Source organism: Ruegeria sp. CL3, from assembly GCF_056536505.1.
On the sequence record NZ_JBQFPT010000002.1, the window covers coordinates 55,434 to 280,209 of the forward strand.

The 224,776-nt window shown below is 58.3% G+C and carries 214 protein-coding genes, 5 tRNA genes, 1 other RNA gene, 1 pseudogene and 1 riboswitch (2 of these 222 only partly in view); of the genes and pseudogenes, 103 read left to right on the forward strand and 118 right to left on the reverse strand.

What is annotated here, in order from left to right; translation table 11 throughout:
* From ACR0NO_RS02590 to ACR0NO_RS02630, 9 genes are all read right to left on the reverse strand, one after another.
* A protein-coding gene (locus ACR0NO_RS02590) for a NuoB/complex I 20 kDa subunit family protein (RefSeq protein ID WP_037307875.1) crosses the window boundary here: on the reverse strand, positions 1-290 show its 5' portion. Its footprint begins 244 nt before the window's first position; 290 of the gene's 534 nt are visible here — the first part of the coding sequence; its start codon is at positions 288-290; its stop codon lies off the left edge, out of view.
* Positions 281-646, reverse strand: coding sequence for an NADH-quinone oxidoreductase subunit A (locus tag ACR0NO_RS02595; protein ID WP_170375125.1), 366 nt, complete (start codon positions 644-646; stop codon positions 281-283). Before ACR0NO_RS02595 ends, ACR0NO_RS02590 begins: the two co-directional genes overlap by 10 nt.
* 186 nt (positions 647-832) lie before the next feature.
* Complete coding sequence (locus ACR0NO_RS02600; RefSeq protein WP_480722882.1) at positions 833-1,621, reverse strand: crotonase/enoyl-CoA hydratase family protein; 789 nt, start codon at positions 1,619-1,621, stop codon at positions 833-835.
* A gap of 1 nt (position 1,622) precedes the next feature.
* Positions 1,623-2,474, reverse strand: a complete 852-nt coding sequence (locus tag ACR0NO_RS02605; RefSeq protein ID WP_480722883.1) for a hydroxymethylglutaryl-CoA lyase — start codon at positions 2,472-2,474, stop codon at positions 1,623-1,625.
* Between the two features lie 79 nt (positions 2,475-2,553).
* Positions 2,554-4,482, reverse strand: a complete 1,929-nt coding sequence (locus tag ACR0NO_RS02610) for an acetyl/propionyl/methylcrotonyl-CoA carboxylase subunit alpha (RefSeq protein ID WP_480722884.1) — start codon at positions 4,480-4,482, stop codon at positions 2,554-2,556.
* Positions 4,472-4,930: a hypothetical protein gene (locus ACR0NO_RS02615; RefSeq protein WP_480674412.1), complete on the reverse strand. Its 459-nt coding sequence runs from the start codon at positions 4,928-4,930 to the stop codon at positions 4,472-4,474. The genes ACR0NO_RS02610 and ACR0NO_RS02615 overlap by 11 nt, the downstream gene beginning before the upstream one ends.
* A 7-nt stretch (positions 4,931-4,937) precedes the next feature.
* Positions 4,938-6,542, reverse strand: a complete 1,605-nt coding sequence (locus ACR0NO_RS02620; RefSeq protein WP_480722885.1) for a carboxyl transferase domain-containing protein — start codon at positions 6,540-6,542, stop codon at positions 4,938-4,940.
* Complete coding sequence (locus tag ACR0NO_RS02625; protein WP_419738299.1) at positions 6,539-7,015, reverse strand: hypothetical protein; 477 nt, start codon at positions 7,013-7,015, stop codon at positions 6,539-6,541. Before ACR0NO_RS02625 ends, ACR0NO_RS02620 begins: the two co-directional genes overlap by 4 nt.
* Complete coding sequence (locus ACR0NO_RS02630) at positions 7,012-8,538, reverse strand: AMP-binding protein (protein WP_480722886.1); 1,527 nt, start codon at positions 8,536-8,538, stop codon at positions 7,012-7,014. Before ACR0NO_RS02630 ends, ACR0NO_RS02625 begins: the two co-directional genes overlap by 4 nt.
* 137 nt (positions 8,539-8,675) lie before the next feature.
* On the opposite strand from ACR0NO_RS02630, the gene ACR0NO_RS02635 reads away from it, so the two are divergent.
* On the forward strand, positions 8,676-9,281 hold the full coding sequence (locus ACR0NO_RS02635) for an OmpW/AlkL family protein (RefSeq protein ID WP_480722887.1): 606 nt from the start codon (positions 8,676-8,678) through the stop codon (positions 9,279-9,281).
* 48 nt (positions 9,282-9,329) lie between these two features.
* Here ACR0NO_RS02635 and ACR0NO_RS02640 read toward each other — a convergent pair whose 3' ends face one another.
* The 3 genes from ACR0NO_RS02640 to ACR0NO_RS02650 form a co-directional block, all read right to left on the reverse strand.
* The gene (locus ACR0NO_RS02640; RefSeq protein WP_170375107.1) at positions 9,330-10,496 is read right to left on the reverse strand and encodes an isovaleryl-CoA dehydrogenase; all 1,167 of its coding nucleotides are present in this window, start codon (positions 10,494-10,496) and stop codon (positions 9,330-9,332) included.
* 170 nt (positions 10,497-10,666) lie between these two features.
* Positions 10,667-11,857 (reverse strand): DegT/DnrJ/EryC1/StrS family aminotransferase, encoded by a 1,191-nt coding sequence (locus ACR0NO_RS02645; RefSeq protein ID WP_480722888.1) that lies wholly within the window; start codon positions 11,855-11,857, stop codon positions 10,667-10,669.
* 39 nt (positions 11,858-11,896) lie between these two features.
* Entirely contained in the window at positions 11,897-12,568 is a 672-nt protein-coding gene (locus tag ACR0NO_RS02650; protein WP_170664886.1) for an HAD-IA family hydrolase, read from the reverse strand.
* Between the two features lie 134 nt (positions 12,569-12,702).
* Here ACR0NO_RS02650 and glmU point away from each other — a divergent pair, with 134 nt between their 5' ends.
* The 4 genes from glmU to ACR0NO_RS02670 are packed head-to-tail and all read left to right on the forward strand — an operon-like array spanning position 12,703 to position 17,110.
* A complete protein-coding gene (glmU, locus tag ACR0NO_RS02655) occupies positions 12,703-14,055 on the forward strand; it encodes a bifunctional UDP-N-acetylglucosamine diphosphorylase/glucosamine-1-phosphate N-acetyltransferase GlmU (RefSeq protein WP_480722889.1) in 1,353 nt (450 codons plus the stop codon).
* A gap of 4 nt (positions 14,056-14,059) precedes the next feature.
* Positions 14,060-15,883: a glutamine--fructose-6-phosphate transaminase (isomerizing) gene (glmS, locus tag ACR0NO_RS02660; protein WP_480722890.1), complete on the forward strand. Its 1,824-nt coding sequence runs from the start codon at positions 14,060-14,062 to the stop codon at positions 15,881-15,883.
* 3 nt (positions 15,884-15,886) lie between these two features.
* Positions 15,887-16,429 carry a pyridoxamine 5'-phosphate oxidase family protein gene (locus tag ACR0NO_RS02665; RefSeq protein ID WP_480722891.1) on the forward strand — a complete coding sequence of 181 codons (543 nt, stop codon included), beginning with the start codon at positions 15,887-15,889 and terminating at the stop codon, positions 16,427-16,429.
* A 3-nt stretch (positions 16,430-16,432) separates the two neighbouring features.
* On the forward strand, positions 16,433-17,110 hold the full coding sequence (locus ACR0NO_RS02670) for a DNA alkylation repair protein (protein ID WP_480722892.1): 678 nt from the start codon (positions 16,433-16,435) through the stop codon (positions 17,108-17,110).
* Between the two features lie 101 nt (positions 17,111-17,211).
* Here the strand turns inward: ACR0NO_RS02670 and ACR0NO_RS02675 are convergent, their stop codons facing one another.
* Entirely contained in the window at positions 17,212-17,643 is a 432-nt protein-coding gene (locus ACR0NO_RS02675) for a hypothetical protein (protein ID WP_170467929.1), read from the reverse strand.
* Between the two features lie 90 nt (positions 17,644-17,733).
* Here ACR0NO_RS02675 and moaA point away from each other — a divergent pair, with 90 nt between their 5' ends.
* Positions 17,734-18,741, forward strand: a complete 1,008-nt coding sequence (gene moaA, locus ACR0NO_RS02680) for a GTP 3',8-cyclase MoaA (RefSeq protein WP_170637112.1) — start codon at positions 17,734-17,736, stop codon at positions 18,739-18,741.
* 1 nt (position 18,742) lies between these two features.
* Complete coding sequence (locus ACR0NO_RS02685; RefSeq protein WP_480722893.1) at positions 18,743-20,065, forward strand: 3-deoxy-D-manno-octulosonic acid transferase; 1,323 nt, start codon at positions 18,743-18,745, stop codon at positions 20,063-20,065.
* Between the two features lie 42 nt (positions 20,066-20,107).
* Here ACR0NO_RS02685 and ACR0NO_RS02690 read toward each other — a convergent pair whose 3' ends face one another.
* From ACR0NO_RS02690 to ACR0NO_RS02705, 4 genes are read right to left on the reverse strand one after another with little or no spacing between them, the layout of a single operon-like run.
* Complete coding sequence (locus ACR0NO_RS02690) at positions 20,108-21,271, reverse strand: M20 aminoacylase family protein (RefSeq protein ID WP_480722894.1); 1,164 nt, start codon at positions 21,269-21,271, stop codon at positions 20,108-20,110.
* A gap of 17 nt (positions 21,272-21,288) precedes the next feature.
* Entirely contained in the window at positions 21,289-22,455 is a 1,167-nt protein-coding gene (locus tag ACR0NO_RS02695) for a M20 aminoacylase family protein (protein WP_480722895.1), read from the reverse strand.
* Between the two features lie 17 nt (positions 22,456-22,472).
* Positions 22,473-23,639 (reverse strand): acetylornithine deacetylase, encoded by a 1,167-nt coding sequence (gene argE, locus ACR0NO_RS02700; protein WP_480722896.1) that lies wholly within the window; start codon positions 23,637-23,639, stop codon positions 22,473-22,475.
* A 5-nt stretch (positions 23,640-23,644) separates the two neighbouring features.
* The gene (locus ACR0NO_RS02705) at positions 23,645-25,465 is read right to left on the reverse strand and encodes an ABC transporter ATP-binding protein (protein WP_170467939.1); all 1,821 of its coding nucleotides are present in this window, start codon (positions 25,463-25,465) and stop codon (positions 23,645-23,647) included.
* A gap of 286 nt (positions 25,466-25,751) precedes the next feature.
* Between ACR0NO_RS02705 and ACR0NO_RS02710 the strand changes: the two genes are divergently transcribed.
* The 3 genes from ACR0NO_RS02710 (at position 25,752) to ACR0NO_RS02720 (ending at position 29,535) form a co-directional block, all read left to right on the forward strand.
* The gene (locus ACR0NO_RS02710; RefSeq protein WP_480722897.1) at positions 25,752-27,458 is read left to right on the forward strand and encodes a peptide ABC transporter substrate-binding protein; all 1,707 of its coding nucleotides are present in this window, start codon (positions 25,752-25,754) and stop codon (positions 27,456-27,458) included.
* Between the two features lie 96 nt (positions 27,459-27,554).
* The gene (locus tag ACR0NO_RS02715) at positions 27,555-28,562 is read left to right on the forward strand and encodes an ABC transporter permease (RefSeq protein ID WP_170375080.1); all 1,008 of its coding nucleotides are present in this window, start codon (positions 27,555-27,557) and stop codon (positions 28,560-28,562) included.
* Positions 28,555-29,535, forward strand: a complete 981-nt coding sequence (locus tag ACR0NO_RS02720; RefSeq protein ID WP_170375078.1) for an ABC transporter permease — start codon at positions 28,555-28,557, stop codon at positions 29,533-29,535. The genes ACR0NO_RS02715 and ACR0NO_RS02720 overlap by 8 nt, the downstream gene beginning before the upstream one ends.
* Here ACR0NO_RS02720 and ACR0NO_RS02725 read toward each other — a convergent pair whose 3' ends face one another.
* The 6 genes from ACR0NO_RS02725 to ACR0NO_RS02750 all read right to left on the reverse strand — a co-directional run bounded on the left by ACR0NO_RS02725 (position 29,536) and on the right by ACR0NO_RS02750 (position 36,268).
* A complete protein-coding gene (locus ACR0NO_RS02725; protein WP_480722898.1) occupies positions 29,536-30,678 on the reverse strand; it encodes an MFS transporter in 1,143 nt (380 codons plus the stop codon).
* A gap of 72 nt (positions 30,679-30,750) precedes the next feature.
* On the reverse strand, positions 30,751-32,028 hold the full coding sequence (locus tag ACR0NO_RS02730) for a DUF3422 family protein (protein WP_480722899.1): 1,278 nt from the start codon (positions 32,026-32,028) through the stop codon (positions 30,751-30,753).
* A gap of 107 nt (positions 32,029-32,135) precedes the next feature.
* Positions 32,136-32,492: a VOC family protein gene (locus ACR0NO_RS02735; RefSeq protein WP_480538034.1), complete on the reverse strand. Its 357-nt coding sequence runs from the start codon at positions 32,490-32,492 to the stop codon at positions 32,136-32,138.
* A gap of 159 nt (positions 32,493-32,651) precedes the next feature.
* On the reverse strand, positions 32,652-34,103 hold the full coding sequence (locus tag ACR0NO_RS02740; RefSeq protein WP_170467946.1) for an NAD(P)(+) transhydrogenase (Re/Si-specific) subunit beta: 1,452 nt from the start codon (positions 34,101-34,103) through the stop codon (positions 32,652-32,654).
* Positions 34,104-34,116: 13 nt separating this feature from the next.
* A complete protein-coding gene (locus ACR0NO_RS02745) occupies positions 34,117-35,688 on the reverse strand; it encodes a Re/Si-specific NAD(P)(+) transhydrogenase subunit alpha (RefSeq protein WP_480722900.1) in 1,572 nt (523 codons plus the stop codon).
* Between the two features lie 130 nt (positions 35,689-35,818).
* On the reverse strand, positions 35,819-36,268 hold the full coding sequence (locus ACR0NO_RS02750; RefSeq protein ID WP_419738318.1) for a methyltransferase family protein: 450 nt from the start codon (positions 36,266-36,268) through the stop codon (positions 35,819-35,821).
* Positions 36,269-36,461: 193 nt separating this feature from the next.
* On the opposite strand from ACR0NO_RS02750, the gene kynU reads away from it, so the two are divergent.
* Positions 36,462-37,655 (forward strand): kynureninase, encoded by a 1,194-nt coding sequence (gene kynU / locus ACR0NO_RS02755; RefSeq protein WP_480722901.1) that lies wholly within the window; start codon positions 36,462-36,464, stop codon positions 37,653-37,655.
* Here the strand turns inward: kynU and ACR0NO_RS02760 are convergent.
* Entirely contained in the window at positions 37,648-38,226 is a 579-nt protein-coding gene (locus ACR0NO_RS02760) for a TetR/AcrR family transcriptional regulator (RefSeq protein WP_170678485.1), read from the reverse strand. The two genes, kynU and ACR0NO_RS02760, sit on opposite strands and share 8 nt — an antisense overlap.
* Positions 38,227-38,323: 97 nt before the next feature.
* Between ACR0NO_RS02760 and ACR0NO_RS02765 the strand changes: the two genes are divergently transcribed.
* Together ACR0NO_RS02765 and ACR0NO_RS02770 are read left to right on the forward strand one after the other, a co-directional pair.
* Positions 38,324-38,788, forward strand: coding sequence for a (2Fe-2S)-binding protein (locus ACR0NO_RS02765; RefSeq protein ID WP_170375059.1), 465 nt, complete (start codon positions 38,324-38,326; stop codon positions 38,786-38,788).
* Between the two features lie 3 nt (positions 38,789-38,791).
* Positions 38,792-41,032 carry a xanthine dehydrogenase family protein molybdopterin-binding subunit gene (locus ACR0NO_RS02770; RefSeq protein ID WP_480722902.1) on the forward strand — a complete coding sequence of 747 codons (2,241 nt, stop codon included), beginning with the start codon at positions 38,792-38,794 and terminating at the stop codon, positions 41,030-41,032.
* 50 nt (positions 41,033-41,082) lie between these two features.
* Here ACR0NO_RS02770 and ACR0NO_RS02775 read toward each other — a convergent pair whose 3' ends face one another.
* The 3 genes from ACR0NO_RS02775 to ACR0NO_RS02785 all read right to left on the reverse strand — a co-directional run bounded on the left by ACR0NO_RS02775 (position 41,083) and on the right by ACR0NO_RS02785 (position 44,735).
* The gene (locus ACR0NO_RS02775; protein ID WP_480722903.1) at positions 41,083-41,862 is read right to left on the reverse strand and encodes a gamma-glutamyl-gamma-aminobutyrate hydrolase family protein; all 780 of its coding nucleotides are present in this window, start codon (positions 41,860-41,862) and stop codon (positions 41,083-41,085) included.
* A 229-nt stretch (positions 41,863-42,091) separates the two neighbouring features.
* On the reverse strand, positions 42,092-42,517 hold the full coding sequence (locus ACR0NO_RS02780; protein ID WP_480722904.1) for a GlcG/HbpS family heme-binding protein: 426 nt from the start codon (positions 42,515-42,517) through the stop codon (positions 42,092-42,094).
* A gap of 82 nt (positions 42,518-42,599) precedes the next feature.
* Positions 42,600-44,735, reverse strand: coding sequence for a malate synthase G (locus ACR0NO_RS02785; RefSeq protein ID WP_480722905.1), 2,136 nt, complete (start codon positions 44,733-44,735; stop codon positions 42,600-42,602).
* 207 nt (positions 44,736-44,942) lie between these two features.
* On the opposite strand from ACR0NO_RS02785, the gene pepN reads away from it, so the two are divergent.
* From pepN to ACR0NO_RS02815, 6 genes are all read left to right on the forward strand, one after another.
* Positions 44,943-47,495, forward strand: coding sequence for an aminopeptidase N (gene pepN, locus ACR0NO_RS02790; RefSeq protein ID WP_480722906.1), 2,553 nt, complete (start codon positions 44,943-44,945; stop codon positions 47,493-47,495).
* Positions 47,492-47,920 (forward strand): hypothetical protein, encoded by a 429-nt coding sequence (locus ACR0NO_RS02795; protein ID WP_480722907.1) that lies wholly within the window; start codon positions 47,492-47,494, stop codon positions 47,918-47,920. Before pepN ends, ACR0NO_RS02795 begins: the two co-directional genes overlap by 4 nt.
* Before the next feature lie 125 nt (positions 47,921-48,045).
* A complete protein-coding gene (locus tag ACR0NO_RS02800) occupies positions 48,046-49,299 on the forward strand; it encodes a hypothetical protein (protein WP_480722908.1) in 1,254 nt (417 codons plus the stop codon).
* Between the two features lie 69 nt (positions 49,300-49,368).
* Complete coding sequence (gene gatB, locus ACR0NO_RS02805; RefSeq protein ID WP_480722909.1) at positions 49,369-50,880, forward strand: Asp-tRNA(Asn)/Glu-tRNA(Gln) amidotransferase subunit GatB; 1,512 nt, start codon at positions 49,369-49,371, stop codon at positions 50,878-50,880.
* Between the two features lie 88 nt (positions 50,881-50,968).
* Positions 50,969-52,213, forward strand: coding sequence for a peptidase T (gene pepT / locus ACR0NO_RS02810; protein WP_480722910.1), 1,245 nt, complete (start codon positions 50,969-50,971; stop codon positions 52,211-52,213).
* A gap of 80 nt (positions 52,214-52,293) precedes the next feature.
* Positions 52,294-52,701: a DUF4177 domain-containing protein gene (locus ACR0NO_RS02815; RefSeq protein WP_480722911.1), complete on the forward strand. Its 408-nt coding sequence runs from the start codon at positions 52,294-52,296 to the stop codon at positions 52,699-52,701.
* A 39-nt stretch (positions 52,702-52,740) separates the two neighbouring features.
* Here ACR0NO_RS02815 and ACR0NO_RS02820 read toward each other — a convergent pair whose 3' ends face one another.
* Positions 52,741-53,430 carry a hypothetical protein gene (locus ACR0NO_RS02820; RefSeq protein ID WP_480722912.1) on the reverse strand — a complete coding sequence of 230 codons (690 nt, stop codon included), beginning with the start codon at positions 53,428-53,430 and terminating at the stop codon, positions 52,741-52,743.
* A gap of 130 nt (positions 53,431-53,560) precedes the next feature.
* Entirely contained in the window at positions 53,561-53,815 is a 255-nt protein-coding gene (locus ACR0NO_RS02825) for a BolA family protein (protein ID WP_480722913.1), read from the reverse strand.
* 107 nt (positions 53,816-53,922) lie between these two features.
* Here ACR0NO_RS02825 and ACR0NO_RS02830 point away from each other — a divergent pair, with 107 nt between their 5' ends.
* Positions 53,923-54,549 carry a J domain-containing protein gene (locus ACR0NO_RS02830; protein ID WP_170375034.1) on the forward strand — a complete coding sequence of 209 codons (627 nt, stop codon included), beginning with the start codon at positions 53,923-53,925 and terminating at the stop codon, positions 54,547-54,549.
* 7 nt (positions 54,550-54,556) lie between these two features.
* Here the strand turns inward: ACR0NO_RS02830 and ACR0NO_RS02835 are convergent, their stop codons facing one another.
* The gene (locus tag ACR0NO_RS02835) at positions 54,557-55,453 is read right to left on the reverse strand and encodes a Hint domain-containing protein (RefSeq protein ID WP_480722914.1); all 897 of its coding nucleotides are present in this window, start codon (positions 55,451-55,453) and stop codon (positions 54,557-54,559) included.
* Between the two features lie 529 nt (positions 55,454-55,982).
* Here ACR0NO_RS02835 and cobS point away from each other — a divergent pair.
* The 4 genes from cobS (at position 55,983) to ACR0NO_RS02855 (ending at position 61,244) form a co-directional block, all read left to right on the forward strand.
* Positions 55,983-56,969, forward strand: a complete 987-nt coding sequence (cobS, locus tag ACR0NO_RS02840) for a cobaltochelatase subunit CobS (RefSeq protein ID WP_170375030.1) — start codon at positions 55,983-55,985, stop codon at positions 56,967-56,969.
* Positions 56,970-57,090: 121 nt separating this feature from the next.
* Complete coding sequence (gene cobT / locus ACR0NO_RS02845; RefSeq protein ID WP_170643028.1) at positions 57,091-58,968, forward strand: cobaltochelatase subunit CobT; 1,878 nt, start codon at positions 57,091-57,093, stop codon at positions 58,966-58,968.
* Between the two features lie 83 nt (positions 58,969-59,051).
* The gene (locus ACR0NO_RS02850) at positions 59,052-60,842 is read left to right on the forward strand and encodes an aminopeptidase P family protein (protein ID WP_480722915.1); all 1,791 of its coding nucleotides are present in this window, start codon (positions 59,052-59,054) and stop codon (positions 60,840-60,842) included.
* 60 nt (positions 60,843-60,902) lie between these two features.
* A complete protein-coding gene (locus ACR0NO_RS02855) occupies positions 60,903-61,244 on the forward strand; it encodes a DUF427 domain-containing protein (protein WP_170460962.1) in 342 nt (113 codons plus the stop codon).
* A gap of 25 nt (positions 61,245-61,269) precedes the next feature.
* Here ACR0NO_RS02855 and ACR0NO_RS02860 read toward each other — a convergent pair whose 3' ends face one another.
* On the reverse strand, positions 61,270-61,935 hold the full coding sequence (locus tag ACR0NO_RS02860; RefSeq protein WP_480722916.1) for an outer membrane protein: 666 nt from the start codon (positions 61,933-61,935) through the stop codon (positions 61,270-61,272).
* Between the two features lie 482 nt (positions 61,936-62,417).
* On the opposite strand from ACR0NO_RS02860, the gene ACR0NO_RS02865 reads away from it, so the two are divergent.
* The gene (locus ACR0NO_RS02865) at positions 62,418-63,785 is read left to right on the forward strand and encodes a DUF3179 domain-containing protein (RefSeq protein WP_480722917.1); all 1,368 of its coding nucleotides are present in this window, start codon (positions 62,418-62,420) and stop codon (positions 63,783-63,785) included.
* On the opposite strand, the gene ACR0NO_RS02870 is transcribed toward ACR0NO_RS02865, so the two are convergent.
* From ACR0NO_RS02870 to ACR0NO_RS02945, 16 genes are all read right to left on the reverse strand, one after another.
* Positions 63,782-65,467, reverse strand: coding sequence for a chloride channel protein (locus tag ACR0NO_RS02870; protein ID WP_170375019.1), 1,686 nt, complete (start codon positions 65,465-65,467; stop codon positions 63,782-63,784). The genes ACR0NO_RS02865 and ACR0NO_RS02870 overlap by 4 nt on opposite strands.
* A 100-nt stretch (positions 65,468-65,567) precedes the next feature.
* Entirely contained in the window at positions 65,568-67,217 is a 1,650-nt protein-coding gene (recN, locus tag ACR0NO_RS02875; RefSeq protein ID WP_480722918.1) for a DNA repair protein RecN, read from the reverse strand.
* 36 nt (positions 67,218-67,253) lie between these two features.
* A complete protein-coding gene (locus ACR0NO_RS02880; protein WP_170468611.1) occupies positions 67,254-68,117 on the reverse strand; it encodes an outer membrane protein assembly factor BamD in 864 nt (287 codons plus the stop codon).
* 126 nt (positions 68,118-68,243) lie between these two features.
* A complete protein-coding gene (gene lpxC / locus ACR0NO_RS02885; RefSeq protein WP_480722919.1) occupies positions 68,244-69,164 on the reverse strand; it encodes a UDP-3-O-acyl-N-acetylglucosamine deacetylase in 921 nt (306 codons plus the stop codon).
* A gap of 213 nt (positions 69,165-69,377) precedes the next feature.
* Complete coding sequence (gene ftsZ, locus ACR0NO_RS02890) at positions 69,378-70,979, reverse strand: cell division protein FtsZ (RefSeq protein WP_480722920.1); 1,602 nt, start codon at positions 70,977-70,979, stop codon at positions 69,378-69,380.
* A 349-nt stretch (positions 70,980-71,328) separates the two neighbouring features.
* Positions 71,329-71,745: a hypothetical protein gene (locus tag ACR0NO_RS02895; RefSeq protein ID WP_480526631.1), complete on the reverse strand. Its 417-nt coding sequence runs from the start codon at positions 71,743-71,745 to the stop codon at positions 71,329-71,331.
* On the reverse strand, positions 71,732-73,066 hold the full coding sequence (gene ftsA / locus ACR0NO_RS02900) for a cell division protein FtsA (RefSeq protein ID WP_170375007.1): 1,335 nt from the start codon (positions 73,064-73,066) through the stop codon (positions 71,732-71,734). Before ftsA ends, ACR0NO_RS02895 begins: the two co-directional genes overlap by 14 nt.
* 8 nt (positions 73,067-73,074) lie before the next feature.
* On the reverse strand, positions 73,075-74,082 hold the full coding sequence (locus ACR0NO_RS02905; RefSeq protein WP_480722921.1) for a cell division protein FtsQ/DivIB: 1,008 nt from the start codon (positions 74,080-74,082) through the stop codon (positions 73,075-73,077).
* Positions 74,070-74,987 carry a D-alanine--D-alanine ligase gene (locus ACR0NO_RS02910; protein WP_170637168.1) on the reverse strand — a complete coding sequence of 306 codons (918 nt, stop codon included), beginning with the start codon at positions 74,985-74,987 and terminating at the stop codon, positions 74,070-74,072. The genes ACR0NO_RS02905 and ACR0NO_RS02910 overlap by 13 nt, the downstream gene beginning before the upstream one ends.
* Positions 74,988-75,095: 108 nt before the next feature.
* Entirely contained in the window at positions 75,096-76,022 is a 927-nt protein-coding gene (gene murB / locus ACR0NO_RS02915) for a UDP-N-acetylmuramate dehydrogenase (protein WP_480722922.1), read from the reverse strand.
* A gap of 56 nt (positions 76,023-76,078) precedes the next feature.
* The gene (locus ACR0NO_RS02920; protein ID WP_170554216.1) at positions 76,079-76,321 is read right to left on the reverse strand and encodes a DUF2484 family protein; all 243 of its coding nucleotides are present in this window, start codon (positions 76,319-76,321) and stop codon (positions 76,079-76,081) included.
* Positions 76,318-76,566: a DUF2484 family protein gene (locus tag ACR0NO_RS02925; RefSeq protein WP_480722923.1), complete on the reverse strand. Its 249-nt coding sequence runs from the start codon at positions 76,564-76,566 to the stop codon at positions 76,318-76,320. The genes ACR0NO_RS02920 and ACR0NO_RS02925 overlap by 4 nt, the downstream gene beginning before the upstream one ends.
* 72 nt (positions 76,567-76,638) lie before the next feature.
* On the reverse strand, positions 76,639-78,048 hold the full coding sequence (gene murC, locus ACR0NO_RS02930) for a UDP-N-acetylmuramate--L-alanine ligase (protein ID WP_480722924.1): 1,410 nt from the start codon (positions 78,046-78,048) through the stop codon (positions 76,639-76,641).
* Positions 78,045-79,142, reverse strand: a complete 1,098-nt coding sequence (locus tag ACR0NO_RS02935; protein ID WP_480722925.1) for a UDP-N-acetylglucosamine--N-acetylmuramyl-(pentapeptide) pyrophosphoryl-undecaprenol N-acetylglucosamine transferase — start codon at positions 79,140-79,142, stop codon at positions 78,045-78,047. The genes murC and ACR0NO_RS02935 overlap by 4 nt, the downstream gene beginning before the upstream one ends.
* Entirely contained in the window at positions 79,142-80,305 is a 1,164-nt protein-coding gene (ftsW, locus tag ACR0NO_RS02940) for a putative lipid II flippase FtsW (RefSeq protein WP_480722926.1), read from the reverse strand. Before ftsW ends, ACR0NO_RS02935 begins: the two co-directional genes overlap by 1 nt.
* Positions 80,306-80,431: 126 nt before the next feature.
* Positions 80,432-81,505: a Hint domain-containing protein gene (locus ACR0NO_RS02945; RefSeq protein ID WP_480722927.1), complete on the reverse strand. Its 1,074-nt coding sequence runs from the start codon at positions 81,503-81,505 to the stop codon at positions 80,432-80,434.
* Between the two features lie 249 nt (positions 81,506-81,754).
* Between ACR0NO_RS02945 and ACR0NO_RS02950 the strand changes: the two genes are divergently transcribed.
* Positions 81,755-82,933, forward strand: coding sequence for a BaiN/RdsA family NAD(P)/FAD-dependent oxidoreductase (locus ACR0NO_RS02950; RefSeq protein WP_480722928.1), 1,179 nt, complete (start codon positions 81,755-81,757; stop codon positions 82,931-82,933).
* Between the two features lie 23 nt (positions 82,934-82,956).
* On the opposite strand, the gene ACR0NO_RS02955 is transcribed toward ACR0NO_RS02950, so the two are convergent.
* From ACR0NO_RS02955 to mraZ, 9 genes are all read right to left on the reverse strand, one after another.
* Positions 82,957-83,337, reverse strand: coding sequence for a glycine zipper family protein (locus tag ACR0NO_RS02955; RefSeq protein ID WP_170374988.1), 381 nt, complete (start codon positions 83,335-83,337; stop codon positions 82,957-82,959).
* Positions 83,338-83,436: 99 nt separating this feature from the next.
* On the reverse strand, positions 83,437-84,837 hold the full coding sequence (gene murD / locus ACR0NO_RS02960) for a UDP-N-acetylmuramoyl-L-alanine--D-glutamate ligase (protein WP_480722929.1): 1,401 nt from the start codon (positions 84,835-84,837) through the stop codon (positions 83,437-83,439).
* Positions 84,838-84,984: 147 nt separating this feature from the next.
* Positions 84,985-86,067 carry a phospho-N-acetylmuramoyl-pentapeptide-transferase gene (mraY, locus tag ACR0NO_RS02965; RefSeq protein ID WP_170468019.1) on the reverse strand — a complete coding sequence of 361 codons (1,083 nt, stop codon included), beginning with the start codon at positions 86,065-86,067 and terminating at the stop codon, positions 84,985-84,987.
* A 35-nt stretch (positions 86,068-86,102) separates the two neighbouring features.
* Positions 86,103-87,497: a UDP-N-acetylmuramoyl-tripeptide--D-alanyl-D-alanine ligase gene (locus tag ACR0NO_RS02970; RefSeq protein WP_480722930.1), complete on the reverse strand. Its 1,395-nt coding sequence runs from the start codon at positions 87,495-87,497 to the stop codon at positions 86,103-86,105.
* Positions 87,494-88,975 carry a UDP-N-acetylmuramoyl-L-alanyl-D-glutamate--2,6-diaminopimelate ligase gene (locus tag ACR0NO_RS02975; protein ID WP_480722931.1) on the reverse strand — a complete coding sequence of 494 codons (1,482 nt, stop codon included), beginning with the start codon at positions 88,973-88,975 and terminating at the stop codon, positions 87,494-87,496. Before ACR0NO_RS02975 ends, ACR0NO_RS02970 begins: the two co-directional genes overlap by 4 nt.
* A gap of 22 nt (positions 88,976-88,997) precedes the next feature.
* A complete protein-coding gene (locus ACR0NO_RS02980) occupies positions 88,998-90,785 on the reverse strand; it encodes a peptidoglycan D,D-transpeptidase FtsI family protein (RefSeq protein WP_425084957.1) in 1,788 nt (595 codons plus the stop codon).
* The gene (ftsL, locus tag ACR0NO_RS02985) at positions 90,782-91,150 is read right to left on the reverse strand and encodes a cell division protein FtsL (protein ID WP_170460904.1); all 369 of its coding nucleotides are present in this window, start codon (positions 91,148-91,150) and stop codon (positions 90,782-90,784) included. The genes ACR0NO_RS02980 and ftsL overlap by 4 nt, the downstream gene beginning before the upstream one ends.
* Positions 91,147-92,139: a 16S rRNA (cytosine(1402)-N(4))-methyltransferase RsmH gene (gene rsmH, locus ACR0NO_RS02990; protein WP_480723109.1), complete on the reverse strand. Its 993-nt coding sequence runs from the start codon at positions 92,137-92,139 to the stop codon at positions 91,147-91,149. The genes ftsL and rsmH overlap by 4 nt, the downstream gene beginning before the upstream one ends.
* Positions 92,140-92,143: 4 nt before the next feature.
* Positions 92,144-92,611, reverse strand: coding sequence for a division/cell wall cluster transcriptional repressor MraZ (gene mraZ / locus ACR0NO_RS02995; RefSeq protein WP_480565824.1), 468 nt, complete (start codon positions 92,609-92,611; stop codon positions 92,144-92,146).
* 937 nt (positions 92,612-93,548) lie between these two features.
* On the opposite strand from mraZ, the gene ACR0NO_RS03000 reads away from it, so the two are divergent.
* Together ACR0NO_RS03000 and ACR0NO_RS03005 are read left to right on the forward strand one after the other, a co-directional pair.
* Positions 93,549-93,773 (forward strand): DUF1127 domain-containing protein, encoded by a 225-nt coding sequence (locus ACR0NO_RS03000; protein ID WP_170554189.1) that lies wholly within the window; start codon positions 93,549-93,551, stop codon positions 93,771-93,773.
* Positions 93,774-94,147: 374 nt separating this feature from the next.
* Complete coding sequence (locus ACR0NO_RS03005; RefSeq protein WP_480722932.1) at positions 94,148-94,438, forward strand: DUF1330 domain-containing protein; 291 nt, start codon at positions 94,148-94,150, stop codon at positions 94,436-94,438.
* A 3-nt stretch (positions 94,439-94,441) separates the two neighbouring features.
* Here ACR0NO_RS03005 and ACR0NO_RS03010 read toward each other — a convergent pair whose 3' ends face one another.
* Entirely contained in the window at positions 94,442-96,838 is a 2,397-nt protein-coding gene (locus ACR0NO_RS03010; RefSeq protein WP_480722933.1) for an ATP-dependent helicase, read from the reverse strand.
* Positions 96,839-97,045: 207 nt separating this feature from the next.
* On the opposite strand from ACR0NO_RS03010, the gene ACR0NO_RS03015 reads away from it, so the two are divergent.
* The 6 genes from ACR0NO_RS03015 to ACR0NO_RS03040 all read left to right on the forward strand — a co-directional run bounded on the left by ACR0NO_RS03015 (position 97,046) and on the right by ACR0NO_RS03040 (position 105,038).
* Positions 97,046-98,797, forward strand: a complete 1,752-nt coding sequence (locus tag ACR0NO_RS03015) for a sensor domain-containing diguanylate cyclase (protein WP_480722934.1) — start codon at positions 97,046-97,048, stop codon at positions 98,795-98,797.
* 39 nt (positions 98,798-98,836) lie between these two features.
* Positions 98,837-99,973 (forward strand): alpha-hydroxy acid oxidase, encoded by a 1,137-nt coding sequence (locus ACR0NO_RS03020; RefSeq protein WP_480722935.1) that lies wholly within the window; start codon positions 98,837-98,839, stop codon positions 99,971-99,973.
* A 146-nt stretch (positions 99,974-100,119) separates the two neighbouring features.
* Positions 100,120-103,557 (forward strand): pyruvate carboxylase, encoded by a 3,438-nt coding sequence (locus tag ACR0NO_RS03025; protein WP_170678408.1) that lies wholly within the window; start codon positions 100,120-100,122, stop codon positions 103,555-103,557.
* A gap of 72 nt (positions 103,558-103,629) precedes the next feature.
* Complete coding sequence (locus ACR0NO_RS03030; RefSeq protein ID WP_170554180.1) at positions 103,630-104,013, forward strand: MAPEG family protein; 384 nt, start codon at positions 103,630-103,632, stop codon at positions 104,011-104,013.
* 317 nt (positions 104,014-104,330) lie between these two features.
* A tRNA-Thr gene (locus ACR0NO_RS03035) sits at positions 104,331-104,406 on the forward strand.
* Between the two features lie 458 nt (positions 104,407-104,864).
* The gene (locus ACR0NO_RS03040) at positions 104,865-105,038 is read left to right on the forward strand and encodes a hypothetical protein (protein WP_480722936.1); all 174 of its coding nucleotides are present in this window, start codon (positions 104,865-104,867) and stop codon (positions 105,036-105,038) included.
* 47 nt (positions 105,039-105,085) lie between these two features.
* On the opposite strand, the gene ACR0NO_RS03045 is transcribed toward ACR0NO_RS03040, so the two are convergent.
* Positions 105,086-105,169: transfer RNA gene (locus tag ACR0NO_RS03045), tRNA-Tyr, on the reverse strand.
* A gap of 116 nt (positions 105,170-105,285) precedes the next feature.
* Here ACR0NO_RS03045 and rlmB point away from each other — a divergent pair.
* The 4 genes from rlmB (at position 105,286) to ACR0NO_RS03065 (ending at position 107,574) form a co-directional block, all read left to right on the forward strand.
* Complete coding sequence (gene rlmB / locus ACR0NO_RS03050) at positions 105,286-106,062, forward strand: 23S rRNA (guanosine(2251)-2'-O)-methyltransferase RlmB (protein WP_480722937.1); 777 nt, start codon at positions 105,286-105,288, stop codon at positions 106,060-106,062.
* 9 nt (positions 106,063-106,071) lie between these two features.
* Positions 106,072-106,353: a hypothetical protein gene (locus ACR0NO_RS03055; protein WP_480723110.1), complete on the forward strand. Its 282-nt coding sequence runs from the start codon at positions 106,072-106,074 to the stop codon at positions 106,351-106,353.
* Between the two features lie 172 nt (positions 106,354-106,525).
* Positions 106,526-106,906, forward strand: a complete 381-nt coding sequence (locus tag ACR0NO_RS03060; protein ID WP_480722938.1) for a YHS domain-containing (seleno)protein — start codon at positions 106,526-106,528, stop codon at positions 106,904-106,906.
* Positions 106,907-107,103: 197 nt separating this feature from the next.
* The gene (locus ACR0NO_RS03065; RefSeq protein WP_480722939.1) at positions 107,104-107,574 is read left to right on the forward strand and encodes a CoA-binding protein; all 471 of its coding nucleotides are present in this window, start codon (positions 107,104-107,106) and stop codon (positions 107,572-107,574) included.
* Between the two features lie 2 nt (positions 107,575-107,576).
* On the opposite strand, the gene ACR0NO_RS03070 is transcribed toward ACR0NO_RS03065, so the two are convergent.
* From ACR0NO_RS03070 to hisF, 3 genes are all read right to left on the reverse strand, one after another.
* Positions 107,577-108,143, reverse strand: coding sequence for a hypothetical protein (locus tag ACR0NO_RS03070; protein ID WP_480722940.1), 567 nt, complete (start codon positions 108,141-108,143; stop codon positions 107,577-107,579).
* Positions 108,144-108,215: 72 nt separating this feature from the next.
* Positions 108,216-108,533: a phosphoribosyl-ATP diphosphatase gene (locus ACR0NO_RS03075; protein ID WP_480722941.1), complete on the reverse strand. Its 318-nt coding sequence runs from the start codon at positions 108,531-108,533 to the stop codon at positions 108,216-108,218.
* Complete coding sequence (gene hisF / locus ACR0NO_RS03080) at positions 108,530-109,291, reverse strand: imidazole glycerol phosphate synthase subunit HisF (RefSeq protein ID WP_480722942.1); 762 nt, start codon at positions 109,289-109,291, stop codon at positions 108,530-108,532. Before hisF ends, ACR0NO_RS03075 begins: the two co-directional genes overlap by 4 nt.
* A 118-nt stretch (positions 109,292-109,409) precedes the next feature.
* Between hisF and ACR0NO_RS03085 the strand changes: the two genes are divergently transcribed.
* On the forward strand, positions 109,410-109,856 hold the full coding sequence (locus ACR0NO_RS03085) for a DUF302 domain-containing protein (protein WP_425085551.1): 447 nt from the start codon (positions 109,410-109,412) through the stop codon (positions 109,854-109,856).
* 6 nt (positions 109,857-109,862) lie between these two features.
* Here ACR0NO_RS03085 and hisA read toward each other — a convergent pair whose 3' ends face one another.
* Complete coding sequence (gene hisA, locus ACR0NO_RS03090) at positions 109,863-110,582, reverse strand: 1-(5-phosphoribosyl)-5-[(5-phosphoribosylamino)methylideneamino]imidazole-4-carboxamide isomerase (protein ID WP_480722943.1); 720 nt, start codon at positions 110,580-110,582, stop codon at positions 109,863-109,865.
* Positions 110,583-110,705: 123 nt separating this feature from the next.
* On the opposite strand from hisA, the gene ACR0NO_RS03095 reads away from it, so the two are divergent.
* On the forward strand, positions 110,706-111,107 hold the full coding sequence (locus ACR0NO_RS03095) for a DUF2147 domain-containing protein (protein WP_170374923.1): 402 nt from the start codon (positions 110,706-110,708) through the stop codon (positions 111,105-111,107).
* A gap of 4 nt (positions 111,108-111,111) precedes the next feature.
* Here the strand turns inward: ACR0NO_RS03095 and hisH are convergent, their stop codons facing one another.
* Together hisH and hisB are read right to left on the reverse strand one after the other, a co-directional pair.
* A complete protein-coding gene (hisH, locus tag ACR0NO_RS03100; protein ID WP_480722944.1) occupies positions 111,112-111,750 on the reverse strand; it encodes an imidazole glycerol phosphate synthase subunit HisH in 639 nt (212 codons plus the stop codon).
* Between the two features lie 58 nt (positions 111,751-111,808).
* Positions 111,809-112,396 (reverse strand): imidazoleglycerol-phosphate dehydratase HisB, encoded by a 588-nt coding sequence (gene hisB, locus ACR0NO_RS03105; RefSeq protein ID WP_170374919.1) that lies wholly within the window; start codon positions 112,394-112,396, stop codon positions 111,809-111,811.
* 154 nt (positions 112,397-112,550) lie between these two features.
* Between hisB and ACR0NO_RS03110 the strand changes: the two genes are divergently transcribed.
* Positions 112,551-112,790 carry an Lrp/AsnC family transcriptional regulator gene (locus ACR0NO_RS03110; RefSeq protein WP_050602861.1) on the forward strand — a complete coding sequence of 80 codons (240 nt, stop codon included), beginning with the start codon at positions 112,551-112,553 and terminating at the stop codon, positions 112,788-112,790.
* A gap of 125 nt (positions 112,791-112,915) precedes the next feature.
* Here the strand turns inward: ACR0NO_RS03110 and ACR0NO_RS03115 are convergent.
* Together ACR0NO_RS03115 and ACR0NO_RS03120 are read right to left on the reverse strand one after the other, a co-directional pair.
* A tRNA-Gly gene (locus tag ACR0NO_RS03115) sits at positions 112,916-112,990 on the reverse strand.
* Positions 112,991-113,027: 37 nt separating this feature from the next.
* Positions 113,028-113,102, reverse strand: a tRNA-Gly gene (locus ACR0NO_RS03120).
* A gap of 486 nt (positions 113,103-113,588) precedes the next feature.
* On the opposite strand from ACR0NO_RS03120, the gene ACR0NO_RS03125 reads away from it, so the two are divergent.
* On the forward strand, positions 113,589-114,464 hold the full coding sequence (locus ACR0NO_RS03125) for a hypothetical protein (RefSeq protein ID WP_480722945.1): 876 nt from the start codon (positions 113,589-113,591) through the stop codon (positions 114,462-114,464).
* A 16-nt stretch (positions 114,465-114,480) separates the two neighbouring features.
* On the opposite strand, the gene ACR0NO_RS03130 is transcribed toward ACR0NO_RS03125, so the two are convergent.
* The gene (locus tag ACR0NO_RS03130; RefSeq protein ID WP_170374913.1) at positions 114,481-114,747 is read right to left on the reverse strand and encodes a DUF2312 domain-containing protein; all 267 of its coding nucleotides are present in this window, start codon (positions 114,745-114,747) and stop codon (positions 114,481-114,483) included.
* Between the two features lie 164 nt (positions 114,748-114,911).
* On the opposite strand from ACR0NO_RS03130, the gene ACR0NO_RS03135 reads away from it, so the two are divergent.
* A complete protein-coding gene (locus ACR0NO_RS03135; RefSeq protein WP_170468076.1) occupies positions 114,912-115,130 on the forward strand; it encodes a hypothetical protein in 219 nt (72 codons plus the stop codon).
* A gap of 9 nt (positions 115,131-115,139) precedes the next feature.
* Here the strand turns inward: ACR0NO_RS03135 and ACR0NO_RS03140 are convergent, their stop codons facing one another.
* Positions 115,140-115,355 carry a hypothetical protein gene (locus ACR0NO_RS03140; RefSeq protein ID WP_170374909.1) on the reverse strand — a complete coding sequence of 72 codons (216 nt, stop codon included), beginning with the start codon at positions 115,353-115,355 and terminating at the stop codon, positions 115,140-115,142.
* Between the two features lie 235 nt (positions 115,356-115,590).
* On the opposite strand from ACR0NO_RS03140, the gene ACR0NO_RS03145 reads away from it, so the two are divergent.
* The 4 genes from ACR0NO_RS03145 to ACR0NO_RS03160 are packed head-to-tail and all read left to right on the forward strand — an operon-like array spanning position 115,591 to position 117,776.
* A complete protein-coding gene (locus ACR0NO_RS03145; RefSeq protein ID WP_480722946.1) occupies positions 115,591-116,454 on the forward strand; it encodes an MBL fold metallo-hydrolase in 864 nt (287 codons plus the stop codon).
* 30 nt (positions 116,455-116,484) lie between these two features.
* Positions 116,485-116,904, forward strand: a complete 420-nt coding sequence (locus ACR0NO_RS03150) for a YeeE/YedE family protein (protein ID WP_170468083.1) — start codon at positions 116,485-116,487, stop codon at positions 116,902-116,904.
* Positions 116,904-117,335 carry a DUF6691 family protein gene (locus tag ACR0NO_RS03155; RefSeq protein WP_480722947.1) on the forward strand — a complete coding sequence of 144 codons (432 nt, stop codon included), beginning with the start codon at positions 116,904-116,906 and terminating at the stop codon, positions 117,333-117,335. The genes ACR0NO_RS03150 and ACR0NO_RS03155 overlap by 1 nt, the downstream gene beginning before the upstream one ends.
* Positions 117,336-117,344: 9 nt before the next feature.
* Entirely contained in the window at positions 117,345-117,776 is a 432-nt protein-coding gene (locus ACR0NO_RS03160; protein ID WP_480722948.1) for a protein tyrosine phosphatase family protein, read from the forward strand.
* 1 nt (position 117,777) lies between these two features.
* On the opposite strand, the gene ACR0NO_RS03165 is transcribed toward ACR0NO_RS03160, so the two are convergent.
* The 5 genes from ACR0NO_RS03165 to ACR0NO_RS03185 form a co-directional block, all read right to left on the reverse strand.
* A complete protein-coding gene (locus ACR0NO_RS03165) occupies positions 117,778-118,872 on the reverse strand; it encodes a FliM/FliN family flagellar motor C-terminal domain-containing protein (protein WP_480722949.1) in 1,095 nt (364 codons plus the stop codon).
* 76 nt (positions 118,873-118,948) lie between these two features.
* Positions 118,949-121,627 carry an ATP-binding protein gene (locus ACR0NO_RS03170; protein ID WP_480722950.1) on the reverse strand — a complete coding sequence of 893 codons (2,679 nt, stop codon included), beginning with the start codon at positions 121,625-121,627 and terminating at the stop codon, positions 118,949-118,951.
* A complete protein-coding gene (locus ACR0NO_RS03175; RefSeq protein WP_170554079.1) occupies positions 121,627-121,935 on the reverse strand; it encodes a hypothetical protein in 309 nt (102 codons plus the stop codon). The genes ACR0NO_RS03170 and ACR0NO_RS03175 overlap by 1 nt, the downstream gene beginning before the upstream one ends.
* Positions 121,932-122,312, reverse strand: a complete 381-nt coding sequence (locus tag ACR0NO_RS03180) for a response regulator transcription factor (protein ID WP_480722951.1) — start codon at positions 122,310-122,312, stop codon at positions 121,932-121,934. The genes ACR0NO_RS03175 and ACR0NO_RS03180 overlap by 4 nt, the downstream gene beginning before the upstream one ends.
* A gap of 77 nt (positions 122,313-122,389) precedes the next feature.
* Positions 122,390-123,682 carry a helix-turn-helix domain-containing protein gene (locus ACR0NO_RS03185; RefSeq protein ID WP_170637290.1) on the reverse strand — a complete coding sequence of 431 codons (1,293 nt, stop codon included), beginning with the start codon at positions 123,680-123,682 and terminating at the stop codon, positions 122,390-122,392.
* A gap of 189 nt (positions 123,683-123,871) precedes the next feature.
* Here ACR0NO_RS03185 and ACR0NO_RS03190 point away from each other — a divergent pair, with 189 nt between their 5' ends.
* The 4 genes from ACR0NO_RS03190 to aat all read left to right on the forward strand — a co-directional run bounded on the left by ACR0NO_RS03190 (position 123,872) and on the right by aat (position 127,103).
* Positions 123,872-124,408, forward strand: coding sequence for a LuxR C-terminal-related transcriptional regulator (locus tag ACR0NO_RS03190; RefSeq protein WP_170460784.1), 537 nt, complete (start codon positions 123,872-123,874; stop codon positions 124,406-124,408).
* 151 nt (positions 124,409-124,559) lie between these two features.
* A complete protein-coding gene (gene accB / locus ACR0NO_RS03195) occupies positions 124,560-125,063 on the forward strand; it encodes an acetyl-CoA carboxylase biotin carboxyl carrier protein (RefSeq protein ID WP_480722952.1) in 504 nt (167 codons plus the stop codon).
* A 9-nt stretch (positions 125,064-125,072) separates the two neighbouring features.
* Positions 125,073-126,422, forward strand: coding sequence for an acetyl-CoA carboxylase biotin carboxylase subunit (gene accC / locus ACR0NO_RS03200; protein ID WP_170460778.1), 1,350 nt, complete (start codon positions 125,073-125,075; stop codon positions 126,420-126,422).
* A 48-nt stretch (positions 126,423-126,470) separates the two neighbouring features.
* Positions 126,471-127,103 (forward strand): leucyl/phenylalanyl-tRNA--protein transferase, encoded by a 633-nt coding sequence (gene aat, locus ACR0NO_RS03205; protein ID WP_480722953.1) that lies wholly within the window; start codon positions 126,471-126,473, stop codon positions 127,101-127,103.
* Here the strand turns inward: aat and ACR0NO_RS03210 are convergent.
* From ACR0NO_RS03210 to ACR0NO_RS03235, 6 genes are all read right to left on the reverse strand, one after another.
* Positions 127,058-127,426 carry a DUF2155 domain-containing protein gene (locus ACR0NO_RS03210; RefSeq protein ID WP_170468105.1) on the reverse strand — a complete coding sequence of 123 codons (369 nt, stop codon included), beginning with the start codon at positions 127,424-127,426 and terminating at the stop codon, positions 127,058-127,060. The two genes, aat and ACR0NO_RS03210, sit on opposite strands and share 46 nt — an antisense overlap.
* Positions 127,423-127,875, reverse strand: coding sequence for an outer membrane lipid asymmetry maintenance protein MlaD (gene mlaD / locus ACR0NO_RS03215; protein ID WP_480722954.1), 453 nt, complete (start codon positions 127,873-127,875; stop codon positions 127,423-127,425). The genes ACR0NO_RS03210 and mlaD overlap by 4 nt, the downstream gene beginning before the upstream one ends.
* A gap of 13 nt (positions 127,876-127,888) precedes the next feature.
* Positions 127,889-128,272 carry an NADH:ubiquinone oxidoreductase subunit NDUFA12 gene (locus ACR0NO_RS03220; RefSeq protein WP_170460766.1) on the reverse strand — a complete coding sequence of 128 codons (384 nt, stop codon included), beginning with the start codon at positions 128,270-128,272 and terminating at the stop codon, positions 127,889-127,891.
* A gap of 79 nt (positions 128,273-128,351) precedes the next feature.
* The gene (locus ACR0NO_RS03225) at positions 128,352-128,717 is read right to left on the reverse strand and encodes a RidA family protein (protein WP_480722955.1); all 366 of its coding nucleotides are present in this window, start codon (positions 128,715-128,717) and stop codon (positions 128,352-128,354) included.
* A 164-nt stretch (positions 128,718-128,881) separates the two neighbouring features.
* Entirely contained in the window at positions 128,882-130,150 is a 1,269-nt protein-coding gene (gene clpX / locus ACR0NO_RS03230) for an ATP-dependent Clp protease ATP-binding subunit ClpX (protein WP_480722956.1), read from the reverse strand.
* Positions 130,151-130,283: 133 nt separating this feature from the next.
* Entirely contained in the window at positions 130,284-130,916 is a 633-nt protein-coding gene (locus ACR0NO_RS03235; RefSeq protein WP_170374872.1) for an ATP-dependent Clp protease proteolytic subunit, read from the reverse strand.
* Between the two features lie 324 nt (positions 130,917-131,240).
* Between ACR0NO_RS03235 and ACR0NO_RS03240 the strand changes: the two genes are divergently transcribed.
* Positions 131,241-131,585 carry a metalloregulator ArsR/SmtB family transcription factor gene (locus tag ACR0NO_RS03240; RefSeq protein WP_170691766.1) on the forward strand — a complete coding sequence of 115 codons (345 nt, stop codon included), beginning with the start codon at positions 131,241-131,243 and terminating at the stop codon, positions 131,583-131,585.
* A 120-nt stretch (positions 131,586-131,705) separates the two neighbouring features.
* Positions 131,706-131,843 carry an entericidin A/B family lipoprotein gene (locus tag ACR0NO_RS03245; RefSeq protein WP_170374868.1) on the forward strand — a complete coding sequence of 46 codons (138 nt, stop codon included), beginning with the start codon at positions 131,706-131,708 and terminating at the stop codon, positions 131,841-131,843.
* A gap of 1,331 nt (positions 131,844-133,174) precedes the next feature.
* Here ACR0NO_RS03245 and ACR0NO_RS03250 read toward each other — a convergent pair.
* On the reverse strand, positions 133,175-133,627 hold the full coding sequence (locus ACR0NO_RS03250) for a hypothetical protein (protein WP_480722957.1): 453 nt from the start codon (positions 133,625-133,627) through the stop codon (positions 133,175-133,177).
* 237 nt (positions 133,628-133,864) lie between these two features.
* On the opposite strand from ACR0NO_RS03250, the gene ACR0NO_RS03255 reads away from it, so the two are divergent.
* The 6 genes from ACR0NO_RS03255 (at position 133,865) to ACR0NO_RS03280 (ending at position 140,233) form a co-directional block, all read left to right on the forward strand.
* Entirely contained in the window at positions 133,865-135,742 is a 1,878-nt protein-coding gene (locus ACR0NO_RS03255; RefSeq protein WP_480722958.1) for a DEAD/DEAH box helicase, read from the forward strand.
* 88 nt (positions 135,743-135,830) lie between these two features.
* Positions 135,831-136,022: riboswitch (cobalamin riboswitch) on the forward strand.
* An 85-nt stretch (positions 136,023-136,107) separates the two neighbouring features.
* Entirely contained in the window at positions 136,108-136,329 is a 222-nt protein-coding gene (gene nrdH, locus ACR0NO_RS03260; RefSeq protein ID WP_170374861.1) for a glutaredoxin-like protein NrdH, read from the forward strand.
* 15 nt (positions 136,330-136,344) lie between these two features.
* Positions 136,345-136,758 carry a class Ib ribonucleoside-diphosphate reductase assembly flavoprotein NrdI gene (gene nrdI, locus ACR0NO_RS03265; RefSeq protein WP_480723111.1) on the forward strand — a complete coding sequence of 138 codons (414 nt, stop codon included), beginning with the start codon at positions 136,345-136,347 and terminating at the stop codon, positions 136,756-136,758.
* Positions 136,740-138,863 carry a class 1b ribonucleoside-diphosphate reductase subunit alpha gene (nrdE, locus tag ACR0NO_RS03270; RefSeq protein WP_480722959.1) on the forward strand — a complete coding sequence of 708 codons (2,124 nt, stop codon included), beginning with the start codon at positions 136,740-136,742 and terminating at the stop codon, positions 138,861-138,863. The genes nrdI and nrdE overlap by 19 nt, the downstream gene beginning before the upstream one ends.
* A 12-nt stretch (positions 138,864-138,875) precedes the next feature.
* Positions 138,876-139,847, forward strand: a complete 972-nt coding sequence (gene nrdF, locus ACR0NO_RS03275) for a class 1b ribonucleoside-diphosphate reductase subunit beta (protein ID WP_170374857.1) — start codon at positions 138,876-138,878, stop codon at positions 139,845-139,847.
* Positions 139,847-140,233, forward strand: a complete 387-nt coding sequence (locus ACR0NO_RS03280) for a pyrophosphohydrolase domain-containing protein (protein WP_480722960.1) — start codon at positions 139,847-139,849, stop codon at positions 140,231-140,233. The genes nrdF and ACR0NO_RS03280 overlap by 1 nt, the downstream gene beginning before the upstream one ends.
* Before the next feature lie 92 nt (positions 140,234-140,325).
* Here the strand turns inward: ACR0NO_RS03280 and ACR0NO_RS03285 are convergent, their stop codons facing one another.
* Together ACR0NO_RS03285 and rpmG are read right to left on the reverse strand one after the other, a co-directional pair.
* Positions 140,326-140,832: a hypothetical protein gene (locus ACR0NO_RS03285; protein WP_170374852.1), complete on the reverse strand. Its 507-nt coding sequence runs from the start codon at positions 140,830-140,832 to the stop codon at positions 140,326-140,328.
* 208 nt (positions 140,833-141,040) lie between these two features.
* Complete coding sequence (gene rpmG / locus ACR0NO_RS03290; RefSeq protein ID WP_037309480.1) at positions 141,041-141,208, reverse strand: 50S ribosomal protein L33; 168 nt, start codon at positions 141,206-141,208, stop codon at positions 141,041-141,043.
* A gap of 279 nt (positions 141,209-141,487) precedes the next feature.
* Between rpmG and ACR0NO_RS03295 the strand changes: the two genes are divergently transcribed.
* The 3 genes from ACR0NO_RS03295 (at position 141,488) to ACR0NO_RS03305 (ending at position 143,366) form a co-directional block, all read left to right on the forward strand.
* Positions 141,488-142,123, forward strand: coding sequence for a DUF1326 domain-containing protein (locus tag ACR0NO_RS03295; RefSeq protein WP_480722961.1), 636 nt, complete (start codon positions 141,488-141,490; stop codon positions 142,121-142,123).
* A gap of 12 nt (positions 142,124-142,135) precedes the next feature.
* Positions 142,136-142,957 carry a DUF2182 domain-containing protein gene (locus ACR0NO_RS03300; RefSeq protein WP_480722962.1) on the forward strand — a complete coding sequence of 274 codons (822 nt, stop codon included), beginning with the start codon at positions 142,136-142,138 and terminating at the stop codon, positions 142,955-142,957.
* A gap of 76 nt (positions 142,958-143,033) precedes the next feature.
* Positions 143,034-143,366, forward strand: coding sequence for a GYD domain-containing protein (locus ACR0NO_RS03305; protein ID WP_170374847.1), 333 nt, complete (start codon positions 143,034-143,036; stop codon positions 143,364-143,366).
* A gap of 9 nt (positions 143,367-143,375) precedes the next feature.
* Here the strand turns inward: ACR0NO_RS03305 and rnpB are convergent.
* The 5 genes from rnpB to gatC all read right to left on the reverse strand — a co-directional run bounded on the left by rnpB (position 143,376) and on the right by gatC (position 147,087).
* An RNA gene (gene rnpB / locus ACR0NO_RS03310) (RNase P RNA component class A) lies at positions 143,376-143,775 on the reverse strand.
* A gap of 126 nt (positions 143,776-143,901) precedes the next feature.
* A complete protein-coding gene (locus ACR0NO_RS03315) occupies positions 143,902-144,585 on the reverse strand; it encodes an N-acetylmuramoyl-L-alanine amidase (protein ID WP_480722963.1) in 684 nt (227 codons plus the stop codon).
* Positions 144,569-145,270: a hypothetical protein gene (locus tag ACR0NO_RS03320; protein WP_170768500.1), complete on the reverse strand. Its 702-nt coding sequence runs from the start codon at positions 145,268-145,270 to the stop codon at positions 144,569-144,571. Before ACR0NO_RS03320 ends, ACR0NO_RS03315 begins: the two co-directional genes overlap by 17 nt.
* A gap of 38 nt (positions 145,271-145,308) precedes the next feature.
* Positions 145,309-146,796, reverse strand: a complete 1,488-nt coding sequence (gatA, locus tag ACR0NO_RS03325; RefSeq protein ID WP_419739045.1) for an Asp-tRNA(Asn)/Glu-tRNA(Gln) amidotransferase subunit GatA — start codon at positions 146,794-146,796, stop codon at positions 145,309-145,311.
* A gap of 3 nt (positions 146,797-146,799) precedes the next feature.
* Positions 146,800-147,087, reverse strand: coding sequence for an Asp-tRNA(Asn)/Glu-tRNA(Gln) amidotransferase subunit GatC (gatC, locus tag ACR0NO_RS03330; protein WP_170325838.1), 288 nt, complete (start codon positions 147,085-147,087; stop codon positions 146,800-146,802).
* Positions 147,088-147,306: 219 nt separating this feature from the next.
* Between gatC and ACR0NO_RS03335 the strand changes: the two genes are divergently transcribed.
* Entirely contained in the window at positions 147,307-147,465 is a 159-nt protein-coding gene (locus ACR0NO_RS03335; protein ID WP_170460730.1) for a hypothetical protein, read from the forward strand.
* A gap of 146 nt (positions 147,466-147,611) precedes the next feature.
* Complete coding sequence (locus tag ACR0NO_RS03340; RefSeq protein ID WP_480722964.1) at positions 147,612-148,175, forward strand: DUF4202 domain-containing protein; 564 nt, start codon at positions 147,612-147,614, stop codon at positions 148,173-148,175.
* Here the strand turns inward: ACR0NO_RS03340 and ACR0NO_RS03345 are convergent.
* Complete coding sequence (locus ACR0NO_RS03345) at positions 148,166-148,822, reverse strand: ceramidase domain-containing protein (RefSeq protein ID WP_480722965.1); 657 nt, start codon at positions 148,820-148,822, stop codon at positions 148,166-148,168. The two genes, ACR0NO_RS03340 and ACR0NO_RS03345, sit on opposite strands and share 10 nt — an antisense overlap.
* A 58-nt stretch (positions 148,823-148,880) precedes the next feature.
* Here ACR0NO_RS03345 and ACR0NO_RS03350 point away from each other — a divergent pair, with 58 nt between their 5' ends.
* Together ACR0NO_RS03350 and ACR0NO_RS03355 are read left to right on the forward strand one after the other, a co-directional pair.
* Entirely contained in the window at positions 148,881-149,573 is a 693-nt protein-coding gene (locus ACR0NO_RS03350; protein ID WP_170662111.1) for a metal-dependent hydrolase, read from the forward strand.
* A complete protein-coding gene (locus tag ACR0NO_RS03355) occupies positions 149,573-150,739 on the forward strand; it encodes a M24 family metallopeptidase (RefSeq protein ID WP_480722966.1) in 1,167 nt (388 codons plus the stop codon). Before ACR0NO_RS03350 ends, ACR0NO_RS03355 begins: the two co-directional genes overlap by 1 nt.
* Here the strand turns inward: ACR0NO_RS03355 and ACR0NO_RS03360 are convergent.
* Positions 150,736-151,188 (reverse strand): nucleoside deaminase, encoded by a 453-nt coding sequence (locus ACR0NO_RS03360; RefSeq protein ID WP_480722967.1) that lies wholly within the window; start codon positions 151,186-151,188, stop codon positions 150,736-150,738. The two genes, ACR0NO_RS03355 and ACR0NO_RS03360, sit on opposite strands and share 4 nt — an antisense overlap.
* Between ACR0NO_RS03360 and ACR0NO_RS03365 the strand changes: the two genes are divergently transcribed.
* The 13 genes from ACR0NO_RS03365 (at position 151,187) to ACR0NO_RS03425 (ending at position 165,499) form a co-directional block, all read left to right on the forward strand.
* A complete protein-coding gene (locus ACR0NO_RS03365) occupies positions 151,187-152,065 on the forward strand; it encodes a pseudouridine synthase (protein ID WP_480722968.1) in 879 nt (292 codons plus the stop codon). The genes ACR0NO_RS03360 and ACR0NO_RS03365 overlap by 2 nt on opposite strands.
* A gap of 174 nt (positions 152,066-152,239) precedes the next feature.
* Positions 152,240-153,154: a 5-bromo-4-chloroindolyl phosphate hydrolysis family protein gene (locus tag ACR0NO_RS03370; RefSeq protein ID WP_480722969.1), complete on the forward strand. Its 915-nt coding sequence runs from the start codon at positions 152,240-152,242 to the stop codon at positions 153,152-153,154.
* Between the two features lie 33 nt (positions 153,155-153,187).
* Positions 153,188-154,378 carry a toxic anion resistance protein gene (locus ACR0NO_RS03375; protein ID WP_170374831.1) on the forward strand — a complete coding sequence of 397 codons (1,191 nt, stop codon included), beginning with the start codon at positions 153,188-153,190 and terminating at the stop codon, positions 154,376-154,378.
* Positions 154,379-154,390: 12 nt separating this feature from the next.
* Entirely contained in the window at positions 154,391-155,347 is a 957-nt protein-coding gene (locus ACR0NO_RS03380; RefSeq protein ID WP_480722970.1) for a DUF2927 domain-containing protein, read from the forward strand.
* A gap of 22 nt (positions 155,348-155,369) precedes the next feature.
* The gene (locus ACR0NO_RS03385; RefSeq protein ID WP_480722971.1) at positions 155,370-156,518 is read left to right on the forward strand and encodes an SPFH domain-containing protein; all 1,149 of its coding nucleotides are present in this window, start codon (positions 155,370-155,372) and stop codon (positions 156,516-156,518) included.
* Positions 156,519-156,536: 18 nt separating this feature from the next.
* Positions 156,537-157,625, forward strand: a complete 1,089-nt coding sequence (locus tag ACR0NO_RS03390) for a TFIIB-type zinc finger domain-containing protein (RefSeq protein ID WP_170664801.1) — start codon at positions 156,537-156,539, stop codon at positions 157,623-157,625.
* A 112-nt stretch (positions 157,626-157,737) separates the two neighbouring features.
* The gene (gene dtd / locus ACR0NO_RS03395; protein WP_480722972.1) at positions 157,738-158,175 is read left to right on the forward strand and encodes a D-aminoacyl-tRNA deacylase; all 438 of its coding nucleotides are present in this window, start codon (positions 157,738-157,740) and stop codon (positions 158,173-158,175) included.
* Positions 158,175-159,278, forward strand: coding sequence for a DUF4147 domain-containing protein (locus ACR0NO_RS03400; RefSeq protein ID WP_480722973.1), 1,104 nt, complete (start codon positions 158,175-158,177; stop codon positions 159,276-159,278). Before dtd ends, ACR0NO_RS03400 begins: the two co-directional genes overlap by 1 nt.
* A 231-nt stretch (positions 159,279-159,509) precedes the next feature.
* The gene (locus ACR0NO_RS03405) at positions 159,510-161,096 is read left to right on the forward strand and encodes an ABC transporter substrate-binding protein (protein WP_480722974.1); all 1,587 of its coding nucleotides are present in this window, start codon (positions 159,510-159,512) and stop codon (positions 161,094-161,096) included.
* A 15-nt stretch (positions 161,097-161,111) separates the two neighbouring features.
* A complete protein-coding gene (locus ACR0NO_RS03410) occupies positions 161,112-162,068 on the forward strand; it encodes an ABC transporter permease (protein ID WP_170374804.1) in 957 nt (318 codons plus the stop codon).
* Positions 162,068-162,883, forward strand: a complete 816-nt coding sequence (locus tag ACR0NO_RS03415) for an ABC transporter permease (RefSeq protein ID WP_480723112.1) — start codon at positions 162,068-162,070, stop codon at positions 162,881-162,883. Before ACR0NO_RS03410 ends, ACR0NO_RS03415 begins: the two co-directional genes overlap by 1 nt.
* Positions 162,880-164,520, forward strand: coding sequence for an ABC transporter ATP-binding protein (locus ACR0NO_RS03420; protein ID WP_480722975.1), 1,641 nt, complete (start codon positions 162,880-162,882; stop codon positions 164,518-164,520). Before ACR0NO_RS03415 ends, ACR0NO_RS03420 begins: the two co-directional genes overlap by 4 nt.
* A gap of 142 nt (positions 164,521-164,662) precedes the next feature.
* Entirely contained in the window at positions 164,663-165,499 is an 837-nt protein-coding gene (locus tag ACR0NO_RS03425) for an alkaline phosphatase family protein (protein WP_480722976.1), read from the forward strand.
* An 85-nt stretch (positions 165,500-165,584) separates the two neighbouring features.
* Here ACR0NO_RS03425 and ACR0NO_RS03430 read toward each other — a convergent pair whose 3' ends face one another.
* The 4 genes from ACR0NO_RS03430 to ACR0NO_RS03445 all read right to left on the reverse strand — a co-directional run bounded on the left by ACR0NO_RS03430 (position 165,585) and on the right by ACR0NO_RS03445 (position 170,598).
* Entirely contained in the window at positions 165,585-166,508 is a 924-nt protein-coding gene (locus tag ACR0NO_RS03430; protein ID WP_170678279.1) for an alpha/beta hydrolase, read from the reverse strand.
* 12 nt (positions 166,509-166,520) lie between these two features.
* Positions 166,521-168,410, reverse strand: coding sequence for an acyl-CoA synthetase (locus tag ACR0NO_RS03435; protein ID WP_170678277.1), 1,890 nt, complete (start codon positions 168,408-168,410; stop codon positions 166,521-166,523).
* Positions 168,411-168,570: 160 nt separating this feature from the next.
* Positions 168,571-170,388: an ABC transporter transmembrane domain-containing protein gene (locus tag ACR0NO_RS03440; protein WP_480722977.1), complete on the reverse strand. Its 1,818-nt coding sequence runs from the start codon at positions 170,386-170,388 to the stop codon at positions 168,571-168,573.
* A gap of 136 nt (positions 170,389-170,524) precedes the next feature.
* Positions 170,525-170,598, reverse strand: a tRNA-Gly gene (locus ACR0NO_RS03445).
* A 107-nt stretch (positions 170,599-170,705) separates the two neighbouring features.
* On the opposite strand from ACR0NO_RS03445, the gene ACR0NO_RS03450 reads away from it, so the two are divergent.
* Positions 170,706-171,476 (forward strand): TIGR01458 family HAD-type hydrolase, encoded by a 771-nt coding sequence (locus ACR0NO_RS03450; RefSeq protein WP_480722978.1) that lies wholly within the window; start codon positions 170,706-170,708, stop codon positions 171,474-171,476.
* Positions 171,477-171,763: 287 nt separating this feature from the next.
* Here ACR0NO_RS03450 and ACR0NO_RS03455 read toward each other — a convergent pair whose 3' ends face one another.
* The 3 genes from ACR0NO_RS03455 to ACR0NO_RS03465 form a co-directional block, all read right to left on the reverse strand.
* Positions 171,764-172,507 carry an alpha/beta fold hydrolase gene (locus ACR0NO_RS03455; protein WP_170664793.1) on the reverse strand — a complete coding sequence of 248 codons (744 nt, stop codon included), beginning with the start codon at positions 172,505-172,507 and terminating at the stop codon, positions 171,764-171,766.
* A 119-nt stretch (positions 172,508-172,626) separates the two neighbouring features.
* Positions 172,627-173,094, reverse strand: a complete 468-nt coding sequence (locus tag ACR0NO_RS03460) for a lytic transglycosylase domain-containing protein (RefSeq protein WP_170468631.1) — start codon at positions 173,092-173,094, stop codon at positions 172,627-172,629.
* A gap of 108 nt (positions 173,095-173,202) precedes the next feature.
* Positions 173,203-174,189 (reverse strand): DMT family transporter, encoded by a 987-nt coding sequence (locus ACR0NO_RS03465; RefSeq protein WP_480722979.1) that lies wholly within the window; start codon positions 174,187-174,189, stop codon positions 173,203-173,205.
* A 116-nt stretch (positions 174,190-174,305) separates the two neighbouring features.
* Between ACR0NO_RS03465 and ACR0NO_RS03470 the strand changes: the two genes are divergently transcribed.
* The 3 genes from ACR0NO_RS03470 (at position 174,306) to ACR0NO_RS03480 (ending at position 176,659) form a co-directional block, all read left to right on the forward strand.
* A complete protein-coding gene (locus tag ACR0NO_RS03470; RefSeq protein ID WP_480722980.1) occupies positions 174,306-174,989 on the forward strand; it encodes an SOS response-associated peptidase in 684 nt (227 codons plus the stop codon).
* Complete coding sequence (locus tag ACR0NO_RS03475) at positions 174,986-175,444, forward strand: putative molybdenum carrier protein (RefSeq protein WP_480722981.1); 459 nt, start codon at positions 174,986-174,988, stop codon at positions 175,442-175,444. Before ACR0NO_RS03470 ends, ACR0NO_RS03475 begins: the two co-directional genes overlap by 4 nt.
* 255 nt (positions 175,445-175,699) lie before the next feature.
* Complete coding sequence (locus tag ACR0NO_RS03480; protein ID WP_480722982.1) at positions 175,700-176,659, forward strand: DMT family transporter; 960 nt, start codon at positions 175,700-175,702, stop codon at positions 176,657-176,659.
* Positions 176,660-176,717: 58 nt separating this feature from the next.
* Here the strand turns inward: ACR0NO_RS03480 and ACR0NO_RS03485 are convergent, their stop codons facing one another.
* On the reverse strand, positions 176,718-177,200 hold the full coding sequence (locus ACR0NO_RS03485; protein ID WP_480722983.1) for a hypothetical protein: 483 nt from the start codon (positions 177,198-177,200) through the stop codon (positions 176,718-176,720).
* A 192-nt stretch (positions 177,201-177,392) separates the two neighbouring features.
* Between ACR0NO_RS03485 and ACR0NO_RS03490 the strand changes: the two genes are divergently transcribed.
* Entirely contained in the window at positions 177,393-178,094 is a 702-nt protein-coding gene (locus tag ACR0NO_RS03490; protein WP_480722984.1) for a hypothetical protein, read from the forward strand.
* A 79-nt stretch (positions 178,095-178,173) separates the two neighbouring features.
* On the opposite strand, the gene ACR0NO_RS03495 is transcribed toward ACR0NO_RS03490, so the two are convergent.
* Positions 178,174-179,427: a serine hydrolase domain-containing protein gene (locus tag ACR0NO_RS03495; RefSeq protein WP_480722985.1), complete on the reverse strand. Its 1,254-nt coding sequence runs from the start codon at positions 179,425-179,427 to the stop codon at positions 178,174-178,176.
* Positions 179,428-179,864: 437 nt separating this feature from the next.
* Between ACR0NO_RS03495 and ACR0NO_RS03500 the strand changes: the two genes are divergently transcribed.
* Positions 179,865-181,226, forward strand: coding sequence for a transposase (locus tag ACR0NO_RS03500; RefSeq protein WP_480722986.1), 1,362 nt, complete (start codon positions 179,865-179,867; stop codon positions 181,224-181,226).
* Positions 181,227-181,452: 226 nt separating this feature from the next.
* Here the strand turns inward: ACR0NO_RS03500 and ACR0NO_RS03505 are convergent, their stop codons facing one another.
* Positions 181,453-182,784 (reverse strand): tetratricopeptide repeat protein, encoded by a 1,332-nt coding sequence (locus ACR0NO_RS03505; RefSeq protein ID WP_480722987.1) that lies wholly within the window; start codon positions 182,782-182,784, stop codon positions 181,453-181,455.
* 165 nt (positions 182,785-182,949) lie between these two features.
* Between ACR0NO_RS03505 and gntH the strand changes: the two genes are divergently transcribed.
* From gntH to ACR0NO_RS03525, 4 genes are all read left to right on the forward strand, one after another.
* Entirely contained in the window at positions 182,950-184,281 is a 1,332-nt protein-coding gene (gene gntH, locus ACR0NO_RS03510; protein ID WP_480722988.1) for a guanitoxin biosynthesis MBL fold metallo-hydrolase GntH, read from the forward strand.
* Positions 184,282-184,345: 64 nt separating this feature from the next.
* Positions 184,346-185,155 (forward strand): hypothetical protein, encoded by an 810-nt coding sequence (locus ACR0NO_RS03515; RefSeq protein ID WP_480722989.1) that lies wholly within the window; start codon positions 184,346-184,348, stop codon positions 185,153-185,155.
* Positions 185,130-186,875, forward strand: a complete 1,746-nt coding sequence (locus ACR0NO_RS03520; protein ID WP_480722990.1) for a hypothetical protein — start codon at positions 185,130-185,132, stop codon at positions 186,873-186,875. Before ACR0NO_RS03515 ends, ACR0NO_RS03520 begins: the two co-directional genes overlap by 26 nt.
* Before the next feature lie 4 nt (positions 186,876-186,879).
* Entirely contained in the window at positions 186,880-188,139 is a 1,260-nt protein-coding gene (locus tag ACR0NO_RS03525; RefSeq protein WP_480722991.1) for a HupE/UreJ family protein, read from the forward strand.
* A 329-nt stretch (positions 188,140-188,468) separates the two neighbouring features.
* On the opposite strand, the gene ACR0NO_RS03530 is transcribed toward ACR0NO_RS03525, so the two are convergent.
* The 3 genes from ACR0NO_RS03530 to ACR0NO_RS03540 form a co-directional block, all read right to left on the reverse strand.
* Positions 188,469-188,984, reverse strand: a complete 516-nt coding sequence (locus ACR0NO_RS03530) for a GNAT family N-acetyltransferase (protein WP_480722992.1) — start codon at positions 188,982-188,984, stop codon at positions 188,469-188,471.
* 168 nt (positions 188,985-189,152) lie between these two features.
* The gene (locus ACR0NO_RS03535; protein ID WP_480537935.1) at positions 189,153-189,407 is read right to left on the reverse strand and encodes a DUF6552 family protein; all 255 of its coding nucleotides are present in this window, start codon (positions 189,405-189,407) and stop codon (positions 189,153-189,155) included.
* The gene (locus ACR0NO_RS03540; protein ID WP_480722993.1) at positions 189,397-190,101 is read right to left on the reverse strand and encodes an SDR family oxidoreductase; all 705 of its coding nucleotides are present in this window, start codon (positions 190,099-190,101) and stop codon (positions 189,397-189,399) included. Before ACR0NO_RS03540 ends, ACR0NO_RS03535 begins: the two co-directional genes overlap by 11 nt.
* 98 nt (positions 190,102-190,199) lie before the next feature.
* Between ACR0NO_RS03540 and ACR0NO_RS03545 the strand changes: the two genes are divergently transcribed.
* Entirely contained in the window at positions 190,200-191,078 is an 879-nt protein-coding gene (locus ACR0NO_RS03545) for a LysR substrate-binding domain-containing protein (protein WP_480722994.1), read from the forward strand.
* A 417-nt stretch (positions 191,079-191,495) separates the two neighbouring features.
* Here the strand turns inward: ACR0NO_RS03545 and ACR0NO_RS03550 are convergent, their stop codons facing one another.
* The 4 genes from ACR0NO_RS03550 to ACR0NO_RS03565 all read right to left on the reverse strand — a co-directional run bounded on the left by ACR0NO_RS03550 (position 191,496) and on the right by ACR0NO_RS03565 (position 199,016).
* Positions 191,496-195,134, reverse strand: a complete 3,639-nt coding sequence (locus tag ACR0NO_RS03550) for an autotransporter domain-containing protein (RefSeq protein WP_480722995.1) — start codon at positions 195,132-195,134, stop codon at positions 191,496-191,498.
* A gap of 598 nt (positions 195,135-195,732) precedes the next feature.
* Complete coding sequence (locus tag ACR0NO_RS03555; RefSeq protein ID WP_480722996.1) at positions 195,733-196,752, reverse strand: glutathione S-transferase C-terminal domain-containing protein; 1,020 nt, start codon at positions 196,750-196,752, stop codon at positions 195,733-195,735.
* Positions 196,753-196,762: 10 nt separating this feature from the next.
* The gene (locus tag ACR0NO_RS03560; RefSeq protein WP_480722997.1) at positions 196,763-197,329 is read right to left on the reverse strand and encodes a hemerythrin domain-containing protein; all 567 of its coding nucleotides are present in this window, start codon (positions 197,327-197,329) and stop codon (positions 196,763-196,765) included.
* A gap of 568 nt (positions 197,330-197,897) precedes the next feature.
* The gene (locus tag ACR0NO_RS03565) at positions 197,898-199,016 is read right to left on the reverse strand and encodes a pyridoxal phosphate-dependent aminotransferase (protein ID WP_480722998.1); all 1,119 of its coding nucleotides are present in this window, start codon (positions 199,014-199,016) and stop codon (positions 197,898-197,900) included.
* Between the two features lie 41 nt (positions 199,017-199,057).
* Here ACR0NO_RS03565 and ACR0NO_RS03570 point away from each other — a divergent pair, with 41 nt between their 5' ends.
* Positions 199,058-199,813: an N-acyl homoserine lactonase family protein gene (locus ACR0NO_RS03570; RefSeq protein ID WP_480722999.1), complete on the forward strand. Its 756-nt coding sequence runs from the start codon at positions 199,058-199,060 to the stop codon at positions 199,811-199,813.
* Positions 199,814-199,861: 48 nt separating this feature from the next.
* Here ACR0NO_RS03570 and ACR0NO_RS03575 read toward each other — a convergent pair whose 3' ends face one another.
* From ACR0NO_RS03575 to ACR0NO_RS03590, 4 genes and pseudogenes are all read right to left on the reverse strand, one after another.
* Positions 199,862-200,590, reverse strand: coding sequence for an SDR family NAD(P)-dependent oxidoreductase (locus ACR0NO_RS03575; RefSeq protein WP_480723000.1), 729 nt, complete (start codon positions 200,588-200,590; stop codon positions 199,862-199,864).
* 883 nt (positions 200,591-201,473) lie between these two features.
* Positions 201,474-202,566: pseudogene (locus tag ACR0NO_RS03580) on the reverse strand (integrase arm-type DNA-binding domain-containing protein).
* A 254-nt stretch (positions 202,567-202,820) separates the two neighbouring features.
* Positions 202,821-203,387 carry a tetratricopeptide repeat protein gene (locus tag ACR0NO_RS03585; RefSeq protein WP_480723001.1) on the reverse strand — a complete coding sequence of 189 codons (567 nt, stop codon included), beginning with the start codon at positions 203,385-203,387 and terminating at the stop codon, positions 202,821-202,823.
* A gap of 30 nt (positions 203,388-203,417) precedes the next feature.
* Positions 203,418-203,906 (reverse strand): Lrp/AsnC family transcriptional regulator, encoded by a 489-nt coding sequence (locus tag ACR0NO_RS03590; protein ID WP_480723002.1) that lies wholly within the window; start codon positions 203,904-203,906, stop codon positions 203,418-203,420.
* 103 nt (positions 203,907-204,009) lie between these two features.
* Between ACR0NO_RS03590 and putA the strand changes: the two genes are divergently transcribed.
* Together putA and ACR0NO_RS03600 are read left to right on the forward strand one after the other, a co-directional pair.
* A complete protein-coding gene (putA, locus tag ACR0NO_RS03595) occupies positions 204,010-207,408 on the forward strand; it encodes a bifunctional proline dehydrogenase/L-glutamate gamma-semialdehyde dehydrogenase PutA (protein WP_480723003.1) in 3,399 nt (1,132 codons plus the stop codon).
* Positions 207,409-207,450: 42 nt separating this feature from the next.
* Positions 207,451-208,194 carry a rhomboid family intramembrane serine protease gene (locus ACR0NO_RS03600; RefSeq protein ID WP_480723004.1) on the forward strand — a complete coding sequence of 248 codons (744 nt, stop codon included), beginning with the start codon at positions 207,451-207,453 and terminating at the stop codon, positions 208,192-208,194.
* Between the two features lie 106 nt (positions 208,195-208,300).
* On the opposite strand, the gene ACR0NO_RS03605 is transcribed toward ACR0NO_RS03600, so the two are convergent.
* Together ACR0NO_RS03605 and ACR0NO_RS03610 are read right to left on the reverse strand one after the other, a co-directional pair.
* Entirely contained in the window at positions 208,301-209,086 is a 786-nt protein-coding gene (locus tag ACR0NO_RS03605; RefSeq protein ID WP_480723005.1) for an inositol monophosphatase family protein, read from the reverse strand.
* A gap of 98 nt (positions 209,087-209,184) precedes the next feature.
* Positions 209,185-210,090 carry a LysR family transcriptional regulator gene (locus tag ACR0NO_RS03610; RefSeq protein ID WP_480723006.1) on the reverse strand — a complete coding sequence of 302 codons (906 nt, stop codon included), beginning with the start codon at positions 210,088-210,090 and terminating at the stop codon, positions 209,185-209,187.
* A gap of 94 nt (positions 210,091-210,184) precedes the next feature.
* On the opposite strand from ACR0NO_RS03610, the gene metF reads away from it, so the two are divergent.
* The gene (metF, locus tag ACR0NO_RS03615; protein ID WP_480723007.1) at positions 210,185-211,051 is read left to right on the forward strand and encodes a methylenetetrahydrofolate reductase [NAD(P)H]; all 867 of its coding nucleotides are present in this window, start codon (positions 210,185-210,187) and stop codon (positions 211,049-211,051) included.
* Between the two features lie 184 nt (positions 211,052-211,235).
* Entirely contained in the window at positions 211,236-211,898 is a 663-nt protein-coding gene (locus ACR0NO_RS03620) for a J domain-containing protein (protein ID WP_480723008.1), read from the forward strand.
* 69 nt (positions 211,899-211,967) lie between these two features.
* Here ACR0NO_RS03620 and ACR0NO_RS03625 read toward each other — a convergent pair whose 3' ends face one another.
* Positions 211,968-212,486: a YHS domain-containing (seleno)protein gene (locus ACR0NO_RS03625; RefSeq protein WP_170643114.1), complete on the reverse strand. Its 519-nt coding sequence runs from the start codon at positions 212,484-212,486 to the stop codon at positions 211,968-211,970.
* A 229-nt stretch (positions 212,487-212,715) separates the two neighbouring features.
* On the opposite strand from ACR0NO_RS03625, the gene yghU reads away from it, so the two are divergent.
* Entirely contained in the window at positions 212,716-213,594 is an 879-nt protein-coding gene (gene yghU, locus ACR0NO_RS03630) for a glutathione-dependent disulfide-bond oxidoreductase (RefSeq protein WP_480723009.1), read from the forward strand.
* A gap of 69 nt (positions 213,595-213,663) precedes the next feature.
* Here the strand turns inward: yghU and ACR0NO_RS03635 are convergent, their stop codons facing one another.
* Positions 213,664-214,452, reverse strand: a complete 789-nt coding sequence (locus tag ACR0NO_RS03635; RefSeq protein WP_480723010.1) for an SseB family protein — start codon at positions 214,450-214,452, stop codon at positions 213,664-213,666.
* Entirely contained in the window at positions 214,445-215,032 is a 588-nt protein-coding gene (locus tag ACR0NO_RS03640; RefSeq protein WP_480723011.1) for a uracil-DNA glycosylase family protein, read from the reverse strand. The genes ACR0NO_RS03635 and ACR0NO_RS03640 overlap by 8 nt, the downstream gene beginning before the upstream one ends.
* A gap of 237 nt (positions 215,033-215,269) precedes the next feature.
* Here ACR0NO_RS03640 and ACR0NO_RS03645 point away from each other — a divergent pair, with 237 nt between their 5' ends.
* From ACR0NO_RS03645 to ACR0NO_RS03660, 4 genes are read left to right on the forward strand one after another with little or no spacing between them, the layout of a single operon-like run.
* The gene (locus tag ACR0NO_RS03645; RefSeq protein WP_170460627.1) at positions 215,270-215,929 is read left to right on the forward strand and encodes an ATP-binding cassette domain-containing protein; all 660 of its coding nucleotides are present in this window, start codon (positions 215,270-215,272) and stop codon (positions 215,927-215,929) included.
* Positions 215,907-217,475: a capsule biosynthesis protein gene (locus ACR0NO_RS03650; protein ID WP_170555819.1), complete on the forward strand. Its 1,569-nt coding sequence runs from the start codon at positions 215,907-215,909 to the stop codon at positions 217,473-217,475. Before ACR0NO_RS03645 ends, ACR0NO_RS03650 begins: the two co-directional genes overlap by 23 nt.
* Positions 217,476-217,480: 5 nt before the next feature.
* Positions 217,481-218,314, forward strand: coding sequence for a 3-deoxy-8-phosphooctulonate synthase (gene kdsA, locus ACR0NO_RS03655; RefSeq protein WP_170643115.1), 834 nt, complete (start codon positions 217,481-217,483; stop codon positions 218,312-218,314).
* A 15-nt stretch (positions 218,315-218,329) separates the two neighbouring features.
* A complete protein-coding gene (locus tag ACR0NO_RS03660) occupies positions 218,330-219,826 on the forward strand; it encodes a phosphomannomutase/phosphoglucomutase (RefSeq protein ID WP_480723012.1) in 1,497 nt (498 codons plus the stop codon).
* Between the two features lie 28 nt (positions 219,827-219,854).
* On the opposite strand, the gene ACR0NO_RS03665 is transcribed toward ACR0NO_RS03660, so the two are convergent.
* Entirely contained in the window at positions 219,855-221,798 is a 1,944-nt protein-coding gene (locus ACR0NO_RS03665) for an AsmA family protein (protein WP_480723013.1), read from the reverse strand.
* Between the two features lie 97 nt (positions 221,799-221,895).
* Between ACR0NO_RS03665 and rimO the strand changes: the two genes are divergently transcribed.
* Positions 221,896-223,284 (forward strand): 30S ribosomal protein S12 methylthiotransferase RimO, encoded by a 1,389-nt coding sequence (rimO, locus tag ACR0NO_RS03670; RefSeq protein WP_480723014.1) that lies wholly within the window; start codon positions 221,896-221,898, stop codon positions 223,282-223,284.
* 118 nt (positions 223,285-223,402) lie between these two features.
* Positions 223,403-223,726: a hypothetical protein gene (locus ACR0NO_RS03675; RefSeq protein ID WP_480723015.1), complete on the forward strand. Its 324-nt coding sequence runs from the start codon at positions 223,403-223,405 to the stop codon at positions 223,724-223,726.
* 36 nt (positions 223,727-223,762) lie between these two features.
* On the opposite strand, the gene ACR0NO_RS03680 is transcribed toward ACR0NO_RS03675, so the two are convergent.
* On the reverse strand, positions 223,763-224,119 hold the full coding sequence (locus ACR0NO_RS03680; RefSeq protein ID WP_170689273.1) for a diacylglycerol kinase: 357 nt from the start codon (positions 224,117-224,119) through the stop codon (positions 223,763-223,765).
* Between the two features lie 139 nt (positions 224,120-224,258).
* A complete protein-coding gene (locus ACR0NO_RS03685; protein ID WP_425085163.1) occupies positions 224,259-224,444 on the reverse strand; it encodes a hypothetical protein in 186 nt (61 codons plus the stop codon).
* Positions 224,445-224,673: 229 nt separating this feature from the next.
* On the opposite strand from ACR0NO_RS03685, the gene ACR0NO_RS03690 reads away from it, so the two are divergent.
* On the forward strand, positions 224,674-224,776 hold the 5' portion of the coding sequence (locus ACR0NO_RS03690) for a CDGSH iron-sulfur domain-containing protein (RefSeq protein ID WP_170689272.1). It continues 140 nt past the right edge of the window; only the first 103 of its 243 coding nucleotides appear in the window; it begins with the start codon at positions 224,674-224,676; its stop codon lies off the right edge, out of view.

Consider the following 224,776-nt stretch of genomic DNA (forward strand, 5'->3'; position numbering starts at 1 on the left):
TTGTTGGTCAACGTTCCAGCAACGATCATCACGTCGGACTGACGTGGGGATGCACGCGGCGCGATGCCAAACCGTTCCGCGTCATAGCGCGGCATTGAGGTGTGCATCATCTCGACCGCGCAACAAGCCAGACCAAAGGTCATCCAATGCAAAGACCCAGTCCGCGCCCAATTTATGATGTCTTCGGTCGAGGTCAGCAGGAAGCCTTTGTCCTGCAGTTCGGCATTGAGGGCTTGGGTGGCGACTTCTTTATCGACGCCGGCGGTATTTGCGCCCGTCATCACTCCCATTCCAAGGCCCCCTTCTTCCATTCATAGGCAAAGCCGATGGTCAAAACGCCAAGGAAAACCATCATCGACCAGAATCCCACATCGCTGATGTCCTTAAAGCCCACGGCCCAGGGGAACAGGAACGCAATCTCGAGGTCGAAAATGATGAAAAGGATCGAAACCAGATAGAAGCGCACATCGAACTTCATCCGAGCGTCATCAAACGCGTTGAAGCCGCATTCATAGGCGCTGACTTTTTCGGGATCGGGGTTGCGAACTGCCAGAACGACAGCTGCCAGAATCAGGACAATTCCCAGGCCGATGGCTACGGCCAGAAACACCAGAATAGGGAGATACTCCCGCAGCAGGTCTTCCACGTCTAGCTCCTTTCCTGCGCGTCCCCTTTCGGAGGGCGCCGTCAATTGGCGTGTTGACTCGACTTTCTCTAGCCCCACGCGGTCAGAGGGTCAACCGAACACAAGCGCGCACCACGTCATTCATCCCCTTGACAGACCTTCGGGAATCACCCGGATTTCGCATCAGCGGACAATAGACGCCCCAAGTTAAACTTTGTTGTTCCACTTGGGGTTACGTTTTTCAAAGAAAGCTTCAATGCCTTCGCGTGCTTCAGGCGTCTCCCATCGGGCGACCAACGCCTGGATGGTATGGTCAATCACACTGTCGTCAAGACGCGGACCGAGGTTTTGAACCAATGCCTTAGCCGACGCCACAGCCCCCGGCGCACAGGACAGGTAGGGGGTGATTTCATCTTCGACGGCACGCATCAGTTGATCGGCTGGCACTGCTTTTGCCAAAAGACCAAGCTCCACCGCTTCTGCCGCGTCAAACAAACGCGCCGACATGAAAACACGCCGCGCGCGGGCCTCACCCATCCGCGCGATCACGTAAGGCCCAATCGTCGCTGGGATCAGGCCCAGCCGGGTCTCGGTCAGGCCCATTTTAAGGGTGTCAACGCCAAGTGCCACGTCGCAGACCGAGGTCAGCCCGACGCCGCCGCCAAACGCGTTGCCCTGCAAGGCACCAATCAGAGGTTTGGGCATCTCGTTCAGCGCCTTCAGCATTTCCGCCAGCTTGCGCGCCTCGGTAAATCGGGTCTCGGCATCCGCAGCCATCTGATCACGCATCCACCCCAGATCGCCCCCGGCACAGAAGCTCTTGCCAGAGCCGGTCAGCACAACAACGCGCACCGCCTCATCGCAGCCCAGCTGCGCCGCTGCCTGGGTTAATTCGCTGATCATCAGCGCCGACATGGCGTTGTGCTTTTCGGCTCGCGACAGGGTCAGCGTCGCGACACCCCGGTCATCCGCGACGACCGCAATTGTTTCAAACATGTTAGCCCCTCATGGCCTGCGTAATCTGCGCGGCTTCGTCCAAAACTGCTGCGTCCAGACCGGTCTCATATCCCAGCCGCTCCAGATGGGCAGTGACGGCCTCAGTCGCCACATTGCCAGCTGCGCCGGGTGCATAAGGGCATCCACCCAAGCCACCGACCGCAGCGTCAAACACCCGCACGCCCAGCGCGAGCGAGGCATCAATATTGTCCATCGCGCGCCCATTGGTGTTGTGGAAATGGCCCGCAAGCCGGGTAACGGGCACCCTGTCGCGCACTGCCAGCAGCATATGCGCGATCTTGTCCGGGGTTCCCTGCCCGATCGTATCGCCCAGCGAAATCTCATAGCAACCATGCGCGAACAGAGCGTCCGCGACCTCTGCCACTTTTTCGGGTGGGGTCGGACCGTCATAGGGGCAATCGGTCACGCATGAGACATAGCCCCGGACCGGCAGGTCGATATGGCGCGCAGCCTCAAGGATCGGTACGAACCGTTCGATGGATTCCGCGATGGTCGCGTTGATGTTGGCTTTTGAGAACCCCTCGGAGGCTGATGCAAACACTGCGATCTCATCCGCTTTGGCCGCCAGCGCGTCTTCATAGCCGCGCATGTTCGGCGTCAACGCCGCATAACGCACGCCCTCGGCCCGTTTGATTCCAGCCAGAACCGCGCCGCTTCCTGCCATCTGGGGCACCCATTTAGGGGACACGAAACTGGCAACCTCAATTCGGTTGAACCCGGCGCGGCTCAGGCAATCGACCAGCGCCACCTTCTCGGCCACCGGAATCTCGCGCTTTTCGTTCTGAAGCCCATCCCTTGGCCCGACCTCGAATATCTCTACTCGTTCTTTCATCAGTGCATCCCTCCCCGGCTTCTTTTCGTTTTAAATTCGGATGGCCCGACTGTGCCACGCAATGCACGGACCGAACAGATCAATCCTCGGCCAAGCGAACAAGGGCCGCCCCGGCCTCAACCTGCGCACCTGCGTCTGCCAACACCTCGGCCACCAGACCATCGCGGGCAGCGAGCAGTGAATGCTCCATCTTCATGGCTTCCAGAATCGCCAGCCGGTCGCCCTCTTTCACGGCCTGCCCAGCCGAGGCGAAGACGGCCTTGACCAGTCCCGGCATCGGCGCCTCGATCACATTGGTATCTCCTGCAGCGCTGGCATCGCGATCCAAGGGGTCAACGATTTCGAACATCTGCCCATAGTCTTCAAACACCGTGACCTGAGGCCCAGAGACGGCGACATTGGGCATGCGTTGTCCATCAATGGTCCAGCCACCATTGCGCTGCGCAACCACCTGCGCGCCATTCACAGTCCAGACCTGCCGATGCGGGCTTTCGACCTGAACATCCAGATCAATGACCTCTCCGTCGCGCATCAGCTGCACTGCCCGGTGCAACGGCCCCCACAGGGTGAAGCCAGCCTCTGAGGTCGTCTCTGTCAGCCCCAGCGCTGTCATCGCCGCGGCCACAACCGAGGCATTGGTCGTGCCTGACGTCCTTACCAGATCCTCCAGATCGCGCCCGATCAGACCCGTATCCACGTCGCCCGAGGCAAACCCACCATGGCGAGTCAGAGCGCCAAGGAAGGCCAAATTGGTCACCGTCCCGGCAACCTCGGTCTGGCGCAGGGCGCGATGCAGGCTCTCAAGCGCGACCGCGCGGGTTGGACCATGCACCACGACCTTGGCGATCATCGGATCATACCAGGGGCTGATCGTGTCCCCCGCCCGCACGCCACTATCCGCGCGGCACTCAGGCGGAAACCGCAAATAGGTCAGAGTCCCCGTCGCGGGCAAAAAGCCCTTGGGCACATCCTCGGCATAAAGCCGTGCCTCAAACGCGTGACCGCTGATCAACAAGTCATTCTGTTGCTTCGGCAAGCTTTCACCCGCTGCAACGCGCAGTTGCCATTCGACCAGGTCCAAGCCCGTGATTGCCTCGGTCACTGGATGTTCAACCTGCAGGCGCGTGTTCATCTCCATGAACCAGAAGCGATCAGGCCGCAGCCCTTCGGACGCGTCGACGATGAACTCAACCGTCCCGGCCCCTTTATAACCGATTGCCTCCGCCGCGCGGACACCGGCCTGCCCCATCGCCTCGCGCATCTCGGGCGTCATGCCGGGGGCCGGAGCTTCCTCGATCACCTTCTGATGTCGCCGTTGAAGCGAGCAGTCCCGTTCAAACAGATGCACCGCATGGGTGCCGTCGCCGAAAACCTGAACCTCGATATGCCGAGGTTTGGCTACGAATTTCTCGACCAGAACCGCGTCATTGCCAAAGGCAGTCTTTGCTTCACCGCGCGCACTTTCCAAGGCGTCCGCGAACGCTTCGGGAGTCTCAACCAACCGCATGCCTTTTCCGCCACCGCCCGCAACCGCCTTGATCAGCACGGGATAGCCAATGGCCGAGGCTGCTTCGGCCAGATGAACTGGGTCCTGATTGTCGCCGTGATATCCGGGCACAACGGGAACGCCTGCGTCCTCCATCAACGCCTTGGCTGCATCCTTGAGGCCCATCTTGCGGATCGCATCCGCCGAAGGGCCAATGAATGTCAGCCCTGCAGCCTCAACCGCATCCACAAAATCCGGGTTCTCGGACAGAAACCCATAGCCGGGATGGATCGCCTGCGCCCCGGTCTCGAGCGCCGCTTGGATGATCACATCCCCCTTCAGATAGCTCTCCGCCGGAGCGGCCGCACCGATATGCAGCGCCTCATCTGCCATCTGCACATGCTTGGCCGAGGCATCCGCATCCGAATACACGGCCACACAGGACACACCCATTTTTTGAGCGGTCTGGATAACGCGACAAGCGATCTCGCCACGGTTTGCGATTAGGATTTTACTGAACATGACAAACCGCCTCTTCGAAGATAGAACCAGACGAGCATTCGGTGCTTAGGCTCCAAGAGGATGCAGTGCATTCGAAAGCTTCATCGCGGAAATAGAACAGAAAGTTTCTCGCAAGGTCAGACCTGGCCGAAATTATGGTCCAAGGTGTTTCGTCGAGACTTTCTATAAAGTCGCCATCCACCTCGTAAAACTCTCCCCAAGCTGGCGCCACTTTGCTGAATCTGCACTGCCCACCGAACCACCCGTGATCATTAATCGACGTGAAACGAAATCGCTGGCAACCAGCAAACCGGATAAACAGATGCCCTCGCGCCAGATGCGATGGGTTCAACCACTCATTTGGGCAAAACCGCAACCAGAGATCGCCACCTGCTCTTGCAGCTACCGGCATCGGCGCATTCGGATCCGCGTTCCAATCCTTGTTCAATTTCGTGAAATGTGTGTCCATTGGGCAATCACATCCTGAACACGCCGAAACGCGTTTCCTCGATCGGAGCGTTCAAAGCGGCGCTTAGCGACAGGGCCAGCACATCGCGCGATTTGCGCGGGTCGATGATGCCGTCATCCCACAACCGAGCCGAGGCATAGAGCGGATGAGACTGCTCCTCGAACATGTCCAAGGTCGGGCGTTTAAATTCGGCCTCTTCCTCAACCGACCACGTCCCGCCCTGCCGCTCGATCCCGTCGCGCTTGACGGTGGCCAGAACGCCCGCGGCCTGTTCGCCTCCCATTACGGAAATCCGCGAGTTCGGCCAGGTCCACAGGAACCGCGGCTGATAGGCCCGACCGGCCATGCCATAGTTTCCAGCTCCAAAAGACCCTCCGACCAGCATCGTGATTTTCGGCACCGAGGTTGTCGCCACCGCCGTCACCATCTTGGCCCCATGCCGCGCGATGCCTTCGTTCTCGTATTTGCGACCGACCATAAAGCCGGTGATATTCTGCAGGAAAACCAGCGGTATGCGACGCTGAGAACATAGCTCAACAAAATGCGCGCCCTTCTGCGCGGCCTCGGAAAACAGCACGCCATTATTGGCGATGATCCCGACGGGGCAGCCTTTGACATGGGCAAGGCCAGTTACCAGTGTCTCGCCAAAGCGCGGCTTGAACTCATCGAACCGAGAGCCATCGACCAGCCGCGCGATCACCTCGCGAATGTCGTAGGGCGTGCGTAGGTCAGCTGGAACAACGCCGAGGATTTCCTCAGGGTCGTAAGCAGGGTCTTCCGGGCTTGCCCAATCGACCGTCTGCGGTTTGCGCAGGTTCAACGAGCCGACGGCCCGACGTGCCAAAGCCAGCGCGTGGGCGTCATCCTCGGCCAGATAATCCGCCACCCCGGACAGGCGGGTATGGACATCGCCGCCGCCCAGTTCTTCCGAACTCACAACCTCGCCAGTCGCGGCCTTGACCAGAGGCGGTCCGGCCAGAAAGATCGTGCCTTGTTCTTTCACGATGATGGTCACGTCCGACATCGCGGGCACATATGCGCCACCCGCCGTACACGAGCCCATCACCACAGCGATCTGAGCAATCCCCTTCGCGCTCATCCGCGCTTGGTTATAGAAGATACGGCCAAAGTGGTCGCGGTCAGGGAAGACCTCATCCTGATTAGGCAGGTTCGCACCGCCGCTATCCACCAAATAAATACAGGGCAGATGGTTTTCCTCGGCAATCTCCTGCGCGCGGAGGTGTTTTTTGACGGTCATCGGATAGTACGTGCCGCCCTTCACCGTGGCGTCGTTGCAAACCACCATGACCTCGCGCCCCTGTACTCGGCCAATGCCCGCGATCACCCCGGCACAAGGCGCGGCATCGCTATACATCCCATGCGCCGCCGTCGCGCCGATCTCCAGAAACGGAGACCCCGGATCAAGCAGGTTCGCCACCCTGCGTCTGGGAAGCATCTTGCCCCGAGAGACGTGCCGCGCACGAGATTTCTCGCCACCGCCCATTCGAGCGGCTTCTGCGGCAGTTGAAATTTGCGCCAACGCTTCGAGATGGGCGGAGCGGTTTGCATTGAAGCCCTCGGAGGCGGGCATGGCTTTGGACGTTAGTTTCATTTGGCTACCTCATCGGCTAGTCTTTGCAGGTGCCGCCACTCCACCCAACGTCCTGCATTCAAATACATCTTGCACCACGTATCCGAGGGAATTTCTTCTCTAGGAGATGCATCGCAAACATCGAACTCCTCTTGGACTAACCGGAGGTACTTGCGTTCATAGTTTCGAGCTACCCAGCCGGACCCTCCAATGCTTTCCGGCAAATTGGATTCTATCTCTTTCCAGATTCCACTGACATGTTCAGAAAGCTCTACCAAACATTGAACTCGATCTTCTTCAACGCGTCCGATTGTGCAGTATTCGACTGCAGTGCTCACACAATTGGTGTCCATCGTCATACCGTTCTCGGGTTGACTTAAAAATGCACACCCGTTGAACCATTTCAAAACACTAATCGGTTTGTCCGTACTTTCTGCATGCGCAGTGCAAACGCTAGACAAAACTAAGGAAAGTGCGCAGATCAAGTTTTTCATAGTGGGACCTCCCCAGCGGCCCGCGCCTTCAGTTCCTTCCGGATGACCTTCCCGGTCACGGTCATCGGAAGCTCCTCCAAAAACGTCACCTCCCGCGGATAGGAATACTGCGCCAGACGGTCCTTGACCCACTCCTGCAACTCCGGCCCTGAGGCCTCGGCCCCGGGTTTCAACACCACATAGGCCTTCACGATCTCGGTCCGCAGTGGGTCGGGTTTGCCGACCACGCCGACCGTTGCCACAGCAGGGTGGGTCAGCAAGCAATCTTCAATCTCGGCGGGGCCGATGCGGTACCCGGCGGAGGTGATCACGTCATCATCGCGCCCAACGAAGCGCAGGTAGTCGCCCTCCCACGCACCTCGGTCTCCGGTGATCAGCCAATCCCCCCGGAACTTCTCAGCCGTGGCCTCGGGCCGGTTCCAGTATTCAAGCAGCATCGAGGCCGAGCCGCGCCGGATGGCCACGTCACCCTCGTCCGTCGTGGGTGTTCCGTCCTCATCAATCACCGCTACCTCATGGCCCGGAACCGGTTTGCCGATAAAGCCGGGACGCACAGGGAAATCCTCGGCACAGGACGAGACGACCATGTTGCATTCGGTCTGGCCGTAGAACTCGTTGATAGTCAGGCCAAACGCCTGTTGCCCCCACGCCAGCATCTCGGCGCCCAGAGGCTCGCCCCCTGACGCGACCGAACGCAGGCCGGGGATGCTCTGATCCGCCGCTTTCAGCATCCGCAGCGCGGTCGGAGGAAAGAACACATTGCGCACGCCGCCGCGCGCGATCACATCGGCGCAGGCCTCGGGAGTGAATTTGTCCAGCCGGGTGGCCACCACGGGGATGCCCAGCGCAAGGCCCGGCATCAGGACATCAAACAGCCCTCCGATCCAGGCCCAATCCGCCGGGGTCCAGAGGCAATCCCCTGCGCGCAGGTGATTATGGCTGATCGAAACGCCGGGTAGATGGCCGGTCAGCACACGGTGCCCGTGCAGAGCACCCTTAGGGCTGCCGGTCGTGCCCGAAGTATAGATCAGCACGGCGGCGTCTTCGGGGCCGGTATGCGCAAAGGGCAGCTCTGGGCCGGGATGGGCAACCTCAGCGGCGATCATAGGCTCGGCCAGATCACTCAGCAGCCCGGCGCCCTCGGCATCCGTCAGAACGATCCCTGCCCCGGCATCCGCCACGCGGGAGCGCAGAGCGTCCCGTTTGAACAGCTTGAACAGAGGCACAGAGATCGCGCCGATCTTCCAGATCGCCAGATGCGCTGCCGCACACCACGGAGACTGGCTGAGCAAAACACCAACCCGGTCACCGGTCTGGACCTTGGGCAAGAGCGCCCGCGCAAGCCCATCGGCCATCTCGTGCAGTTGACCGTAAGTTACCGGCCGCTCCTCGCCCTCGGTCAGATCGACCAAGGCGACCTGTTCGGGTGCATGGTTCAGACACTGGCGCGCCATGTTCAGATGATCAGGGACATCCCAGCCACCCGCCGAGCGCAAACCCGGTATGCGCAGATCGCCTGACATCAAGAATTTCCTTTATTTTCAGGGCCTGCAGTTATGTCACACTCGGCGCGCGCGCTCACGCAAATTTGACTCAGATCAGAGAGTGCAGGCAGCGCCCGTGCAAAACAGCGGTCATCAACTGAACCAAAGGCAGAACAATGACCAATAAACTCGCCGCTTTGACACTCTCCACCGCGCTGGTCGCGCTGGCTGGCTCCGCACTCGCCCAATCGCAAGGTGACTGGACCGTTGGTTTCGGTGTTGGCTACCTGGACCCTAAATCTGACAACGGAACGCTGGCCGGATTTGACGCCGAGGTCGACGACGATACTCGTCCGATCTTTACCGTCGAATACTTCATCCGAGACAACCTGGGTATCGAATTGCTGGCCTCCACGCCGTTCGAGCACGATATCACCTTGGGCGGCAGCACCGACGCTGGCAGCACCAAGCACCTGCCCCCCACCTTGTCGCTGAACTACCACTTCCCGACCAACAGCGCGTGGAAGCCCTATGTCGGCGCGGGCCTCAACTACACTATCTTCTTCGAAGAAAGCTCTCCGCTGGGCGACCTGGAACTGGACAACTCGTTCGGTTTGTCGCTTCAGGCTGGTTTGGACTATCAGATCACTGAACAAGGCGCTGTCCGTTTGAACGTGCGCTGGTTTGACATCGACTCGGACGTCAAACTGAACGGTGCCGATATCGGCACCGCGGAAATCGATCCTTGGCTGGTCGGCGTATCCTACGTCCATCGCTTCTGATCCTTTGATCGAAACGCCCCGCAGTTCCCTTGGCTGCGGGGCGATTTCTTACCCCAGCATTTCGCCCATCAATTCGCGACCGATTAGCATGCGGCGGATTTCGCTGGTCCCGGCCCCTATCTCCATCAGCTTGGCATCCCGGAAGATCCGGCTGACCGGAGCGTCCGACAAGAACCCCGCCCCACCCATCGCCTGAACGGCCTGATGCGCCTGCGTCATCGCCGCCTCAGAGGCATAGAGGCAGCACGCCGCCGCGTCCTGACGGGTCACGTCCCCTCTGTCGCAGGCCTTGGCGACCTCATACACGTAAGCACGGGCCGAGTTCATCGCGGTGTACATATCCGCGATCTTGCCCTGCATCAGTTGGAACATGCCGATGGGTTTGCCGAACTGCTTGCGCTCGGCCAGATAGGGCATGATTTCATCCAGGCATGCGGCCATGATGCCGGTTCCGATCCCGGCCAGCACAACACGTTCATAGTCGAGCCCGGACATCAGAACGGCAACACCCTTGCCCTCTTCGCCCAGAACATTCTCAAACGGTACTTCGACATCTTCAAAGATCAGTTCTGCGGTGTTGGACCCACGCATCCCAAGCTTGTCGAAATGGGGCGAGGTCGAGAATCCCGTCATCTCTTTCTCGATCAGAAACGCGGTGATCCCTTTCGATCCCGCATCCGGGTCGGTCTTGGCGTAGACCACCAGAGTATCCGCGTCCGGCCCATTGGTGATCCAATACTTGTTCCCGTTCAGGCGGTAATGATCATTGCGCTTCTCGGCGCGCAGCTTCATCGAAACCACATCCGATCCAGCCGAGGGTTCGGACATCGCAAGCGCGCCCACATGTTCGCCCGAGATCAGGCGCGGCAGGTATTTCTGCTTTTGCTCTTCCGTGCCGTTCAGCTTGATCTGGTTCACGCAGAGGTTGGAATGCGCACCATAGGATAGCGAGACCGAGGCCGAGGCCCGCGCGATCTCCTCGATCGCGATGGTATGGGCCAGATAAGACATGCCAGCGCCACCATATTCCTCGGGCACGGTCACGCCCAACAGGCCCAGCGCGCCCATCTCGGTCCAAAGCTCATTGGGGAACGCGTTCGACGCATCGACCTCGGCCGCCATCGGCTTGACCCGCTCCTGCGCCCAACGATGCACCATTTCGCGCAGCGCATTCACGTCCTCGCCCAGATCGAATTGCATACTCGCCATGAACATTGACGCTCTCCTCTCAGCATTAATGAACAAGTGTTCAATAACTGGATACCAGCGAATCTGCGGCGGGTCAATCATTCCGGGCGCCCCGGTTCCAACACGCAAAACGCCGCCCCAAACGGGGCGGCGTTTTCTGAAAAATCAAGCGTGCGCTGCAGGCGCACTCAATTGGATCACGATTGGTAAACTGCTCCGACTTCGGCCCTGATGATGCGAGCGATCAGCTGGCAGTCATCCAGCGAAAAGGTCAGCGGTACGCGCATATCCATGATCCCCGCAAGAACCCGGTCCGAAGCAGGCATCCGCTCACTCTCAGCATAGCGCCAACTGTCATAGCGTGAGGTAAACCCGGTGGGCTCGGCACCGCCGAACCATTTCAGCTCTACCCCGCGACTGGCGCAACGGCTGATCACCTCGGCAATCCGCTCCGGCAGCCAGTCAAGCAGCAGGAACTGGATCGACGACCCAACATAGGTCTCTGCCTCGGGACGCTCGACCATTGTGAGGCCGGGCGTTCCCCGCAGACCGTCTTCAATTACCTGATACCGTTCGTTCCAACGACCAACCTGCCGATCCAAATCACATAACTGAGGACGCAAAATCGCAGCGCGCAAGTTATCCATACGGCCCGAAACGTTCGGCGTGGTGTACTTGATCCGCTCAAACACCTCTGGCCCAGGCGCAGCCAGATGCCGTTCATAGAGCATATAGGACCCTGACAGCATCGTGGCTTTAGCCGCAAGTTCCTCATCATCGGTAACCAGCAGACCACCCTCGCCCGAGTTCACATGTTTATAAGTCTGGCACGAATAACACCCAATGGCCCCTTGCCGACCCGAGAGTTGCCCGCGCCACGCGGCCCCCATCGTATGAGCGCAGTCCTCGATCACGACAACTCCGGCCGCATCGCAGAGCTGCATCAACCGGTCCATGTCGCACAGATGGCCACGCATATGGCTGAGCATCAGAACCCGCGCCTGATCCAGCTTGGCCTCCAGATCCTCCAGATCAATGGTCAGGTTTTCGGTCACACCGACAAAAACCGGCCTGGCCCCGACCGAAGCAATCGCCCCCGGTACAGGCGCCAGAGTAAACGCGTTGGTCAGAACAGGCTCGCCGGGCTGCACGCCCACGGCCCGCAAGGCAGTCGCCAAAGCATAGCCACCCGACGATACAGCAAGACAATATTTCGCCCCCATCTGGGCCGCGAATTCCTGCTCCAGCAGCGCGGTCTCGCCCAATTCGCCAGGAACAACGTTGTAGCGATGCAAACGTCCGTGCCGTAGAACGGCCAGAGCGGCCTCTACCGCCTCGTCCGGGATGGGTTCTTGCTGGGTGAAGCTGCCAGTGAATGTCTCAGTCATAGGCTAGTTCTGGGGCTCCATCCGGTCAGGGTCAAGGGATCAAGCCGCCGCACCGATCAACTCGGCCACAAGATCGGGCAGATCGTTGAAATGATGCAGCAAGGCTTCAGGCTTCAAAGCGGCCATATCGTCGCCTGAGGGACCGAACGTGACCAGAACCGAAGGTACTCCGGCCGCTTTCGCGGTATTGCGGTCGGTATCAGAATCCCCGATCAGAACGCATAGGTCTGGATGCCCACCTGCACGCCGCGCGGCCTCGCGCAGAGGCTCGGGGTCAGGTTTGCGCACCGGCAGAGTGTCCGCCCCGACCAAGGAGGCGAAGTGATCCAGCACACCCATCTGGCTGAGCAATTGATGCGCCAGACGTTCAGGCTTGTTGGTGCAGATCCCAACGCCATAGCCTGCGGTTTTTAGGGCCTCGACCGCGTCCAAGGCACCGGGGTAGAACTGCGTGTGGGAGTCGATGTCCTGAGCATAGGCTTCAAGCAAAACCGGATAATACGCGTTAACCGTACCCTCATCATAGGCCCCGACGCGCTTCAATCCGTGCATCAACATCATGCGCCCGCCACGTACGGCGATGCCCGCATCCTGCCCATGAACCAGAACATCCCCATGCCCCATCTCGCGAAAACAATGGTTTGCAGCGGCCAGCAAATCGCCCGAAGTATCCGCCAAAGTCCCGTCCAGATCGAAGATGACCGTGCGCATTGCGCCTCCTTGCTCGGCAGGTTTCCGCCATGTCCTGTTGCAATCGGCAATCTAGTTTGATGGCCGAACGGCTTGCGCCTTTGCCCTCAGCGGATAAAACGGACGGCAACAAAACACAAAGAGAAAACGATTTCATGACCACTGCCCTTGTCATCCTTGCCGCCGGGAAAGGCACCAGGATGAATTCGGACATCCCCAAAGTCCTGCACCCGATCGCTCAGGTTCCGATGCTGGTTCACGCAATGCGCGCCGGTTCGGTGCTGTCGCCCGAGCGCACCGTGATTGTCACGGGCCACGGGGCGGAGGCCGTCGCCAAGGTCGCACAGGCCGAGGATGAGACCGCGCAGATCGCCGTGCAAGATGAGCAACTGGGAACCGCCCATGCCGTCGCTCAGGCCCGCGATGCGCTGGAGGGGTTTGAAGGAGATGTAGTGGTTCTTTACGGCGACACGCCGTTCCTTCAACCCGACACGCTCGAGCGGATGATCGAAGCGCGCGCGCAGAATGACTTGGTGATTCTGGGGTTTGAGGCCGCAGACCCGGCCCGTTATGGACGTCTGGTGATGAACAGCGACACGTTGGAGCGGATCGTCGAGTTCAAGGACGCCTCGGATGATGAACGCGCGATCACCTTCTGCAATTCGGGCCTGCTGGCCTGCAACGCGGCCACCCTGATGTCATTGATCGACGCAGTCAGCAACGACAACGCCTCGGGCGAATACTACCTAACGGATGTGGTCGAAATCGCCCGCTCCCGCGATCTGAGCGTGACAGCGGTCGCCTGCGATGAGGCGCAGACGCTGGGCGTGAACTCTCGCGCAGATCTGGCCGCGGCGGATGCGGTGTTTCAGACCCAAGCACGGGCAGAGTTGCTGGATTTGGGGGTCACGCTGATGGCCCCGGAAACCGTCTACCTTGCTGCCGATACGGTGATCGGGCGCGATACTGTGATCGAACCAAATGTGGTCTTCGGTCCCGGCGTGACTGTCGAAAGCGGCGCAACGATCCGGGCGTTTTCACATCTGGAGGGCTGCCATGTCAGCCGAGGAGCCATCATTGGCCCCTATGCCCGCTTGCGCCCCGGCGCGGAACTGGCGGAAAACGCGCGCATCGGCAATTTCGTCGAGATCAAGAATGCTGAGATCGCCGAGGGCGCAAAGGTCAATCACCTCAGCTATATCGGGGATGCCTCGGTCGGGGCGGGTTCGAATATCGGGGCAGGCACGATCACCTGCAACTATGACGGTGTAATGAAGCACAAGACCACGATTGGCGAGGGTGTCTTTATTGGCTCCAACACCATGCTGGTGGCCCCGGTGACCGTGGGCGATGGCGCAATGACGGCAACCGGTACAGTCTTGACGAAAAACGTGGAAGCCGAGGCGCTGGCCGTTGCGCGCGCCAAGCAGGAAAACAAGCCCGGCTATGCGCGCAAATTGTTTGATATGTTAAAGGCGAAAAAGGCTCGCCGCGATAAAGAGGCCTGAGTTTATGTGTGGAATTGTAGGTGTATTGGGACAGCATGAGGCTGCCCCTATTCTGGTCGAAGCTCTGAAACGGTTGGAATATCGCGGCTATGACAGCGCCGGGATTGCGACCGTCTACGATGGCGCTTTGGGACGCCGTCGGGCCGTGGGCAAGCTGGTGAACCTGAGCGACCTTCTGGTCCACGATCCCCTGCCCGGCAAATCCGGGATTGGACACACCCGCTGGGCCACGCACGGCGCGCCCTCGGTCACCAACGCGCATCCACACAAAGCTGGGCCTGTTGCAGTCGTCCATAACGGGATTGTCGAGAATTACCGCGAGCTGCGCGCCGAACTGGCCGAACACGGCTTGGATTTCGTGACCGAGACCGACACCGAAACCGTGGCCCTGATGGCCGCGCATTACCTGAATACCGGTCTGCCCCCAGTCGAAGCGGCCTTCAAGACCGTCGATCAGCTGGAAGGTGCGTTTGCGCTTGCCTTTCTGTTTGATGGTCAAGACGACCTGATCGTGGCCGCGCGCAAGGGCTCTCCGCTGGCGATCGGCCATGGGGAGGGCGAGATGTATGTGGGTTCGGACGCGATTGCCTTGGCTCCGCTGACCAACAAGATCACCTATCTTGAGGAAGGCGACCGAGCCGTTCTGACCCGCACCTCGCTGGAAATCCGCACCGAAGCCGGTGAGCTGGCCAATCGCGAGATGCGCAAGATCAAGCTGGATACGGCCCGCGCCGACAAGGGCGAACACAAGCACTTCATGGCCAAAGAAATCGCCGAGCAACCGGTGGTCGTGGCCGAGGCCATCCGTTCGTACCTGCCCACCGGCGGTGACCGCGTGGTTCTGCCCGAGACCGATCTGGATTTCACCAAGCTGGACCGCCTGACCATGGTCGCCTGCGGAACGGCCTTCTATGCCTGCCTGACAGCGAAATACTGGTTCGAACAGCTGGCGAAAATGCCGGTCGAGGTCGATATCGCCAGCGAATTCCGCTATCGCGAACCTCCGATCACTGACCGCACGCTGGCCTTGTTTGTTAGCCAGTCGGGCGAAACCGCCGATACGCTGGCCGCGCTGCGCTATTGCGAGGGCAAGGCCGACAAGATCGCTTCGGTCGTCAATGTTCCCGAAAGCTCGATTGCGCGGGAAAGCGATATTGCCCTGCCCATCCACGCAGGGGTTGAGATCGGCGTCGCCTCGACCAAGGCCTTCACTTGCCAGCTGAGCGTGCTGCTGATGCTTGCGCTGAAAGCTGCGGCAGATCGTGGAACCCTGAGCGATGAGGAACTGGCCGATCACGCCGCCGCTCTGCGCGGCTTACCCTCGGTCCTGAATGCAGCATTGGATCAGAACCGCGCCATCCGCAAATCCGCCCAGCGCCTGTCCGAAGCCCGCGACGTGCTGTTCCTCGGCCGTGGCCTGATGTATCCGCTGGCGATGGAAGGCGCGCTGAAACTGAAGGAAATCAGCTACATCCACGCCGAAGGTTATGCGTCGGGTGAATTGAAACACGGCCCCATCGCGCTGATCGACAAACACATGCCCGTGGTGGTCATGGCCCCGCGCGACGCCGTTTTCGACAAGACCGTCTCGAACATGCAAGAGGTGATGGCGCGTAAAGGCAAGGTCATCCTTGTCTCGGATGATGACGGCATCGTTGAGGCTGGCGATGATGTCTGGAGCACAATCCGCATGCCCCACATCCACACGAACCTGACCCCAATACTCTACTCGGTTCCGGCGCAGTTGCTGGCCTATCACACGGCTGTCGCCAAGGGGACGGATGTGGATCAGCCGCGCAACCTCGCGAAATCTGTGACTGTGGAGTAAGACATGGCCAAGCAATTCCCTCATCTGGACGATGCGCATCAGAAATTCATCAACGAGCAGCACATGTTCTTCGTGGGCAGCGCCGGGGTTGAGGGACGGGTCAATATCTCTCCCAAAGGCATGGATTCACTGCGTATTCTGGGGCCAAACCGGATTACCTGGATGAACCTGACCGGCAGCGGGAATGAGACCGCCGGGCATCTGCTTGAGGTTAACCGCATGACCCTGATGTGGTGTTCCTTCACCACCCGCCCGCTGATCCTGCGCACCTATGGCACCGCACGCACCCTGCATGCGGGGGATGACGGTTGGGACGAACTGGCAGGTCACTTCCCCAACCACCGCAGCGCGCGGCAGATCTATGACCTCAGCATTGATCTGGTGCAGACCTCCTGCGGTTATGCGGTCCCGTTCATGGAGTTCCAGTCAGACCGCGACACAATGCAAAAATGGGTCGACGGCAAATCGGACGACGATATCCGCGCCTATTGGGTCGAGAAGAACCAGCAGACGATTGACGGCAAACCCACCGGCGTTCCGGTCTAGACCATGCTTGCCCCCTATCTGGATCAGATCAAGGCCCATGCCGATGCCGAGCGCGCGGAACAAGTCGCAGCCTATCACAAGGCCGAGCGTCCCTATCTGGGCGTAGCCGTCCCCGTTCTCAACGATCTGACCAAAGCCTGGCGCAAGGAATTGTCGGTTGCTGAGCGCGTCACTCTCGCGGATGCGCTCTGGCAGACCAACATCCATGAGGCGCGCGTTGCGGCCTCCAAACTACTGACCCAGGCGCGGATTCGCCCGGATGAGGATGTCTGGGCCCTGTTGCAAAGCTGGGTGCCCGATTTCGACGCATGGGCCATCGCCGACCACGCCTGCACCGCCATCCAGAAACGCCTGAGCGCTGATCCCACGCGGCTGGATCAGGTCGAAACATGGACGGCATCAGACCACATGTGGACCCGCCGCGCTGCTCTGGTCTCAACGCTTCCTTGGACCAAGCAGAACCACCCCAAACCCGAAGATCTGGCGCGTCGCGATCGAATTCTCGGTTGGGCTGCAGGCTATGTGGCCGATCGGAACTGGTTCATCCAGAAATCCATTGCGTGGTGGCTGCGGGAACTCTCCAAACATGATCCGGATCGGGTCGTGGCTTTCCTGGATGCACATGGCGACGCGATGAAACCCTTTGCCCGGCGTGAGGCCGGAAAATACCTGAAAAGTTAGAGCGTTTCGGGTTAGCTTTGTGACACGAATACCCTGCCACGCTTTCAGCGTTCTCGGGACATTCGTGTCACTTGATCATTCAGGTAAAACCCGAGAACGCCTTAGTTCGCGTAGACCTCGACCTCGACCAACTGATCGAACGGCACCAGCAACGCACGCATGGCATCCAATGACAAACGGCTGCCACCAGTCTCGGGCCCCGAGGCTGGAACCAGTGTGATGTAAGCCTGCGCCCCGGTTTTCGGCACAACAACCCGCGCGGTCACCTCGGAATCGACCAGGGGCGTCTGCATCCAGCGGCCCGGAGTCGACGGATCGCCCAACCCGGCAATAGTGGTCTTAGCGCCGGTCCAGTTCGCTGTCGCGGTTGCGGGCTGGATATAGGCAGAGCTTTCCGCCTCGGCAGGTGCGGTCTCTACAGCAGCAGGTGTTACCTCAGCAGCCTCATCGCGCCCCAACAAACGATCTGTTGTCGAACGTACGGTATCGCACCCGACCAGCAAAACGCAGGATATCACAAGCAGTTCTCTCATACTCCGAACTTACTACCCCTCATGCAGCTGCACCAGACCAAAGCACAGTTCACTCTTGTCGTGGGCCTGTTCCAGCTTTACCTATACCGCATGACTGCTCCGCTTATTGATCCTTTCGCCCGTGCCATCACGTATCTGCGCGTCTCGGTAACCGACCGCTGCGACTTTCGCTGCGTCTATTGCATGTCCGAGAACATGACCTTTCTGCCCAAGAAAGAGCTGCTGACGCTGGAAGAGCTGGACCGCATGTGTTCCACCTTCGTGAATATGGGCGTTGAGAAACTGCGCATCACCGGTGGTGAGCCGCTCGTGCGTCGCAATATCATGACGTTCTTCAACTCCATGACCCGTCATCTGGAAAGCGGCGCGCTGAAAGAATTGACGCTTACAACCAATGGCTCGCAGCTTTCGCGATTTGCCGATGACCTCTACGCGGCGGGTGTGCGACGGGTGAATATCTCGCTGGACACGCTGGATGAGGATAAATTCGCAGCCGTTACGCGATGGGGACGTCTGAAACAGGTTCTGAACGGGATTGATGCGGCGCAAAAGGCGGGCCTGCGGGTCAAGATTAACGCTGTGGCTCTGAAGGGCTTCAACGAACCCGAATTGCCCCAGATCACCGAATGGTGCGCCGAACGCGACATGGACTTGACCTGGATCGAGGTCATGCCGATGGGCGACATCGGCAATGAGGACCGGCTAGATCAATACTGGTCGCTCAAGGATGTGCGCAAGGAATACGAAAACCACTATAGCGTGACCGATCTGGCGGAACGCTCAGGAGGTCCGGCGCGCTATGTCCGGCTTGAGGAAACTGGCCAAAAGATCGGCTTTATCACTCCGCTATCCCATAATTTCTGCGAGAGCTGCAACCGCGTGCGCCTGACCTGCACCGGTGAGCTTTACATGTGCCTCGGTCAGGAAGACATGGCCGACCTGCGCGCGCCGCTGCGCGATCACCCGGACACGGAAAAACCCTTGGAAGAGGCGATCCGCGCCGCGATCAACCTCAAGCCCAAAGGGCATGATTTCGACTATTCCCGTCAGGCCGTCGATGGCCAGATGAGCCGCCACATGAGCCACACAGGCGGCTGACATGCCCGGCTCTGACGTTCGTCCGACGCTGCTGTACAAGCTGTACTGCGGCGTCACCTTTCTCGCGCAGCCCTTGGCCTGGACGACCGTGCGCAAAAAGCTGCAGGATGCCGAGGTTTCGCACAAGCGCCAACAGGAGCGATTGGGCTATGCCAGCCTCGACCGCCCCGCTGGACAATTGATCTGGTTTCACGCCGCAAGCGTCGGCGAAAGCCTCTCGGTCCTCAGCCTGATCCACCGGCTTGGCGAGCGCCTGCCGCGAACCGAGTTCCTGATCACCTCCGGCACGCCCACGTCAGCCGCGCTGATTGCCAAGCGACTACCCCCTCGCACTCGACATCAGTTTCCACCCTTGGACAGCGCCGGGCCTGTACGACGGTTTCTGAACCATTGGGCCCCAGATGCCGCAATTTTCGTCGAAAGCGAGATCTGGCCCCGCCTGATCGTCGAAACGGCTGGACGCGGCACACCTTTGTGTCTCCTGAACGCACGCTTATCCGGCAAGTCCGTGGCGGGGTGGCAAAAGCGTCCCGACACGGCGCGCTTCATCCTGGACCACTTCGCGCTGTTTCTGACACAGAACGATAAAACGGCCAAGAACCTGATCGCAATTGGGGCGGACCCTGATCGCGTCCAACCCGGCACCAACCTCAAGGCGATGTCCGACCCGCTACCGGTAGATCAAACCACGCTGACGGATATCCAAAGCCAGATCGGCCCTCGCCCCGTCTGGATCGCCAGCTCGACCCATGTAGGCGAAGAGGAAACGGTTCTGGCCGCCCATAACGCTTTGCTGAAGCAGTACCCAGACTTGCTGTTGCTGCTGATACCCCGACACCCGGAACGGCGCGAGGAGGTCGCGACCCTTCTGACCAAGGCCAAACTCAAATCGGCCTTCCGAACCAAGACGGACCCGATCACCGATGAGACACAAGTCTACGTGGCCGATACCCTTGGCGAAACTGGCACATGGTACGCGCTTTGCCCGATTGTCTTTCTCGGCGGGTCCCTGAAAGAGATCGGCGGCCACAACCCGTTCGAACCCGCCCAGGCCGGGGCTGCCGTCATCACCGGTCCGGGCTACTTCAACTTCGCCGAAACCTTCGCACCCCTGATCGAAACCGGCGGGGCCGTTCAAGTCGAAACCGCCGAAGATCTGGAGAAAGCCGTCAACACCTGGCTGTCCAACGACGCAGCCCTGACCCAAGCCCGCACCGCCGCCCGCGCCTGCGTCTTAACCCAAAAAGACGCGCTGCAAAACGTGATTGAAACGCTCTGCACCACACTCAGCCTAGAGCCGAAGGATCCTTCTTCATTTGGCTGAAAATATCCCGGGGGTGTGGGGGCAGAGCCCCCACCCTGTCATTCAGGCCGCAGGCATCCGCTGTTCAACAATCTCGGCCCACCAGCTGCATCCGGCTGGAATGGCCTCATCGTTGAAGTTGTATTCGGGATGATGGACCATGGCCGTGTCGCCATTGCCCACGAGGATATAGGCGCCCGGACGTTCTTCCAGCATAAAGGCAAAATCCTCGCCGCCCATGACCAGAGGGGCCTCTTCGCAAGCACCAGACACGGAGCGCGCGACGTCAGCCGCGAACTCGGTCTGCTCATCGCTGTTTACCATGACAGGATAGCCCCGGATATAGGTCACGTCTGCCGTGCCGCCAAAGGTCGCCGCCACGCCGTTGCAGATCTCGTTGATCCGCTGCTCGGCCAGATCGCGCATCTCCTTGCTCATGGTGCGCACGGTGCCTTTGATCTGAACCGATTGCGGGATCACGTTGAAGGCCTTCGACGAGGTCTCGAACGAGGTCACCGACACAACCACCTGATCGACCGGGTCTGCATTGCGCGAGGCTATCGTCTGCAGCGCCAGCACCGCCTGCGCCGTCATCACGGTGGTATCGACCGTCTCCTGCGGTTTCGCCGCATGACCGCCGCGCCCTTCAAACGTGATGTCGAACTGGTCCGTGGCAGCGAAGAACGACCCCGGACGGATCGAGAAGCTGCCAACCGGTTTGCCCGGCCAGTTGTGCATCCCGTAGACCTCCTGAATGTTCCAGCGGTCCATCATGCCGTCTTCACACATCTCGCGACCTCCGCCGCCGCCTTCTTCGGCGGGCTGGAAGATCACGACAACTGTGCCATCGAAATTGCGGGTTTCCGACAGGTACTTCGCCGCCCCCAGCAGCATCGCGGTATGACCATCATGACCGCAAGCGTGCATCGCGCCCGGCGTTTTCGAGGCATAGTCCAGCCCCGTCGCCTCGAGGATCGGCAGAGCATCCATATCCGCGCGCAGACCGATCACTTTGCCATTGCTGTCCGACTTGCCCTTGATCACACCGACAACGCCCGTGCGGCCAATACCGGTGACGACCTCATCGCAGCCGAACTCTGTCAGCTTTTCGGCCACCAGAGCGCTGGTGCGGTGGGTTTCAAACAGGATTTCGGGGTTTTCGTGCAGGTCGCGTCGCCAAGTTGTGATCTCGTCCTGCAGTTCCGCAAAGCGGTTTTTGACTGGCATATCTTGTCTCTCCTAAATCATTCGGCCGGCATCCGGCGTTCGACCATCTCAGCGAACCAGCTGCAGCCGGCAGGTATGGCGTCATCATCGAAATTGTATTCCGGATGGTGACACATGGCGGTGTCTCCGTTCCCTAGAAAGATGTAGGCTCCGGGCCGTTCTTCAAGCATGTAAGCGAAATCTTCCGACGGCATGATCGGGTCGGTACCATCGTTCACCTTTCCAGCCACGGCTGCGGCGGCCTCTGCGGCATAGCTAGTCTCGGCCTCGGAGTTTACCGTCACCGGATAGCCCGGCGTCCATTCTACCTTGGCGGACGCGTCAAAGGCCGAGGCTGTATCTTCTGCAATTCGGCGAACACGCTGTTCCGCGATCGCGCGGTACTCGGGGTCAAGCGTTCGTACCGTGCCTTTCAGACGGACCGTATGCGCAATCACGTTTGAGGCCACGCTGTCCGTCTCGAACGTACCCACCGTCAGAACAACTCGTTTGATCGGATCGACAGTGCGGGCCACAACGGATTGCAAAGACACAACAATATGCGATGCGACAAGCGTTGTATCCACCGCCTCATGCGGGGCTGCCGCGTGGCCACCCTTGCCGGTGACGGTAATTTCGAACTCGTCCGACGAGGCCAGCAGGGCTCCGGGCCGGATCGCAAATTCGCCGACCGGCAGGCCGGGCATGTTGTGCATGCCGTAAACTTCCTGAATGCCCCAGCGCTCCATCAACCCGTCCTGACACATGGCGAGGCCTCCGGCGCCGCCCTCCTCGGCCGGTTGAAAGATCAGCACGGCGGTGCCATCGAAATTCCGCGTCTCGGCCAGGTACTGCGCAGCCCCAAGCAGCATCGAGGTGTGCCCGTCATGCCCACAGGCATGCATCTTACCCGGAACGGTCGAGGCATAGTCCAGACCCGTCGCCTCTTCGATCGGCAGGGCGTCCATATCTGCCCGCAATCCGATCACCCGACCCCTGGTGTCCGAGCGGCCCTTGATCACTGCAACAACGCCTGTCTTGCCGACGCCCTCGGTGATGTCATCGACACCGAAGGCCTTCAGCCGCTCAACAACAAAACCGGCGGTCTCGTGGACGTCATACATCAGTTCGGGATGAGCATGCAGATGGCGGCGCCACTTGGTAATCTCTGCCTGCATTTCGGCCAGTCTGTTTTTCACCGGCATTTTGGACCTCCTTGGGATCAGGTGGACAGTTTTTCGACCAACCGCTGCATGAACGCATGGCCCGCTTCGAACTGCGCGACCGAGATGAACTCATTCGGTTGATGTGCCTGCGCGATGTCGCCCGGGCCGCAGATGACCGCTGAGTAACCTGCTTCCTGAAACTGCCCCGCCTCGGTGCCATAGCTGACCACGTGGCTGGCATTGTCGCCGGTCAGCGCGCGTACCAGAGCTTCGGCCTCGCCATCCTTTTCGGGGACCAGACCGGGGATCGAGAAATTCTCGGAGATCTCGATCCGCGCTTCGGGGTGAACGGCCTGCATCCGCGCCTCAACCGCGCGCACCTGTTCGAAATAGGCATCGCGCCATGCGGCTTTGCTTTCATCCGGCACCGTGCGGAAATCCAGCATGAAGTGGCAATCCTTGGCGGTGATGTTATGCGCGGTACCGCCTTCGATCATGCCCACATGGACCGTGGTCCAGGGCGGATCGAACACCGCTGCGGTTTCGCTGGGCGTGGCCGCCTGATTGCGGGCGTTCTGTTCATTCGCCCAATTGATCAGCGGCGCGGCCTCCATGATGGCATTCACACCTGTGTGCATGATCGAGCTGTGGACCTCGAACCCAACCATATGCGTGTCATAGCCAAAACCGCCCTTGTGGCCGGTGACAGCCTGCATTGTCGAAGGCTCGCCCACGATCACGGCCGAGCCTTTGGGCAGCACTTTGTTCATCGCCTCGATCATTGGCGGAGCGCCCGTGCATCCGACCTCTTCATCGAAGCTCAGCGCCAGTTGCAAGGGGCGCTTGAGGCCTGCATCGCGCGCTTCGACCAGTGCCCAGATCGCCAGCGCGTCAAAACCCTTCATGTCGCAGGTGCCGCGTCCGTAATACTTGCCGTCCTTCTCAGTGACAGTGAACGGATCGGTATCCCACGGCTGTCCGTCCACCGAAACGACATCTGTGTGACCCGAGAGGACAACGCCCCCCTCTTCCCAAGGACCGACATGCGCAAAGATCGCCGCCTTGTGCGGCTGATCCGGGTCCGGCCAGCGATGGGCTTCGATACCGTGTTCGTTCAGGTAACCTTCGACCCAGTCCACCAGCGGCAGGTTTGTGTCGCGGCTTACGGTCGGGAATGAGATCAACTTGGTCATGATCTCAAGCGGCGTCAGACGCTGTGGCATATGTGTTAGTACCCGCTATCCGTAGTCAGGATGAAATGGCCCGGCTCAACCTCTTTGTAGTTAGACGGTTCTGGCGCGTATCCAATTGGATGAATGGGCGACGGTATCGGCTTGAAATTCAAATCTTTTTCCGATTTCCGCTTGTTCGGGTCCGCGATTGGAACCGCCTTCATCAGCGCCTGCGTATACGGGTGCTGCGGGTTCTCGAACACCCGCGCGCGCGGTCCAAGTTCGACAATCCGGCCCAGATACATCACGCCCACATGGTGGCTGACCCGCTCCACAACGGCCATATCGTGACTGATGAACAGGTAAGACAGGCTCAGTTCGGATTGCAGCTCCATCATCAGGTTCAGAACCTGCGCCTGCACCGACACGTCCAGCGCCGAAACCGCCTCATCCGCGATGATCAGTTTCGGGTTCAAGGCCAAGGCGCGGGCGATTGCGATACGCTGGCGCTGACCGCCGGACATCTCATGTGGGAAACGGCGCATGAAGCTGCGCGGCAGTTGCACCTTGTCGAACAGCTGCGCAACGCGATCTTGCAGTTCCGACCCCGAGGCCACGCCATAGTTGCGCATCGGTTCGGCCACTTGGTCGATCAACTGCATCTGCGGATTGAGCGAAGCGAACGGGTCCTGAAAGATCATCTGCATATCCAGCCGCGCTTTGCGCAGACCGGATTGGTCCAGCTTCATGATATCGACGCCGTCCAGATTGACCTCACCCGCCATCGGCTCGACCAATCTAAGGATCGAGCGCCCGGCCGAGGACTTGCCGCACCCCGATTCGCCCACGAGGCTGAGCGTCTGCCCTTTGTTCAGCGTGAACGAGACATCCTCAACAGCATGAACGTTTGAGATCGTCCGGCGCAGCAAGCCGCCTTTGACCGGGAAGCGCGTGGTCAGGTTCTTGACCGTCAGTAGTGTTTCTTCCGTGCCGGGAATCGGAGCGATATTTTGCCCTTCAACACCCAATAGCTTCATCGGTTCCGGCGCGGCCTTTCCCTGCATCTCACCCAGTTTCGGCACCGCGGCCAGCAGCGCCTTGGTGTAATCATGCTGCGGGTTCTCGAAAATTTCAGTGACCGGGCCTTCTTCGACCTTATTGCCCCGGAACATGACCACAACGCGGTCGGCCATCTGTGCCACAACGGCCATGTCATGGGTGATGAACATCACCGCAGTGCCGGTTTCCCGCTTCAAACGGTCCATCAGGGCCAGAATCTCGGCCTGGATCGTCACATCCAACGCAGTCGTCGGCTCATCTGCGATCAGCAGACGCGGCTCGCACGCCATCGCCATTGCGATCACCACGCGCTGGCGCATGCCCCCTGAAAGCTCGTGCGGGTACTGCTTCAACCGGCGCTCGGGTTCGGGGATTCGCACTTGGCGCAGCAGCTCCAAAGCGCGCTCTTCAGCCTGCGTCTTGGACATGTCCTTGTGAATGCGCAGCCCTTCGGTCAGTTGCCGACCAACGGTGAAAACCGGGTTCAAGGCCGTCATTGGCTCCTGAAAGATCATACCGATCTCGTTGCCGCGAATCTGTTTCATCAGATCTTGATCGGCATCAGCCAGGTCCATCTCGGCCCCGTCGCGGCGGTCAAACAGCAGCTCGCCACCGGCGATTTCGCCTCCGCCGAACTCGACAAGACGCATCAGAGACAGAGATGAAACCGACTTGCCCGAGCCCGATTCGCCAACAATACAAACCGTTTCGCCCGGATTCACCTCAAACGAGACGTCCTCAACGCCCACGACCGGGCCGTCTTTCGTCTGAAACTCCACCCTCAGTTTTTTGATCTGGGCAATTGGTTGATCCAGCACGCGCGCGCTCCCTTTTGGGTCGTTTTGTTTTTATGGATGCCGAACGCTAAGGCGGCGAGCCAGGAAAAGTCAAACGCAATGCACGATTTCGTGACGGCAAGGCTTGCAATTTTCCTAAGTTCTGTTTCGATACCCGCGTAACCGACAACCAGCGAAGGCAGAAATCGCGTTGCGCGAAATGCAATTGCTATTTCTAACAATGCCTTAGCCAATAGTCGGCAACGCCAAATCCGCAGGCATTGCGGAGATAATCGAGACACGCAAGTGTCCAATTCGGGAGTGACTTATGAAGATCAAAACCCTTTTGCTTGGTGCGATTGCAAGCACGGCGATGGCCCCTGCGGCCTTTGCCGAGCGCGGATCGGACGGCAATGTCAGCATCATTTATTGGCAGGCTCCGTCAATCATGAACCCGTTTCTGTCGGGCGGCACAAAAGATGTTGAGGCAGCCTCGCTGGTTATCGAACCACTTGCACGCTACGACCAAGACGGGAACATGGTGCCGTATCTGGCCGCTGAAATCCCGACCGTTGAAAATGGCGGCGTCAGCGAAGACCTGACCACCATTACCTGGAAGATTGCGCCTGGCCTCACATGGTCGGACGGTACTCCGTTCACCTCGGCCGACGTGGTGTTTACCGCAAACTACTGCATGGACCCCGAAGGCGGTTGTGCACAGGTGACCAAGTTTGAAGGCGTCACCGATGTCGAAGCTGTCGATGACCTAACCGTTAAGGTAACGTTCGACGCACCGACCCCCTTCCCCTACGGACCGTTCGTGGGTGGTGAAAGCCCCATCATTCAGGCAGCTCAGTTCGCTGACTGCATGGGCGCAAAAGCCCCTGAATGTACAGATCAGAACTTCAACCCGATCGGCACCGGCCCATTTGTTGTCACCGAGTTCAAGCCGAACGACGTGATCACATTTGCAGCCAACGACAACTACCGTGACCCGGCCAAGCCGGCGTTTGCCAGCGTGACCTTCAAAGGTGGCGGCGACGCAACAGCGGCAGGTCGTGCGGTTATGGAAACCGGCGAGTTTGACTACGCCTGGAACCTGCAGCTGGCCCCTGAGGTCATTGCGCAGATGCAGGAAGGTGGCAAAGGTACTCCGGTCGCCGGCTTTGGCCCGCTGGTCGAACGTATCATGCTGAACCAGACCAACCCATCGCCCGACCTGCCGGAAGGCGAGCGCTCGACAGCCGCGCATCCGCACCCATTCCTGCAGGACCCGGCCGTCTACAAAGCCATGTCCATGGCCATTGACCGCCCGCTGCTGGTTGAGATCGGCTACGGTCAGGCTGGCAAAGTGACCTGCAACTGGGTTCCGGCTCCGGCTGCGTTTAGCTCGACCTCGATGAGCTGTGATACGCAGGATATCGAAGGCGCCAAGAAGCTGCTGGATGACGCAGGCATCGTTGATACCGATGGCGACGGTATTCGTGAAAAAGACGGCGTGCCGCTGAAAATCGTCTACCAGACCTCGACCAACGCTGTGCGTCAGGACTTCCAAGCGTTGATCAAAGAATGGTGGAGCCAGATCGGCATCGATTCCGAACTGCGCAACATCAACGCATCGGTCTTCTTCGGTGGTGACCCGGGTTCGCCTGACACCTTCCAGAAGTTCTATGCCGACGTGGAGATGTACGCCAACACCTTCAACGGCACCGACCCGCAGTCCTATCTGGGCAACGGTCTGTGCGACAAGGCACCGAAGCCAGAATCGCAGTGGCAGGGTGAGAACATCAGCCGCTTCTGCAACGAAGAGTTTGACGCCTTGCACGCCAAACTGGCTGAAACCGCAGGTCTGGAAGCCCGTGCGGAAATCGCCAAGCAGCTGAACGACATCATGGTTCAAAACGGCGGCATGATCCCGCTGGTGCACCGTGGCCGTCTGTCGGCGCATGCAAACACCCTGGGTGGTGTTGTCCTGAACGTTTGGGACAGCGAGCTGTGGAACATTGCGGACTGGTACCGCAAGACCGGTTCCTAAGCGTTAATCTTGCAATATCGCGCCCCGATCTTTATCGGGGCGCGGTCATTTGCAGACCACTCCAACAAAAAGACGCATCAACAAAGGCGCCTTTGAATGCTCAACTTTACCATCAGACGACTGGTGCTGGCCGTACCCACGCTGCTGTTCATCAGCCTCGTCATCTTCCTGCTGCTCGAGCTTGCCCCAGGCGACCCGATGGCACAGGTTCCCCTCACCGTCCCCCCCGAAGTCAAAGAGAAGATGCGCGAGGCGCTTGGCCTTGGCCAGCCGATGCATATCCGGTTCTGGAAATGGATCGTGCAGTTCTTCTGGATCGAGCCCCAGGTTCTGATCGACCATATGTTTGGCACCACTTTCTCCGAAGGTGACCTGCGCGTGATTTCGTGGCAGACCCGCTCGCCCGTCATGGACATCGTCGTTCAGCGTATCCCGCAGACCCTGTGGGTTGTTGGCACCGCCTATGTGGTCGCCATCCTGATCGCCCTGCCCATCGGCATCTATTCCGCATACCGCCAGTATTCCTGGTTCGACCAGATGGGCACATTCGTGTCGATGGTCGGCTTCTCGGTCCCGCCCTTCTTCTCGGGCGTTCTGGTGATCGTGATCTTCTCGGTCCAGCTGGGCTGGTTCCCATCGATCTATGACACGACTCACGTGGTGAATAGCTGGGATAGCTTCGTGGTGCAGCTCAAGCAGATGATCATGCCGGTCATGGTCCTGGCGTTGCAGATCACGGCACAGCTAAGCCGCTTCATGCGCGCCTCGATGCTGGACAACCTCAACCAAGATTACGTTCGTACCGCCCGCGCCAAAGGGCTGAGCGAATACACGGTTGTGATGGTCCATGTCCTGCGCAACTCGATGATCCCGGTGGTTACCGTTATTGCGCTGGGTATTCCGGCCATCTTCGGCGGCGCAATCATCACCGAGCAGGTTTTCAAGGTGAACGGTATCGGCCAATTGCTGATCGGCGCGATTCAAGCCAACGACCTGCCGATGGTGCAGACGCTGACCTTCATCTTTGCCGTGTTGATCGTTCTGTTCAACCTGATTGCTGACGTGCTCTACGGCATTCTGGACCCGAGGATTCGCTATGACTGATACCGACAAATCAGACACGCTGGTCCCCGACGAAGGACTGGCCCCCGCCTCAACCGCGCTGCCGACCGCAGGCGTGATGGACGACCTGGCAACTCCGCCCCGCAGCCAGTGGCGCGATGTGTGGGATCAGTTCAAAACGCACAAAGGCGCGATGATCGGAGCGATCCTGTTCATCTTCATCGTCGCCGGTGTGTATCTGGGGCCCTACCTCTGGAGCATCGACCCAACCCAGATTGATATCCGGTCGCGCAATCAGGGCCCCAGCTGGGCGCATCCGTTCGGCACCGATCAGCTGGGCCGGGATATTCTGGCGCGGATGATGTCGGGGGGGCAGACCTCGGTCTCGGTGGGCATCACCGCTATGTTACTGGCGCTGTTTCTCGGGTCTTTCATCGGTGTGATCGCAGGCTTCTTCAAACGCCTCGATGGGCCGCTGATGCGTCTGACCGATCTGTTCCTCGCCCTGCCCCTGCTGCCGCTGCTGCTGGTCATGATGCTGCTGTTCCGCGAACCTCTGTCCGCCGCATTCGGGCTGGAGCGTGGGATTTTCATCCTGATCGTCTGCGCCATTGGCATCACCTCATGGATGCCCACGGCGAGGATCGTACGCGGCGACGTGCTGGCCATCAAAGAGCGTGAGTTCGTTCTGGCCGCACGCTCCATCGGCACCAGCAACCGGCAGATCATCACGCGGCACATCCTGCCAAACGTGCTGTCTCCGATCATGGTGTCGGCAACGCTGGGGATTGCGACGGCGATCATCACCGAAAGCGCGCTGTCCTTCCTCGGGCTCGGCTTCCCGCCGGATTTCCCGACCTGGGGCCGCCTGCTGTTTGATGGTGTCGACTATCTGCAGCAATACCCCGAGCGTGTATTCTGGCCCGGCCTGGCGATCTCGCTGACTGTTCTCAGCGTGAACTATCTGGGCGACGGCCTACGCGACGCGCTGGATCCGCGCATTCGCGGCCGGTAATCAAACTCCGTCGGCGCGCTTCAGCGCGCCGGCACAGACCACGATTAGCACCGCAAGCGGCAGCAAGACACCAAACGCCATCCGCAGCGACAGCAACTCGGCCAGAAACCCGATCAGCGGCGGTCCGATCAACAGCCCCCCATATCCGAGTGTTGCAACACTGGCGATGGCCTGCCCCGGTGGGATGTTTGGGTCATTCGCGGCCCGGCTGAACGCCAAGGGCATGATCACCGCATAACCGACCCCCATCAGTGTGAAGCCGACCAACGCCAATGGCGCAGCACCGGCGGACACCACGCAAAACACCCCCATCGCAGCAAAGACACCACCGCCCCTCGCCGCCACGACCGGGCCTACGCGCGCGATGAGGAAGCCGCCTGCCAAACGACACACCACCATCGCGACCGAAAAAACCGCATAGCCCAAGGCTGCGACGCTCTCAGCGGCCCCAGTGACGTCGCGCAGGAAAAGGGCGCTCCAATCTGCGACGGCACCTTCCCCCAACGCACCGCATAGCGCCGTGAAGCCAACGAGGATCAACACCCCGGACGGGAATGCAAACACGGCGCCTTGAGACTGCTCCGCGCGGCGCGACGTCCATCGCACCCAGGACATCGCCAAGGCCAGTGCCACCACAACGGCTCCCGCAACCAGGAAATGCTGCAGAACGGTCGCATCCCACTGAACCGCTGCAAATCCACTGACCGCCCCAAGACCGGCACCCAGGCTCCACATCGCATGAAACGAGGACATAAGCGGTTTGTCGTAAGCCTGCTCAACCTCGGCAGCCCATGCGTTCATCGCCACATCCATTGAGCCATGAAAGGCACCGAACAGAAACAGGAAGGCCGCAAGCATGGTGAAACTGTCGGCCAGCGCCAGCAAAACCAGCGAAAAGGTGTACAGCACCGAGATGATCCGAGTGATCGACACGGCCCCGAACCAGTCGGTCAATCGCCCGGTCACCGGAAAAGAACAGACAGCACCCGCTGCCATGAATAGCAAGCCGTAGCCCAGCTCTTCATGGCTGAGGTTCAGGTGATCGCGCACCGCCGGAATGCGAGAGGCCCAGATACCGAACAGGGCACCATTCAGCGCGAACATCGCGGTGACGGCGCGCCACGCAGAAACGACACTGATCATATTAAAGCTCCGCTTGTTTGATGCGCTTCGCCGGCTACTAGTACAACGCTACCAAACAGAGGCAAACGCCGCTCACTCCAGCCGACGCCGAATTCTGCGGACGCCCACCCAAACGGCCAGAATGACCGGAACCGTGACCAAAGCAGTCAACATTCCCTTGCTGATCCCCGCCGACGTCAGAGGATACAGCAGATAGCTGACCAGTGAGACGGCGTAGTAGCTGATGGCAACGACCGACAACCCCTCGACCGTTCGCTGCAGGCGCAGGGCCTGATCAGCGCGGCGGTCCATGCTTTCCAGCAAGGCCTGGTTCTGCGCGCTGCGTTCCACGTCCACACGTGTTCGCAGCAGATCTCCGGCGCGGATGGCCCGGTCTGACAGGGCCTGTAGGCGCAATTCAGTCGACTTCACGGTCCGCATCGCAGGGTCATAGCGGCGCATCATGAAATCGGCAAAGGTCTGCCCCCCCATGAACCGCTCTTCCCGCAAAACCTTGACGCGTTGGTTAACGATGGCCTCGTAGGCACCCGTGGCCCCAAACCGAAAAGAACAGCGTGCCGAGATCGTCTCCAACTCGGTCGAGGTTTTTAGAAGCTGCGGTAGCATATCATCGGGATGTTTGCCGCCATCGGTCATCTCGCCCATCAGCGCGGTCAGCTTCTGATCCAACTCGCCGATGCGCGGGGTCAGCGATTTGACCCGTGCAAAGCCCAGCATGGACATGGCCTTGTAGGTCTCAATCTCGCACAGGCGCTGGATGATCCGCCCAACCCGGCGCTCTCCGGTTCCATCCGAGACGAACAGCGCAAACCGCATATGTCCTGCCGGGTCGATACGAAAATCGCTGGCGCAGATCGCGGCATCGTCCAAAACGCGGGACACAGCAAGGCTTTCGGGTTCGAACCAATCCGGTAGCAGGTTCTGGACGACGTCATCCTTTGGGCGCGGAACAACCCGTAGCAACGCCGACGTGATCCTTTGGCCGGGACTGGCCATCATCCAATCCGGGGGGAAGACTTCGAAGTCGGCGGGGTTGAACGCCCGCTCACTCACGTTCTGAGAGATCGCCGTGAAGGTTACGAACTCAGTGTGTTGCTCCCACTTGAGCCAATAGCGTCCGATCTGCCCCGCATAGTGGGTCGCGTCCGGCTGAGGGTGCGGCGCGCCGTGGCGATCCAGCAGATTGATCAAATGCGCTATGTCGTCCTGCCGGTCCCCACCTTGCGACGGGCCGGGCTTCTTGATCGCCAGAAAGGCAACCGTGCATGGAACCTGCGCCACCGGAAAAGGTCGGGCGTGCAGTTCATTGGCAAGCCGATAGCGTAAAGGGTGGTCATCGATTGGCGTCATGCGGGGCTCCGATTCATCCGACACACTATACGGCACACCCAAAATACATCAATTCCCATTTTATTTCAGATACTTACAAGAATGCGACGGTATACATTCCAGCCAATTCATTGATTTGGTTGCCATAGCTCGATGGGATTGCCCTCGGGATCGTGAATACGGGCAAATTTGCCTACCTCGCTATCCCAATCCGGATTGGTTTCGACGGTGATCCCTGCGTCTTGTAGCTGGCGTGTCAAAGCCGCCAGATCATCAACCCGGAAATTGATCATCCACTGCTGCTCGCTTCGGCCAAAATACGCGGTATCCTGCGCAAAGGGCGCAAAAACGGTATAGCCTTCAGCCTGCTTCCAAGGGACCGGATCGTAGTGATTTACCCCTAGGTGTCTTTCATACCATTCACTCAGGGCCTTGGGGTTCTTGGCGCGAAAAAAGACCCCGCCGATTCCGTTTACTTTCTCCATGACCTTGCTCCCACACATTGCCCGTCAGACCTAAAATAGCATATCAAGCCTGCTTCATCTGGCTGCAATACTCTGGAGGCGCGAAGGCCAAGCCCGCTTCAAAGTAGAAAAGAAAAGGGCGCCCGCAGGCGCCCTTTGCAATTGAATTGTGCGTTTTGATCACTCGATCATCGGCAGTAGCTTGTCCAGCGACTGCTTGGCGTCGCCATAGAACATGCGCGTGTTCTCTTTGAAGAACAGCGGGTTCTCGATGCCCGAATAGCCAGTGCCCTGACCGCGTTTTGAGACAAAGACCTGCTTGGCCTTCCAGCACTCCAGAACCGGCATCCCGGCGATGGGGCTGTTGGGATCCTCCTGCGCCGCAGGGTTCACGATGTCGTTCGAGCCGATGACGATGGCCACGTCCGTGTCCGGGAAATCGTCGTTGATCTCGTCCATCTCCAGCACGATATCATACGGCACTTTCGCCTCGGCCAGCAGCACGTTCATGTGGCCCGGCAGACGTCCAGCAACGGGGTGGATCGCAAAGCGCACCTCTTTGCCCTTGGCGCGCAGCTTGCGGACCAGCTCGGACACCGACTGCTGTGCCTGAGCAACAGCCATGCCGTAACCCGGGATGATGACAATGCTGTCCGCATCGTTCAGCGCGGCGGCCACGCCGTCCGCCTCAATCGCGATCTGTTCGCCCTCAACGGCCATCTGCTCACCCTGCGGGCCACCGAAGCCGCCCAGGATCACGCTGACAAAGTGACGGTTCATCGCCTTGCACATGATGTAAGACAGGATCGCACCCGACGAGCCGACCAGAGCACCAACAACGATCAGCAGGTCGTTGCCAAGGCTAAAGCCAATCGCCGCAGCCGCCCAACCCGAATACGAGTTCAGCATCGACACAACCACCGGCATGTCCGCACCACCGATGCCCATGATCAGGTGATAGCCGATGAACAACGCCGCCAGTGTCATCAGGAACAGCGGGAACAGACCGCCCGAGCTGGTGTACCAGATCAGACAGATCAGCGAGAGACCCGCCGCCGCCGCGTTCAGCATATGACCACCAGGCAGTTTGGTCGCCGCCGAGGTCACTTTGCCTGCCAGCTTGCCATAGGCCACAACCGAGCCGGTAAAGGTGATCGCACCGATGAAGATGCCCAGGAACAGCTCAACATGTAGGATCGCCAGTTCCGCCGCAGTCTTCTTGGCGATCAACTTGGCAAAGGCGCCAAGGTCGGACAGGTCCGCCTGACCCGCGCTATCTTTGATCGCCATGACCTGAGCCACGTTTCCGATCTCGAAATGCGCATTGAAGCCGACGAACACGGCCGCCAGACCGACCAGCGAGTGCATCGCAGCGACCAGCTGCGGCATCTCGGTCATCTGGACGCGCTGCGCCACGTATTGACCGATCAGACCACCGCCGATGATCAGCAGGATGGACAGCAGCCACAGGCCCGAACCCGGACCGACAAGCGTGGCAAAAACCGCCAGCGCCATACCGACGATACCGTACCAGACTGCGCGCTTGGCGCTTTCCTGGTTCGAAAGGCCGCCGAGCGACAGAATGAAAAGGACAGCCGCAACAACATAAGCGGCAGAAGTGAAGCCAATCATATGCCCGACCTCCTTAGGATTTTTGGAACATGGCGAGCATGCGCCGGGTTACGAGGAAGCCGCCGAAGATATTGATACCGGCCATGAAAACGGACAGTGCCGCCAGCAGAATAACCAGGAACGACCCGGACCCGATCTGCATCAAAGCCCCAACGATAATGATCGACGAGATCGCGTTGGTGATCGCCATCAGCGGTGTGTGCAAGCTGTGCGCGACGCCCCAGATCACCTGGAAGCCTACAAAGATCGCCAAGACAAAGACGATGAAATGCTGCATGAAGCTGGCCGGAGCGATCAGCCCCACCAGCAACATCAACGCGCCACCGACACCCAGCAGGGTGAACTGCTGCTTGGTTTGCGCCTTGAAGGCTGCAATCTCTTGCGCCTTTTTTTCTTCCGGGGTCAGTTCCTTGACCTCGGGTTTCTTTTGCGCCGCAATCGCCTGCACCTTGGGCGGTGGCGGCGGGAAGGTGATCTCACCCTCATGGGTCACGGTTGCACCGCGGATCACGTCATCTTCCATATCGTGATTGATCTGACCGTCCTTCTCGGGCGTCAGATCCGCCATCATATGACGGATGTTGGTCGCATACAGAGACGACGACTGCGCTGCCATCCGGCTGGGGAAGTCGGTATAGCCGATGATGGTCACGCCATTGTCGGTCACGATCTTCTCATCCGCGACGGTAAGCTTACAGTTGCCGCCCTTCTCCGCCGCCAAATCGACGATGACCGAGCCCGGCTTCATCGCTTCGACCATATCCTTGGTCCAAAGCTCGGGCGCTTCGCGGTTCGGGATCAACGCAGTGGTGATCACGATGTCCATCTCGGGTGCCAGCTCACGGAATTTTGCCAGCTGCGCCTCGCGGAATTCATCCGACTGAACCGAGGCATAACCACCAGTAGCCGCGCCGTCCTGCTGGTCTTCTTCAAAGTCCAGATAGACAAACTCGGCCCCCATCGACTCGACCTGTTCGGCCACTTCGGGGCGCACATCGAACGCATAGGTGATCGCACCCAGCGACGTGGAGGTCCCAATCGCCGCCAGACCAGCAACACCGGCCCCCACGATCAGCACCTTGGCTGGCGGCACCTTACCGGCCGCCGTCACCTGACCGGTGAAGAACCGGCCAAAGTTGTTGCCCGCCTCAATCACCGCACGGTAACCGGCGATGTTCGCCATCGAGGACAGCGCGTCCATCTTTTGCGCACGGGAAATACGCGGAACCATCTCCATCGCGATGACATTCGCGCCTTTGGACTTGGCAGCCGCCATCCCTTCTTCGTTCCCGGCCGGGTTGAAGAAAGAGATCAGCGTCTTGCCTTTGGTCAGACGCTTCAGCTCGGTCTCATTCGGCTGGCGCACCTTGGCGACGATATCCGCAGCTTTCCAAAGCGACGCCGCGGTTTTCATAACCTCGACACCGGCCTCTTCATAAGCCGCATCAGAAAAGCCCGCCGCAGCACCGGCACCCTTTTCGATCAGGCAGTCATAGCCCAGTTTTTGCAACTGGCGCGCCGAGTCCGGCGTCATCGCCACCCGGTTCTCACCGTCAATAACTTCTTTTGGCGTTCCTATCTTCAACGGAGAGCCTCCTTTACTTTCGATATGTTCGCGCGAGTTCTTTGCATCTTTTGTTCAATCCCCACCTACATTGCGAAAGATTATTTCGCAACTGCAGCATTCGTTACGTTGTGTCATTGGCAGCACACCTTCAAATCCAACGCCGCGTCTTTTGCGCATAACGGGCGAAGTCAGCGCGAAATTTGCGGCGCAAGCGATCCTCTTCCGGCTCGATAAAGCGGCGTTCCAGGATCCAGACGAAAATCGGCACGAGAACCAGCGACAAGACCGCATCGAAGCGCAGGATCAAACCGGTCAGGATAAGAACGTCCCCCAGATAGATTGGGTTCCGGCTGCGTTTGAAAATTCCGCTTTGCACCATGCTGGATGGGGTCTGGTGTGGCATTACCGTCGTCTGATGGCGGCGGAATTCGACGACCGCCAGAACAGCCAAAAGAATACCGCCCCCGATTAGCACGCCGCTGGCAAGATCAGTCAACCACCCTTCAAGGGACAGTCCAAAGGACAGGTGTTGCGCTTGAAACCACGCGAGGCAAGCCGCCCCCAGCAACCAGATCGGAGGGATGTCGATTTTCTGCATTCGCGCTGATTACCTGTCGATATCTCTCAAAGAAAGTGTCGTTTTCGACAGTTTGTCTACCGCTTTCCGACCTTAAGATCAAAACATCAAAAGGTCGCGGCAATTTATTTCGAAGATATGCGTCGGTAGACAGCGCTTAGCGCATCCGATAGCCAACGGATATAACCAAAATAAACAACAGGGCCCAGCCGGAATGACCGACTTCAAAGCAACCAAAGCCATGTTCGAACTGCCCGAAGGCATTCTCTATCTTGACGGCAACTCTCTGGGTCCGTTGCCAAAGGCGGTTGATGCGCGTCTGCACCAGACGGCGACGCAGGAATGGGGGCAGATGCTGATTACCGGTTGGAACAAGGCCGGATGGATGGGATTGCCCACGGGTCTGGGGGATCGGATCGGATGCCTGATCGGGGCAGAGGCAGGCAGCGTTGTGGTGGGTGACACGCTGTCGATCAAAGTCTATCAGGCCGTTGCTTCGGCGTTGGAGCTGAACCCGAACCGCAAGGTTGTGCTGTCGGACAACGGCAATTTCCCATCCGATCTGTATATGGCGGACGGATTGCTGCGCTCGCTGGGCGCGGAGTACGAATTGCGCGTCGTCGCCCCGGAAGAGGTCGCTGAAAACATCACAGAAGACGTCGCCGTTCTGATGCTGACCGAGGTCGACTATCGCACCGGCCGTATGCACGACATGAAAGCTCTGACCGAGTTGGCCCATGCCAACGGTGTGGTGACGGTTTGGGATCTGGCCCATTCTGCCGGTGCAATTCCGGTCGATCTGGCCGGGTGCAATGCCGATTTCGCGGTCGGATGCACATACAAATACCTCAACGGCGGCCCCGGCGCGCCCGCGTTCATCTACGTCGCCCCGCGCCTGACCGACCGTGTCCGCCCCGCGCTTTCGGGATGGTTGGGGCACGAAGCACCTTTTGCCTTCGATCTCGACTATCGTCCCGGTTCGGGGATCGAGAGGATGCGGGTCGGCACCCCTCCGATCTTGCAAATGGCGGCGCTGTCTGCGGCGATGGATGTCTGGGACATGGCCGAGATGGCCGATGTCCGGGCGAAATCCATCGAACTGACCGAGTTGTTCATCGCAAAAGTCGAGGCCACCTGCCCCGGCCTAACCCTGGCCAGCCCACGCGATCCGGCGCAGCGCGGCAGTCAGGTCTCATTCCACTTTGCCGAAGGATATGCGGCCATGCAGGCGCTGATTGCTCGCGGCGTGATCGGAGATTTCCGCGCACCAGACATCATGCGCTTTGGCTTCACGCCGCTTTATGTTGACGAAAGCGACGTGGAACAGGCCGCAGAGATTCTAGCGGATATCATCACGAACGACCTGTGGGACCAACCCGAGTACAAAATCCGCCAGCGGGTTACTTGACCTCGAGCCCGGCACCCAGCAATTCAGCCAATTGCGAGATGCGTTGCTCGAATTCAGCTGCGTTGGTTGCGGTCATCTTGACGCCCATCAGGGTCGCGGTGATGGTCTTCGCAGTCTCTTCCGGGCCGTTTGGCAGGCGAACGCGTCCGGCGCTGTCTTCGCGACGCAACCAGTCGGCATAGAGTGCGGTCATTTCCGCCTCACCCTCGGCCAGAATGTCCGAGGCAGTCGATTTGCTGGTGTCCAGCATCTCTCGCCCGTGGGGAGAGGTCAGTATCTCAGCCAACCCCTTGATCTGGCCGTCAATCGCACGCGCCAAACGCTGGGACACGCTACCATTGCCCGACAAGGCCCGCGATACGTTTGCGGTTTTCTCGGCGTAATGCGCGCGCGTCAGGCTGCGCACGATCGCCTCTTTGTTCTTGTACTGCAAATACACGGCTGGGCGCGACATGCCCGCCCCTTTGGCGATGTCGTCCATCGAGGTTTTGCGGAACCCATAGGCCGCGAACGCCTCAAGCGCCGACGCAAGAATGGCCTGTTGCCGCGGATCGTCCTGTTTTTCCGTCATGAAACAGATCTGACACTTTTCGTTTAATTTGTCAATTGACATACTGACACTTTCAGACAATTATGTCAGAAACCGCCACAGCTACGAGAGGTGTGCCATGGCAACCGCGCTGAAGATCAACGGCAAGCAACATCAGGTTGACCTGCCCGACGACGTCCCCCTGCTTTGGGTCCTCCGGGATGAGGTCGGCCTGACCGGAACCAAATTCGGCTGCGGTGTGGCCGCCTGCGGCGCGTGCACCGTGCATATCGATGGTGAGGCCGTGCGATCGTGCCAGGTGTCGCTTTCGGATGTCTGGGGCGATGTGACTACGATCGAAGGCATCGGTTCGCCCGAAGCGATGGCCGTGATCCAGCAGGCCTGGGTGGATCATCAGGTAGCACAATGTGGTTATTGCCAGTCCGGTCAGATCATGCAGGCGGCGGCTTTGTTGGCCGAAAACCCCGCTCCAACGGATGCGGACATAGACGACGCGATGCAGGGCAACCTGTGCCGCTGTGGCACCTATCCCCGCATCCGCGCCGCGATCCAAGACGCCGCTGGCAAGTTGCAGGAGGCTTAAGAGATGGGAAAAGTTGGGAAAATTCTGCGCCGCACCTTCCTGATTGGCTCGGCTGCCATCGTCGGCGGTGTGGCCTTTGGTGCTTACTACGTCACCCGTCCCGCCCCGAACCCGCTGAAACCCGGCGAGGGTGAGGCCGCGCTGAACCCGTTTATTCTGCTCGATCAGAATGGCGTGACCCTGTTCGCCCCGCGTGCCGAAATGGGACAAGGCGTAAAGACGACCTGGGCTGCTTTGATCGCCGAGGAGTTGGACGTCGATCTTGACCAGATCAACGTGCTGCATGGCCCTGCTGCGGCGGCTTACTACAATTCCGCGCTTGTTGGCGAAGGGCTGCCAAACAAGGGCTACGACATCTCGAATTTCCAGCACAATCTGGGTGAGGCGCTGGGTGTCCTCGGCAAAGCGCTGAGCCTTCAGGTCACCGGTGGCTCGACCTCGATGAAGGACGGGTTCGAGCGGATGCGGCAGGCCGGAGCGTCGGCGCGTGAGACGCTGAAGCGGGCCGCTGCCGACCGTCTGGGGGTTGACCCATCGCGACTAAAGACGGCCTCGGGGCATGTCATCGCGCCCAATGGCGATAAGATCGCCTATACCGACCTCGCAATCGATGCGGCGGGTCTTGAGCCGGTCGAGGTGCCTCTGCGTGACCCGTCCGAATGGCGGTATCTGGGCCAGACCCAACCGCGTCTGGACATGGTTGGCAAAGCAACGGGTACCGCAGAATTCGGCGTCGATGTCCGCCTGCCCGGTATGAAATTTGCAGCCGTGCGCATGAACCCCAAGCTGGGCGGCGCGATGAACGGCTATGACGACAGCGCCGCAAAAGACATGCCGGGGGTCGAACAGATCGTCGACCTTGGTACCGGTGTTGCAGTCATCGCCAACAACACATGGCTTGCCAATCAAGCGGTGGAGGCGATCGACGTGGATTGGGGCGATGCCCCCTACCCGCCCGAGACCGACGGCATCTTCGCCAAGATCGCCGAAGCGTTTGACGATTCCGCAAACTCGACCATGCGCGACGACGGCGACGTCAGCGTCACACCCGAGGGCGCAACCGAAATCACAGCCGAATACCGCCTGCCCTATCTGGCCCACGCTACGATGGAGCCGATGAACGCCACCGCGCTTTACACCGGCGACACGCTGGAACTGTGGTGCGGCAATCAGGCCCCCACGCTGATCCAATTCCGCGTGGCCAATACCGCTGGTCTGGATACGGATGCGGTGCAGATCCACACCACCTATCTGGGCGGTGGGTTTGGTCGTCGTGGGGAACTGGATTTCGGCGAGATCGCCACCAAGGTTGCAATGGCCGTGCCCGGCACTCCGGTCCAGACGACCTGGAGCCGTGAAGAAGACATGCGCCACGACTATTACCGCCCTGGCGCGATCGCTCGGCTGCGCGGCGCTGTAAAGGATGGCAAAGCGGTGCTGATCGACGGCGCGGTTGCCGCGCAATCCTGCACGCAACAAGCGGTTGAACGCTATACCGGCATGCCCGGTGCAGGCCCCGACAAGGTTCTGGTCGAGGGCTTCTTCAACCAACCCTATGCGGTTCCGAACTACCGGATGCGCGGCCATATCGCGAAGCTCGACGTGCCTGTTGGCTTCTGGCGCTCGGTCGGCAACAGCCATAACGGCTTTTTCCACGAAACCTTCATGGATGAAATGGCCCACGCCGCAAGCCGCGACCCGCTAGAATTCCGGCTGGAGCTGATGAAGACCGAACACGCCCCTTCGGCAGGTTGCCTTGAGGCTGTGAAAGAAATGTCGGGCTGGACGGGTCAAACTCCGGCTGGCGTCGGTCGGGGCGTCGCTTTCACCTACAGCTTTGGCACTCCGGTCGCGCAGGTGATCGAGGTGGTCGACGAAGACGGTACCATCCGCATCAACAAGGCGTGGATCGCCTGTGACATGGGTCTCGCGTTGGACCCTGAAAACGTCAAGGCGCAGATGTTCGGCGGGATGATGTACGGCCTGAGCGCCGCTTGCTACGGCGAAATCACCTTTGCCGAGGGCGAAGTCGAGCAGTTCAACTTCCCCGACTATGACGCACTTCGCATGCACACGGCTCCGCAGGTCGAAGTGCGAGTTCTCGAGACCAACCGCCATATGGGCGGCGCAGGTGAGCCCGGCACTCCCCCCTCGATGCCGGCCTTAGGTAATGCGCTGTTTGATCTGACCGGAGAACGCGCACGAACCCTGCCGCTGATCAATCAGTTCGACCTGCTGATTTGATCGCGACGCACCGGTCCGGCATCCCCTCCCGGCCGGACCGGTGCCTAAACTCACGCAGTTTGTTGCAGAAACCGTGTGCCTGATCCTGCAGACCAGGCTTTGACGGCCGCGCCAAACGCCTCAAACAACGGGCGCGAGACCGGGTCATTTGCAGCGTCCCATTCCGGGTGCCATTGGACCGAGAGGGTGAAGCCCGGCGCATCTTTGATGTAGATCGCCTCGGGCGTGCCATCCGGCGCGTGGCCGTCGATTACGACATTCTGGCCTACGGCTTTGATCCCCTGACCGTGCAGCGTATTGGTCATCACCTCTCGCGCACCAAACAGCCGATGGAACACGCCGCCTTCGTTCAGAGTTACGACATGACGAAGAGCAAACTTTTCCTCAAGCGTTCCATCCGGTGGCATCCGGTGGTTCTGCCGTCCCGGAAGGTCGCGGATTTCGGGATAGAGCGTACCGCCCATCGCGACGTTAACTTCTTGAAAACCTCTGCAAATTCCAAAGAACGGTTGGCCGCGCTCAACACAAGCGCGTACAAGCGGCAAGGTAATCGCATCGCGCGCTCGGTCGAAATCGCCATGCGCTTCAGTCGGCGGCTCACCGTATTCCTCGGGGTGAACATTGGGGCGACCTCCCGTCAGAAGAAACCCGTCGCACGCGTCCAGCAATTCCTCGACCGAGACGTAACGTGGATCAGCCGGGATCAGCAGCGGCAAACACCCTGAAACATTCGCAACGGCATCCGAGTTCATCGTGCCACCGGCATGCGTCGGGTAGTTGTCATTCATCAAGTAAGAGTTGCCGATGATACCGACGACGGGTCGAGACATTCTGCTTTCCCAATTTGTTTCTTGAACGTGTGGAAAAGCTATCTGCAGGGACAACAGCGCGCAATAGCACAGGCCCTGTGTGTCAGCGCAAGTACCTGTTCAACGCCGCACATCTATTCAAACGATAGGACAGTGTCACAATCGGGCTCCCATTGCCCGCTAAACGTGCAATGCAAAAAGTCCAATTTGGGCGAGAGAGCCAGCGCAGCTCTCCCCTTTTTCAAGGAAATCAGCTTTCGCCAACAAGGTTCGCGGCTTCGATCCCTGCCATCGCAGCAAGCACGTCATTGTCCGAGGTGTCGCCCGTCACGCCAACGGCGCCAATCACGGCCCCTTTCTTGTCGCGCAACAGCACACCGCCCGGCACCGGAACAACCTTACCGCCATAGACGCCATTCACCGCCGCCATGAAATAGGCCTGCGCTTCGGCCCGCTGCATCTGCGCCGTCCCGGCCATACCCAGCATGACCGAGCCATAGGCCTTGCCCTGCGCAATTCCAAACCGTCCGGGGGCCGCGCCATCTTCGCGCTCGAACGCAATGACATGACCGCCTGCATCCAGTACAACGACCGAAAGCGGTTTCAATTCCAAACGGCGCCCCTCTTCCAGAGCTTTACGAATGATGGTACGCGCCTTGCGCAAGGAAATTGCCATCCCTGATCCCTTTCATCTGGCCAAAAATATCCTCGGGGGAGCGTGAGGCGGCGGAGAGCCCTCTCGTTCCCGTCCTATCCACTTAACCCAAGCTGGCTTTCAACTCCAAACGGCGGGCATGCAGGACCGGCTCGGTATAGCCCGACGGTTGCACACGCCCCTTGAACACCAGATCGCAGGCCGCCTGAAATGCGATGCCATCAAAGCCGGGTGCCATCGGATGATATGCAGCGTCTCCTTCGTTCTGACGGTCCACAACAGCGGCCATCTTCTGCATCGCCGCCATCACCCGTTCTTCGCTGACAACACCGTGGTGCAACCAGTTGGCCAGCGCCTGGCTGGAAATCCGACATGTCGCGCGATCTTCCATCAAACCAATGTCGTTCAGGTCCGGCACTTTCGAGCATCCAACACCCTGATCGACCCAACGCACGACGTAGCCCAGAATACCCTGCGCGTTGTTCTCGACCTCACGGGTGATCTCGTCATCACTGAGGTTGCGGCCACCCAGCAGCGGAACGGTCAGCAGGTCCTTCAACGTGCCGCGTGCGCCACCGGCGGCCAGTTCATCCTGACGGGCAAGAACGTCGACCTTATGATAGTGCGTGGCATGCAAAGTCGCAGCGGTTGGCGAGGGAACCCACGCGCAAGTGGCACCGGATTGCGGATGGCCGATCTTGGCCTCCAGCATATCGCCCATTCGGTCGGGCATGGCCCACATGCCTTTGCCGATCTGCGCTTTGCCTTTCAGGCCACAGGCCAGACCGATATCGACATTGCGGTCCTCGTAGGACGCAATCCACGGTGTGTTTTTGATGTCGCCCTTGGGCAGCATCGGGCCTGCCTCCATCGAGGTGTGGATCTCGTCACCGGTCCGGTCAAGGAAGCCGGTGTTGATAAAAGCCACGCGCGATTTCGCGGCCCGGATACATTCCTTGAGGTTGGCCGAGGTGCGGCGTTCCTCATCCATGATACCCAGTTTCACGGTGTTGCGCGGCAAGCCCAGGATGTCTTCGACCATGTCGAAAATCTCGACCGAGAAGGCGACCTCTTCCGGGCCATGCATCTTGGGTTTCACCACATAGACCGACCCGGTGACCGAGTTGCCGCCGTCGCGCGCCAGATCATGCATGGCGATCAACGTGGTGCAGAGAGCGTCCATGAGGCCCTCGCCGATCTCGTTGCCCTCGGCATCCAGCACGGCCGGGTTGGTCATCAGATGGCCCACATTGCGCACCAGCATCAGCGAGCGACCTTTGAGGCGCCCCTCAGCGCCGTTCACGTCCGTGAAGTCCAGATCAGCCGCCAACCGGCGGGTGAATGTCTTGCCGGACTTGCTGACCTCTTCGGTCAGGTCACCTTTCATCAGACCCAGCCAGTTGCCATAGGCAACAACCTTGTCGGCTGCATCCACACAGGCCACGGAATCCTCGCAATCCATGATCGTCGACAACGCGGACTCGAGCCGCAGGTCCGAGATGTTGGCCGGATCAGCAGCGCCAATCGCGCTGATTGGGTCGATCATGATCTGAATGTGAAGACCGTTGTTTTTCAACAGGATGAACTCGGGCTTTTCAGCGCCGCCGCCATGGCCCACAAAGCTGGAGGCGTCCTCCAGAGCAGGAACCAAAGCGCCTGCCTCAACGCTCAGCTTGGTGACATCCGCCCAGGATCCGCTGGCCAATGGCACAGCATCGTCGAGAAACGCCTTGGCCCATGCAATGACACGCGCGCCGCGGGCAGCATCGTAGCCTCCGCCCGCAGGCAGATCGCCCATCGCATCCGTGCCATAGAGCGCATCATACAAGCTGCCCCATCGGGCATTGGCGGCGTTCAAAGCAAAGCGCGCGTTGGTGATCGGTACAACCAGCTGAGGGCCCGGCGTTGCGGCGATCTCGGGGTCGACACTGGCGGTTTCGATCTGGAAGTCTTCGCCCTCTTCGACCAGATACCCGATCTCGTGCAGGAACGCTTGATAAGCATCGGCGTCGTGGTCCTGACCTTTGCGATCCAGGTGCCATGCATCCAATTGGTCCTGAATCTCTTTGCGTTTGGCAAGGAAGGCGCGGTTCTTGGGACCCAGTTCGGATACCATCCGCGACAGGCCATTCCAGAAGGTCTCGGCGGTGGCACCGGTGCCGGGCAAAGCCTTACCTTCGATGAATGCGACCAGAACCGGATCGACCTGAAGTCCGCTGCGTGTCTGTCTGCTGGCCATTATCTTCCTCTCCCTCGAATGTACGCCACTGTATGCCGCCAGCATGTAGAGCGAAAGTTTCCGATAGGCAACGTATGCCGCTACGTTCTGGTAAGAAAATCTTACCAAAATGACAAATCACCTCCACAGACAGCGGATACAGGCGGCTTGCAGCCCTGCCGCGATGCCCCTAACGTCGCCCTCGACCCAAGTTTTGCGAGGCCCCCGATGCGCGACGCCGCCCCCACCACGATCTACCTGAAAGACTACACCCCGTTCGGGTATTTGGTGGACAATGTGCATCTGACGTTTGATCTGGCAGCAAATGCCACCCGCGTCACATCCCGCATCGCCTTTCGTCCGAATCCTGAGGCCAGCGATCGCACCTTTTTCCTACATGGCGAGCAACTGAAGCTGATCCGCGCCTCCATCGACGGTGCCGACGTATCCCCCTCCCTCACGCCTGAGGGCCTGACGGTTGCCACCCCCAACGCCCCCTTCATCTGGGAGGCGGAGGTCGAAATCGACCCCGGCAACAACACCGCGCTTGAAGGGCTTTATATGTCGAACGGCATGTATTGCACCCAGTGCGAGGCCGAAGGTTTCCGCAAGATCACCTACTACCCGGACCGCCCTGACGTGATGTCGACCTTCACTGTGCGCATCAATGGCGACCTTCAGGTGCTGCTGTCCAACGGCAACCCGTCCGGCAAGGGCGAAGGTTGGGCCGAATGGACGGATCCTTGGCCCAAACCCGCCTATCTGTTTGCTCTGGTCGCTGGCGACCTCATCGCGCATCCGGGACAGTTCACTACCATGTCCGGTCGCGAGGTAGAACTGAACCTCTGGGTGCGCCCCGGTGACGAAGGCAAATGTGCCTTCGGGATGGAGGCGCTGAAGAAGTCCATGAAATGGGATGAGCACGTCTACGGCCGCGAATACGATCTGGACGTCTTCAACATCGTCGCCGTGGACGATTTCAACATGGGCGCGATGGAGAACAAGGGGCTGAACATCTTCAACTCTTCGGCCGTTCTGGCCAGCCCGGAAACCTCGACCGATGTGAATTTCGAACGGATCGAGGCGATAATCGCGCATGAATATTTCCACAACTGGACCGGCAACCGCATCACCTGCCGTGACTGGTTTCAGCTGTGCCTCAAAGAGGGCCTGACCGTTTTCCGCGATGCGCAGTTCACCTCGGACATGCGCTCGGCTCCGGTCAAACGAATCCACGACGCCATCGACCTGCGCGCACGGCAGTTCCCCGAGGACAATGGCCCGTTATCGCACCCCGTACGGCCCGAGAGTTTTCAGGAAATCAACAACTTCTACACCTCAACCGTCTATGAGAAAGGTGCCGAGGTCATCGGCATGTTGAAACGCTTGGTCGGGGATGAGGCCTATAGCAAGGCGCTGGATCTATATTTTGACCGTCATGACGGGCAAGCCTGTACGATCGAGGATTGGCTGCAAGTCTTTGAGGACACAACAGGCCGCGACCTGAGCCAGTTCAAACGTTGGTACAGCCAGTCTGGCACCCCGCGCGTTTCCGTGACCGAGGATTGGGCGGATGGCGACTATACGCTGACGCTGAGCCAACGCACCGACCCGACTCCGGGACAAGAGGATAAGCAGCCTCAGGTCATTCCCGTCGCTGTCGGCTTGCTGGGCCCGAACGGCGACGAGGTTCACGCAACCCAAGTGCTGGAGCTGACCGAGGCCGAGCAGAGCTTTTCCTTCGCCGGACTGGCGGCCAAACCCGTGCCCTCAATCCTACGCGATTTCTCGGCCCCTGTGATCCTTGAACATGACACTTCGAATGCTGAGCGCGCCTTTCTGCTGGCCCATGACACCGATCCGTTCAACCGCTGGCAGGCCGGGCGCTCGCTGGCCGAGGACAGTCTGCTGCGCATGATCACCGAAGAGGCGACGCCGGATTCCGACTATCTGGATGGCCTGCTGGCTGTGCTGCGCGATGAAACACTGGACCCGGCCTATCGGGCCTTGATGCTGGGCCTTCCGACCCAATCCGAACTGGCCGCCGCCCTGCATGACAAGGGCGTCACACCCGACCCGATGGCCATCTGGACCGCTGTCGAGACTCTCCGTCAAGCCACTGCGCAACACGTACAGGATCTTCTGCCCAAGCTGCACAGCGAAACACTTGTGGACGCGCAATACCAACCGGATGCGGCGCAATCCGGCAAACGTGCACTGGGCGGAGCGGCGCTGGCTCTTACCTCTCGTCTCGACGGCGGCAGCAAGGCAGCAGACGCGTACCAAACTGCCGACAATATGACACTGCAACTGACCGCCCTGTCCTGCGTGCTGCGCGCGGGCAAAGGTGAGGCGGAACTGAGCGCCTTCTATAACCAGTGGAAACATGACCGGCTGGTGGTCGACAAATGGTTTGGTCTGCAGGTCTCGATGGCCGCCCCTCAGAGAACAGTAGAGGCCGCGCGGACCCTGACAGAGCATCCCGATTTCAATTGGAAAAACCCCAACCGATTCCGCGCCTTGATGGGATCGCTGGCCATGAATCACGCGGGTTTCCATCAGGCAGACGGAGCGGGCTATGCCCTGCTTGCCGACTGGCTTATCCGGTTGGACCCGGTGAACCCGCAGACCACGGCGCGTATGTGTTCAGCGTTCCAGACGTGGAAACGATATGACGCCGACCGTCAGGCGCTCATGCGCGCGCAGCTGCGCCGGATCGCAGACACGCCCGACCTGTCACGCGACACGACCGAGATGGTCTCGCGCATCCTCGGCGCATGACTTCGTTCAGCTTTACACGGCAAAACCGGAACCCGCGTGTGGTGATTTTGCTGATCTGCATCTACGCGGTGCTGATCGGCCTGATCATTTTCCTGAACGCGGCCTGGTGGTTGATGGCGTTGCTCGCGCTGGCAACACTCCCGGCGGTTTGGGATGTTGTGAAAGACACCAGCGCCGGGGTCGAACTGACCGGCGAGAAACTGCGGTGGTTCACCGGCCAACGCAGCGGTGAACTGGACCTGTCCGAGGTGGACCGGTTCCGATTTGACACCCGCTGGGATTTCTCGGTTCGCGTTTCGGCAGTGCTTAAGTCAGACAAGCGCGTCCGCCTACCGGATGAGTCGCTGCCCCCACACAAAGAGCTTGAAGACGTGTTGCAGCAGGCGGGATTTACCGTTGAACGTCATCATTTTAGGGCTTTTTGAAACAATCCCAAGCCCATGGGGTAATTGATCACACCCCGGACTTACGCGCGCAACGACTCCTTGAAATAGACACAGTTTTTGGCAAACTGGACGCGTTACACGTTTGTTACAGTTCGAGTTTTGCCATGTTTCGGTCTTTTAGGGCGGCTGCCGCCCGTATTTTCGGCTCTTCCAGTCCCACCTCTACGCCTTTGCCTGCGTCGGTCGCGGATGCAACCGCGTGGCTTGTCGCCTCGGGGCAGTTGAACATCCCTATTGCGGAAACAGATGACACCGCCGGTCATCAGGTGATCGAACGCGGACGCCATCTGGCGCGTCAGGATATGTGGGTCGAACTCTCAAAAGAGATGCGGGCCGCGGATGACGCACGCGAAACAACACCCTGCGGCCAACCGGTTGCCGACCTGTTGGGGTTCGGGGCCCGGGCAGATGTTGTGCTGGCTGCGGAACATGCCCTGTCGGATGGCAGAACTCAGTCGGACTATGATTTTCTGGCGGGCATCTCTGAACTGGAGGGTGAAATTCAGAACCACCCCGATGATCCTATGATCGCCCTTGTGGTGGCATTGACTCATATTGATTTGGCTTGGGCATGGCGTGGGACAGCAGACCCCAAAGACCTGCCTGCCCTGCATCAATCCCGGTGCGCCGCGCATTTCGACCGCGCTGCGGATTTGCTGAAGGGCTGTCGCTCTGAAATGCCGAACAGCCCAGCAATTGCCGCTGCGGATTGTGCCCTTTTGTCGGGCCACATCAGCCCGCGCACCCGTGTAGCGGACAAATACGAAGCGCTGATCACGCTTGACCCGCGAAACCATCGCCACATGCGCGCAATGGGCAGCCATCTTTTGCCACGCAGGTTCGGGACCTACGACCAGCTAGAAGTTCAGGCCCTACGCAACGCCGCGCGCACTCAAAAAACATGGGGCGCAGGTGGCTATACCTGGGTTCAGTTCGATGCCATTGCACTGGATGACGAAGCCTGCGCGCGTGTGGATGTCGAGTATTTTCTGGAAGGTCTGCACGACATCGTTGAACGCCGCCCCGACCAGCAGACGATCAACCTGTTGGCGGCCTATTGTTCGGTCACGCTACAAAACGGGATGGGCCGCAACCCTAAGGCCGACATCGCCCGTAGACAGATTTGCGAGGCTGCGAACTGGTTGATCCGCGATCACCTGACCGAGCTGCACCCCCTGATCTGGGCCCATGCGGCGAACGGGTTCAGCAACAGCCTGCGCGTCAACTCGACCGAGCGCTTCGCCGCACGTGGCCGCCGGGATGCGCTACGCGCGATCGCCAATCAACTGCGCGAGGAACTGCGCGATGGTCAAAGCGTGACCTTCACGCCGACGGGGTTGCAAGTCTCCGGGAACTAACCCCTTGCCCCTTTGGCGCGCCGGGCCTAATACGCAAGCCTAGACTTCTGCGGAAATTAGAGGCGCGCCATGCTCGACCTGACATACGAAATGCCGAAAATCAAAACCATTGCCGGGGCCAAGCACGATTGGGAACTGGTGATCGGGATGGAGGTGCACGCTCAGGTCTCATCCAATGCCAAGCTGTTTTCGGGCGCGTCCACCCAATTCGGGGCCGAGCCGAACTCGAACGTGGCCTTCGTGGACGCGGCGATGCCGGGCATGCTGCCTGTGATCAACGAATATTGCGTGGAACAGGCCGTGCGCACGGGTCTGGGCCTGAAGGCGGATATCAACCTGAAATCGGCTTTTGACCGCAAGAACTATTTCTACCCTGACCTGCCGCAGGGCTACCAGATTTCCCAGCTCTATCACCCAATCGTGGGCGAAGGCGAAGTGCTGGTTGAGATGGGAGACGGCACAGCGCGCATGGTGCGCATCGAACGTATTCACATGGAGCAAGACGCGGGCAAGTCGATCCACGACATGGACCCGCATATGTCCTTTGTGGACCTCAACCGGACCGGCGTTTGCCTGATGGAGATCGTCTCGCGCCCCGATATCCGTGGCCCCGAAGAAGCTGCCGCCTATATCGCCAAGCTGCGCCAGATCATGCGCTATCTGGGCACCTGTGATGGCAACATGCAGAACGGCAACCTGCGGGCGGACGTGAACGTCTCGATCTGTTTGCCGGGCGCGTATGAGAAGTATCAGGAAACGCAGGACTTCTCGCATCTGGGCACCCGCTGCGAGATCAAGAACATGAACTCGATGCGCTTTATTCAGCAGGCGATTGAGGTCGAAGCCCGCCGTCAGATCGCCATCGTCGAAGCTGGTGGCAAGGTCGATCAGGAAACCCGCCTGTATGACCCGGACAAAGGTGAGACCCGCTCGATGCGGTCCAAGGAAGAAGCGCATGACTACCGCTATTTCCCGGACCCCGACCTGCTGCCTTTGGAGATCGAACAGGCATGGGTCGACGACATCGCCGCCAATCTGCCTGAGCTGCCCGACGAGAAAAAAGCGCGGTTCATCGAAGCGTTCGGCCTGACCGACTATGACGCCTCAGTCCTGACCGCCGAGGTCGAAAGCGCCGCCTATTTCGAAGAGGTCGCAAAAGGCCGCAACGGCAAACTGGCTGCGAACTGGGTCATAAACGAGCTGTTTGGTCGCCTGAAGAAAGAAGACCACGACATCACCGACTCGCCTGTATCTCCGGCGCAGTTGGGTGGGATCATCGACCTGATCTCGTCGGACGCCATCTCGGGCAAAATCGCCAAGGACCTGTTCGAAATCGTCTACACCGAAGGCGGTGACCCGGCGCAGATCGTTGAAGAGCGCGGTATGAAGCAAGTCACCGACACGGGTGCCATCGAGGCCGCTTTGGACGAGATCATCTCTGCCAACCCGGCGCAGGTTGAAAAGGCCAAGGTGAACCCGAAGCTGGCAGGCTGGTTTGTCGGTCAAGTGATGAAAGCCACCGGCGGCAAAGCCAACCCCAAGGCCGTGAACGAGCTGGTTGCCCAAAAGCTGGGTTCGTAAGCCCGTTTTCACAGTTAAGCGACGGAGTCAGGCCACCCGCTTGACTCCGTTTTCTTTTACGCCCTTTCTTCCGCGCAGGAGAGGTGCCATGACCAGAAAATTCGATCAGGAACTTGAAGACCGGCTGATGCGCTACGCGGCCATCGACAGCCAAAGCGACGAGACATCACCTTCGACCCCGAGTACGCCCATTCAGTTCGACATGCTGAAACTGTTGCAGCAAGAGCTGACGGAAATAGGTGCGCAGGATGTCGAGATGACCGGCGACAGCGTCATTGTGGCGACCATTCCTGGCACCGCCGAAGGGCCGACCGTGGGGTTCCTTGCCCACGTCGACACCGCCCCGCAATTCAACGCAACCGGTGTCAAACCGCGCGTCATCAAAGGCTATAACGGCGGTGAGATCACCTTTCCCGATGATCCCGATCTGGTTCTGTCCCCGGACGAACACCCTTATCTAGCCGAAAAGATCGGCCATGATCTGATCACCGCTTCGGGCACCACTCTGTTGGGCGCTGATGACAAGGCCGGCGTGTCCATCCTGATGACCATGGCGCGGCACCTGATCGAAAATCATGACATTCCGCACGGGCCCATCCGCATTGCCTTCACCCCGGACGAAGAAATCGGGCGCGGCGTGACCGAGCAACTGCCCAAGGATTTAAAGGCTGACTTCGCCTATACGCTGGACGGGCAGGAAGTGGGCGAGATCGAATATGAAAGCTTCTCGGCCGACCGCGCGGTGATCAAGATCACCGGCGTTTCGATCCATCCAGGTTTAGCTAAGGAAAAGATGGTCAATGCCACTCATCTGGCTGCAAAGATCGTACAGACACTGCCGCAGGCGACGCTGACCCCCGAAGTCACCGATGGGCGCGAAGGGTTCATCCATGTCACCGATATGAATGGCGGCTCGTCAGAGATGGAGATCAAGCTGATCCTGCGGGATTTCGAGATGGAGGGGCTTGAGGCCCAGCGCGATCTGGTGCGCAAGGTCTGCGACGCCGTTCAGGCCTCCGAACCGCGCGCGACCATCACCTGCGACATCAGCCATCAATACCGCAACATGCGCTATTGGCTCGAGAATGACATGACACCCGTCGATCTGGCGCGCGAAGCCTGTCAGGAACTGGGGATCGAGCCGCTCTCGGTTCCGATCCGCGGCGGCACCGATGGCTCTCGCCTGACCGAGTTTGGCACACCCTGCCCCAACCTGTTCACCGGCATGCAGTGCATTCACGGACCGTTGGAGTGGATTTCGGTGCAGGACATGGCGTTGGCGACCGAGCTTTGCCTCTCAGTTGTGGCCAAGGCGGCGCAGAAAACCGGCTGATTTGCGCCACTCTTGCAACGTCTCTTTCACCCGGCGACCTGCGTGATAAGTTGTCGGCCAAAGGTACAAGGGAACAGTCGATGCCGCGCTACGAATACAAAGTCATTCCGGCCCCGCAAAAGGGCGCAAAGGCCAAGGGCGTCAAAACGCCCGAGGGCCGATTTGCCACCTCGGTCGAGCAGGTGCTGAACGAGATGGGCCAACAGGGATGGGAATACCAGCGCGCCGAATTGCTGCCCAGCGAGGAACGATCAGGCCTGACCGGATCGACCACAAATTGGCGCAACGTGTTGGTGTTTCGGCGGGTGGATGAGGCAACCGAAACAGCGGCCCTCGTGACGCCAAGAGTTGACGATGTAGCCCAAGCGCAACCCATTCCGGGACCGCAAACGGTCAAAGCCCCCGAGGCAATTGCAGAAGACGCAAACGAGCCACCGCTGACCTTGAAACCGGAACAGGATGTCGAGACATCAAAAAACTCGGATTGATCGGTGAAGTTCGACGGTCGGGCATACCTGCCCCTCTAGCTACGATGGCTTTTTGGCGTTGCACTTGTCCGGCAACACCAGTGAGGCGAGGCTTTCAATAAACATGGGCTTTTTGGACGATGCATGTTTTGAGCAGATCGGAGCCAGCCAGAGTTTTTTGTCGGTTCGTGCGTCAACCGATTTGACCAAATACGCCTCTTTTGCGGGTTTACCGCAAGGGGTGACGGCGCACCTTTCTCGCTTGGACTTGGCGTTGAGCTGATAATGCGTCAGAGCATCATCACATTTACATTTCGGCTTAGGCGCCTTCTTTATAACTTTGATTTCAAAGTTTTTATTCCGGTTCGCAGTCTTGGTTGTCTTGCCACATTTTCTTTGTGCTTTCTCAGCGATCAATTCGCATCTCGCACTGATATAGAACGGGTTTTTATGACTAGGGTTGTTGTGCTTGGCGCATAACGGGATCAGCCAGGATTTCGGGAACTTCCGGCCTTTGTCTATTTCATAGAACTTGATATGCGCCCCATGAACCGCATTGGCACTGCACCCGAGATAGACGCATTTCGCGCGGCTGGATTTTGAGTTGTTCTGCCAATGCGCCAACCAACTGTCACAGCACTGGCATTTACGAACCCCCGATCCATCCTCGTTCAGAACGGGATGCCGGTCATCCATGTATTTCTGTTTACCATCCACTCCGAATTTGGAGGTCTTGTCAAATTTGGGCATACACAACCCCTGAAAACAATTCACAACGACGCGGAAAAAGCCTTCGCGCCAAAAACCGAAATCAGGGTAGCATATTTTCGGAATTGCAAAAACAGGCAGGTTCTGACCTAAGCCAGAGCGTCAAAGTCGTTCAGACCCCAATGTCCAACGCCAAGGCATGGATACGCGGCACAACGTCCCCTAGCGCTTTGTGAACCGCACGATGTCGGGCCACGCGCGATTGGCCCTCGAATGCGGCGGCGCGGATGCGGACGTTGAAATGGCTCTCGCCCCCTTCCTGAAACCCGGCATGGCCCCGGTGGCTTTCGCTGTCATCCACAACCTCAAGCTCACGCGGATCAAAGGCGGCCTGCAGTCGGCTTCGGATTTCTTCGCTCACAGTCATTTTTATGCTCAGCGGCAAAAAACTTGCCGCCCCCCTCTTCTACTTTCGGCTGCTTAGACTAAACTGCTGCCTCCGAGTCGAGAAGATGCGTTCTTAAGGATCACAGCATGACGAAATCAGACCCTTTCGGATTCGATATGTCCGTCTCCAGCGCCAAGAAAAAGAACCCGCGCGGGCGTCGGGGCATGTCCGGCGCATCTGAAACCTCGGTGCGAATCTGTGATCATCCGGGCTGTGAAGAGGCGGGCAAGTACCGCGCACCCAAGGCGCCAGACGTTCTGGATGACTTTTACTGGTTCTGCCAGCAGCATGTGCGCGAGTACAATCAGAAGTGGAACTTCTTCGACGGCACGACCGAGGCCGAACTGAACGCACAACGCACGAAAGACAAAGTCTGGGAGCGTGAAACCAAGCCCATGGGCGACCCCGAGGCCCGTGCCTGGGCGCGTCTGGGCATCGAAGACCCGCATCAGGTTCTGGGGGCAAACAGCACCCAGAACAAAGGCCGCACCTCGGGCGGAGGTGGCCGTCGCCTGCCGCCCACCGAACGCCGTGCCATCGAGATTCTGGAGGCCAATGACAGCTGGTCCAAGGCCGAGGTTCGCAAGGCTTACAAGAAGCTGATCAAGGTGCTGCACCCGGATATGAACGGCGGCGATCGGTCTCAGGAAGAGCAACTGCAAGAGGTCGTCTGGGCCTGGGATCAGATCAAGGACAGCCGGAACTTTAAGTAAAACGCTCTTACCCTGGCAACAAATCCCGCAATACTTCTGCTTCGGGTCGCTTCAGACAACGCAAGTATGTGCGCTGTCGCTGCACTGAAGCCGGATTTCGAAGCTCGGGAAACAAGGCACGCAATTCCTCGACGTCTTCGCGTTGGAATGATTTCAATGCAAGATCACCGAGAAACAAGCTTTCGCTTTGCAAACCATGTGATGAAAGGACCACATGCCGACTACAGGCAATGTGGAAATAAGTTACAGGTGCCACAGGCGGCATCTGACGGATCAAACCATCGTTCACCAAGTGTATTGCGGCACAAAAAACCCGAGGCACGCCAAAAAGAAGCTCGGCCCGCCAACCTTCCAGCACAATCCGATGCTGGGGGGAAACAAATAAGTCTTGGTTGGGCAGGCCATCACCCAAAGCGCCGCGCTGAATCTGGACAGGCCTGAACTTTGGATTTTTGCGCAACGCGTTCGCGCTCAGAGTTCTTTTGCCTATCCAGATGATCGGCAATGTTTGCCCGCCTGCCACACAGACACGATCCCCAGCCATCAAAGACTCTACAGGTCGTGGCCCACTTTCTGTGTCAATCAGCGTTCCGGTTACAAAACAAGGCGGGTTGACCGGGTCGAGGTCACTTACGGTGATCTCCCAATTCCCGGTGCTGAGAGACCCGGTCGGATCGACACTATTGAAAGCGTAAATCTGCCCACCTACTTGGATAAAATCCGCAGTTTCACTTGTCCCGCGATAGTTCCCCTGACCGAGATAGGTGTAGGGCACGAAGGTCGTGCCGCCATCGAAAGAAACCGTTTGCCCTGAGATAATCGCAGGTGTCGTCGATCCTTGAACTATGAGGTTACCCGTGCCGCCGGTCTCGTTCACCGAGTAGAGGGTCGCGTCAAAAGGCATTCACTGCACCTTGCCGGTCGCCAACAGGTAACAATTGAAGCCGCCCTGATTTAACAGAGGATATCGCGAACACCTTAACCCCCTACATATAGCCCATTACACATGCGGACTTTGCTCATTTTACCTTCCAGTTAGGCTCATTCAAAGAAATATTTAATTTCTTGAATTTAAATCCCTGTCCGTCTCGGAGTGAGGCGCCCTCTTAACGATGATTGAATGAACGGGTTCTCAAACTTGTCCTTGAGTAGGAACTCAAGCCCGAGCCCAGACAGCGACTTGCTGTAGTTGCCGCACGAATATAGACATCGGGTTTGCCTAAGGTTGACGAATTATTGAAGAACCCAACCAGAGCCGCTTGCTCAACGCCACTCTAACGCAACCCCGCCCTTCCCGCAGATAAGGCCAGTTGATAAGAAACATCCTGTCAGCGTTTTTAGCGCGCGGCTTTCCCTTGCCCTTGGTCGGAATATGTTGCACCACACACAGGTTCAAACCCGGCAAGACGGGCCTAAGGATAAGGACAAGGCGAATGGCTGACGGATCGATTGATATCAACGCAAAACCCACCGAAGAGATCTCGGTCCGTGACGTGTTCGGCATTGATACCGACATGGCGGTCAAAGGTTTTGCGGAACGTAGCGACCGGGTGCCCGCGATTGACCCGACCTACAAGTTCGACCCAGAGACGACTTTGGCGATCCTGGCAGGGTTTGCACATAACCGTCGCGTGATGATCCAGGGCTATCACGGCACAGGTAAGTCGACCCATATCGAACAGGTTGCCGCCCGTCTGAACTGGCCCGCCGTGCGTGTGAACCTGGACAGCCACATCAGCCGGATCGACCTGATCGGTAAGGATGCGATCAAGCTGCGTGACGGCAAGCAGGTCACCGAATTCCATGAGGGCATCCTGCCCTGGGCGCTGCGCAACCCGGTTGCCATCGTGTTCGACGAATACGACGCTGGCCGTGCGGACGTGATGTTTGTGATCCAGCGCGTGCTGGAGCATGACGGCAAACTGACCCTGTTGGACCAGAACGAGATCATCACACCGAACCCCAACTTCCGCCTGTTCGCCACCGCGAACACCGTGGGTCTGGGCGACACCACCGGTCTCTATCACGGCACACAACAGATCAACCAGGCACAGATGGACCGCTGGTCGCTGGTTTCGACTTTGAACTACCTCAGCCACGATGCCGAGACGATGATCGTTCTCTCGAAAGCGCCGCTGTATAACACGGCAGAAGGCCGCAAAACCGTCAGCCAGATGGTTACGGTCGCCGACCTGACACGGACCGCTTTCATGAATGGCGACTTGTCGACCGTGATGAGCCCACGGACCGTGATCAACTGGGCCCAAAACGCCGAGATTTTCCGCAATGTGGGCTATGCGTTCCGCCTGTCCTTCCTGAATAAGTGCGATGAGCTTGAGCGCCAGACCGTGGCAGAGTTCTATCAGCGCTGCTTTGACGAAGAACTGCCGGAAAGCGCGGCAAGCGTGAGCTTGGGTTAACGCCGAATTGCGCCCGGTTTCGGGCGCAATGGCTCCGGCGGAGGTATTTTTAGCCAGATGAAAGCGGATCCGGATTCCTGTTTGGTGGAAATCGGGACGGCAATGTGAAAGGCTTGGGGACATGGCACAAAAGAACGACAACCCTGCTGATCCGTTCAAAAAGGCTCTGGCCGAGGCTACAAAGGTCATGGCCGACGATCCGGAGCTTTCCGTAAGCTATACCGTCGATCCCTCAGGCCTTTCTGGTGAGGCAATGCGGTTGCCTCAGGTGTCGCGCCGGATGACGCGCGAAGAGGTTTTGCTGGCGCGCGGAACTGCCGATGCCTTGGCCTTGCAGCGCCGCTATCACGATGACGCGACCCATATGCGCTATGCCCCGCCCGGAGATATGGCGCGGGACCTCTATGAAGCGATGGAAACCGCCCGGTGCGAGGCGATGGGCGCGCGGGATATGCCCGGTACGGCTTCCAACATTGATGTCAAGATCAGCCATGAAGCCTTACGGCGCGGTTATGACCAGTGCAAGCAGCCCGCCGATGCACCTTTGTCCGTTGCTGCGGGCTATCTAATCCGGCATCTGGCCACCGGGCGTGACCTGCCGCCGGCGGCCAACAATGTCATGAACCTCTGGCGTGGATACATTGAGGAGCAGGCTGGCGGCACGCTTGAGAAGCTCGACGAAATCCTCTCGGATCAGGCAGAGTTTGCCAAGTTCACCCGTCAGGTGATCAAAGATCTAGGTTATGGCGACCAGCTGGGCGATGATCCTGATGAGCTGGACGAAGAACAGGAAGATCAGGCCGAGGAAAACGCCGAAGAGCAGCCCGATCCCGACAGCACCGGGCAAGATGATCAGGAGGAACAGGATCCTGACGCTACGCCCGAGCAGTCGCAGGAAGAACAGCAGGATCAATCTCAGGCCCAAGTCTCAATGGACGAGATGGCCGAGGATGAGATGGGCGATGAGGCGGAGATGCCCGAGGGAGAGGCTCCGCTGGAGCCGCCTGCCCCTCCGCCTGCGTCCGAGGCTGATCCAGAGTACAAGGTCTACCTGAACACCCATGACGAGGAAATCGCTGCCGAGGATTTGGCAGAGCCTGCTGAACTGGAGCGGTTGCGTGCCTATCTGGATCAGCAACTTGAGCCGTTGAAGGGTGCGGTCAGCCGCTTGGCCAACAAATTGCAGCGCCGCTTGCAGGCACAGCAGAACCGGTCGTGGGAATTCGATCGCGAGGAAGGTATCCTCGATGCCGGTCGTCTGGCACGCGTGGTTGCCAACCCGACCACACCGCTGAGCTTCAAGGTCGAAAAGGACACCGAGTTTCGCGATACCGTAGTGACCCTGCTTCTGGATAACTCTGGCTCGATGCGGGGGCGTCCGATTTCGATTGCGGCCATCTGCGCGGATGTTCTGGCCCGGACGCTGGAACGTTGCAATGTGAAGGTTGAAATTCTGGGCTTTACGACCCGCGCCTGGAAAGGCGGTCAGGCCCGTGAAGCTTGGTTGAATGCAGGCCGCCCGCAACAGCCGGGACGTCTGAACGATCTGCGCCATATCATTTACAAGGGCGCCGATGCCCCATGGCGGCGGGCGCGGCCCAATCTGGGCCTGATGATGAAGGAAGGCCTGCTGAAGGAAAACATAGATGGTGAGGCTCTGGAATGGGCCCATCGCCGGATGCTGGCGCGGCGCGAGGCGCGTAAGATCCTGATGGTAATTTCCGACGGTGCTCCGGTCGATGATTCCACGCTCAGTGTGAACCCGGCGAACTATCTGGAGAAACACCTGCGCGACGTGATCGCCATGGTCGAAAAGCGCAAGATGGTTGAATTGCTGGCCATCGGGATCGGGCATGACGTGACCCGGTACTATGACCGTGCAGTTACGATCACCGATGTGGAACAGCTGGCCGGTGCTATGACCGAACAGTTGGCGGCATTGTTCGACAGCGACCCGCGCGCGCGGGCCCGGGTGATGGGGATGAAAAGGGCCAGCTGAGGCTGGCCTTGCCTCCGGCGGGTATTTTTTCAAAAAGATAAAGAGGTGGCTTGAAACCACACTTTGGCTTGAGGGAGGCAGGTATGTTTCAGTCTTTTGAGGTAACAGCACGGCCCGAACAGGGACCTCCGCGATTGACTGCTTTGCGGCAGGAACTAGAGCGCGAAGGTTTGGACGGGTTTCTGGTGCCGCGCGCGGATGCGCATCAGGGTGAGTATGTGGCCCCTCGGGACGAACGGCTGGCGTGGTTGACCGGGTTCACCGGCTCGGCCGGGTTTTGCGCCGCGCTGCGGGACGTGGCCGGGGTGTTCATCGATGGGCGCTATCGGACACAGGTCAAGGCGCAGGTGGCCGACGACTACACTCCGGTGCCCTGGCCCGATGTGAGCCTGAGCAGTTGGTTGAAACAGCAGTTGCCAAACGGGGGATCGGTCGGATTTGATCCCTGGCTTCATGCCGCAGGGCAGATCAAAGCAGCGCAGACGGACCTTGAGGGAAGCGGGATTGAGTTGGTGCGCTGTGCCAATCTGGTGGACCGGATATGGCGGGATCAGCCTGCTCCTCCGATGAACCCAGTCAAGGTACATCCGATTGAGTTTGCAGGGGAAACCGCTGAGAGCAAAATCACCCGAATGGCTGAAAGCCTACGAGACGGCGGGCGGAGTGCGGCGGTGATCACTTTGCCCGACTCGATCATGTGGGTGTTGAACATTCGCGGCTCGGACATTGCTTACAACCCGGTCGCCCATGGCTTTGCCATTCTGCATGCGGACGGGCGTGTTGATCTGTTCATGGCTGCAGCAAAACTAGGCGAAGTGGGAGAAGATCTGGGCCCTCAGGTTTCGGTTCATGAGCCTGATGGATTTCTGGACGCCGTTGCTGCCCTAGAAGGTAAGGTTCAGGTCGATCCGGGCACAGTGCCTCAGATTGTGGCGGATGCGCTTGGGGACTGGATGGTTGACGGTGGCGACCCCTGCGCCCTGCCCAAAGCGCGCAAGAACCCGGCCGAAATCGCAGGCAGCGCCGAGGCCCACCTGCGCGACGCCGTTGCCGTCGTCGAAACGCTGTTCTGGCTGGATCAGCAAACGCCGGGGCAGATCAGCGAAACGCAGGTCGTGACCCGGTTGGAAGAGGCCCGTCGGCGGGACAATGCGCTACAGGATATCTCATTCGACACGATCGCCGGCACAGGTCCCAACGGGGCGATCATGCATTACCGTGTGACTGAAGAGACCGACAGCACCTTGCAGGACGGTCATCTGTTGGTGCTGGACAGCGGCGGGCAGTATCTGGACGGAACCACCGACATCACGCGCACCATCGCAATAGGTGTGGTTGGTGAGACCGAGAAGGCCTGCTTTACTCGCGTGTTGAAAGGCATGATCGCCATGTCGATGCTGCGCTGGCCAATCGGTCTGGCCGGACGCGATATCGAATGCGTCGCGCGCGTGCCTTTGTGGCAGGCCGGGCAGGACTTCAACCACGGCGTCGGTCACGGTGTCGGCGCGTATCTGAGCGTGCATGAAGGCCCGCAACGCCTGTCGCGTGTCAGCCATGTACCGTTTGAGCCCGGCATGATCCTGTCGAACGAACCCGGGTATTACCGCGAGGGCGCGTTTGGCATTCGGATTGAGAACTTGATTGTCGTGGAGGAAGCACCATCGCTGCCCGACGGCGATGAGGAACGGGCCATGTTGCAGTGGCGCACGCTAACCTATGTGCCCATTGACCGCCGCCTGATCCTGGTCGACATGTTGACCGCGCAAGAACGGGATTGGCTTAACAGCTATCACCGCGACGTTGCGGAAAAAATCAGGCCAAGGCTGGGCGAGGACGCTCAACTGTGGTTGGATGCCGCAACTGCGCCAGTCTGACATCAGACTGTCACATAAAATGGGCAAAGGAGAAGCCCTGATAAGAACGAGGGAAAAGACATGGTTGAAATCACGATCACAGAAGCACCCGGCAAATGGAGCGTCCGCTCCGGTGGGGCCATTCTGGGCGAAAGCTCGAACGCGCTTGAGTTGCGCGAAGGTGATCTGGAACCCGTGATCTACTTTCCCCGTTCTGACATTGCGATGGCCTTCCTGGACCGTACGGACAAGGTGATCCACTGCCCGCACAAAGGCGATGCTACGCATTTCTCGATCGTGAATAAATCCTCGGTCACCGAAAACGCGGCCTGGAGCTTTGAGGCACCCGGTAAGGATACCGCCGGCCTCAAAGACTATCTGGCTTTCTACCCGGTGGACTCGATCAAGGTCGAACAGATTTGAGGCCGCAAGTACCTAGTTACGTCTGTCAGAAACTGTAGCTGTACCCAAGAATGAGCGAGTGCGACGAGTAGCGGCCATCCGTGAGATCTGTTGGGATGAACACTTGGGTCGTGGTGAAATCAAGATCGCCGGTCGTCTTGTAACGGTACCCGATGTCGATGTTTCCGCGTTCCCCTACTTGGAAGCGGCCGCCAAACCCCAATTGCCCTGCAATGGCGGTGTCACTGTCATCGACCAATGTGACGCCAGCACCGGACTGACCGTCGTGGGAAACCCGCGCAAACCCAAGCCCGCCGCCAACATAGGGCTTGAACCTGCCCTGCACCGGGATGTCATACCAGAGGTTTACCATCCCGAATGTCGCATCAAAGCTTCCGTCGTACTGGGTAAACGGGCGGCCGATTTCCTTTGTATCATTCGAGGCGTGTGAAAGTTCGAATTCGGCCCGCAGATTTGGCGCGACCTTCATTCCGACGGCCAGTCCGTAGGAGATTCCAGTGTTGGTTGTGATGGTGCCTTGACCGACCACGATTGAAGGAACCGTTTGAAAGAAATCAAAATCATAGTCGCCCATATCGGTAACACCGAGAAAGCCAGTGACATACGGCGCCTCCTGCGCGCGAGATTGGGCAGCACCAATCATCGAGATCGCAACCGCCGCTATCAGCCAAGAAAATCGTTCGTGAGACATGTCCAAACCTCAATCAGAGTGACTTTCATGAGAAGTTCGTCAATTAGGCTAGGAGACACCGCACTTTCAGACAACGTGTTCAATTCAAAGAGAAGCCCATAGTGGCCCGGCCGCCACCAAAACCTCATGAGTGTTCCTCAGCCGCTGTCCCCGCCAGTAAAGAGGTCGCGATCAAAATCGAGCGCATAGCCAGGAAGTCCGACCTATTGCACATAGAAAATGGGCAAAGCGGTGAAGGCAAGGCAATGCGCAAAGGCAGGCAAGACACAAAACCCGCCGCCGGCCAGAGCGCGCGGGATGCGGCTGACCACCCAGCATCGCATTGGTCATGGGAAATCTGCTCTGAAAATACCCTCTCTGTTTTTCAGACCTAACCCCTCAAATCAACGATCGCGGGTGATCACGCGCCAATCACGCAGCTGTTTCATGCAAGGCGGTGCATTTGCCCTAATACTGAGCGCGAAAAAGGATCGGAGGGTGCCATGTCTGTTTCTCGTCGCCAATTTGTCGGAATGGTCGGAGCCAGCGCGCTGGCACCTGCCGCAAGTTGGGCGCAGGAAGACCCTGTGTTGGACGCGCTGCACAGTACGCTGCGCGGCGGTCGAACGGATTTCGAGGCTAAGATGGCCTTTCTGGCTCAGCGCGGAAACCCGGATGTGGTCCCTGCTCTGTTGACCGCCATGCGCTTCACCGACCGGCGGCGGGACGACATCGTCGAGGTGATGGAGACTCTGACCGGCGAGCAACTTGGCACCGACTGGTTCGACTGGATGCTGTGGCAAGAGCAGAACCCTCAGATCGTCCCACACCCTTCTTTGATCCCGTTCAAACGCGAGGTCTTGCTGCGGATCGACGACAATTTCGACCTGTTCCTGCGTCCCGAATACCTGCAGCGCGAGCGGATGAAGATCCGGCTGGAGGAGATCACCTGGGGCGGCGTGCGCAAGGATGGCATCCCTTCGCTGGACAATCCGAAGCTGATCTCGGCCTCCGACGCCGACTATCTGAAAGAGGATGATCTGGTCTTTGGGGTCTCGATCAACGGTGACGTGCGTGCTTACCCGCTTAGGATCATGGGCTGGCACGAGATGTTCAACGAGGTGATCGGCGGCGTGCCGGTGGCATTGGCCTATTGCACCCTCTGCGGGTCGGGCATCTTGTTTGAGACGCAAGTGCCGGGGCGGCGGAAACCGTTTGTCTTCGGCTCCTCGGGGTTCCTGTATCGCTCGAACAAGCTGATGTTCGACCGCGAGACGCACTCGCTGTGGAACCAATATACCGGCAAACCCGTCGTGGGCCCCCTGGTCGACAGCGGGATCGAGCTGAAGCAGCGCCCGGTGGTGATCACGACCTGGGACAGCTGGAAGAACTCTCACCCGGGCACGCGCGTCTTGTCGCTCAGCACCGGGCATCGTCGCAACTATGGCTCAGGTGTGGTGTATCGCGAGTATTTCGCCTCGCCCGAGTTGATGTTCCCGGCTTTGGTAGATCAGTCCGAGCATCGCCAGAAGGACTACATCTTCACCATCCGCCAGTTCGGCGCCGCGCGGGCCTGGCCGCTGGACGCCTTCGACCGGACCCGTGTGATCAACGACGCGATTGCGGATCGGCCTTTGGTTCTGATCGGCAACTCAGACCGCCGGACAGTGCGCGCCTACGAGCGTGCAGGCCACCGGTTCAAAGCATCAGGCGGAGGTCTGGTCGATGAGAGCGGTCGCAAATGGACCTTGTCTGAAGAGATGCTGATCGGACCGGATGGCACACAATTGCCGCGCGTGGCCGGGCATATCTCTTATTGGTTCGCGTGGGACAACTACCTGGGTGACGCGGCGAGCGTGTATAACGGCTAGGAGTGTTCCTCGGCCGCTGTCGCAGCCAGCGCTCGGTTATAGGCCTTTAGAACGTCGATGTGATAGAGCGCGCCAACCGGCGTCTCTGTCCCGTTTTCGTCCATGACGATCACGGGGATACAAGGAATATCATCGCGGTCAAAATAGGGCATCGCCGCCTCGAGTGTCGCGCTTGCCTTGACGCAGAGGCCTTTTTCGATCAGCGCCCGCGCTTCCTCCTTGGTGATCGAGCGCGCATCGCCAATCGGTCGCATTACCGCTCCAGCACGCAGCATCGCCAACAGATAGGCCTGTGGTCCCGCCGCCAGATGCACATTGCGACGTTCCAGCTGGGTAAGGAAGAACGACCGGTCCACAAGTCGTGAGGCCAAGGCGGTGGACATCGACACCGATACCATAACCGCTAGACCGATCTGCCAGTCTCCGGTCAGTTCGAACACAATCAAAGTGGTCGAGATCGGCGCGCCCAGAACTGCGGCGGCCACGGCGCCCATACCAGCGAAAGCGTAGAGGGTATGGGTCCCCGATACATCCGGCAGCAATCCGGTGGCGATCAGCCCAAAGGCCAGTCCGGTCAGCGCTCCGATCATCAGGGAAGGCGAAAACACCCCTCCGCCCATGCGCCCGCCCATAGTGATTGCAACGGCCACTGTCTTGAGGACCGCAAACAGGATCGCTGTGGTCAGCACCAGATCGCCGGTCAGGGCGCGAATCGTCGTTTCATACCCAACGCCAATGATATGCGGGAACCAGATCGCCAGAAGACCCAGCATTGCACCCGAAACCGCCGGGCGCAGCCATCCGGGCAAAGACAATCGGGCTTGAACATGATTGCCGATATCCTCGGCGAAAAAGATCGATCGCATCAGTAGCAAGGATACCAACCCACAGATCAGCCCGAGGATTAGGAAGGCAGGTAGTTCGACGTAGAATTGCAGTGAACCGGGCGTATCCAGCGTAAACTCGGTGACGTCGCCATATTCCAGCCGGTTGATCACCGTCCCCGCAACCGAGGCAATGACGATGGGTGCGAAAGCGTGGACTGCGAAGTGGCGCAGAACGACCTCAAGCGCGAACAGCGCGCCCGCTATGGGCGCGTTAAAGCTGGCAGAGACTGCAGCAGCTACAGCGCAGCCCAACAGGTCGCGCCCAGTGATTCCGTCCGCATGAATGCGGTCGCTGACCCAGGTCGAGATGACCCCGGCCATATGGACCACCGGCCCTTCCCGCCCTGTGGAGCCACCTGTACTGAGTGTGATCAGCGAGGCGAACAACGAAGCGACGCCAGCCTTGGTCTCAACCCGCCCATCGCTGACCGCCGCCCCTTCGATCACATCCGCGACCGAACGGACACGGCCATCGTCGGTAAAACGCGTGAGGATCAGCCCCACGATCACCCCACCGATGATCGGAATGATCAGCACGATGAACCAAGGCAGCTTCTCGGCATGACTGTGCAACAGCAGGATATCCTCGGTATCGTAGATATAGGCCTGCAAGCCGCGGATCGCCTTGCGGAACCCTAGCGCCATGAACCCCGCCGCAATCCCGATCGCCAGAGCGATAAACCAGAACTGGATTTGGCTTGGTCCTCGGCGACGCATCACCCGCAACGCATCCTTGATCGCGGCCAGAGCCTGATTGAGCTGGTTGCGCAGAACGGTGCGGGTTGATTGGGTCATTGGCTCTCGGGGGTCATATCTTAACCCTTAGTAAGCCACGGCGAGGTCTGAGAAAAGTAAGATAGCGACGGTCAGGCCAGCAGATTGCGCCAAAGACGCATTAAGCCTCCAACAAAGCGCGCGCAGCCGCGCGCGCTTCATCTGTGATCGTATCGCCCGAGACCATGCGGGCAATTTCGTCCACGCGATCTATTTCGGCCAGCGGCACTACGGTCGAAAGCGTCTGGCCATCGGTAACCTGCTTCTGCACACGCCAGTGATGGGCTGCGCGCGCGGCGACCTGAGGGGAATGCGTGACGACCAGAACCTGCCCGCCTTGTGCCAGAGACGCCAGCCTGCGGCCCACCGCATCAGCGGTCGCACCGCCCACACCCCGGTCGATCTCGTCAAAGATCATGGTCCGGGCGCTGTCATCGCCGGACAGGCAAACTTTCAACGCCAGCAGAAAGCGGCTGAGCTCCCCGCCCGAGGCGATCTTGTTCAGCGGTCCCGATGGTGCGCCTGGGTTGGTGGAAACCGTAAAGGCCACCGCGTCGGTGCCCTCAGGTCCGGGATCGGACGCGGTAAGTTCGGTCCGAAACACCGCGCGTTCCATTTTCAGCGGCGCAAGCTCGGCCATGACGGCCTGATCCAACTGTCCAGCCGCCGCTTGACGCGCAGCGCTAAGATCTGCCGCAGCCGCATCATAGGTCGCCTGGGCCGCCTCAACCGCAGCACGTTGGTCGGCCAGATCGGCGTCGCCCGCATCCAGCTTACCCAAGCGATCACGCAGAGTATCGGCAAAGGTGCCCAAATCATCCGGGGCCACATCATGTTTACGGGCCAGTGCTCGGATGGCGAACAAACGCTCCTCGGCGGCTTCTAGGTCGGCGGGATTGAAGTCCAGCGCCTGAAGGCAGGCGTTCACACCGTCCTGCGCCTCACCCAATTCGATCATGGCCCGACCAAGCGCTGCAATCGGCTCCTCCAACTGGCCACCTGCAGAGTCCGACACGCCTTCGAGCCAACGTGTCGCATCCGAAATCGCGCCTTCGGCCCCGTCACCACCCAGCAGATCAAATGCGCGGGCGACATCGTCGCGGATACGCTCTGCCCCTTGCATCATGCGGCGGCGGGCATCGAGATCAGCGTCTTCTCCAGGTTGCGGATCGAGCTTGTCCAACTCGGCCACGGAATGGCGCAGGAATTCCTCTTCAGCGCGCATGGCTGCCAAAGCGGCCTCGGTCTCGGCCAGCGCTTTGCGGCTGCGCGACATCTCCGACCACGCCTGACGGACCTTGGCCAATAGTTCCGAGACCTGAGCATAGTCATCCAGCAGAACACGGTGCCCACGAGGGTTCAGCAATCCCCGGTCATCATGCTGCCCATGCAATTCGATCAGTGTTTCCGACAAAGCCCGCAGAACCTCACCTGAACAGCGGCGATCATTGACCCAAGCGGTTTTTCGGCCCTCTGCCGTGTTGACGCGGCGCAGGATCAATTCTTCACCACCCGGCAAACCAGCCTCAGACAGAACAGCATGGGCAGGGTGGCCCTCGGGCAATTCGAACTCGGCCACAACCTCGCCCTGTGCCGCGCCTTGGCGCACCAGCTCAGCCCGTCCACGCCATCCAAGAACGAAGCCCAGCGAGTCCAGAAGGATCGACTTGCCCGCGCCGGTTTCACCGGTCAACGCGTTCAGGCCCGGCTGAAAACTCAATTCCAGCCGGTCAATGATCAGCATGTCGCGAATATCGAGGGCGCGCAGCATCGGGTCTTTAACGTCCCAAGCCTGATGACATGGCGATTACAACCACTCACCTTTGATCGTCTGGCGATAGATCGTGCTGAGCCAGTTGTTGCCACGGCTCTTCAGATCCAACCCACGCGAGGTCAGCAGCTTGTACCCGTCATCATACCACTCCGAGGACTGGTAGTTGTAGCCCAGGATCGCGCCCGCCGTCTGCGCCTCATCAAACAGGCCGAGCGACAGGTACGCCTCGATCAGTCGATAGAGCGCCTCGGCGGTGTGAGAGGTGGTCTGGAAATCCTCAACGACGACGCGGAACCGGTTGATGGCCGCGACGTAGTGATCCTGACGCAGGTAATAGCGCCCGATCTCCATCTCTTTGCCGGCCAGATGGTCAAAGGCCAGATCGAATTTCAGCACAGCAGAGGTGGTGTATTCGCTGTCCGGATAAACCTCAATCACAGTGCGCAACGCTTGCAGCGCCTGAAAGGTTAGACCCTGATCGCGGCCGACTTCGTCGATCTGGTCATAATAGCTGAGCGCCAGAAGATACTGCGCATAAGCCGCATCTTCGTCCGTTGGGTAGAAGTCGATATAGCGCTGAGCCGCGGCACGGCTTTCTTCGTAATTCTTGTCGGCATGGAACGAAAACGCCTGCATGATTAAAGCGCGTTTGGCCCAATCGGAATAAGGATACAGACGCTCAACTTCCGAGAAATACCACGCCGCATCATCTGAGCGATTCTGCGACAGCTCATACTCACCGCGTGTGTAGATCTGTTCCGGCGTGAACCCTTCAAGGTTCTGATCCCGATCCGCGCCTTTGCTACCGAACAGGCCTCCCCCGTTGCCGCAGGCGCTCAAAACTGCTGCCAGAAGAATCGCACTTGCGAATCTGACTGCCGCTTTGTTGCCAACCATACCGCTCATCCTTAGTCGTCTTACTTACAGGATCCTAACCGGATCGAGCCTTGGTCTAGCACAGAAAATTCCGGTGCAAAACGCATTATCCACTTACTGGCGGAAATGTCGTCAGAGTTGATCAGATCAGGCGACAGCAGGGATTTCGGCGGCAATAAGGCCCTGACCGGGCAGACGGGCGGCCTGCTCGGGGGTGCACAGGATCGGACGAACCGCGCCGGGCGTTTCGAACAATGTACGCAACAGCGTGTTGGTCATGGAATGGCCCGACTTGTCGCCGGTGAAGTGACCCAGAATCGGACCACCAGCCAGATAGAGATCACCCAGCGCGTCGAGCATCTTATGGCGCACAGCTTCATCCGCGTGGCGGAAACCGCCCGGTGTAAGAATCTCGGTGCCCTGAACGACCACCGCGTTTTCCAGAGTCCCGCCCAAAGCCAAGCCGTTCTCACGCATGGTTTCGACGTCGATCCGACGGCAGAAGGTGCGGCTATCGCTAAGTTCGCGCACGAAGGACCCGTTGCGCATATCCAGCGTTTTCGTTTGGCTCCCGATGGCCGCATCCTCGAAATCGATGTGGAAGTCGATGATCAGCCCGTCCGCAGGCTTGATCGAGGCACTGGCCCCTTCACGAGACGCCGTCACAGGCTTCAACACTTCGTAGGCCAGAACCGGGCTGGCCTGCCGGCGAACGCCCTTCGCCATAATGCCCCGTACAAAGTCGATCGAGGATCCATCCATAATCGGAACTTCGGGCCCGTCAATCTCGATCAAAGCGTTGTGGACCCCGCACCCGGCAAGCGCTGCCATGATGTGTTCAATGGTCGAGACGGAAACACCGGCGTCATTCACCAGACGGGTGCAAAGCGGTGTACGCTCGACCATGTCGTAGACTGCAGGGATCAACGCATTGCCCAGCTCAATATCCGTCCGCTTGAACCAAATCCCGTGACCGGCGGCTGCCGGTTTCAGAACCATGATTGCAGGCTGACCGCCATGCAGTCCGACGCCGTTAAACGTAACCGGAGATTTGAGCGTATGTTGCAAAATGAGCCTCAGAGCGTAGTGTCCAGCCTATACGGGCTGTGTTGGACACTGAGTTAAGGAAGAGGCCCCTCAGGCTCAACTCACTCTTTGCAACTGAATGAAACATGAATGTGACAGATCGGCAAAACCCTGCTCAGGGCTATTTAAGATCTTGTAAATCATGAAAAAAGGGCCGCCTTTTGGCGACCCTTTACGATGATTTTGTGACCGCGATCAGTTGGCTTGACGCCGCAGGAAGGCCGGAATTTCGATGCGATCCTGATCCGGATCAGCCTCGTCCTGGACAGGTGCCGTAGCGTCAGCTTGGCGCATTTGCGGCTGATGACGCGGCGGTTGCGCGGGCGTATCTGCCGCGTGGCCGGTCATCCGGTCGATCAGACGATTGAACCCGAAGCGGGGGCGTTCTTCGTGTTCTGCCTGCGGCTGAGGGGCTGGTTCCTGAGGCCGAGTAGCCGTCAGGCGTTGCGCCGCTGAGGGGACATTCTGAACTGCGGCCTGAAGGCGCTGCAGCGCCTCGGGCGAGGGGGTGCCGGCAGAATGCTGATGTGGCGCGGTATAGGTTTCGGGGGTCTCTTCGACCGGTTCCGGCTGCGGTTCGAACTCGGCCACACGCGGCTGGTAGGCCGGGGGCGGAAGACCATCATCATCCTGTTCAACTTGCGGCTGGAACTGGCTCGTGGCCGGCTCTTCTGCCGCTTCGAACAGTGATGGTTCACGGTTTTCGGTCTGAACCGGCGTGGCCTCCGCTGCGACGGGTGCCTCTTCCTGCACCGGCTCTTCAGCAGAAACGGTGCGCGTCAAAGGCTCGGACATCGAACGGCGCGCGACCGGAACTTCCGAGGTCTTCTCGCTGGCGTCGATGCCGGTTGCGACGACCGAAACGCGCATACCCCCTTCCATTGCGGTATCCAGCGTCGAGCCGACGATGATGTTTGCCTCGGGGTCCACTTCCTCGCGAATGCGGTTGGCGGCTTCGTCCAGTTCGAACAGCGTCAGGTCGTGCGAACCGGTGATGTTGATCAGCACGCCCTTCGCGCCCTTGAGGCTGATTTCGTCCAGCAGCGGGTTGGCGATGGCCTTTTCCGCCGCCTGAATGGCGCGATCTTCGCCAGTGGCTTCGCCGGTGCCCATCATCGCCTTGCCCATCTCGTCCATCACGGCGCGCACGTCCGCGAAGTCAAGGTTGATCAGGCCCGGACGAACCATCAGATCGGTCACGCCCTTAACGCCCTGATACAGCACGTCATCCGCCATCGAGAATGCCTCGGTGAAGGTGGTCTTTTCATTGGCCAGACGGAACAGGTTTTGGTTGGGGATTATGATCAGCGTGTCGACGACCTTTTGCAGCGATTCAACGCCGTCTTCAGCCTGACGCATGCGCTTGGCCCCTTCGAACTGGAAGGGCTTGGTGACAACACCAACCGTGAGCACGCCCAGCTCACGCGCGGCTTGCGCGATGATCGGAGCAGCACCCGTCCCGGTGCCACCGCCCATGCCGGCAGTGATGAAGCACATGTGCGCGCCCGCGAGATGGTCGACAATCTGTTCAATGCTTTCTTCTGCGGCAGCGGCGCCAACGGTCGGACGAGCCCCTGCCCCCAAACCTTCGGTGACCTTTACACCCAGCTGCACCCGCGCCGAGGACTGGCTTTGCTGCAGCGCCTGCGCGTCGGTGTTCGCGACGACGAAATCCACGCCGTCCAGCTGCTTTTCAATCATATTGTTGACCGCGTTACCGCCCGCGCCGCCAACGCCAAATACTGTAATCCGAGGCTTCAGTTCGTCGTGCCCGGGCATCGAAAGATTCAATGTCATGCTCTGTCCGCCTGTATTTTTGTTCCGCCAAAGCGGTGTTTTTCTTTACCTATCCATCTTCGATTCTAGCGATGTGATGCGTAAAGGTCACGTCAAAAATCACGAGATTCCACAAAATATGGACGAAATAAGGCAGCAACCGGCGGCATTTCGCAGGCTTTGCCAAATATAGCGGAAACAACGCGGATCACTACAAGACACAGAGCATCCGAGCAGTGAACGACCTACGCGTCACGCCCCGGATTCGAACCAAAACTACTGCGGAAAACTGCTCAATGTCCTGCCGCAAGACCTCTGACGGGCCCTGTGGATATCTTGAGGGATAAATCAGGCCTTCGCAAGGTGTTTTTCAACTGATTGGGGCACTTGGACAATTCAGGCTGTAATTGGTCATGCTGCGCACCTCCTGGATTTCCCCATTGCCCAGCTCTGCCAGCCGGACCATCAAACGGCCCTGATATTCGAATGGCCACCAGCAGACGGGAATGCCGTCTGTATCATCGTCATAGAGAAAACAGATCTGCCCATTCGGTGTCGTGATCTGACCGTAGACGCATCCCCCACCCTCGACCCGCCAGACCGAGGTCTTGCGGTTCAGGAACTGCTCGGTTCCCACCAGATCACCGCTGCGGATTTCGTGGAATTGCACCGTTTTGCCAAGCACAGCATCCAGAAACGTCTCAGGTGAGATGACGGACTGCGCCGAAGCGAGGCCGGGCGCAAGCGCCACGCACAAGGCGCGGCGCAGGGCTCTACCAATTGTCACGGAACCACCGAACGGCGCGCTTGAACGGGCGCGCGGCATAGGTGTCCACGGGGATCTCGAAATCCCACCACTCATCCTGCGGATGCGCCGCAAACAGGCTGAGACCAACGGCCGAGGAAAAGCCCGGGCCGGTGGCGGATTGCGGCAGGCCGTGAACGCGCAGCGGGCGGCCCAGACGGACGCGCTGGCCAAGGATACGGGTCGCGAGGCCGTCGAGCCCCATGATCTGGCTACCTCCACCAGTCAGCACGATCTGCTGGCTGGGCATATGTTCGAATCCGGCGGCATCGAGGCGGACGCGCACCTCTTCCAGAATCTCTTCGACCCGAGGGCGCATTATCCCGATCAGCTCGGCCCGGCTGACGGTGCGGCGATCATGCTCCCAATCGCCGGTATCGCCGCCAATATCGATCAGGTCGCGATCATCGGCTCCGGTCGCGTGAACACCGCCATTGAAAGTCTTGATCCGCTCGGCCACGGCGGTTGGCACGCCAAGGCCCATCGAGATATCCTGTGTGACGTGATCACCACCCATGCGCACGCAATCGGCGTAGATCATGTGTTTCTTCATGAAGATCGACACGCTGGTGGTCCCGCCACCCATGTCGATGCAGGCCGCGCCCAACTCCTGCTCATCCTCGACCAGAGCCGAGATACCCGACACATAGGCCGAATTTGCAATACCTGCGAGTTCCAGATCGCACCGCTTGATACAGCGGACGATGTTCTGGATCGCAATCGCGTCTACGGTCAGCATATGCATGTCGACGGCCAGAGATTGCCCCATCTGCCCGCGCGGGTCGATCAGGCCTGAGCGGTTGTCCAATGCGAAATTCACCGGCTGGGCATGCAGAACCTCACGCCCAGCCCCGTAATCCGGGACATCGCAGGCGTTCAGAACACGACCAACCTCGGCCTCGGTCACAAGCTGGCCTTCCAGATCGACCTGCGCATCCAAACCGTAGGAACGTGGGTTCGCGCCCGAGAAACAAGCAATGACGTGATCGACGCGGATATCGGCCATCTTCTGCGCGGCTTGCAGGGCGGTGCGGATCGCACGCTCGGTTTCCTGCATGGCGGTAACTTCGCCAAACTGCACTCCGCGCGAACGCGTGGTCGCCGCGCCAATGACCCGGAACCCGGTCTGCCCGGCCATCGAGCCGATGGTGTTATCCTCACTCAGTCGCCCGGTGCCATCAAACCGAAGCACGAGGCACGAGATTTTCGAGCTACCCACATCCAGAATGGCGATAACGCCCCGCTGCATCGCTTGTCTGCGCATTTGCCGCATGGCGCGTTGGGACTGATAAAGATCGGTCATCATGGTCGTTACTGCCCGTTACCCACTGTCACTTTTGTATTCCACCAGTCTTCGCTGGCGGCTTTGGTCATTCTGATCGTTGGCCGCTGTCCGAGGCGCATATCCACTACGGCCACGTCACGCTCCAACAGGTCCTGTACTTCGTTTACGGCCAACACCCGTTCGAGCGCGCGCACCGGGCGGTCCGTCGGCAGCATGATGCGCTGGCCGCGATCCAGCACCAGATCCCAGCGCCGCTCGCCAATACGCACCAGGCCCCGAACACGGGTGCCAAGGCTGCGTGAGGTGCGGAAAATCTCAAGCGCTTCGGCGACATGCTCATCCGCGCCCTTGCCCGCGATCAAGGGCAGGTCGCTGTGATCCTTGCGTGAGGCGATCAGGTCCACATGAACGCCGGTCTCATCCAAAAGCTCAATAGACTCTCGGGTGCGCCACACGATGACAGGCTGACGCTCGACAACGTCCACCTGCAGGATGCCACCGGGCCGAATGCGCACAGTGGCCGATTTCACCGGATCAAGCCCGGTAATCGTGTCGCGCATCTTTTCGACGTCCAGATCCCAAGAGCTGATCGGGAAATCCAGAGGCACCACCTCTCGAATGTCATTAGACAGGCCGGGACCTGCGCCATCAATGGCCATCAGATTGACCATGAACTCAGGACGCTCCTGTATCGAGGTGCGTATGTCGGCGATATAGGTATTGAGCGCCTCGCGCCGCTCCTCGGACGCAAAGTAGAGCCCGACGGCGGCCGCAACAGCGCAGATCGGCAGACCCAGCTTGACGCCCATACGGATGCCCGGCGTCAACATCCAACGCTGGAACCGGTAGCTGAGGCGCGACGGTGCCGGATCAGACCGACGCGCGGTGCGGTTGAACAGCTTCACCCCGCCCAAACGCAGAACAGGCTGCGTTTCATGGGATTCGGTATCAGCGGATTCGAAATCAGCATCCGGCCCGGCCAGAGGTTTGGCCCGATGGATCACTGGCGCGCGGGAGGCTCTTAGCGGTCGCATGAGGCGTCCTCCACCATCCAGGCGCAGAGCTGTCCGAAACTCATCCCGCAGTGTTCTGCCTGTTCCGGCACCAGAGAGGTTGGCGTCATACCGGGCTGGGTGTTCGTTTCCAGAAGGAACAACCCATCCGCGCCCATAGTGTCGTCCCAACGGTAGTCGGTACGGGTCACGCCGCGGCAGCCCAAAGCGTTGTGCGCTTTCAAAGCGTAGCCCATGCAGCGGTCAAAGATATCCTGCGGGATGTCAGCGGGCAGCACATGCCACGAGCCGCCGGGCTTGTATTTGGCATCGTAGTCGTACCAACCACCATCCGTCATGATCTCAGTCACGGTCAGGGCGCGATCACCCATCACGGTCACCGTCAACTCACGTCCCGCAACGTATTTTTCGACCATGATGTGATCGGGCATATCCTCCGACAACTGCGGAGGACCGTTCGACCCTTCGTGGACGATGTAGATGCCGACGCTCGACCCTTCGTTGTTGGGCTTGGCGACGTAAGGCGGCTCCATCACGTGAACCTCAACCACCTCGACCTTGGGCACGATCACGCTGGGAACAATGGGCAGTCCTTCGACCTGATAGACCTCTTTGCTGCGCTGCTTGTCCATTGCAAGCGCCGAGGCCAAAACACCCGAATGGGTGTAGGGAATACGCATCCACTCCAACAGACCCTGCACGCAGCCATCCTCGCCCCATCGGCCATGCAGAGCGTTGAAAACCACATCTGGGTTGATATCCAAAAGGCGCGCGTAGAGGTCGGGACCTGCGTCCAGTTCAACCACTTCAAAGCCTTCTCCCACAAGGGCGGCTGCGCATTCGCGCCCAGAGCTGAGAGACACCTCGCGTTCCGCCGAGGGGCCACCCATCAATACCGCCACTTTGGGGTTTGTCCTACTCGACATACCCAATGTGCGCCTCAATGTCCCCGGACCTTATGTGGTGGTCCGTACTGCGTTTATGCCTTTGATCCGTCGCCGTTAATTGCCTGTTATGGTCTGACGGTTGGGGCTTTATTCTTTCAGCGGATCACCGACCCGCATGATTTCCCACTCTAGCGTGATGCCGCTTGTTTCGTAAACCTTTTTTCGCACCTCTTCACCCAGACCTTCGAGGTCCGCCGCGGTCGCCTCGCCCGTATTGATCAGGAAATTCGAGTGCTTGGGGCTCATCTGCGCGCCACCTTTCTTGGCCCCACGCATGCCCGCATCGTCGATGACCTTCCAAGCCTTGAGGTCATGCACATCATCTGCCTTCCCGGTCGAGGAGAACCCTGCCGGATTGCGAAAGGTCGACCCGGCGCTGCGGTCTTTGGTGGGCTGGGTCTCGTCGCGCTTTTGCAACTGCGCCGTCATTCGGGCATGAAGCGCGTCAGGTTCACCTTCCGGGCCTTCGAAACTTGCCGAGATCAGCACCGCACCATCAGGCAGATCGGATTGACGGTAGCGAAAGTTCAGGTCCTCGGGGCCAAGCTCAATCACTTCACCCCGCCGTGTGACGACAGTGGCCCTTTTCAGAACATCCGCCGTGTAGCTGCCATAACACCCTGCGTTCATGCGCACAGCACCACCGATAGAGCCCGGTATTGTGCGCAAGAAGGTCAGATCCACACCGGCATCCGCCGCTTTGCGCGCCACATGCGCATCCAAAGCCGCCGCGCCAGCGGTTACCCTAGTGCCCTCGATCTCAATCCCATTGAAGCCCCGCCCCAGCCGTATCACCACGGCGCGCAATCCGCCATCGCGCACTATGAGGTTCGAGCCGACGCCCATCGGGAAGATTACGACGTCATCGGGAAGCTCGCGCAAAAAGCCCTGCAGATCTTCTACATCCGCAGGTTGGAACAAATAGTCAGCTGGACCGCCGACACGCAGCCATGTCAGGTCGCTGAGACTTCGGTTTTCGGACAGTTTGCCACGAGGCACAGGAAGAACAGTCATAGCTGCTAACTCGCGGATTCAGAGCGAGTTGGCAACATGCATCCGCAGTGAAACGGTCAAATTCGCCGACGAAGCCACCGCCCCAGATAGATCACCGGCCAGCGCAGTATCGACATACCCATCACGAGGACTATCAGCCCGACCCATGGGCCGTTCTCATAGGTGACATATCCAAGCAGAGGGATACCGACCGCGATCAGGATATAGGCGCGGGTCCAGTGGTTGTCCTTGCTGGGGATCATCGCAAGCAAGTTCGCAACAAGGCCCCACAGGGCCGCGAGGGCAAGAGAGAGGGTCACTCCATCACCTCCCCTCGCACCCACTTGCGCCAGTAATAGCGGATCGGGTTGCGGAACATTGAGGCGAAACCTCCGAAGGCCAGAACCGACCAGACCCATCCATGGTCATAACCCAGCCAGATGATCATCACCGGCGCGCAGATCAACAGCACAATCCCCGGAGGGAATTGCAGCCGCATCGGCAGCAAGGCCACGATAGTGGCGCTGATCGCCCAAAGGGCGGCAAAGATGGTTGAATAGTCCATTGTCCCCTCCTGGGACGTGGTCTTGGCAATAGATCACACATCTTCAGGTTGTGCAGCAAATAAGATCCGCCGTCAAACAGCCTGTTTTCGTTGCAACCGTTGCGGCAAGCCGTTCGCCCATGCGCTGATTGTCCCTGCCCCAAGGCATACGACCATGTCGCCCGGGCGGGCTTGTTCGCGGACCAGACGCTCCAGATCGTTTTCGTCCAGCAAGGCGCGTGCGTGGCGGTGGCCGTGACGGATGAGGCCCTGCACCAGATCATCGCGCGAAGCACCTTCGATCGGCTCTTCTCCGGCAGCGAAGATGTCGGCGATTGCAACCACGTCAGCGTCGTTGAAGCAGGTGCAGAAGTCATCGAACAGGTTGGACAGGCGCGAATAGCGGTGCGGCTGGTGAACGGCGATCACGCGACCCTCGGTCGCTTGGCGGGCCGCTTTCAGGACGGCGGCGATTTCGACCGGGTGGTGGCCGTAATCGTCGATGATGGTGACACCGTCGACCTCTCCGACCTTGGTGAAGCGGCGGTTGACGCCACCAAAGTTGGCCAGCGCCTCGCGGATTTCAGTGGTCTTCATGCCCAGATGACGCGCCACGGCCACAGCCGACAATGCGTTCGAGACGTTGTGATCACCCGGCATCGGCAGCGTGCAGCCCTCGATCACCGTGTCTTCGTATTGCAGATGGATATCGAAATGCGCGACACCACCTTTGTAAGTCAGGTTCTCCGCTCGCACATCCGCCTGCGCGTTGAAGCCATAGGTGCGCACGCGGCGGTCGGTAATGCGCCCGACCAGCGCCTGTACTTCGGCATGGTCTGTGCAGCACACCGCCAGACCGTAGAAGGGCAGGTTCGATACGAACTCATAGAACCCATCACGTAACCTGTCGAAATCACCCCAATGCTCCATATGCTCGGGGTCGATATTGGTGACGATGGCGATGGTTGCAGGCAGGCGGTTGAAGGAGCCGTCGGATTCGTCGGCTTCGACCACCATCCATTCGCCCTGCCCCATGCGCGCGTTCGAGCCATAGGCGTGAATGATACCGCCATTGATGACGGTTGGGTCGAAATCTCCGGCCACCATCAGCTCGGCCATCATCGTGGTCGTGGTGGTTTTGCCATGCGTCCCGGCGATTGCGATGTTCGAGCGCAGGCGCATTAGTTCGGCCAGCATATCGGCGCGGCGAACGACGGGCAGGCCCTGCGCGCGCGCTTCGTCCAGTTCCGGGTTGCCCGGTTTGATAGCGGTCGAGGTGACGACCACGGCGGCGTTTTGCAGGTTTTCAGCCTTCTGCCCCACAAAAATCTCGGCCCCCAGAGACGCCAACCGATCCGTGATCTTCGACGCTTTCAGGTCCGACCCCTGTACCCGGTAGCCAAGATTCAGCAACACCTCAGCGATGCCCGACATTCCGATCCCGCCGATCCCAACGAAATGGATCGGTCCTACGTCCTGCGGTAGTTTGGTTGCGGGGTTCATGTGGTCTCCTTTTGCGCCAGTTGCTCGACAAGGGCGACCAGACGCTCGGTGGCGTCGGGGGCTCCGGTCGAGAGGGCGGCATGGGCCATTTTCTGTGCGGCTTCGGGGTTGGTCAAAACCGTGGTCATTTGCTCAGTCAGTGAGGGAACGTCAAGCGCCTTTTCGGGGATCATGATCGCCCCGCCTGCCTGCACCAGTCCTCGGGCATTGGCGGTTTGGTGATCGCCTGCGGCGGCGGCGAAAGGGATCAGGATCGACGGGCGACCGATAACCGAGATATCGGCCACGCTCGACGCGCCCGAACGGCTGATGACAAGCTGTGCATCCGACATGCGGCGCGGAACGTCATCAAAGAACGGCTGCACATCCGCGCGAATGCCGTGATCGGCGTAGAAGGCCGTAACCCTCTCACCATCCTCGTCGCGGGCCTGATGCGAGACGCGGATGAACCCGCGCAGGAATTCGGGCAAAGCGGCGATTGCCTCGGGCACCACATCGCTGAGGATACGCGCACCCTGACTGCCACCCATCACAAGAACCGACATCGGATACTCACCGGGTGGGATATAGGGCGCGCCGGCCCGCTCCAGCACCGAAGCCCGGACCGGATTACCGGTGTGAATACCGCTGGACCCTTCCGGCAGATCGGTAGGCCAAACACCGCAGGCCACTTGGGCCACGCGTGTGGCGAAGAGCTGGTTAACACGCCCCAAGACACCGTTTTGCTCATGGATCATACGCGGCAGTTTCAGCAGCGTTGCCGCGCCCAGCGCCGGGATCGAGGGATAGCCGCCAAATCCCACAACCACGACCGGACGGTCGCGCAACATCTGCATCGCCATGCTGGTTACGCCGCCCGCAATCTTCGGCCCCACCAGCGCCTTTGCGGCCAGACCGCCGCGTGCGAAAGTGGCCGAGGACGCCTCGACAATCTCGGTCGTGTGCGGGAAGCCCCCGGTATAGCGGGCACCACGCGGGTCGGTCGACAAGCGCACGCGCCAGCCCTTTTGCAGCATCGCCTCAGCCAAGGCCTGCGCCGGGAACATATGGCCCCCGGTGCCGCCAGCCGCAATCAACAGGTAAGGTTTGCCCATCAGCCTCGTCCGCGCAGAATATCACCAAGCTCACCCTGTGGGCGCGAGCGTGTGAAGGCCAGCAACATGCCAACCGCAATACCACCCGCGATCAGCGATGAGCCGCCATAACTGACAAAGGGCAGCGTCATGCCCTTTGCGGGCAACAGGCGCACGGCGACACCCATATTGATCATCGCCTGTACGCCAAACATGCAGGCCAGCCCGGTGCCAGCCAGACGGATGAACATATCCCGCTCACGCATCAGGCGCATCAGTGAGCGCACAACGATGATCGAATAAAGCGCGATAATGATCAGCACCAGGATCAGCCCATATTCCTCGGCCGCCACTGCGATGATGAAATCCGTATGCGCATCAGGCAGAGACCATTTGACCTGCCCCTCACCCACGCCAACACCAAACAAACCGCCCTCGCGGATGGCGTTGGTCGCGTAGCCAAGTTGAGTGGTCGGATCGACCTCTTGGTTCAGAAATCCGTCGATGCGGCGGGCAAAGTGGTCCGAGTTGGAATAGGCGAACATCCCACCCAGAACGACCACTCCGGCCATGCCAACCAGCAAAAGCATCGGTGCTCCGGCAACGAAATACATCACGCCCCAGCCGAACAGGATCAGGCAAGCTTGCCCGAAATCAGGCTGCATCACCAGCATTCCGACAATTGCCACACACAGCGCAAAGGACCACAACCGCCCCGGAGGGCCGTTGATCTCTTGCGAGGCTGCCAGCAGCCACGCCGCAACGACCACAAATCCAGGCTTTAGAAACTCGGACGGTTGCAATGAGGCGAAGCCCAGCGAGTACCAGCGTACAGCGCCTTTTCCGAAATCCGTCCCGAAGACCGGCAGGAACGCCAGCGCCACGAAGGCCCCCAAAAAGCCCAGCACAGCCAGACGGCGCACCAGTGTAGGCGACATCATCGAGGTCAGTAGCATCGCGATCAGCGCCAATCCGCCGAAGAGCGCCTGACGTTCGACATAGTGGAAGGGATCAAACCCGTTGCGCCCGGCCAGAGGCGGCGATGAGGCCAGCCCCAGCAACAATCCTATGACAAACAGAATCAGAACGCAGGACATCGTCCAGCGATCAATCGTCCGCCACCACTTTGGTAGAATCGGTTCCCCGCGCTGGTCCTGGACCGCGCCATACACCATCTCAGTCATGAGATACCGCCACTTACTGCCTCACTCGCGTCCCGTTTTCGGGATCTGTTTGAGAGTCTACAGTGAATTTGGCGTTTGGGCTAGGGAAATGAGCCGTGCAAACGAAAACGGCGCCTTAACGAGATGTCATCCGCCCCTGTTGGCATGAGCCTTTCTTTGAACCACTGGCTTGCCGTTTTTCACGTGCCGCTGAACTAGATTGCGCATTTGCCTCCCCCTCCTCGGGACCAGTCGCGCGGGTTCCGGCTTGTGGGTGTCTAAAAACAACTGCGGAAAAATTTGCCGCAATTCTTTGACCGCATCCATTCCAATCGCCCTAAGCGCTTCGGGCCCCGTGAACAGGCTTTCCGTCGGCGCGCCCTCGGCAAAGATGACCTCGTGGCGGTCAAGGAGAAGGTGGATATACGTAACCGTCGCGCCTCCCGTCTGCACTGAAACGCCAGGCAGATCGAGCAGTTTGCAGGCCGGGACAAAGACCTCATCTTTGGCGAACATGCGCTCAGCAATGGCTGACTTGACCAGCATGCGGTGTTGTGGCGAGACACACAGATCACGCGCAGGAACGCCCTGTCCCAAAGCACCCTGCGCGATATGGATTGGCCTTAGCTTGGGTTTCAGCGTCAGATCTATTTTGTCGAGGTCCTGCGTGCCGATCCAACGGATCGGTTGAGCACCATTATCCTGAGTGAGAACCAAATCACCTGGGTTCAGATCGTCAATCAATCGTGGGCCATCAGGTGTTTCGATCAACGTGCCCGAAACGAAACACGGCACAACCGTATCAACATCAATATCGGGGCCGTTGTCGATAACCCCGTTGACGGTCAGAGGCGTGTTCAGCGGTGGAACAGAGCCATCAAGAAACCCAATGAAGAACCCGGATTCCGCGTTGATAACGTTCGAGTTTCCATTGCCGTCGATGTCGTAGTCGAAGATACCGATCTGGTACGTATTGGTGCCGTCTGTGACTTCGATAGTGAAGTCCCAGAAGATCACATTGCCATCGAAGGTCTGCGTTGGGTCGTTTGGAAACTCGTTGTTCTGGTCATCACCATCGATGATTGTAGCGTCGGCCCCATCCTCGATAGTGATCTGGCTGTAGGCCGAAATCTCGAAGACAACGCCTGTTGGATCGAAGGTAACGTCATTCGCAGACAGATCTGTGTCGGTTCGGAACGCACCGAAAACACTGGTCGGCATAGTGAATACACTCCGCAAAACGGGAAACAGCTCGGAACTTGGCACTTTTTTATCGTCACTCAGGCCAAGGTAACAGGTGGTAGGCCTCACAACGGTTCAAAATACATTAATCTGTTGCTGTTCAGGCGCTCTCGGCTGCGGAAACTGTGCCTTTCGCCTGATAGAAGCTGGCCTTTGGACACGCTCTGTTTTTGAGCGGGTGTCTTACCAGCGCTTGCCATCCGGGCCAATCCGCGCCATTCGCAGCGCATGACCTATGACACGATCATCCTCGGGGCCGGTGCTGCCGGTATGATGTGCGCGGCGCATTGCGGCGGGCGGGTTCTGGTGATCGATCACGCAAAAGCCCCCGGCGAGAAGATCCGCATCTCGGGCGGCGGGCGCTGCAACTTCACCAATATGTATGCGGGGCCTGCCAATTTCCAGTCGCATAACCCGCATTTCTGCAAATCCGCGTTGGCGCGCTATACGCAATGGGATTTCATCGATCTGGTCGGGCGTCACGGCATCGCATGGCATGAGAAAACGCTGGGGCAGTTGTTCTGCGACGACACCTCGAAGCAAATCGTGCAGATGCTGCTGGATGAGATGACCCGGGCCGGGGCTGACCTGTGGCTGAGGACCGAGGTCAAAGCGCTGCGCAAGACCGAAGCCGGGTTCGCGCTGGAGGTCGACCGCGAAGGTGCGCGGCACAGCCTGACCTGTCGCAACCTTGTGCTGGCAACCGGCGGCAAGTCGATCCCCAAAATGGGTGCAACCGGTCTCGCCTATGACATCGCGCAGCAATTCAATCTGCGCGTTACAGATACCCGCGCTGCGCTGGTTCCGTTCACCTTCTCGGACGGGAGGTTCAAGGAGCTGTCTGGCGTCTCTCTGCCCGCACGCCTGTCCAACGATCGCACCAGTTTTGACGAAGCACTTCTGTTCACCCATCGTGGCCTCAGCGGACCATCGGTGCTGCAACTGTCCTCATATTGGCATGAGGGAAAAGCGATCCGCGTCAATCTGATTCCGGACCTGCCTTTGTTCGATCTTTTGCGCGATCAGCGACAGACCGGAGGGCGCAAGGCTCTGACCACCGAACTCGCCCGGCACTTGCCATCGCGGTTGGTGGATCACCTCGCCCAACATATCCCGATGAAGGGCAACCTTGCCGATCAGTCGGACGCGGCGCTGAACGACCTGATCTTGGCTCTCTCGGATTGGCATCTCACGCCTTCGGGGACCGAAGGATACCGAACCGCAGAGGTCACTCTGGGTGGGATTGACACTGATGACCTGTCGTCAAAAACGATGGAGGCCAGGGATGTCCCCGGCCTCTATGCGATTGGTGAAGCGATGGATGTCACCGGTTGGCTTGGCGGCTATAACTTTCAGTGGGCTTGGTCCTCGGGCCACGCCGCCGGAAAGGCCATTTCCGCGCGTTAGCCGACGCGATCGATTGCGCGGCCCTAGCCGACGACGTTGTAGCCGCGTCCGCGCATGCAGTTGCGCACGATGACTTCCTTGTTCTGGTTCTTCGCGATCACGTCTGCCCCGGCCCCGATCAGAGCACCTGCCGCAGCAGCGCGACCCAGATTGTCGCTGCTGTCCTGAATGATGGCAGTGGTCGCCGCAGCACCGGCCGCACCAATCGCCGCGTTACCCGCGGTCGATCCATCGACCGCTGCCTGAGACGCCGCCAGTTGCTGACATTGCAGCAGGTCCGACTGGTAGTTGGGGCCAACCGGGCCATCAATAACGGGCACGTAGTTTGCGCCTGTATTCGTGCAAGCCCCAGCCAGCAGCAGAGCCGGGACGATCAGAAGGGATTTCGGGTTAGGCATATTCATGACCTCTTTTTGAATTTCCGAGCAGAAAAGCAAATCCTTAAACGGCTTCAAGCCGATACCCGCAAACTGTCGCCCAATCGGCAAGGAATTGCAAACGGGCTAGGCGTTTAGGCACTTTTGAACCTGCGCTGCGAAGTCATCCCCGCGCTGCTCAAAATTGTCATATTGGTCAAAACTGGCGGCTGCTGGGGCCAGCAAGACGGTCTCACCTGCCTCGCTGTCGGCTATGGCCTGCTCAACGGCAGCGGCCATTGTGGTACAGACCTGCGCCTCGACCTTTAGCTGCATGGCGAAACCCGCCGCCTCGCGCCCGATCACATAGGCCTTGATCACCTGATCCGAGGCACCGTTCAGGGAGTCGATACCGCCTTCTTTCTCCAACCCACCGCAAATCCAGCGGATTTTCTTGAACGCACTCAGAGCTTTCACGGCACTGTCCACATTCGTTGCCTTGGAGTCGTTCACAAAGGTCACCCCACCCGCTTCGGCGATGATCTGACTGCGATGCGGCAGGCCCGGATAGCTGTGCAAGGCATCCTCGATCACGCGCGGCGCCAGACCCAGAGACCGGCAAGCGGCATAGGCGGCACAGGCGTTCTGGTGATTATGCGCGCCCGGCAACCCCTTGATACCGCGCAGATCAATCGAGCCGGTCTGCCGCCCTTTGCGATACTCCGAAAGGAAGCCTTTGCGGGCAAAGACCTGCCATCCCGGACCGGTCAGTTTGCGCTCAACCGAGATGCGGATCACCCGATCATCCGCCGGACCCTCGGCCAATTGTCCGGCCAGGAATGCGCCTTCGGCTTCATCAATGCCAATCACGGCACGGTCTGGCCCACCCTCGGCAAAGAGGCGCCTCTTGGCGGCGAAATACCCACCCATTCCACCGTGGCGATCCAGATGGTCCGGCGACAGGTTCGTGAAAACAGCTACATCAGGCGTCAATGCGCGGGCCAGCTCGGTCTGATAGCTCGATAGCTCCAGCACGACGACCGATCCATCGCCGCCGGGGTCGATATCCAACACGCCGCGCCCGATATTGCCCGCCAACTGCGCCTCACGCCCAGTTTCAGTTAGGATGTGATGGATCAGGGCCGCCGTGGTCGATTTGCCGTTCGACCCGGTCACCGCGATCACGCGCGGCGGCATGTCGTAGTTGTTCCACTCAGACCCCGCAAAGGATCGAAAGAACAGGCCGATATCGTTGTCCACGGGCACCCCGGCCTCCAAAGCGGCTGCGACAACCGGGTTCGGTTGAGGGTAAAGATGCGGAATACCGGGTGAAACGATCAGCGTGGCGATATCATCAAACGCCCCGTGGCGCCGCAGGTCGAGGCATTGAAACCCCTCCCCTTCAGCGGTCTCGCGCGCGGCCGGATTGTCATCCCAGCAGATCGCCTCCGCCCCACCCGCACGCAACGCACGCGCGGTCGCCAAACCCGACCGACCAAGGCCCAAAACGGCGACCTTCTGCCCTGAGAAACCTTTGACCGGGATCATGCCGCCCCCTTCTTTCAACTTGAATGCGCGCCACACTGCACCGAAGGAAATCCCGATGGCAAGGGCGCTTTCAGGCTCGCGCGCCAGCGCGAGCCATGCCCAACAGGTGGCAAGAGGGCCGCAGGCCCTCTGAACCAGGCGGGAGGGCTACCGGACCTTCAGTGTCGCCAAACCGATCATCGCGAGGATCAGCGAAATGATCCAGAACCGGATCACGATGGTGGGTTCCGCCCAGCCTTTCTTTTCATAGTGATGATGGATCGGAGCCATCAGGAACACGCGCTTACCGGTGCGCTTGAAATAGAGAACCTGAATGATCACACTCAGCGCCTCGACCACAAACAGGCCGCCGACCACGGCCAGCACCAACTCGTGCTTGGTCGCCACGGCAATCGCGCCCAGTGCACCGCCCAAGGCCAGCGACCCGGTATCGCCCATGAACACAGCCGCAGGCGGTGCGTTATACCACAGGAACCCAAGACCACCGCCAAACAGCGCCGAAGTGAAGATCAAAATCTCGCCCGTTCCGGGTACGTAGTGCACATCCAGATACTCGGTGAAGTCGACACGACCCACCGCATAAGCGATGATTCCCAGAGTCGTAGCAGCAATCATCGCGGGCATGATCGCCAAACCGTCAAGACCATCGGTCAGGTTCACGGCATTGGCAGAACCCACAATCACGATAACGGCAAACGGGATGTAGAGGATCCCTAGATTGACCAGCGTATCCTTGAAAATCGGCACCGCCAGTTGGTTCTGCAAAGCCTCCGGATGATGCAAAGACGCCCAGAAGGCCGCCAACACGGCGATGATGATCCCCAGTGCCAGGCGCATTTTGCCAGACACACCCTTGGTATTCTGCTTGGACACCTTGGCATAGTCATCGGCGAACCCGATCGCCGCGTAAGCCAGAGTCACGAACAGCACCATCCAGACGTAAGGATTATCCCAGCGCGCCCAAAGCAGCGTCGACGTCACTAGCGCGCCTACGATCAGCAAGCCCCCCATGGTCGGCGTTCCGGCTTTGGAGAAATGCCCCTCGGGCCCGTCATCACGGATCGGTTGGCCTTTACCCTGCCTGCGGCGCAGTACGTTTATCAAAGGTTTGCCAAACAGAAACCCAAAGATCAGCGCCGTCAAAAAGGCCCCACCCGCGCGGAACGTGATATAGCGGAAGAGGTTCCAGAAATCCCCTCCGTCCGACAGGGCGGTCAACCAATACAGCATTACAGTACCTTTCTCACACGAGGCGCACGGGCGCGTTACCCGTCAAGCGCGCGCCCTTGCCCCATTTTCCGCAGACCGTCAACAATCCGGGCCAAAGCCATGCTGAGCGAGCCTTTCGCCAGCACGGTATCGCCACTTTCGATCAAGTCCGGCAGGTGTTCCGCCATCTCGGCGCTAGTTTCAAACCACAGGCCTCTCTTTGTATCCGACAAAGCCTCGTGCAGCGCTTTCATCAACGGACCGATGCAGTGAACCTGATCGACCCGCGTCATCGCGCTCACCTCGGCCATGCCTGCGTGCATTGCGACCTCTTGCGGGCCCAGTTCCTTCATGTCGCCCAAAAAAGCGATGCGGCGCGTGCCGTTCGAGGCGGCCAAGACGTCCAGCGCAGCCTCCATCGAGGTCGGGTTCGCATTGTAGCTATCATCCAGCAGTTCGATCCGACCACCACGCGCCACCGGCAGAGTCTCCCGAACCCCGCGCCCTTTGACCGGGGACCAACGGCGCAGACCGTCTATTGCCTGATCCAGGTCGACACCCATCTCAACACAAGCGGCCAACGCACCCAGCGCATTCATCGCAAAATGCGTACCTGCCGATTGGACGTCGAAGGCAAACACAGTGTCACCAACCTCAGCCCGTGCTTGAACGGTTTCGGACCCGGTAGTCACTTCGATCAGCTTGTAATCTGCACCTTGCCGACCGAACTCAACGATTCCAGCGCCAAGGTTTTGTGCTGCCTGGCGCAATATACCCGCATGTTCGACATCCGCGTTCACGATGGCTGCACCACCGGGCTCCAACCCTTCAAAGATCGCCGCTTTCTCATGAGCGATACCGGCAACGGACTCGAACGCTTCGAGGTGAACCGCCGCCACCGTCGTCACCAAGCCCACATGCGGGCGCGCCTGACGGGCCAGAGGGGCAATCTCGCCCGGATGGTTCATCCCGATTTCAATCACCGCGAATTCAGTGTCTTGCGGCATCCTCGCCAGCGTTAGAGGCACGCCCCAGTGGTTGTTATAGCTGGCGACACTGGCATGGGTTTTGCCCTGCGTTTCCAGAATGGTGGCCAGCATTTCCTTGGTAGAGGTCTTGCCGACACTCCCTGTCACGCCCACCACACGTGCCTCGGTCCGGGCGCGGGCGGCCTGTCCGAGTGCTTCCAGCCCGGATTGCACATCGTCGACAATCAGCAAAGGCGCATCTTCGGACACCCCTTCAGGGACATACGACACCAAGGCGGCGCCAGCGCCCTTCTCCAGCGCCTGAGCTACAAAACCATGGCCGTCGCGCGCGGCCTTCAACGCGACAAACAGGTCGCCCGGCTGCAAAGTCCGCGTATCAATCGACACGCCATCCACAGTCCAATCACTGGTGGCGCGCCCTCCGGTCGCGGCGGCGGCCTCTGCCGCAGTCCAAAGCGTCATGCGACCCTCCCGTCCAGCGCAGCCACGGAAATGCTCGCCTGTTCCACATCATCAAAAGGCAGGACCTGATCACCTACGATCTGGCCGGTTTCATGGCCTTTGCCTGCAATCAGCAGCGCATCGCCGGGTTGCAAAGCGTCAATACCCCGCAGAATAGCCTCGGCGCGATCACCTACTTCGGTCGCCTCTGCCGCGCCCTCCATCACAGCAGCGCGGATAGAGGCCGGGTCTTCGCTGCGCGGGTTGTCGTCGGTGACAAAGACGATATCCGCGTGGTTGGCGGCAGCCTTTCCCATCAGCGGTCGCTTGGTGGCATCGCGATCTCCGCCTGCACCAACGATCGCGATCAGACGTCCCATCACATGCGGGCGCAGCGCTTTCAAAGCCGTTGCGACTGCATCCGGCGTGTGGGCATAGTCCACAAAAACCGCCGCGCCATTGTCGCGGGTTGCGGCCAGTTGCATGCGGCCCCGGACCGTTGTCAGATGCGGCAGGGTCTCGAACACCCGCTCAGGGTCGTCACCTGCAGCGATAACCAGCCCACAGGCCAGCAGGATGTTTTCGGCCTGGAACCCTCCGATCAAGTTCAGGCGCGTCTGGAAGGTCTTGCCCTGCCACGAGAACCGCAAATCCTGCCCGGTCGAGTCAAACCGCTGGTTCATCAGACACAGGTCGGCCTCGCCCAGCCCGACGGTCAGCACAGACTGCCCCCGCGCTTCAGCAATCTTGCGCACCTGCGCACCCTTCGGGTCGCTCAGGTTGATGACTGCGGTGCCGTCTTGCGGCAGAACCCGGTCGAACAAGCCCATCTTGGCCGCGAAATACGCCTCGAAGGTCTCGTGATAGTCCAGATGATCCTGCGTGAAATTCGAGAAACCCGCAGCGGCCAGGTGCACTCCGTCAAGGCGGCGCTGTTCCAGCCCGTGTGAGGACGCCTCCATCGCCGCGTGGGTCACGCCATTCTCGGCGGCCTCGGACAGACAGCGATGCAAAGTGATCGGTTCGGGCGTTGTATGGGCCAGCGGGGCCGTCCATGCGCCTTCGACCCCCGTGGTGCCAAGGTTGACGGCGGCGTGGCCAAGCTCAGCCCAGATCTGGCGAACGAATGTGGCGACCGAGGTTTTGCCATTGGTTCCGGTGACCGCCACAATCGTCTGAGGTTGCGCACCGAACCAAAGCGCAGCTGAGCCGGCCAACGCCTGACGCGGGTCTTCAACCACAACTAAAGCAGCGTCGGATGCGGCCAGTTCGGCCTCGGCGATCTGCGCGCCTTCGGCATCGGTCAGAATAGCGGCAGCCCCCATGCGCAAGGCATATTGAATGAATTCACCGCCATGGACGCGCGTACCGGGAAGCGCTGCGAACAGGAAACCGTCTTTGACATCACGGCTATCGACCGCCAGCCCGGTGATGTCAGGATTCGCGCCGCCGCGAGCTGTCAGGGCCAGTTGGCTGAGTTTCTTTGTTCTTGCGCCCATGACCCACCTGTTCTCTGGCACCCTAATTCGAGGTCAGGGTTATAGCAGCGCTCGCCTCAGGCTCAAGCCGGGGGCGCAGGCCCAACAAGGGCGCGACACGACCGATCAACTCAGCCGCCACGGGCACCGCAGTCCAGCCCGCCGTGCGGCGCTTTTCGCCATAAGCCAGGATAGAGGGTTCATCCAAAGTGACGATCAGTACATATTTCGGGTCGTAGGCCGGGAAGATGGTCGCGAAGGTGGCGATCACCTTGTCATCATAGTACCCGCCACGCGGTTTGGGCTTATCGGCGGTACCGGTCTTGCCCGCCACATCATAGCCTTTGACCTCGGCAAAACTGGCCGTGCCGTCCGTCACCACTTTGCGCAACATCTTCTGCGCCTGACGCGCTGTGTTCTCCGACATCACACGTGGGCCGTATTGAGGGCCATTGCGACGCAGGATCGTCGGGCTGACATAGTGCCCTCCATTGGCAATCGCCGCATACCCCGCCGCCAGATGCATCGGGCTGGTCGACAGACCGTGGCCGTAAGAGATGGTGACCGTGCTCAACTCACCCCATTTCTTGGGCTTGAGGGGCGCACCGCCTGCGGCTTCGACAATCTCGAACGGGGTGGGTTCGAACATGCCCAGCGTTTCCAGAAAGCTTTGCTGGCGTTTCGAACCGATTTGCAAAGCCAACCGTCCAGTCCCGCGGTTCGAGCTGTGGACGATCACATCCGCCACGCTGATCTTACCATAGTTCTTGCCGTTGAACTCACCAATTGGGAAACGGCCGATCTTCATCGGACCAGAGGTGTCGATGATGGTCTCGGAGTTCACCAAGCCAAGCTGGACCGCCTGCGCGGCAGTGAAGATTTTGAAAACCGATCCAAGCTCATAGACACCCTGCACATAACGATTGAACAGAGGGCTATCAGACGGATCAAAGCCCGAGGTTGGCGGGCGCGGACGGTCGTTGGGGTCAAACGACGGCAGAGACGCGGCCGAGATCACCTCACCCGTGTGCGCGTTCATCAGAACCGCCGAGGCCCCCTTGGCGTTCATGATCTTCATCCCGCCATACAACACCTGCTCGACCGCTGCCTGAATGGTCAGGTCCAGCGACAGTTGCAACGGCTTGCTGCCGTTGGCCGGGTCTCGCAGGTAGTCGTCAAACTTCTTCTCGACCCCGGCAACACCGATCACTTCGGCAGCACTAACGCCTTCGCGGCCAAAACCCGACCCGCCAAGAATATGGGCCGCCAGCTTGCCATTCGGGTATAGGCGCATTTCGCGCGGACCGAACAGGATGCCCGGATCGCCGATGTCATGCACCGCCTGTTTCTGCTCGGGCGAGATGCGTTTCTTGATCCACAGGAACTTGCGCTTGCCGGTGAAGTCCTTGACCAGACGCTCTTTGTCGAGATCCGGGAAAATCGCGACCAGCTGATCGGCTGCCGCAATCGGATCAATCATCAAAGGCGGTTGGGCGTAGACTGAGTAGGTATCCAGATTGGTCGCCAGAATGCGGCCTTCGCGATCAACGATATTGGCGCGCTGCATTGCAATCGAAGCACCGGGCGCACTGGCCAACGGCTCTTGCGCCTCTGACGTGGCCAGCATACCCATGCGGACGCCCACAACCGAGAAGGCGCAAAAGAAGAACAGGCCCAAAACTAATAGTCGCCCCTCGGCACGAGCACGGGCGCGGTCTTTCATCTTTTCATGGCGTTGGCGGATATTCTCGCGCTCGATGACCTTTGGGTTTTCACCCTTCGCGCGGGCATCCAGAACGCGGGCCAGAGGGCGGAGGGGAGTGCGGGTCATGGAATCTGCACCTCACCCAAGGCCTGAATATCGGTGATCGCCTGCAGCTCTATCGGGTCAACAACCGGCAGGTCGGGGTCCTCGGCATAAGCGATCTGGTCCGCACGTCCGAATTGCTCAGCCCGCAAAGGCAAAAGGCCCATGCGTTCGAAATTCAAATCAGCCAGCTCACGCAGACGATCGGGGCGGTTCAGATAGGCCCATTCGGCGTTCAGAACCGCTAGCTTAACCTGCGCCACGCCGATCTCACCCTGCAGCGCCTGCATTTCCTTTACAACTTGCTGGGTCCGGTAGTTCTCCTGATAGGCCCACAGAGCCAATCCGAACACGGACAGAGCGGTCAACACATACAGAATACTCTTCATCTTGCCCTTCCCCCAAGTTGCGGCATCCCGATGGCGCGAGCCTCAATTTCCCCCGCCGGAGCCTCAGTGCGGATCGCAACACGCAGCTTGGCCGAGCGCGCACGCGGGTTTTCCTGCAATTCCTGCTCGTCCGGCCCGACGGCCTTGCGTGTTTTGAGCGTAAATTGCGGCAGTTCCTGTTCCATCTCGGGCGCATAGCGGTTGGCCCGCCCAGTCTTACCAGCCCGAGACTGGAAGAACCGTTTAACCATGCGGTCTTCGATGGAATGAAAGGTCACAACGGCCAGTTGCCCGCCGGGCTTCAAAGCCCGCTCGGCAGCCATAAGACCCTGAAAAAGCTCGTCATATTCCGCGTTCACCGCAATTCGCAGGCCCTGAAAACTGCGCGTCGCAGGGTGCGATTGTCCCGGCTTGGGGCGCGGCAGGCAGGATTCGATGATCTCGGCCAGACGCAAGGTCGTGGTGATCGGCTCCTCAGCGCGGGCTTTGACGATGGCCTTGGCGATACGCCGACTTGCACGCTCCTCACCGTAGTGGAACAGGATGTCGGCCAATTGCGCCTCGGTCGCCGTGTTGACCAGATCGGCGGCGCTTTCACCCTCCTGGCTCATGCGCATGTCGAGCGGGCCGTCTTTCATGAAAGAAAAGCCGCGCTCGGCCAGATCCAGCTGCATGGACGAAACCCCGAGGTCCAGTACAACCCCATCAAGATCCTGCGCATATTCATCCATGCGCGAGAACACTCCTGGCTGCATCACCAGCCGGTCGCCATAGTCACCCGCCCAGTCTGCGGCCATTTCAAATGCCAGCGGATCGCGATCCACGCCGATCACTTTCTCAGCCCCGGCCTCAAGCAAACCCCTCGTATAACCGCCTGCACCGAACGTACCGTCCAGCCAAGTGCCCGACACCGGAGACACCGCCGCCAGCAAAGGGCGCAGCAGGACAGGAATATGTGGGTTAGAAGATGAGGAGACCGCGCCGGACATGCCGTTACGCGTCCCCAACGCCGTCGAGGTAGACCATCGGGTCGAAATCATCCGGCAGATCGTCCATCCATTCCTCGGCCTTGGCCAGTTCCTCGACCTCATAGGTCTCGGGCTTCCAGATCTGGAAGGTGTCACCGGCGGCTATGAAGAAGGCCTCATTCTCAAGGTCGATCTTGTTGCGCAGCTTGGCCGGTAAAACCAGACGGCCGGTTTCATCTACATTGGTGGGAAAGGACTGACCATGGAACATACGCTGAAGCATCTTACGCTCCATCGAGCCTCGCGGCAGAGCGTCGATCTTGTCGTCGACCTCATCAATCGCCTGCATGGTATAGCATTCCAGGTATTTGCGGCGGTGGTCGCCATAGACAATCACAAGCTCAGGATTGTCACCGGGCTGCCAATTGGGGTCAGAAGATTCAAGCACACGGCGAAACGAGGCCGGGATCGAGACCCTGCCCTTCGTGTCCACCTTATGGTGGCTTTCACCTCTAAACCTGCGCGCCAAGACGACTGTCCCTTTCGCTTGCGCCCCACTTGAATTTCACGTCCCCCCGGATGAAAAACGGCGGGTTGATCTGCTGCCACTGATCAACCCGCCGCATTGGCCCGCTTTGCGGGATGTCCAGCTGCACGCGCCACCTGGGGGGATGTCTGCTCGCCCGCGCGCCGGATCTCTTGAGTGATGAAAGCGAGATGCCTGTATGAAACCTGATTATTTTTGGTTGGGGTCGTTTGCTGCCCCTGCTGCCTCGTCCTCATCGGATGCATTAGGGATGGCATGGGAATTTATGGAAATCAATAGGAATTTTTGGGCACCGTCTAATACTGGCTATGAAAACAAGGCGAATTTTGAGTCAATTTTAGAACCTACACACCTCATATCGACATCAAAAGTCATTCGATCGCTAGATATGGTGACCTCAAGAACCTCCCGCAATCACCCATGAATTCCCAAAAAAATTTCGAATTCTCGGAATTTTTGCCGACTGAGACACGCCAGCAACGCAAAAACAAAGAATCACACGGACGGAAACCGCGTGAAATGTGGCCGTTTTGATCTGCTCCCACGAATTCCCAAGCCAGGACCCAAGATCGCTTTCCCGTGATCGAGTTGAAACAAAGCGTCCATCAAACGCACAAACTTTCGCAGCTGCGCTCAAACTCCGGGCAAGTCGAATGATGAGACGGAATCTTTGCTCGACCAAGACTTAGCGCCCAAGGTACCGCAAACCCCAAAAAATCATGGGTGATTTCAAACCGCGACTGACAAGGCTCTGATATCCATGCACTTGCTGCATAGCAGCATTGACGTTGCAGGCTATTGTGCAATCGCAGCATTCACTTATTTTCATCCTCAAGCAAACGCTGGCACCGGTCAGCAAGACAAGAATGAACGGAATAACAAGATGGCAATGGCAACAAACACACCGGCACTTAAAGGCACTCACTTTGGCGGTATCACCACCATGATCGAGGCCGCAAAGACACGTTTTGCCCGCTACCGCCTGTACCGCCAGACGGTAAGCGAGCTGTCCGCGCTGTCGAACCGCGAGCTGGCCGATCTCGGCCTGAGCCGCGCAATGATCCGCGGCCTGGCCCGTCAGGCGGCTGACGACTTCACAGCGCGCTAAGCGCACAGGAATACACGAGATCAGACCCTTCCTCCTCCCTTTAGGGTCTGTAATCAGCGGCGGCGTCTCTCCTCCTCCCTGACGTCGCCGCACCAAATACCGGCCTCGCAACGCCGGACCTAGACACACCGGGCTCTCCTCCTCCCTGCCCAGTGTTGAAAGCGCGCGGTGACGTCTTCCTCCTCCCTGACGTCACCGCGTCTTCCTCATACCGGGCTCAAACCCGGGTTCGGATACATCGGGGCTCTCCTCCTCCCTGCCCTGATGTAGAAAAGAACGGCGGTTTCCCTTCCTCCTCCCTGGGAAACCGCCGTTTTTGCTTTTTGGGCAAACGGAATAAGATCGGCGCAGTTACGATTATTCAGGAGTGCGTCATGGCCGCCTATTTCATCGCCCAAATTTCCATTCACGACACGGACGGGTATCAGAAGTATCTTGAAGGTTTCATGCCCATCTTTGACCGGCACGGCGGGCGCCTGCTGACCATTTCTTCAAAACCCGTCGAGATCGTCGAAGGCAGCTGGGCCGAAGAAGGTATCGTGCTGATGGAGTTCCCGGACATGGCCGCAACCCGAGCGTGGAAAGACGACCCAGACTATATCGAGCTGGCCAAGATCAGACGCAAGACAGCGACGGCCAATCTGGTGCTGGTCGAAGGCCTCTAAAGATCAGAACGGAACGTCGTCTTTGGCGGTCAGGAAACGGGAAACAACTTTTTTCACGCCTGCTTTGTCGAAATCGACCTCGACCTTATCGCCTTCGATGCCGGTAACCGCGCCGTAGCCGAATTTCTGGTGAAACACCCGCTCACCCAAGGTGAAGCTGGCAATGGCCGTGGCATCAATCACTGTATTCCGGCTTTCTTTGGGCTGGGACATTCCATACTGGCCCTGCCGCGCCTGCATCCGCTTCCAGCCCGGAGAGTTGTATACATTCGCCTCAGCCGCGCGGGTTTCGATCGTCGCGGCCGGTTGCCCGCCGCCATACAGCCCCGGAGGCGTCAGAACCTCCACATGGTCCTCAGGCAATTCGTCGATGAACCGCGATGGCATTGCGTTCTGCCATTGCCCGAACACCCGCCGATTGGCCGCGAAAGAAATCGTGCAGACCTCCTCAGCGCGGGTAATGCCCACATATGCCAGACGCCGTTCTTCCTCGAGACCCTTGAGGCCCGATTCATCCATGGAGCGTTGCGAGGGGAACAAACCGTCCTCCCACCCCGGCAGGAACACGGCGGGAAACTCCAACCCCTTTGCCGCGTGCAAGGTCATGATCGAAACCTTCGCCCCGTCGCCCTCTTGTTCATTGTCCATCACCAGGCTGACATGCTCCAAAAACCCTTGCAGGTTCTCGAAATTGTCTAGCTGATTCACCAGTTCCTTGAGGTTCTCCAACCGGCCCGGCGCTTCGGGCGTCTTGTCGTTTTGCCAATGCCCGGTATAGCCAGATTCGTCCAAGATGATCTGCGCCAGCTCGATATGCGTGTGTTCCGGCGCACCATAGCGAATGGGCGACACCCCGTCGTCAATAACCGAGTCGTCATCGACCTCGATCCGAGGCCCTCGCGTCAGTCCATTCCACCGCGCCAATCCGTCGATCAACTCGCGCAGAGCCTTACCGCCCTTGCCCTTGATCAACTGGTTCTCAACCGCAATCCGCGCCCCTTCGACCAGAGATACCCCGTTTTGGCGAGCAACAACCTGAATCGTCTGCTGCGCTTTGTCACCAAGACCGCGTTTGGGTGTGTTCACGATCCGCTCGAACGCCAGATCGTCCTCGGGGCTGACCACTAACCGGAAATAGGCCATGGCATCGCGAATCTCCATCCGCTCATAGAACCGAGGGCCGCCGATCACCTTGTAGGGCAGACCAATCGTCAGAAACCGATCCTCAAACGCGCGCATTTGATGCGACGCGCGGACCAGAATAGCGATTTGGTCGAGGTTCATCGGGCGCACACCACGCGTGCCGCCCTGCATCGCGTCGATCTCTTCCCCGATCCAGCGCGCCTCTTCCTCACCATCCCAATGGCCGATCAGTCGAACTTTTTCACCGTCTTCGGCATCGGTCCAAAGCTCTTTGCCCAGACGGCCTTCATTGCCACGGATCACATTCGACGCAGCCGCCAGAATATGGGGGGTCGAGCGGTAGTTCTGCTCCAACCGCACCACGAAGGCGCCGGGAAAGTCTTTTTCGAACCGCAGGATGTTGCCCACCTCGGCGCCGCGCCAGCCATAGATCGACTGGTCATCATCACCCACGCAACAGATGTTCTTGTGCCCTCCGGCCAGCAGACGCAGCCAGAGGTACTGGGCGACGTTGGTATCCTGATATTCATCCACAAGGATGTAGCGGAACCAGCGCTGGTATTGCTCCAGCACGTCCTGATGGGTTTGGAAAATCGTGACCATGTGCAGCAGCAGGTCACCGAAATCCACCGCATTCAACTCGCGCAGGCGGGTCTGGTACTGGGCATATAGCTCCACACCCTTGTTGTTATAGGCTCCAGCATCCGCAACCGGCACTTTGTCAGGCGTCAAAGCGCGGTTCTTCCAGTCGTCGAAAATTCCGGCCAGCATCCGCGCTGGCCAGCGCTTGTCATCTATGTTGGCAGCCCGCAACAGTTGCTTGAGCAAACGCAACTGATCATCACTGTCCAAAATGGTGAAATTCGACTTCAGATCGACAAGCTCGGCGTGGCGACGCAGCAGTTTGACGCAGATCGCGTGGAAGGTTCCCAGCCATGGCATCCCTTCGGCGGGCTGGTCGAGAAGACGGCCCACCCGCTCTTTCATCTGGCGCGCAGCCTTGTTGGTGAAGGTCACGGCTAGAATCTCGTTCGGGCGCGCTTTGGCGGTAGTTAGAAGATGCGCAATCCGTGTGGTCAGAGCCTTGGTTTTTCCTGTTCCCGCGCCCGCAAGCATCAGCACCGGACCGTCCAACTGCTCAACCGCTTCTCGCTGCGCGGGATTGAGGCCGTCCAGATAGGGCGTAGGTCGCGCGGCCATGGCCCGCGCCGATAGCGATGCGCCCTCAAAGGCGTCCATTTCATCAAAACTGCTCATATCGGCAAACTACGCTGGATGGGCCAAAAGGAAAAGGGTTTGTTCACGCCTTGTTCGCGCGAATTTTCCGTCGAGGTCTTACAAATCTTAATCACTTTCGCACCCCCACATGCAAGGAAGTTAACACTCTGTCAAAACCTCTTGCCGATGCTGCTCTGCACTTTGTGGGAGAACGCGGGTTTGGAACAGACGGCAAAAGCACGCCTTATGGGCAAGCTAAAGATCTTTGTCAGCACGGCAACGCTGGTCGCTTTGACAGTTTTGGCCGGTTGGGGGATATATACACTGCCCGCCCCGCTTGTGGACCGCATGCTGGAATCGGATCTGCGCCATCACGCCGTACGCCTTGAAAGGAAAGTGGAAAGCCAGCTTTTTGACGTCAAGACCAGCTTCGAACGGCATATCCTCAGCCAACATGATGAGGCTTTTCTAAGCTTGCTGCCTGAAACCTCAGATATCTACCGCTTCAAACTGTTCGATTCCTCGGGTGAGGTTTTCTGGTCCACGCGGGACGGCGACGTCGGCTCGGTGAATACCAAACCGTATTTCAAGGACGTGGTGGCCATGGGCAACCTGTTCTACAAGCATGAGGAAAAGCCCATCGCCGAGGTGGACTCGCTAAACGCCGACCAGTTGGAGAATCTGGACAGCAACACCCGCCACGTGGCCGAAATATATACGCCTGTGATTCAAAGCGGTAAATTCCTCGGCGCGATTGAGTTCTATTCCGACATCACGGATGTGAGGAACCTGTTCATTGATCGGGTTCAAATGTCGCTGATTGCGATCAGTGCGGTGGTCCTGCTGGCGTTGACGGCAGTGATCCTGATCGTGCATCGCAATAATCGTCGGCAATTGGGCGTGCTGCGCGTGCGTGCGCAGAAAGAACGAGAGCTGATGGACGACCAACTGCGCCTCGCGCGCGAAGTGCGGCTGCTAGGCGAGTTGAATGAATGGCTGCAATCCAGCCGCTCTCTGGATGAGCTGTTCGACATGGTCTCACGTTTCATGACGCATATTCTGCCCGAGGCTGAAGGCAGCGTTTATGTCTATTCCAACTCGCGCGATGTTCTGGACGGATGCGCCAGCTGGAATGGCGGCACCCACAAGGCGCATATCCACCCCGAGGGTTGTTGGGGCCTGCGCCGTGGACGGACCTATGAATTCGGTGCCTCCGAGATTGATTTTGTCTGCGAGCATGCCGAGCCCCATGACGGGCGGGCCTATTTCTGCTTTCCGATACTCGCGCATGGCGAAACGGTCGGTCTGTTGCACCTGCGCGCGCACGAGGGGAAGTGTGAGGCCTTTCACGCCAGCAAGAAACTGGCACAGCTCTGTGCGGAACAGATCAGCATGGCGATTGCCAATGTGCGGATGCGCGATCAGCTACATGACCAATCCGTGCGCGACCCTCTGACCGGCCTGTTCAACCGTCGCCACATGACCGAGAGCCTCCGCCGGGGAATCAGCCGCAGTCAGCAGACCGGAGCGCCGCTCAGCCTGATCGCGGTGGATGTGGATCATTTCAAGAAATTCAACGACACCCATGGGCATGACGCGGGTGACATGGTTCTGCGCGCCGTTGGCGCCGCCTTGGAACAGGGGTGCGACCGCGATGAGATCGCATGCCGTATCGGTGGCGAGGAATTCATGTTGATTCTCCCCGAAAACACGCCGGATGATGCCGTGACGCGGGCAGAAACCCTGCGCCAGGCGGTCGAGGCCGTGTCGGTCAGATATGGCGACAAGTCCCTGCCGCGGATCACGATCTCGGTCGGGGTAGCGCATTACCCTGCACATAGGACAATGCCGCAAGACTTGATGCGCGCGGCTGATGATGCCCTCTATTCAGCCAAAGATAACGGCCGAAATCAGGTGCGCGTTGCGAGTGGGAATGCAGACACGGCGGTTGAACGTCCGGGACCAAAATCGCTCAACCCAAAGCCTGATGCGGCGTGATCCCCTTGCCGAATCGCAGTGCAGGTTGGATCAAGCGCCATGGACCTGCACAGCACCTATCCCGGCATTGCCGACCTGAAACGCCGCGCCCAACGGCGGCTGCCACATTTTGTTTGGGAGTATGTAGACAGCGGGACTGGGTCTGAAACAGCCCTGCGTCGAAATCGAAAAGCGCTGGATTCGGTGCGACTACGCCCCGCGATTCTAAAAGGTGAACTGGAATACGACACCAGCACGCGCTTTCTGGGGCAGGACTGCCCTTTTCCCTTCGGTATCGCGCCGATCGGCATGTCGGGTCTGATCTGGCCGGACGCAGAAGGCATTTTGGCGCGTGCGGCTGCGCAGGCCTCTCTGCCCTACACATTATCAACGGTGGCCAGCCAATCCCCGGAGGATCTGGCCCCTCATCTGGGTCAAAACGCATGGTTCCAGCTTTACCCGCCTAGGGACCCAGAGATTCGGGCAGATTTTCTGGCCCGCGCCCGAAAGGCAGGATTTAAGACCCTGGTTCTGACAGCAGATGTTCCTGTCGCGTCCCGCAGAGAGCGTCAGACACGCTCAGGGCTGACCCATCCGCCAAGGCTGACGCCGAGATTGCTGGCCCAAGTCGCGCGGCGCCCCGCTTGGGCGTTTGGGATGCTGCGACAGGGCATGCCCAAAATGCGCACGTTGGACAAGTACATCGACAACACAAAATCGATGCCGCTAACAGCCCATGTCGGATACTTGCTGCGGACGTCACCGAACATGGAGTACGTCAAACGGTTGCGTGATCAATGGGATGGGCCCTTCGTGATAAAGGGAATCATGCGCCCCGACGATGCCGAAATGCTTGAACAAGCCGGGGTGGATGCGCTTTGGGTCTCGAACCACGGCGGGCGTCAATTTGACGGTGCCCCCGCCAGCATTGAAGTTCTACCGGAGATTCGCAGGGTCACCAGCCTGCCACTGATCTTCGACAGCGGCATCGAAGGCGGGTTGGACATCCTTCGCGCTTTGTCCAAAGGGGCCGATTTCGTCATGCTTGGACGTGCCTTTTTGTATGGGCTGGCAGCACTTGGCTCCAAAGGACCAGCTCATGTGATTGATCTCTTACGGCAGGATATGCTCGCAAATATGGGACAGATGGGCCTTGCCGACCTGACCCAAATCAAGACGATTCATCACGAAGATTGATGCTGCGGCGCAGCAACGCTACAAGAAACGCGCGAACAATGGCCGTTTGCGAGCGTTAACATGCCGGTTATACCCAGAACCACTGATACACCTGCGCGTATTCTCCGCCTATGAACACGGCCGAAACACCAAGACCGGGACCCAAAATGACCGATTTCAAGAAGATCCTGATCGCCAATCGCGGCGAGATTGCCATTCGCGTGATGCGCGCAGCCAACGAGATGGGTAAACGCACCGTTGCGGTCTTTGCCGAAGAAGACAAGTTAGGCCTGCACCGCTTCAAGGCGGACGAAGCCTATCGCATTGGCGAAGGTCTTGGCCCTGTCGCGGCATATCTGTCGATTGACGAGATCATCCGCGTTGCCAAGGAATCGGGTGCGGACGCGATCCATCCCGGCTACGGCCTGTTGTCCGAGAACCCGGACTTCGTGGATGCCTGTGTTCAAAACGGCATCACCTTCATCGGCCCCAAGGCCGAAACCATGCGTGCCCTGGGCGACAAGGCTAGCGCCCGCAAGGTGGCGATTGCCGCCGACGTGCCGGTTATCCCTGCCACAGAGGTTCTGGGTGATGATATGGCCGCGATCAAGAAAGAGGCGGCCGAGATCGGCTACCCATTGATGCTGAAGGCCAGCTGGGGTGGCGGTGGGCGCGGCATGCGCCCAATCCTGTCCGAGGATGAGCTGGAAGAGAAAGTTCTGGAAGGCCGCCGCGAGGCCGAGGCCGCATTTGGCAATGGCGAAGGCTATCTGGAAAAGATGATCACCCGCGCCCGTCACGTCGAGGTTCAGATCCTCGGCGATAAGCACGGTGAGATCTATCACCTCTATGAGCGTGACTGCTCGGTCCAACGCCGGAACCAGAAGGTGGTTGAACGCGCCCCTGCCCCCTATCTGACCGAAGAACAACGCGCCGAGATTTGCGAACTGGGCCGCCGCATCTGCGCCCATGTGAACTATGAATGCGCTGGCACCGTCGAATTCCTGATGGATATGAATACCGGCAAGTTCTACTTCATTGAAGTGAACCCTCGCGTTCAAGTGGAACACACCGTCACCGAAGAGGTCACTGGCATCGACATCGTTCAGGCTCAGATACTGATCGCCGAGGGCAAGACACTGGCCGAGGCCACTGGCAAAACCAACCAAGATGAGATCCGCCTGAACGGCCACGCGCTGCAGACCCGTGTGACCACCGAAGACCCGCTGAACAACTTCATCCCGGACTATGGCCGCATCACCGCCTATCGCTCGGCAACTGGCATGGGCATCCGTCTGGACGGCGGCACCGCCTATGCGGGCGGCGTGATCACGCGCTACTACGACTCGCTGCTGACCAAGGTCACTGCTTGGGCGCCGACGCCCGAAAAGGCGATCGCCCGGATGGACCGTGCCCTGCGTGAATTCCGCGTGCGCGGCGTCTCTACCAACATCGCATTTGTGGAAAACCTGCTGAAGCACCCAACCTTCCTGTCGAATGAATACACCACCAAGTTCATCGACGAGACACCGGACCTGTTCGCCTTCAAAAAGCGCCGTGACCGGGGCACCAAGGTTCTGACCTATATCGCGGACATCACCGTCAACGGTCACCCCGAAACCAAGGATCGACCTGAGCCGCGCGCCGACCTGAAAGAGGCGAAAGCCCCAGCTCAGAAAGCCGAACCCCAGATGGGGACCCGCAACCTGCTGGAGCAAAAGGGCCCGCAGGCCGTGGCCGACTGGATGAAGGCCCAGCGTCAGCTACTGATCACCGACACCACCATGCGGGACGGTCACCAGTCGTTGCTGGCGACACGGATGCGCTCGATCGATATGATCAAGGTCGCGCCCAGCTATGCCGCGAACCTGCCGCAGCTGTTCTCAGTGGAATGCTGGGGTGGCGCGACATTCGACGTGGCCTATCGCTTCTTGCAGGAATGCCCGTGGCAACGCCTGCGTGACCTGCGCGAGGGGATGCCGAACCTGATGACCCAGATGCTGCTGCGCGGCGCAAACGGTGTCGGCTATACCAACTACCCTGACAATGTGGTGCAGGAGTTTGTGCGCCAGGCCTCGCAAGGGATCGACGTGTTCCGCGTGTTCGACTCGCTCAACTGGGTTGAAAACATGCGCGTTGCGATGGATGCAGTCGTTGAAAGCGGCAAGATCTGCGAAGGCACCGTTTGCTATACTGGCGATATTCTGGACCCGGATCGCTCGAAATACGATCTGAAATACTATGTCGGCATGGCCAAAGAGCTGCGCGATGCAGGGGCGCATATTCTGGGCTTGAAAGACATGGCAGGTCTTCTGAAACCGGCCTCGGCCAAGATCCTGATCCGCGCGCTGAAGGAAGAGGTCGGCCTGCCGATCCACTTCCACACACATGACACCGCAGGCATCGCCAGTGCCACCATTCTGGCGGCGTCTGAGGCCGGCGTCGACGCGGTGGATTGCGCGATGGACAGCTTCTCAGGCAACACGTCTCAGGCGACGCTGGGCACCGTGGTTGAAGCGCTGCGCCATACCGAGCGGGACACTGGCCTCGACATCAAGTCGATCCGAGAGATCAGCGATTACTTCGAGGCCGTACGTGGCCAGTACGCGGCCTTTGAATCCAGCCTGCAGGCCCCGGCCTCCGAGGTGTATCTGCACGAGATGCCCGGCGGCCAGTTCACCAACCTCAAGGCTCAAGCGCGCTCTCTGGGGCTTGAAGAGCGCTGGCACGAGGTCGCGCAAACCTATGCTGACGTGAACCAGATGTTCGGTGATATCGTGAAGGTGACGCCGTCGTCCAAGGTTGTCGGTGACATGGCGCTGATGATGGTCAGCCAGGGCCTGACACGAGAGGAAGTGGAAAGCCCTGCAACCGATGTGGCCTTCCCCGACTCGGTCGTGGACATGATGCGCGGCAATCTGGGCCAGCCTCCCGGTGGCTTCCCGCCTGCGATCCTGCAAAAGGTTCTCAAGGATGAGGCCCCCAATACCGAGCGTCCGGGCAAGAACGTACCCGCCGTCGATCTCGAGGCCACCCGCGCCGACCTCTCTAAGCAGCTGGATGGCAAAGAGGTCGATGACGAGGATCTGAACGGCTACCTGATGTATCCGAAGGTGTTCCTTGACTACATGGGTCGTCACCGCACCTATGGTCCGGTGCGCACCCTGCCGACCCGTACCTTCTTCTACGGCATGGAGCCGGGCGAAGAGATTACGGCTGAGATCGATCCGGGCAAGACGCTGGAAATCCGCTGTCAGGCGATCGGTGAGACCGACGAGAAAGGCGAGGTCAAAGTGTTCTTCGAACTCAACGGCCAGCCCCGCGTCATTCGAGTGCCCAACCGTCTTGTGACAGCCACCACGCAGGCCCGCCCGAAGGCCGAAGTCGGAAATATCAACCACATCGGCGCGCCGATGCCGGGTGTTGTGGCTACTGTTGCGGTCACCGCTGGCCAAGAAGTCAAGGAAGGCGATCTCCTGCTGACAATCGAGGCGATGAAGATGGAAACCGGCATCCACGCCGAACGCGACGCGGTGGTCGCTACCGTCCATGTACAGCCCGGCGGCCAAATTGACGCAAAGGACCTGCTGGTCGAACTGGAATAACCAGTTTAGTTTTCGAAAGCACAAGGGCCGCTCGGGGAACCGGGCGGCCTTTTTCTACTCAGGAGGAACACGATGCTGTCCATCACCCCAATCTACGCCTCGTTGCTGGCGATCCTTTACATTGTTCTGAGCTTCCTGGTCATCAGCCAGCGCCGCAGTGACAAGGTCTCCTATGGCGATGGTGGCAAGCCGGACATGCTCAAGGTGATCCGGACGCACTCCAACTTCATCGAATACACGCCCTTTGCCCTTCTGCTGATCACCATGGTCGAGCTTCAGGGTGCCGGAGCGCTGATGCTGAACCTGTTGGGCCTCTGCCTGCTGGGCGGTCGCTTGTCGCACGCCTACGGCTTTGGCCGCAGCCCGCAGATCGTGATTCTGCGCCAGATCGGGATGGTCCTGACCTTCACAGCTATCCTCGTTGCGGCAATTGCGAACCTCGTGTTGGCGCTTTGAGCCAAGCATCCGTTTTTTGGCGAACGCCTATATTTTTCGAGCCTATGCGATCAAGCTACGACGGAAGGATGCCAACGGTTCCATTGGCTGCCTCCAGTTAAAATCGGAGTGTATGAACAACGTTGCAAACTGAGTAAATTAGCGGGTTGCGGGCCAAAAAATTTTGCCATATACGCCTGCTCATCCAGTTGGCCGTTGCCCAACGAACATAGACCAAAATGTTCAAGGTAGCGCCCTAACTTTTGAAACTTAGCCTTTCGTGGCTTGATCTGAACAAAAAGATCTGGCTTTGCACTGAAGGACCAAGTTGAAAAAGTGCCCCTATAGCTCAGCTGGTAGAGCAACTGATTTGTAATCAGTAGGTCCGCGGTTCGAGTCCGTGTGGGGGCACCACTTTAAAGCAAAAACAGTATGCTAATCTACGCTCATGGTCGATTTCGATCTATCTTGTGGAGCAAAGATCAAGCGCGCTTGGTTACAACAAGGCTTGGCGCATTCGAATAAACTGAAAACTTTGTGCGCTATGTGAACAACACTACAGAACCCAAAACCGAAAACCGCCATAGTCATGCCTATAACGAGTTAGCGTTCATGGTGTGTTTCGAACGCGAGATCGGTTTCTCCTCCCTGAGATAGGGGCGCGCTTTGTTTCCAGCGCGCCCCGTCTTCTTTTTGGCTCGAAGACACGCTTACCGATCTAGTTCGGGCTTCCTTAAAAGTCGCGCGGTACGCCTTTGTCAAACGCCCGCACCGTCCTACAATTTGGGTGTGAACAAACGAAGCGAATGGCCATGCTGGAAGACAAGCGCAAAGATCTTGACTCGGAAAAGCAGAAACAACTCCTCCGGAAGTTGGTTGAAGATCTGAGTAAACAGCAGATCGACCTCTACTATCAGCCCACAAGCGAAATCGCCGCGTTTCTTGAGAAACAGATCGAAGGCGGTGAGTCTCTTCTGGCAGAAGACAGGGCACTTCTGCGTCGGTTGAGCCGCCGCGATATCGAAGTTCTTCTCAGTCTACACTAATAGATTTCTGCACTGATAGATTTGCCAAAATTTTCTGCTAGAGAAAGTGGTGGGCGACCCTGGAATCGAACCAGGCGTGCGTCTCCGCGAGGGAGTTACAGTCCCCTGCCACACCTTGCGGCCTGTCGCCCACTGTCAGGCGTTGCACCTGACGTGGAGGCGTGATTACTAGCGCACCAAAGGAGCGTCAACAGGAAAATACCGCTTTGACGCAGGAAATCGAACGCCCGGCCCGGAGGCCAATAAAATGAAGAAACCCAAGTGGGTCGTGGAAAAGGAACAGGCGCGTAAAGCAGCGGCTGCGGAAACGGTTTGGCTGTTTGGTCTGCACGCCGTGCGCGATGCTTTGATGAACCCAAAACGGCAGAAATTGCGCCTGATTGTGACCCGAAATGCCCGTGACAAGCTGGCAGAAGCCATTGATTTTGCGGGCACCGAGGCCGAGATGGTCGATCCACGGAAGTTCAACGCTCCAATTGATCAGGGATCAGTTCATCAGGGTGCCGCCCTTGAGGTCAAGCCGCTGGAATGGGGCGGATTGGCCGAAAACTGTATCGGGCGCGAACACCCACGTGTGATTTTGCTGGATCGGGTGACAGACCCGCACAATGTCGGGGCGATTCTGCGCTCGGCCGAGGTACTGGGCGCCAGCGCTGTGATCGGGACTCGGCACCATTCCGCACCTGAGACTGGGGCGCTGGCCAAAACCGCAAGCGGCGCTTTGGAGCGTCAGCCCTATTTGCGGGTCCGCAATCTGGCCGACGCGATTGTCGAGTTGCAGGGCATGGGCTTTCTGGTGCTGGGTCTCGATGGTGAGGCCGAAGATACGATCGAGGCTGCCATAGGGGATCACCGTGATCGTCCGGTGGCGCTGGTGCTGGGTGCAGAAGGCCCCGGATTGCGACAGAAGACCAAGGAAACCGTGGACAAGTTGGTGAAAATTGACGCAGCCGGCGGTTTTGGATCCTTGAACGTTTCAAACGCGGCGGCGATTGCCCTATATGCCTCACGGTACACAGGATAGGAGCGCGTCATTTCTGGCCCATCGAAAATCGCCACCTGCTGCTATTGCGGGACCCGAGCGGCGCTTGTCCTGAAGGGAAAGCAGCGGCATGAGCTGAGCTGTTCCAGCTGCGGCGCGCCGTTGCATGACCTCAAGATGCTGCCCAAGCGCAAGGTGACCGAAAGCGCACCCAGGAAACATGCAGTAAGCCATAGCGCGCCGCCGAAATCCAAGCGCAAGAAAAAGAAGAAAACCCTGTTTTCGCGCGTGATGGATGAGGCCTGGGATGTGATCGAGGATATCTTTGACTGACCTTCGCGCTTTCGGGGTGTTCACAACCACGTCATCTGGGGTGTCTCGCAGCGCAAAACGTTGCAGATTGAGACGCTGAGTCCATGATTCCGTTATACCTATGCCAATCCGCCACGCTCTCATTGGCGCGCTGAGCGCCACTCTTATCGCTTCTGCCGCTGTTGCGCAGCCCATGCCCGTGTATTTCGCGCCCGAGGGGGCTGCGATGGCGGGATACGATCCCGTGTCCTATTTTCAGGGTGACATACCCGTGCAGGGCCGTCCCGAGATTTCAGTGACGTGGAAGGGAGCCGAATGGCATTTCGCGTCCCTCGAAAACCGCGCGATGTTTGAGTCGAATCCGCGGGCCTTTGCCCCTCAGTTCGGGGGGTATTGTTCCTATGCGATGGCTCAGGGCATCCTCAAGGGAACCGATCCGGGGGCCTGGCAGGTTGTGGATGGGCGCCTCTACTTGACGTTTTCGCCTGAAATTGAGCGGAAATGGCGTGAGGATCAGTTGGAATACATCCATCAGGCCGAAGGGAACTGGCCTGAGATTCTGTATCGAGAATAGGCAACCTTCCGCCGTTTGTGAAAAGTCATCACAAAAATGCGCACGCCCTCTTTTTTTTAACCAAAACATGCCTAAATGTCACAGTGACCGCGGAACGGAACTGCCGCGGGTCATTTCACTGTCCCTCGTTCCAACAACTGGCGCCCAAGGTTTCTTGGGCGCTTTTTTCTTTTTCAGCCGTCGCATAGGGTAGCGGTATGGCTGAATATTCTGATAAGTTCCTGAGATCCATTCTGAAGCGCACCAAGACCGTTGCCGTGGTCGGAGTGTCCATGAACGAGGTACGGCCGAGTTTCTACGTGGCCCGCTATCTGTCGCTGAAAGGCTTTACCGTGATCCCGGTCAATCCCGGCCATGCGGGAAAGCAACTTTTCGGTCAAACCGTGCGCGCCACCCTGTCAGATATCAAGGAAGACGTTGATATGGTGGATATCTTCCGCCGCTCTGAGGCCGTGCCTCCGATCGTGGATGAGGCGCTGGAGGTATTCCCATCCCTGCGCACCATCTGGATGCAAATCGGTGTTGAACACGCAGAGGCTGCCGCCAAAGCTGAGGTGCGCGGCGTGGATGTGGTGATGAATCGCTGCCCCAAGATCGAATATCAGCGCCTGTTCGGAGAGCTGCGCATGGGTGGCTTCAGCACTGGCATCATTTCATCCAAGCTATAGCGTCACTGCGCCTGATAGGGTTTGAGGCGGGCCACCTGTTCTTGCCTGCGTTTTTCCAGAACAACCTCGCGCGGGACCCAGTCATATCTTGTGTCTTCCTGCAGCGGGGACCAGAAAAGAACCCCGCCATAGCGCCACGGGTCCAGCACGACCCCATCATAGAGCGACTCGCCCCGCGCGCTGATGATCGCTGTGCTGTGGTCGATTCGCAGGGGATTGTCGGCATTGGCGATGGCGCGATGCATGTCCAGCGTTTGGAAGTTTTCTTGCTTCAACCGCCGCTCGATATCTTCGGCCCAGTGCCAGCATAATCCACGCGGGCGCAAGCCCTTGTTGACCTTGGCATTGTGGATCAACGGAGGGTCGGTGATCTCGTATTCCTGCACCAGCCGCGCGGTGTAGGAATATGCAATGCGGGCGGCCCGGTTGGCCTCAGCCGGGTCGATATCGGGACCGAGGCTTTGGATTTCCGAGGCAAGACGCTGAACTTCATCCCCGTTGGATGGTGGCGGGGCCGCACAGGCGCCCAAAGTCACGAGGGCCAGAACGCAGGCCAAAGTTCTGATCATTGTGATGTCCCTCGCCCGATAGACCGTGAAACATGATCATAGAACCGCTTCGGCGCGGACGGAAGACTGCGTTTAGCTTTTGGGGCGTGCGGCCTTTTCGGCGATACCGCTTATGCCCTGACGCTGCGCCAGCTCCGCCAGCACATCGTCCAGCGCAACGTCGCGCGCGGCCAGCATGACCAGCAGGTGATACAGCACGTCGGCGGCCTCGGCAGTCAGCCCGTCCTTGTCGTTCTTGACGGCTTCGATGATGGCCTCAACAGCCTCCTCGCCGAATTTCTCGGCGCATTTTTCTGGGCCCTTGGCCAGCAACTTTGCCGTCCAACTGCTGTCCGGGTCCGCCCCTTTGCGCGCCTCGATTGTGGAGGCCAGATCGTGCAGGATACTCATGTCAGCCTCATCGGGATACCTGCGGCGGCCATGTGTTCCTTGGCCTCGCGGATGGTGTATTCGCCAAAATGGAAGATCGAGGCGGCCAGTACGGCGCTTGCGCCACCTTCGGTGACGCCTTCGACCAGATGGTCCAGATTGCCAACACCGCCCGACGCGATGACCGGCACATCCACCGCGTCGCTGATTGCGCGGGTCAGCGGCAGATTGAAACCCGATTTGGTACCGTCCCGATCCATCGAGGTTAGCAGGATTTCTCCGGCACCTTTGGCGACCACGGTTTTCGCAAACTCGACCGCGTCTATGCCAGTGGGCTTGCGGCCGCCATGGGTGAAAATCTCCCATTTGCCGGGGCTGACGGTTTTGGCGTCGATCGCGCAAACGATACACTGGCTGCCGAACTGGTCTGCCGCCTCGGCAATCACATCCGGGTTGGCGACAGCGGCGGAATTGAAACTGACCTTGTCCGCCCCCGCCAGAAGCAAGGCACGCACGTCATCCTTGGTACGAACGCCACCACCCACGGTCAGAGGAACAAAGCACTCCTCGGCCGTGCGCTGAACCACGTCGAACATGGTGCCGCGATTTTCATGCGTGGCGTGAATGTCCAGAAAACAGATCTCGTCCGCGCCCGCGGCGTCATACGCCTTAGCCGATTCCACCGGGTCGCCTGCATCGCGCAGACCCACAAAATTCACACCTTTGACCACGCGGCCATCGGCGACATCCAGACAGGGAATGATACGGGTTTTCAGCATGCGCTTTCCTTTGTTGTCCGCACCCTTACCGGCAAAGCCCCGCCGATACCAGACTTGTGATTGTCACCCCTCTCAAACCTGTGAAAACTGTCCCCAAATTCAGCAGGAGATCAATAAGATGCGAAACCTTATTCTGACTACCACCTTCCTTTTTGCAGGAGCAGTTGCCGCAATGGCTGACGATATCATCAAAGTAGAAACCGCAAAATCCGTGCCCGAGGCACTGGACGCTCTCGAAGCGGCTGTGGGCAACGCAGGCGCGACCGTCTTTGCGCGCATCGACCACGCAGCCGGGGCCGAAAAGGTCGGCACGCCGATTCCGCCCAATCAGGTGCTTATCTTCGGCAACCCCGCGCTGGGGACACCTGCTATGCAGATCGACCCGCGTGCGGGCCTGTTCCTGCCGTTGAAAGTGCAGGCCTATGAGGATGCGAACGGGCAGGTCTGGTTGGCCTATGAAGACCCGAAAGAGACGATGGATGAACTTGACGAGGTCGAAAACTCGCCCGTGATCGAGAAAATGCGCGGCGCGTTGAAGAAACTGACCTCGGCTGCCGCGCAGTAAGGCTGTTTAGCTTAGGGTGCGAATGGCCTCGGCCAGGTCAATCGCGCCATCGTACAGCGCCCGGCCCGAGATCGCGCCGTTCAGCTCAACTCCACAATCGCGCAGGGCGATCAGATCATCCAATGAGCTGACACCACCCGAGGCAATGACCGGGATGGAGACGGCTTGAGCCAGCGCGGCTGTGGCTTCGATATTCGGGCCTTGCATCGCGCCGTCGCGGTTGATGTCCGTATAGATGATTGCCGCAACGCCAGCATCTTCGAAGCTGCGGGCCAGATCCGTAACCTGCACATCGGTTTCCTCGGCCCAGCCTTTGGTGGCGACCATACCGTTGCGGGCGTCGATGCCAACTGCGACCTTACCGGGGAAGGCTTTTGCGGCCTCACGCACCAGATCGGGGTTTTCGACCGCAACGGTGCCCAGAATGACGCGTGCCAAGCCCTTTTCAATCCACGTCTCGATGGTGGCCATGTCCCGGATGCCACCACCCAACTGGGCAGGTACGTTGCAGGCCTTCAGGATCGCCTCAACCGGAGCGGCGTTGACCGGCTCGCCCGCGAAGGCGCCGTTCAAGTCGACAAGGTGCAGCCACTCACATCCTGCATCAACAAAGGCACGGGCCTGCGCGGCCGGGTCCTCGTTGAAAACGGTGGCTTTGTCCATTTCTCCGCGCAGCAGGCGAACAGCGTTGCCGTCTTTCAGGTCGATGGCGGGATACAGGATCATGTCGGGCGGCCTTATCTGAATGTTACACGGGCGGCGTATCGCACAAGCGGGTTAGCGACGCAAAGTCAATCTTGCCCGAAGCCCGACACCGGGCCAGAGTGAACCCAAATCAGGGAGGTTATCATGAAGAAACTTGCACTTTCGATTGCTTTTGCATCGCTGGCCACAGGCGCGATGGCGGCAGATCCGGCGGATGGGCTTTGGAAAACACAACCGGGTGACACAGGTGGGTACCTGCACGTGTCGATCAGCGAATGCGGCAGCGCAATTTGCGGCACCATCGACAGCGCATTTGACGGCAATGGCGACCAGATACTGGACTATGAAAACCTGGGCAAACAGATCATCTGGGACATGGTCGCAGAAGGCAGCGGCAGTTATGACAACGGCAAGATCTGGGCCCCGGATCGCGACAAGACCTACAACTCCAAAATGACGCTGGACAGCCAGAACCAGCTGACGGTCAAAGGCTGTGTCGCAGGCGGGTTGGTCTGCCGCGGGCAGACCTGGACCCGCATTCAGTAACGCCCTAGGGCGCCCAAGTCAGGAAGTTGCCGATCATACGCAGGCCAACATCCTGGCTTTTCTCGGGGTGGAATTGCATCCCAAGCATCGTGTCGCGGCCGATCACGGCAGTGACGTCCTGCCCATAGTCCGCATAAGCCAGCCTTTGCGCCGGATCCGTGACACGGAAATGGTAGGAGTGGACGAAATAGACATGATCACCGGATTTCACACCATTAAACACCGGGTGATCGCTATCCAGAACCAGATCGTTCCAGCCCATATGCGGCACCTTGAGCGAAGCGTCCGAAGGCTCGATCCGCAGCACGTCCCCAGCGACCCAATTCAGACCATCGGTTTCGGTATATTCATGGCCTTTTGAGGCCATCAACTGCATCCCGACGCAGATACCGAGGAAGGGGCGACCTTTCTGTTCGACCGCCTCAACCATCGCGTCATAGATGCCCTTGTGGCCACGCAGCTCGGCGGCGCAGGCCGGAAAAGCTCCGTCCCCGGGTAGCACCAGCCGGTCCGCGCGCGCGACTACATCCGCGTCCGAGGTCACAACGACCTCACCCGCGTGCAGTTCTTTCGCCATACGCTGAAAGGCTTTTTCGGCCGAGTGCAGGTTGCCGCTCTCGTAGTCGATGATCGCGGTGAGCATTTGAGTCCTTTCTGTGCGCAACTTGTCCGAAAACCGGTGCCCACTTTTCGGGTTACGCTTACAACGCGCCCTTGGTTGACGGAATCGCATCCGCCTTGCGCGGGTCGGTTTCAACCGCATCCCGCAGGGCGCGGGCAACGGCCTTAAAGGCAGCCTCGGCGATGTGGTGGCTGTTGAAACCGTGCAGCTGATCAATGTGCAGTGTAATGCCGCCATGGGTACTGAGCGCCTGAAAAAACTCGCGCACCAGTTCGGTGTCGAACGTGCCGATCTTCTGGGTCGGCAGGTCCACGTTCCAGATCAGGAACGGGCGCGCTGACAGGTCCAGCGCACAACGCACCTGAGCGTCGTCCATGGGCAAGTGACACTCGCCGTAGCGGCGGATGCCTTTCTTGTCGCCCAGTGCCTGCGTCAGAGCCTGACCCAGCGCGATGCCGGTGTCTTCGACCGTGTGGTGGTCGTCGATGTGATAGTCGCCCTTGGCGCGGATCGTCATGTCGATCAGCGAATGACGCGCCAACTGATCCAGCATGTGGTCAAAGAAGCCAACGCCGGTCTGGTTGTCATACTGGCCGGTGCCGTCCAGATTGACCTCGACCGAGATCTCGGTCTCGGCGGTCTGACGGCTGATCTTTGCGCTGCGCATGGGCGAATTCCTTTTGCTACAGGCGCGCTTATAGACGGGGTTGGGCGGGTTGATCCAGTGCCCGCAGCGCAATCGGTACAAACTGTTGCAGGGGATTGCACACAGGTCCGGGCCATGCCAGCCTGCCGGAAACTCAAGTCAAAAGGCCCGGCACATGTCCACCTGCGTTTTTATCCAGATCCGCTGCAAACCCGGCACCACCTACAAGGTCGCCGAAGAGATCGCCCTGCGCGAGATTCACTCAGAGCTTTATTCCACCAGCGGCGAATACGACCTGCTGCTGAAGCTCTATATCCCCGAAACCGAGGATGTGGGCCATTTCATCAACGAACACCTGCTGGTGATTCCAAACATCGAACGATCCTTGACCACGATGACGTTCAAAGCGTTCTGATCTGAACCTGCACTCTTGATGCGGCAGAATCGGCCCGGTAGCGAAAGACATCCGGGCCACAGCTAAACACAGACGCTCAGGCACCGCGTTCACATCGAAATTGATCAGTTGGAAAAGTTTGCATCTGGAGCGGGCGAGGCGATTCGAACGCCCGACCCTAACCTTGGCAAGGTTATGCTCTACCCCTGAGCTACGCCCGCATCAGATACATATGTTGGTCCGAAGACCTTAACTCAATGGAGCGGGCGAGGCGATTCGAACGCCCGACCCTAACCTTGGCAAGGTTATGCTCTACCCCTGAGCTACGCCCGCGCCGTTGAGTGAGGAGGGATGTATAAATTCCCGCGCGAGCCTGCAAGCGGAAAAAGACAAAAACCTGTAAAAATCTTTCGACGGAAATTCGGAGCTGACGCGTTGAATGGGTAATGAGGCTTACAAGGCGAAGGGACGCGTGATGAAATCAAGGGCATTGGCAGAAATGAAGACGGCACTGTTGGCGGCGCTGATTGTTTTCGCGGTATTGCTCTGCCCGCCCGAGGACGATCCGTTGGCCGAGGTCCCCTCCCCTATGTATGAGCGGCAGATTTTGACCGGATAGGCAATCTTGCCGGGACCTGCCAAAAGGGTATCGCATTCGGCGTAGGCGTGGTCCAAGCTGACCTCTGCGGACGGGCGCCAAATGTCGATCTCTCCGCAACGACCCTAGCAGCCAACAAGCCGCTTGCCAGTTACGGCATTTACCGATGAAGGCGCAGGATGTAACACCGGAGAAAGGAGCCCGGCAAAAACAGGACGAAGATGCAGGTTGTTATCCACGCAGGCGTGGCCTTTTCCGACAATGACCGGTTGATCGAAACCCTTATCGCGAACGCGTCGGTTCTGAACCAGCAGCGGGTCATCCCTCTGGACCTCGCGCAAGGGCGGCAGTTTGTGAAAGTCGCCTCAGATTCCATGACAACCGGAGCGCCTCTGCCAGAGGTTCTTATAGGCCTGAATGAGGTTCTTCCCGACCGCACCACTTGTGATCGCGTTGTCCTGTCCAGCGACAAGGTTTTTGGCCCCAGACGAGCCGCGATTCTGCGCGGGCAGTTTTATCCAAATGCGGCTGAGCGGATTGCGTTCCTGGACCGTGTTCTAGAGTCGGATCAAATCGAGCTGTGTTTCGCGCTGGTCAACCCGGCGAGCTTCATCTCGAAATTGCTGATGTCACTGCCCGAAGAGCGGCGGAAAGCCGTTCTAGGGAATACCGACTTGAGCAAACTGAACTGGCTGACCATGATCAACGACCTGCGAGAAAGAGCTCCGAACGTTCAGATCACGCTCTGGGCCAATGAAGACACTCCGCTTATCTGGGGCGATATCATCAGAACGCTTGCCAGACTGCCTGACAAGGCGGCCCTGCAACATGAATACGCGTTCATTGCCTCAGTGCTGACGGACGCGGGCCGTGCAGAGCTGACGCAACTGCTGGAACAAATTGCCTGGCAGGATCGGGATATGCTGCGGGAAAGTCTGACCCATCTGTTCGATGAACATGCCGATCCTGCGCAGATCGAGGAAGAGCTGGAGATTCCAGGCTGGAATTCAGACGTTGTCAGCGCGTTTTCCGAGATCTACGAACAGGATCTCGCGGCACTACGCGCCATGCCGGGCGTAAGGGTGCTGCAGCCCTGAAACGGGCTGCATCGCATTACATACCCAGCGCTTCCTTATACATTTCGAGAACCGCCTCTTCTTCGGCGATATCATCCTTGTCGCGCTTGCGTAGCGCGACTAGTTTGCGCATGACCTTGGTGTCGTAGCCGCGCGCTTTCGCTTCGGCCATGACCTCTTTTTGCTGCTCGGCCAGATCTTTCTTTTCGGCATCCAGACGCTCGATCCGTTCGATGAACTGGCGCAGCTCGCCTGCAGTCACGCGGTAGTTGGCGGCGGCCTGATCTTCGGTCATGTCTTCCATGTAGGTCTCTCCCAGAGGCTGAATTGCGATGCTGAGACATCGGGCATGGTGCCGGATACATCGCCGGTGCCCGGGTCGCAAGCACCCAATCCCATGGGCGGGCTTGTCGGCAGGGCGCTGATCCGCTAAGCGCAAAAACACGGCACCAGCAGAGGCAGGCAACCATGTTCGAAATCATCACCTGGGGCGGCGCCGCCCTGTCAGTGGCCGGGCTTGTCGGTCTGATCTGGTGTATTCTGCGCGTAATGAAGGCCCGCAAAGCGGGCCTTTCAGATGACGAACTGCGCGCTGTTGTTCAGGGTGTTCTGCCCTGGAACCTTGGGGCGTTGTTTCTGTCGGTCATGGGGCTAATGCTGGTCATCCTCGGCATTTCGCTGGGATAACCCAACCGATCAGATCGGCAAATTGTCAAACCGCGCTTCCATCGCGTCCTCGCACAGGGCCGCATCCAGATGGCGCATGCGCGACGGAACATGCATCCCCTGCTGACGCATGCGATCTACGATCTTGCTGAAACTGGGCTGCAGCGCCAATCGGGTATCCAGACACGCGTTCTGAAGTTTTTGCTCTAGCTCTTGCGCTTCGAAATAGAGGTTATCTGTCGTCATTGTGATCCTCCCAATTGTCAGTATCCCCGATATAGGTAACGCGGATACGACACGAAGATGCTACCGGAAGCGATGGCGGTTTATTGCCCGCTAAAATACCCTGTTCGGCAAATCTGCGCGTCTGGGTTAAAGTTTAGGCAAATTTCATCTGTCGTGCCTTGACGGACATCAAAAACCAAACTGGCTCTTGTATCATATTCTGTTTTTCTTATATGTCGTCTAAGTGGAGGAGACCATGAAGCCAAAAGTGAAAGCGTTCTTCGACGACCAGACCTTTACGGTCTCGTACGTCGTCCACGAAGACAGTAGCCGCGCTTGTGCGATTATCGATAGCGTTCTGGATTTCGATCATGCCTCGGGCCGGACGGGGACAAACTCTGCCGACCAGATCATCGCTTATGTACACGCCAAAGACCTCAAGACCGAGTGGATTTTGGAAAGCCATGTGCATGCAGACCACCTCTCGGCGGCGCCATATCTGCAGCAGGAACTGGGCGGCAAAATCGGGATCGGACATCACATCGTCGAGGTGCAGGAAACCTTTGGCAAAATCTTCAACGAAGGGACCGAGTTCCAGCGCGATGGCAGCCAGTTTGATGCCCTCTTCCGCGAGGGCGACAGTTTCCACATCGGGCAGATGCGAGGCGATGTGCTGCACACGCCCGGTCATACGCCGGCCTGCCTGACCTATGTGATCGGCGATGCCGCTTTTGTCGGCGACACCTTGTTCATGCCCGACTTCGGCACCGCACGATGCGATTTCCCAGGCGGTTCGTCCGAGACCCTTTTTGCGTCGATCCAGAAAATCCTGTCTCTGCCCGATGAGACCCGCATTTTTGTGGGGCACGACTACAAGGCTCCGGGCCGGGATGAGTATGCGTGGGAGACGACGGTGGGCGAACAAAAAGCGCTGAACATCCATATCGGGCAAGGTCGCAGAATCGAAGAGTTTGTGGAAATGCGGGACGCACGCGATGCGACCCTTTCCAAACCCAGGCTGATTCTGCCGTCGCTTCAGGTCAATATGCGCGCGGGCCAGATGCCCCCGGCCGACGAACAGGGCGATGTTTTCCTGAAGTTGCCGATCAACAAGCTGTGACCTGCGCCAACAGTATAGGATGGACATAGTATGAACCCGGACTGGATATGGGGCCTTTGTGGCGGCATCCTGATCGGCTGCGGCGCTGCGCTTTACCTGCTTGGCAATGGCCGGATCATGGGGGCCAGTGGCATTCTGGGAGGTTTAATCGACGGCCCGGCAAGGCGCGAGAAACTGGTATTTGTCTTGGGGCTGATCGGTATGCCGCTGATCATGAGCCGCTTGATGAGCGAACAGCCTCAAACTCACCTGACAGAAAATCTGGGCCTTCTGGTCGTCGCCGGGTTGCTCGTTGGCATTGGCACGCGGCTGGCCAACGGTTGCACATCGGGTCATGGGGTCTGCGGCATCTCTCGGTTTTCTCTGCGCGGGATTGTTGCGACCCTAATCTATATCGCTGCTGGAGCGGTGGTTTTGGCCTTGTTCCGCCACGGTTTGGGGGTGATCTGATGCGGCTGTTGATCGCTTTGGTATCAGGCGCGTTGTTTGGCGCGGGGCTGTTGCTGTCGGGGATGACGGACACCCAAAAGGTTCAGGGCTGGCTGGATATCTTCGGCGCATGGGACCCGACGCTGGCCTTCGTTATGGGAGGCGCGATTCTGCCCATGTTGGTCGCGTGGCGCATGACCAAGACCCGCCAACCGTTGACTGGCGGCACATTTCCCGCACCTGCACGGACCGAACTTGACCGAGGGCTGATCCTCGGCTCAGTCCTGTTTGGCGCAGGCTGGGGTTTAGTCGGCCTATGCCCCGGCCCAGCCATGGCGGCGCTGTCCTATGGCGGGACCAGCAGCGCTGTCTTTCTGGTGGCGATGGCGGCGGGGATGCGGTTGGCGCCGGGGCTGCGCGCGCAACTGGACAGGGCGGCCAACGCGGCCTAATCAATTGGCATGGAGATTCGACCTATAACCCCCCGCTACGCCGTGTCCCCGCAGATCACTGTCGAGGACGTGCCCGCCATTGCCGAGGCCGGCTTCGTCAAGGTTATCTGCAACCGACCCAATGCCGAGGTCCCCGAGATCATGCAATCCGATGCCATCGGAGACGCGGTCCGCGCAGCCGGTCTGGAATACGAGGTGCTGGAACTGACCCACCAGACCATGACGCCCGAAAACGTCGCACGGCAGCGGGATATGGCCGAAAATTGCTCTGGCCCGGTTCTGGCATATTGCGCGTCCGGCACGCGTTGCTCGGTTGTTTGGGCTCTGGGTCAATGCGAGCAGATGAGTACGGATGAGATCCTGACTGCCACCACCAATGCTGGATACCAATTGGAGCAGCTGCGCCCAACTTTGGATCAGTTACGCAACACGTCGGACTAAATCAGAACTCGGTTTTCTCCGAGCCATCGCGACCCGCAAGTTGCGAGATTTCCGCGACCATTCGATCGGGTTCAACAAGGCTTAGGTCGTCGTCGACCGGATCGGCAACCGAGGGGCTCGCGACCAGATCGAGAGGGTCGGACAGGATATCTACGTCTGTGTCAGCCATATCGCCCCGGACACTGGCCGGGCGGCTTTCTATGAATTCGGCGGACTCCAACGCATCCAGCGCGGGCAGCGGTACATTTTCATTCAACCGAACCGCGCGCATCCCCCCCGACTGCCCCAAACGCCCGACCGAGGCGCGGGTGCGCTCGATGGTCAGAACCTCGGTCCGGTCCAACCGCGCGCCGGTCAGCGGCAAGAGGCTGCCCACCTCAAGCGCGGACAGATGCGCCAAAGGCAACCTCATCCGGCACACCACGGCGTTCAGCTCGGCCCGTACAACGCCTGATGACTGCTCCAGCCGAGGGCCAGTGTCGACATCCAGTTCAACCTCAACGTCATCGGGCGCGGGCGGATCGGGCAGCACAATCGTGATCTGGCCCTGACTCAACCCGCCTCCAAGTTCCACAGTCAGGTCAAAAACACGGTAGCTATCTGCCACCAGCGACAAGGACAGACCGCGCAAATCCACCGCCCGTGAGGCATACTCATACCCTGTCAAAACCGGCTGATCTGCCGCATCGACCAGACCGACAGCACAGCGCAACGCATCCTCGACCAGTGGGGCGGCCATGGCGGCGTCCGTATCCGTAAAGCCCCGCTCGGCGGGCGCGTCCGGTGTAACCTCACCAATGGTTTGGGTCTGAACGATGGCCGAGACGCAGTTCAAATCCAGACAGGCCGCCGCCACCCCGTCGGGTCCCGAAAATTTCAACAACAACCGATCCTCGGCCAATGTGGCCGCAAGTCCGGCCTGCGGCCGATCTGCCTGCCTTGCCCCGATAACGGCCAGCGGAAGGTCCAAACGCTCACCTGCGGCCCGCGCAAAGCCCAAGCGTAACGCCCGCAGGATCGAGCGGGGCCGATCCCCCAGATCCCCCTGCCCCAATGACAATTTACGCGCCAGAGCGGCGCCGGCCGTGTGTGCCATGGCTTCGGTACCATCCGATTTCTTGTCGTGAGTCTTGGTGTAACCCGGCAGAGGTTACGAACTTCTTTAAACCGAACTATTGCGCGGCCTGCCGGTAGGCCAAGGGCAGGCTGACGCGGAACGCCGCACCGCCCTGCCCCGGCAGATAGGTGATGTCACCGCCCAAACGATGCATGATCTCCCGGCAAATCGCCAAACCCAGCCCGGCACCGCCGGCCTTGTCCCCTCCGACCCGCGCGAATTTCTCAAAGATCATCGACCGCGCCTCAGGCGGCACCCCGCTGCCATTGTCGATGAAGTCCACAACCAGCTGCCCGCCCACATCATGCGCCGAGATCGTCAGAACGGGCTCATCGGCATCACAGTATTTCCGCGCATTGGAGATGAGGTTGATAAACACCTGCCCCAAGCGGTCGAGATCAGTTTGCAAGGGGATACGCTCGGATGCCTTGCTGCGCCGCACAACCAGCCGCTGATCCGTGCCCGCCAGCGCGCTGGAGATCGACCGATCCAGAACCGAACGCAACGTATCGTCGCCGAGGTTCAGCCTGACCTGCCCGTTCTCGAGAACGCTGAGGTCGAGCAGATCGTCCAGCAGACGTGTCAGGCGGAGCGCCTCGTCGTGAATGATGGCGGCATAGCGGGTCTGTTCTTCACCGCTCAGCCCCTGGGTGTCGCGCATGATCTCGGAAAATGCCCGGATCGAGGTCATAGGCGTGCGCAATTCATGACTGACCTGGCTGAGGAAGCTGTCCTTCTGCTCGGATATTTGGGTGAGCTTGGCGTTGGCATCGCGCAACTGTCGTGCCGTGCGGCTAAGTTCGGCAGATTTCTCTTCCAACTGGCTGGAGTATTCCAGCAATTGCGCAGATTCGTCAGCAACGGCCAAGAGGTCCTCAACCGAAACCGAGGCACCGCCCACGATCTGCCCGATCATCGCATGTGCCGTGGCCGCCCCTACTGAGCCGCTGAGCTCCCTCTCAAGCCGGGCCAGAAATCCGGGTGTCGGCTCGGGCAAAGGCGAGCGTCCGCCCTGAAGCTCGGCCTCGCGCTGGAACAGTTCCTGGGCGGGTGACGTGCCCAGAATGCGCTGCGTCATGATCATCAGGTCTTCGCTTTGCGCAACCGACCCGGTCCAACCGCGCGGCGCGACCGAGTGGTCAAAGACATTGACGAACTGCGCGCCCTGAAGCCGCTCCAACGGGCTGGGAAAGCTCAGCAGGGACGCAACACAGAACACAATCGCATTCAAGGAAATTGACCACATGACCGAATGCACCATTGGGTCGATACCTTCGATCCCGAACAAGGCCTGAGGTCGCAGCCATGCAATACCGAATGGGCCGTTCAGCAGCACACTCTCGGGCATCCATGCCGCCCCCATTCCGGGTAGAAGCAGGGTGTAGATCCACAGAACAAAGCCCACGGTCAAACCTGCCAGGGCACCGGTTCTGGTGGCCCCGCGCCAGAACAATCCGCCGACCATCGCGGGCAGGATTTGCGAAATACCGCTAAAGGCCACCAACCCGATCGAGGCCAACGCCGCGCCGCCGCCAGACAGACTGTAGTAGAAATAGCCCAGCGCCATTATCGCAGCGATCGAGATACGTCGCGCCATCAATACGATGTTGCGCACGTCTCCGGGCACGGACCCGACCCGCTCATGCGTGTTCAGCCAGATCGGCATTACGACGTGGTTCGAAACCATCGTCGACAGGGCCATTGCCGTTACGATCACCATCGAGGTCGCCGATGAGAACCCTCCGATAAAGGACAGCATCGCCAGCCCGTCCTTGCCTTGCGATAAAGGTACGGTCAGAACGAACAGATCCGGGTTGGACCCTTCCGGCAATAAATCGAGGCCGACAACGGCGATGGGGACAACAAACAGGCTCATCAGCAGCAAGTATAAGGGAAAGGCCCAGGCGGCGGTGCGCAGATGGCCCTCGTCATCATTCTCAACCACCATCACCTGGAACATGCGCGGCAAGCATACAAAGGCGGCGGCGGACAAGAAGATAAAGGTCGTCCAGCGACCGGCATCCACTTGCCATTTACCAATTTCGGAGGCGTCGATCCGCTCCATCATCGGGCCAAAGCCACCGGCAACGCCCCAGACCACGAAGATACCGACAGCCACCAGCGCAAAAAGTTTGACCACCGACTCGACCGCAATGGCTGTGACCACACCGTGGTGGCGTTCATTGGCATCCAGATTGCGGGTGCCGAACAGGATCGCGAACATCGCCAGCCCAGCCGCCACCCAAAACACGCTGGAGCCTTCGCGGTAGAGGCCCGAGGGGTCGGCCTCGGCAAAGATCGAGAAAGACAGGGTAATCGACTGCAATTGCAGCGCAATATAGGGCGTGCCGCCAATCACGGCCAGAATCGTGACGCACACCGCCAGCGTGTTCGACTTGCCATAGCGCGAGGACAACAGGTCCGCGATCGAGGTCACGCGCTGGCTGCGCCCGACGCGCACCAGTTTGCGCAGCCCCCACCACCAACTGATCATCACCAGCGTCGGCCCGAGGTAGATTGTCACGAACTCCAACCCCGACCGCGCCGCATTGCCGACCGCGCCGTAAAAGGTCCAGGCCGTGCAGTAGATCGACAGGGACAGCGTGTAGATCAAAGGAGAACGCAGCCATTTGCCCCGCCCGGCCACCGCCATCCTGTCTGCGGCAAAAGCGACGCCGAACAAAAGAACGACGTAGCCCAGACAGACCAGAATCAGGACGTTCAGCGTTGCCATCAGCCCGCGTCCGAACCGTGGCTGTCATCCACGCCAGAGCGCCGGGCAATGAGGCCAAAAATCAGGCTGATCAGAATCAGACCGATCCAGCAGGCGAAAATGTAGAAGATTGCCGACGACAGCGGCACGCCGCCGGATTCAGACTCGGCATCCGGCCACAGCAGCGGTAGCACCAGTAGCGCGCCGCCCAGAAAGGGCAGTAACCGAGCCGAATCCGCCAACCTGCGCCGGCGATAGCTTTGCCGTTCCAGAAACAACGAGGGCCGCGCACCGCGCGACGTGCGGTCCTGACCCTCGGGCGACGTCATAGCTGCGTCGCCTGCGCATGCAGATCGCGTACAGCGGTCAGCACCTCAGCGTTGGAAAAAGGTTTGGTCATGAAGCGGCTGACGCCCGCATTCTCGGCCATCTCACGATCTCTGGACTGCCCGCGCGCGGTCAGCATCAGAACCGGTAGGTCCCGCATGTCGTCCAAGCCGCGCAGATCACGCAGAATGTCCATCCCACTCTTGCCCGGCAACATCACGTCCAGAATCACCAGATCAGGCTGCGCGCCCTGAATGACCTGAAGCGCATCCGCACCATCGCCATGTGTCTCGACCTGCCACCCCTCGCGAGTCAGCAAGAACCGGATGGCCTCGGCAATGTTGGGCTCATCCTCAATTAACAGAACCTTACGGCTCATTTGTGTATATCCTCCCGATGACCGGCCTCCACCCCGGAACCGGTCTTCGCCAGATTAAGCGGTTGTTCGGGAACCTGTCAAAAGCCTTCGCTGAGAATTGACGGCTCGCGACGAGAACCGCAATCGCCGCTTGGGCAAATCCGGCAGCTTGGCCCGACCCGTGTCACCTCTGGGTTCAGTTCGGCCTCGACCAGCGGCCATATCAGCATGGCCGCGCGATAAGAAGGTTCCTGGTCGTATCCGGACACGCCGTGCGGCCAGGCATAAGCATGACATTCGAACATTGCAGCAGCACGCCCCTGCTGCGCGACCTGCCGTCTTATCGGAACCAGAGGCCGGTTCAGCGCAGAAAACAGCGGCCAATGCGGGCAGGCCTCGCCATGGCGCGGCAGCGACAGGCCGGTGACAGGTTTCAGGAACAGGAGACTGCCCGAGCCGTCGCAGATCACCAGCCCTACTGGGCGGTTCAGCACCTTTTCGGGCAGGCTGGCTAGGCGTCGGAACACTGTCGGCAGATCGACCGAGAATCGCTGGGCCAGTTCCAGAGGGTTCGGATCACCATCTGCAAGCGTGGTTTTGAGGGCATCAAGCGGCATGGCCTTGGCGTCAGCCTCACTCTGCTTTAGCCATTCCCCTGCAAGGTTCCGTGCAGCCGAGGTATTTAGACCCTCTAGATCTATGACCTCTGCCCCTTCCCCGGCGTCAAGTTCTGGAAAGCTATAGCCGCGCGCTTCAAGAAACACCTCAACCTCTTCCAGCGGTGCGCCACGCGGGTCTTTCGACGTATCGCTTTCGTCTAGGTAGGTCACCAGCGCCTTTGAACTGTCGGCCAGTCGCTCGGCATCCTGATGAAGGTTCTGGTGGAACCGATCCTGCCACTCGGCGTCGATATCCTGCGGGTCGGCCAGAATCGCTGCGGTCGACCGAATCGCCGCTGCGGTCGACAGCACTTCGTGCATCGAGGCCGCCAGATGCGGGTCATGGGTCAATCGGTCCGAAAGCGTTGCAACCGTCCGTTCTAATGACACCACACGACGATGCATTTGCGCCAATACTCCCGACCAACCAGGAAAGCGGCCTGCAAACTCCTCAAGCGTTTCAATTTCGGCCTGCTGGCCAACTGCATCGGCCGCCGCTTCGCGCAAGGCCGATATCAAGGTCGCTTCGATCCCTTGCGTCAACACGGAGGGCTCAACTGCCAGCGCCCCTGCAATATCGACCAGCAATTTGCCCCCGATCCGGCGGCGGTTGTGCTCAATCAAGTTCAGATAAGAGGCCGAGATCCCCACCTGACGCGCAAGTTCCGCCTGCCTTAGACCCGCAATCTGCCGTCGTTCGCGGATCCGGCTACCGGTCAGCAAATCCCGCATGATCAAGGTCCTCAGTCACGTATTGCTATATCTGGGCAGTTGTATTTTCAGTTTATTCTATCATTTTCCTAATGTTATGCACCAGTTTTCATATTGAGTTGACAAGATTAACAACGTCCGGTCCTCGATGGCACCGTCAGACGCGCTTCGCCCCTTCTCATTTCCTGCATTTACCGCCACCATATGAGTATGAGCGATCCAGCTTTTGAATATGCACCCATCGGCCTTGTCGAATTGGAAAACCGCATCATCCGACGGTGCAACTTGCAATTTGCGCGCACCTTTGGCGGGGATGAAGCCGAATACAATAATATGCCCTTGCTGCATCTCTACCCTTCGGTCGCGGATTGGGAGAGAATCGGGCAACGCAGCCTGCAGGTGATGCGCGATACCGGCTACTACACCGATGAACGTGTGATGCGACGTCGGAACGGAGACCTGTTCTGGTGCCGCGCGCGAGGACGCTCGCTGACCCCTGACGATCCGTTTCGCCATGGAATCTGGAGCTTTTCCGACATCTCCGAGGAGCGCCCGCTGGTGGAACTGACCGTGCGCGAGCGCGAAGTGGCGATCCTGTCTTGTCGCGGCCTGTCGGCTAAGGAAATCGGGATGGAGCTGGGCCTGAGCTACCGCACGATCGAGGCCTACCGCGCCCGGCTACTGGAAAAATTCGGCGCTAGGAAACTGCCGGAACTGGTTGCAAAGCTCTCTGGCATGCCGCTGTAAGAACAACCGCCCGTAATAAACCATCCAAACCCCCTGTTTTCAGGCTTAAACGGCGCTTTTCATGGCTGCTCGCTTGGCTTATAACCCTGCGTAATCAGATCGAAGCCCGCGTAGATACAGACGGGCCAAAGGGGAACCTTCGAGGATACTCATGACAGATACCAAACACGAAGCGGATGTGGCGTTCATCAAAGCCTTGGCCGAACTGCTGCGCGAAAATGACCTGACCGAACTGCAGGTCAAACGCGAATATGGCGAGGAAGACAGCCTGAACGTGCGCGTCAGCCGCGCAACGCAAACGGTTGCCGCTCCGGTTCAGGTTGCCGTTCCGGCCGCAGCTGCAGCGCCTGTCGCTGCCGCGCCGGCCCCTGCAGCAGCCCCCGCAGCCCCGGTCGCGGATGTGGAAGACCCGGCCAGCCATCCCGGCGCTGTGACCTCGCCTATGGTCGGCACGGTTTACATGCAACCCGAGCCCGGTGCGCCCTCTTTCGTTTCGGTCGGTGCGTCTGTTTCCGAAGGAGACACGCTGCTGATCGTCGAAGCTATGAAGACGATGAACCACATCCACGCGCCCAAATCGGGCACCGTGAAACGCATTCTGGTCGGCGACGGCGACGCTGTAGAATTCGGCACCCCTCTGGTCATCATCGAGTAAGGCGGGCCCATGTTCGACAAGATCCTGATTGCCAACCGAGGCGAGATCGCCCTGCGCGTAATCCGCGCCGCGCGCGAGATGGGGATTAAGACGGTCGCCGTCCACTCCACCGCCGACAGCGACGCAATGCATGTGCGCATGGCGGACGAATCGGTCTGCATCGGCCCCCCGCCCAGCCCGCAAAGCTATCTGTCCGTCCCTGCGATTATCTCGGCCTGTGAAATCACCGGCGCACAGGCGATCCATCCCGGCTATGGTTTCCTGTCGGAGAATGCCGAGTTCGTGCAGATCGTCGAAGACCACGACATCACCTTCATCGGCCCCACCGCCGAACATATCCGCGTGATGGGCGACAAGATCACCGCCAAGGACACGATGAAGGCGCTGGGTGTGCCGTGTGTTCCCGGCTCCGACGGTGGCGTTCCGACGTTGGAAGACGCAAAGCGCATCGGTGAAGAGTTCGGCTATCCTGTCATCATCAAAGCCACCGCCGGTGGCGGCGGACGCGGCATGAAAGTCGCAATGAGCGCGGATGAGATGGAAAGCGCCTTCATGACCGCACGTGCCGAAGGTAAAGCTGCCTTTGGCAACGATGAGGTCTATATCGAGAAATACCTCACCACACCGCGCCATATCGAGATTCAGGTTTTCGGTGACGGCAAAGGCAATGCCGTCCATCTGGGCGAGCGCGACTGTTCGCTGCAACGCCGTCACCAGAAGGTATTCGAAGAGGCTCCCGGCCCCTGCATTACCCCCGAAGAGCGTGCCAAGATTGGCAAAATCTGCGCCGACGCGGTGGCCAAGATCAACTATATCGGCGCTGGCACCATCGAGTTCCTGTACGAAAAAGGCGAGTTCTACTTCATCGAGATGAACACCCGCCTACAGGTGGAACACCCGGTGACCGAAGGCATCTTCGGCGTCGATCTGGTGCGCGAACAAATCCGCGTGGCCTCGGGCTTGCCGATGTCGTTCGGACAGGATGACCTAGAGATCAATGGCCACGCCATCGAAGTTCGGATCAACGCAGAAAAACTGCCCAACTTCTCGCCCTGCCCCGGCAAGATCAGCGCGTATCACGCACCGGGTGGCCTGGGCGTGCGGATGGATTCGGCGCTTTACGATGGCTATTCGATCCCGCCCTATTACGACTCACTGATTGCCAAACTGATCGTTCAGGGCCGTGACCGCGCCGAAGCGCTGGCCCGTCTGGAACGCGCCTTGGGTGAGTTGATCGTTGACGGTATCGACACCACAGTGCCTCTGTTCCACGCTCTGTTGCAGGAGCCGGACATCCATAGCGGCGACTACAATATCCACTGGCTGGAGCATTGGCTTGCGGAGAATATGGCCGACTAACCCCACAGGGCCGGTTGGCATGCGCCGCCCGGCCCTTGGATGTTCCTCATGAGTCTGTCACCAGAACTTTTGCTGCATGGCTATTCGATCGGCATCTTCCCGATGGCCGAGCATCGTGATGACCCGGACCTGTTCTGGGTCGACCCCAAATTCCGCGGGGTTTTCCCGCTGGACGGTTTCCACATCTCGCGCAGCCTTGCAAGGCGGATACGGAGATGCGGCTTTTCCATCTCGATCAATCAGGATTTTGAAGGCGTCGTCGATGGGTGTGCCGATCGTGCGGACACATGGATTAACGCCGAGCTGCGCGACCTGTATCGACAGGTGTACAGCGCAGGCCAAGCACATTCTCTGGAAGTATGGGAAGATGACCAGCTTGTCGGAGGCGTTTTCGGAGTGGCTCTGGGCGCTGCGTTCTTTGGCGAGAGCATGTTCTCACGTCGCACCGACGCCTCGAAAATCGCGCTGGCTTATTTGGTGGACCGCCTGCGACAGACCGGTTTTCAGCTATTCGACACTCAGTTTCTGACCGCCCATTTGGCCTCACTCGGTGCGATCGAAATCCCCCGCAGTGACTACAGAAAAGCGCTGGAAGAAGCGATTGGCGATAGCGCCGACTTTGCGGCCGAGGTGCCTCAGTCCGCCGATGGGGTGATACAGCGGATCACCCAAACGTCATAACGCGAATGATCCAAAGCGTTCAGTGCCGGAGAGGTCGCGATCATCCAGCCGTCAAACAACTGCTCCGCCTTGCCCTGTTCCCATATGGTCAGGAAGGCAAACGCATCCCCGGTGGGGTTATCGACGGGATAGCGGCAATCCCCCAATGCAACATCCAGACCAAAGACAGCCTGTGTCTGACCAGTCTGCAGCTCAACATCCACGGTCTGACCGTTGACCTTATCCAAGCCACGCAACATCGCGCCGGGTCCGGACTGAACCGTTTGCTGAGCTGTCGCGGATGTCGCGGCCAGCGCCAACGCAAATGCCAGAGCGCGCATCATTCGCTGCCGTCTCCGGCGACGAACTTCACCAGCAACGAGATCAGGCTGACCGCGCCCTGCGTATCTTCGATCTGATCACCCGGCTCAAAATAGAACGGAGATCCGCCTGGCATCACCTCAACAAAATTGCCCCCCAACAACCCTTCGGAGGAAATCACGATGGCGCTGTCATCTGGCACGAGGACACCATCCGCGACCGAAAAGGTCGTATCAGCGCGGTATGTCTCAGGGTTCAGGGTCACGTCGGTAACGGTCCCGATTTTGACACCCGCAAGGCGCACATCGGTTCCGACATTGACCCCTTCCAGCGACCTGAAGGACGCCCCAAGCTTATATCCGGCACTGCCTTGTGACAGGCCGGTGGATTGACTGGCATAAACACCAAACGCGACGGCGCAGGCCAAGACGGCACCGCCGACGAATACTTCGGTCCAGTTGTGGGTCGACATTGCTCGCCTCGTCTTATTCCGGGCTCCAGGCCTCGTAGTCCTTACGCTCAACAGGCTCTGCCCGGCGCAAGGACCCCGCGGGGGTGTAAGCAAGCGCGGTGCCTGTCAGGTTCTCCTGATGCGGTTTTTCCCAGGCCTTGTGCGCCAACGGTTTGTCTGTCGGCGGTTCATCCCAAGTGCGGTGCAGCCACCCATGCCAATCGGGATCAACCCTGCTGGCTTCCGCCTCACCATTGAAAATCACCCAGCGTTTGCTGTCATCGGCGGTTCTATAAAAGACGTTACCTTCATTGTCCTCGCCAACTTTAACACCTTTACGCGCAGTGAAAATCTGTGTGTTAAGGGTTGCCCCATTCCACCAGGTTACGGCCCGCAAAAGAGTGTTCAGGATGCCCATGATCTGCCTCCGGCAATTCGGTCCCGAGAAGGTATGACCCAAAGGCGCGCCAAGGTCCAGTACCCGCCGCGTGACTGCGTCACTGCGGCAATAAAGCGGTCACTTCGATCTCGATCCGGTATTGGGGGTCAATCAAACCACATTCAATCATCGTCGCAGCCGGTGGATTGGCTCCAAAAACCTCGGACAACACGGGCCAGCACGACTCGAACTCGGTCCGGTTGGGCAGCATGTAGGTTACACGAACAACATCGGCCAAACTTGCGCCAGCCTCTACCAATGCTTCCCCAATGACGTCCAATGCTGATCTGCATTGATCTACAACGCTCTCACCCTGTCCAACAGTGCCGGAAACGTGAACCCACCCTCCGGCCACCACGGCGCGGCAATAGCCAACCTTGCCCTCGAATTCACCACCTGAAGAGATACGCTTGATTGCGGTCACGGCTCATTTCTCCGAGTATTTGAATATCATGAATTTATGCGAGGCTCTGCCTCGCGCTCCGGGATATTTATGGCCAGATGAAGTAAAGGATCCCCTGTTCATCTGGCTGGAAATATCCCGGGGGAGTCGCCTGAAAGGCGGCGGGGGCAGCGCCCCCTTACCCGTTAGCCAGCCGACGCCGACTCCGCCACTGCATCCGCATAAATGATCAACGGCTGCGAGTCAGAGGTCACAGCCTCTTCGTTTACGACCACTTCCGTCACATTTTTCAGGCCCGGAAGTTCGAACATCGTATCCAGCAGAATATCTTCGAGGATCGAACGCAGCCCCCGAGCGCCGGTTTTACGCTCGATCGCTTTCTTCGCGATCGATTTCAGCGCCTCATCGGTAAAGGACAGTTCCGCGTCCTCCAGCTCGAACAAACGCTGGTATTGTTTGACCAGAGCGTTCTTGGGCTTGGTCAGGATGGTCACCAAAGCATCCTCATCCAGATCCTCCAGCGTGGCCAGAACCGGTAGACGGCCAACGAATTCCGGGATCAATCCGAATTTCAGCAGGTCTTCCGGCTCGAGGTCCTGGAAGATTTCGCCCACTCCACGCTCGTCATTGTCGCGCACGTCAGCGCCAAAGCCCATTGCCGAGCCTTTGCCGCGCTGCGCGATGATCCTATCCAGACCGGCAAACGCGCCGCCACAGATGAACAGGATATTAGTGGTGTCCACCTGCAGGAACTCCTGCTGCGGATGTTTACGTCCACCCTGAGGTGGAACCGAAGCGACTGTGCCTTCCATCAGTTTCAGCAGCGCCTGCTGAACACCCTCACCCGAGACGTCACGAGTAATCGACGGGTTTTCGGACTTGCGCGTGATCTTGTCGACCTCGTCAATATAGACGATGCCACGCTGCGCGCGTTCGACATTGTATTCGCTGGCCTGAAGCAGCTTCAGAATGATGTTCTCAACATCCTCACCCACATAACCCGCTTCGGTCAGCGTCGTCGCATCGGCCATGGTGAACGGCACATCCAGAATACGCGCCAGCGTCTGTGCCAGCAGCGTCTTGCCGCAACCGGTCGGACCGATCAGCAGGATGTTCGACTTGGCCAATTCAATATCACTACCCGCTTTCTGGGCGTGGTTCAGACGTTTGTAGTGGTTGTGGACCGCAACCGACAGAACCCGCTTGGCAGTGGCCTGACCGATTACGTAATCGTCCAGAACCTCGCAGATATCCTTGGGTGTCGGTACCCCGTCCGAGGATTTCAGACCGCTGGCCTTTGTTTCCTCGCGAATGATGTCCATGCACAGCTCGACGCATTCATCACAGATGAAAACGGTCGGGCCTGCGATCAGCTTGCGCACCTCATGCTGGCTTTTTCCACAAAAGCTGCAGTAGAGCGTGTTTTTGCCGTCACCGCCTGAATTCGTCGCCATGATCTACCTTTCGGGCTTCGTCTCTGCGCCCCTACCTGTGGGGCACGCTTGCGCATGTTCGTGCAGCTTAGGCCAGCGCTCTGGCGGCTACAATCTCAAAATGGCCCCGCGCTTGGCGCGCGGGACGCGTTTCTTAGGCCTCTTCCGTGTCCATCTTGGCACGGTTTTCGACGATCTCGTCGATGTGGCCCCAATCCTTGGCCTCTTCGGGACTCATGAAGTTGTCACGATCCAGAGCCTTTTCAACCGACTTCTTAGTCTGACCCGTGTGACGTACATAGATGTCATACAAGCGATCTTTCAGCTTCTGCGTCTCAGCGGCATGGATCATGATATCGCTGGCCTGGCCCTGATATCCGCCGCTGGGCTGATGAACCATGATCCGGCTGTTCGGCAGCGAAAAGCGCATGCCCGCCTCGCCGCCTGCCAGCAAAACCGACCCCATCGAGGCCGCCTGACCGATGACCAATGTGGAACATTTCGGCTTGATGTACTGCATTGTGTCGTAAATCGACAAACCGCTGGTCACCACACCGCCGGGCGAGTTGATGTAGATTGAGATTTCCTTGTTCGGGTTTTCCGCCTCAAGGTGCAGCAACTGCGCGACGATCAAATGGCTCATCCCGTCGTGAATTGGACCGTTGATGAAGATGATCCGCTCTTTGAGCAGGCGCGAGAAAATGTCATAGGCGCGCTCCCCCCGACTGGTCTGCTCAACGACCATGGGCACGAGCGTATTCATATAGGTATCTACTGGATCGAACATTCGGAACCTGCCTGCTTTGCTATGGATCGGGACATTATCCCAACAAGAGTTACCCGAGTCTTAGTGTCGCCACTGGGGGGCTGCAAGGGGGGCCGGCAAGAACGACCTTGCAAACTGTTCGCAAGCCACGGCGGCCCTTGTCTTCGGCTCCCACCTCAGAGGGGCCGAAAACGGCACTTTTTCGCACACAGTCGATCTGATCACGGTATTTTGATTCATGCATATGGGCGCAAAAGTGCAAAACAAGCAAATTGGATGTACTTATCCGACAAGTAGTATATGGCAGGCTTCACCCACAGCGGGATCGTAAGGAACGAAGTAAAGATGGCACTCCCCCAAGTAACCCAGGACACCCCTTCAGCAGAGCTTGACCAAATGGTCGAAAACGCGTCGCGGGCGGCGAATTTTCTGAAGGCAATTAGCCACGAAGGGCGTCTGATGATCCTGTGCCATCTGGCGTCGGGCGAGAAATCTGTCACCGAGCTTGAGACCCTGTTGTCCGCCCGCCAGGCCGCCGTGTCGCAGCAGTTGTCGCGTTTGCGGTTGGAAGGGCTGGTGACGCCCCGCCGCGACGGCAAAGCGATCTATTACCGACTGGCCGATGACAAGCCCCGTCGGATGCTGGAAACCGTCTATGAGCTGTTCTGCAGCGAAAACACAGGGCATTAATAGTTTGCCCGGCAGGCCGCAGGCGTAGACGCAGCGCGACCCCCGGTAAACCGCAAAAGTGCTAGCCTCCTCAGTAAGATACTGCTACCGAAGGCCTGATCGAGCATGAAGGAGAAAAACATGATCCGCGCAATTCTGATTGGCCTGAGCCTATTTGCATTGACCGCCTGCGAAACCGCCAAAGGCGCGGGCAAAGACATCGAAAAAGCGGGCGATGCGATCCAAAACGCAGCCTCGGACGTGCAGGAAAACCTCTGATTTACGCCTTCATCTTGCGGATCGCAGGATGACGCACGCAATATGTTGTTGATGCTGTAGGCTGAACTGGCTATTATGCAAGGACAGGTGCATAGACGCGGCATTGCATCATCTGACGTTAACACGGGGCTCTTTTGCACATGCGAAAGAGCCCCGTTCCCATTCTGACGAGGGGTGGGTGGTAGCCTGCATGAAGCCAGCAAGGGAAAAGGCGTCAGGTGCGCAGACGCGGTCTTTGCATGCGCCCTTGCGGGCAACCCCTGACGCCTTACCCGGACGAAGTTTGTCCTAAGACCACTTCGATCCAGTTGCCCCGGCCCCCGAGGGAACCGCAGCCGCCGCCACAAACTCGAAAGTCGCCGCGACGCACAAAGCCCATTTGAGAAGATGATCCGTCGACCCAAGACACGAAGCCCCAACTCGATGCACCACCCACCGGTAAGCCCTTGCAAAAAAACGTCAATCCTAAGATCAACTTTCCCTGCGCAGACCCCCTTGGCCTTTGCATCCCGCCTTCTGATCCGAGGAACTCCAGCGGTGAAACCAATCTTGCATTGCACCCGTTATCGGGCAAGAAAATAGCACTGCAGCATGGAAATCAGACGGGGATAAGTTGTTGATATCTGCCGGGAGGGTACTGTGGATAACTGCGGATTTCTCGAAAACCACGTAGGGTTAGAATTGCAAAACTCTTTTCGCTAAATTCTGACCGGAATGTTGCGAATTGCTGCAAGCGCAAAGTGCAACAGACGATAAACTGATCGCAAATTGCAAAAAACTGACAACGCCGCGCTGTCTGCAAAACCGAATCGTTCGGACTGAAATAGCGCTAAATTCCCTCCATGATCGCCTGTGCTGTCGAACATATTTGCAAGACGGTTGTCAAAGCGAGACTTGCACCCGGTAATGATCCTTAACCGACGCTTTAAAAACGCCGACCCTACTGACGTCAATCGCGTAGGCAGAGCAGATATGCTCGCAAGAGGTCGACTGGACAAATCCTCCCAACAGAATCTGCGGCATACTGCGGATAGGATGCCATTCTGAAATGGAGCTTGGACCGGACGGCGAATTTTTCACCGTGCGCGACTCCGCGCTGAAGGTTCGCGAGATCCGAATAACCCGGGCCGAGGAACACGGCGTGTAAACCCGGCATACACTAGATCCCGTCGCGAGCAGCGAAATCACCGTCCGGTCCGCCTCCTCCCTGTGGAGACGAGTTTTCCGATATTGAGAAGCGTTCCGACCCGGACGGTTTACCTACTATTCTGCCGCAGTCAAAATCGGGCGACAGTCTGTACCCCCTACAGTCCGACCGGGCCGGAAACGCTTCAGTTCACCTGACGTTCCAGAACGGTGCTGTAGGTTGTTCCAGTCCGCAGGCTACGGAAATCCGCATAAATTCGCCCATCTTCGTAGCGCGCGTCGATCAAGGCGTTCACGCCAATCGCCGGCTCGGCCGAGCTTTCGACAATCCCGATCTTTCCAGAGCCATCCTGGCTGATGGAACCGGTGGCCTCGTACATCGTCCAGTCATCCATGGCATTGCGTCGCCACATACTCGGACCCCAGAACGCATTGTCGTTCTGGACCTGAATTTCGAGCACCCATTCCGACTGGTTAAATCGCGGAGCATCGCCGGTAGCCGAATTCGACGGCGAAACCGTAGTCTGGCTGGCCGTCCAAATACCGCGCAGATCAGGCATGGTTTCGGCGGCAGCGGCAGTGCCAAGGGCTAGGCTCGTGGCCAGAGCGGCTGCTCCGGCAGTCATAAATCTGGTCATGGTCTCATTCTCCCTGAAATTGGGGCCATCTCTGGCTGTGTTCAAAAGATTGGGAGGAGTGCGGCGGGTTACAACTTTCCTGAAGGAACCTTCATAAAGCGTTCATGCAGTGTTTGATCGCACAGCTCGCTTTCCGCACTATACATTCGGCGCCTCACTCAGTAAGGAGTGCCCTTCGACGATCATCCGCGTGTTAGACGCTCTGAGGGTGACCGCAGCATCCCAACGAGCCGAGCCATGAAACAAACACTTCAAGACGCCCTTGATCGCAAAGGGTATGACACGCTGACCCCTGTCCAAACCGCCGTATCCGCGCCCGACTTAGAAGGTCGCGACATGTTGGTTTCGGCACAGACCGGGTCGGGGAAAACCATTGGCTTCGGCCTCGCCATCGCCCCGACCGTTTTGGGCGACGCGGATGTATTCGATGCGGCGGGCGCGCCTTTGGCGCTGGTCATCGCGCCGACGCGCGAATTGGCGATGCAGGTCAAACGCGAACTGGCATGGCTCTATGCGGATGCAGGGGCATTCATCGCGTCCTGTGTCGGCGGAATGGATATGCGAGACGAGCGGCGAGCGTTAGCGCGCGGCGCGCATATCGTGGTCGCAACGCCGGGCCGTCTGCGCGACCATGTCATGCGCGAGACAATTGACCTGACCGCTGTGCGCGCCGTGGTTCTGGATGAAGCCGACGAAATGCTCGATCTGGGCTTCCGCGAAGATCTTGAGTTCATTCTGGAACAGACCCCGTCCGAGCGTCAGACTCTGCTGTTTTCCGCCACGGTTCCCCGCGCCATCGCCTCCCTCGCCGCCCGCTACCAGCGCGATGCCGAGCGCGTCAGCACCGTCAGCGAGCGCACGCAACATGCCGATATCGAGTACCGCGCGATGAATGTGGCCCCGCGCGATGGTGAGAACGCAATCATCAACGTGCTGCGCTTTTACGAGGCCCCCAACGCCATCATCTTCTGCAACACCCGCGCCATGGTCAGCCGCCTGACGGCGCGGCTGTCGAATCGTGGATTCTCGGTCGTAGCCCTGTCCGGAGAGCTGACGCAAAGCGAACGTTCGAACGCGCTGCAAGCCATGCGCGACGGACGCGCTCGCGTTTGTGTTGCGACCGATGTGGCCGCACGCGGCATCGACCTGCCGAACCTTGATCTGGTGATCCACGCGGAACTGCCGAACAGCCATGAAACGCTGCTGCACCGCTCGGGCCGAACCGGACGCGCCGGGCGCAAAGGCGTCAGCGCGCTGATCGTGCCGCCCGCATCGTTCAAAAAGGCGCAACGCCTGTTGAAATTCGCCAAGCTGACTGCCGATTGGGGGTCTGCGCCCTCAGCCGATGAGGTTCAGGCGCAGGACATGCAGCGGATGTTCAGCTCGGATGATTGGACCGTGGATGTGACCGAGGGCGAAAGTGCTCTGATTGATGATCTGGTCTCGCGCTTTTCACCGCAGCAACTGGCGGCGGCCTATCTGCGTCAATACGGGCGCAAACACTCCGCCCCGGAGGAGCTAAGCGACACGCCGGATGCAGCACCAAAGCCGAACGTCCCCTTTGGCCCAAGCGTGTGGTTTTCGCTGTCGGAGGGGCACAACGAAAACGCCTCGCCGCGCTATCTGCTGCCCATGTTGTGCAAGGCGGGCAAGATCACCAAAGACGATATCGGCGCGATCCGCATTGCCGACACCGAAAGCTATATCGAGATTCGCGAAAGCAGTGTCGAAGGTTTCCTGAAGGCCATCGGCCCCGAGATGACCGTCGAAGGCACCAAGACCCTCGTGCAACTAGACGCGCCGCCCGCCTTTTCCGGTGGTGGCCGCAAAGGTCTCAAGCGCGACTTCAAGGGCAAGAAGCGCCCCGAACGTGCTGAACGTCCGGCCCGCGCGGCTGAGCCCCAGCCCGCAAAACCGCGCCGGAAATCGGCCGAGAAACCCAAACCCGAAACGCGGCCCAAACGGGATGAGGCCCCCTCGGGCGATCAGCACAAGAAGCCCGCGCGCCGTCCGAAAGGCCCGCCTCCGCCCAAAGGCAAGCCAAGCAGCAAGAAAAACCGCGCACGTGCGGCTGCGATGAAGGGTGGCAACGCAGTGCCCAAGCGGAAAAAGTAAACCGCCTTAGCGCCCGCGGCAGGTTGTGCAAGCGAAGAAATTTTTGTTCTTCGCTACACCATATATTGACAACACGCCACCACCAACCCCAATATGGTGTTGCTTCGGTTCTTTCGATTCCTGTTGAAAGCTAAGAGGGAAACCGGTGAAAAACCGGCGCTGCCCCCGCAACTGTAAGCGGATAGTTCGGCTGAATACGCCACTGAAAGCGAGCTTTTGGGAAGGCCAGTCCGAACATCAATCCGCGAGCCAGGAGACCTGCCGTAAGCAAAGAAAGAAAACCGCGAACGGAGGGTTCGGGGGCGTGTTCAGGGTTCATTTTGCCCGCAGCGTCCTCGGCATTCATTAAAAGGACAGAGGACGACATGAGCATTACCGTATATTCCAAACCCGCATGCGTACAATGCACCGCCACCACCCGCGCGCTGGATGCAAAAGGCATCACCTATGACGTCATCGATCTGACCCAGGACGACAGCGCCATGACCCATGTGACCGAGCTGGGCTATCGTCAGGCCCCTGTCGTTGTGGCAGGCAGTGATCACTGGTCGGGTTTCCGCCCGGACATGATCGCCCAACTGGCCTGACCCATGACCACGCCGATCCCGGCGCTGGTCTATTTCTCATCGAAATCCGGAAACACCCACCGCTTTGTCTCGCGGCTGGGCCTCACCTCTTTCCGCATTCCGAATGGAATGGACCCGCTGCCTGACCCCGGACACTCCTACGTGCTGATCAGCCCCACCTATGCCGATGGCGAAGGGCGCGGGGCGGTTCCGAAACAGGTGATCCGGTTTCTGAACGACCCGGACAGACGCGCCGGGATCGTTGGAGTGATCGGCACAGGAAACCGCAATTTCGGTGCGACCTACGCTTTGGCCGGTCGCATCATCGCCCAGAAATGCAACGTACCGCTGCTCTATACGTTTGAGCTGGCCGGAACAGAGACCGACATCGCCCGCGTCCGCGCCGGGCTGGAAAAACTAGGGAGAAACCTATGCTCGACAGCAGCGTAAACGAGCAGGACTACCACGCGTTGAACGCGATGCTGAACCTCTACGATGGTGAGGGGAAGATCCGGTTCGATGCCGATCGTATGGCCGCGCGGCAGTATTTCCTGCAGCACGTGAACCAGAACACCGTGTTCTTCCACTCGCTGGACGAAAAGCTCGGGTATCTGGTTTCCGAGGGCTACTACGAAGAGGCCGTTCTGGACCAGTATTCCAAGAACTTCATGCGGAAGATCTGGGATGCGGCCTATGCCAAGAAGTTCCGGTTCCCGACCTTTCTGGGCGCGTTCAAATATTACACCTCTTATACGCTGAAAACCCGTGACGGGCAGCGGTTCCTGGAACGTTATGAGGACCGCGTCGTCATGACCGCACTGGCGCTGGCACGCGGTGATGAGGCGCTGGCCCTGTCTTTCATGGAGGAAATCCTCGACGGTCGCTTCCAGCCCGCCACGCCCACCTTCCTGAACGCCGGGAAAGCCTCACGCGGGGAGTTGATCTCGTGCTTCCTGCTTCGGCTTGAGGACAATATGGAGAGCATCGGGCGCGGCATCAACTCGGCCCTGCAACTGTCCAAGCGCGGTGGTGGTGTGGCGCTGCTGCTGACCAATATCCGCGAGCACGGCGCACCGATCAAAGGGATCGAGAACCAGTCCTCGGGCGTGATCCCGGTGATGAAACTGCTAGAGGACAGCTTCTCTTACGCCAACCAGCTGGGTGCGCGGCAAGGCGCAGGTGCGGTGTATCTGAACGCACACCACCCGGACATCATGCGCTTTCTCGACACCAAGCGCGAAAACGCGGATGAGAAAATCCGTATCAAAACGCTGAGCCTTGGCGTGGTGATCCCTGACATCACTTTCGAGCTGGCGAAGAAAAACGCGGATATGTACCTGTTCTCGCCTCATGACGTAGAAAAGGTCTATGGCGTGCCGTTCTCGGAAATCTCGGTGACGGAGAAGTATCACGAGATGGTCGATGACAAGCGAATCCGCAAATCCAAGGTCAATGCGCGTGAGTTCTTCCAGACCGTTGCAGAGATTCAGTTCGAATCCGGTTACCCCTACGTGATGTTCGAAGACACGGTGAACCGGATGAACCCCATTGCGGGCCGGATCAACATGTCGAACCTGTGTTCCGAGATTTTGCAGGTCAATGAAGCGTCTGAGTTCAACGATGACCTCAGCTATTCCCATCTGGGCACGGATATCTCCTGCAACCTCGGCTCGCTGAACATTGCCAAGACGATGGATAGCAGCGATCTGGGTCGTACTGTCGGCGCTGCGATCCGCGCGCTGACGGCGGTGTCCGAGATGTCGGCAATCGACTCGGTCCCATCGGTGCGTCGGGGCAATGATGAGAGCCACGCAATTGGTCTGGGACAGATGAACCTGCACGGCTTCCTCGCCCGCGAGCACATCCACTATGGCTCGCCTGAGGGGGTCGAGTTCACATCCGTGTATTTCGCGGCCATAGCCTATCACGCGATCCGCACCTCCTGCGAACTGGCGCAGGAACGCAAGGCGTCGTTTAAGGGGTTCGAGACCTCCGACTACGCCTCGGGCACATTCTTCGACAAATATACCACCCGTGACTGGCTTCCCGAAAGCGATCGGGTGAAGGCTCTGTTCGACGGCGTGACCCTACCCACAAGCGACGACTGGGCAGAGTTGAAGGCCGATGTGATGAAACACGGCCTCTATAACCGCAACCTTCAGGCGGTGCCGCCCACCGGATCGATCAGCTATATCAACAACTCGACTTCTTCGATTCACCCCATCGTTTCGAAGATCGAAATCCGTAAAGAGGGCAAGATCGGTCGCGTCTACTATCCGGCGGCTTTCATGAACAATGACAACCTCGAATACTACCGCGATGCCTATGAGATCGGCCCCGAAGCGCTGATCGACACCTATGCGGCGGCGACCGAACACGTCGATCAAGGCCTGTCGCTGACCCTATTCTTCCCGGCTGAGGCGACGACACGCGACATTAACCGCGCGCAGATCTACGCGTGGAAGAAAGGCATCAAAACCATTTATTATGTGCGTCTGCGCCAGGAGGCCCTTGAAGGGACCGAGGTGCAGGGCTGCGTATCCTGCTCGCTGTAAGGGGCCACTGACATGAAAGACATGATCCAAACCAAGATCCCCCGCGCCATCAACTGGAACCGGCTGGAGGATGACAAGGACCTTGAGGTCTGGAACCGCCTGACGGTCAATTTCTGGCTTCCCGAAAAGGTGCCGCTGTCCAATGATATCCAAAGCTGGGCGACACTGACGGACCATGAAAAGCAGCTGACCATCCGCGTATTCACCGGCCTGACCCTGCTGGACACGATCCAGAACACGGTCGGTGCCCCTGCCCTGATGCCGGATGCCGTAACCCCGCACGAAGAGGCGGTGCTGACCAACATCGCCTTTATGGAGGCGGTACACGCGCGCAGCTATTCCTCGATCTTCTCGACGCTCTGTTCGACCAAAGAGATCGACGAGGCGTTCCGCTGGTCCGAAGAAAACCCGCATCTGCAGGCCAAGGCCGAGGCGATCCTGAACACATACGCTCCGGGCAATGACCCGCTGAAACGCAAGATCGCTTCGGTGTTTCTGGAAAGCTTCCTATTTTACTCCGGCTTCTACCTGCCGATGTACTGGTCCAGCCGCGCCAAGCTGACCAACACCGCCGACCTGATACGCCTAATCATTCGGGACGAAGCCGTTCATGGCTATTACATCGGCTATAAATTCCAGCGCGGCTACGAGAAGCTCTCTGAGGCCGAACAGCAGGAGTTGAAGGACTATGCCTTTGGCTTGATGTTCGAACTTTACGGGATCGAGAACCAATACACCGAGGAACTCTATGACGAGCTCGGCCTGACCGAGGACGTGAAGGTCTTCCTCCACTACAACGCTAACAAGGCGCTGCAAAACCTCGGGTTCGAGGCCCTTTTCCCGCCGGAAGTCTCCGAGGTGAACCCGGCGATTCTGGCCGCCCTCAGCCCGGATAGCGAGAACCACGACTTCTTCTCGGGCTCGGGCTCCTCCTATGTCATCGGCAAAGCAGTTGCGACCGAGGACGAGGATTGGGATTTCTGATGGCAAAGGACACTCTGACCATCGTTCGGGACTGGCACGAAGCCTTTGACGTTCCGGTCGTGGATACGCCCGCGATCCCCGAGACGCGCGCGCAGATGCGTTTGGCGATCCTCGAAGAGGAAGTCGCGGAGCTGCGCGCAGCGGTCGAGGATGGCAATCTGGTCGAGGTGTTGGATGCCTTGTGTGACATCCAATACGTGCTGGACGGCACCTTTCTGGAATTCGGCCTACACAGCGTCAAACAAGCGGCGATGGAGGAGGTCCATGCCTCGAACATGTCCAAGCTGGGCGTCGATGGGAAACCGGTTCTGCGCGAAGATGGCAAGGTGCTGAAAGGTCCGGCTTTCCGCCGGCCCGACCTCGCACGCATCCTTGAGGATGGCTAACACCGCCTTGATTGGGACGAATAGCTATCGGTGCAAATGAACAGGGCGAGTAAATCCCCGCCCTTTTTCAAGTCAACTGATCTTTGACCGGATCAGCTGCAGTTCAGCGGAACCGCAAAGCCCGAACTGCGATCGGATGAGCCCTTGCTGTAGACATCTCCTGCAGGCAGGCAACCGGTAAAGCGTTCGGTCTCTCTACCAAACGCCGCCCCCACAGAGTTATCGACCCGAGTGCTGTTTGAGCGAGTCCGAACAACTCCGAACAGGGTGCCGTTCACATTCACTGTGCTCAGATATAGGTTCTGGCTGCTTCCCGATAGTTCCACTGCGTTTGCAGGCGACTGACCGCCATTTTCGATTGCCACACCGGCAATCTTATCGATCCCGACCTTGTCGGACAGGACCGAGACGGTGGGCAATTCTGCAAGCTCGGCCGGGACATTGGTCGCTGGCGGTAAGAAGGCAACGGCTCCCGGAACATCGGACACCGTGCGCGGTTCACCATCAATCCCGGTGAACCCGACACCTTGGCGATTGAAGGGGTCTTCACAAGCCGCGAGGGTCAAAACGGCGATTGTCGGTAGCAAGATTTTTTTCATGACGGTCAACATTTTGTGGCGAGTTGCTAAACCGTAGCGGTAGCGAGATGCAAAAAGCAAGCCGCGCCAGGTGCGAAGGGGCGCGGCGCTGATGCGTCCCTGCAACGGACCTGTTCGTTTCACATGGCGACACCAGCGTATGCGTCACAAAGAAAAAGGGCTCTGACAATTCAGAACCCTTTTCAAAATGTCCAATTGGAACGGCAGATTACTTGATCTTGCCTTCCTTGTACTCGACATGTTTCCGAACGACCGGGTCGTATTTACGAATGGTCATTTTCTCGGTCATCGTACGCGCGTTTTTCTTGGTCACGTAGAAGTGGCCCGTGCCCGCGGTCGAGTTCAGGCGGATCTTGATTGTCGTCGGCTTCGCCATGGTTATCTCCTGCGTCCGAAAAGGCAGGGCCTTCCGGTTGAATTCCTATGAGCGTGCGCTTTTACCCCGTCGCGCGCCCGAGTCAACCGGATTCCGCAAGTGAGGCGCACAAAAGCTGAGTTCCACGCTCGCACCGGATTTGGCGCGATCACGCTTTCGTGATATGGTCGCGAAATTCGAACGACCCAGAAGCTGGCACCAAGCCCGGCCTTCGAGGCATTGATATCAGGCGCGACCCTATCACGGCAGAGTACATTTATGCGTGTTTGGGGGTTAATCATGACAGAATGGAAACTGCAGGCCGAAGAGCTGGCCAATTGTAACTGCAACTTCGGCTGCCCATGCCAGTTCAGTGTTCTACCCACCCATGGCAATTGCGAAGCCGTTGTCGTGTTCGATATTGAATCCGGCCACTATGGCGACACGGATCTTTCCGGTGTGCGGGCAGCAGGCGTGTATTACTGGCCCGGCCCGATCCATGAAGGCAATGGCCAGATGCAGTTGGTCATCGACGAAAGCGCCTCTGCCGATCAGCGCGCTGCATTGCAGGCGATCATGACGGGCGAAGATACCGATGAAATGGCGACCATGTGGTACGTCTTCAGCGCGATGGCACCCAAGAAACACGAAACTCTGTACGTTCCGATCGAATTGGACTGGAGCCGCGAGGACCGGACCGGCTATGCGAAAGTGACCGGTGTGTTCGATGTGAATGTCAGACCGATCCCCAATATCGTGACCGGAGACCCGCATCGTGCGGCGTTCCATCTGCCCAACGGGTTCGAATATCGCACCGCCGAGGCGGCCTCGGGCTCAGCCCAAACCACGGGCGCTGCGATCAGCCTGGCCTTTGATGCCACCCACGCGCATCTGGCGCATCTCAACATCTCAGGACATGGGGTTCTGGGCGCTTAGGCAGGGTGTCCAATGACTGAATCCCCAACACCGAGCCATTTGGTCGATCGGGTGCTTCGGCATGACCGTGGCGTTGTTCTGGTCTGTGTCGCGCTGATCATTCTGGCGGCATCGTGGTACACGATTGCCGGTGTTGGCATGAACATGACCGCTGTGGACATGACCCGGATGGCCCGCCCGATTGGCAATCCGATGCAGATGGCGACCGAGGTGCATTGGACGGCGCCTTATGCCGTGCTGATCTTCCTGATGTGGTGGGTGATGATGATCGCGATGATGACGCCCAGCGCCGCCCCTACTGTTCTGCTGTTCATGGCGTTGAAACGGGTCGGGCCGGATAAGGCCAATACGGCGCGGCTGAGCCTTTTTTTTCTGGCCGGCTATCTGGTGGCCTGGGCCTTGTTCAGCGTGCTGGCGACCGGCGCACAATGGCTGTTGGAAGCTGTTGGACTGTCCGATGGCCCGATGATGACCATCCGCTCCCGGACGGCGGCCGGGTGCGTTATGATCGCAGCGGGGCTGTACCAACTGTCTAGCCTCAAAACCGCCTGTCTACGCCATTGCCGCAGCCCGGCGCGTTTTCTGGCCGATCACAACAGACCCTACGCCTTCGGCGCATTCCGCACCGGCGCGCTGCACGGAGCTTATTGTCTGGGCTGCTGCTGGGCCCTGATGCTGCTGCTGTTCGTGGGCGGAGTAATGAACCTCTATTGGATTGTCGGCGTCGCCATTTACGTCGCGTTGGAGAAGTTGATGCCGCGCGCCATGTGGCTGGTGCCTGCAAGCGGTGCGGCGCTGATCATTCTTGGCGTCTGGCTGGTGGCCGTGCCTTAGCGCGCGCCTCGGATCGGATTTCAGGCCAAAGGACCGGCCCAATCAAAGGTCCCTCAACTTCAGTCAGGAGGAATCCATGCCTATTTTTATCACCTATGCATCCTATTCCCAAAAAGGCGCGAAGGGGATGGTCGGCAAACCATCCGATCGGACGGACGCCGTCAAAGCGCTGTTGAAGAAGGTCGGTGCCAAGCTTTTAGCCTTCTACATTACGACGGGGGATAACGACGTGGTTGTTATCAGCGAAGCACCGGACGAGACGGACGCGGTTGCAGTAGGCATGGCGGTTGCCGCCTCGGGCGCGGTATCCAACATAGAAACCGTAAGAGCTTGGAAAGCGAAGGACTTCGTGGCGGTTCAGAAAAAGGCTGCGAAACTGGTCGGGGCTTACACGCCACCCGGAAACTGACGATAGGATACGCGCGGAGGGCCTGTAAGCCGGATCTTGTTCCGGGGTTGCCCCCTTCGATGACCATTCCTCTAGGCCGTGCATTGCTGCGCGGCTCAAGCTGCCAACCCGGTCCCTCTCGGCCAAGACACGCTTAGCGGTGGTATCGGCAGACGCCGACCATCCCGCGCGGGGACCCTATTTGGCATTGCTCCCGGTGGGGCTTGCCGTGCCGCCGCTGTTGCCAGCGGCGCGGTGGGCTCTTACCCCACCGTTTCACCCTTACCTTTGACCGAAGCCGCAGGCGGTCTGATTTCTGTGGCGCTTTCCGTCGGGTTGCCCCGCCCGGGCGTTACCCGGCACCGTTGCCTTGTGGAGTCCGGACTTTCCTCTCGGGTCTTGCGACCCCAGCGGCCATCCGGCCCTCCGCGCAGAGGGGTGGGTATGCTGTGTTCCCGGTCGCGTCAAGGGTGGATGGGGCGGAGGAAGGGGCCAGCCCGTTCTTGGCCTGCAGCCAATTCATCCCCGGGATATTTTTGGCCAGATGAAGAGCGGATCAGGTCGCGTGTGGGGGCGGGCTGAAGGCCTTGAAGTCGGCTGGGGAGAGCGGGCCCGTGCCCCAGGGGCGGTATCGAAGGCGGATGGACGCCAGGAGCGTCTCGTTCGGGACATCTGTGGTGAAACCTGCGGCGCGGGCCAGTGTGCGGAAGCTGTCGTATGATGTGTCTGCCTGGGCAGTTTGGGTTCCGCGTTTGGAGGCCAAGCCCTGACGTTCGAGCCGCTGCCAATCGAACTTTGCTCCGGGGTCGCATTTTCGGCCGGGGGCCATGTCGGAATGGCCAATCACGCCCTCGGGCGGAATCGCCCAGCGCGACATGATCTGGGGTAGGAGGATTTCCAGCGTTGCCATTTGCAGATCCGAGAAAGGATGTGCTCCAGTGTTATCCAGTTCGATCCCGATGGAGCGCGAGTTGATGTCGATCTGACCATGCCACTCGCCCGCACCGGCGTGCCATGCCCGGTCCTCCTCGCGCACCATTTGCCAGAGCGTGCCATCACAACCGATCAGGTAATGCGCCGATACCTCGGCTTGTGGGTCGCAGAGGCGCTCCAGCGCGGCCTGAGCGCTATCCATCGCTGTGTAGTGCAGGACAATCAGTGTCGGCGTCAGACCATCGCGGCGGGGGCCGAAATTCGGCGAGGCGTGCCAGATCGGCGCAGGCTCAGTTGTTGATGGCACTGCGGAACGGGCTCGGGTCCCAGCTGCAGGCATAGCCGTCGCCATCCGGGTCCAGTCCTTTGCGGTCGCGCTGTGGCCCTCCGTTCGACAGGAAGGCGATCTGGGCCTGGTCGGGCGAGGGGAATTGCGCGCAGTTACGCTGAGCTTTGGCCTGCAGGTTGAACCCCGCACGGCTGTAAAGCTGGGTGCCCACCGGGTTGGATGTGCTGAGTGCGTATTGCACGATGTTGGGCTGCCCGTCGCTGCCACGTTCAGGCACGGCCGTAGGGGCAACCACTTCGTAGGTCTGGCGGTTCTGTTCGATGCGAGCAGCGTCGGATTCGATGCTGCGGCGCTCGGACACGGCTCCAAAATCCTGTTCGTCGGAGATGCCGGTATTGTTGGGCACGGGAGTGACCGTTGGTTGCGCCGAAGTGCTGGCCAAAGCCGCCGCCGTCTGATTGGCAATATCGGCATTGGCACCGGTCGCAACTGGCAGGTTCGACGCCGAACCCGGTGCACCTAGGGCCTGCTCCGAAACATCCACCGGGGCAAGCAGCGGGTTTACGACACTCCCCTGCCCGGACAGTTGCGCCTCACGCTGGGCCTGATACTCGGGCGTGTTGAAATCGGTTCCGCCAATCGGTGTGACCGTATCACAGGCGGCGATCAGCGAGATCGCCGCGATGAGAGGCAAAGAGCGCATGCTGCGCCTCCGTGTCTGATGTCTTTCAGGCCCGAGGCTTACCACCATTTCGACGGTTTTGCCACAAAACCGGCGGCGTTTTCCAACGCATAGGCGGTATTGAGCAGATCGCCCTCTTCCCAGGGCCTACCGATCAGTTGCAGACCCAGCGGCAGCCCTTGTTTATCGAGCCCTGCAGGCACCGAGATCCCCGGCAAACCGGCAAGGTTCACAGTCACGGTGAAGACGTCGTTCAAGTACATTTGAACGGGATCGGCCTCGGTCATCTCGCCCAGACCGAAGGATGCGGACGGGGTGGCCGGGGTCAGAATCGCGTCGACACCCGCAGCGAAGACATCCTCGAAGTCCTTCTTGATAAGGGTGCGGACCTTGCGGGCGCGGTTGTAGTAGGCGTCGTAGAAGCCCGCCGACAGCACGTAAGTCCCGACCATCACGCGGCGCTGCACCTCGTGACCGAAGCCCTCGGCGCGGGTTTTCTCGTACATCTCGGTGATACCGTCACCCTGAGATAGCTGCGCGCGGCGGCCATAGCGCACGCCATCATAGCGGGCGAGGTTCGAGGACGCCTCGGCAGGCGCAATCACGTAGTAGGCTGGCAGCGCGTATTTGGTATGCGGCAGCGAGATATCCACGATTTCGGCGCCCGCGTCTTTCAGCATCGCGGCGCCATCCGCCCAGAGCTTTTCGATCTCGGCAGGCATGCCGTCCATGCGGTACTCTTTCGGGATACCGATCTTCTTGCCTTTGATATCACCGGTCAGCATCGCCTCGAAATTCGGGACAGCCAGTTCGGCGCTGGTGGAATCCTTGGCGTCATGGCCACACATGGTTTCCAGCATGATCGCCGCGTCGCGGACATTCTTGGTCATCGGACCGGCCTGATCCAGCGAGGAGGCAAACGCGACGATGCCCCAGCGCGAGCAACGGCCATAGGTCGGCTTGATACCGGTGATACCAACAAAGGCGGCAGGCTGGCGGATCGAACCGCCGGTGTCGGTGCCGGTCGCGGCCAGGCACAGATCTGCGGCCACAGCAGACGCCGAGCCACCCGACGAACCGCCCGGTGTCAGCTGCGCGTCGTCATTGCCGCGACGCCACGGGCTGACTGCGTTGCCGTAGACCGAGGTTTCGTTGGACGAGCCCATGGCGAATTCGTCCATGTTCAGTTTGCCCAGCATAACAGCACCAGCATCGGCCAGTTGCTGAGATACGGTGGATTCGTATTCGGGCTTGAAGCCTTCCAGAATTTTGGATGCCGCCTGTGAGGGCACGCCCTTGGTGCAGAACAGATCCTTGATGCCGATCGGCAGACCACACATCGACGGCGCGTCGCCACCTTTGATCCGCTCATCTGCAGCCTTGGCGCGTTCCAGCGCGATCTCGGGCGTTTTGTGGACAAAAGCGTTCAGCGCGTCGGCGTCATCAATGGCTGTCAGGCAGGATTCGGTCAGTTCTACCGAGGTCACGTCACCCTTGCGCAGCGCATCGCGAGCCTCGGCCAGGCCCAGTTTGTTCAGATCGCTCATGTCTTACTCCACCACTTTGGGGACTGCGAAAAAGCCTTCGCGGGCGTCGGGGGCGTTGGCCAGAACCTTGTCCTGCTGGTTTCCGTCGGTGACCACATCCTCACGACGTTTCAGGCGCATCGGCTCGACCGAGACCATCGGCTCGACGCCTTCGACATCCACTTCGTTCAGTTGCTCGATGAACCCAAGGATGGTGTTGAACTCGGACGCCAGCGCGGGCAGCGCGTCATCCTCGACCTTGATCCGGGCCAGTTTGGCCACCTTGGCGGCGGTGCTTTGGTCAATCGACATCGGAAAACCTCATATGCGTTAGGGGGCGTTTACCCGTCCGGGGTCCGGGTCGCAAGAGCGCGATAGGATCTGTCCGGGCATCATCTGATGCGGCCCCTTTTCCATTTTGCATACCTCCCATGCAAAAAAGTAAACCGGTTAGTTCATTTTTGCCCTTGAAAAACTAAACTGAACTGTTCATTTCTATTCCACGGCACAGCCAAAACCCGGAGTAGAGACATGAAACCCTTCCTGATTGCATTTGTAGTGGCCACCACTGTTGTCGCGTCCCAAGCACAGGCTTTTGGCCCAACAATGAATACCCTGACACCTGATCTGACCTTCCCCACACCTGCCCCCGAGGTTGTCAGCCAGGATCAGGTCAAGACGAACAAGTGATAGACCCCCTGCCCCGGGTCGGGCGATTAATGCCCGGCCCGGTTGGCTACAATTGACTACTGCTCTTTTCGACGCGACCCGCTACGGTAGGCCGAGTGATGCGCCGAACCGTAAGGTTGGTTCGGCAAGAACCAACGGAGCAGAAGATGAGCGCGCGCAAGCAAGCCGTTCTGGACGCGATTGATGCGGCCAACAGGCAAGACCCCAACATCGAAGACGGCCAACCGGTTGAGCTGATCTATGGTCAGCGCATGAGCACCGAGATGGACAGGCTGTTCCCTGACGCCTCGGACATGTTGCAGATTGCCGCCCGTGGGCAGCATGTTGAACGCTGGAAGCTGGCGCGCAGTGAATATCCCGAAGGTCGTGCCGGATATCTGGCCTGGCGCAAGGCGCAGGGTGTCCATCACGCTGAGGTTGTCATGGGCCTGATGCAGCAGGCCGGGTACGACGCGGACGACATCGACGCGACCGGGCGCATGCTACGCAAGCAAGGCATCAAGCGCGATGATGAGGTTCAGGCGCTTGAGGATGTCATCTGTTTTGTGTTCCTGAAATGGTATTTCGCGCCTTTCGCCGCAAAACACTCGGCCGAAAAGATTCAGAGCATTGTCGAAAAGACAGCCCGGAAGATGTCAGCCGAAGGCCGCGCGCGGGTTTTGAAGGAGTTCGATCTGCCCGACAACCTGGCTACGGCCTTTCAGGACTGAGACGCGCGGGTCAGGTGCCTGCGATAGACCTCGATCATCCAGCCCAGCATGGTCGCGTTCAGGATGTGCCACATGAAATGCGTGCCCAGCGGAAGCTGCATGCACAACGGCTCATCCAAAGCGCGGAAGGTGATCGAGGCGATCAGGATAAACGCACCAATCGCTAACCCTCGAGCCGTTTCCGGCGTGCGATGGCGCAGCAGGAAGGCATAGATCAGAATCAGCAACGGCACTGGCGCGTATGCGGCGGAGCCCCCCAACCCCGGAACCAATTGAAACAAAGGCAGGGTTGCGGCGGCATAGGGGATGAAAAGCGCGGTCACTATCGCGGCGGGCAGCGGTCGCATCTGCCAGACGTCCCGATTGATCGCAAAGATATAGACCAGAATATACAGAAGGATCGGCGCGACATCGGCCAACGCCGCCCAGACCTGCGCGTGGGTGTGAAACAGATAGCTGCCGATCCCGATCGTGGCGAGAATCAACACCAGCAGCATGGCCAGAGGCATCCCCTGCCCGCGCACCCTGCGCCACATGATGAAAGCTGCGATCAGGAACGCGGCGTTGGTCACCGCGTTGATCGGCTCGGCCCAATAGGCGGGGGTAAGGCGTTCGCAATACCCATCAATTTCCTGAAACCAATCCATGAACTTTTACATAACGGATGCTAGTGTGATGCCAATAGGCATCGCAGGAGGAATTCTCATGAACATCATTTGGTTGGGCCACGGCAGCTTTCGCATTGAAACCGAAGGTCAGGTGCTGCTGGTCGACCCATGGCTGACCGGCAACCCGTCTCTGCCCGAGGATCAGCATGATGCAGCCGTTGAAGGTGCCACGCATATCCTTCTGACCCACACGCATTTCGACCATGTCGTCGACATCCTGCCTTTGGCCAAACACCTGAAGGTACCGGTGGTCGGCCAATACGACCTCATGGGCTATTGGGCCGAGGCCGAAGGGATCGAGACCATCGGCTTCAACAAAGGTGGAACGGTCAATCTGAACGGCATCAAGGTCACGATGGTGCCTGCCTCGCACAGCTCGACCTTCTCGACCCCGGACGGGCTGCGCACCGGCGGCAGTGAGGTCGGATTCATGATCGCAGCCGAGGGGCGTATGCTCTATGTCTCGGGCGATACCGATGTCATGGCGGATATGGATTGGATGGGGGACTACTACAAACCCGATATCGGCATTCTGTCCGCGGGCGGACATTTCACCATGGATATGAAAGCCACCGCCTATGCCGCCAAACGGTACTTCGATTTCAAAACGGTGATTCCCTGCCACTACAAAACTTTCCCCATTCTTGAGCAATCCGCACAGACACTGATCGACGGCCTGCCCGGTGTGGACGTGATCGAGCCTGAAGTCATGAAAGCGATCGCCCTCTGATGCCGGCGTCAGATTTTAGCGCGCAGGAATACGCAGACCGCTTGAGCAAGACCCGCGCGGCGATGAGTGCGCGCGGGATTGAGACCCTACTGGTGACCGATCCGTCCAACATGGCTTGGCTCACCGGGTATGACGGCTGGAGCTTCTACGTCCCGCAGATGGTGATCCTGCCTGCACAAGGCGCGCCTCTGTGGTGGGGGCGCACGCAGGACAAGGCTGGTGCCGCGCAGACCACGTGGCTGGACCCGTCCGACTTGCTGGACTGGCCGGAGGAACATGTCCAACATCCCGATCACCATCCGGTCGACGCTTTGGTTCTCGCGCTGCGCGACCGGGACTGGACCCGAGGGCTGGGCGTCGAGATGGACAATTACTACTACTCCGCCGCCAGCCACCGCATTCTTGAACGCGCCTTCGGTGAAACGATCGATGCCACGGGTTTGGTGAACTGGCAGCGTGCGGTCAAAAGCGACACCGAGATCGACATGATGCGCAAGGCGGGCCAGTTGACCGCGCATATGCATGAAGTGCTGCGTGAGGCGTTTCGCGAAGACCTGCCCAAGAACCAACTGGTCGCCCAAGTGCAGGCAGCAGGCATCGCGGGCCTGCCCGGTTTGGCGGGCGACTACCCTGCTATTGTACCAATTGCTCCCTCGGGCCGCGAGGCCTCGGCCTCGCATATCACCTGGAATGACAGGCCCTTAGTGCGCGGAGAGGCCACCTATTTCGAGATCTCCGGCTGCTATCGACGGTATCACTGCCCGGCCAGCCGCAGTCTGTTTCTAGGCGATCCACCGGATGACATCCGCCGGGCCGAAGCGGCGGTTCTGACGGCAATTGAGGCCACTCTGGCAGCCGCACGCCCCGGCACCACATGCGAGGAAGTCGCCACCTGCGTCTATGACAGTTTCGCCCGCGCCGGATATGAAAAGGCCAACCGCACCGGTTATCCCATCGGCCTCAGCTACCCGCCCGACTGGGGAGAGCGCACGATGAGCCTGCGTCCCGGCGACACCACGGTATTGCAGGAAAACATGACGTTTCACTTGATGCCGGGACTGTGGACTCCGGACTGGGGGCTGGCGATAACCGAGAGCTTTGTGGTGACGCCGGAGGGCGGCCAACCTCTGGCCGATATCCCGCGTGAGATGGTGGTTAAACCCTAATCGCGTTGGCTTGCGAAAAAGTGCCTGAGCAAATCGGCCGCCTCGTCGGCTGCGATGCCATCGTAGACCTCCGGCTTGTGATGGGCCTGCGGGTGCGCAAAAACCCGTGCGCCATGGGCGACACCGCCTGATTTCGGGTCGGATGCCCCATAGTAGATGCGACGGATGCGTGCTGCGGCCAAAGCCGCCGCGCACATCGCGCAAGGCTCCAACGTCACATAGAGGTCATGACCGGGCAGCCTTTCTGAGCCTGCCTCGGCACAGGCGGCGCGCAGCGCCAGTATCTCGGCATGAGCGGTCGGGTCGTTCAGCTCACGCGTGCGATTCCCGGTGGAGGCCACAACCCGGCCATCAGGCGCGACGATCACCGCGCCGACGGGAACCTCCCCCCGTTCAGCGGCCGCGCGGGCCTCGGACAGTGCCTTGTCCATATGTGATTTGAACACCATGCCCTTGACTGCCTCAGAAACCTGCCTTTCGCAAGCGGGCGGGATGGGGTATGGCCCTGCCATGAGCAACACCCCTCCTCCCGGCGACCGGATCGCCAAAGTCCTGGCCCGTGCTGGCGTAGCCTCGCGGCGCGAGGCGGAACGCATGATCGAAGCTGGCCGCGTCAGTGTGAACGGCAAGGCTATCAAAAGCCCTGCCCTGAACGTGACCGGCAAAGACAGGATCACCGTCGACGGCAAGCCGGTGTCGGAACCCGAACCCTCGCGACTGTGGCTGTATCACAAGCCGACCGGTTTGGTGACCACGACCAAGGACGAAAAAGGCCGCGCGACGATCTTTGACGAGTTGCCCGAAGGCATGCCTCGGGTGATGTCTGTTGGCCGGTTGGATCTGAACTCCGAAGGGCTGTTGCTGCTGACCAATGATGGCGGCATCAAACGCAAGCTGGAGCTTCCCTCAACCGGTTGGCTGCGGAAATACCGCGTTAGGGTGAATGGACGCCCCAAGGACGAGGATTTCGCCCCCCTGCGCAAAGGTCTGGTGATCGAGGGCGAGAGGTTTCAGCCCATGACCGTCTCGCTTGATCGTCAGCAGGGCGCAAATGCCTGGCTGACCATCGGCCTGCGCGAAGGCAAAAACCGCGAAATTCGCCGCGCGATGGAGGATATAGGCTTTACCGTGAACCGCCTGCTGCGTGTGTCTTACGGGCCATTCCAACTGGGCGACCTGAAACCGGGTGAGGTTGAAGAGGTCCGCCGCCGCGTAATGCGTGATCAGCTGGGTCTGGATGGGGGCGAAGAACCCGAAAGAACGGCGAAACGCGCGACCCGACTGCAGCGGAAACGCCCTACGATCGGCAAGAAACCCCGCAAGTGATGCGGGTTTGACAACCTTCCCCCTAGCGCCAAGCCCTCGTATCCCCTAAATTTTCTGTGAGTGCTGCTATTTGGGGGGCTGAATGTCCGGGAGCGGAGTGCAAAAACTGGCCTATGCGGCCCTTCTGGTGCTGCTGTTTGGCGTCTGCACTGGACTGCTTGGGGGTCTGTAGCCATGGCCAAACGGTTCGGTGGTAAATACAGCCCTCAGGGTGAGGACTCGCCAGACAGCCCGCTGCCGCGCGGCCAGTTTGACAATGCTCGGGTTGAACCTGCAGGCGCGCGGACGAATATCCTGTTCATTCCCGCCATCCCTCTGGTCTTTTTGTCGCTGAACGATGGCGCGATTGGCATGACCATGGGCCTTGTCGCCGCTGGCCTGCTGACCGCCGCCGCGTTTTTGCTGCGCGAAGGGTTGCGGGCCGAGGCCGCCTATAACGCCCGCAAAACCGCGCGTCGCCCAGCCTTCCCTCGTAAGATATTCGCAAGCGTTCTGACCGGGCTGGGGGCTGCGCTTGCGTCCTACCGGACCGAGTTTCTGGACGCCGAGACCGCAGCACAAGCAAGCCTTGTGGCCCCGATCCTGTTCGGCGCCGCCGCCGCGACCCTGCATTCCGTCTCCTTTGGCTTGGACCCCATGAAAAACAAGGGGATGGAGGGCATCGACACGTTCCAGCAGGACCGTGTTGCCCGCGTCGTCGATGATGCCGAAAAGCATCTCGCCGAAATGACAGATGCGATCAAACGCGCCGGAGACCGCCGGATCGAGGCGCGTGTCGAACGGTTTCAGGACACCGCCCGCGATCTGTTTCGCACGGTCGAAGAAGATCCGCGCGATCTGACGAGCGCACGCAAGTATCTGACCGTCTATCTGCAGGGCGCAAGTGATGCGACCGTCAAGTTCGCGGATGTCTATGCCCGCACCCGCGACGGACAAGCCTTGGCAGATTACTCCGCCCTATTGGATGATCTGGAACAGAATTTCGCCGCGCGTACGCGCAAAATGCTATTGGATGACCGTAGTGATTTAACGGTCGAAATCGACGTGCTGCGTGAAAGACTGCAGCGCGAAGGTGTCCGGCTGGACTGACCGGCCCTTTATATTTGAGCGAGGAACTCCCCTATGTCCGACGAGATCAAGAACAAAGCGGTTGAGGCCGAAACACTTGTGCAAGAGGTCACCGCGGTGGCCCTGCCCGAACCGCAGGCCGAGGTCGTCTCGCTTGAAGAGGCAGACGAACCCGTCAGCGCCGAGATCCGCAAGCGCATGGACGAGATCGACATGGGCAACACCAATTCGATCGTCGCCTTCGGCTCGTCCGCGCAGGCCGAATTGCAAGAGATCAGCCAAGCCATGCTGGCGGATGTGCGCAACAAGGATGTTGGCCCCGCAGGTGACAGCCTGCGCAACATCGTCACCACGATCCGGGGGTTCTCGGTCAGTGAACTGGACGTGCGGCGCGAACGCAGCTGGTGGGAGAAATTGTTGGGCCGCGCCGCACCCTTCGCCAAGTTCACCGCGCAATACGAAGAGGTTCAGGGCCAGATCGACCGTATCACAGACGATTTGCTTTCTCACGAACACACTCTGTTGAAAGACATCAAATCGCTGGACTTGCTCTATGAAAAGACGCTGGGGTTCTATGACGAGCTGGCGCTTTACATCGCCGCGGGCGAGGAAAAGCTGACCGAGCTGGATAGCCACGACATCCCCGAGAAAGAGGCCGAGGTTCAGGCAGCGCCCGAAGACCAGCAGGTCATGAAAGCGCAGGAGCTGCGCGACATGCGCGCCGCGCGCGACGATCTGGAACGCCGTGTGCATGACCTGAAACTGACCCGGCAGGTGACGATGCAGTCACTGCCCTCGATCCGGTTGGTGCAAGAAAATGACAAGTCGCTGGTCACCAAGATCAACTCGACTTTGGTCAACACCGTGCCACTGTGGGAAACCCAGTTGGCGCAGGCCGTCACCATCCAGCGCAGCGCCGAAGCCGCCGCTGCCGTGCGCGACGCCAATGATCTGACCAACGAGCTTCTGACCTCGAACGCTGCCAACTTGCGCGAGTCGAACAAGATGATCCGCGAAGAGATGGAGCGTGGTGTGTTCGACATCGAAGCCGTCAAGCAGGCCAACGCTGATCTGATCGGCACGATCAATGAAAGCCTGGCGATCGCGGACGAAGGCAAAGCCAAACGTGCTGCCGCCGAGCAGGAACTTCAGAAGATGGAGGCCGAACTGCGCGACACGTTGGCAGCTGCCAAGGCACGGCGTGACGGGACCGGCGACAACGCCGGAACGGCTGTTCCGGGATAAGGTGGGCTGGGCGTGCGGCCACTAACCTGTCTCAAAACGGGCCTTGGTGTTCTGGGCCTGCTGGCGCTTGCGGGGTGCGAAGAGGCGCTGACCTCTTCTGTCGTTCCTCAAGTGCGGCCTTCAGCTCCGCCGACTGCGGCGAACGCCTATGTGCCACCTTCGGCCGCCAGTCAGGACCTCGCGCGGTTCTATCAGCGGATCGAGCGGGACCTGCTGACTCGCGGCCTGCTGCGTACCGATGGCGGCGGACCAGACACCCCTTATGACGCCGACGACCTGAGCCGGAACTTTGAGGCCATCGCTTTTTACAGCGAATATCCTGATCACACCGTCTCGCTCGGGTCGCGGCAAACGGATGGGCAACTCAGCCGCTGGTCAGGACCTGTTCGTATCCAGACCGAGTTCGGACCCTCGGTCCTGCCCGCGACCCGCACCAGTGACGCGGATCAGGTTCAATCTTATGCTGCGCGTCTGGCCAAACTGACTGGCCATCCGATCTCGACCGTCAGTCGCAAAGCCAATTTTCACGTGTTTTTCGCCGGCAAGGATGACAGCGCTTATGTTGTCACGCGCCTCAAGGAACTGGTGCCCAACATCAGTCAAGCCTCTCTTGATTTAGTCGCCAACCCGCGCGCGAGTTTCGACTGTTTTGTGTTCGCCTCGGCCACCCGCAACGATCCGAACAAATACGTACGTGCAGTAACGCTGATCCGGTCGGAACTACCCGATCTCGTACGACGCAGCTGCATTCACGAAGAGATTGCGCAAGGGCTGGGCCTTTCCAATGACAGCCCTGCCGCGCGGCCTTCGATCTTCAACGACGATGACGAGTTTGCCTTGCTGACAAGTCATGATGAGAAACTACTGACAATGCTCTATGACCCGCGTCTTTCGCCCGGAGTGACGGTCGATCAGGCCCGCCCCGTGGTGCGGATCATTGCGCGTGAATTGATGGGGCAGCCGCTTTGACCCCAAGGACAGGAGAACCCAAATGGGAATTTTCGATTTTCTGACCGGAGAATTTATCGACGTCATTCACTGGGTCGATGACACCCGAGACACCATGGTCTGGCGGTTCGAACGCGAAGGGCATGAGATCAAGTATGGTGCCAAGCTGACCGTCCGCGAGGGTCAGGCGGCGGTGTTTGTGCATGAAGGGCAGTTGGCGGATGTGTTCACGCCGGGTCTTTATATGCTTGAGACCAACAACATGCCGATTCTGACAACCCTGCAGCATTGGGATCACGGCTTTCAGTCTCCATTCAAATCCGAGATCTATTTCGTTAATACGACGCGGTTCAATGATCTGAAATGGGGCACCAAGAACCCGATCATGCTGCGCGACCCGGAATTCGGACCGACCCGCATTCGGGCCTATGGCACCTATACGGTACGGGTGAAAGACCCGGCAAAATTTCTGGTCGAGATCGTCGGAACCGATGGTGAATTCACCATGGATGAGATCAGCTTTCAGGTCCGCAACATCATCGTGCAAGAGTTCAGCCGCGTGATCGCCGGATCCGGTATTCCGGTTCTCGACATGGCGGCGAATACGGCCGATCTGGGCAAACTGATCGCAGCCGAAGTCTCGCCCGTGTTGGAAGGCTATGGGCTGGAGATGCCTGAGTTCTACATCGAAAATATCTCGCTTCCGCCTGCGGTAGAGGCCGCGTTGGACAAGCGCACCTCTATGGGACTGGCGGGTGATCTGGGCAAGTTCACCCAGTATTCTGCCGCCGAGGCGATGACGGCAGCAGCCAACAACCCCGGTCAGGGCGGCGGCATGGGTGCCGGTCTTGGAATGGGAATGGGCATGGCGATGGCCAATCAGATGGCGAACATGGCAGCGGGCCAACCGAGCGGCCCGTGGGGATCGCCCGCCCCCGCTGCCCCGCAAACATCCGCGCATGCGGCCCCGCCGCCTCCTCCGCCCGTTGAGCACGTATGGCATATCGCAATGGATGGGCAGACCAGCGGGCCGTTCTCGAAAGCCAAGATGGGGCGTATGGCATCTGACGGGGAACTGACGCGAGATACCCATGTCTGGACCGCCGGTCAGGACGGCTGGAAAAAAGCGGGTGAGGTGCAGGAATTGGCGCAGCTATTCACGATCCTGCCTCCGCCCCCACCGGGTGCGTAAGCGGTAGCAGGCGGACGGATGACTGAAGAACACCGCTTTCCCTGCGACCAATGTGGCGCGGATTACCGGTTCAATCCCGGCGATGGCACATTGACCTGTGACCACTGCGGCCATTCCGAACCCATTGGCTCAGGACCCTGGGGCGGCGCAAGCCTGCGCGAGCTGGATTTTGATGCCGCCATTGCAGACCGCCTTCCGGACAGCGAGATTGAGGAAACGCGGGTTCTGTCCTGTCCGAACTGTGCCGCTCAGGTCGAGTTCGACCCGAATACCCACGCAGCGGAATGTCCGTTCTGTGCCACTCCGGTGGTGACGGATACGGGCGTCAACCGACATATCAAACCCAAGGGTGTTTTGCCTTTTGCTCTGGATGAACGGTCCGCCCACAAGGCGATGGGGGATTGGCTGGGTCGGCTTTGGTTCGCGCCGAACGGGCTGAAAGATTATGCTCGCAAAGGGCGAAAAATGCAGGGCATATATGTGCCCTACTGGACCTTCGACGCGGATACCAAATCCAGCTATCGCGGGGAGCGCGGCACCGTTTACTACGAAACGCGCACTGTCATGCGCGACGGGAAGCGGGTGCAACAACAGGTGGCCAAAGTGCGCTGGAGCCCGAAATCCGGACGCGTCGCGCGGTTCTTTGATGACGTTCTGGTATTGGCCTCACGTTCGCTGCCCAAGCAATACACAGACGCGCTGGAGCCTTGGGATCTGCCCGCGCTTGAACCCTACCAGCCGCAATACCTGGCGGGGTTCCGGGCCGAGGCTTACTCAGTCGAGTTGCCCGAGGGATACTCCGAGGCGCGGGCACATATGGCGCGCGTGATTGAGCGTGACGTGCGCTTTGACATCGGTGGCGACCGGCAGCGTATTCACGCGGTGGACACGGATGTACGCGATGTGACGTTCAAGCATATCCTGCTGCCCATCTGGATGGCTGCCTATAAGTATCGCGGGCAAACCTATCGGTTTGTAGTCAACGGGCGCACTGGCCGGGTGCAGGGGGAACGACCGTGGTCTGCGATCAAGATAACCATTGCGGTGGTCCTCGGCCTGCTGGTGGCGGCAGGCGTGGGGTACGTGATGGCGACGTCGCAGGGGTGAGCCCAGAAATCACACAGGCAGACGTTTTCCCGACTACGCGCAAGACGCTGGATGACAAGTGGGCCTCCGGCGGCTAAACCGACTGCTGAACGCATGCGATTTGGGGAGAGCGATGCGCGCAGTCTTACAACGGATCTCTAGAGCGTCAGTCTCGGTGGATGGCGCTGTTGTCGGTCAATCGGGACCGGGCCTGATGATTCTCGTATGCGCGATGCAGGGCGACAGCGAAGAGAATGCCTCGAAACTTGCTGCGAAAATCTCCAAGCTGCGAATCTTCAAGGATGAGGCCGGTAAAATGAACCGATCTGTCGTGGACATTGGCGGCTCGGCTCTGGTTGTCAGTCAGTTTACCCTTGCTGCGGATACGGCCAGTGGCAACCGGCCCGGATTCTCGCAGGCCGCTGCGCCGGATGTCGGGAAACACCTTTATGAAAGTTTTGCCAAGAACCTCGCCGCATGCGGAATCGCGGTTGAGACAGGGCAATTTGGGGCCGACATGGTCGTCGAACTGGTCAATGATGGGCCAGTGACAATCTGGATGGAGAATTGATGACCCGCGCTGAACAGGCAATCGCACTCTGGCAAGCCGGAGTCGCGGCGGTAGACGGATACACGGCAACCCGCAAAGCACTCTCCGATGTTGCAAAACCGGATCGGATTCTGGCAGTTGGCAAACCCGCGGCAGCGATGGCCCGAGCGGCATTGGATCAATTCGGAGACATCCCAACGCTGGTGGTCACCAAGGACGATCATGGGCGCGACCTGCCGGAGGGCGTCGAGGTGATCGAGGCCTCACATCCAGTCCCGGACAGCCGCAGCCTTGCAGGCGGCAGGGCACTGCGCCTCGCGGTCGAGGCAATGCCGCCCGAGGCGCATTTGCTGCTGTTGGTGTCAGGCGGCGCGTCCTCGCTGGCCGAAGATTTGATAGGTGGCAAAACGCTTGAGGATCTGGAGGCGTTGAACAATAAGCTGCTGTCAGAGGGACTTGATATCGGGGCGATGAATGCGGAACGACGCAAGATTTCGCAGGTCAAAGGCGGAGGATTGCTGTCCCGGCTCAAAGGCCGACAGGTCACGGTTCTAGCGATCTCGGACGTGCCGGGGGATGACCTGAACGTTATCGGCTCGGGCATCGGTGCGCTGCCTGAACAGGTCTCCTACGAGGCCGAAGCGCAGATCATTGCCTCGAACGCCCATGCTCGTGCGGCGGCTGCCGAAGCGGCCGAGGATGCGGGTCTGTCGGTGCTGGCCAATGAAGAGGCCTTGCATGACGATTATCAGGCCGTCGCCACCGCAATCGGTGAGAAGCTAAGGCAGATGGGATCAGGCGTCATGGTTTTCGGCGGCGAGCCGACTGTTGTGCTGCCCCCAAACCCCGGACAGGGTGGGCGCAATCAGGCACTGGCACTGGCACTGGCGCACGAGATTTCCGGCCTCGAAGATATCACGGTCGTGGTCGGAGGAACCGACGGAACAGATGGCCCAACCAACGCAGCGGGCGGGGTCGTTTCTGGTGCCACATGGGCCGAAGGCGCAGATGAAGCGCTGGCCGCCGCCAATAGTGGGGCCTTCCTGGAAGACGCGGGCGCTTTGTTGGTGACCGGGCCGACAGGAACCAATGTCATGGACCTGATTGTCGCAATTCGGGATTAGAATGACGTATTCTCCCGATACCGACCAAAGCAACCAATAGATCATTTTCGACATAGCGGAGGACGCAAAGACAGGGCGCTATGACGGCTTTGATAAACACGGTATTGTCAGGCAAGGCACATTTGCGACACGGAATTCCACTTGCCCGACCCGCTGAAATGCGTCAACGTTGACTCACGCGTCAATAAAAAGCCCGAAAACGGGCGAACACAACCAACTGGGAGCTTCTGAATGAACGAACAACTCACTCACATGTCCAAACAGGTGACGGCAGGCAAACTGACCCGTCGCGAGTTCATGGGCAAAGCCGCCGCTCTTGGCGTTTCGGCAGCCGTGGCCAGCACGATGTTTGCCGACGCGGCCCGTGCAGCCGGCCCGAAAAAGGGTGGCGATCTGAAATTTGGCCTGCAGGGCGGCGAATCGACCAACTCGCTTGACCCGGCGACCTATGCAAGCTCGGTTCCGTTCCAGAACGGCAAACAATTTGGCGACCAATTGGTCGAAGTTGCACCCGACGGCACGATCGAACCACGCCTTGCCGAAAGCGTCGAAGGCAGTGCGGATGCCAAGGTCTGGACCTTCAAGCTTCGTCAGGGGGTCGAGTTCCACAACGGCAAGACCATGACCAGCGAAGACGTGCTGAAAACCATGCAGCGCCACTCGAACGAAGACTCCAAGTCCGGTGCATTGGGCATCATGAAGGGCATCGAGTCGATGAAGGCCGATGGCGACAACTTCCAGGTCACACTGTCCGAGCCCAACGCCGACCTTCCCTATCTGATGGCCGACTATCACCTCATCATTCAGCCGGACGGTGGTATGGAGAACCCGGCAGCCGGTATCGGCACAGGCCCCTACAAGCTGGAAGTTGATGAGCCCGGCGTCCGTCACCTGTTCACCAAGAACGAAAACCACTGGAACAGCGATTTCGGCAACTTCGACAGCGTCGAAGTGGTTGTCATCAACGACGCAACCGCCCGGACAGCCGCGCTGCAATCGGGCCAGGTTCACGCAGTAAACCGCGTCGAGCCCAAAGTTGCCGACCTGCTGGGTCGCGCACCAAACCTGACTGTTCATTCGACCGCCGGTCGTGGTCACTATGTGTTCATCATGCATTGTGACACGGCTCCGTTCGACAACAACGAACTGCGCACGGCGCTGAAATACGCGATCAACCGCGCGGATCTGGTGGACAAAGTTCTGCGTGGCTATGGCTCGATCGGGAACGACATGCCGATCAACGCGGCCTACCCACTGTTTGATGAGACAATCGAACAGCGTGAGTTCAGCGTTGAAAAAGCAGCCGAGCACTACAAGAAATCTGGCCACGATGGATCGCCGATCATTCTGCGTGTGGCAGATGGCGCCTTCCCAGGCGCTGTGGATGCGGCGGCGCTGTTCCAGCAAACCGCTGCGCAGGCAGGTATCCCGCTGGAAATCAAACGCGAACCCAATGATGGCTACTGGTCGGAAGTGTGGAACGTTCAGCCGTTCTGTGCCTCGTACTGGGGTGGTCGTCCGGTCCAGGACCAGATGTACTCGACCGCGTATCTGTCGAGCGCAGACTGGAACGACACGCGCTTCAAGGTTCAGGCCTTCGACGACTTGCTGTTCGCAGCGCGCGCCGAACTGGACGCCGAGAAACGTAAGGGCATCTACAGCCAGATGGGCCAAATGGTTCGCGACGAAGGCGGCCTGATTTGCCCGATGTTCAACGACTTTGTTGAAGGCATCAGCAACCAGCTGGACGGTTGGGAATCAGATCCGACGCAAGAGATGATGAACGGCAACATGTCGCGCAAGATGTGGTTCGTGTAACTCGGGCAACGGATAATGCATCCTATCATCAAACTGGTTTCCCAGCGCCTTGCGCTGGGACTCCTATTGCTGCTCGGCGCTTCGGCTCTGATTTTTGGCCTGACCGAAGCCCTTCCCGGAGACGCCGCGCAAGCCGTCCTGGGGCAGTCCGCAACCCCTGAGGCCCTTGCCAACCTACGAGAAGAGATGGGCCTGAACCGCCCTGCCCTAACCCGCTACTTCGAGTGGTTGGGTGGCATCGCGCAAGGCGATTTGGGGCAATCCCTCACCAATAAACTTGATATCTCCGAGAGCATCGGAAAACGCCTTGGCAATACGCTGTTCCTTGCTTGCGTCGCTGCTATCGTGTCCGTTCCGCTTGCAATCTTCCTTGGCCTTCTGGCCGTTCGGTTCCGCAATCGCTGGCCCGACAAGCTGATTTCGGCGATTACTCTGACAACCGTTTCAATCCCCGAGTTTCTGATCGGCTATGTGGTGATCTACTTTATCTCGGTCAAACTGGGCTGGTTCTCATCCCTGGCGATGATCAACGACTCCATGACATTCGGACAGAAGCTGAATGCAATTGCCCTGCCAGCTTTTGTTCTGACGCTGGTGGTTCTGGCGCAAATGATGCGCATGACCCGCGCGGCCATTCTGAACCTTATGCAATCGGCCTATATCGAAACCGCCGAGCTTAAGGGTCTGAGCACCTTTCAGGTCATTGCACGCCATGCCTTCCCCAACGCGATTTCTCCGATCGTAAACGTTGTGATGCTGAACCTGGCCTATCTGGTTGTCGGTGTCGTCGTGGTCGAGGTTGTGTTCGTCTATCCCGGCATGGGGCAATATCTGGTGGATGCGGTGACCAAACGCGACGTGCCCGTCGTGTTGGCCTGTGGTGTCGTATTCGCGGCCGTCTATATTGGCCTGAACATGGTTGCCGATATCGTGTCGATCCTTGCCAACCCAAGACTGAGGCATCCGAAATGATAAGGAACATTCCTCTTTCGGCACTGATTGGCCTCTTGTTCACTGGCGCCTATTTCTTTGTGGCCATCGCGGCCCCCCTGATTGCGCCTTACGGAATGGCAGAAGTTGTCGGTGATGTATGGGAGCCTGCCAGCGCCGAGCATCTGCTGGGCACGGACAATATCGGGCGGGACCTACTGACCCGCATGATCTATGGCGGGCGCACGACGATCTTCATCGCTGCCGCCGCCACGTTGCTCAGCTTTCTGACCGGTACGTCTCTGGGTTTGCTGGCCGCCGTTCTGGGCGGATGGGCAGATCAGGCACTCAGCCGGACTGTTGACCTGATCATGTCGATCCCGACCCTGATCCTCGCGCTGGTTATTTTGGCCATCGTTCCGGTGACCGTTCCGATCCTGATCCTTGTGATGGGCCTTCTGGACGCTACCCGCCCCTATCGACTGTCGCGTTCTGTCGCGGTGGACATCAATGTGATGGACTACGTTGAAGCCGCGAAACTGCGCGGTGAAGGGCGCGCGTGGGTTATCTTCCGGGAAATCCTGCCCAACGCTCTGTCACCGCTGGTGGCCGAGTTTGGTCTACGGTTCATCTTCATGGTTCTGTTCATCTCGACCCTGTCCTTCCTGGGCCTGGGCGTGCAGCCGCCGCTGGCGGACTGGGGCGGCATTGTGAAGGAAAACAAGGACGGTATCGTCTATGGCATCGGTGCTGCCCTGTGGCCCGCCGTCGCCATTGCGACCCTGGCCATCTCGGTCAACCTTGTGGCTGACTGGGTTCTGAACCGCACCACATCGCTGAAAGGAGGCCGGGGATGAGCGACGATATCCTTCTCAAGGTCCGCGACCTCAAAATCGGCGCGACCGTCTATCCGCCGGGCGAAAAGCCCCATGACATCGAAATCGTGCACGGGGTCAGCTTTGACCTCGAACGCGGCAAGGTGCTTGGGTTGATCGGTGAATCCGGCGCCGGTAAATCCACCATCGGTCTGGCATCGATGGCCTATGGCCGGGGTGGCGTGAAGATCACCGGTGGCGAGGTCTGGGTAAACGGGCGCGATATCCTCAAGACATCTCATGGGGATATCCGCAAGCTGCGTGGGGGTGAGGTCACCTATGTGTCCCAATCCGCTGCAGCGTCGTTCAACCCTGCCAAAAGGATCATGGATCAGGTCGTCGAAGCGGCGGTCGAGCAAAAGAAATTCACCCGCAAACAGGCCGAGGCCCGTGCACGTGAACTCTTCGCCAAGCTTGGTCTGCCCGATCCCGACAATATCGGCAGTCGCTACCCGCACCAAGTTTCCGGTGGTCAGCTACAACGTTGCATGACCGCGCTGGCCCTGTGTCCGGAACCTGATCTGGTGGTATTCGACGAACCCACCACAGCCTTGGACGTGACCACCCAGATCGACGTTCTGATGGCGATCAAAGAAGCCATTGCAGATACCGGCGTCGCTGCGCTCTACATCACCCACGACCTTGCGGTTGTGGCGCAGGTCAGCGACGACATCATGGTTCTGCGGATGGGCGACACTGTCGAGTACGGCAATACCGATCAAATCATCAACAACCCGCACGAAGACTATACCAAGGCCTTGGTCTCGGTTCGGTCTATCGAACACGAAGAGAAAAAGCCGACCTCTGAGCCGGTTCTTCAGGTCGACGGTATTACCGCGCGCTACAAGGGTCTGAACTTCGATGTTCTGCACAACGTCAATGTTGAGCTCCATCCGGGGCAGACTTTGGCGGTTGTGGGCGAATCCGGCTCGGGTAAATCCACGCTGGCGCGTGTGATCACTGGCCTGCTGCCTGCACGCGAGGGTGAGATCACCTTCAACGGGCGCAAACTGAGCTCGGATCTTAAGGGGCGCACGCGCGAAGACCTGCGTGAGCTGCAGATGATTTACCAGATGGCAGACACGGCGATGAACCCGCGTCAGACCGTCGGCACGATCATCGGCCGCCCGTTAGAGTTCTACTTCAACATGCGCGGGGCCGAGAAACGCAAACGCGTGGTCGAGCTGCTGGATGAGATCGAACTGGGCGAAAAGTTCATCGATCGCTATCCGGCGGAACTCTCCGGTGGCCAGAAACAGCGCGTCTGTATCGCGCGGTCACTGGCGGCCAAACCCAAGATGATCATCTGTGATGAGGTCACCTCGGCGCTCGATCCACTTGTGGCAGACGGCATCCTGAAGCTGCTGCTGGACCTGCAGAAGATCGAGGATGTGGCCTACCTTTTCATCACCCATGATCTAGCGACGGTCCGCGCGATCAGCGACAGCATCGCGGTGATGTATCAGGGTCGCGTCGCGCGCTACGGCTCGAAATCTCAGGTGCTTAGCCCACCGTTCGACGACTACACCGACCTGCTGCTCAGCTCGGTTCCCGAGATGGAACTTGGCTGGCTGGAAAAAGTGGTTGCCAACCGCAAGATGGAGGCGGCAGGGAACTGACCCTTGCCCCAACCAACGCTATGAAATCCCGGCACGTGTCACAAACAGGTGTCGGGATTTTGCTATTCGGGGCGGGAATAGGCAGCCCAAGTGCAACGAATCTTTTAGGGTCGCCAGAAACACTCTCGAAAAGGGTCAAAATATGGACCGCAAACTCCTCCTCATCATTTTGGACGGCGTCCCGTGGCGCAACTTCCGCCGGTTGTTCGGCAATCTCGAAGGCTGGGTCGAAAGTGGCGAGGCCCGCGTGTGGAAACTCCGCTCGGTCCTGCCGTCGACCTCGGCCAGTTGCTATGCTTCGATCCACACGGGCGTGACCCCGCAGGAGCATGGTTGCACCGGCAACGGCAATGTCTTCCGCCTAAGCCACAAGGACGTGTTCAGCCAGGTCCGCGAGGCCGGAGGCGTGACCGGAGCCGTCACCCACAGCTATTGGTCGCAGTTCTTCAACCGCCATCCGTTCGACTATGTGCGCGACGTGGAATACGACGAGCCGGAGAGCCAAACCATCAACCATGGCCGGTTCCACAGCATGACCGGCTATGGCAAGGCCAACCAGATGACGCCCTGCGATGTCGATCTGTTTGCCACTCTGACGAACCTGTGCCTGCGCCATGGGTTGGACTATGGCATCCTGCACACCTGCACCTTGGACAGCATGGGTCATCGCTTCTTCCACGATTGCGAGGAAATGGACCACGCCTGCTTCGTGATGGATGAGATGCTGGCACCCTTCATCCCGAACTGGCGCAAACTGGGCTATGAGGTCATCGTCACCGCCGATCACGGGCAGGACGAACGCGGTCACCACGGCGGGCGCAGCCCGTTGCAACAGGAAACCGCGCTCTACTACTTTGGCGACGCAGAAGGCCCAGAGGCCGATACCGTGATCGACCAGCTACAGCTTGCCCCCACCATCCTGACCCGAATGGGCGCGCCGCTTGCGGACACGATGAAGGCCAAGCCCTTCCTGAGCTGATCAAAGCACTTCGCTGCCACATACGGCGGCAGGAATGTCCTGAACTTGGCAGGGCATTCCTGTTCTAATCTGGAACCCAGATCGATTAGTCGTAGGACCAGATCCCCTGCCCTAGCGCCTCAATGGCGATGGAAATCCGTTCGAAACTATCTGCGGCGCGCTTGACCGAGGTACGGGCGCGCAGATAGCCGTGGACAAGGCCGGGTTCGTTGATCCACTCGGCGCGGCCTCCAGCAGATTGGATCGCCGCGCAATAATCTGATCCATCATCCCTGAGAGGGTCGCAATCGGCGGTGATGACAACGGTCGGTGGCAAGCTCGAGAAGTCGGTGTCCTGAAGCGGGGCAAAGGTTGGATCACCGCTCGAGGCTGGTCCCCCGCATCTGACGGTTTCGTAGAACTTAATATCCTCAAGCGTCAGCAACGGGGCATGAGCGTGTTCGATATACGAGCCTTTGGACGTATCACCGCCCAGCCCGGGGTAGATCAGGACCTGCCCCAAGATGTTCTCTAGCCGTCCCCGCGCGTAGTGAGCGACAGTTGCAGCCAGATTACCCCCTGCACTGTCACCAGCCAGGATCATCGGGTCGCCAAACTCTTCCGCTGCCCAGTTTACGGCAGTCCAACAATCCTGAAACTGGGCCGGATGCACGTTTTCGGGGCACAGGCGATAGTCGACTGCGACAATCCGATATCCGGTCTGTGCGCAAATCTCGGCGCAGACATCATCGTGGCTATCCAGCCCGCCGACGACGAAACCGCCGCCATGGAAATAGACGACGGTTCGTGTCGGTTGACCTGCGGTATAAAGGCGGACCGGCACGCCATTGGCGGACAGGTCCTGCACCGCCACCCCTTCGGGTCGCGGCTGGCGAAAATCCTGACACATCTTGTCATAAACCTTGCGCTGGTCTTCGATTGACAGATCCACCGCATCGTCAGGATAGCTTTCAGCCGTGCGTCTTATGAACGCCCAAGTTTCCTCATCAATTAGACGTTCATAATCCATGTTCCCTCCCGGTTAGGCTGCCCACTCCCACGGCCGGGTATACGCGCCCAGCACTTTGCTGACATCGTCCTCGGATGTGCCGTTCGCGTCAAGCTGCGCGACCAGGCCACGCTTCTTGTCGTCGATGACCGAGACGACACGGGCATCAACGCCAGCTTGCTCAAGCGCGCCATTGTAGATCCGGGTGATCGCGTGCTTGCGCAGATCAGGTTTGAACACCTTACCAACCGCGGTCTTGGGCAATTCGGTCAGAATTGTCATGTGCTTGGGCTGAGCCGCGCGTTCATGAACATGGACCTTACAGAACTCCATCAACGCCTCTTCGGTCACCGAAGCTCCCTCCACCAGTTCTACGAATGCGCAAGGCACCTCACCGGAATGGGCGTCGGGCTGACCAATGGCACCTGCGAAGGCCACGGCCTCATGCCCTAGCAGGGCCTCTTCGATCTCGGCAGGATCAATATTATGTCCGCCACGAATGATCAGGTCCTTGGCACGGCCAGTGATCCAGAGGTACCCGTCCTCATCAAAGCGACCCAGATCGCCTGTGCGCAGATACTTGTCATAGTGGTACAGGTTCTCGTTCTTGTCGGTTTCGGTATAGGTATTGCCTGCAAAGACACCTGGGTTAGAAACGCAGATCTCTCCAATCTCATCCACCGCGCATTCCTTGGGGCCGTCCGGGCCGTCCTGCAGGATTTTGACATCTGTGTATGGGAAGGGAATCCCGATCGAGCCGATCTTTTTCTCACCATCCACCGGGTTGCACGAGACAAGGCAGGTGGCCTCGGTCAGGCCGTAGCCTTCGACGATAGTCACGCCTGTTGCCTCTTCGAACCGACGGAACAATTCGACCGGCAGCGGGGCTGAGCCGGAGAACGCCGTTTTCACCGAGGAAATATCAGCATCCACGGGTCGTTGCATCTTGGCCGAGATCGCGGTGGGCACGGTGATGATGAAACTGACCTTCCAACGTTCGATCAGCTTCCAGAAATTGTCGAACACGCCATCACCGCGATATCCCTGAGGTGTCGGGAAAATCACATGCGCGCCCGAGGACACAGCCGCCATCCAGATCACATGCACGGCAAAGACGTGGAACATCGGCAGCGGGCACATAATGACGTCGTTTTCGTCAAACAACAGCGTATTGCCCAGCCAGCCATTGTAGATCAGGCCCGAATATTTGTGCTGCGCTACCTTCGGCATGCCAGTCGTGCCGCCTGTGTGGAAGTAGCAGGCCACCCGGTCCTCGGTGCTATCTGCAAAGGTCAGAGTCGTGGGCTGCTTGGCCAATTCCTGATTGAAGTTCTTATAGTCCGCATGCGCGAGCTTTGCCTTGTCGCCCATTTTTGGCCGCAGGAACGGGACGATCCAGGATTTCGGCGGTGTCAGATAGCGGTTCAGGTCAATCTCGAGAATGGTGTTGACCTTGGGCGCATGGCGCACGGCCTCTTCCACCTTCTGCGCCACATCCGTTTTCGGGAAGGACTTGAGCGTGACGACAACCTTGGCACCTGTCTCGCGCAGAATGGCGGCGATCTGCTCCGGCTCGAGCAGCGGGTTGATCGGGTTCACGATGCCAGCGACTGCTCCGCCCATCAGGGTCACCAGCGTCTCGTTACAATTTGGCAGGATATAGGCCACCACGTCACTTTCGCCGATCCCGAGCGAACGGAACAGGTTGGCCGCCTGATTGACCTGCCCCAGAAGGTTGGACCATGTCAGCGTCTCGGCCTTGTCGTTCGGACCTGAAAACAGCTGAAAACTGACCGCATTGTGGTTTGGAAATTTCTCTGCCGTGCGCGATAGCAGCTGGTGGAACGTCACCGGCAGGTCGCGGTCCTCCCACGTCATTTCCTGTTCAATACGCGCTTTGTCTTCCTTGCCAACAAAGGCCATGTGGCTCCTCCCATTTTTGTAATCTCCCGCGCGCCACACGCGGAATGATCTTACCTCAGATGGGATCACAACCTTGGCGGCGCAAGCAAGGGCTTAGCGAGGGAAAAGTTGAAAATGTAGAATGACGCTACGGCGAAACGGCGATTGCCGGAGCGTCACTTTATTCCGCAGCGACGCCGTCAGTGAACTGAAGACGGGCCAAACGGGCGTAAAGACCCCCTTGCGCCACCAGATCGTCATGCGTGCCTTGGGCGACGATGCGACCGGCCTCCAGCACCACAATGCGATCTGCCTTTTTCACGGTCGCCAGCCGGTGCGCCACGATCAGGGTCGTGCGTCCGGCGCGCATCTGGTCCACCGCGCCCTGCACAGCCCGTTCGCTTTCCGCATCCAGTGCCGAGGTCGCCTCGTCCAGCAACAGAACCGGCGCATCCCGCAAAATGGCGCGGGCAATGGCGATCCGCTGTTTCTGACCGCCGGACAGCATCACACCCCGTTCGCCAACGAAACTGTCATAGCCTTCCGGGAGCGCCGCGATGAAGTCATGCGCGGCAGCGGCACGCGCGGCGGCCTCAACCTCGGCGTCCGAGGCATCCAGACGGCCAAAGCGGATATTGTCACGGGCCGAGGCGGCAAAAATCACCGGATCCTGCGGGACCAGCGCCATATGCTGACGGAAATCTGCCCGGTTCAGGTTTTGCAGATCCATCCCGTCCAGCATCACGCGCCCCGAGTTCGGGTCGTAGAATCGCTGGAGCAACTGAACCACCGTTGTTTTTCCCGCGCCCGAGGGGCCAACGAAGGCAACCGTCTCGCCGGGATTGACCTGCAGGCTGAGCTTGTCCAGCGCCACCACATCGGGCCGCGCAGGATAGCGGAAAGTAACCTCTTCGAACTTGATCTCTCCGCGCACCGGTTGCGGCAACGGTTTTGCTTGGGACGGGTCGGTCACGGTGTCTTCGGCATTCAGCAGCTCGACCAATCGTTCAGTGGCCCCTGCAGCACGCTGAAGTTCGCTCCAGATCTCGGACAGGGCAGCGACAGAGCCTGCCATGATGACCGAATAAATGACGAATTGGATCAGAACCCCTTCGGTCATGACCCCGTTGCGCACGTCATTGGCCCCCATCCACAGCACTCCAACGATGCCCGAGAAGACGAGAAAGATCACGATGACCGTCAGAACGGCCCGCGTCTTAATACGCCGCAGCGACACGACATAAGAGGTCTCGGTCATATCGCCAAACTGCTGGCGACTTGCGCGTTCGTGGGTGAAGGCCTGCACGGTCTGTACCGCGCCCAGCGCTTCGCCCGCGTTGCCCGAAGAGGCCGCGATCCAGTCCTGATTCTCGCGGCTGATGGCGCGGAGCCTGCGCCCCAGTACCAGAATTGGCACCACTACCACTGGGATCAGCAGCAGAACCAGCGCTGTCAGCTTGGCCGAGGTCAACAGCATCAACACCAACCCTCCGACAAACATCAGCAGGTTGCGCAGGGCAATCGAGACAGATGACCCGATCACCGATTGAATCAGCGTCGTGTCGGTGGTGATCCGGCTGAGGACCTCTCCGGTCATGATGCGTTCGTAGAACTCGGGGCTCATGCCGATCACACGGTCAAAGACGGCCTTGCGGATATCGGCGACCACGCGTTCCCCCAACCGGGTGACCAGCGCGTAGCGGATGCCTGTGCCCACGGCGAGAATACCGGCAATGCCCAGCGCGGCCAGGAAATACCAATCCAGCAGCTCTCCGTCCTGAATGCGGAAGTTATCCACCACGCGGCGCACGGCCAAGGGCAAGGTCAGCGTCATGCCAGCCGTCAGGACCAGCGCCAATGTCGCTCCTAGCATCAACAGGCGATACGGCTTCATGAACGGCCAAAGCGACGCCAAGACGCCTAGCTTTTTTGAGCCTGCTCTTTCTTCGCTGGCGCCCGGCGCGGATGCGGTGGTCGTGCTGGCTGTCTGTCTCGCCATGTGCGGCCCTTATGTGTTCACTTTGTCTTCAATGCGGAGTTGCTGTTTCTTGGCGATACTGGCCCGCAGGGTCAAGAAGCCGTGCACAAAATGCCCTGAGGACCGGGCCATTTGACGCAGAGATGTGGGGCTGAGTTGGAGCGGGTAGACGGAATCGAACCGACATAGCCTGCTTGGAAGGCAGGGGCTTTACCATTAAGCTATACCCGCTCAATGTTTCGCCTTCCTATGTGATGGCTAAGTGGGCGTCAAGAGCGAACCATCACTTGGGCAAATTGACCCGAAAGAAAGGGTTTTTCGTAGTTTGTGAGGAAGGCGTGAGCAAAGGCGTTCTGTTTGATATCGCAGGTGTTCTGTATCAGGGCGATAAGCCACTGGCGGGTGCTGTGGAGGCGGTTTCAACCATTCGCGACACAGGACTTCCGGTTCGCTTTCTAACGAATTCAACCCGACGACCGAAGCGTGTTATTCTGGATAAGCTACAAGGCTTCGGAATAGACGCAGGTCCTAAAGAAATCCTGACACCCGCTGCGGCAGTGTGTGCCTGGCTAGAGGAAAACGGTCTTGCGCCACATCTGCTGATCCATCCGGATCTGGAAGAGGATTTTGCAGTGTGCTCGAAATCTGGCCCCAAAGCGGTCGTGGTTGGTGATGCGGGCCGCTATTTTACGTATGAACGATTGAACGCAGCCTTTCGCCTGATCCAAGACGGGGCTCCCTTCCTTGCATTGGCCTCAAACAGAGTGTTTCGTGACGCAGACGGCGAATTGAGTCTGGATGCCGGCGCTTTCGTCCGGGCGCTTGAATACTCGAGCGAAACAAATGCTCTTCTATTTGGAAAGCCATCACCAGCGTTTTTCCACTCTGCCGCGCAAAGCATGGGGCTGGAGCCTGCTGAGGTAACAATGATTGGCGATGATGCCGACAGCGATATCGCGGGCGCTTTGAAGGCGGGTTTAGGCGCGGCCATACTGGTCCGAACCGGAAAATACCAAACTGGCGACGAGGCGCGCTATGAACCGCGACCCACTGCAACCGCAGAGGGTGTCCGTGCCGCGGTGGAACTTGTCAAACGAGGGGGCAATTGAGAGCGCCCGAAGGAGCATTGCACCGACGGGAACCGGCACTCACAAACAGACAAGGTCAGTGCGACAAACTTCGGCCCGAACAAGCTTTGATTTCAAACTTGGGTTGGCACACGACCTGCGGCGGGTCAGAACAGTCGAGCAAAATGAGGGCTTCTGCAAGTTCCGCCAGGGGTAAAAGAGGACACTGAAGTTTTAAGCGGACGGCACTTGGCAGACCTTCGAAACGAGACTTTGCAAACCCAGAGGTTCGCGGCCCTACTTTCATCAAACTCTAATTTGCAACTCCACTAGATTTCTGTAAGCGCCTCAGCGATTTTGTCTGCGAGCACTTCAGGCTGGTCAACGCTCGGCCAATGTGTGGCGTTTTCTAAGATGACATGGTTCATCTTGTTCTCTTCCAGCCAACGGACGGTGTCTTCGGGACAATTATCGGGATTGTACAAATATGTAACGTTAGCTGCGTGTTGCAAAACCTCACCTGGTACGTGATCTGATGAAAACTTCCGGGCGTCAATGCCGAGCTGCCAAAGCGCTGAAGGATCGGCCTTTGAGACTTCGTCGCGATATCTTCTTATGATCGGTTCAGACTTCGCCATTTCATCTAGCCGCCCCAGAAACGCTTTGCGAAACTCTGCCGGACTAGCGTAGTCGGCCGCTGTCCCGGAAAAATAGGCATCTGCGGCTGTAATGTTTCCTTCCAGAGAAACGATTTTAGTCAAAGGGCAGTCTGCCCGGCGGACGGCCAAGGAAGCTATGATCGAAGCAACTGAATGGGCGACGATAGTTTCGGCCTCATACTTTGTTGCTTCATTTGACACGTATTGCGCGAGGGCTTCGAGTGTTGTTCCCTCCGCAAGAGGCGCAGCGCCAAATCCTGGAAGATTGATGGGCAACAAACGATGGCTGAAAGCAAGATGTGTCTCAGTCAATTCGTCAAACATGCTTCCATTGTCGCCGAAGCCGGCAACGAACAAAATGATCGGCCGATTGTCACGCACCCCTTTGAATTTTCTTGAGTGTTCGGCGCACATATCAATCTCCTGAACTCTGCGGGACGCGCAAAACAGGGCTCCAACGTGCAAGCTACTTTGTATAAAGAAGGCTGTTTGCGGTGTATCGGGAGCTTTCTGCAATTCCTATGGGAAGGACCTCAGCCGCAGTATTTTCGGACCTCGGTATCCCGAAGCCCCGTGGCTACAAGCATGCATCTGTTACGGGCTTCGTAGTAATAGCCGCGGGCATACCACATGACCGCTTCGGGCTCATTTCCATCCGAAACCATCCAGGCACCGCGAAGGTATTTCACGGCGTACGTCAGATTGGTCTGAGCGTCCAAGAGGTCGGAAGGCTGTCCACGAAATCCCATCTGGCGCGCTGTGGCAGGTAGAATCTGCATCAGCCCGTAGTAGGGGCCATTTCGGGCACTGGGGCGGTAATCACTTTCTCGTTGGATCACTCGGTGTACAAGGCTTCGCGGCACACCGTTTGCGTCCGCAGTTTCATTGATCATCACTCGTAGCTCAGGGGTCTCACCGGGATAAAGCCGGGTTAATGGCTCTGCGGGTTGATTGCTACAAGCGGCAAGAAATAACACAGCAACAATGAACGTGTTTCGCATCAGAATTCTCTTCCCATCAACTGTACGATTCATCAGCGCTCAACTGCGATTGAATTTCAATATCCCAGAAAACTGTTAAGCGACTTTTGGCCCGAATTGATTTGGCATCTAATATCGACGATGCACTCTCTTTTCAGTAACAATGTGCCTCTTTTTCTGACGCTCACGCAAAAATACAAACAGTCCTGACCCCAAGATCAGTGCGATACCAATGGCGACAGGCAGGTTTGGGAGCTCTCCCCAGATGACCCATCCCCAGAAAACGGCCATAGGAAGACCGACGTATTCAAATGGCGCCACTGTCGCCGCGTCTGCCATGCGGTAAGCCTGGCCGAGGCAATACCCGATGATTGCAGAATTGAATCCGAGCCCAATAAACAACCAGCGGTCAGTCCCTTCGGGCCAAACCCAGGCACGCAGCAAGAAGATCAAGCTTTCGTTTTCAAACGCGCTCGCAAAGCGCCCATCCCCTGCCACTGACCAGAACAACAGGCTGACAACGATAAAGCACGCCTGAATATAAACAGCCATTGCTGAGGCCTTGGACTTTGCACCCAAGAAACGAGTCATCACGTTGTTGAGGGCATAGGTGAACGCAGCAAAAACCGGAAGGGCATACATCAGCAGACCAACCTCACGCTCGCCGCCGGCCTCCCAGGGGCGGGTCATGATCACCACGCCCAAAAATCCCACAATCACGGCACCAATCCGCATCAGCCCAACTTTTTCGCCAAGCAATGGGATACTCAGCAAGGTGATCATCAAGGGAGCGACGAAGAAAACAGCCGTGGCTTCCGCCAGGGGCATTACCGCGAGGGCTGTAAAGAAGGTCAGATTGGCTACGACAATCAGCAGACCGCGCAGAAGGTGAAGTCCAGGCTGATCGGTTTTCAGGATGCGCCAACCGCCCTCCATCTGGACTAGGGCAAAGCTAAATCCGATTCCGATCAATGATCTTGCAAACACCATCTGGTGCAAGGGGTAACCGCCAGACAGGAATTTAATCAGCATATCATTGATAGAAATCGCCAATATTCCGATCAGTACGAACGCAATACCAACTGTCGGGTTTTGTAATTTTTGTGTCGCTGTCATGGAGTGCCCTTTCATTGGGCCACTACCATGGGTCAGGGGATAGATCACGTCGCTTTGCGACACGGTAAGTCGCGCAGCCTTGTCCAACTTAGGTCTTGTGCGTAGCTTTTGGAGCCATGTGCAACCTCTACTCCAACACTATCCCCGCCACGGCGATGCGCCAACTGTTTGACGTGACCGTTGAACGTGACAGGCTCGGGAATGCGGAACCATTGCCAGCCATCTACCCAAAGCACTTAGCCCCTGTGGTCAGGAAAGGCGACGAAGGTAAGCGTGAGCTGGTCTCGCTGATTTGGGGATTTCGTACAACAAAGAAGTCAAAGAAAACCCGTGCTATTGTCCAACCGGGTGCCTGGAATAACGCACGTGATGACAAGGTGCGCTCAAACGGCTTGTGGAAACAGAGCTTTGAGGAGCAGCGTTGCCTCGTTCCGGCGAATTCGTTCTGTGAGGCTCAAGGAAGAAACCCAGCCACTTATCACTGGTTCGCCCTGAAGGGCGATGAGGCCCGCCCGCCATTTGCATTTGCGGGTATGTGGCAAATCTCGCGGTACCAGGGCAAGGAAGGGCCCGAGGAGGTTGAAACCTACACCGTCATCACCACGACGGCCAATGAACTGGTAAAGCCCATACTCCCGCAGAGAATGCCCGTAATCCTCCAGCCGGAGGACAATGAGCAATGGATGGATGGCAACGCGGATGACGCATTCGAACCGCTGGAGCCCTTAAATTCGAACGAAATGCAAATTGTTCGGTCTTGCGAAGGTGAGAAGTCGGAGACAGCAGGAAGATTGCCGTGAAAATCGTATCGGGTGGGCAAACTGGCGTAGACTTGGCTGCACTTGAGTTCGCTATCCAACGCGGTTTGAGCTACGGCGGCTGGGTCCCCAAGGGTCGCATCAACGAAGCTGGCCGCATTCCAGAGCGATACTCAGGTCTAACGGAAGCACCTTCGCCAAAACCAGACGTCAGAACCCGGCTCAACGTCGGTTCAAGCGACGCGACGCTTATTCTGACTGATGGATCAGAAAGCCCCGGCACGAATTATACTCACCAAGTCGCAAGTGAGTTAGGAAAACCGGTTTTGCGTATCACGCTTGAAGATAATAACTGTCTAGAAACTGAGCGGGTTCGGCAATGGATCTCATCGATCAAGCCTTCGGTTCTCAACGTTGCCGGACCACGTGAATCTGAGGCACCTGGGGTATATTCAAAGGCGTTTGCTTTCCTGAGCGATGCACTTTCGACCACCTAGGCCAGTTTCTCACACGCCCGAAGTTCTTAAAGGGCTGACTGGTAAACCCGACGGTATTAACAACTACTGCGGTCCATTGATCGAAAATTCCATACTGCGACCATTTAGGTAGCGGAGGATTTCTTGTCACTCGATATGGCAAGATAGATGTCTGCTAAACCATTTCATTTTCACTATTTCCATGCTCAGTGTATTTCAGAGTTCGCGTGAATATTGCCTGATGTCCGACACCAACACTTGCCGAGGGTATTTTTCTTGTCCGCCGACCGGCCCACATGGCTTATTTTTGCACCAGGTATATTTGTGGCGGTGTGGTCAACCGGCTATGTCGGTGCCAAGTTCGGTCTCGGCTATATAGAGCCGATGACTTTCCTAGCACTGCGCTTTGCCTGTGTAGTGGTAATTATGGCCGGGTTGTTTGCAATCCTGCGCCCACCGCTGCCAAAATCATCTAAAGAGTGGATGCACTTGGCCATCGTTGGTTTTCTACTGCAGGCGATGTATTTTGGCATGTGCTACATGTCGTTTAATGCAGGTTTATCGGTTGGAACACTGGCCCTTATCCTCGCTATGCAGCCCATTCTGACCAGCCTGATCGCGCCGCGTTGGGCAGGTGAAAGTGTGAGCTGGCGGCAATGGGCCGGGTTGGCCCTTGGCCTGACGGGGGCGGTTCTTGTCATTACGGCAATGTCCGAGGTTGCTACGCCACCACTCGTTGGTTTTCTTTTCGCCGCACTCGCCCTGATCGGCATTACCGGCGGAACCTTGTGGGAGAAGCGCTTCGGAGTTTCGCACCATCCTGTCACTGCAAATTTGGTCGGGTTTACAGCGGGTTTGTTAGGGGTTGCGCCATTCATGGTCGCCTTTGAAACCATGCAGATCACTTGGACTTGGCAGCTTTTTGCGTCGCTGGTCTATCTCATCATTGCAAGTTCACTCATCGCCGTTGGCTTGTTGCTTGCCATGATCCGCGCCGGGGAAGTGTCGAAAGTTTCCGCGCTCTTTTTTCTAGTCCCACCGGGAGCGGCAGCTGTTGCTTGGCTGGTCCTCGGAGAAGTTATGCCGCCGATTGCTTGGGTTGGGATGGTTGTCGCTGGATTTGGCGTCTTCTTGGCGACTAATAAATCAAAGAAAACGTCCCGAGAGACATCGAATTGTCTGAACACAAAACAACACCTATCATCAAATAAACAATCGACCGCTTGGACGAGTTAAGTACTCAAAGCTGAACTTGGTGCAATTCTCGCGATTTGGCGCTTTGTCCGCAAAGCGGTCACTCGCCTTCTGTCTCACAAACGAAGTCTGCCGTTACGCTGACGCGGCTAGTATCAAGCAGAGCCCAATAACCGCTTTCGACTAAGATTCCGTTTGGAAGCATCACGAAAGTTATCACGCTAGCGCCGCGCTCACCGAAGCTCTCTGACCTGTGGCATGCAGACAAACCGTTTCGTTGGTCATTGCAATTGAGCAACCATGTGCGCTTGATGTCGTGGTCATCCCAGGTAAATACACCCTGATCACCGGAAACGCTGTAAGTGTGATTTGGGCCGTCAGGGTGAGTGCAGGTCATCTCTAAAGATACTGCCGCCGTACCAGCAAGCGTCAGAGCGGTTGCAGTTAGAATGATCCTTTGCAAGGTTGACATGCGTCCATTGTGCATCGCTGCTGTTGCGCCTTGCAAGCTCTCCAAAACTGATGAGCCGTCGGTGGCATCGGCCTTTGCTTTGAATATCTGCTCCGTCCGCGCAGCGGCCATTAATGCACAGCTTAGCGAACGACCGCTCCGAGCCCTAAGTTCAAATTGCTGCACGGTGCATCTATGCCGGAAGTGCAAAAAAGCTGTCGTTGAGTGTTCTATTCAAACCACAACTTCTTCACTTTTTGGGTTGTGCTTTTGCTCCCAAGGAGTGTCTCATACAAATTGTAATGTGTTCATTGGAACTTAGCCGTGTTCGACGCACCGACATACCTCGCGATAACATCGATTGCAGTCATCGGAACTGTTCACGTCTTCTGCGTGTCTTTTTACCAGAGATTCCCCGCCCTAGCAGGCTGGCTCTCTGATTTTTCATCGGGGATCGGACTTGGCTATGCTTTCCTTTTCTTACTGCCAAAAATTGGTGAATTGTCAGCCGATTTAGCTGCAAGCGGCAAATGGGAAAACTCGCTTTTCGGTTACTCGCTGCTCGGATTCCTCATTTACTACTTGCTGGAAGCCAGTCGCGACACGGGGGCCGATAACAGATTGTCGCTTGGCTTGGACACAGTGGCACTTGGAACCTATAACTGCTTGCTTGCCATTACCGTCATGCAAACGACGGGAACTTCACCTGAGCTGTACGCTGTTGGAACGTTGGCCTATTCATTGCATTTGTTTGGGGTGAATATCTTTCTCTACAAGACCCACCCTGGACACATGTCTGGATGGCTACGCGCATACTTTGTCGCATCGCTTGCAGTCGGCATATTGATCGGTCTCAACGCAGACAAAAGTAGCATGATCTATTCAATTGCGACTGGGTTAACAGGGGGTGTGATAATAGCCCTGTCTCTTCGGGTTAAACTACCCAGCCTTTCGGCGGTGAATACAAAAGCTCTGTTGATTGGTGTCGTGTTTGCTGCGGTCGCAGTCGAGGTCACCCGATACTAACCCGGCGACACTGTTAGATCTTTCCGAAGTATAAGCCGGGACAATTGGCTCAGCTTACTAGTTTAAGATAACCTGAAATTCATTTACTCAAAGTCTCTGCAATGCCTTTCATCGCAACCATAGAGTCCAGGTACATAGGTGTATTTTGAACGTCTGGCTGACTTGATAGCTTCACCATAACCACATTGGCTTTTTGGTTCACATACAACAGCTGCCCATAGACACCAATGCCGTAAAACGCACCTTTTTCTCTGTCTTTCACCCAAACTTGATTACGGTAGTGGAAGCCTTCAAACACCTCTGCATATGCGCTTTTCTCATAAGCAGCGATAACGTGATCATTTGCTTGAATCGTGTCAGCTATCCAATCTGGAGGAATAACTTGAGTGTCGTTAACCTTTCCGTTGTCCAGCATCATTATGCCAAATCGCAATAGGTCACGAGAGCTGGTAAATAATCCACCACTCGTTTGCACAATCCTTTTGGGCCCTAGTTCGCTATATGCAGGGTCCTGAGCACCGATGTCCTGCCACAACTCGGCCAGTACATCCAGATAGCTTTCTCCAGTTGCCGACTCGATAACCATACCCAGCAACGCAGATAGCACTGAACGGTAACTATAAACTTCACCGTCTTCTACCAAGGTCTCGCGATCACTAAGAGAGATCATGTACTCCTTAACGCCAGATTCTGTATCACAAATTTCAACTTTTTCAGAGAGGTCCTGACCAAACGCACAGAACAGATCACCTGCATCGTCTAAGTAGCCGCTAGAAGCATCTTTCCAATCAACAGCAGCGGTCATATCAAGTAGATGTCTCACCGTTGTATTTTTGAATGCTGGGCCTTCCAACTCTGGCAGGTAATCGGTGATCAGCTTTTTTGGATCTAATTCTCCCGCCTCAACCGCCAGCCCTGCTGCCATACCCAACACTGTCTTGGTGATCGAGTGAATGCGGTGAGGCGTATCAGCTCTCATGCCATTGAAGTACTTTTCAGCGACCAATTTGCCATCGTGATAAATCAAAAAGCTATCGGTATGCGTTTGATGCAACCAATCGTTGATGTTCTGTTCTTCATTATTGCTAGCTGTGAAATCAAAAGTCTCAAGCTCAGTTGGGTATGCCGCTTTTTCCAAAGTACGCACCCAATCTGACGGTGGAACTCGTGCCAATTCGCCAAAAACATTTGTGCCTTCAAATATCCAAGGGCTTCTATCTACAGACCCAACGGTTTCATCCCAGAAATAACCAGCCTCTGCGCTTACTGGTTGTGTAGAAACAGAAAACACCGCACCGGAGGCCAAAAGAGCGATAGCAATAGCTGAAGTCATTAACAGCTTGTTTGCATTTCTTTTCAATTTTGGGGATCTCCGTCCGACTAGACAATCTCTAAGCAATCCAGCCACGCTTCAGCTCTGGTGTCTAGCCCCTTGTGTTTGGGCCAGAGGCTGTCAGACGACTGCGAATTAATCTCTGGTAGGAAAGTTAAGTAGTCGCAAGCGACGGATGGCAGATAATGTGCGTTAGTCGCCTTGAGCAATGCCCGCTTCGTACACATCTCGAAGGATGTGAAGCTCGAAATGAAGGTCCGCTTCGGTGTGAGACCAGTTACCAGAAAGCGATGAGCAAAAGGCGGCTTCGTCCGCGAAGCAGACATTGGAGAGAGTTGCGACGAATGAGCGCTTTGCGGAGATGTTGTTGAAAAACTCATACTTGATCGAGGTACAAGTGGCTGATTCACTTCCGACATAGATGGAGGTTGATCGCGATGATGGGACCAAGGCAGAAAGCACAGGGCGCGTTGTTCTACGAGTTCTCGCTGGAAGACCACGTGCCGCGGGATCACCTGCTGAGAGGTATTGACCGCTTCGTCGATCTTGGTGATCTGCGTCGGTATTTGGCGCCATTCTACAGCGCCACCGGTCGCCCCTCGATTGATCCCGAACTGATGATCCGGATGCTGCTTGTGGGCTACGCCATGGGCATTCGCTCCGAGCGGCGTTTGTGCGAGGAAGTGCATCTGGACCTGGCCTATCGGTGGTTCTGTCGCCTTGATCTGGCTGATCGCGTGCCGGATCATTCTACCTTTTCCAAGAACCGGCACGGGCGGTTCCGTGACAGTGACCTCTTCCAGCATCTGTTCGAGCAAGTGCTGGCGCGCTGTATCGCTGAGGGGCTGGTCGGTGGCGAAAGCTTCGGCGCGGATGCTTCGTTGATCAAGGCGGATGCCAGCCGCTACACCAAGGTGGACTTCTCGGATTGGTCCGCATCGGATGCGGTGAGCCGGGCAACACAGGAATATGTCAACACTCTTGATGACGCTGCCTTCGGCACAGCGACCCCAGTGAAGCCAAAGGCGATCTCGCCTGCCGACCCGGCGGCCAGGTTCACCAGCGCCAATGGTGACAGGCCCTTCTTTGCCTACAGTACGAATTACTTGGTCGACCTGGACAATGCCGTCATCGTGGATGTCGAGGCCACCGCGCCGATCCGACAGGCCGAGGTTGGTGCCGTGCGCGACATGCTGGCGAGAACGCGAGGCCGTTTCGGCCTGCACCCGGGGCTTCTGGCGGCAGATACGGCCTATGGCACGGCAGACATGCTCGGCTGGCTTGTCGAAGAGCAAGACATCGAGCCACACATTCCGGTCTTCGACAAATCCGAGCGCAAGGACGGCGCGTTCCCGACCACCGAATTCACCTACGATCCCGAGACCGATGCCTACCAGTGCCCCGGGGGAAAGGAGCTAAGGCCCTACTGGCGGAGCATCTCACACGGACGGCCGGCATTCGGCAAGGATGGCTTCAAGAAATACTATACCCGCAAACAGGATTGCGCGGCTTGCCAGTTGAAGCTCCGGTGCACGCCTAACCAGGTGACCCGGAAGATCTCACGGTCACGACACGAGGATGCACGTCAGAAGGCGCGCGACATCGCCAAAACCGATGCCTATGTCGCGTCGAGCTACGCCAGAAAGAAGGTTGAGATGCTCTTTGCCCACCTCAAACGCATCATCGGCCTCGACCGCCTCCGCCTCAGGGGACCAAACGGCGCCAAAGATGAGTCTCACCTCGCTGCAACCGTCCAGAACCTCCGAAAGCTTGCCAAGCTGAGACCAATGCCAGCGTGATCAGTCGTCCGAACCCAGTCGCTCATTTGGCAAGCCGATAAATCGAACCGCCTTTTTCAACAGCATCCGCAGAAAGCAGACTTTGCAAAATCACACAGAACGTCTCTTACTTGGATTTTCGATACCGATCTCCGATCTGCACTAGTGAAGTTTGTTTTGTCCTGAGCACTCGTGCCAGTAGAGATTTTTGTTACCTTGGCACTGCTACCCGCTTTTATCCATCACTCTATCGTTCTGGGCTTACCCAGCCTTGTTTTCGTAACTCGCGTAGCACGGCTTCTGCGTTTTCGACGTCTTTGTGGATACTTTTGAGCATTGCATCTATCGGCGCGTCCGGCCATGCACGCTCAAGTTCAGCCAGCTTGGCTTTGGCCGCATGGTCTTGCCCCGTGGCTGACAACGCTGCCGTTACATAAGCTAGTGAAGGAGCGCTGAGCGGATCGCCAAGTTGCTTAGCCTCTTCAAAGCGCTCTACGGTCTTTTCATATTCACCAAGATGAAAGTAAGTCGCGCCCGAGATATTTCTGTTGGCAAATCGTTGGTTACTGGAATCTAGCAGAGAGAGTCTGTCAGCCGTTGCAATTGCTTCCTCGAATTCGCCCGAAAACATTGCCACAGCACCAAGAAAGTCGAGGACCGCACCATCATTTGGATCAAGTTTTGATGCGCGCCTGCTGAGTTGCAGCGCGGCGTCATAGTCGCGATTGGCAAAATTGGCCCAGCTTTTAGCAGACTGGCTCCAGGCTTGGTCTGGGGCAAGGCTAACCGCTTGGTTCGCCAGCTTCATAGCGGCATCAGCATATTCGGTCTTGGCATCAGACGGCGGAGTTATCACCGCAAGGGACGCAAGTGCCTGCGCTGCACCGGCATACCCACCGAAATATTCTGGATCGATCTCAATCACGCCTTCGAATACGGACAGAACCAGTAGCTGGCGTTGTCGGTCGAAGATGGGAAATATCATTGTCCGTGCTTGTTCCGCCAAATTGAACGCTTGTAATGCGGCTGGGGATTTTTCGTAAATAGCCACGCGCTGCAAATACGCGTTCGAGTCAGTTGCGGGAAAACCACTCACTTCAGCAGAAGCAGTTTCCTGTCCATCTTGGGCAAGACCGACTGCGACCAACGCACCAACGACGGCCCCAATGGTAAACGCCCCTATGGGCTGTCCAAAGCGTTTGGCTTTTGTTGAGATTGATACCGCACTGGCTTCCGAGATAGTTTCGAACCGCGGCCTATATCCACCGCTATCGATACACAGTCGTACCGGATCATCCTTTCCAATGCCCTCGTAATGCAGTTCCAAAAACTGACGTAGCCGCCGTGCATCGACGCGAACGATGTTTTCCGGATCGGTCCCCTCTGAAGTATCGCGGTCATAAACATCCTGAGCGATCGTCTTGCTTCGAATTTGATCTCCTCGACCAGCGAGATCTTCTTCGACGATATACGTCAGGAACGCCTGAAGTCTATCGGATCCATCCAGATGAGCGTCAGCAATCAACCTGCCGAGGGCAGCGCGCTTTTCACCGTCCGAGATGTTGTCAGATCGTGCCACATTCGCATTTTTGCATTTATCGGCACGTGAGTCACCCCGTTATTCACCGTGAGTCACTTACGTGAATGTCCTCTAAACCCTAGACTTGAAACCAAAACAGCGAGCCGGAGTGCGAAACTCCGCATTCCCAGCTTGCCAATCTACCAAGCGACTGGAGGATGACACATGGCCCAACGTATGAACTACAGAAGTCTTGGCAAGCACTTCGCAATTGGAGCGATTTTTGGCGCTTGGGCTGTTTCTCCTGAAGCTGTCACTGAAGCAGTCGTCGGTTTAGTCGCCCCTTCGGCAGCATACGCGCAGGAAGCAGAAGAAGTCTCTCCGACAATGGTGCGTGATCGTCCACGCGATGTGTACTACCCCAATACTGAAGATCTCGCCGAAGACGAGATGCGGGTTATTGCCTGCGGTACAGGAATGCCCACAACACGCGCCAGTCAGGCCGCAGCCTGCTTTTTGGTTGAGCTGGGAAATGGAGATAAGTTCCTTTTCGATATCGGCTCCGGTTCGGTAGAAAACATCAGCTCCTTGCAGATTCCCTACAATTATCTGGACAAAGTTTTCATCGGCCATCTGCACACCGATCACTTCGGTGCGTTGCATGAATTGTTTGTCGGTGGCGCACTTATGGGTCGAAACGTGCCGTTAAACGTATGGGGACCGAGCGGAGAAGTACCAGAGCTGGGTACAGCTTATGCGCTTGACCATATGAAGAAAATGCTGACTTGGGATCTTGCGGGTCGTGCGGGGAATGTCGACTTTCGCGGCTACCAAATGAACGTAATCGAGTTCGACTATAAAGGTGAAAATCAGGTCGTCTATGAGGACAATGGGGTAGTTATTCGCTCTTTCCCGGCGATCCATTCAATCGATGGCTCGGTGAGCTTCACTTTGGAATGGAACGATCTGAAGTTTGTTTACGGATCTGACACTTACCCCAACAAGTGGTTCATCGAATACGCTAGAGACGCGGATATCGCGATCCACGAATGTTTCATTGCAGTACCTGATCTGGTCACAAAGATGAAATTCAGCCCTGAATCCGCGCTATTGGTTGGCACTCAAGTACATACGGCACCTGAAGCGTTCGGAAAGGTGATGAGCGAGATCAAGCCGCGTATGGCCATCGCTTACCATTTCTTCAATGACTGGGACACGGCGGGCGCGGTCGACGAGCGTATCCGTTCGACCTATGACGGTCCGCTTAGCCTTGCGGATGACCTCATGGTGTGGAACGTGACCAAAGATGATATTCGCGTACGCATGGCCGCTGTCGATGAAGACACATGGTCGCCGCCTTTAGCTTCTCCCGCTGAAGCGCCTAATGAACAGGATCGTGCTGACTTTGCGGAAACTGTTGGTATGTCACCAGACGTTATTGGTTTCACTGAGTTCATCGAAAACGGAAAGTGGGACGTTGACGATGTGCTACGACCGATCTTCGAAGAGGCTTCGGAAGCTCTAGGCCAAGAGTTCCCTTATCCGGGCGACAACTAAAATCAAATTTGACCGGCGCGACTTCAACACGCGCCGGTTCTTTCAATTCTGATGGGAATTCTCTATGCGACATACCTCATTGATTTCTCGCTATTTGGTCTGTGTTGGATGGTTGCTCGTCGCGATCTCCAACGCGACAAACGCCCAGTCACTTGCACGTTCTGAAGATGGTGACGGCGGTTGGCGACACTCAATCACGCCCTATCTGTTCCTTCCGCTCAGCACGACTGGCACATCAACCATTGATGGTACCAGCGTCGATCTAGACCTGAGCCTGAGCGAGGTGCTGGACGTGCTGCAAGGCGCAGCTTCCGTACGCTACGAAGGCTGGAACGGTGATTTCGGAATCATCTCCGAGGTCTACTACGTAAGGCTTGGTGAAGACGGAACCTTACCGGGGGGAAATGCAGACATTGACGTTGATGTACGGCAGACCTTTGTAAACGTTCAGGGGGCTTACCGATTTGCGAACGGGGTCAATGCTTCGGGTCGACGCTATGCAGCAGATGTAGCCGTCGGTGTTCAGTGGAACCGGCTTAAACAAGAAATCGACATTGCGGGTCCTGGGCCCGGTGTAACGCTGGGCGGAACAGAAGATTGGTTCGAGCCAATGATCGCGCTCCGCTATGCGATGGAAATCAACGATAAATGGAGTTTCGCCAGCCGCGCTGAACTCAGTGGCTTCGGTGTGAATGGCGATGACCTGCAATACCTGCTTCTGGCTGGGTTTGACTGGAAGGGCTGGGAGAACACGTCTCTGCGGTTTGGCTATCAGTTCTATGGAATTGACTATTCCACTGACCGCTCGGGCGGGGAGTTTGCCTATGATGTGGACCAGAATGGTATCTATGCTGCCGTCTCGTTTCATTTCTAAGATTGGCGAATGCAGCAAGACATGGGCTTGGGTGGGCTCAGCGCTCGCCAGTTTTGCGATTGGCGCAAACCCATCGATTGCTGATCTTGTGTCCCCCTACGGCGGAGAAACCGCGCCGAACTTTGTTGAACTTTCGGTGCAGCCTGATCATGTGCGGGTTCTCCTTGAGGTCGATTTGAGCGACTATCCCATATTCGTCATTCCAGATGATGGTTCGGGTACGTCACTGGCCGAGCGTACGGGTCGAAACATTCAGATCTGGGCAGACGAAGAGGAACTGACCAGCACAACGAATACGATTGATGTGCGCCCCAGAATTTCCCGGCAAACAGCAGCGAGCGCTCTGTATCAACCGCGACCGCGCAGCGAAAATGTCGTCTACGTGGATATGGAGTTTCCGTTCAATGGCAAGCCTGAACGGATCACGTTCATTCCCCCACTAGGTCCAGACGGGATTCCCTTGGCTTCACTTGGAGTTGTGGCAGAGCACATGGGCGTTCCGGTGACAGACTATCGTTACCTTTCTCAGGCTGAGACAATGCTGCCAAATTGGGACGACCCTTGGTTTAGCAAATTTGAAAACCCAAATCTCACCCGCCACCACAAGTCCCCGATGATGTCGTTCTTGGCCATGGAGCCGCGTGTGGTCCGACACGAGATCATACTGCGTTTGAAAGACTTCGAAACTTGGGCCGATCTGGGCTTGGGTGGCGCAGAGCACCTAACTCCAGATGATGTCGCCAGGATCAAGTCTGGCGTATCGGACTTTCTTGCGACTAAAAACCCGCTCGCCGTAGACGGCAAACCGATGAAACCGGAAACGGTACAGGTCTCACGTATCGAAGTCGGGGCCGAAGGCTTGCGTGTTCTTCCGGATGAAGCAGAGGCAAACCGAAAGACGATGCTATTGGGTGTTGTCCTTTCTTATCCGGTTGCGACTTTGCCGAACCGAGTTGATCTGGCATGGGAGCTTTTCCCAGAAGGTCTGGATGTGATCCCGATCACCCTCTCCGATCCGGCAGGGTCCGTCCCCTCGCAGATTTATACAACTGACCCCGTTGTAAGTTGGAACAATCACCTGAAAACTTGGACAAACCCAAAAACGCGCCCGGTCGTTGTCAAAGTCTCAGGTGTAACTCAGGTGCCTTCGTTTGCGTTCGGCTTGGGTTTTCTGTGTTTGATATGCGCCTATTTTTCGTTTCAGCGTGCAAATGGTCAGCGTCTGATCTTGTTTGGGCTGACCGGGGCATTCGGCGCCGCCGCGATTGTCACGTATTCACTGAGCAACCCGTCGACAGCGCCAAATCCGGATGAGATCGCGACGCATCAAATCGTAGAAGGGTTGGTGACCAACATCGGAACCACCATGCTTGAGACGCGAGGTGATAATGCCCTGGCGGCGATGGAGCCATATGTCGAGGCAATCAATCGCGACAAGGTTCAAACCGAAATGCGTCGTGGCTTGTCAGTTACCTTACCCTCTGGCGCCATGGCACGCGTCGAAGCGATTTCTGACCTGAACGTCGAGAGCTTCACGCCCGGCGAAGACAGAAGTCAGCATCAGGTCCTCGCCAATTGGACTGCCCGTGTAAGCGGAGGCCATTGGGGGCATCTACACAGGCAAGCGGTTTCTTATCGTGGCTTGCTAGACGTTTCGCGGCACGGCGATCATTGGATGCTCGATGATCTGACGATTATCAGCGCCAAAACAGGAGGATAATTCAGTGCCTATCGTGAGGTTGTTTTTTGCCACGTTCTTGTTTGCCATAATCTTTTTGTGCGCGGGCAGAGCAGAGGCGCATTTCAATCTCAACCAGAATGTTCGCATTCATCATGTGTTTCACTCAGAAGATGGACTTGATGTCTATTTGCGCCTTCCGATGCCTTATTTGGTTGCGGAACTCGTCGGTCCAGAGGGTACGGACGGTTTACCTGCACCGGCTCCGTACACATACAATATGATCGAAGATGGCGTGCTCATGCACTACTTGGATCAGGTCGCATTTCACAAAGACCCATCCGGTTTGGCTCGTATTACTGAAAACGGCTTTGTGCTATCTATCGACGGGCATCGACAAACAGCAGAAATCGTTTCGATAGCGCTACACCCGTTGGGGCAAGAACCTGGATTTGCCACGCTTGATGAGGCGCATTCGGCACTTGCGCCAAAAGATGTTTTGCCAACAAAGAAGGCGATTTACGTTGGCGAGGTGATGGTTGACGTTCATCTGCGCTTTGTGACGGGAGAGGTTGGAACATACAGTGTATCCTACACGTCAGATCCAGGTCTTCCTGGGCAAGATGACACGGCGAACCTGATCCTCGACTATAACGGGCAGGATGTTCGGACATTTCGTGCGCGGGGTTTGATGCATACCCCGGTTGATGTTTCCGGATCAGCGACCGCTGCCGCTTCGACTTTCTTTGTTGAGGGAATTCGGCACATTTTGGAAGGTCCGGATCATGTTCTCTTTGTACTTTGCATGATCATCGGTGCATTGAACTTGCACAGCCTTCTGGCCCGCGTCACAGGCTTTACCTTGGGCCACACGGTAACACTGATTTTGGGTTTTTTTGGCTTCGCGCCGAGCGGAGCGTGGTTCATCCCAACTGTCGAATTGGCAATAGCACTTTCAATAATCTACGCAGCTGCAATGGCGGTTTGGCCACCTGAGAAAGGACATGGCGACTTGAAGGCCTTTGCCATCACGTCGGGCATTGGGTTGCTGCACGGGTTTGGCTTCTCCTTCATGTTACACCTAATTCTACGTGTTGATGCACCAAACGTTTGGCACAGCTTGTTGGCCTTCAACGTTGGAGTAGAGGCTGGACAAGTCATGATCGTTCTATTGGTCTGGCCGTTAGTGTTGTTGTTGCGCAAACAACCAGGTCGCATCTGGGTCAGCTCTCGCGCTGTCGTTGCCGCGTGCGCAAGTCTGGTCGCGATGGTTTGGGTAGTGGAACGGGCAGAGTTCTTTCTCTGACACTTGCGTTGTTGACATGAAGCACGCGACCGCTGGCAACCTGACAAGCAGCTTATGCAGATGTACGGTCGATTCTTTGCATGCCACTCAATCCGCAAAGTCTTGAATTGAATGTCCGCTTCGGGCTGAGATCGGTCCTCAACAACCATTGAGCCAACGGCAAATTTATTCGCATTGCGGTCATTTGTCGAAACCGCACCACAGCATCTCGCTTACCAACGAACGACCGCTTTGGGCCGTCCTCAACAGATCGCTCTAGTCCTCAAACGAAGATGCTGCGCTTGCCTAAAGGTCTGCCTTAAACCCAGGCCGGACGTGTCGAATGCGCTTCAACCGACTTTCTTGGAGTAAATGTGCGAATTCGTTGTTGAAAGGTCAGGTGACAATTCGAAACCTGCCTTTTCAAGCACCCGAGCGCTTGCCGGGTTTTCAATGCTGACACCTCCCAGCAGCCTCACCGGGCCGTCCTTTTCTGCCGCTGACACCAAACCTTGGACGAGTTCTGTCGCGACCCCCTGACCCCAAGTTGCTTCACCGAGCAAATAGCCAATATGAAGTTGTGGCGCTTGCGCGTCACTGGGGTCGGACGCCAAAATCAACAGTCCGACTAATTCGGAGCTGTGCCTCCAGTTGACACGAAAAACGTCGCTTTCCTCAGCGCGTTCGTCCACCCAAGAAGCAATGTCGTCATCTCCGCTCAGGTGCAGAGGTGATGGAAGATGTTCAAGCACACGGCGTGACAATATCGCAGACAAAGCAATCTCCAGCCCTCGGCGCGCCTCCCGGTCTTCCAATGTCGATTGCCAACTGTGAGCCGAAAGCCTTTCAGTGAGGAACGGATCCATGTGTCAGGTACCAGCATTTGAACTGAAGATGTCGTGAAGATACCGGATCACGGTGAAAAGTCGAATGTCCGTTTCGTCCGCAAAGGGGGCGCTCGGGAAATTTCGGCGAATGACCGCTCCAAGCCCACACCTCCCTAATGCTTCCCAGCGCCAGATGGTTGTTCTCGCTCATCTGCCGCTAACCATACCAGAAATCATTGCGCCTAGCGCGACAAGGTGGACAAGCATGAGTGCCTTGTCATTCCATAGAGCGCCAACGGCGAACCAACCAACGACACCGACAAGAAACATGTATAGGTTCCAAGGTGCCCAGCCAAAACCCGTTGCAGTGTATCCCATGATCTGAACGGCGGATGCGCCCCACTTGACCGCGAAGACAAGGCGCTCGCGAGGCGATCCAAGGACCAAAGCATCAGACTGCACGGGTCAAGCCTCCGTCGATACGCAGGTTTTGTCCCGTCATGTAGCCACCATCTTCTGAGGCGAGCCACGAAATAAGAGAAGACACCTCCGACGCCAACCCGTAACGCCCTATGGGAATACGCGCTTTGCGGTCTTCGGTTTCGGGCAGGCTGTCGATGAAGCCCGGAAGGACGTTGTTCATACGAATGTTCTCTGACGCAAATTTGTCCGAGTAGAGCTTCGAGAATGCAGCAAGCCCGGCCCGGAATACCCCCGACGTTGGAAAAAGAGGGTCGGGTTCGAATGCCGCAAAGGTCGAGATGTTGATGATTGCTCCGCCGCCCTGCGCCTGCATTGTGGGTGTGACAAGCCTTGTCGGGCGGATCACGTTCATCAGGTAGACTTCCATCCCTTTATGCCATTCGTCGTCGCTGATTTCGAGAACCGGACCCTTCGGTCCGTGGCCAGCAGAGTTCACCAAGACATCAATACGGCCCCAACGATCCTTCGCACCCTCGACCAAAGCGTTCAGCGCTTCTCCGTCAAGGTTAGAGCCGGTCACGCCAAAGCCGCCGAGTTCGCCGCCGAGCGCCTCACCCTTGCCGGACGAGGACAGGATGCCAACCTTGAACCCATCTTCCGCCAATTTACGGGCTGCATCCGCTCCCATGCCGCTACCGCCCGCTGTGACCAGAGCTACTTTTTCTACTGACATAACGAGTGTCCTTTCATGATTGGACTATATATGGCTCGCTCAATGAGAAAGTACGATTGAGAATTGATGTTACATGACAGTAGAAATACTATCGCAAAATGACTGACCTTCCCCCGCTCAATAGTTTGCGTGCTTTCGATGCAGCAGGCCGCCGCCTTAGTTTCCGAGCCGCCGCCGATGAATTGGGCGTCACTCAAGGGGCCGTGGCGCAACAAGTGCGTCAGCTCGAAGCGCATCTTGATGTGGCCTTGTTTGAACGGGTGCCGAAGGGCCTACGGTTTACATCGGTCGGACGCAGCTTTCACAACCGGATAGCTGACGTGTTCGAAGACCTTCGATCGGCAACGGCAGAGTTGAAGCCAGAGCCGAACAAAGTCCTTATCAGCGTCACCCCGACGTTCGCAGCAAAATGGCTGATCCCCAACTTACCGGACTTTTCGGCAGCATATCCGAATATTGATTTGCGGATCATGGCAACTGAGAAAATCTCGAGCTTTCATAGCGACGGGATAGACCTTGCAGTGCGCCAAGGGTCGCCACCCTTCAGCGCTTCACTGGACGTAACGCTTTTGTTCAAGCAATCGCTCATCGCGGTAGCCGCGCCAAAATTCGCGGCCAAGGACGGTAGTCTCCTTGAGCCAGAAACCCTCGCCAAACTGCCGAAGATCCATGACACCCATGATCTATGGCCCAGCTACCTTGCGCAATTAGGCGTCGAGGACCAGTCTCCCCGTGACCTCCGCTTGAGCCAAACGTCGCTTGCGGTCGACGCAGCCATCGCTGGACAAGGCGTGGCCTTGGTAAGCCGGTTTCTAGTAGCTCATGACATTGAAGCCGGACGCTTGGTCGAGGTTGGTGCAGCCTGGGACGTGGGCAGAAATGACTTCTATGTCCTCATGTCGCGGGCCACTAAAAGCCATGAGGCAATGGCCAACGTTGTGGCATGGCTCAAGTTGCGCTCCGCCGAAGATACCTAAGTGTCTTGAATGGAAAGTAGTCATTCGCATCATTCCGGCGAATTACAGCTTTGTCCGCGAAGCAGACATTGGAAAGAGTTGAGTCGAATGACCACTCTGCGGACAAAGTGTGATTTCGCAGCGCATGACCTTACGGCAGCTTTCAGCAATTCGTGAATGCCACGAAAAACCTCAAGACGTCGGCAAGCGGACATTCGCTGAAGATGCCAGTCCATTTGGCAGCAGGCGCAAATCGACCTTTGCGACGAAGTTTTCGGCTAGTTACCTATACACAAAAAATCCCTCTGATATCGTGAATGGAGATCTCTTGATCACGCCTGACGAAACGAAACGGGCGCTCCCATGGTTGGGAAGCCAGCCCGATTGAAAAGGCTTTTCGGCAACAACAATCGACCAAGTGAGAAGCCCTCCATAGGTTCAAAACCTTATGGAAGCTGTGAGTTCTCCAACAATACTGGATCCACCACCAAAGGTTGATTGAAATTCACCGCTGAAGCCTACCGACCTATTTCCATCTGCAGAAATATGTTCAAGCGTAAAGCCAAGAAACCCAGCAGCTGCATCTTCTGTGGACGCTACGAAAGAAAACGGCGTCGCCGCTACGATCGCGTCTACATCGTCGGAACCCGCATCGAAAGTTGCGTCAACTCCAACTGCCCAGTTTAGGTAGGTGCTCGATCCATTTGTACCCTGGTAGAGGCGGGGCAAGTTCAATTGCGCCCGCGTGTTGAAGACTGAAACGTTCCGATCTTCGACCGTTAGAGGAAACGCGGTTCCTGTTTCGGTATACTCGTCAAGCTTCAGAAATACATAGCTTGCGCGAGCACTGAAGAAGGCAGGTATTGGCAAAGCGTTGACGGGGGCCGAGATCGAAAGCGATGGAGCAACGAACGTCCCATCAAAATCGCCTTGCGCTTCGCCGCCATCAACGTTTCGGGTCACTTCATTGTCGGTTATGCCAGCAAGGAGAGCTCCGTTGATGCGAAATTGTCCGTAGTCCCTTTCGAGGTAAACGCCGCCAAAATATGACTTGATATCAGTATCACCTGCATCCTGATCCAGCGAGATGCGGCTATCGTCGTAGCCAACAAGAACACCAAAATCGCTGTTTCCGATGAACTCATTCGTTTCAGCACCAACCACAAAACCGTACATTCTATGGCTGAAACCAAGGCTTGAGCCTTCTTCTTCAACATCGCGATCTCCGCCGAAGGCTGAACCCCAAACATAGGGACCACCATCCTGTTCGGCATACCCGAAAGCACTCCGGTTCCTGCTGACCTGACCATCGGATGAGCCAAAGTCATAGGGGCTGGCGGTTTCAATCGTGTTGAACACTGCGTCGGTCAGATCGCTGATAAAGGTGCCTTGGGCCACAAATCCTGTCGTATCCACCGAAACCGCCGTGAGGCCATTGTTGATCAAAACGCCTGTACCATCGAAATTGACGACTTCGGGGGCGGACGCAAGATCACTATCGCTACCCGATGCATCGGCAAAGCTAACAACCGCATTCACCCCGGGCGCAAAGTTCAGCGTGTCAATGTCATTCGGGTTCGTGCCCCCCATGCCATCATTGCCATTACCGAAATCGACCGAACCGGTAAGGGCTGAGCCGGGTTCGAGCGTCAACGTGTCGTTCCCGTCGCCGCCGTATACGATGGAAAAGCCTTCGCGACCGGTGATACGAGCCGAGTTTGTGATGGTTGCGGCGGCAGTGTTATCACGATCCTCGATCTCGATACCGTATTCGAACGCATCAATATTTCCGGTGTTCACAATGGTGATCGAACCCGTTCCATCTACGTCCACTTCGATCCCGTTATTGTCCAGCGAACGCAACGCCCCGCTGTTGGTGACCCTCGCGTTGCCGTCGCCGTTTAGCTCAATGTCGATCGCGTCGGAATCGGCGGTAAGCTGGGCAGAGTTTTCGATGCTGACGTCGCCACTTCCTTCAACATCCACTTCAATCGCATCGTCTTCGCGAGAGGTTATCCGACCCGAGTTTATTATGAAGACATCGCCGTCTCCGAAGATTTCGGCGTCAATTCCCTCGTCGTTTCTGGCGGTTATGGATGCGGAATTTGTAATGCGTATGTTTCCGTTGTCGGTCACGTGGGCAAAGATTCCGTCAACTTCGGCATCGATGGTGCCGGTTGCCGAAATGGCAATATCACCGCTTCCGTCAATTTCCGCATTGATACCGTCAATGCTATCAGCCGCTATATCACCAGACGTTTCAACCGAGATGTTTCCGTCACCGGCCACAAAGCTGCGGATCCCGTTTTCGTTTGCATCGATATCGCCATTCATCGTGATCGAGATGTTGCCGTCTCCATCAACTTCAGCCTCGATACCGTCATCCGAACCAGCGCGAATATTGCCCGTGACCTGAATACTGATATCGCCGGAATCCTCGGCGTCTGCGTCAATGCCAATAGCGCTGCCAGAGATATTGCCCGCCACTATCACGTCGATCACGCTTCCGGGGCTGCCGGTTTCCACATCAATCGCATCACTGTCGCGGGATTCAATATCGCCCGTCGCATCGACGGTTACATTCCCGTCCTCTGCGTTTGCGAAGATCGCATGTTCTTCATCAGCCGAAATGTTGCCGTTGGAGGTGATCGTTACGTTGCCCGTTCCATTGGCTGCACCGTAAATCCCATATTCCCTGCCGGTAACATCCCCGGAGCTGTCGATGACGACGTCACCCACGCCATTCACAGTTGCGTTGATGCCGTCGCCCGCTGCTTCACCGCTGACGTTGCCCCGGTTCGTAATGGAAATGTCGCCGTCATTGGTCACAAGCGCACGGATGCCGTCCCGTGCGGACGAAATGTTGCCCGACGAGGTGACATTGATATCTCCCTCTCCGCCCCTTTGGCGGGCAAATATGCCATCCGCATTGTTCCCGGCCGTCGTGATGTCTCCGGACGAACGGATTGTGATAGAGCCGTCGCCGTCGTCTTGCCGGGCAAAGATCCCTCGGGCGTTGTTTCCGGTAGTCGAGAGGTCGCCATCGGATTCTACGGTGATATCCCCGTCGCCGCCATTTTGACGCGCCAAGATACCATCAGCGTTATTCCCGGCCGTCGTGATGTTACCGGTCGAACGGATTGTTATAAATCCATCGTCGTTGTCTTGCCGGGCAAATATCCCGCGGGCGTTTCTACGGGTAGTCGAGAGGTCGCCCTCGGATTCAACGGTAATATTCCCCTCGCCGCCATTTTGGCGCGCCAAGATGGCATTCGAGTTGTTGCCTTCTGTTGTGATATTTCCCGTCGATTGGATCGCGATATCGCCATCGTCATCGCTTTGCTGTCCAACTATCCCGCCAGAGTTGTTAGCTTCCGTCGAGATATTGCCATCCGACACCACAGAGACATCCCCTTTGCCACCACTCTGAAGAGCGGTGATGCCTGTAGACCGACTTCCAGCTGTGCTGATGTCGCCCACTGAGTTGACCGATACCGCGCCGTCTCCACCGTCTTGATTGGCGTTAATTCCGTCTGAACGGCTGCCCGATGTGTTGATCCGACCATCTGATACTACTGACACGTTGCCATCACCACCTTGTTGAGTGACGCCGATTCCGACGCTTCGGCTGCGTCCGGATGTTGTAACGTTGCCAGTCGAGTTCACCGAAACGGTGCCGTCACCCTCAAGTTCGGATCGAATACCAAAGGAGCGCCGTCCGTTTGTGGCAATGTCGCCGGTCGAAGTGATCGAAACTTCCCCGGCGCCGTTTGCATCTACAACAATCCCATCCGCGCCATTGCTCGTGGTAACAATGCCGCCGGTTCCATTCGTCTGGATACTAAGGGTTGCGTTCCCTGATGGTGTGGCAAAGGCAACGCCGTCGGTTCCACCGCCAGGTGCAATTCCAGGTGCAGTAACACTATTGATATTGAGCGTTTCGATTGTGGGTCCGCTTGCCTGGACACCCGACGAAACATCTCCCGTGCAGGTGGCGACGTCACCCGCAACAGTGCACGGACCGTTTGACGGAGGAACAACCGTTTGCGCACTTAAAGGAGTTGCCACTCCGATCATTGCCCCCAAACCTATTGAACCGGCCGCAACCGGAACCGCGAAGACGCAAAATAAGGCAGGTCTAACCCGATGGTTGTTATTGGGCTGTGCTTTGGAAAGCGGCGCCGCATGACGGCGCGCTCTACGGTTCAAACCGCATACTCGAAACATCTTGTTCACCACTTAAGGGTGGTTTGGAAACCACTACCACTTTTTTGCGCGGAACTCTCCGCGCATATGTCAGAGGCAAAAAAATGATGGCTTTTTGATGTTCCAATTAACGATGTATTAACAAACTTCTGAATGGCCTTTTGTATGATGCAATTTGATCACATGTACGATCTGGAAAAACGATGAGCGGCAGCATTGGACCGTCCTTTGTCACGTCAAGGACTGCATTGCCTGGTGCACACCAGTAAACACATTGCGCGGCGTTTGCCATTTTGGGCTCGTTGCCGCCTTTCGCTACTTTTCACATTAATGACCGGGCGGCAGACCAAACCGGACATTTGCAACTTAACTTTGCAGGTTAAGAAATACGGAGGAAAAATGCTCCCGTAGTCCAAAACAGAAACGTTTGTTTTCGAAGTTAGGCCTCCCAAATACAATTTGACGAGCCCTACAGTGTTGCGAGGTCAGGGTGGCGATAGGCCTCTGGGTACGACATTGGCTTGAAAGGCCCATTGGGCACAACGCTATTCCAACTGCGTCCGAAATAACCCTGGCGGCAGTGTACAAGAGACCCTGCCTCGGCAATTCCGGGCAACTCGTATACTCGGCACAGCCACCGCCACAAGTATGGGTAATCTAGGATTCTCGCTCCATTAAGCTTCATTCGCACATAGTAGACGGGATCGTGACGATAGAGAGTTGGGAATAGGCGAAGATCTACTTCTGAAAAGTGGTTGCCTGTCAAATAGGGCCTGCCATCTGAGAGATGCTCCTCCAAATATTCGAGTGTCTCAAAATAGGCGTCAAAGGCTGTTTCATAGATCCTTTGATCAGACGAAAACCCGGCCTTGTAGGCACCATTGTTAATCGCTGTATAAATCCGTTCGTTCAGGTCGTGAATTTGGTGACGCGGCACTTCGTCTGGGTAAAGCTTAACGCGTTCAGCTGCCGGGATTGTGCTGCCAAGAGAATCCGCTGAGGCGTCCAGCATTCGGACAATTTCAGCGCTTTCGTTGTTAACTATGCGCCCTGCAATCTTGTCATACAGGATTGGAAGGGATTGCTCTTCAGAGCCTTCGGCACGATAGATCTCTTTGGCAAGTCGCAGTCCTTTGCCGGTGCCGGTTTCACTCGTGCATTCTGGCAAAGTCTCACCTGTGAGCGATGCAATCCGATCAGGTGCAAACTCCCACAGGTTTGGCGCCTCTGGATCGTCGTCGCCGGTGCGGTTTGGAAATGCAACGTCCATCGTGATGCTGTTTCGAAGGCCCAGCACATTTCGCGCCAGCGTCACTCTGTGACACCACGGACAATTCAGTGCGACGAAAAGGTGATAGCGATCAGGTTCTGCCGGAAACACTGGATCGCCAATAGCGTGGCGAAAGCCGCTTACACCGCGCACGAATTCACCCCGTGCGCGGCGCTTGTTGATATCAGTTTGGTCTTCTTCTGTAGACGTGTCGGTCATGACTTCAGCATCATCCTCTGAGGCGGTGATGCAAGATGATTGGCACGGCCAATTCTTCCTCATCGCTTAGATGCCGTTTCAGGAACGCTTCAATCGTGTTGCACGTCGCATGGAGCTGTCCGGCTTCGTCATAGGCTTGCTCCTCATCAAGTGCGGATAGCTTGATCACACGGTTCGCCGTGCGGGTGAAGTCACTCAGCACCGTATCCAGATCGAAGTGATCCTGTTCCAGCAACTCAAGCCCCGCATCAAAACGAGGGTCCGCAGCAGATAGTTCAGGGAAATAGCTGCGATCTTCCCAGCCGTGATGGCCATGCAGGTTCCCAACAAGGTTGCCGCCATAGTAGGACAGCCGCCCCACGTAGTCGTCCAACCCCATCTCGTTGCTCAAAACCCCTTCTGTATCCAGGCGAATACGTTCCGCCACTCGGCGGAACATCTCATGCGCGCCGAGCCAATGCTTGGTTTTCTCTTTGAAACCTGGATGGGCTTCCCAACTGTCGCGGGGGTATTGGTCCAAGAGAAACCGCATTTCTTGAGGCATGTCGTCTTGGCGAATGGTATATGTATCGAGCATCGGTTGTCTCCTTTCAGGCCAAAGATGGGAGGTCAGGCAACCGCTCGCCACTAGCGAGAACGCACAGTCACTATGCGTCAGCGAACCCCTGCGAAGTCGGTTCAACACAAACCAGCGATCTTGCGCTTCTAGGCTTCGATGCCGAGCTGGATGAAATCTTGTAGGTCTTTGCGGCTACCCGAGGCCTTTGTCAGAACGGCATCAATGTTTTGCGGCGGAATATATTACGTGGGTGCGTGATGGATATCGAAAACCTGAAACGCCTGATCGGTCTCCACGATTGTTTGACCGCCGAGCTCGATCCGCACCCTATGGGGCACTGCCCGCATCGCAGGTGGTCGCGGATAGTCTTGGACGTTTTCAGTTGTCCAACTTGTCATTTCGAACCTTGGCTATGAATCGTTTGTTCCATCTTCGAACTAGCGTGTAACCGGCGCTATTCTAGCGGAAAAGCTGTCAGCACATGGCGGGTGAACTTGCACCATCAAGACGCTCAATGTCAGCTTTGATCGGGCAGCACTTTTTGACCGGCGTTGCAGGCCGAGAAGCCGAAATGAGTGTCCTAACTCTACCAGTTCGCCAACAGTTCGCCCATGCGCTCTAGGCCAAGGTCGAGGTTGGCAGCAGCACCTCCCCCCACACCCAGTCGGATGTGGTTCCGCATCCCGTATGACGAGCCCGGTAAGAGAAACGTCCGATAGGGATCAGCGAGCAAACGTTTGGCGAACACGTCGCCGTCAATCCCATCGAGCCGTGCCAAACCAATCAATCCAGCCTGAGGTTTGACCCAATCGAGGCCGCGTTGATCGGCAACAAACCTATCCAGGCGTTCCAGTGTTTTCATCCCAGCTGCGCGTGCAGCTTTTATAGCCTGATTGTATCGGTCAGGCCTCAAGGCGATTTCGGCAATGACTTCGCCGAGAATATTCATAATTTCGCTCGAGTTTTCCCGCAGAATAATAGCGTCCCAAATCAAATCAGGATCACGGCAAACCATCCAGCCGGTTCGCAGCCCTTGGAGCCCCAATGCCTTGGAAACGCTGCCTGTCGTGATACCCCTAGGATACAAACCAGCAATCGAAGGGGCACGGGATCCGACCCACTCCAATCCTGCATAAACCTCATCAACAACCAGCCATGCGCCGACGCGATCTGCAATTTGAATAAGCCTTTCAAGCTCTGCTTGCGTCATCAACTGCCCGGTGGGATTATTGGGGTTGGTTATAAAGATTAGTCGAGTGCGTTCTGTTACTGCGGCCTCAACGTTGTCGAGCGGCAATACCCAACCAGCACTCTCTTCGCGGTCGACAACTTTTAGCGTCGCGCCAACTGCCTCTGCCAATACGCCCGCTTGTGGCCAACCCGGGCGTTCCGTTACGACTTCGTCGTCCGGTTGGACCAATTGCATGAATGCAAGATAATTGGCTTCTGCTGCGCCGGCGGTGATCAGAACGTCGTCTGGCTTGCAAACATCAGACAAGCCGGCGCGGTCCAAGACATGTCGTCGTAAAGCAGGCAGACCGCGAAAACTCTTTTGGTTCCAATCCAACGGCAGCGCTGGATCCAGTGCATCCATGAACTCACCCAAACGCGGCGACTCTGACAAGGAAAACCCGACGAACGCATCTGGATCCGCTTCCGTAGTATCCAATAGGTATTGAAAAAGTGTGTGTATCTTGACTTTCATGCTCTACTCAAAATCCTTGTAGTCAATCCGGGAGAGATTCTGTGCAAGCAGAGGGATTTGTCAAAGGGCGACCGATTGACCTTGCGGTTTTGGACTACGGGCTGTTCAAGGTCCATTCCACTGGCCGCATAATTGGTATCTGCGGGTTTCTGATCCGAACAGATTTGGGAGAAGCAATACTCATCGACACTGGATTTCCTGAAAAATACGCCATTGATACCGACGCCGCGGTCAAAGAAGATCGATTGTTCGAGTTTGGCGAGGTTCTGAAGTGCGAACCAGATAATCTGCCACGCGCACAGCTGGCAAAACTCGGGCTTCTTCCGTCAGACATTACACTACAGATTTGTACGCACACCCATATCGACCATATCGGTGCATTGGGCGACTTACCAAGCAGCCCAATTCTTATCTCTTCCGCGGAGCGAGCCTTACCCCGACCGTTGTACTGGGGCGATATGCGGCCTTTGCAATGGCCCGATCAGGATTACCTGGTTGTTGATGACGACGTAGAGATTGGGCCAGGTATCTTCGTTTTGATGGCACCCGGTCATGCGCCTGGCCAGATCGCGGTAATGGTCGATCTTCCGTCGGGGACGGTTTTACTAACCAGTGATGCGATTTCCCGACCAGCAGAAATCGACGAGAAGTTTGCCGGGTCTTGGGACGAGGATGCAGCGATTGCCAGCGCAGACAGGTTGATGCGTCTGGCATCCGAGCGAGATGCGTTCGTAATCTATGGGCATTGTCCAAAGCAATGGCCTGTTCTGAAAAAAGCACCAGAAGTCTACAGCTGATCCCACCCAATGGACCATTTTCCATAAAGGCAACGGTGCGCCTAGGAGTTATCTGACGTCGCGCCCTTGATTCAGGACAATCACATTCCCACTGGAGACATCACCAGCCGGCGAAATTAGAAAACCGACCCAAGCGGCGATTTGCTCGGGCAGCATCGCGCGGCCATGCGGCATAGCATTAATGGCTTTCTCCAAGACGTCCTTGGTTAAGACATTGAACAACGGTGTCTCAGTCATGGCAGGTGCCAGAGAATTTACACAGATTTTTTCCTGCGCGTATCGACGGGCAAGGTCTTTCGTAAGTGTATCCATCGCCGCTTTTGACGCCCGGTAATGGGGAGGGTCGAACACATCGAAATTGTAAGCTCCATTCGATGAGATATTTACAATCTTTTTGATGCCTTCGCGTTCCAACATCAACTGAACCGCCTGCTGGCAACAGTGGAATGCAGAGTTAAAGTTTATCGCCATCTGCTTTTCCAGTTCTTCGGGCGGAATGTGCGGGAAGTCAGACATGAAGCAGGTGCCCGCGTTGTTTACCAAAGCATCCAGACCGCCATACTCTGACCTAATTCCATCAAACGTCTCAGCGATAGCAACAGGATCCTTTAGATCAACGCGGATTGGTGTGAAATCCGAACCGAACTCAGTTGCCATTTCACCTAGACCCTCCTCGTTGAGGTCCAGTCCAAACACGTGGAACCCATCTGCCCGTAGTTGGCGACAAATGGCTTGCCCCATCCCTCCCGCTGCGCCAGTCACAACCGCTGTTTTCATAACAAATCCTCCCACCTTGGTATGTTTTGGGATACTCCGAGTTAAAGCAGAAAACTCACAACCCTTTTTTCTGAAAACCGGGAAAGTCAATTCCGTTTGAATTCAGCGCGCGTTCGTTTTGGGCTCAAGCTAGACTTTGCAAAGTCCGCTTTCTGCGCATCGCTGCACATTTGTTGACAAATCAGCCTCGCGAAAGGCGATCATACTTTTTTGAACGTCTGCTTTTGACATTCCATTGTGGAACCGTTGCGGGTGAATAAAACGACCGGTTTCCGCTCCAATTCGGTTTGCCCCCCTTTTAAAGTTTCACGCGGAAAAATTTGACTTCCCCCGCCGGTCCCTTGGCTTAACACCTGCAACTTTTGATAAGGCATATGGCTTAAGCACATCAGATACGTAGCTATCACTCAAGGCCTTGCGGTCGGGAATGTACAAGCCCGGGCATGGACTTTCGCCCTAAGATTCAGAGTTTTGCGTTTTGGTGCTGGTTGATGACGCGCACCGCGGGCCATAATTATCATCGACCGCGCGCCACCTCCGATACAAGTTATTGTTGGCTTCAAAGTGCAGGTCCGCCGCTGCCCCAACTTGCCCATCAACCTCCGGGCTGCACAAAGAGACCAGTCCACGATGCCATTGCAATTTGTGCCCATCCAGAACCGTCGCTAGGCGTCCATCTGAGCAAATCATACTTACGAAATCCGGAACAGCGTTCAGATCAAACTTCGGGCTTTCTAAGTATTTTTGGGCATAGTCTTGTACAATCTCCTCGTAAGGCACCTGGGCACGATGTTCCTTTCCCAATAGCTTCTTTCTCAGAGGTTTGAACGGGTCTATCTTTTTGCCTTGTGACACGGAAATGACTTCCCCTCGATTCTGCCAGCTAAGTGTCTTTCCGACCTCGCTCAAGGCGAGCGCTCAGTTCATTGCACACTGTATCCATTGCTGGTCTTAGCGCGTCGAGCGACGGCTTCACTTAGCGCTGACCGGTGATTGACAGCGGCGTGTGATTGAGCAGGCGCCCCACAATCTCTTCCAATATCCCCGCCTCCATGGCGACCGTCGGAAGTGTTCGGCGATGGGAATGAATGGACCATTGCAGACGTTCAGGTCCCTTCAAATGCCCGCTGGGCGATTTGGGCGTCGGAAACACCCATTGACGATGCAGACCTCGCAGAGGTGCCAACATCTCGTGATGAAACTGTAAGATGGGAAGATCAAAGCTGCGTCCGTTCTTGGTCATCGGCAGATGGATGTGATCTTCGTGCATATTCCTCCATACAAGCGTCAGTGCCTCGGTTTTTGCGGAAGCCTGTGAACAAGAGCAGTTCGTAGAAAACCTTATGGATGGGGTTGTACAGCTCATCCACGGCAAGGCGCCATGCGCTCGAGGCCTCAATGATCGAACCGTTCGGTTGTTCCTCATTCCAATCGATAGCCATCGTCGGGCCTTCCTGCAGATCATGTACGCGCCGCGCATGGTTCCAGACCGTCCGAAAGTACTTCAGTGTGTGATTTGCGGAGGATGGTATTGCCGCCATGGATCTGTGACGCTCAACCGCCATCGACTTGGTTATCTCATCCAGCGGCAGGCGCAGCCAATCTTTCAAATGTAGCTCGAACTGCTGACGCACCCCGGATCGTTGAGCCTCAGACCGAAGCTTGGGACGTGCCAAATAGGTTTCCATGGCTGTCTCAAGCGTAGGCGCTCCGATCTGTAAACGCTTGCCCGCTCCCCTGCCCCAGTCAAGCGCATATCCCAGTGCAGTTTGTCGAGCAGTATCTGCGGAAATCATCGGGTAGCGCCCGATCAAAACACGCCGCGTTTGGCCTCCAACGTCTTTCTGGAAGTACCAGGTTTTCGACTGCTTCCCCACGAAGAGAACAAGCCCCTTGATCTCGCTGTCCCAGTGCTTGGCGGTGCCTTGTTTTGTCTGCGGAACCTTGCGTGCGAATGTCTCTGTGAGCTTTGGCATCTTATCGGCTTTTTGTCGGAAACAGTATGATAGTAGCTGCTACCAAATGGTACGAGCTGCAACATATTATTGAACTAAATGAAAGATATAGAAACTACACGATACTCAGTGAAACTGATCATCATTGCTTGGAAGACAGGGGCCTTACCATTAATCTTTACCTGCTCAATGTTTGGGTTGAGCAATCCAAGCATCTGGGCGTGTCAAGAACCGAAGTCACGCCGGGCGTGCATTTCTTTGGGGCGGCGGGGCTATCAGATATCCTCGCCCGGCGGCTCCAGCGCGCCGCCCGGTTCCAGCAAGGCCCGCTCGGACAGCCATGGGTTCAGCTCAAGGGCCGCAGTCAGGGCAGAACGGGCCTCATCCAACCGTCGCAGGCCCAGCAACGTCAGAGCACGGCCGCTCATGGCCGCGATGTGATTTGGGGATAGCTCCAGCGCCCGATCCAGATCGACCAAGGCCGAAGGAAAGTCTTGCCGCAGGAAATTGACGAAAGCACGTTGGTTATACCCTTCGGCGTAGTCCGGGCAGTAGAGCACCAGTTCATCAAGCTCCTGCAAAGCGCCCAGAAAATCCGATGCCTCGCGCCGCGCCATGCCACGATCCAATAGCGTCTGAGCGCGTAGGTCGGGCGCATCGGTCCACAGCTCCCACATCCGGTTGGAAATCCCGCGCGCCTCGGACTGCGACTCGGCCTGCTGAATTTTCGCAATCAGCGCGCCCATTCCTTCCGAATGATCCGGTGCAGACGGGCAGGACTGCGCCAAAGCGGGCGTCGTAAGCCAAAGGGCAAAGACAGATGCTATGAACGTGCGGGTCATAGACCAAGTGTGACGCACAATCCGCTTTGGTCAAGTTTCGCGGTCAATGCCGCCCAGCAAACCGGTTTCTTTAACCGCCTCCATAGCAACAAAGGTTGAGGTATTGGCGACATGCGGCAGGGATGAGATCTTCTCGGCCAGCACCGCGCGGTATTCCGACATCGACCCGGTGCGCACCTTCAGCAGATAGTCGAAATTCGACGCGATCATATGGGCTTGCTCGATCTCGGCGATCTTGCGGACGGCGGCGTTGAATTCGGCGAGCGCTTTTTCGCGTGTGTCGGTCATGCGCACCTCGACAAAGGCCACGTGATCCAGACCCAACCGGATCGGATCCAACATTGCCCTGTATCCCGTAATCACCCCGTCGGCCTCAAGCCGCTTCAACCGCGCCTGAGTCGGAGATTTCGACAACCCGATCCGCCGCGCCAGATCCGCGACCGAGATGCGCCCATCTTCGGCCAGAGCCTGTAGAATCGCGCGATCAAAGCGGTCGAGGTTCGGAAAGTCCTTTTGCATCGATATACCGTCATAAATCAGTTCATTTGACCGGTGTATGACAAAACTTGGTCCGTTGTCCCGAGAAAATGCGCGTATACTGATAAAAACGCCCGGAGGAACCATGTCTCACAGCCTGCGCACATCCATCGACACACAGACCTACGCCGATCAATCGACCGTTCTGCAGGCATTGACCGATCAGGCAGCCCTGTCCGAGGCGGACCGTCGCGCCATCTGCGACGCGGCGGCCCAGTTGGTCCGCGATATCCGGTCCAGCACGTCGCCCGGCATGATGGAAGTGTTTCTGGCCGAATACGGCCTGTCCACCGACGAAGGCGTGGCGCTGATGTGCCTGGCCGAGGCGCTGCTGCGAGTACCCGATGCGGATACGATTGATGCGCTGATCGAAGACAAGATCGCGCCCTCGGACTGGGGCAAACACTTGGGGCAGTCCTCATCCTCGCTGGTCAATGCCTCGACCTGGGCCTTGATGCTGACCGGCAAGGTGCTTGATGAGGGTAAGGCCTCGCCCGTCGGTGCCCTGCGGGGGGCGATCAAGCGGCTAGGTGAGCCGGTCATTCGCACCGCCGTGGGACGCGCGATGAAAGAGATGGGGCGTCAGTTCGTTCTGGGTGAGACCATTCAATCGGCCATGGATCGCGCCAGCGGGATGGAGGCCAAGGGCTACACCTACTCCTACGACATGCTGGGCGAAGCGGCCCGGACCGAGGCTGACGCCGCCCGCTATCACCTGTCCTATTCGCGCGCCATCGCCGCCATTGCCGAGGCGTGTACCCATGACGACATCCGCGCCAATCCCGGCATCTCGGTCAAGCTGTCCGCCCTGCATCCGCGTTATGAACTGGCGCAGGAGGCGCGTGTCATGGACGAACTTGTCCCCCGCTTGCGCGCGCTGGCCCTGCTGGCCAAGGCTGCCGGCATGGGCCTGAATGTGGACGCCGAGGAGGCCGACCGGCTGTCCCTGTCCCTGCAAGTGATCGAGGAGGTCATGGCCGAGCCTGCCTTGGCCGGTTGGGATGGGTTCGGCATCGTGGTTCAGGCTTACGGCCCGCGTGCCGGTTTGGTTCTGGATACGCTTTACGACATGGCCCAGCGTCATGATCGCAAGCTGATGGTGCGGCTGGTCAAAGGCGCCTATTGGGATACAGAGATCAAGCGCGCGCAGGTCGAAGGGGTCGATGGCTTTCCGGTCTTTACTCAAAAGGCCGCGACCGATGTCTCGTATATCGCCAATGCCCGCAAGCTGCTGGGCATGACTGACCGGATCTATCCGCAATTTGCCACGCATAACGCTCATACTGTCAGCGCGATCCTGCATATGGCCGAGGGGCAGCCGTTCGAGTTCCAGCGCCTGCATGGGATGGGCGAAACGCTGCACGGGCTGGTATTGGACAAACACAAAACCCGCTGCCGTATCTACGCGCCGGTCGGGGCGCATCGCGATTTGCTGGCCTATCTGGTCCGGCGTCTGTTGGAGAACGGTGCGAACTCATCCTTCGTAAACCAGATTGTGGATGAGGCCGTGCCACCCGAAGAGGTCGCCACTGATCCCTTCACCGCAGTTGGGACACCGCCCTCGCCTCTGTCCACCGGGCCAGAGCTGTTTTTGCCTGAGCGTCCAAACTCCAATGGCTTTGATCTGCACCACACACCAACGCTGGACCAGATCGACGCAGCACGGGATCGGTTTCGAGAAACCGAGTGGCGTGCCGGGCCGCTCTTGTCCGAGGACGCGAAACCCATGGCTGAAGAGCCGGTGGTTAACCCGGCTAAACCACAGGACAAGCCCGGCACAGTTGCGCCGACCAGCACTGCGGATGTGGAGCTTGCCCTGGCCTCGGCCAGCCCCTGGCAAGCCCCAGCAGAGCAACGTGCCAAAAATCTGAACGCAGCCGCGGATCTCTATGAGGCCAATTTCGGAGAGCTTTTTGCCCTTCTGGCGCGCGAGGCCGGGAAATCCCTGCCCGATGCGGTTGCCGAGTTGCGCGAAGCGGTAGATTTCCTGCGCTACTACGCGGCGAACATCCCCGATGCCAAACCGGCTGGGGTCTTCACCTGTATCAGCCCGTGGAACTTCCCCCTGGCGATTTTCACCGGACAGATTTCGGCGGCTTTGGCAACCGGCAACGCCGTCCTCGCCAAACCCGCACCGCAAACGCCTCTGATCGCGCATCGCGCGGTGCAGCTGTTGCACGAGGCCGGAGTTCCTCGCGATGTACTACAATTGCTACCCGGCGGACCGGAGGTCGGGGCCGCGCTCACCTCGGACGCGCGCGTCTCGGGCGTGGCGTTCACCGGATCGACGGCGACGGCGTTGAAAATCCGCTCGGCCATGGCGCAGAACATGCGGCCCGGCACACCTCTCATCGCCGAGACGGGCGGTTTGAACGCGATGATCGTGGACAGTACGGCGCTGCCGGAACAGGCGGTGCAGTCCATCATCGAAAGCGCGTTTCAATCAGCTGGTCAGCGTTGCTCGGCCCTGCGCTGCCTCTATCTGCAAGAGGATATCGCCGAGGATGTGCTGACCATGCTCAAAGGCGCGATGGACGCGCTGCGGGTCGGTGATCCATGGCTGATCTCAACCGATTGCGGGCCGGTCATTGATGAGGCTGCGCGTCAGGGGATCGCAGATCACGTCGCGAAAGCCCGTTCAGAAGGTCGCGTTCTGAAAGAACTCAACACGCCGCCCGAGGGGACATTCATTGCCCCCACCCTGATCGAAATTGGCAGCATCGCCGATTTGGAACGTGAAATTTTCGGCCCGGTTCTGCATGTCGCCCGCTTCAAAGCGCAAGAGATCGACGCGGTGATCGCCGACATCAACGCCACTGGCTACGGGCTGACCTTCGGCCTGCACACCCGCATCGACGACCGTGTCCAGCATGTGACCGAGGCGATCCATGCAGGCAATGTCTATGTGAACCGCAACCAGATCGGCGCCATCGTGGGATCTCAACCTTTCGGAGGCGAGGGGCTTTCGGGAACAGGCCCCAAGGCGGGCGGGCCGAACTACATGGCCCGCTTCTGCGCTCCGGATCGTCAGAGCACCTCAGAGACATGGCAGACGACTGCGGATTTGCCTGCGCCGAAAGGGCAACCGGCCCCGGTTCGCACCCAAACCCTGCCCGGACCTACGGGGGAATCAAACCGGTTATCTGAATTTGCGCGGCCTCCGCTGTTGTGCCTCGGCCCCGGCGAGACCGCCGCGCGCGCTCAGGCAGATGCGGTTCTGGCCTTGGGTGGGACGGCGATTGAGGCAACGGGCATGCTCGACCTGCATCGTCTGAAAAACCTGACGGGCTTCGCGGGCGTTGTCTGGTGGGGCGACGAGGAAACCGCCCGTCAGATCGAACAGCATCTGGCGCGGCGCGACGGACCGATCCTGCCCATGATCCCCGGCCTGCCGGATCGCACGCGGGTCTTGGCGGAACGCCATGTCTGCGTCGATACAACGGCGGCGGGCGGCAATGCGGCGCTGTTGGGTGGTGCGGCATAACCTGACCTTGACGCTGGGCGCGGAAAAGCCCAGCGTCGCGCCATGTTTCCGATCCGAGATCACAACCCCTCGGGGCGCACGCCCTATGTTGTCTACGCCCTGATGGCGGCGAATATCCTGATCTTCGTCAGCTATGTCGGGATCATGGACAACGCACGGGTGCTTCAGCAGTTCTATTTCGACTACGCGATCATTCCCGCCCGTAGCGCCGAAGGGGTCGCACTCGAGACCTTCGTGACCTCGATGTTCCTGCATGGCGGCTGGATGCATCTGGCGGGCAACATGCTGTTTCTGTGGATTTTCGGGGACAATCTGGAAGACGAAATGGGCCACCTGCCCTTTCTGCTGTTCTACCTTGTCGCCGGGATCGGAGCCGGACTGATCCATGTGATCACCGCACCCGACTCGATAGTACCCACAATAGGCGCATCCGGAGCGATTGCTGGCGTGATGGGCGGGTATCTACTGCTTTTTCCCAAAGCCCGCGTGGATATTCTGCTGATCCTGATCGTCTATTTCAGGGTCTTTACCATCCCGGCCTTCGTGATGCTCGGGGTTTGGCTGGCCCTGCAGTTTTTCGGCAGTCTTTCCAGCAACCCCAACGAAGGCGGCGTTGCTTATTGGGCCCATACCGGAGGGTTCATCGTGGGGCTGATCCTGTGTATCCCGCTCTGGCTGAAACGCGGAGGGCCAGCGTACTGGGACCGCACGCACGGTCACCCGCCTCACCCCGAGACGAAATACAAGCTTTCGCAATCGCGGATCCCGCGCGTGCCGCGTAGGTAAAGGCGTTTAAAGCGTTTTGCGTTTTATCTGAGGCAAAGTGGTCGAAATGCGCGTTCGATCGAAGGGAGAGGCAGCGTTTTTCGATTCAAATCAAACGCAAAGCGATCTAGCCCCGGATGACCTTGGCAAAGCTGTCAAAGATCGGCTCGTTGGCGCAGATGACCTCGCCATCTTCCAGAATGCTGCCTTCGGGGTTCAAGGGCTGAACCAGACCACCGGCCTCTTTCACGATGATGATCCCGGCGGCCAAGTCCCATGCGTTCAAGCGGCGCTCCCAAAAGCCCTCGTAGCGACCAGCCGCCACATAAGCCATGTCGAGCGCGGCTGCGCCCCAGCGGCGCACGCCGGCACATGTGGGCATCAAACGCGCCAGATCCTGCAGCGTGGCAGGCAGATCCGATCGACCACCGAAAGGCAAACCGGTCGAGAAAACAGACTCGATCATGCGGTGACGGCCCGAGACGCGGATGCGCATATCGTTCATCCAGGCACCTTCGCCTTTTTCGGCAAAGAACATCTCGTCCTTGGCGGCGTCGTAGATCACACCGGCGACGATCTTGCCTTTGTGTTCCAGCGCGATCGAGATCGCCCAGTGCGGCAACCCGTGCAAGAAGTTGGTTGTGCCATCCAGCGGATCGACGATCCAACGGCGGGTCGGATCCTCGCCGTCAATCGCGCCGCCCTCTTCGGCCAGCCAGCCATAGGTGGGGCGTGCGCCCAGCAGTTCTTCTTTCAAAATGTCTTCGGCAGCGATGTCGGCCTTGGACACAAAATCCCCGGCGCCTTTCATCGACACCTGCAGGTTCTCGACTTCACGGAAATCCTTGACCAGAGACCGCCCCGCCTTGCGCGCGGCTTTGATCATGATGTTGAGATTTGCACTGCCAACCATTGTGAAAAGGCTCCTGTCCGGTCAAACCGCGCGTATACTGATGCAATGCGCCCTTGCCAAGAGGAATGATGCGCATAGCAGACCCAAGCGAAACGCCGTTACTGCGCCTGCAACTTCCGCGCCTCGTCCCGCGCCAGTTTGACCAGCTCTTGGACAAAGGGTTTTTCCAGATCCTCAGTGCGGACAGCGGCATAGAGACGACGGGTGATCCCTTCTTTTGTCAGCGGGCGGGTGACGTAGTCCGAATTATACTTGACCTCACGCACGACCCAATCCGGCAAGACAGAAATCCCTCGATTTGAGGCGACAAGCAGCAGGATCACGGCGGTTAGTTCGACCTGACGGATGCTAGCCGGTTCAACCCGAGCCGGGATCAGCAACTGGCTGAACACGTCCAATCGCGTGCGCTCGACCGGATAGGTGATCAGGGTCTGACCGCGAAAATCCTCGGCCTTGATGAAGTCTTTCTCGGCCAGCGGATGCGAAGATGCCGCTACGAATACCGGGTTATAGTCGAACAACTCCACGAACTCGACACCCGGCAGGTCTTCAGGGTCAGAGGATACAACCAGGTCGACCTCCTCCTTCTGCAAGGCAGGCAGCGCGTCGAACGCGAGGCCAGGGCGGATATCTACGTCGACATCGCCCCAGGATTTGCGGAAGGACTCCAACACTGGAAATAGCCATTCGAAACAGGCGTGGCATTCAATCGCAATATGCATCCGACCCGTGCGGCCATCGCGCAGGGATGAGAACTCATGCTGCGCGGCCTCGACCTGAGGCAGAATCTGCTCGGCCAGCCGCAACAGACGCAGACCCGCCGCCGACAGCTTCATCGGCTTGGACCGACGCAGGAACAATTCGACCCCGGCTTGATCCTCCAGCCCTTTGATCTGGTGGCTCAGCGCCGATTGGGTGATGTTCAGCTGATCAGCCGCACGCGCCAGACCGCCACAGTCATGGATCGCCTTGATGGTGCGCAGGTGCCGGAATTCGATGTGCATGTGAAGTGGGGCTCATGTTGTTCTTGAGGAATATGAGTTTGTCTCACAATGCGTGTCATGCGACAAGACCCTCAATTGATCCAGAGAGGCTGCGATGACCAAACCTGAAATCTCATTCGAGTTTTTTCCACCCAAAACGCTGGAGGCCTCATTCCGGCTGTGGGATACGGTGCAGACGCTGGCCCCTTTGGAGCCTCGGTTCGTTTCTGTCACCTATGGCGCGGGAGGTACGACGCGCGAGTTGACGCGCGATGCCGTCGCGACTTTGCACAAGTCATCGGGACTGCCAGTTGCGGCGCATTTGACCTGCGTCGATGCCTCGCGTCAGGAAACGCTGGATATTGCAGACACCTTCGCCCGTGCCGGTGTCGAAAACATCGTCGCATTGCGGGGCGATCCGCCGAAGGGTCAGGACAGGTTTGTCCCTCACCCCGAAGGTTTTGCCAACTCTGTTGAATTGATTGAGGCCCTCGCAGAAACAGAGATGTTCAGCATTCGCGTTGGCGCCTATCCCGACATTCACCCCGAAGCACGGGATACGCGGGCCGATATCGACTGGCTCAAGGCCAAGCTGGACGCGGGCGCCGATGAGGCATTGACGCAATTCTTCTTCGAGGCCGAGACCTTCTTCCGGTTCCGTGATGCCTGTGTCAAAGCCGGGATCGATAAGCCGATCGTACCGGGCATCCTGCCGATCGAAAACTGGAAAGGCGCGCGCGCATTTGCCCAGCGCTGCGGCACACGGATACCCGATTGGGTCGATCATGCCTTTGAAAAAGCCCTGCGTGATGATCGCGAGGATCTGCTGGCTACGGCCCTTTGCACCGAGCTGTGTTCGGACCTGCTGGAGGGCGGCGTCGACAAGCTACACTTCTACACCCTGAACCGGCCCGAGCTGACCCGCGACGTGTGCTTCGCCCTTGGGATCACCCCGAAAGCCGAACTGCAGAACGTCGCCTGATCCCTGTCGACAAAGACGAAATGCCCGCGGCATCCGAAAGCGCGGGCATTTTGCTTTGCCGCTGGAACAATGTCTGCACGGCCAGATCATTGTTCCCCGCAACTGGTTCAATCTTGAGAAGAATTTGACAAAATCGTGACCGTACTCAAACTGGTCTCGTGTACGTTAATGAGTGTTTTTGAGTATGAAACCTGTCGATAAGATCGCAGCGCGAAACAGCGCGCTGGCGGACCTAGGGTTGTCCCCCTCTGCCAGTTCCGACGAAATCCGCGAAGCTTGGCGCAATATTGCCTTCCGGGCGCATCCGGACCACATGCCGGGGGATTGCGAAGACTTCTCGCGCGCCAAGACAGCCTATGACTTTCTGCGCAAACAAGGGTTGGGCGCAAAAGGCGCATCAGGACTGCAAATGCCTAAGCGGCCACGCCTCAAAAAACGTGTGATCGAGTTGCCGTCCGAAGATATTGCCGCCTGCAAATCCATGCTGAACCCGACGCAAGCACTGCCGCATATGGCGGGTTCGCCATCGCCTCGGGACACAGATGTCGAACCGGCCGCGTCAGACCATGTGCCCGATGCCGTCGGATGCTACGGTCGTCACCTGACCTTTTTCGTGGCAACGCCGGTTACCGAAGGGGCGAACCGCATCGCACTTCCGACCTCGTTGCTAAGCAACAGACGGCATGTCGAGACCGAGATTCTGAGCTTCAAGTCCAACAATGCCGGCCCGGGCGAGGTGGTGATTCCTGACACCATTTGCGAACGCAAATTTCCGGGGGCAAAGAGTGTCCGTATCCGGTTCGAAGCCAATCAGGACATGATCGACGAATTCTGGCTGGCTGGATAGTCAGCCAGAAAGAAGCCCGGCTCAGTGGAGGGGAGCCGGGCTGTTTTTTTTACGACATTGTCTGCGCGATTAGTTGCTGACCGGACCTTCCGAGGTGAATTTCGGGATTACGCTGGTCGATGCGTCCGCGCTTTCGATACCGGGCCAGTTACCTTCGGCCAGGTTGATGTTGCCGGGGATGTCCTCTTCGAAGAAGCCCACAACAACGTCGGTGATGTTCAGGTACAGTTTGTCATCAACGATGCGCCATAGGTTCGGGTTTGCCGGCACCTTGCCGCCTTTTGAGACGCCATAGGCGCAGTGCCCGTCATATTGAGGTGCGTAATAGGCCGGGTTCTCAAGAAACTTGTCGCGGTTCTCTTCCGATGCAAAAGCCCAAGTTGCGCCGTTGTATTCCGCCGTGATGTCGGCATTGCCGCGTACACCTTCTGGCTGCGACGTCCCCACCGGTGCCTGATCAAGGCCGCGATAGGCGACTACATCGTAGCCAGAGACCGCGAATCCAGTTCCGTCGACATATTGGGGGCCTGCAAAAGCCGGAATTGCCAGAGCCATGGCCGCAGCAAAAGACAGGGCAAAACGTTTCATGTGGTCATTCCTTTTTCGTGTATCGGGGGTGCCGTTTGGCTGACACGACAAACAATAAGCGATTCTGAGGCGCTTCGTAGTGCCGCTCGCGCCGGTGTGACCATCAACGAGATTTCGTGAGAGAATTATTACAGTTTCCTGCGTCAAGCGGGGTTGGACTCGGGGATTTGCAACATTAGCTGTTAGCGCATCGGCTTTGCAGCCCTGCGATTGGCAAGAAAGGCATCAGATGAGCGATCAATCCACCTACACCCCCCCAAAAGTCTGGACCTGGGACAGCGAAAGCGGCGGGCGCTTCGCCAATATCAACCGCCCCATCGCCGGAGCAACCCATGACAAGGACCTGCCCATCGGTCGCCACCCCATGCAGCTTTATTCGCTGGCCACACCGAATGGCGTCAAAGTGACCGTCATGCTCGAGGAGCTTTTGGCGCTGGGTCACGAAGAAGCCGAATACAACGCGTGGCTGATCAATATCGGCGAAGGGGACCAGTTCAGCTCGGGCTTTGTCGAGGCGAACCCGAACTCGAAAATCCCAGCGCTCTGGGATCGGTCGGGCGAGGAACCAGTGCGCGTCTTCGAAAGCGCTTCGATCCTGTTCCATCTGGCCGAAAAATTCGGAGCGTTCTTGCCCGAGTCAGGCCCGGAACGGACCGAAGTGATGAACTGGGTGTTCTGGCAGATGGGCAGCGCGCCTTATCTGGGCGGCGGATTCGGCCATTTCTACGCTTACGCGCCTGAGAAATGGGAATACCCGATCAACCGCTTTGCAATGGAGGCGAAACGCCAGTTGGACGTGCTGGACCGTCAACTGGCCGAAAACAACTATATCGCAGGCGAGGATTACTCGATCGCGGATATGGCGATTTGGCCCTGGTATGGGCAGCTGGTTCTTGGGCGTCTCTATGATGCTGCCGAGTTCCTCGATGTGGAATCCTATGAAAACGTCATGCGTTGGGCCAAGGCGATTGACGCGCGCCCGGCCGTAAAGCGAGGCCGCATGGTAAACCGCCCGTTTGGCGAGCTGCACACGCAGCTGCATGAACGTCACGAGGCCAGCGATTTTGATACCCGCACGCAGGACAAGCTGGAAGCGGCGGCGGATTAATTCTCTTCGAGTTTCCTTAGTAGCTCTCAAAGACTTTTGTCGCGGTGCAAAAGAGTGCACCGCGCTTTTTTATTTCAGGATCGGAGGGTTCTCGGGATCGCTACCGGGCACAGGCCGCGCAAGGTCACGGGCTTCGGGTTGCGGCAGGTCGAACCGCAATCCAACCTTCGCCAGAGACGCGGCAGCGGGGGCTTCGGGTGCAAAAAAACCGACATCCATCGCTCCGGCTTCGATCCCGGAAAAGGTCAGCGCCTCGGACGCAGCCTTGGCCAGCGCCGATTGCGCCCCGTCCACGGCCCCGACAAAGCCTAGCAAGTGGCCCGAAGCCCCGGTTTCGGATTTGGTGCCGACCAGATAGGCCGCCTGCGCCAGACCAACCGCAGTCGAGAGCTTCGTATCCAACGCGCGCAACAGGGTCTCCGGTAGGCCGGTCGGAGGCAAAAACTCGGCCAGTTTCTGTTCGACCTCATCCGGCGCATGTTCCAGCGTTGTCGCCAGCCAGCCCAGCGCCTCGGACGGGATCAGCATCGAGGATGGCGCGACCTCGAGGTTCAGGCCCAGACCGATCCCCTGCCCTGCCAACATTGAAGACAGGATACGCCCCGAAAGCGCCGCATAAGGAACGGGACGTCCGGCGAACTGCGCCAACCGATCCTCGCGATCAAAGGCCAGTACAAAGCGGCCATCGGCCACGTCGAACAGCTCGGGTGAGATATTCTCGCCCTGCGCCTCTTTGGTCAGCATCAGGAACAGCTCACTATCGGCCAGCCGCTCAAAAAAGCGCAGCCGGGCGGCATCGTCCTGCGGAGCAGTTTCCATCGCGGTATGCGCTGTGTCCAGCGCCGTTGCTTCAGTCATTCAGAACCTCTTGCACCCGTGCCCGCAAGGCCGGCAGCAGGTCGGTCTCGAACCACGGGTTTTTCTTGATCCATGCCGTATTGCGCCAGGACGGATGAGGCAAGGCAAAGATGTGCGGCGCGTGGTCCCGCCAATTGCGGACGGTCTCGGTGACTGAACTGCGCACTCCAAGATGGTACTTATGTGCGTGCCCCCCGACCAACACTGTCAGAGGTACCGAACCAAGCGCCTTAACGACTCGATCATGCCAGGTTTTGCGGCACAAAGTGGGCGGCGGAAGATCCGCTTTGCGGTCGTCATATCCAGGAAAGCAAAAGGCCATGGGCACAATGGAAAGACGATCCCGATTGTAAAACACCCCCTCGTCGATCCCCAACCAATCCCGCAAGCGATCCCCTGACGGGTCTGTAAAAGGCCGCCCCGACTCATGTACCCGTGCGCCCGGAGCCTGCCCTGCAACCAGGATCGGAGTGCCAGCGCGGAACCAGACGACAGGACGCGGCGCGTGCTGCGTCGCGGTTTGCGCGAAGGCATCCGCACACAGCCGACAGGCCGAGATTTCCTTTTGCAGATCACTCATAGCCGCTGTCTTGCCCCGAAATCGTGAGAATCAAAGGATGATAGCCACCCTCGAACTTGCCGCCAAAACATCTTTTCGTGTCGATGTTTGCCACGATGTGATCTGCACTTTGCGAAGGTGCATTGATCATTTGTTTCATAATTCGACATAATGTAGCCAACATGAAACGATAGACTTCGCATCCAAACGCTCGCCAAAAAGAGCGATCAAACCAAAGGATTGAGCAGCAGGCCAAGCATGCTTGAGTTCGAAAATGTCAGTAAATCCTTCTGGACGGGGACGCGCCGCAAGGTGATCCTCGACCGGGCTTCGTTCCGGGTCGAACTCGGGACGTCGCTGGGTGTGCTTGCGCCGAATGGGACGGGAAAAACCACTCTGATCAATATGATGGCAGGTTTGGAAAAGCCCGATGAAGGGGTCATCCGGCGTGAGTGCAAGGTGTCTTTCCCGATGGGGTTTACCGGTGGTGTCTCCTCGAAGATGTCTGCATTGGAGAACGCACGCTATATTGCCAAAATCTACGGTATGGACCCCGACTATGTCGAAGCCTACTGCAGCTGGCTGTGCGGTCTGGGCGAGTATTTCAACCAACCTCTCGCCACCTATTCGTCGGGCATGAAGGCCAGATTCACCTTTGCACTGATGCTGGCACTGGACTTCGACATGTACCTGATTGATGAGGGCATGCCCGCGTCCACGGATGTGGAATTCAACCATAAGGCCGGCGCAATCTTGCAGGAAAGGCTACGCACGACAACGCTGGTCATCGTATCGCACAGCCCCGCAACGCTGGAAAAATTCGTGAAACAGGCGGCCGTTTTGGTCGACGGCCAGCTGCGCATGTTTGAAACCTTGGAAGAGGCAAAGCAGTTATATGACTACGAAACCCAAGGTTAGAAAATACAACTGGCGCCACAAGGCGCAATCAGACACCTCGCCCGAGGCCCGCTCGGACGCCATGGCGCGCATCCGCAGCGCAACGCAGGCCTCGTCAGGCGAAACGCAGCCCGGGACCGAGCTGGACGATATCAAGCGCGAGGGCCTGACCGGTCGGCAATTGCGTATCGCCCGGCGTCTGGCCAGCAAACACGGACTGGCCGCGACCTCGGACTATGACGCGGTACGCCTGCTACGCAAGAAGGGCATTGATCCATTCCGGCGCAGCAATCTGCTGGAGCTTGCCTCGGCCAATGCTTCGGCGAAAACGGAGAGTGACGAAACGGCACCCGTCCAGTTGCCGCAACCGGTGAGCGAGGCTCCTCAGACCCTACCCGGACCTGAGATGAGCCCGGCCGAGCGGCGCGATCGCGAAATCGGTCAGATCCAGAAGGACATCGCGCTCCGCCGAAAAAAGAAACTGGCGGCATTGTTCGCGCGGCTTGCGGTGTTCGTCTTTCTGCCCACTTTTGTAGTTGGCTACTATTTCTATCGCGAGGCAACGCCGATGTATGCCAGCGATTCGGCCTTTTCGATCCTGCAAGCGGACGGCGGTGGCGGAACAATTGGCGGCCTGTTGAGCGGAACCCAATATGCAACCGCGCAGGATTCGGTTTCCACCCAGGAGTTTCTCGAATCCAAGGACGCATTAGAGCGTCTGGAACGCGACATGGGCTTTTCCCAAATCTTCAAGCAGGAATGGATCGACCCGATCCAGAGGCTGCCTCAGGACGCCAGTCTGGAAGACACCCACAAGCTTTACAAACGTATGGTGACCATCGGATATGACCCAAGCGACGGGATTGTTCGGATGGAAGTCGCAGCCCCCGAACCTGAAATCGCCGTAGAACTATCGCAACGCCTGATCTCTTATGCAGAGGAGCGGATTAACAGCCTGTCCGGCCTTAAGCGCGAGGATCAGATGCGCGACGCGCGCGAAGGGTTCGAGGCGGCCCAATCAGAGCGGCGTAAGGCGCAGGAGGCACTAATCGAGTTGCAGCTGCAGGGTGCTTTGCTGGACCCTGAAAACGTCATCGCCGGTCTACGCGGTCGGATCAATGAGATCGAGGTTGCCATTCAGGATAAAGAGCTGGAACTGGCTGCCCTGCAGGACAATCGCCGCCCAAACCAGGCCAAGGTCGACGGGGTCAGTGCCGATATCGCCCGCCTGGAAGTTGTCCTAGCCGAGTTGAACGCCGAAATGCTGGATGCATCCGCAGGCGAAAACTCGCTGGCGCGGTTGAGCGTCCGAATCCAGATGGCGCAGGCTGATCTGGCAGCGCGTGACATGATGCTGCAAACGGCAATGCAACAAATGGAAACCACACGGTCCGAGGCGAACCGCAAAGTGCGGTATCTGACGGTCTCGGTGAACCCCGTTGAAGCGCAGGATCCGACCTATCCCCGAAAGTTCGAAAATACGATTTTGGCTTTCCTGTTGTTTGCTGGTATCTACCTGATGATCTCGCTTACCGCGTCGGTCCTTCGTGAACAGGTATCCTCGTAAGACACATGAAACATGTAAAAATCTCCGACCTGACGGTCGGCAATGACCTTCCGCTGACCATCATTGCCGGCCCCTGCCAGCTTGAGACGGCAGACCATGCCCAGATGATCGCGGGCGCCATGAAAGAAGCCTGCGACGCGGCCGGGGCTCAGTATGTATTCAAGGCATCCTATGACAAGGCGAACCGAACCTCTTTGTCCGGCAAGCGCGGCATGGGGATTGATGCAGGGCTGAAGGTTCTGGATGACATCCGCAGCACCATGGGCATTCCGGTGCTGACCGATGTCCACACCGAAGCCCAATGCGCCATCGCGGCCGACGCCGTTGATATTCTGCAGATCCCAGCTTTTCTGTGCCGCCAGACCGATATGCTTTTGGCGGCGGGCGAAACTGGGAAGGCCGTGAATGTCAAAAAAGGCCAGTTTCTCGCCCCTTGGGAAATGGGCAACATCGTCGACAAGATTGAAAGCACCGGCAACCAGAACATTCTGCTGACAGAGCGCGGAACCTCGTTCGGATACAACACTCTGGTGGCCGATATGCGGGGCCTGCCGCAAATGGCGAAGACGGGCTATCCGGTCGTGATGGACGCGACGCATTCGGTGCAACAGCCGGGTGGCAAGGGTGGCTCCTCGGGTGGGCAGCGCGAGTTTGCGCCGGTGATGGCGCGCGCCGCGGTGTCGCTGGGGATAGGAGCAGTGTTCATTGAAACTCATCAGGACCCAGACACAGCACCGTCTGATGGCCCCAACATGATCCCGTTGGATCAGATGCCTCATCTTGTTGACACATTGATGCGTTTTGATGCGCTGGCAAAAGCGAACCCGATTCAGATTTGACGATTGAGACCTGTAATGACCAAACCTATTCCCGAGGTGACCCCAAACACCTGGAGCTTTCTGCGCGACCCGATGATCAAACCCACCGGGTTCCGCGAATATGATGCACGCTGGAAATACCCTGATGAGATCAACCTGCCGGGCATGACCGCCCTTGGTCTGGGGATCGGTACTCAGATGCACAAACGCGGCATCGCGCCGGTCATTGCGGTCGGAAATGACTACCGCGACTATTCTCTGGCCATAAAAAATGCGCTGATCCTTGGCCTAATGCAGGCCGGTATTCAGGTGAAGGACATCGGCCCTGCCCTCAGCCCAATGGCCTATTTCGCGCAATTCCATCTGGATGTTCCGGCGGTGGCGATGGTCACCGCCAGCCACAACCCAAACGGCTGGACCGGGGTTAAAATGGGTTTCGACCGCCCGCTGACCCACGGCCCGGATGAGATGTCCGAACTACGTGACATCGTACTGAATGGCCAGACTGTGGCGCGCGAAGGCGGCTCGTACGAATTCGTCGAAGGCGTGAAAGAGGCCTATATCGACGATCTGGTCGGCGATTTCAAAATGTCCCGCCCGCTCAAGGTGGTGTGCGCCACGGGTAATGGCACTGCCGCTGCCTTTGCACCCGAGATTTTTGAGCGGATCGGTGTTGAAGTTGTGCCCAGTCACAACGAACTCGACTACACGTTCCCGAACTACAACCCGAACCCCGAAGCCATGGAGATGTTGCATGACATGGCGGATGCGGTGAAATCCAGCGGTGCCGATCTGGCCTTGGGATTTGACGGCGACGGCGATCGCTGCGGTGTGGTTGATGATGAGGGCGAAGAGATCTTTGCCGACAAGGTCGGTGTCATCATGGCGCGTGATCTGGCCAAGCTGCATCCCGGCGCGACCTTCGTGGCCGACGTAAAATCAACCGGCCTGTTTGCCAGCGACCCGGAACTTCAGGCCCTTGGCGTCAAGGCAGATTACTGGAAAACCGGCCACAGCCATATGAAACGCCGGGTCAAAGAGATCGGAGCCCTCGCAGGGTTTGAGAAATCCGGCCACTACTTCCTCGCCGAGCCTGTTGGGCGCGGATATGACTGCGGGATGCGCGTTGCGGTGGAAATCTGCAAATTGATGGACCGCAACCCGGGTCAGAGCATGTCCGACCTGCGCAAGGCCCTGCCCAAGACGTGGTCCACCCCGACCATGTCGCCCTACGCGGCGGATACCGAGAAATACGATATCCTGCAGCGCCTCGTGGACAAGCTGGTCGCCAAGGCCGACGCAGGCAATAGCTTCGCGGGCCGCGCGATCAAAGAGGTCGTCACCGTCAACGGTGCACGTGTCATTCTGGATAATGGCAGCTGGGGCCTAGTGCGAGCCTCGTCAAACACCCCCAATCTGGTGGTTGTCTGCGAAAGCAGCGAAAGCGAAGCAGAGATGCGGGCGATTTTTGCCGACATCGATTCTGTCATCCGGACCGAGCCGGGTGTCGGCGACTACGACCAAACGATCTAAAAGAAAGGGGCGCCGATGCGCGCCCCGATCAATCCCCTCCGAACAGCTTGAGCAAGCCTTTCTTGGCTTCCTCCTCTAGCTTGTCCTTCAGCACGTCCTCGATTTGATCAGTGTCTGTGATGGTCGAGTCCAGCTCTGACCCGACCTTTTCCAAAACCTTAGTTTTGGCGTCGTTCTCCAGATCTTTCAGCTTCCCTTCTGCCGCTGCCTCGATGACCTTTGTCAGGTCCGGACGGATCGAAGGGTCGTTCCACGGGCCGACAATACGCACAGGCACAGCGATGCCTTCGCCTGAGTTGGCGCGCAATGCGACCGGCGTGAACAGATAGTCGATATCGCGCGCGCCGATCCCGACGCGTCCCGCGCCATCCGCCCTGAAATTGTCCAGCGACATGAGGAGGTCGTTATTCGTCAGATTGCCGCCATCCATGGTGAAACTGGCCGTCAGACTGTTGAACACCGTGGTCCCTCCGGAGCCTTCGCCGCGCCCCATCAGCCGGTTCAGGTCGAAGCCGGAGATCACGCCTTTCCCGACCGCAATATCGCCCTTCCCGGACAGCGACCGCATGATCGCGTCTTCGGTTTGTCCCACGCCCAGAAACTCCAGCGAGGCCGAGGCCGTTCCCGTCAGCCGTTCGACCCCTCCGAGCGTTGACAGGGCCTGCTGTACGTCGATTCCTTCAGCCTTGAAGTTTCCGCCGACGGACAGGCCGTTGCGATTATTGGCCACCACCTGACCATTCAATTGCCCGGAAAACAGGGTCGCAGGTTGCATTTTCAGAACCGCGCGCGACCGGTCGAGGTTGAGCGTCAGGTCGCTTTGTCCAAGCGTCATGTCCGGCACGGCGATGGAGGACGCGGTGAGTCGAATCGAGCCATTCGCCAAACCCAGCGCCGACGCGTCGATGGGTGTCGTCGACCATCCGTCGCTGGCAGGGGCCCCTCCACCTCCGGATCCTGTATCGACGGTGTCTGCAAAGGTTGAAAAATCCAAATCCCCCGCCCGCAACCGGGCTGTGATCTGCGGAGGGTCTGAAATCACGATATCGGCCTCGCCATCAAACCGGTTGTGATCCAACACGGCGGTCATGTCTCGCAAAGAGATGCGACCGTCCCGCGTGTAAGTCATCTGCCCCGACACGTCTGCCACACGCCCCAGACCATTGGGCACCGACACACCCGCCTGCCCGAACGCGGCCAGCATGGCGTCGGTATTGCTGGTCTTGACTTCGGTCTTGCCGTCCATCTCTCCTTCGATGGTGGCCCGCCCGTTGAAGGCGATACGCCCGCCCGGCACTGTCATCGAAAGCACCAGAGGTGCCGCGCCGCCCGAGGCAAAGGCTGGAAGATCAGGCAGTTTCAGATTTACCTGAACAGTGCCACCGGGCACGGCCATATTAGCCTCCATGATCATCGGGGCCGAGACATCCGGCCATTGCGCCGAGAGGTTTACGTCCCGGAAATTCCACTTGGTCGCGCCGTTTTCGACAAAGATCAGGCGCGCGTTGCTGAGTTCCAGCCGGTCGAGCGTGATCGGTTGCGTCGCCTGAGGCGCGGGCGCTGTTCCTCCACCTGTCGTGGCGGCCGTAGTTGCGGTCAGCTCCCAATTTCCGCGCCCGTTGGCATATTCCAGCCGCAGAACCGGGCTGTCGGCAAAGACCCGTTTGATCCGGATCTCGCCGGCCCACAGCGCCGCCGCATCCACACCGAAAGACAGGCTTTCAGCGCTCAGCATCGGCTCAGACCCCGCCCAATCAGCGTTGCCGAAGGTGACCGGCCCGGTTTCGAGGCCCAGAACGGGCCAGAATGAGATCGACACATCGCCCGAGAAGGTCAGCTCACGCCCCGTTTCCGCCTTGACCTGTTCAGCCAGAAGCGCCCCCAGCTTGTCGCCGGGCATCAACAAAAGCGCGCCCACGACAAGGCCCACAACGGCCACCAAGATGAACAGGGTACGTATCAGCCATTTCATCGAACTGCTCTCCGCCTTTTTTGGCTTGTGTTTTTGGTATCATTCAAACCCACGGCTGCATTTGCAAGGGGAACCAATCCAAACTATATGCGGCCGCATGAGTAGCAATCCGCCAAACCTCCGCCCCGACCTTGCCCCGTCTGCCCGGATCACCGACACGCCGCGTTCAGGCCAGCCGACCATTGGTATGGTCTCATTGGGCTGCCCCAAAGCGCTGGTAGACAGCGAGCGCATCCTGACCAGGCTGCGCGCCGAAGGGTACGGCATTTCACCCGATTATTCCGGGGCCGATGCCGTGATTGTGAACACCTGCGGGTTTCTGGACAGCGCCAAGGCCGAATCTCTGGACGCCATCGGCGAGGCTCTGGTCGAAAACGGCAAGGTCATCGTTACTGGCTGTCTGGGGGCAGAGCCGGACTATATCCGGGAACACCACCCGCGCATCATGGCGGTCACCGGCCCGCATCAATACGAGCAGGTTCTAGACGCAGTTCATGTGGCGGTGCCGCATGATCCGGACCCATTCGTGGACCTGTTGCCCGCCAGCTCGGTGCAGCTGACTCCGCGGCATTATAGCTATCTCAAGATCTCGGAGGGCTGTAACCACAAGTGCAAGTTCTGCATCATCCCCGACATGCGCGGCAAGCTCGTCAGCCGTCCGGCCCATGCGGTGCTGCGCGAGGCCGAAAAGCTGGTCGACAACGGCGTGCGCGAGTTGCTAGTGATCAGTCAGGATACCTCGGCCTATGGGTTGGACCGGAAATACGATGTGAACCCGTGGAAGGACCGCGAGGTGCGCAGCCATATCACCGATCTGGCGCGCGAATTGGGGCAGCTCGATGCCTGGATTCGGCTACACTATGTCTACCCCTACCCGCATGTGCGCGAGTTGATCCCGCTGATGGCAGATGCGGGCTGCAACGTGCTGCCCTATCTGGATATCCCCTTTCAGCATGCGCACCCGGATGTGCTGAAGCGCATGGCCCGTCCGGCCGCAGCCGCCAAAACACTCGATGAGATCAAAGCCTGGCGCGAGATCTGCCCGGACATCACTCTGCGCTCGACCTTTATCGTCGGCTATCCGGGCGAGACCGAGGCTGAATTCCAGACCCTGCTGGACTGGATGGACGAAGCGCAATTGGATCGTGTTGGCTGTTTTCAGTACGAAAACGTTGATGGCGCGCGCTCGAACGATCTGCCCGATCATGTGGCCCCTGAGGTCAAGCAGGACCGATGGGACCGTTTCATGGAGAAAGCGCAGGCGATCTCTGAAGCCAAACTGGAAGCCAAGGTCGGTCAGACCCTCCAGGTCATCGTGGATGAGGTCGATGACGAGGCCGCCACCTGCCGAACCAAGGCCGACGCGCCCGAGATTGACGGCAACCTTTTCATTGATGAGGGGTTCGAAACCCTCAAACCCGGAGACCTCGTTACGGTCGAGGTCGATGAAGCGGGTGAGTATGACTTGTGGGGCAAACGGGTTTGAACACCCCTAACCCTAAGATCTGACAACTACAAATAAGCTGGGGCAAGCGTGAGCCGAGTTTATTGGCGCTTGCCCGCCAAAGCCGCGATGCTGAACTCGACACGGGTTGGAGGGTTTCATGTTTCGGTTTCCGAAGATTTCATCGCATTTCAAATTGCTGGCGGTGGCGGCCATGATGCTGGCGCCTCCGGTCGCGGCGCAGCACGCGCATAGCGGCGCGGTCACGATCTTGTCAGTCGGTGGCAACAAGCTGGTGATTTACACGCGCAGCAAACACTTTGTTCACTGGCATCACGCGGCTCCGGTCCTCAAACACAAGGTCAAACTGGGCAAGCGTGTCCTGCATCCGCGTCGTAAACTGGTTCTCAAGCATCACAGGCCGCGGCATCTGAAACACAGATCATTTGGTCTGCGCCACAGGATACATCGCAGGTTTCGCTGAGCGCTCCACGGCGTTTCAAGCGTAGCTTAAGGCGGTCTAGATCAGGCCGATCAGCGCTACGGCCCAGGCAATCCCAGCGGCAATCGCTGTCAATGCAACAGCTGCGCTCGCAGCATCTTTGGCCTGTCCCGCCAGCGGATGATGGTCGGTCGAGGTATAGTCGACCGCCCGCTCGATGGCCGTGTTGAACAGCTCGGCCACGAGCACGAGGACGCCCATGACAAGGATCAACGCACGCTCGGCCCCGCTGATCGGCAGCCACACCGCAAGCACCGCCGAGATCAGGTTGGCATAGCCCCAGACGCGAAAAGAATACTCATCCCGCCAGGTGGCGACCAATCCTTGCCAGCTCCATTTGGTGCGGTCCTTTAGGCGGGAAAAGAAATTGAGCATGGGTCCTCGGGCGATTGCTTTCGTGCCGTTCTGAAGGGTTGGCAAGCGCAGTGCAATGGGCAAGAAAAAACCGCCCCAAGGGCGGCATCCACTTCGTTTGATGTGCAGACGGCCCGCATTGGGGCCGCCTGCAAAACCTTTATTGTATCGGGTCACAGACAGTCTGGCCTGCTTCGGTTGTTGCCAGCTGATACCCGCCCGGGCAGCTTGGTGTGCCAGCTTTATCATAGCTCGGCTGAACGTATACTGGGGTCGGTTCTTCCTGCTGCGCACAAGCAGTCAGGATCAGAGCAAACGCACCAACGGCGGCAAACTTCAGTTTCATGTCCATCATTCCTTTATTACTTTGCTGATATTGCCCAATTTTCGGGGCCACGACCAGAATACGGGCTGACAAGCAATCTGGCAACAGAATCAATCACAAAACCGTGAAACGCAGCGATTCCATGCCAGCATGACCAGCAAATTGCGACCTACTCGCCAAGACAGGCTACCTTTTTCGAAACATAACCCTAGACTTTTTTCAGACATCAGCCAAAGGACGGAGTAGCCAAATGTCTCAATCCCCGATCATCGCCCAAGACTCGCCCATTCCCGTCGAGGTCGAAGAAGGGAAAAGCTATTTCTGGTGCTCCTGCGGCCAGTCTAAGCGGCAAC

Excerpts from the sequence above, each read along its gene's own strand:
- ACR0NO_RS02600 (WP_480722882.1), bottom strand. The coding sequence starts at position 1,621 with ATGTTTGAAACAATTGCGGTCGTCGCGGATGACCGGGGTGTCGCGACG.
- ACR0NO_RS02605 (WP_480722883.1), bottom strand. The coding sequence starts at position 2,474 with ATGAAAGAACGAGTAGAGATATTCGAGGTCGGGCCAAGGGATGGGCTT.
- ACR0NO_RS02610 (WP_480722884.1), bottom strand. The coding sequence starts at position 4,482 with ATGTTCAGTAAAATCCTAATCGCAAACCGTGGCGAGATCGCTTGTCGC.
- ACR0NO_RS02615 (WP_480674412.1), bottom strand. The coding sequence starts at position 4,930 with ATGGACACACATTTCACGAAATTGAACAAGGATTGGAACGCGGATCCG.
- ACR0NO_RS02620 (WP_480722885.1), bottom strand. The coding sequence starts at position 6,542 with ATGAAACTAACGTCCAAAGCCATGCCCGCCTCCGAGGGCTTCAATGCA.
- ACR0NO_RS02625 (WP_419738299.1), bottom strand. The coding sequence starts at position 7,015 with ATGAAAAACTTGATCTGCGCACTTTCCTTAGTTTTGTCTAGCGTTTGC.
- ACR0NO_RS02630 (WP_480722886.1), bottom strand. The coding sequence starts at position 8,538 with ATGTCAGGCGATCTGCGCATACCGGGTTTGCGCTCGGCGGGTGGCTGG.
- ACR0NO_RS02635 (WP_480722887.1), top strand. The coding sequence starts at position 8,676 with ATGACCAATAAACTCGCCGCTTTGACACTCTCCACCGCGCTGGTCGCG.
- ACR0NO_RS02640 (WP_170375107.1), bottom strand. The coding sequence starts at position 10,496 with ATGTTCATGGCGAGTATGCAATTCGATCTGGGCGAGGACGTGAATGCG.
- ACR0NO_RS02645 (WP_480722888.1), bottom strand. The coding sequence starts at position 11,857 with ATGACTGAGACATTCACTGGCAGCTTCACCCAGCAAGAACCCATCCCG.
- ACR0NO_RS02650 (WP_170664886.1), bottom strand. The coding sequence starts at position 12,568 with ATGCGCACGGTCATCTTCGATCTGGACGGGACTTTGGCGGATACTTCG.
- glmU (WP_480722889.1), top strand. The coding sequence starts at position 12,703 with ATGACCACTGCCCTTGTCATCCTTGCCGCCGGGAAAGGCACCAGGATG.
- glmS (WP_480722890.1), top strand. The coding sequence starts at position 14,060 with ATGTGTGGAATTGTAGGTGTATTGGGACAGCATGAGGCTGCCCCTATT.
- ACR0NO_RS02665 (WP_480722891.1), top strand. The coding sequence starts at position 15,887 with ATGGCCAAGCAATTCCCTCATCTGGACGATGCGCATCAGAAATTCATC.
- ACR0NO_RS02670 (WP_480722892.1), top strand. The coding sequence starts at position 16,433 with ATGCTTGCCCCCTATCTGGATCAGATCAAGGCCCATGCCGATGCCGAG.
- ACR0NO_RS02675 (WP_170467929.1), bottom strand. The coding sequence starts at position 17,643 with ATGAGAGAACTGCTTGTGATATCCTGCGTTTTGCTGGTCGGGTGCGAT.
- moaA (WP_170637112.1), top strand. The coding sequence starts at position 17,734 with ATGACTGCTCCGCTTATTGATCCTTTCGCCCGTGCCATCACGTATCTG.
- ACR0NO_RS02685 (WP_480722893.1), top strand. The coding sequence starts at position 18,743 with ATGCCCGGCTCTGACGTTCGTCCGACGCTGCTGTACAAGCTGTACTGC.
- ACR0NO_RS02690 (WP_480722894.1), bottom strand. The coding sequence starts at position 21,271 with ATGCCAGTCAAAAACCGCTTTGCGGAACTGCAGGACGAGATCACAACT.
- ACR0NO_RS02695 (WP_480722895.1), bottom strand. The coding sequence starts at position 22,455 with ATGCCGGTGAAAAACAGACTGGCCGAAATGCAGGCAGAGATTACCAAG.
- argE (WP_480722896.1), bottom strand. The coding sequence starts at position 23,639 with ATGCCACAGCGTCTGACGCCGCTTGAGATCATGACCAAGTTGATCTCA.
- ACR0NO_RS02710 (WP_480722897.1), top strand. The coding sequence starts at position 25,752 with ATGAAGATCAAAACCCTTTTGCTTGGTGCGATTGCAAGCACGGCGATG.
- ACR0NO_RS02715 (WP_170375080.1), top strand. The coding sequence starts at position 27,555 with ATGCTCAACTTTACCATCAGACGACTGGTGCTGGCCGTACCCACGCTG.
- ACR0NO_RS02720 (WP_170375078.1), top strand. The coding sequence starts at position 28,555 with ATGACTGATACCGACAAATCAGACACGCTGGTCCCCGACGAAGGACTG.
- ACR0NO_RS02725 (WP_480722898.1), bottom strand. The coding sequence starts at position 30,678 with ATGATCAGTGTCGTTTCTGCGTGGCGCGCCGTCACCGCGATGTTCGCG.
- ACR0NO_RS02730 (WP_480722899.1), bottom strand. The coding sequence starts at position 32,028 with ATGACGCCAATCGATGACCACCCTTTACGCTATCGGCTTGCCAATGAA.
- ACR0NO_RS02735 (WP_480538034.1), bottom strand. The coding sequence starts at position 32,492 with ATGGAGAAAGTAAACGGAATCGGCGGGGTCTTTTTTCGCGCCAAGAAC.
- ACR0NO_RS02740 (WP_170467946.1), bottom strand. The coding sequence starts at position 34,103 with ATGATTGGCTTCACTTCTGCCGCTTATGTTGTTGCGGCTGTCCTTTTC.
- ACR0NO_RS02750 (WP_419738318.1), bottom strand. The coding sequence starts at position 36,268 with ATGCAGAAAATCGACATCCCTCCGATCTGGTTGCTGGGGGCGGCTTGC.
- kynU (WP_480722901.1), top strand. The coding sequence starts at position 36,462 with ATGACCGACTTCAAAGCAACCAAAGCCATGTTCGAACTGCCCGAAGGC.
- ACR0NO_RS02760 (WP_170678485.1), bottom strand. The coding sequence starts at position 38,226 with ATGACGGAAAAACAGGACGATCCGCGGCAACAGGCCATTCTTGCGTCG.
- ACR0NO_RS02765 (WP_170375059.1), top strand. The coding sequence starts at position 38,324 with ATGGCAACCGCGCTGAAGATCAACGGCAAGCAACATCAGGTTGACCTG.
- ACR0NO_RS02770 (WP_480722902.1), top strand. The coding sequence starts at position 38,792 with ATGGGAAAAGTTGGGAAAATTCTGCGCCGCACCTTCCTGATTGGCTCG.
- ACR0NO_RS02775 (WP_480722903.1), bottom strand. The coding sequence starts at position 41,862 with ATGTCTCGACCCGTCGTCGGTATCATCGGCAACTCTTACTTGATGAAT.
- ACR0NO_RS02780 (WP_480722904.1), bottom strand. The coding sequence starts at position 42,517 with ATGGCAATTTCCTTGCGCAAGGCGCGTACCATCATTCGTAAAGCTCTG.
- ACR0NO_RS02785 (WP_480722905.1), bottom strand. The coding sequence starts at position 44,735 with ATGGCCAGCAGACAGACACGCAGCGGACTTCAGGTCGATCCGGTTCTG.
- pepN (WP_480722906.1), top strand. The coding sequence starts at position 44,943 with ATGCGCGACGCCGCCCCCACCACGATCTACCTGAAAGACTACACCCCG.
- ACR0NO_RS02795 (WP_480722907.1), top strand. The coding sequence starts at position 47,492 with ATGACTTCGTTCAGCTTTACACGGCAAAACCGGAACCCGCGTGTGGTG.
- ACR0NO_RS02800 (WP_480722908.1), top strand. The coding sequence starts at position 48,046 with ATGTTTCGGTCTTTTAGGGCGGCTGCCGCCCGTATTTTCGGCTCTTCC.
- gatB (WP_480722909.1), top strand. The coding sequence starts at position 49,369 with ATGCTCGACCTGACATACGAAATGCCGAAAATCAAAACCATTGCCGGG.
- pepT (WP_480722910.1), top strand. The coding sequence starts at position 50,969 with ATGACCAGAAAATTCGATCAGGAACTTGAAGACCGGCTGATGCGCTAC.
- ACR0NO_RS02815 (WP_480722911.1), top strand. The coding sequence starts at position 52,294 with ATGCCGCGCTACGAATACAAAGTCATTCCGGCCCCGCAAAAGGGCGCA.
- ACR0NO_RS02820 (WP_480722912.1), bottom strand. The coding sequence starts at position 53,430 with ATGCCCAAATTTGACAAGACCTCCAAATTCGGAGTGGATGGTAAACAG.
- ACR0NO_RS02825 (WP_480722913.1), bottom strand. The coding sequence starts at position 53,815 with ATGACTGTGAGCGAAGAAATCCGAAGCCGACTGCAGGCCGCCTTTGAT.
- ACR0NO_RS02830 (WP_170375034.1), top strand. The coding sequence starts at position 53,923 with ATGACGAAATCAGACCCTTTCGGATTCGATATGTCCGTCTCCAGCGCC.
- ACR0NO_RS02835 (WP_480722914.1), bottom strand. The coding sequence starts at position 55,453 with ATGCCTTTTGACGCGACCCTCTACTCGGTGAACGAGACCGGCGGCACG.
- cobS (WP_170375030.1), top strand. The coding sequence starts at position 55,983 with ATGGCTGACGGATCGATTGATATCAACGCAAAACCCACCGAAGAGATC.
- cobT (WP_170643028.1), top strand. The coding sequence starts at position 57,091 with ATGGCACAAAAGAACGACAACCCTGCTGATCCGTTCAAAAAGGCTCTG.
- ACR0NO_RS02850 (WP_480722915.1), top strand. The coding sequence starts at position 59,052 with ATGTTTCAGTCTTTTGAGGTAACAGCACGGCCCGAACAGGGACCTCCG.
- ACR0NO_RS02855 (WP_170460962.1), top strand. The coding sequence starts at position 60,903 with ATGGTTGAAATCACGATCACAGAAGCACCCGGCAAATGGAGCGTCCGC.
- ACR0NO_RS02860 (WP_480722916.1), bottom strand. The coding sequence starts at position 61,935 with ATGTCTCACGAACGATTTTCTTGGCTGATAGCGGCGGTTGCGATCTCG.
- ACR0NO_RS02865 (WP_480722917.1), top strand. The coding sequence starts at position 62,418 with ATGTCTGTTTCTCGTCGCCAATTTGTCGGAATGGTCGGAGCCAGCGCG.
- ACR0NO_RS02870 (WP_170375019.1), bottom strand. The coding sequence starts at position 65,467 with ATGACCCAATCAACCCGCACCGTTCTGCGCAACCAGCTCAATCAGGCT.
- recN (WP_480722918.1), bottom strand. The coding sequence starts at position 67,217 with ATGCTGCGCGCCCTCGATATTCGCGACATGCTGATCATTGACCGGCTG.
- ACR0NO_RS02880 (WP_170468611.1), bottom strand. The coding sequence starts at position 68,117 with ATGGTTGGCAACAAAGCGGCAGTCAGATTCGCAAGTGCGATTCTTCTG.
- ftsZ (WP_480722920.1), bottom strand. The coding sequence starts at position 70,979 with ATGACATTGAATCTTTCGATGCCCGGGCACGACGAACTGAAGCCTCGG.
- ftsA (WP_170375007.1), bottom strand. The coding sequence starts at position 73,066 with ATGACCGATCTTTATCAGTCCCAACGCGCCATGCGGCAAATGCGCAGA.
- ACR0NO_RS02905 (WP_480722921.1), bottom strand. The coding sequence starts at position 74,082 with ATGCGACCGCTAAGAGCCTCCCGCGCGCCAGTGATCCATCGGGCCAAA.
- ACR0NO_RS02910 (WP_170637168.1), bottom strand. The coding sequence starts at position 74,987 with ATGTCGAGTAGGACAAACCCCAAAGTGGCGGTATTGATGGGTGGCCCC.
- murB (WP_480722922.1), bottom strand. The coding sequence starts at position 76,022 with ATGACTGTTCTTCCTGTGCCTCGTGGCAAACTGTCCGAAAACCGAAGT.
- ACR0NO_RS02925 (WP_480722923.1), bottom strand. The coding sequence starts at position 76,566 with ATGGACTATTCAACCATCTTTGCCGCCCTTTGGGCGATCAGCGCCACT.
- murC (WP_480722924.1), bottom strand. The coding sequence starts at position 78,048 with ATGAACCCCGCAACCAAACTACCGCAGGACGTAGGACCGATCCATTTC.
- ACR0NO_RS02935 (WP_480722925.1), bottom strand. The coding sequence starts at position 79,142 with ATGGGCAAACCTTACCTGTTGATTGCGGCTGGCGGCACCGGGGGCCAT.
- ftsW (WP_480722926.1), bottom strand. The coding sequence starts at position 80,305 with ATGACTGAGATGGTGTATGGCGCGGTCCAGGACCAGCGCGGGGAACCG.
- ACR0NO_RS02945 (WP_480722927.1), bottom strand. The coding sequence starts at position 81,505 with ATGCCGACCAGTGTTTTCGGTGCGTTCCGAACCGACACAGATCTGTCT.
- ACR0NO_RS02950 (WP_480722928.1), top strand. The coding sequence starts at position 81,755 with ATGACCTATGACACGATCATCCTCGGGGCCGGTGCTGCCGGTATGATG.
- ACR0NO_RS02955 (WP_170374988.1), bottom strand. The coding sequence starts at position 83,337 with ATGAATATGCCTAACCCGAAATCCCTTCTGATCGTCCCGGCTCTGCTG.
- murD (WP_480722929.1), bottom strand. The coding sequence starts at position 84,837 with ATGATCCCGGTCAAAGGTTTCTCAGGGCAGAAGGTCGCCGTTTTGGGC.
- mraY (WP_170468019.1), bottom strand. The coding sequence starts at position 86,067 with ATGCTGTATTGGTTGACCGCCCTGTCGGACGGAGGGGATTTCTGGAAC.
- ACR0NO_RS02970 (WP_480722930.1), bottom strand. The coding sequence starts at position 87,497 with ATGACGCTTTGGACTGCGGCAGAGGCCGCCGCCGCGACCGGAGGGCGC.
- ACR0NO_RS02975 (WP_480722931.1), bottom strand. The coding sequence starts at position 88,975 with ATGGGCGCAAGAACAAAGAAACTCAGCCAACTGGCCCTGACAGCTCGC.
- ACR0NO_RS02980 (WP_425084957.1), bottom strand. The coding sequence starts at position 90,785 with ATGACCCGCACTCCCCTCCGCCCTCTGGCCCGCGTTCTGGATGCCCGC.
- ftsL (WP_170460904.1), bottom strand. The coding sequence starts at position 91,150 with ATGAAGAGTATTCTGTATGTGTTGACCGCTCTGTCCGTGTTCGGATTG.
- rsmH (WP_480723109.1), bottom strand. The coding sequence starts at position 92,139 with ATGTCCGGCGCGGTCTCCTCATCTTCTAACCCACATATTCCTGTCCTG.
- ACR0NO_RS03000 (WP_170554189.1), top strand. The coding sequence starts at position 93,549 with ATGGCAATGGCAACAAACACACCGGCACTTAAAGGCACTCACTTTGGC.
- ACR0NO_RS03005 (WP_480722932.1), top strand. The coding sequence starts at position 94,148 with ATGGCCGCCTATTTCATCGCCCAAATTTCCATTCACGACACGGACGGG.
- ACR0NO_RS03010 (WP_480722933.1), bottom strand. The coding sequence starts at position 96,838 with ATGAGCAGTTTTGATGAAATGGACGCCTTTGAGGGCGCATCGCTATCG.
- ACR0NO_RS03015 (WP_480722934.1), top strand. The coding sequence starts at position 97,046 with ATGGGCAAGCTAAAGATCTTTGTCAGCACGGCAACGCTGGTCGCTTTG.
- ACR0NO_RS03020 (WP_480722935.1), top strand. The coding sequence starts at position 98,837 with ATGGACCTGCACAGCACCTATCCCGGCATTGCCGACCTGAAACGCCGC.
- ACR0NO_RS03025 (WP_170678408.1), top strand. The coding sequence starts at position 100,120 with ATGACCGATTTCAAGAAGATCCTGATCGCCAATCGCGGCGAGATTGCC.
- ACR0NO_RS03030 (WP_170554180.1), top strand. The coding sequence starts at position 103,630 with ATGCTGTCCATCACCCCAATCTACGCCTCGTTGCTGGCGATCCTTTAC.
- rlmB (WP_480722937.1), top strand. The coding sequence starts at position 105,286 with ATGAAGAAACCCAAGTGGGTCGTGGAAAAGGAACAGGCGCGTAAAGCA.
- ACR0NO_RS03060 (WP_480722938.1), top strand. The coding sequence starts at position 106,526 with ATGCCCGTGTATTTCGCGCCCGAGGGGGCTGCGATGGCGGGATACGAT.
- ACR0NO_RS03065 (WP_480722939.1), top strand. The coding sequence starts at position 107,104 with ATGGCTGAATATTCTGATAAGTTCCTGAGATCCATTCTGAAGCGCACC.
- ACR0NO_RS03070 (WP_480722940.1), bottom strand. The coding sequence starts at position 108,143 with ATGATCAGAACTTTGGCCTGCGTTCTGGCCCTCGTGACTTTGGGCGCC.
- ACR0NO_RS03075 (WP_480722941.1), bottom strand. The coding sequence starts at position 108,533 with ATGAGTATCCTGCACGATCTGGCCTCCACAATCGAGGCGCGCAAAGGG.
- hisF (WP_480722942.1), bottom strand. The coding sequence starts at position 109,291 with ATGCTGAAAACCCGTATCATTCCCTGTCTGGATGTCGCCGATGGCCGC.
- ACR0NO_RS03085 (WP_425085551.1), top strand. The coding sequence starts at position 109,410 with ATGCGAAACCTTATTCTGACTACCACCTTCCTTTTTGCAGGAGCAGTT.
- hisA (WP_480722943.1), bottom strand. The coding sequence starts at position 110,582 with ATGATCCTGTATCCCGCCATCGACCTGAAAGACGGCAACGCTGTTCGC.
- ACR0NO_RS03095 (WP_170374923.1), top strand. The coding sequence starts at position 110,706 with ATGAAGAAACTTGCACTTTCGATTGCTTTTGCATCGCTGGCCACAGGC.
- hisH (WP_480722944.1), bottom strand. The coding sequence starts at position 111,750 with ATGCTCACCGCGATCATCGACTACGAGAGCGGCAACCTGCACTCGGCC.
- hisB (WP_170374919.1), bottom strand. The coding sequence starts at position 112,396 with ATGCGCAGCGCAAAGATCAGCCGTCAGACCGCCGAGACCGAGATCTCG.
- ACR0NO_RS03110 (WP_050602861.1), top strand. The coding sequence starts at position 112,551 with ATGTCCACCTGCGTTTTTATCCAGATCCGCTGCAAACCCGGCACCACC.
- ACR0NO_RS03125 (WP_480722945.1), top strand. The coding sequence starts at position 113,589 with ATGCAGGTTGTTATCCACGCAGGCGTGGCCTTTTCCGACAATGACCGG.
- ACR0NO_RS03130 (WP_170374913.1), bottom strand. The coding sequence starts at position 114,747 with ATGGAAGACATGACCGAAGATCAGGCCGCCGCCAACTACCGCGTGACT.
- ACR0NO_RS03135 (WP_170468076.1), top strand. The coding sequence starts at position 114,912 with ATGTTCGAAATCATCACCTGGGGCGGCGCCGCCCTGTCAGTGGCCGGG.
- ACR0NO_RS03140 (WP_170374909.1), bottom strand. The coding sequence starts at position 115,355 with ATGACGACAGATAACCTCTATTTCGAAGCGCAAGAGCTAGAGCAAAAA.
- ACR0NO_RS03145 (WP_480722946.1), top strand. The coding sequence starts at position 115,591 with ATGAAGCCAAAAGTGAAAGCGTTCTTCGACGACCAGACCTTTACGGTC.
- ACR0NO_RS03150 (WP_170468083.1), top strand. The coding sequence starts at position 116,485 with ATGAACCCGGACTGGATATGGGGCCTTTGTGGCGGCATCCTGATCGGC.
- ACR0NO_RS03155 (WP_480722947.1), top strand. The coding sequence starts at position 116,904 with ATGCGGCTGTTGATCGCTTTGGTATCAGGCGCGTTGTTTGGCGCGGGG.
- ACR0NO_RS03160 (WP_480722948.1), top strand. The coding sequence starts at position 117,345 with ATGGAGATTCGACCTATAACCCCCCGCTACGCCGTGTCCCCGCAGATC.
- ACR0NO_RS03165 (WP_480722949.1), bottom strand. The coding sequence starts at position 118,872 with ATGGCACACACGGCCGGCGCCGCTCTGGCGCGTAAATTGTCATTGGGG.
- ACR0NO_RS03170 (WP_480722950.1), bottom strand. The coding sequence starts at position 121,627 with ATGGCAACGCTGAACGTCCTGATTCTGGTCTGTCTGGGCTACGTCGTT.
- ACR0NO_RS03175 (WP_170554079.1), bottom strand. The coding sequence starts at position 121,935 with ATGACGTCGCCCGAGGGTCAGGACCGCACGTCGCGCGGTGCGCGGCCC.
- ACR0NO_RS03180 (WP_480722951.1), bottom strand. The coding sequence starts at position 122,312 with ATGAGCCGTAAGGTTCTGTTAATTGAGGATGAGCCCAACATTGCCGAG.
- ACR0NO_RS03185 (WP_170637290.1), bottom strand. The coding sequence starts at position 123,682 with ATGCGGGATTTGCTGACCGGTAGCCGGATCCGCGAACGACGGCAGATT.
- ACR0NO_RS03190 (WP_170460784.1), top strand. The coding sequence starts at position 123,872 with ATGAGCGATCCAGCTTTTGAATATGCACCCATCGGCCTTGTCGAATTG.
- accB (WP_480722952.1), top strand. The coding sequence starts at position 124,560 with ATGACAGATACCAAACACGAAGCGGATGTGGCGTTCATCAAAGCCTTG.
- accC (WP_170460778.1), top strand. The coding sequence starts at position 125,073 with ATGTTCGACAAGATCCTGATTGCCAACCGAGGCGAGATCGCCCTGCGC.
- aat (WP_480722953.1), top strand. The coding sequence starts at position 126,471 with ATGAGTCTGTCACCAGAACTTTTGCTGCATGGCTATTCGATCGGCATC.
- ACR0NO_RS03210 (WP_170468105.1), bottom strand. The coding sequence starts at position 127,426 with ATGATGCGCGCTCTGGCATTTGCGTTGGCGCTGGCCGCGACATCCGCG.
- mlaD (WP_480722954.1), bottom strand. The coding sequence starts at position 127,875 with ATGTCGACCCACAACTGGACCGAAGTATTCGTCGGCGGTGCCGTCTTG.
- ACR0NO_RS03220 (WP_170460766.1), bottom strand. The coding sequence starts at position 128,272 with ATGGGCATCCTGAACACTCTTTTGCGGGCCGTAACCTGGTGGAATGGG.
- clpX (WP_480722956.1), bottom strand. The coding sequence starts at position 130,150 with ATGGCGACGAATTCAGGCGGTGACGGCAAAAACACGCTCTACTGCAGC.
- ACR0NO_RS03235 (WP_170374872.1), bottom strand. The coding sequence starts at position 130,916 with ATGTTCGATCCAGTAGATACCTATATGAATACGCTCGTGCCCATGGTC.
- ACR0NO_RS03240 (WP_170691766.1), top strand. The coding sequence starts at position 131,241 with ATGGCACTCCCCCAAGTAACCCAGGACACCCCTTCAGCAGAGCTTGAC.
- ACR0NO_RS03245 (WP_170374868.1), top strand. The coding sequence starts at position 131,706 with ATGATCCGCGCAATTCTGATTGGCCTGAGCCTATTTGCATTGACCGCC.
- ACR0NO_RS03250 (WP_480722957.1), bottom strand. The coding sequence starts at position 133,627 with ATGACCAGATTTATGACTGCCGGAGCAGCCGCTCTGGCCACGAGCCTA.
- ACR0NO_RS03255 (WP_480722958.1), top strand. The coding sequence starts at position 133,865 with ATGAAACAAACACTTCAAGACGCCCTTGATCGCAAAGGGTATGACACG.
- nrdH (WP_170374861.1), top strand. The coding sequence starts at position 136,108 with ATGAGCATTACCGTATATTCCAAACCCGCATGCGTACAATGCACCGCC.
- nrdE (WP_480722959.1), top strand. The coding sequence starts at position 136,740 with ATGCTCGACAGCAGCGTAAACGAGCAGGACTACCACGCGTTGAACGCG.
- nrdF (WP_170374857.1), top strand. The coding sequence starts at position 138,876 with ATGAAAGACATGATCCAAACCAAGATCCCCCGCGCCATCAACTGGAAC.
- ACR0NO_RS03280 (WP_480722960.1), top strand. The coding sequence starts at position 139,847 with ATGGCAAAGGACACTCTGACCATCGTTCGGGACTGGCACGAAGCCTTT.
- ACR0NO_RS03285 (WP_170374852.1), bottom strand. The coding sequence starts at position 140,832 with ATGAAAAAAATCTTGCTACCGACAATCGCCGTTTTGACCCTCGCGGCT.
- rpmG (WP_037309480.1), bottom strand. The coding sequence starts at position 141,208 with ATGGCGAAGCCGACGACAATCAAGATCCGCCTGAACTCGACCGCGGGC.
- ACR0NO_RS03295 (WP_480722961.1), top strand. The coding sequence starts at position 141,488 with ATGACAGAATGGAAACTGCAGGCCGAAGAGCTGGCCAATTGTAACTGC.
- ACR0NO_RS03300 (WP_480722962.1), top strand. The coding sequence starts at position 142,136 with ATGACTGAATCCCCAACACCGAGCCATTTGGTCGATCGGGTGCTTCGG.
- ACR0NO_RS03305 (WP_170374847.1), top strand. The coding sequence starts at position 143,034 with ATGCCTATTTTTATCACCTATGCATCCTATTCCCAAAAAGGCGCGAAG.
- ACR0NO_RS03320 (WP_170768500.1), bottom strand. The coding sequence starts at position 145,270 with ATGCGCTCTTTGCCTCTCATCGCGGCGATCTCGCTGATCGCCGCCTGT.
- gatA (WP_419739045.1), bottom strand. The coding sequence starts at position 146,796 with ATGAGCGATCTGAACAAACTGGGCCTGGCCGAGGCTCGCGATGCGCTG.
- gatC (WP_170325838.1), bottom strand. The coding sequence starts at position 147,087 with ATGTCGATTGACCAAAGCACCGCCGCCAAGGTGGCCAAACTGGCCCGG.
- ACR0NO_RS03335 (WP_170460730.1), top strand. The coding sequence starts at position 147,307 with ATGAAACCCTTCCTGATTGCATTTGTAGTGGCCACCACTGTTGTCGCG.
- ACR0NO_RS03340 (WP_480722964.1), top strand. The coding sequence starts at position 147,612 with ATGAGCGCGCGCAAGCAAGCCGTTCTGGACGCGATTGATGCGGCCAAC.
- ACR0NO_RS03345 (WP_480722965.1), bottom strand. The coding sequence starts at position 148,822 with ATGGATTGGTTTCAGGAAATTGATGGGTATTGCGAACGCCTTACCCCC.
- ACR0NO_RS03350 (WP_170662111.1), top strand. The coding sequence starts at position 148,881 with ATGAACATCATTTGGTTGGGCCACGGCAGCTTTCGCATTGAAACCGAA.
- ACR0NO_RS03355 (WP_480722966.1), top strand. The coding sequence starts at position 149,573 with ATGCCGGCGTCAGATTTTAGCGCGCAGGAATACGCAGACCGCTTGAGC.
- ACR0NO_RS03365 (WP_480722968.1), top strand. The coding sequence starts at position 151,187 with ATGCCCTTGACTGCCTCAGAAACCTGCCTTTCGCAAGCGGGCGGGATG.
- ACR0NO_RS03360 (WP_480722967.1), bottom strand. The coding sequence starts at position 151,188 with ATGGTGTTCAAATCACATATGGACAAGGCACTGTCCGAGGCCCGCGCG.
- ACR0NO_RS03370 (WP_480722969.1), top strand. The coding sequence starts at position 152,240 with ATGGCCAAACGGTTCGGTGGTAAATACAGCCCTCAGGGTGAGGACTCG.
- ACR0NO_RS03375 (WP_170374831.1), top strand. The coding sequence starts at position 153,188 with ATGTCCGACGAGATCAAGAACAAAGCGGTTGAGGCCGAAACACTTGTG.
- ACR0NO_RS03385 (WP_480722971.1), top strand. The coding sequence starts at position 155,370 with ATGGGAATTTTCGATTTTCTGACCGGAGAATTTATCGACGTCATTCAC.
- ACR0NO_RS03390 (WP_170664801.1), top strand. The coding sequence starts at position 156,537 with ATGACTGAAGAACACCGCTTTCCCTGCGACCAATGTGGCGCGGATTAC.
- dtd (WP_480722972.1), top strand. The coding sequence starts at position 157,738 with ATGCGCGCAGTCTTACAACGGATCTCTAGAGCGTCAGTCTCGGTGGAT.
- ACR0NO_RS03400 (WP_480722973.1), top strand. The coding sequence starts at position 158,175 with ATGACCCGCGCTGAACAGGCAATCGCACTCTGGCAAGCCGGAGTCGCG.
- ACR0NO_RS03405 (WP_480722974.1), top strand. The coding sequence starts at position 159,510 with ATGAACGAACAACTCACTCACATGTCCAAACAGGTGACGGCAGGCAAA.
- ACR0NO_RS03410 (WP_170374804.1), top strand. The coding sequence starts at position 161,112 with ATGCATCCTATCATCAAACTGGTTTCCCAGCGCCTTGCGCTGGGACTC.
- ACR0NO_RS03420 (WP_480722975.1), top strand. The coding sequence starts at position 162,880 with ATGAGCGACGATATCCTTCTCAAGGTCCGCGACCTCAAAATCGGCGCG.
- ACR0NO_RS03425 (WP_480722976.1), top strand. The coding sequence starts at position 164,663 with ATGGACCGCAAACTCCTCCTCATCATTTTGGACGGCGTCCCGTGGCGC.
- ACR0NO_RS03430 (WP_170678279.1), bottom strand. The coding sequence starts at position 166,508 with ATGGATTATGAACGTCTAATTGATGAGGAAACTTGGGCGTTCATAAGA.
- ACR0NO_RS03435 (WP_170678277.1), bottom strand. The coding sequence starts at position 168,410 with ATGGCCTTTGTTGGCAAGGAAGACAAAGCGCGTATTGAACAGGAAATG.
- ACR0NO_RS03440 (WP_480722977.1), bottom strand. The coding sequence starts at position 170,388 with ATGGCGAGACAGACAGCCAGCACGACCACCGCATCCGCGCCGGGCGCC.
- ACR0NO_RS03455 (WP_170664793.1), bottom strand. The coding sequence starts at position 172,507 with ATGTGCGCCGAACACTCAAGAAAATTCAAAGGGGTGCGTGACAATCGG.
- ACR0NO_RS03460 (WP_170468631.1), bottom strand. The coding sequence starts at position 173,094 with ATGCGAAACACGTTCATTGTTGCTGTGTTATTTCTTGCCGCTTGTAGC.
- ACR0NO_RS03465 (WP_480722979.1), bottom strand. The coding sequence starts at position 174,189 with ATGACAGCGACACAAAAATTACAAAACCCGACAGTTGGTATTGCGTTC.
- ACR0NO_RS03470 (WP_480722980.1), top strand. The coding sequence starts at position 174,306 with ATGTGCAACCTCTACTCCAACACTATCCCCGCCACGGCGATGCGCCAA.
- ACR0NO_RS03485 (WP_480722983.1), bottom strand. The coding sequence starts at position 177,200 with ATGGCCGCTGCGCGGACGGAGCAGATATTCAAAGCAAAGGCCGATGCC.
- ACR0NO_RS03495 (WP_480722985.1), bottom strand. The coding sequence starts at position 179,427 with ATGACTTCAGCTATTGCTATCGCTCTTTTGGCCTCCGGTGCGGTGTTT.
- ACR0NO_RS03500 (WP_480722986.1), top strand. The coding sequence starts at position 179,865 with ATGATGGGACCAAGGCAGAAAGCACAGGGCGCGTTGTTCTACGAGTTC.
- gntH (WP_480722988.1), top strand. The coding sequence starts at position 182,950 with ATGGCCCAACGTATGAACTACAGAAGTCTTGGCAAGCACTTCGCAATT.
- ACR0NO_RS03515 (WP_480722989.1), top strand. The coding sequence starts at position 184,346 with ATGCGACATACCTCATTGATTTCTCGCTATTTGGTCTGTGTTGGATGG.
- ACR0NO_RS03520 (WP_480722990.1), top strand. The coding sequence starts at position 185,130 with ATGCTGCCGTCTCGTTTCATTTCTAAGATTGGCGAATGCAGCAAGACA.
- ACR0NO_RS03530 (WP_480722992.1), bottom strand. The coding sequence starts at position 188,984 with ATGGATCCGTTCCTCACTGAAAGGCTTTCGGCTCACAGTTGGCAATCG.
- ACR0NO_RS03540 (WP_480722993.1), bottom strand. The coding sequence starts at position 190,101 with ATGTCAGTAGAAAAAGTAGCTCTGGTCACAGCGGGCGGTAGCGGCATG.
- ACR0NO_RS03545 (WP_480722994.1), top strand. The coding sequence starts at position 190,200 with ATGACTGACCTTCCCCCGCTCAATAGTTTGCGTGCTTTCGATGCAGCA.
- ACR0NO_RS03550 (WP_480722995.1), bottom strand. The coding sequence starts at position 195,134 with ATGATCGGAGTGGCAACTCCTTTAAGTGCGCAAACGGTTGTTCCTCCG.
- ACR0NO_RS03555 (WP_480722996.1), bottom strand. The coding sequence starts at position 196,752 with ATGACCGACACGTCTACAGAAGAAGACCAAACTGATATCAACAAGCGC.
- ACR0NO_RS03560 (WP_480722997.1), bottom strand. The coding sequence starts at position 197,329 with ATGCTCGATACATATACCATTCGCCAAGACGACATGCCTCAAGAAATG.
- ACR0NO_RS03565 (WP_480722998.1), bottom strand. The coding sequence starts at position 199,016 with ATGAAAGTCAAGATACACACACTTTTTCAATACCTATTGGATACTACG.
- ACR0NO_RS03575 (WP_480723000.1), bottom strand. The coding sequence starts at position 200,590 with ATGAAAACAGCGGTTGTGACTGGCGCAGCGGGAGGGATGGGGCAAGCC.
- ACR0NO_RS03585 (WP_480723001.1), bottom strand. The coding sequence starts at position 203,387 with ATGACCCGCACGTTCATAGCATCTGTCTTTGCCCTTTGGCTTACGACG.
- ACR0NO_RS03590 (WP_480723002.1), bottom strand. The coding sequence starts at position 203,906 with ATGCAAAAGGACTTTCCGAACCTCGACCGCTTTGATCGCGCGATTCTA.
- putA (WP_480723003.1), top strand. The coding sequence starts at position 204,010 with ATGTCTCACAGCCTGCGCACATCCATCGACACACAGACCTACGCCGAT.
- ACR0NO_RS03600 (WP_480723004.1), top strand. The coding sequence starts at position 207,451 with ATGTTTCCGATCCGAGATCACAACCCCTCGGGGCGCACGCCCTATGTT.
- ACR0NO_RS03605 (WP_480723005.1), bottom strand. The coding sequence starts at position 209,086 with ATGGTTGGCAGTGCAAATCTCAACATCATGATCAAAGCCGCGCGCAAG.
- ACR0NO_RS03610 (WP_480723006.1), bottom strand. The coding sequence starts at position 210,090 with ATGCACATCGAATTCCGGCACCTGCGCACCATCAAGGCGATCCATGAC.
- metF (WP_480723007.1), top strand. The coding sequence starts at position 210,185 with ATGACCAAACCTGAAATCTCATTCGAGTTTTTTCCACCCAAAACGCTG.
- ACR0NO_RS03620 (WP_480723008.1), top strand. The coding sequence starts at position 211,236 with ATGAAACCTGTCGATAAGATCGCAGCGCGAAACAGCGCGCTGGCGGAC.
- ACR0NO_RS03625 (WP_170643114.1), bottom strand. The coding sequence starts at position 212,486 with ATGAAACGTTTTGCCCTGTCTTTTGCTGCGGCCATGGCTCTGGCAATT.
- yghU (WP_480723009.1), top strand. The coding sequence starts at position 212,716 with ATGAGCGATCAATCCACCTACACCCCCCCAAAAGTCTGGACCTGGGAC.
- ACR0NO_RS03635 (WP_480723010.1), bottom strand. The coding sequence starts at position 214,452 with ATGACTGAAGCAACGGCGCTGGACACAGCGCATACCGCGATGGAAACT.
- ACR0NO_RS03640 (WP_480723011.1), bottom strand. The coding sequence starts at position 215,032 with ATGAGTGATCTGCAAAAGGAAATCTCGGCCTGTCGGCTGTGTGCGGAT.
- ACR0NO_RS03645 (WP_170460627.1), top strand. The coding sequence starts at position 215,270 with ATGCTTGAGTTCGAAAATGTCAGTAAATCCTTCTGGACGGGGACGCGC.
- ACR0NO_RS03650 (WP_170555819.1), top strand. The coding sequence starts at position 215,907 with ATGACTACGAAACCCAAGGTTAGAAAATACAACTGGCGCCACAAGGCG.
- kdsA (WP_170643115.1), top strand. The coding sequence starts at position 217,481 with ATGAAACATGTAAAAATCTCCGACCTGACGGTCGGCAATGACCTTCCG.
- ACR0NO_RS03660 (WP_480723012.1), top strand. The coding sequence starts at position 218,330 with ATGACCAAACCTATTCCCGAGGTGACCCCAAACACCTGGAGCTTTCTG.
- ACR0NO_RS03665 (WP_480723013.1), bottom strand. The coding sequence starts at position 221,798 with ATGAAATGGCTGATACGTACCCTGTTCATCTTGGTGGCCGTTGTGGGC.
- rimO (WP_480723014.1), top strand. The coding sequence starts at position 221,896 with ATGAGTAGCAATCCGCCAAACCTCCGCCCCGACCTTGCCCCGTCTGCC.
- ACR0NO_RS03675 (WP_480723015.1), top strand. The coding sequence starts at position 223,403 with ATGTTTCGGTTTCCGAAGATTTCATCGCATTTCAAATTGCTGGCGGTG.
- ACR0NO_RS03680 (WP_170689273.1), bottom strand. The coding sequence starts at position 224,119 with ATGCTCAATTTCTTTTCCCGCCTAAAGGACCGCACCAAATGGAGCTGG.
- ACR0NO_RS03685 (WP_425085163.1), bottom strand. The coding sequence starts at position 224,444 with ATGAAACTGAAGTTTGCCGCCGTTGGTGCGTTTGCTCTGATCCTGACT.